This window comes from Cellvibrio sp. ATLC23 (assembly GCF_057196725.1).
The window spans coordinates 1-230686 of the sequence record NZ_JBXUOS010000007.1 but is presented as its reverse complement, the minus strand read 5'-3'; the positions used below and the strand labels follow the sequence as shown (position 1 = coordinate 230686).

Here is a 230686-nt window from a genome sequence, read left to right as displayed (position 1 = left end):
ACGCTTGTTTGGCAATCGCAGTCTGGCCGTAAATTGGCTGCGCAATACCGGCATGCGCCAGCTAAACTCAGTAGCAGCGATTAAAAAAATTATTATCAATACCGCGCTGGGTGTTTCCTGATTTGCGTGCTGAGGTAAGCCTATGGATGTAGATGTAATCTTGTCGGTCACTCCGTTTGATTGGAGTGCGATTGGCACTGCGCTTTTATGCGGCAGTATCGTCGGAATTGAGCGGCAGTTGCGCGGCAAACCCGTCGGTATTCGCACCTCCTCCCTCATCACCCTGGGTACCTATATTTTTATCGCTTCATCGCTGTTCGCTTCGTCCCATTTTTCCGGCCCGGAGAAGGTGGTGACCGATCCCTCGCGCATAATCGGTCAGGTGATCACCGGCATTGGCTTTTTAGGTGCCGGTGTTATGTTGGCGCGCGATGGTTTTGTATTGGGGGTAACCTCGGCAGCGACTATTTGGATGTTGGCGTCGATTGGTGTAGTCATCGCGATAGGTTACAACCTGGTGGCGATCAAATTATCGCTGGTCGTTATTCTTGTATTAGTGGGCGTAGACTTCCTTGAAGACTATTCCCAATCCTTCACTCGCGGTGTGCATAAAAAATATCAAGATTGGCGCGGCAGAGGTAAATCCAGTTCTGATTAATTGGTGTAGAAAAGTAACGTTCCTTAAGAAGTATTTATGTCAAAACTCCTAATTGTTTCAAACGTATTAAATGGCCTACTGCTAATTGTTTTAGTTGCATCGGTCGCCGGTTTTATTTCATTTCTTAATATCTACGGCGTGTTTTTGGCGTCTGTTACTGCGGCTATTGCCTGGGGTGTTTTTAAACAACAGCGTTGGGGCTATTTTGCCGCGGCTGCATGGGCGCTTGCCTGCTATCAATTAGCAAAACAAGGTTACGAATTTCAAAGCATTAAGCGCCATGTGATGATCTTGGGCTTTGTATTAATTCCGCTTGCACTGTTTTTGCACGAAACTTTGGGTAAAACTACAGCAAAATCTGCACAAAAGAATGGCAAAAAAAGCGATGATGACTCCAAAATGCCCGATTGATTGTGTGCCTCATACCCAGCATTACAAAAAGTGGCGATAATCGCTAAATTCACGGATAACTGCTTGACTCGACAAGATCAGTGTTTTAATTTTGAACCGCTACAGATTGAGATCCGCCCCAAGACTAGACTTTTGTAAGACACCCGCTTGCTTGCTCAAGACACTTGGACGTACCACGACCTGAGCAATAGCTTTATTTCAAGCTATTTCACTCTGGCTTTTAGTAAAGTCGGTTTTTTTGTTCGGTCAGCTACGCTGACGTTTTAAATGCAAGATGAGGACGCTATGTCAGATCTAGTCTCTGGTGTTGTTAAATGGTTCAACGATGACAAAGGTTATGGTTTTATTGAGCGTGAAGGTGGTGCAGATGTATTTGTACACTTCCGTGCAATTAACGGCAATGGCCGTAAAACCTTGAAAGAAGGTCAGAAAGTGACTTTCGAAGTAACCCAAGGTCAAAAGGGTCCACAAGCAGAAAACGTAACTCCACTCTAATTTGAGAGAGTTTCGAAAAGGGTGATTGAGCAATCAATCACCCTTTGCTGTTTTAGAAGACTTGATTGTGATGCCTCGGTGTTTATCACAATTTGCTGCACTCTATTCCGTCATCCTGTGGTGATCGGCCTTCGTTAGTTTTTCTCATCGGCTTCTGTTTCATGTTCGATTTACAATCCGTCCTATGGCTTACCCTTATTGTTGTTGCTATTTATTATTGGCGCGGCGCTCTGCTCGTTAAAGATCGCGCTTATCACGCTGCGCAAAAACGTTGCGAAGAAATGCAGGTGCAATTGTTGGATGAAAATGTGTATCTGCGCCGCTTGTGGTTTAAGCGCAACGAGCAGGGGAAATTATCACTTTGGCGCGCGTTTTACTTTGAATTCACCGTCTCGGGTGCAGATCGTTATTTAGGGCGAGTAATCATGCTGGGCTCGCGCATTACCCAGGTGGAGCTTGATGCACATCGCGTGCACTAAAGACTAATCCGGATTTTATATGACTGAAAAATTTTCCGTTGCAAAGATTGGTGGCTGGCAAACCAAAACCTCAACGGTTGTATATGAAAACCCTTGGATAAAAGTGTCTCACGAAGAAGTCGTCACCCCTAAGGGTACCGATGGTATTTACGGTGTAGTGCACTTTAAAAATACCGCCATCGGTGTAGTGCCTATTGATGATGAAGGCAATACCTGGCTAGTGAAACAAAGCCGCTATACGCTCAATCAATATACTTGGGAAATTCCTGAAGGTGGTTGCCCGCAAGGTGAAAGCCCGCTAGCTGCAGCAAAGCGTGAACTGGAAGAGGAAGTGGGATTGCAAGCCAATGATTGGCAGCCACTAGTGACTTTGCATTTGTCTAATTCAGTCAGTGATGAGTTCTGTGAAATATTTATAGCGCGGGATTTATTTCCCGGGCAACAGCAGCTTGAAGCTACTGAAGATATTGAAGTTCAAAAAATTCCGCTAATTGATGCTATAGAAATGGTTAAGCGCGGCGAAATAACCGATGCAATTTCAGTTGCTGCATTGTTGCGTATTGCACTCGATCTAAAATAGTTGTTAGAAATAATTGTAGCAATCGCTTCGCTGATTAATCATTCTGGTTGGGTTTGAACAACGAGCGCAACCAATTCCACCAACCATTGTTGCCCAGCATATATTTATCCAGTTGATCCTGATTGTAAAAATAATGTTCAGCATCGGAAAATAGTAATTCCCGTTTTAACATTCTGCGGTTGGGATTAATCGTTTTAATAATCCGCGCAGGATTTCCCGCCGCTACCGAGTTGGCTGGAATATTTTTGGTGACCACTGAACCTGCGCCCACTACTGAATTTTCGCCAATGGTCACGCCTTTAGTGACTATCACTCGCTCCCCCAGCCACACATTATTTTCAATCACCACAGGTTTGGTGCAGCGAAACGGGCGAATGCGATTGTAAATGCCGTGCCAATCGCTATCGCTAATGATGACATTGGCCGCCAGCATACAGTTGTCGCCAATTCGAATCGACTGCGCCGCTGAAATGCGCACGCCCGGTGAAATTAAACAGTAATCGCCAATAACAATTTCCGCATCGGCTTGTTTACTTGGCCAACTGGTAAGGCGCACGCAGTTATCGCTCGCGCAAATAATTTGCGCATATTTGCCCAAATGAATATTGCGCCCGAAAATAACCAGGCTGCGTGGATGTGCAATTTCCGGAATGCTGCCCACCGTATCAAATTGCGGTGCGACAAAACGCTTCACATACCATTGGTTGATAATTTTGTAGAGACGTTTGATCAGGTAAGGCGTACTGCTGCGGCGCATGGGCGGGTTCGCTTAGAGTGTTTGTCTGGTAGAATTATTGCCACGATTATGAGCGAGAATAACCATGCTGCCAATTGATATAAATTCAGTAAAAGGTTTTTTAGATCCAGAGGAGGGCGCTGCGCTGTATGTGCAAGCCTTGGCGGTTGCATCGCTCGGCCCCTGTTTGGAAATTGGCAGTTACTGTGGTAAATCTACCGTGTATCTCGGTAGTGCCTGCAAACAAGCGAATAGCGTTTTATATGCGGTTGATCATCATCGCGGCTCGGAGGAGCATCAGCTGGGCGAGGAATATCACGATCCACTTTTGTACGATAAAGAATTCGGCAAAATGGATAGCTTTCGGGAATTTCGCCACACGCTTGCGCGTGCACAGTTGGAAGATTGCGTAGTGCCCATTGTTGCACCGTCGCAATTAGCGGCACGCTATTGGTCAACGCCTTTAAGTATGGTGTTTATCGATGGTGGCCACAGCATGGCGGCGGCCTTAATTGATTATCGCGCTTGGGCACCTCATGTGGTGCGCGGCGGCTGGCTGGCGATTCACGATGTATTTCCCAATCCTGCCGATGGCGGTCGCCCACCATTTGAAATTTGGCAGCTTGCACAGCAGTCTGGTTTATTTGAGCCCATACCCTTAATAAAAACCCTTGGGCTGTTGAGAAGGTTATAAAACATTGCTGAGCCGATAAAAGATATTGCGTTTATTTAATCACCCAAATAAACGCAACGCCCCCGCGATAAACATCACGTGTTTTTACTAAGGTGCTGTTAATAAAATTAGTACCGCTAATATTGTCGTAACGAACAAACAGTGCAAGCCGGGTTTTAATACCGTTGTTATCAAAGCTGCGACTCAATGCAATCTGATTATTCCAGCCGCTATAACCTCCATCCGCGTTAAAGTAGGCACGCGTTTCAGTTACATATTCTTGTTCTACATTGTAGTAATAATCATGATAGTCATCGCTCGCAAACATAATGCCGGCACGATAATTCAGCGCCCAGTCACCCAGTTTGGTGCGGTAAACCAGCTGTGGTTGAAAAACTGAACCTATGTAACCTGACTCATCTGCGCCTAGCGCAAATACCGCGCGCCAGGGAATTTGTGTGTGCCAGCCTTGCGTGAAATTATTGCCGGTTAAATTGATATTAAATGATGGGCCCAGCTCTAACGTTGAGCCTAGTTTGGGCATGTCTTCGCGCAGTTCATTTTTATCGGCATCGGGTGTGATAGATGCGCTAGCGCTAAAGGTAAATTCATATTGATCGGTGCGCAAAAAATTGCCGCGAACACCATCGCGATCAGTGCGAATAATTTTTCCCCGATACACAACATAGGGGATCGGGCTGATAAACGTGCGGTACTCATCTGACCCGCGATAATCTGGCCCGCTGATGGCGCCAATACCTAGGCCCAGCTCCCATTTTTTATTGTTCTCTTCTTGCGCGTGACAGATATTGCCAAGTGCGATAAGTAATAGCGAGCCAAGAGAGAACTTCAGGCGATAAGGTAAATTCATAAAAATGATCTAATCCTATAGTGTGTGCAGCCCTTATCCTGGGCGACTTGAGGGGATTTTACTGGTATTCTGCGCGCATTATCCACGTAATTATTTATTCCATCGAGACGCCTGTGACTACCACCGCTTTTTCTTCTTTATCGCTCAGTGCCGATATGCTCGCCAACCTTGAATCGCTTGGTTATAACGAAATGACCCAGATTCAGGGGCGAAGTTTACCGTTGGTGTTGCAAGGGCAAGATATTATTGCACAAGCAAAAACCGGCAGCGGAAAAACCGCCGCGTTTGGTATTGCGTTGTTAGAAAAATTAAATGTGCGTTTTTTTGGTGTGCAAGCTTTAGTGCTTTGCCCTACGCGCGAATTGGCCGATCAGGTTGCGAAAGAAATTCGTCGTCTCGCGCGCCTGACGCACAACGTAAAAGTATTAACACTCTGCGGTGGTGTTTCAATTGGCCCGCAAATTGGCTCCCTCGAGCGCGGCGCGCATATTGTTGTAGGTACACCAGGCCGCATTGTGGATCATATAGCCAAAGGCACCTTGAAACTCGACAGCATTAATCAATTAGTGCTGGATGAAGCTGACCGCATGTTAGAAATGGGGTTTGCCGATGATTTGGAAACTGTATTATCGGCCTGCAATACCGAGCGTCAAACCTTATTGTTTTCCGCAACTTATCCTGATGATATTAAAAAAATCAGTGCGCGCTACCAACGCGAACCCAAGATGGTGAAAGTGGAAGCCATTCACAACGACGCCAATATCGAACAACACTTTTATGAATTGCGCGCGGATGATGAAACTTATTCGGCAGTCTTAAACTTGCTGGCTCATTTCCGGCCGCAAAGTGCCATCGCTTTTTGCAATACAAAAGTCGCTTGTGATGAGTTGCTGGATTATTTGCGTGATCAAGATGTAAGTGCTTTGGCATTGCATGGTGATTTGGAGCAAAAAGAACGCGATCAAGTATTGGTGCGTTTTTCCAATCGCAGTTGCTCCGTATTGATCGCCACCGATGTAGCTGCACGCGGCATTGATATTAAAGGTTTGGATGCAGTTATTAATGTCGATTTGGCGCGCGACAGTGAAGTACACGTGCATCGCATCGGTCGCACTGGCCGCGCGGGTGAATCGGGTTTGGCATTAAGCTTGGTAGTGCAAAAAGAAGTGCACAAGATTAATCGTCTCGAAGATTATATGAAACAGTCGATTGCGCTCGAAACCTTACCGCAGGCCGATAAAAACTTGGTGCCTTCACCCGCAATGGTGACCTTGCATATTGATGGCGGCAAAAAAGATAAGTTGCGCCCCGGTGATATCATCGGGGCATTAACTAAAGACGCTGGGTTGCCGTTTGAGAAAATCGGCAAAATTGATATGTTTGATAATTCTGCCTATGTCGCGGTCGATCACAGTATCGCGCGTGCTGCATTAAAACAGTTATCAGATGGCAGATTAAAAGGTAGGAAGTTTCGTGCAAGACGCCTTTGATAATTTTCAATTTGAAAAATTAAGTAAATTTTCTCGTCAGTTTTCTCACCTTAATAGTATTAATGTAGTTAAAAGCATATAGGGTTGGAGTTCGGCGCGCTCTTTGAGACCGTCTGAGACATGGATGTCGAAGATGAGCCTACAGGGGTGTAGTGCGCAACAAGCAAAACGTGTTTTGCGCGCACGGAACGACCGCAATTTATTGCGGGCAGGTCCCGAAGGGGGTTTACGGCGTGTCTCAAAGAGTGTGTCGGAGTGCGACCCGATCTTCTCAGATAAGTAATTCCAAAAAATAACAAATAAATAATAGGAAAATTCATGGCGTTAGCAGCAGTCAGTATTGCAATTCTGATTCTGGTGGTTTTAATCACTGGATTAAAACTCAATCCCTTTCTCGCGTTTTTGGTTTCGGCAATATCCGCAGCGATAATGCTGGGTATTCCGCTCGATAAAATTCCGGCTACGATTGAGGCTGGAATCGGTGGCATGCTGGGATCACTGGCGATTATTTTATGCCTCGGCGCCATGTTTGGAAAACTGGTTGCCGAGTCTGGTGCCGCGCAACAAATCAGCCGCAGTTTAATGAGTTGGTGTGGGCCAAAATATATCACCTGGGCGCTAATGCTCACCGGTTTTATTGTGGGCATTCCGTTGTTTTACAATGTCGGTTTTGTGTTGTTAGTGCCGCTGGTTTTTTCGGTAATGTATCAAACCAAATTACCCGCCGTTTATTTAGGAATTCCGCTACTCGCTGCGCTCTCGGTTACACACGGTTTTTTGCCGCCCCACCCGTCACCTGTTGCATTGATTCCACAGTTTGGTGCAAGTATGGGCACTACATTGTTTTATGGAATTATGGTGGCTATTCCAACCATGATTGTTGCTGGGCCAATCTTTTCATCGCGGTTAAAATCCATACACAGTGTGCCTATGGCAACGTTCAAACCGTCTGATTTACCTGAACATGAATTGCCAGGGGTTGCAAATAGTTTTCTGACTGCACTTTTGCCGGTCATGTTAATTGGATTGAGCAGCATCGCCGTCTATTGCTTGCCTGCCGAAGTTGCCGCCGCACCTGTTGTACTGCTATTAAGTAACTCAATGATCGTGTTGATGATCGCGCTCGCTATAGCAACGGTGACGCTAGGATTAAAGCGCGGAATGAGTATTGGCAAGGTAATGAATATTTACAGCGATGCAATTAAAGATATCGCTGTTATTTTATTAATCGTCGCGGGTGCCGGTGCATTAAAACAAGTCATGGTGGTTAGCGGAGTGAGTGAGCAGTTAGCACATTCACTGCAAAATATTGCGCTCAATCCGTTGGTGTTAGCCTGGTTAATTGCTACGGTAATTCGTATCGCACTGGGCTCTGCGACAGTTGCAGGTTTAACCGCGGCGGGCATTGTTGCACCAATTATTCCACTGACCGGTGCCGATCCAAACTTAATGGTATTGGCCATTGGTGCCGGTAGTTTGATGTGTTCCCATGTAAATGATTCAGGCTTTTGGATGTATAAGGAATATTTCAATTTGAGTATAAAAGATACTTTTAAATCCTGGTCGCTGATGGAAACAATTATTGGTGTGATGGGGTTATTCGGTGTGTTGGTGCTGGATATTTTTGTTTGAGATTAGATGGCTGAGGGTAGCCTTTGCTCCCTACGTAGGGTGTTATATAAAGGGAGTCGTCATGCTCGTAAAACAGGTATCCACTATGTCAATGTCTTAAAAATTGGATGCCCGCCACGCGGGTATGACGACAGATAAATTAATAAATTTAATGCAGTACATCGCCACCCAATAAACCGCGCACTTCTTCGGCAGAAAAATGATAGTGTTGATTGCAGAACTGGCAGTCAATATCAATGCTGCCTTTCTCTACCAATAATGACTCTACCTCTTCTTTACCTATAGTCAGTAGCGCATCTGCACTGCGTTCGCGTGAACAGCTGCAGGCAAAACGCAAGGCTTTTGGTTCAAACAGGCGCAGTGGTTGCTCGTTAAATAGGCGATACAATACGGTTGCGTGATCCAACTCCAGTAATTCTTCTGCTTTAATTGTATCCGCCAAGGCGATAATGGTTTCCCACTTGTCGCGATTGTCTTCTTCGTTAGTAATTAATTGCTGTGGCAGTGCTTGAATCAAAAATCCGGTCACTGATTCTTCATTGGCGGCGAACCACATTTTAGTGGCGAGCTGTTCCGATTGTGAAAAATAATGTTCCAAACAGCCGGCAAGATTATCGGCATCCATAGGGACTATGCCTTGGTGGCGCTCAATGGTGCCGCTAAAGTTTTCGCGGCGTTGCGGCTCAATGGTAATCACCAGCACACCGTTGCCGAGCAATTGTTGCAAATTACCTTGAGTCGCAATGTCTTCGCTCAGTTCTATTTCGCTATTTAAACGCACTATGCCGCGTAAATTATTGTGATGATTGCATTCCGCCATAATGGTAGAGATGGCACCGTCGCCGCGCGCTTGCAAAATAATTTTGCCGTCAAATTTTAAGGTGCTGGATAATAATCCCACTGCAGCGAGAAACTCCCCCAGCAATCGGTGAATGGCGGGTTGTTGCGGGTTGTGGCTGAGCACTTCGCGATAGCTGTCACCTAGAGTGACTATTTCTCCGCGCACGTCGCAGTCGTCAAATAAAAAGCGGTGTAATAAATCATTGCTTGGCATTGTCTAATCTCTTCACAATAAATTCTAGTTTTCGTCGCCCAATAAATTTATGCGCTGGAAGCGGTGAATATGGCGGCGATCTTTTTTGCTGGGGCGCTGGTGGCTGATGATGTAACTACCCAGCCCAGCTTTGCGTTCAGCGGCGCGTTTTTCGCGTTGGACTTTACTCTCTTCCGTTTCTTCATAGAGTAGCGCTGCTTCCGGTGCGCCGCGGCGTTGATCGGAAAGAGCTTTTACCACGACAATTTTTTCATCGAGATTTTGGCGTATGGTCAATACCAGACCTACAGTCACTTCTTTGCTGGGTTTGATGCGCTGCCCATCGCAGTGGATTTTCCCGCCGTCGATGGCTTCTTTGCAGAGGCTGCGGGTTTTATAAAAGCGTGCGGCCCACAGCCATTTATCGATGCGGATTTTATCGTCATCAGCTTGCTCGTGTTTCTGTTTACTCATCCAGTTGTTTGCTCGTTAATAGGTTTGCCTAGGGCATAATTTCATCAAAATGATGGATCGCGGGATACTGCTCCATACGGCGTTCGATTTTGCTATCGGGTTGGTGTATGCCCAATAAATGTTTGATGCCGAAGGTTTTGGCGGAATCAAGAATGCGCACAGTGTCATCGATAAATAAGGTGCGCGCAGGGTCAAACTGTTCGCGCGCTTGTAAATCCTGCCAGAATTTTTGTGATTCTTTTGGCTCCTTAAATTCGTGCGATGAAATAATCACATCCAACCATTGATCGATTTTTGTCACTTGCATTTTGAGTGACAAACTTTGCGGGTGCGCATTGGTCACCAACAACACTTTTTTGCCACAGGCGCGCAAGCGCTGTAAAAATTCGCCGACCTGAGGGCGAATTTGTATTTTGTGTTTCACTTCTTCTTTTAAGCTGGAAATATCCACATCCAGCGCATTGGACCAAAATTCGAGGCAGTACCATTGCAGTGTGCCTTCGTGCTGGCGAATATCGCCCGCTAATTTTTGTCGCGCGGCGGCCAGATCAACATTGTGAATTTGCGCGTAGCGCTGGGGCAGGTGATCCAGCCAAAAATAATTATCGAAATGCAGATCCAACAAGGTACCATCCATATCCAGCATGACAGTATCTATTAAGTCCCAATTGATCATAAAATTGTCTCTATCACTTTCTGCGAACTGTACTCTACGACTTATGCCGACCAAGCCCAGTATTTTGAAGCGCGCGACTGTTGCGCGCAGCCGATTATTCCGTGCCGATGAACTTCACCTGCGTTTTAGCAATGGCGAAGAGCGTACCTACGAAAAGCTCTGTTCCGGCGGGCCGGGGGCGGTGCTTATTGTACCCTTGCTCGACGACAATACGGTGCTTTTGGTGCGTGAATATGCGGCCGGAATCGAGGATTACCACCTCGCGCTGCCCAAGGGCGCTATCGATCAGGGTGAAACCCTGCTCGCGGCGGCCAACCGCGAACTGAAAGAAGAGGTGGGTTACGGCGCGCGCAAACTGCAATTTCTCAAGCTTATCAATCTATCGCCTGCTTATATGGAGCACGGTATTAACATCGTCATTGCTTGGGATCTCTATCCCGAGCGTTTGGAGGGCGATGAGCCGGAGCCAATTGAGGTGGTGCCTTATCCGCTCGCGGATTTGCTGCAATTGATTGCCCGCGCCGATATGTGCGAAGGGCGCAGTATCGCCGCCTTGTTTATGGTGCGCGAATGGCTGGCGGGTAATTATCACGCGGCTGAGCCGGTGTTGGATTTATCCTCTAGCGAGGTCACGCATAATGACTAATCACCCTATTAGCCCGGAATTAATTGCCCGTCTGGTCGACCTCAGCCGTCGCGCCGGTGCGGCGATTATGGCGATTTATAACAATCGCGATAGTTACAATATTGAACAGAAGGGCGATGACTCGCCCCTCACGGCGGCAGATTTGGCGGCGCATCGCTTGATCAGTGCGGAGTTACCTGAGTTGCTACCGCTGCCGATGATCTCGGAAGAGGGCGATATACCGGAATTTGCCGACCGTCATTTATGGGAAAATTATTGGCTGATTGATCCGCTCGACGGCACCAAAGAGTTTATTGCAGGCAATGGCCAGTTCACCGTTAATATTGCCTTGATCCAGTGTGGCCGCCCGCTGCTGGGCGTTGTGCATGTGCCTGCCACCGACATTACTTATCTCGGCGTATTGGATGCTGGAGTGAGCGAAAGCATCGGCGCTTTTAAGTATCAACAGGGGGTTAATCCTACGCGGATAGCGGTGCGCCCGCTGCTGGCGCGCTTTTCACAGAAGCAATCCTTAACCCTATTGTTGAGTCATCGCCACGGCACCCAGGCCAATGTGGACTTGATGGCGACACTCACCCGCAATTGGCCGGGTGAGATAGAGACAACCAACGCTGGCAGTTCACTCAAGTTTTGCCTTATCGCGGAGGGGCACGCAGATTTCTACCCGCGTTTGGCGCCGACCTGCGAATGGGATACCGCCGCAGCGCAAGCGGTATTGGAAGCGGCTGGCGGGCAAGTGGTCTGCGCTACCCCCACCTTACAACCACTGGTTTACAACAATAGTGACGATTTAATTAATCCCCATTTTTATGCGCTGGGGGATAGGCATTTTTGCTGGGAGCGGTTATTAGCCGCTGATGAGCTGGTGCATTAAATCGTTTATTGTGCTGTTGCACCTATTGAGTGCAGAGGCAATGCCGTTGCTTTTATAACCAAACTTCCATAGTGCCGAGAATAAAATATTCTAAGTTAAATTGGCTCTTGACGGCGCTTCTAGGCTAGTCTTCATAAGGTAGGGAACCAAAACATCGCGCTGTGGTTTACCCAGTATTTTTTCCCACTAGCGTTGCGCGATACCGCTACACGATATTCAGTATTTTGTTCTTAGGGAGTGTTACCAATGAGAAGACAAAGCAAAAATTTAAAGGCCGATTTTAATACCACTCACTCTGATTTGATGCGCGATAAATTACTGCGCGAAATCTCCGATTACGAACGCCAGCTCGCCGAATTAAAATTAAATGGGGCGCAGGTGAATTTCACCATGATTCAAACCTACAAGGATTTAATCAACGCGCGCCAATCTATGCTTAAACGTTTGCCTGTGCATTATTAATTGACGGCGAAGCTAGTTAAGCCGAGCGATTTTTACTGCGCTGCGCAACACTAAAGCGAGGATCAACAAATTCTTGCGGAACATTAAAGGCTGTTGTTAATTTGGAGTGGGTGTTTCCTTTTTCCTGATTAGCAATAGCCTTTGTGATCTTGCCTGCTTTTTTTGTGTTGTGCTGTTCTGTAGTTGCGCGCAAAGATTTATGTTGCAGCCATGCATTGGCATCATCAAAGGGCATGGGGCGATGTATAAAATAACCCTGCACCTGATCACAGCCCAGTTCGCGCAAGCTACCTATCTGTTCAAATGCTTCTGCTCCTTCGGCGACAACCGCTAAACCCAGTGCATGGGCTATTGAGACTATGCCTTGGGTAATGTCCCAATCCACTTTGTTGCCGGGTAGTTCCGCTACAAAGGAACGATCAATTTTAATCATATCGAGCGGCAGACGTTTTATATAAGTGAGTGACGCATAACCAGTGCCGAAATCATCTACTGCCATGCGCGCACCCAAATCGCGGCAGCGCAGCATGATGCGTTTGGCGCGCTCCAGATCCTCTAGCATTGCCGTTTCAGTAATTTCAATAATTAGTGCCGTACCAAACCCTTGGTGTTGTTCGCAGAGTGTTTGTAATTCCACTAAAAATGAAGGATGTAAAAAATGACGCGGTGAAATATTGATATGAATATCAGGTGTGAGTGAGTTTTTACTCCACAACTGCATTTGCCGCCCTGCTTCGCGCAAAACCCAATTGCCTAAACGGAATTCCAGATCGCCGCGCGCGGATTCAAATGCTTGAATTAATGGCCCGGCGCTGATGATTTCTCCATCGGGTTTACACCAGCGCAACAGTGCTTCAAAACCGATTAGCGACAAATCGTTTAGCTGACAAATAGGCTGATACCATAGCTGTAATTCATTGCGCTCCAGCGCGCATTCCACATCTACAATCGAAATTTGCGTCTCTTGCGGCAATTCAGTTTTTACCGAGGCGCGCTGAAAACGATCGCCGCCTTGGCTTTTGGCGACATACATGGCCGCATCGGCTTTGCGCAGTAAATTAATTTCATCGACTCCATCTTGTGGTGCCAGCACCACACCAATGCTGCCACTTAAGCGCCCGCGTTTACGCCCTGTGCCATAGGGGATGCGCAATGCTTGTAAAAAGCGATTGGCTAAAATATCGATATGGGATGCGTCGCACTCGGCAATAATTAAAAATTCGTCGCCCCCGAGACGGCCTAGTTGATCGCCTTTGCGCACGACATCTGATAAACGCTGGGCGACATCGCGCAATAGCACATCGCCAGTCTCATGCCCCCAGTGATCATTGGCCGATTTAAGCCCATCTACATCGATAAAAAATAATGCAAATGGGCGATTGTAGCGATGCAGCTTTTCCAAACTGTCATCGACGCACTGTAAAATTCCGCGGCGATTTAATAACTTTGTCAGTGGATCAATCGTAGCAAGCGCGCGCAGTTGCGCTTCCAGCTTTTCGCGGTGGCAAGCTACTGCAATCTGACTGGCGATGCGCTCTGCTAGCGTCAGTAATTGCGGGGAAATATCTGCAACAGAATTGGTGTGCGCAAACCAGGAAGAGGCGAGTACACCTAATACTTTATCGGAAGAGATAAGCGGGATCACCAGGTTGGATTGCAATCCCGCGGCGATTAATTGCTCCATCGCATCTGGCGCATTGGGATAGTCGCGCGTAAAAATACTGTTTTTGCTGGCGAGTACGCGGCTAGATATTCCGGTCGTAGCTGAAAAGCGCAGCCCTTGAAATTTATTCAGTAAATATTGTTGCTCGCCTTCGAATAATTTGTATTCAAAGGTTTGCGTCTCTTCATCGAGTAAAATTAAAGCAGTGCCATCGGCGCCTAATAGGGTGCGCACGGCCGCCGCCGCTTTCTTAAAAAAAATTTGAAAATCCGGTTCGAGCGTTAAGGCATCCATGGTGGCCAACAGTGATGGCACTGCTGTGTGTATCAGTAAAGAATTATTCATGGAGGCGTGCTCACAAATACATCAATAACACCTTGTTAAGGCATGGAGTCAGAGATTTGCAATTAGCTTGCCAGCCACCTTGGCTTGAGCACTTTTTTACAAAAGGAGGGGGTTTGGTTGATTGATATGACAAAAGCACAAAAAACACACGAGCAACAACGCTCGTGTGTTATCGCGCTCACCAAAACAAGGCATCAAGGTTATCGGGTGGCATTAAATTAGTGCGGAGGTAACTCGGCGGTGAAGATGACGGATATTACTTTTTAATTTGTAACTGCCCAACAAAATTGCAAGGTCTATGGCGACTGTCTAATTGCTCTTTGATGATTTTTTCCCAAGCCGTCGTGCAGGCGCCGGTTGAACCGGGCAGGCAAAAAATTAAGGTGCGATTGGAAAACCCTGCGGTCGCGCGGGATTGAATTGTCGATGTGCCTATTTCTTCATATGAAACCTGGCGAAATAATTCCCCAAATCCCACCACGGTTTTATCAAACAAAGGCGTAACGGCTTCCACGGTAGAGTCACGCCCCGCAAAACCGGTGCCTCCAGTAATTAACACAACTTGCGCTTGTGAATCGACAATCCAGTTGGAAAGCACTGCGCGGATTTGGTAGATGTCATCGATTACTAAGTTTCGGTCGTGAAGCCTATGGCCAGCGGCGATTAATAAATCCTGCAATTTTTGACCGGAAGTATCGGTCTCCATGTTGCGTGTATCGGACACGGTGAGCACACAAATATTTAAGGGTTCAAATTCTTTTGTTGCGGACATAAAACCTCCAGTAAAAATTAACCCCCTCCCAGCCTCCCCCTTGCCGGGGGGGAGGAACTATTACTCCCTCCCTTTATGAAGGGGAGGGCTGGGGAGGGGTTCAAGACGGTTAACCACCTGTCATATTCATAAACCGCACAATTTGCGGTTCATCATCTAAATCAAACGTATGTTTTTCTGGTTTGTGCTGCATGGCATTGATAATGCGGGTGCGCACTTCAGCCTGCGGATTTTCACTTTCACGTAAAGCTGCGCGCAGATCCACGCTATTTTCCTGACCTAAACACAATAATAATTTTCCGGTAGCGGTGACGCGCACGCGGTTGCAGCTGCTGCAAAAATTATTGGAGTGGGGCGAGATAAAACCAATCTGTGAATCATAACCGCTTGTTTGCCAGTAGCGCGCGGGCCCGGCGTTGTCTTGTTTGGCAGCAACCGGCTGTAGTGAATGATGTTGGCTGATGCGTGCGCGCAGCTCAGCGCTACTGACAAATTCTGCGGCGCGGCCATGTTCATCGATTCGGCCCAGTGGCATCTCTTCGATAAAACTGATATCCAATCCCTCATCCAGTGCAAATTGCACCAGTGCGGGCACTTCATCGGCATTGTAGTGTTTAAGTGCAACACAATTGAGTTTGATACGTTTAAAACCTGCTGCTTGTGCAGCCTTAATGCCCGCCAGCACCTGCTTGATATCGCCCACGCGGGTGAGTTGGCGGAAGCGTTCGGGATTGAGGCTATCGAGGCTGATATTAATGCGGTCTACTCCCGCATCTTTTATTGCCTGTGCGTGCTGGGGCAGATGGGTGCCGTTGGTGGTCAGGCACAGTTCGGCCAAGCCGGGCAATTGCCCTAATCGCGCTAGCAGAGCAACAATACCGCGCCGGATTAAGGGTTCGCCACCGGTGATGCGCAGCTTGGTTACACCCAGCGCAACAAAGGCTTCGCCAAGTGTTGCCAGTTCTTCAATACTCAACACTTCGGCGCGCGGCAGAAAAGTCATTTCCTCCGCCATGCAATAAACGCAGCGCAGGTCGCAGCGGTCAGTCACTGACAGGCGCACGTAATTGATGGTTCGGCCAAAGTTATCGATTAATTGCATATATAAAGAAGCTGATTCCAGAAAGATGAGGCACTCTAGCTATGCTATCCAATTCACTCAAGCCAATTCACACTCAGGTCAATGAAATCAGAATGGCTCCATTGTGGTTTGCAATCGGTTAGCCAGCTTTTTCCGCGTACGGGAGGTTCTTGGTAAAAGGCATGTTCCAAAATAGGGATTTTTAAAATTCTACACCTTTAACTGCCCCTTCTTCAGGTTTTTATGCAATCGCACCTAACCTAAATAGCCAGATACTCACCTAAAATCTGGCTGAAATTTATAAAATGTTTTCTTGTGGTGCGTGTTGCACCATCACAATGTTTTTATATGGTGCATTTTCGAAAAAAGTAAAAGCCTTATTTTGCTGCGCATTGGTGCGACTTTGCACCATTTAAATTCATTTCGGCTCGTTATGAATCGGAGGGCTAAACAGTCTACTGTAATTGTTGTGTTTGTTTGAAAATATAAACTAATGAAATATAAGGAAAAATATTTTTTTTTGGCGTTTTTTTCGATCTGGCATTGCGCTTGCAACTGCACACCTGTAACCCAATAGCAGGTGTATGCCATGACCCAGTTTTTCAAAGCCAGCATAGAAACTCTTCCTTCTGCCATGCTGAAGCAGCGCAGTGACGCCAATGAACGCGCTAAAAAATCCCGCGTAGGCAAGGTCTGGTTGGTGGGTGCAGGTCCTGGCGATGCTGAATTGTTAACGGTGAAAGCACTGCGTGCAATCAATACCGCCGATATTATTTTTTACGATTATTTAGTCAGCGCTGATATTCGCGCACTCTTCCCTAAAAATATTCCCGCGCACTATGTTGGCAAAGCAAAAAACCAGCACAGCATCGCGCAAGAAGATCTCAATCAATTATTGGTTAAGCAAGCGCAGCTCGGTTTGACCGTGTGCCGTATTAAAGGTGGCGATCCTTTTGTGTTTGGTCGCGGCGGCGAAGAACTATTGGAGCTGCGTAGCGCTGGCATCGAAGCAGAAGTGATTCCGGGTATTACCTCTGCCTCTGGCTGCAGCACCTATGCCGACATCCCCTTAACTCATCGCGGTTTGTCGCAAGGCTGTACTTTTGTTACCGGTCATGCAGAAAAAAGTTTGGATGTAAATTGGAATGCGCTGGCGCAATTGAATCACACGTTGGTGTTTTATATGGGGTTGACTCGCGCTGATGAAATTGCAGAAAAATTATTGGCCGGTGGCTTGGCTGCCGATACGCCGGTAGCGATTATTGAAAACGGTTGCCGTAAAGATCAGCGCGATATTATTTCGACTTTGAAAGAATTTCCTGTAGCAGTGTTGCGCGAAAAAGTGCAATCACCGGCGTTAATTATTGTCGGCGAAGTGGTGCGCATGAAAGAAAAATTGCACGCACAGGTGCAATTGCATGTATCTGAAGAGCAATACCTGTTGGCTTGATTGATAGCCCTTTTAAAAATTAGTTAATACAAAAATTTCACGACCGTGAGGCAGATATGAAGAAGCGCATTGTAGTAGTTGGCAACGGCATGGTAGGCCACAAATTTATCGATAATCTGGTGAATCATGCAGATGCTGATCAATATCAGGTAATCACTTTTTCTGAGGAGCCGCGCCTCGCTTATGACCGCGTTCAGCTCTCCAAATATTTTTCCGGTTCTACCGCTGAGGATTTAATGCTCACCAGCGAAGATTACTACACCGAAAAATCTGTTGAATTTATCCTGAAAGATAAAGTGGTCGATCTGGATTTTGAAAACAAAGAAGTGATCACTGCATCAGGTCGCCGTGAAGGTTACGACAAATTAGTTCTTGCTACAGGTTCATTCCCGTTTGTTCCTCCTATTCCGGGCAATAACGGTGAACACTGTTTGGTGTATCGCACCATTGAAGATTTGGAAGCTATTACTCGCTCCGCACAACAGAGCAAAATTGGTGTAGTGGTGGGTGGTGGTCTGCTCGGTTTGGAGGCGGCGGCCGCATTAAAAGCCGCTGGCCTTGAAACTCACGTGGTGGAATTTGCCCCGCGTTTAATGGCTGTACAGCTCGATGAAGGTGGCGGTAAATTACTGCGTCGTAAAATTGAAGCGATCGGCGTAAAAGTGCACACGCAAAAAGCGACTAATGAAATTGTTGCCGGTACTGAAGCGCGCTACCGCATGAACTTTGCCGATGGCAGCCATCTTGAAACCGATATGATTTTGTTCTCTGCCGGTATTCGCCCGCAAGACGAACTCGCGCGCAAGTGCGGCATTCAAGTAGGTGAGCGCGGCGGTATTGTAGTCGATAACAATTGCCAAACGAATTTGGATGATGTGTACGCAATTGGTGAATGTGCACTCTGGAATAATCGTATTTACGGTTTGGTTGCCCCAGGTTATCAAATGGCAAAAGTCGCTCTGTCGCATATCACTGGTGGCAGCGAACAATTTATGGGTGCGGATATGAGCACCAAATTAAAATTACTCGGCGTAGATGTAGCATCAATTGGCGATGCTCATGGCGCAACACCCGGTTCATTAAGCTACACCTACAGCAATGATGTAGAAGAAGTTTACAAGCGTATGATTGTGTCGGCCGACAATAAAAAATTGTTGGGCGCAGTATTGGTAGGCGATGTAGAAGCCTACGGCACTTTGCAACAAATGTGTGTGAACGGCATGGATTTGCCGGAAGACCCCAACTGTTTAATTCTGCCCAGTGTTGATGGTGCAGGTATGGCCATCGGTGTGGATGCATTGCCAGAAGCGGCGATGATCTGTTCGTGTTTTGATGTCAGTAAAGGTGCAATTTGTTGTGCCGTGCAAGACGGTGCGCGCACCATGGGTGACATCAAAGCAGTTACCAAAGCCTCTACCGGTTGCGGCGGCTGTTCAGCATTAACCAAACAAGTGATGGATGCCGAGTTAGTGAAGCTCGGGGTAGAAGTAAGCAACCATATTTGTGAGCATTTCCCGCACTCGCGTCAGGAATTGGCCGACATAGTGCGCATTAAACAAATTAAATCCTTTGATGATTTGTTGGATCAGCACGGCCATGGTTTGGGTTGTGAAATTTGTAAGCCAGCAGTGGCCTCAATTCTCGCCGCTTTCTGGAATGAATTTGTGTTAGATAAAAAACACATTGGCCTGCAGGATACCAACGATATTTTCTTGGGCAATATGCAAAAAGATGGCACTTACTCAATCGTGCCGCGTGTTGCCGGTGGTGAAATTACTCCAGATAAATTAATCGCGCTCGGTCAGGTTGCCAAAGAGTACAAGCTCTATACCAAAATTACCGGTGGTCAACGCGTCGATTTATTTGGTGCGCAATTGCATCAGTTGCCCGCAATTTGGAAAAAATTAGTCGATGCCGGTTTTGAAACAGGTCACGCCTACGGTAAATCATTGCGCACGGTGAAATCCTGTGTTGGTTCAACCTGGTGCCGCTACGGTGTATTGGATTCAGTTGGCATGGCGATTACGTTGGAGAATCGCTACAAGGGTGTACGCGCACCACACAAAATTAAATTTGGTGTGTCGGGCTGTACCCGCGAATGTGCGGAAGCGCAATCCAAAGACTTTGGTGTTATCGCCACTGAAACTGGTTGGAGTTTATATGTGTGTGGTAACGGCGGTATGCGCCCACGCCACGCAGATTTATTCGCCACCGGTTTGGACGACGCCACCTTAATTAAATATATCGACCGCGTAATGATGTTCTACATTCGCACCGGTGACCGTCTGCAACGTACCTCGGTCTGGATGGAGAATATGGAAGGCGGTTTGGATTACCTTAAACAAGTGGTGATCAATGACAAGCTTGGCCTCTGTGCGGAACTGGAAGAGCAAATGGCTTACAACATCAGCCAATACCAGTGCGAGTGGAAAACCACAGTAGAAAATGAAGAGTTGCAAAAACGTTTCAAACATTTCATCAATGCTGATGTGCCGGATAACAATCTTGCCTATGTGGTTGAGCGTGAACAAATTCGCCCGGCAACTGCACTGGAGCGCACCAATAGCAGCATTCAGTTTGTTGAGTTGGTGGATTAGTTAAATAACCCCACCCTAACCCTCCCCTTAATAAGAGGAGGGGATATGCAGCCCTTCAGGCTGCCACGTTTCTCCCCCTTACTAAGGGGGAGGTTAGAGGGGCTAAAAAATTATATTTTTAAGTGAGAAATATCATGAGCGAAAAACCCTGGATTAGTGTGTGTGAAATAGATGACCTTTTTCCTGATACCGGCGTTTGTGCCCTGGTGAATAATCAACAGGTAGCGATTTTTCGCTCGCGCCGTTTAGATGAAGTTTTTGCAATATCAAATTACGATCCCATCGGTGAGGCCAATGTATTGTCGCGCGGCATTATTGGTTCGATCGGTGATGAAGTGGTAGTTGCATCGCCACTGTATAAGGAGCACTACAATCTGCGTACAGGCGAATGCCTGGAAAAACCTGAATATACAGTCGCAGTATATCCAGTGCGTGTAGATGATGGTTTAGTGCAAGTGCAGGCATGATTTCTTTCATGGAAGTTGTGTTTTGCAATTGTTAGTTTCTGTGTGAGCTTCCCCTTCTTCTTCGACTGCTTCATGAGTCGGCTTAATGGGCAACCCAATAGGTTGCCCTTTTTTTATTAGGTAATAATTAAACCGTTTGCGCGGATGGTGCGTGTTTTTGTTGGTACATGCGTTGATCGGCAATTTGGGTGAGCTCGCGTGGGTCGCTGCTGTCGTTAGGATAAAATGCCGTGCCGATGCTGCAGCCGATCTGGATTAGGCGGTCGTCAATTAAAAATAACTCGTCGAGTGCCAGTTGAATTTTTTCGCTCACTACACGTGCTTGATTCAGGTCATCAATCTGGTGCAGCAGAATGACAAACTCATCACCACCAATGCGGGCAACTGTATCTGAGGTGCGGACTACGGATAGTAAACGTTGCGCAACTTGCTTTAGTAATTCATCGCCAAGAGCATGACCGTATTGATCGTTAACGGGTTTGAATTTATCGAGGTCGAGCAACATCACCGCAAGCACTCGTTGGTGGCGCTTACAATAATGTAGTGCCTGATTCAAACGGTCGGAAAATAGCGCACGGTTGGGTAACCCGGTTAAGCTATCGTGCTGCGCCAGTTTGCGATGGCGCTCCTCGCTTTCACGCAGTGCCTCTAGTGCCCATTTTCGTTCAATTGCAATCTCTGCTAGATAGGCAGACTCTTCAATCAGTTTGATGTCTTCAGCGCTGGGCTCCGCGATTTGTTTTTGGTAGATGGCAAAAGTGCCGAGTACCTCGCCGCGACGATTGATAATGGGCTCCGACCAGCAGGAGGCAAGGCCGGCTTTGGCTGCTAGCTCGCGCGCCTCTACCCATGCCGGGTGAGTTTGAATGTCGCTCACAATCACCCGTTGACCGCTGGTAACGGCCATACCGCAGGAGCCAATTTCGCACTCGGCAGGCAGGCCATCTACGGCTTGGTTGTAAAAATCAGGCAGGTTCGGCGCCGCGACTACTTTGAGCGTATTGGTGGTGTGATCGAGTAGCAAAATACTGCAAGTCATCTCCGGCTTGATGTATTCCACGCCCACAATAATGCCGAGCAATATATCTTCCAGTGCGTCATCGGCGACAATTTGCGCGAGCACGTTGTTGTGGCCGCGTTGCCAGACGTCTGCCCTGCGCATCAAACGCACCATATTGCGCAGTTTTTGGTTGGTTCGATTGACGTGCACGGCTGCTGCGACCACCACCGCTACACCAAATAGTGCCGCGAGTGCAATATATATACTATTCACTTGTATCCTCGCTATGCAGCTTCAGTTCCGCTTTGGCGATGGCAATTTCTAAGACGCAATTTGTCGTCATTCAATACTCTCCATGAACGAATAACTCTACTTGCCATAATCAGCGTAGCGACTGACGTAAGCAATTTTATCAGTGTAGCCAGTGAATGCTGGTTCTAGTTGATCGAGCGCAAGGCTTTACCTAATTTTATAAATGAATTTGCAGCAAATTCAGTGCCGCCAATTACAAATTGTGACAATTGCGGTGTGGGCGTCTGGCTTTGTTTGCTGTCATTTGACCTTGCCCTGCGGGATGGTTTCACAATTCAGTGTGTTTAATTCAAAGCGGGGCGAGATTGATAAAGGTCCTACAAGGGAAGGAATCATAGCTATTGGCGTGGGGGATCTTGTAAAATTCGCCTATTTGCACCTACGAGATTCCCCTCCATGAAGTACCTTTTGGCCCTAATCGCACTGACCAGCCTGAGCATGAGCGCATTTGCCGATATATTCGCCGTATTTCGCGAAGAAGATGGCAGCACCAAATGGCAGTACGTGGCCAATACCACGGCTAGCGTATTGATTCTCTCGCTGTTGGTAGCGCTAATTTTTTTAATCCGGGCGCATCTTCGTTCCATGCGCGCCAATCGCGCTTTGACCAATATTAAAGCAACACTGGAAGATCGCGTCGCACATCGCACCGCGGTATTGCAGGAGACGAGCGAGCAGCTACGGGCGCGCGAGGCATACATTGCCAGTATCGTTAATTCCATGCCAGTGATGTTGATTGGCTTGGATCAAGCCTTGCAAATCACCCAGTGGAACAAAAAAGCAGAAGAGATTACCGGGCGCCCATTTAAGGATGTCGTAGGCAAAAACTTATGGGAAGCCTATGCCGCTATCACCCTCACTCAGGAGCAAGTGCAATCGGTATTGGAGTCAGGTGAAACGCTGAATCTTAAACATGCACAGCGCGGCCAATACAGTTTTGATATCACTCTTTATCCACTCGACCACAAAAACGACACCGGCCTTGTGATTTTGATTTCCGATGTCACCAAACAAGTAAACGCTGAAAATAAAGTCGCCGAGCGCGACAAGGTATCGGCGATGGGTGAACTTGCCTCGGCGATGGCGTACGACATTAGTTTGCCAATGCAAACTATTTTGTCGCGCGTTACTCGTGCGCGCCAGGAAATTGAAGCGGCAGAGTTAGGTGAGGTAAAAGAGTTTTTATTGCAAGAAGTTGAAACTGTGCGGTTGAGTGCGCATCAGGCTACGGCGATTGCACAGAACTTGTTGGATCTTGCCGGTAGCCATCGCGATACCAAACAGCTTGCCGATGTGCCACCAATTATGGATCGCAGTATTGCGCTGGCGACAGAATTATTTACCGATGTTGATAGTCTTGCATTTAAACATATCAATATTCGCCGCAATTACGCCGCTGCACTGCCGCAAATTCCCTGTTTTCCCGCCGAGTTGGAACAAGTATTTGTGCGCTTGATGCGCAATGCGTTTTACGCGCTTAACTCACATACCTGGGATGACAAGAATAAACCTTGGATCAATATTGAGATCGGCGAATTTTATGATTCGCTCTGGATTAAAATCGAACACAACGGAAAGTGTTTAAGCCCGACTGAGCAGCTGGATATTTTCCAACCATTTTTTGCCATCACTAAACACGAATCCACTTGTCCGGTAGAGCAGCGCTTATCCTATTCTTATTTTATTATCACCGATCACCATCGCGGCCAAATGGCAGTCACCTCGGATGACAAAAACGGAACCTGTTTTAATATTCAGTTAGCATTGAGTTAATTATCTAACGAATGCTGGTTAAAAGCTGCTGCCATAACCTGACAGCAGCTTTTTTTATGCTTGTTATTTTTAACCGGAGATTTTTCCAGTGACTGAAGCCGATAATAATTCGCTGATGAAAGAGGGTTTGGGCGTGCATGCAATTAAACGCATTGCCAAGAGTGTTGCGTTGGTGGTGCCGGGTTTTAATGCCAAAGCGTTTCAACAGGATGCGCAGCGCGGCTTGGAAGAGCTGGAATTAAAAGCGCGCGTACAACACCTGATTGCGGTATTGCATCATCATTACAAGTTGCCATTTACAGAGCTCAGCGAACATTTACAGCGCTTGCCAGAGGTATGGGATAAGGGCAGCGCAAACGATAGTAAGGCTGCGTTTGCTGCTTGGCCAGTGATTGATTATGTTGCAGTTCATGGTTTGCAATATCCTGAAGCGGCGCTGCAACTACTAGAGAAGTTAACCCACTTATTCAGTGCGGAGTTTGCGATTCGCCCATTTATCCAACAACACACGGAATTGACTTACGCAACATTATTGCAGTGGTGCAAACATCCATCAGAACATGTGCGCCGTTTAGCGTCAGAAGGATCGCGACCGCGTTTGCCCTGGGGTATGCGCCTGCCGCAATTTATTCACAACCCAGAACCGCTGCGGACGATTTTACAAACATTAAAGGCCGATGAGAGTTTATATGTGCGCCGGTCGGTGGCCAATAATCTCAACGATATCAGCAAAGACAATCCTGAGTGGATGATTGAAGTGTGTCGTAATTGGCTCGCTGATACGCACGAGCATACTGATTGGATTGTAAAACATGGTTTGCGCAGCTTGGTAAAAGCTGGTGATGTGCGGGTATTCCCACTACTGGGCTATGCGGCAAAACCCAATGTGCTGGTGAGTGAAATTCAGTTGGATAAAAAGCAAATCAAGCTGGGTGATGCAATAGCGTTTTCATTCACACTGAGCGGCAGAACAATTGCGCAGAATTTGGTAGTGGACTATGTGGTTTATTTTATGAAGGCCAACGGCAAGCTGGCGCCCAAGGTATTTAAATTAAAGAATATCCTGCTAGCTAAAAATGAAACAATGGCGATAACCAAAACACACTCGTTTAAACCTATTACTACTCGTCGTTATTATGCCGGTCAGCATCAGCTTGCTATTCAAGTAAATGGACAAGAGATGGCGCGAGTGGAGTTTCTGGTGGATGAGTAAGGGGAGATTATTTATCAGAGTCGAATTGGCAGATGTGATTCTTTATAAAAGGCTGAGCGCCGCATTAAGTTTATTTTCCAGTTCAGCTTTGAGCTGTAAGTAGTGGCCAAGTTGTACGCCGGTTTGTTGTCCGATGGTTTCGTGGCAGAGAGATAGATCTAGATCGGTAATGTAGCAGGGGTAGCGCTCACCATGCTGGCGACGACCAATAATATAACTTGCTACGGCGCTAAATAAATTATTGCCATAGGCCAATGCAGAAAATTCCTGTTCATTACAAAAAATGGTAAAGCGCAAATGCTGCTCTGCATCCATTTCGGCAATTGCTTTGACATTAATAAAATGCAGTTGGCTTAAATCACTCTGTAGTTGCCTGCGCTCGGCATGGCCTTGTTGTTGTTTGATGTTGCCGACGAGTTCGTAGATGGTGATGTCTTTGCAGTCGGGCTGTGCAACTGTGTTATCTCCATCTATTAATTGGCGCCGCATTGCGGCATTAATAAAATTAATCAGTGGACGCAGCAGTGTCTGTTGGTTGTGGTATTCGGTGTGCGTGGTAAATACTGAACCTTTTTCATCGACAATGGTTATGCGTGCCCGGCCGTGTTCCAGTTGATAAAAAACATAGATGCCGCGCTGTTTGATCTGCGCGCAAATAATGCGCAACGGTTTGTCGCGCAGGCCATAGCGATCAATCACTATGGGACTGAAATCAGTTTGTGCCTGAGTCAGTTTTTCTAATAATTTTTCGTAGCGTTTAAAACGCTGTATTTGCAGTTGCTGTTGCACAAATTGCAGTAGTAAATACTCATCGCCCATTTCTAAAATATAACGGCAGCTGCGTGGATGAGTGCCGGAGTAATAGCAACTAATCAAATCGCGCCACAATTCGGTCAATCGCTGAGCGATATTATTGCCTTGGCCACTGCTAAAGCAGCGCACGCTCAACTCGGGCAAGCTAAATTGTTTGCCGGGCGGAAACAAACGGAAATAATGTTGCAGGCAACTAATTAATGCATCCACCGGGTAGTGGCGGCAAATTAATTCGCCCCAGGAATTGAGTTGAATAACATCGGCACTAATCATCAAATTTTCACGCAAGCCGCTATAGCCCAGGGCATCACTTTGGCTACTGAGCATTTGCATGCCTTTTTTATGTAAATCCGCCTGTGGTTCAACGCCGGTGTTGACGATGATTAATAGTTTTTCGATAGCGGCAGGGCGGGTGAATTGTTGATGCTCAACCGCCAGTGGCACAGGTAACCACTGTTGTATTGCTTGCATTAGTTGCTGCTTTTGATTGGCACTTAGAAAAAGATCCCGGCCAATAATATCGACTTTGGTGTGACTCGCTAAAATTTCGTTGGCATGGCACCAGAACAGCAGTTCCAATAAACTGCGCGACCGTTTGATGGGGGCTACATCTATATTGCGCAGGGTCAAATCATGTTGGCTGCCCCGTACAACTTGCCAGCTTTCGCCGCTATCGTTCTCTTCGCGAATAAAACACAGATTGTCTTCACTTAAATCCCTCGATATGCCGGGATTAATCCATTCAATTTTTCCCGCCTTGCGTTCAAACGCGGCATGTAATTTTCGCCCGAGAATGATCATTTCATCACTGCTGATGGCGATATCATGCTGTTGGCTATTATGTAGCTCATTCAGTAAACGGTAACTGTGGTTGAGTTCATTGACTAACAGTGCTCGCTCGGCAATTACATGGGGGGCTTTCCAATAGGCGCGGTTATCGAGCATATGCAATTGATGTGATGACCAGTGCCAATCTTTTACTAACTGCTCCAATAATTTTCGCTGCCAGGATTTGTTCGGCTGGCGACTAGTGCGCGACAGAGGCTTATTCACTTTAAAATAAAAACAGCGGCGAACTAAATCCAGGCGCGGCAATTGGTGATGTTGTTGTAAATATTGCTCAATGAGGCGATACACCATCACATAAGGGTCTAGTCTATCGGCATCCGGCTCTTGCGCGTAAAGTGCGCGTTTAAAACTGAGCGCCAAGGGCTCGCTGGTGAGAGGTTGGTTTTGTTCAATCGCGCTTGCAGCGTCTTCTTGTTGGCTGAGCTCGGCATTGATACTGTCTTGGTAAAGGCTAATACCTGAGGATGCATTTGTGGTAAGTGTTTGCGTATTGCGGGTGTTTTTGTTGTTTAGCTCGCCGCTGGCATAAACCTCCAGTAATAGTAGTTTTAAAACGGACTTGTAAGGTGATTCAATCGCTTTATACAGTTGCCAAATTCCTGCTCCGATAAATTCATTGGTGGGAATAGTGGGCAGGCCGCCAAAATCAATAACATCTTCCTGTTTGAGAAAACGTTTACCTAATAATTTATCGCGATAGTTATTGTAATTGTGTTCTTGTGATGCGGGAATAAACCACCAGAGTGGATATTTTCCGGCGAGCCACAGGGCTGTGCGATAAAATTCATCGAGCAATAAAAAATGTTGGGCTGAACCGCTGGCTTCGCTGCTTAGTGATTGGCGGCGTTGGCCAGAAAATTCATCGCTGCGCATTAAAAAGAAATGTACTTCCAAGTGAATCTGCACGGCGGCCCACTGGCTAATCAGTTGGCACTTGTGTTCTAGTTCAGGTAAAAAAGGTTGGCTCTGGTCGAGGCTGTGGCACACCCATATATCCAAATCGCTTGAATCACTCTGGGCAATAGTGCCCACACTGCCCATCACAAAAAGCGCATCAATCGCGGGTTGTTTTTCAGTGAGATCGCGATTGTATTGAAAGCTGCGCGCCAGAATTTTTGCCAGACGCAACTCGTCATTGTTAGGTGTGTATTGATAAATTCCTGCCGGCGTGCTGTGAGAAATATAGCCGGGCAGCATGGGGTGGTTAACATGAAACAAGAGGGGTAAAGCTTGCAAAAATTGTTGTTGGCGCTCAGTAAGTGCCGCGCAGGTGCGTGTGTAACGCTGCGCATTTAAATCCAGGAAACGCTGCTTGAGTTGTGTGAGTTGTTTGCGGTCAACACCCTCATCTATATCGTGTATATCGATCGAACGAGAATACATAGGGTTCAAAATTGTGGATTTTGGTGAGTGATTTTTTTCTTGCGTAAGATGTCAGCGAGCGTGGTGTAAAGTAACTCCGGATTAACCGGTTTGGATAAGTAGCCGTTCATTCCTGCGGCAAGACAGCGTTCGCGATCGCCGCGCATGGCTTGCGCCGTAACGGCGATAATGGGAATGTCCTGCTGCTGATTGGTGGTGCGCAATTGTCCGGCGCGGATGCGTCGTGTCGCTTCTATCCCATCCATTTCGGGCATTTCCAAATCCATTAAAATTGCATCAAATACTTCGCTGTTATTTTCCAACAACTTCAGTGCTTCAATTCCGTTGGCGGCGATGGTGGTAGTGATTTTTTTCTTTTTTAATATGCCACGAATCACCTGCTGGTTAACCACATTGTCTTCAGCAATTAATAGGTGAGTGTTTTCCAGTAGCGCTAAGGTGTCATCAGTCGCATTGAGTTCCGGGCTGATATCTTGCAAAAACGGCTCGCGCCCAATCGCTTGGCTAATGGCATCAAACAGGCGCGACTCGCTGACTGGTTTGCTGAGGAATTCATCGACCAAAATAGCATTGGGATCGGTATTGGAGATTTCATCGCGGTGATAGGCGGAAATTAAAAAAATGCGCGGTTTATGTTTTAAGCTGAGGTCTGATTTGATCAGCCCGGTCAATTGCAAGCCGTTCATATTGGGCATGCGGTAATCGAGCAAAACAAAGTGATAGGGTTGACCGAGGTTATCTGCTTGGCGAATACGCTCTATGGCGCTAATCGGATTGTCTATTTCATCAACCTGTAAATGAATACTGCGTGCGGTACTGGCAATAATGGTGCGGGCAATGCTGTTGTCGTCAACGATGAGTGTACGAATATTATTGAGGTCGCGGGGGTGATTGATCAGTGTTTTTTCACCTAGGTGACTGCGCTCAAAGGATGCGCTAAACGTAACTTTGCAACCTTTATTAAGGTGTGAATCAATACAGAAATCACCTTGCATTAAATGCACTAAATGGCTGCAAATACCAAGGCCGTAGGTGTGTTTTTCATGTTCATTTGAATTTATATTGAATACCAGTCGCTCTTTAATGTGCGCCAGTTTTTCCTCGGTCATGCCCAGGCCTTTGTCTTCTACCGTAAACTCCAACATGACCTGTTTGGCATTGTGCGCCCGGCGGCGAACACGCACCAGCACCTGATTGGTATTGGAATATTGAAAAGCATTGCCAATCAAATGGCTGAGAATTTGACTGAGACGCGACGCGTCGCCGCGCAAGAAGCGCGGCACATCGGGTTTGATGTCGTACACAATGCGGACAGATTTATGCAGTGCGCTGATTTCAAACAAGCGCGAGATTTTTTCAAAGAGTTGGTCAAGATCAAAATGAGCATACTCAAGAATCACGCGCCCCGCTTCAATTTTAGAGAAGTCGAGTAATTGGTTGATGATTTGTAGCAGCGAGTCCGCCGCGGAATTCATGCTGGTGAGATAACTTTGTTGTTGTTCATCCAGCTTGGTGTCATTGAGTAAATACCCTATGCCGATAATCGCATTCATCGGAGTGCGAATTTCGTGGCTGATACGGGCTAAAAATTCGCTTTTGGTTTTGCTCGCTAAATCCGCTTGGGCATGGGCGCTGACCAGTTCTTCGCGCGCCTCCATAAAATCGTTGATGTTGGTGATTATGCCTACGCAGCGAGTGGGGTGCCCCTTGTGGTCGGGCTCAAAAAATTTGGTTTTCGACAGCACCCATATCTCGCTGCCGTCGCGGTGCAGCATGCGCAGCTGTAATTGTAGCGAATCGCGATTGTGATCAATCGCCGCCTGATACTCGCTGAGCATGTTGTCCAGATCATCCGGGTGGACAAAATAATCGCGCAAGGTATCCAGGTTGCCCGGCAGGTCTTCGTAATCGTAACCGAGCATGCGCAAATAGCTGCGGCTGAAATAAATTTTATTGGTCAGTAGATTCCAATCCCACAAACCATCGCTAGAGGCTTCCATCGCATAGCGATGGCGGATGTCACGATCATTCAGGCGGGCGAGCTCCTCCTCTAGCTGCCGGATTTTGGCTGCCAGTGCCTCTTCAGACTCGCCTGAATACAATGACTTTTTACCCATAGTGCCTACCTGTGTCCCTTTCAAGCGCTCAGCCTGCTTGGACAAAAAACAAACTGCCAGACTTAAAGGCTAGTCTATTTTGATGTAAATACCAGTGGTGGGCGGGAATATAAAAACGATTTTAACGACGGCGAAATTGTCTGGCAGGAGCGAGGGGAAATAGCTGTGTGGTGTGGTGCAAACACCTCCCCCCCTTTTTGGGGGGAGGTGAGGGAGTTGGGTGTTACTGACGACTTTCCAAACTCGCTTTGGCGCGCCCAACGGCGGCTTTTACCTGCGCCGGTGCGGTGCCGCCAATATGGTTGCGGGCGGCGACTGAACCTTCCAGCGTCAATACCGCAAATACATCCTGCTCGATCACGGTAGAGAACTGCTGTAGCTCGGCCAGCGTCATTTCCGACAAGTCTTTGCCCGATTGCACGCCATAACCTACCGACTTGCCTACAATCTCATGGGCGTCGCGGAAAGGAACACCTTTGCGCACCAAGTAATCGGCCAAGTCAGTTGCAGTGGAGAAACCGCGTTTGGCCGCTTCGTACATCTTCTCTTTGCGCGGCTGAATTGCCGGAACCATATCGGCAAAGGCGCGCAGGCAGTCTTTGACGGTGTCGATGGCATCAAACACCGGCTCTTTGTCTTCCTGATTGTCCTTGTTGTAAGCCAAAGGCTGGGATTTCATCAGGGTTAACAGTGCAGTCAGGTGACCGTAGACGCGGCCAGTTTTACCGCGCACCAGTTCCGGCACGTCAGGGTTTTTCTTTTGCGGCATGATCGAGGAGCCGGTGCAGAAGCGATCCGGTAAATCGATAAAGCTGAATTGCGATGAAGTCCAGAGCACCAGCTCTTCGCTTGCGCGCGACAAGTGCATCATCAAGACGCTGGCGAAGGCGGCGAATTCGATGGCGAAATCGCGGTCGCTTACTGAGTCGAGTGAGTTCTCGGTCGGCGCTTCAAAGCCTAATAGCTGGGCAGTGTAAGCGCGATCGATCGGGTAGGTAGTTCCCGCAAGCGCGGCGGCGCCTAAGGGCAAATAATTCATGCGTGCGCGGCAGTCCATCAAACGCGAGTAATCGCGCTGTAGCATTTCAAACCAGGCCAACAGGTGATGACCAAAGGTCACTGGCTGGGCGGTTTGCAAATGGGTAAAACCGGGCATGATGGTATCGGCATTGGCTTCCGCGACTTGCAGCAAGCCCTGTTGTAAACGGGTCAGCTCTTTGGCGATAGCATCGATTTCATCGCGCAAATACAGGCGAATATCGGTCGCGACTTGATCGTTGCGCGAGCGGCCGGTATGCAGTTTTTTACCGGTGATACCGATGCGTTGCGTGAGCACGGCTTCGATGTTCATGTGCACATCTTCAAGGCTGACCGACCAGGTAAATTTACCGGCGACGATCTCCGCGCGAATATCTTCCAGACCGGTGATGATCTGGTCGCGCTCGGCCTCGGTCAGCACGCCGACTTTAGCGAGCATGGTGGCGTGGGCGATGGAGCCGTTGATATCGTGGTGATAGAGGCGTTTATCAAAGTCGACGGAAGCGGTGAAACGTTCGACAAAGGCATCGGTGGCTTCACTGAAGCGGCCGCCCCAGGGTTTGATAGGCTGATCGTTTTGGCTCATGAGCATGTGTCCACAAACTGGAAAGAATGAAAGAGATGTCGGGTGCGATTAGGCTACCATTGAGCATGGCACCACAGGCCGCGCATTATAGCCCAATGCCTATTCAAAAACCGTCCCGGCGATCTATTAATGGAAACCGCGTTAACACCATGAAAGCACCCGCATCCGACAAAACCAAGGCCAAACCGAAAAATGGCGTGCCGCGCACCGAGCCTGCCAATCCGTTTTTGCCGGATTTGTGCAGCAGCCAGTCGGTTTTCTTACTGGTATTGGTGGCGGAGTTGCTGGCCGTGTTGCTCACTATTAGCGGGTCATCCGGTCTGCAACATTTTAACTGGGACAAGCTCGCATTCATCTCAGTGCAGGTGCAATGGATTGTGGTATTCAGTGCGGTGGCGCTGTGTCGCCTGCGTTTTTGGCTGGGCAGGCAGAATCATGTGCGCGCGGGCAGTGTGAGTTATGCGCTGGTGTTGGGCATCACTTTGGTGCTCTGCGCCGCCGGGCAGTGGCTTATTTATGGCGCAAGCGGTATGGCATTTGCGGGCGATCAGGAATTTCATTTTGATGGTTGGTTGCTGCTAAACAACATGGTAATTGCGGCGATTTTATCGGGCATTTTATTGCGCTATTTATATTTGCAGCAGCAGTTGCGCAACCAGCAGCAGGCCGAAATGCACGCGCGGATTCAGGCGCTGCAATCGCGCATTCGCCCGCATTTTTTATTTAATAGTATGAATTCAATCGCCAGTTTAATTGCGACAGATCCGGATACCGCCGAGCGCGTGGTGGAAGATTTGTCGGCATTGTTTCGCGCCAGTCTCGCTGAGCCAACGCTGATTCCACTGGAGCGGGAATTGGAGTTGTGCAAACACTATTTGGATATAGAGCAATTGCGCCTGGGGCGCCGCTTGCAGTTGGAATGGCAAATCGGCAGTTACAATAAAGAACTTAAAATTCCCAGTTTGATGATGCAGCCGCTGGTAGAGAATGCGATTTTTCACGGTGTAGAGCCGCTGCCCAAAGGTGGAAAAATTACCATCAGAGTGTCGCAAAACAATAAGCAACTCAGCATAGTGATCACCAATCCTTATCTATTGGTGAAAAAAAATAATCACCAAAATGACGCCTCGGCACGCCATAACCGCATGGCGCTGGACAATATTCGCCGCCGCTTGACCGCGCACTTTGGCACCGCAGCGCGCTTATCCAGCAGCGCTGAAAACGGTGTATTTACCACTTATATTTTTTGCCCTTTAACGGTATGACCACAATAAAATCCTAAGGCAGGAAGAATGGATATTTTAATTGTTGATGATGAAAACCTCGCCCGGCAGCGCCTGCTGCGCATGGTGGAAAAAATCGAAGGGTTCACGGTGGTTGCAGAAGCCGACAACGCCGAGGATGCGCTGGTCGCCATCACTCAATATGACCCGGATATAGTGCTGCTGGATATTCGTATGCCCGGTCGCGACGGCTTGAGCCTCGCGCAGGATATCGCCGAATTGGAGGATGCACCGGCAGTGATTTTTTGCACTGCGTTTGATCAATACGCACTGGATGCGTTTGGCACTAACGCCGTAGGTTATTTACTGAAGCCAGTGAAAGCCGAGCAGCTGTTACAGGTGTTGGACAAGGCCAGCAAACTCAACAAAATCCAGCGTGTGGCGGCGCAAAAAAATCATGCACCGCAACGTGAAAACCAGCGCACACACATCTCTGCTAAAACGCGCCGCGGCGTAGAGCTTATCGCGCTGGAAGATGTGCGTTATTTTCTCGCCGATCACAAATATGTCACCGTTTATCATCGCACCGGTGAACATCTGCTCGACGAAACCCTAAAAGAATTGGAAGAAGAATTTAACGAGCGTTTTGTGCGGATTCATCGCAACTCGCTGGTATCGATCAAACATATTGAAGCGCTGGAGCGCAATGCGCAGGGACAGTATCAAGTGCGCTTGGCGGATATAGAGTTGCGCCCCGTGATTAGTCGTCGCCATGTGAGTAACCTCAAAGAATTATTAAAAGTGTTGTGATGATGGTTTAATTTTCTCGCTAAAAATCCCTCGCATATTATTCACTTCCGATATTTATCGTCACTCCCGCTTGCGGGAGTCCAGTTGTTGACCTTTGGCCTTATGGATCCCCGCTGCGCGAGGATGACGACTCCCTATTTCCGTAGGTCATCGTCATTCCCGCGAGCAAGTATTAGAGAGTTTAATTAACGGCAGGTCACTGCAGGCATTTCTACACTGCCGCCATTGGTATTGCCCTGAAATCCAAACTCAACAGTTTGCCCTGCGCCTATGGTGCTATTCCAGCTCACGCCAGTTGCGCTATACGGATTGCTACCACTGAGTGACACATTCCATGAACTGGTAATGCGGTTGCTACCGGAGTATTGCCAGCTGGCGGTCCAGCCGGATTTGCTGCTGGTGCCCGTATTGGTCACGCGAATGGCACCGGTAAATCCTGACCCCCACGCATTGCTCACCACGTAAGTACAGCTCACTCCGCCGGTATTGGCGATACTGCTAGAAGCTCTGCTCGATGCCGGAATTGAGCTGGGTGCAACACTGCTGGCTGGCGTGGAACTGGGAGCGACACTGCTTCTGCTGCTCGATGCAGGCGTAGAGCTAGGCGCGGCGCTGGAGGCTGCGCCACCCTCAATGCCGTAGGGCGCGGGTAATGCGGCGCAGCTGGTGCGACCGACACAGCTCTGCTGATTATCCCAACCCCAGCCACTCGCGGTACTGATGCAAATCGGGTAGCGAGTGCCGTACCAATTGCAGGTTCCGCCACTTGCCAGTGACGATGCGGTACTGGAGCGGCTGGATGAGCTGGGCGCTACCGATGAAGGTGCTGATGAGCTAGGGGCGACGCTGGAGCGCGCGCTGCTGGTGGTACCAGTGAAATGTGTGGCTAATTTGGAGGTGGCCTTGATCCCGTTGGTACTGTTGATCAGATAATTGCCCCAGGTGCTGAGCGACGCCGCGTTCCAGTTATTCACTATGTCCAACTGCGCACAGCAGCTGCCATTGCCCGACCAGCTCCAGCCCAGGTAGCCGATGCCCATATCCTGCGCGTATTGCAAAATCGCCTCTTCCGCCACATTGCTGCCGCCGTGTTCGGCGCCAAATTCCCCAACTACCAGCGCTAAACCACGGGTTTGAAAGCTGTTCATATAGCTCTGCACAATGCTGGCGTTGTTGTACACCTCGTACATGTGTACGGAAAAGATCGTATTTTTCAGCGTGTCCGCAGCAAAAATGCTTGGTGCGTTATCGCGCATCGCGTTTTGCCAATCCTGCCCCCAGTTGGCCGCATCCACCATCAACATATGGGTGAGTCCGCCGCTGCGCAGGGCGCGGATGGCAGTGATGTGGTCGGCGGTATAAGTCGCCGCTGAGGTGCTATTGCCAAAGGGTTCGTTGGCGATATTCACAATCACGTAATCTTCCTGCCCAGTAATGGCCGCTTTGATGTCGCTGCTCAACCAGTACTCGGTCGCGCGGCTCATATGGGTCGCGGCCGCGCTTTCGCCATAACCGGTTGAGTCGTGTACTTCCAGCACGCATACGAGTTTATTGGCTTTACATTGATTGATCACATTGGTCACATCGGCGCCGTTATTGCGCGTCCACTGGGTGCCGTTGCTCAGCACCACACGCACCGAGTTGGCACCGGTCGCGGCTATATCTTTTAACGACTGGGTGAGGCGGTCGGTATACCAACTGTGCGCGTGGTTGACCCCGCGAAACACAAACTTGTTGCCGTTAGGGTCGAGCACTTGGGTGCCGTTAACCGTCCAACCGGCAAACGCCGGCGCGATCATGGCGGAGGTAATGAAGGCTAAAGCGGTTTTTTTGAGAAGCTGTTTTTTGAATGTCGTCAGGCGTTTCATAGTGGTTTCCTTTGGGCAGCAAAAAGCCCTTGCAGGCGGGATTGCTGCAAATAAACGTTATTGTGGGTATTGGGGCGACTGCGAAGCTGCCGGTTGATTACATTGCTCGATTGCCCTGAGGTGCTGCGGCGCTTACTGGAGAGGTATCGCCTGTTGTTATTGTTACAGTCAGGTTTGCGCGATTTTTGTAATCGGTTACATGATAGGCTTATTTGAGTCTGAATAACAAGCCCGGCTATGTGTGCAAGCGCGTACTGCTGCACAAAAATAGCAATTCAGTACAGAGTGCGGGCTGTTTAGCTGAAACAGAAAAAACTATTGGCGGTGAGGCGCCCTTGGCGTGGGTTGGTGCTCAGCCCGAGTTGTGCGCTGATATCGCCGGAGTGCAATTGATTGCTGCGGTAGACAATCGCGCGGTTAAATACTACTGGGACTTGGTAGATGCGCTCAAATAGATTGGTGTCGCCATTGATGTAATTAAATTGCGATTGCCGCTCGTTCATTACTTCTTGTTTGAGGATTTTAAAATAGTCCGTCAAGCGTTCCTGATTAATGCTTTCAAAGCCGGTGCTGCGGTGGCGATAAAAAGAGGTGCCGCCAAAGGATTCTGCACACAAATAATGCACCATGGCGAATTGCATTGAGTCGTGGGTATCTATGTGCGGCACCGATTGAATTGGGCGCAACTTTTCTGGCGCTGTGCTGGTAAGTGAAAAAGCGCAGAGGCTGAGCTGTGCTTTTGGTTCGGGCGCGATGGAAAAATGCTCGCGCACCAGCGGCGTTATGGTGTGCAAACTCCGCACAGGGTAAACGCCCAGAATCGGTTTGCGCAGGCCGGGATAAAAATCGCTCGCCTGCGCGATAAAATCCGGCTCGCTGCAAGCTTGTTCTATTAAGTGTTCCGGCGCTGCAAAAAAATTATCGATAATCAGTAGCGGGTTTTGCTCCCGCCCAATTAGTTCTACGCGCACTTGTTGCTTGGTTAAATCAGGCATGAGCCAAACGCTCGTTCTTTTTTTGGATCAAAGCATAAACCTGCCCGAGCGAGGCGAGCATGGTATAAATCGGTTGCAAATAACCTTGCTGTTGCAGCGCCAACAGTTGGTTTGCGTCTAATTGCGCCATGTGTTCTTCGTTAATAGTGTACAGGCCTTGCACGCGCTGCTGCTGCGTGTTGGCAAAACTGATATCCAAGGCCATGGGCATAATTAAATTCAGGCTGAGCAGGGTTTTAATAAAATCTTGCGTGCGAGTTTCGCCTTCGAGTAATTCGGCGAGTCGTGCTTTTATCCTGTGCAAAAAATCAGTTTCGTTTCCCGCAGAGTCAAATATCGCTTCACCTTGGCCAGTGGTTAACGCACTGCTGTTGGTGTCTAAACAAATCAATGGCTGGCCATTATCCTGACCGATAAAAAACGGTTGGCGCATGATATTGAGCGGGGTGTAAATACTCTGCCATTGCTCATTATTCCAAAATAAATTTTCCCCGTTTTCAAAACCCAGCAGCGCGACAGTTAAAAAATTTCCCGTCTCACTATTTTTGGTAAATACAATTGGGTAATGGACTACCAGACGTAAAAATTCACTCAGCACCACTGGCACCAAATTATTGCTCGCGCCGAGTGATTCGACCAATCCGGTATCAATGCGCAGGGCTTGGTGCAGTTGATTGTGCAGTGCGACAAAATTAGTCATAGGATTACTCCTGTCGGTTCTGTTGAGTAAGCGCCCGGTGGGCACTTAAATAGTTTGCAGGCCATGCAAATGGATTTTGTTCAGCAACTCGCGGTTGCTGGGTAAGCTGCGTGTCACTTGCGCAATATTTTTTTGATTTTTTAGAAATTGTTCCTGCGCAAACGCGCTGTCGTGCAATAGGTGTTGGCTGTATTGGTAGTGAGTTTCAAAACCCATACCGTAAAGCACGTATTGATAACTCGCCGCCGGGAAGACTTCATTGTTGCTGGTAAAGTCGTGGTCGCCTGGCGGTTGGTAGCGCCAGAGCTGCATTAGCTCTTGCAAGCTTTGCGGAATAGTGGCCGGGTCGCGGTTATCAATCCAAAAGGTGTTATCGGTGCGTTTACTTAAAATATAATGCAATTTTAAAAAATCAATAATGCGTGCCCAGCGGTATAAAAAAGTCTCGTTAAAGCGTTTGGCGGTAATATCCATCACTTCCCTACACGCCGGTAATTGTTCTGCGATCATGCTGGCCGATAATTCGACTAGGACTAACGCCGATGCTTCCAGTGGTTCTAAAAACCCTGCTGATAACCCGACTGCCACACAATTATTTTTCCAAAATATTTTGCGGTGCCCGCAGTGAATCGGAATTTTGCGCAAACTGAGGTCTTTAAATTGTTTGCCTACATAATCTTGTAACTGTTCGGTCGCGCGCTCTTCACTGGTGTGACGGCTGGAATAAACATGGCCAATACCGCGCCTATGCAGAAGGCCTATATCCCAAATCCAACCCGCGTCCTGCGCGGTAGAAATGGTATGGGAAGCAATGGGTGCATCTTCATCTTCATAGGGCGCTTGCACGGCGAGCGCGCTATCGATGAATAACACATCGCTGCAGTCGATAAACGGTACTTGTAAATGCTGACCCAATAACAGAGATTGAAAGCCGGTGCAGTCGATAAATAAATCGCCAGCAATAGTGCCTGCTTGCGCCGTATTCAGCGAAGCTATATCACCGTTCCCGGCTGAATTAATGCTGGTGACATCGGCAAGAATGTGTTGTACACCCAGTTTTTCGCAGCAATGTTTTTGCAAGAAAGTGGAAAATTTCCCTGCGTTTAAATGATAAGCATAATTGGCTACGGCATTAAATTCCGGGGTGGTAATCATTTTAGGCGCAAGGCCAAGTTCGCAAACCGCTTCCTGAAAACAAGTGGCAGCAGAAAAAGAAGGCATAGTGTGATTGCTATTGCGCGCGCTTTGCCAGTGCGCTGCTAAATTAGTTTTGCCAAAACCTTGCGGCAACATCAATGGGTGATAATAAAAATCGTCCGCTGTGCCGCTGACCCAGCGCGAAAATTTTGCGCCTTGTTTAAATGAGGCGTCGCACTCGCGAATAAAATCGGTTTCAGAAATGCCGAGCTTCATTAGCGTGGCGCGCATGGTCGGCCAAGTGCCTTCGCCTACGCCGATGGTGGGGATATTGGGGGATTCAATCAGTGTGACATTGATATTTTTGTTGTCCTGGGCGCGATGTTGCGCTGCGATGCGGCCCACTGTAAGCCAACCCGCTGTGCCACCGCCGACAATGACAATATTGGATATTTTATTATTCATAGGCGACTCGCCAGTAATGCATTAAAACTAAATAAAAAGGGCCGCTGCGAAGCAGCGGCCTAAAAATCATAGCGGACAAAGGCTATGAGTTGTTCACCCGACACTAACTGCATTAAAAGCTGGCACGCACACCCAGAGCCCAACGGCGACCACTGTCTTCTACTAACAATAAATGGTTGTCGTAACGGCCGCGTTTATGAGTGTATTCCTCGGTGAGATTAATGCCTTCAACAAATACCGTAATTTCATCGGTAATGTCATAACTCGCGCTTAAATCCCATTGCTCGTAATCTTCCACAATAGTGGGGCCATTGCCGTTGCTTTGCGTCAGTGATTGCACAAACTCACCGCGCTGATTGTAGGCCAAACGAATTTGTACTGGACCTTGTTCATAGAAACCAACCAGGTTCATTGAATCACTTAAACCGGTGAGCGCAAATACTTGGGTGACATCGGCTGGGTCAAGTTCTGCATCGCTATTTACTAGCGTTGCGTTAAACATCATGCCAAAACCCGATTCACCAAAGGTGTGTTGTACGCCGAGTTCTACACCGTCTACGGTTGCATCTTCACCATTATTCGGCAGAGTATTTTTAAATACCGCGACTGAATCATTGGCATCCGCTGCGCCGGTATTGTTGCCGGTGGATGGATCTAACAACATGCTGCCGTTAGGCAGGGTAAACGTTTTATCGGCAATCGAATTGACAATAAAATTCGCCACATCTTTTTTGAAGTAACCAGCAGACACATAACTCGCATCGCCGTAATACCATTCCCAACTTAAATCAAAGTTGTCTGACTCAAACGGTTTGAGTGCTGCATTACCGCTGGTGGAGGTGAGGTTACCGCCTTGACGTGTGGTGGTAATTACTGTGACTGGCGCCATACTGGTAAGTGTAGGGCGGGTTAAACTTTTTGATGCGCCCATGCGCACTACCATGTCATCAGTAATGTCTAGCTTGATGCTCATATTCGGCAAAATTGCATCGTAACTGTTATCGACATTAATCGCTTGCGCGGTGCCGAATTCAGCGAGCATTTCTGTTTCGTCCAAAATGCGCAAGCCGGTCACCGGCGCTTCAGTGCCAGTGACAGTGACATCGGTAGTTTCAACACGTACACCGCCAATGGCCGAAATAGGCATACCGTTCAGTTCGCCTGCAAATTCCGATTCAAGGTAGAACGATAGCGTGTCTTCTTTTACCACAAATGAGTTGTCGCGTTTGACTGCGTCAAAATTTTTGCCGCTGGTACTTTCCAGATAGGCAAATTGCGCTTCGCCATCGTGAGCGAGCCATTGTGTTGGCATGCGGCCGCTACCGCTCACGCCACTGAGGAAGTCACTGCCTGCATCAAATACATATTGCATATCGGCAGGAATAATCGGTGAATCAGGGTAGCCACAATAGGTACAGTGAATGCCTACACCTTCATTATCCCAGCGATCCAGAGCTTTTTCTTCACTGGAAAACATGGTGCCGAATTTTACTTTTACTAAACCGGAACTGCTGTCCTCGTCCCAGGTGCCGTCCATTTTAAATTGATTGACTTCATCTTCCACTGCCCAACCGCGACGCAGCATTACGTGAGCGCGGCTGTTGCTTTTGTCCAGCAGATCACCTACACCGGCAGGTGCAACATAATTAGCTGCGCTTGGATCGCGGTAAGCTGTGCCGTTTAATTCTTGTTGTCCGGAAAAAATGTTGGGATTGGCAGTAGCGAAATCGCTCGCCAACGGCAGGATATTATTGTCTACCTGAAAGCGTACCCGGTTGGCATAGCCAATAAGTGACAATTGATCGCCGCCGCCGTTATTGGCCGCGCGCTCTGCGGTTGACGTGGTGATATCAAAATTCAAATTTAATTTGTCGCTTGCCTGCCAATCCGCATTTATGCCAAACAGTGAATTTTTAGTGAGACGATCAAATTTCTTCGCGTGCATATCAGTCGCTAAACCGACTTCCTGACGTAAATCAATCACAGTGCCGTTGGTATCGGTGACTGCGTCGGTAATATTCGGTGCGGTAAACCAGTGGCCATAAGACAACGCATTGGTTTCTACATCAAAATCGGAATAGATGGCATCGGTGGTGATGGTTAAATCATCGGTCGCGGCAAATTGCAGAACGAGTGATGCGTTAGTGCGCGTGCGCTCTTCAAAGGTGACTTTGTGATCGTAATTGCGTGGTGAAAAAATCGTGGTGCCTGCCGGTACACCAGCGCCGCCATTTAATTCAGCTGTAGGGATGCCGACATTTTCCAGCCATCCATCCATTTGCGCTTGATTTAATCGGGTGTCGCGCTCTTGATGAGACAGTGCAAGCAGTACACCGAATTTGCCATCGTTAAAAACATTGCTTACCAAGCCTGAAACCTGCGGTGTGGTTTCTTCGCTATTTTCTTCCAGTGCTGCTTTAACACTGCCGGCAACTTTAAAATCGCCAATATCAAATGGGCGCGCCGTTTTTACGTTGACGGTTGAACCAACACCGCCCGATTGCATAGTGGCTGATGAGGTTTTATACACTTCCAAACCGCTCACCAATTCCGAGGCAACTGTATCGAAACTAAAGGCGCGGGATAAGTTTTCAGTCGCCATTTGGCGGCCATTGATTAATACAGTGTTGAATTCTGGGCCAAAGCCGCGCACGGTAATTAATTGGCCTTCACCGCCGGACCGGTCAATCGATACACCGGTAATTCTCTGCAATGATTCGGCGAGATTGGTATCGGGAAATTTGCCTATATCTTCTGACGAAATCGCATCCACCACACCACCAGCTGCGCGTTTAACATCCATTGACCGCTGCAAACTGCCGCGAATACCGGTCACCATTAATTCTTCGACTTGTTCGGTCGCGCCCGATGGAAGGTTTGTGTCTTGTGCTATTGCCTGAGTGCCGGCAACCGTGGTGAGTAGGCCGATAACGGCGCTGAGTTTATTTTTATTGTGCATTGAATCCAACTCCTCGTGAGACTGATTGGTCGTAATGGTTAGCAGACCTTTCTCGTCAATCTTCACACTGAGTTGTGTATTCGCGACTAACAACTTTGCAGCTGTTTCGATGGAATAGCGCCCGATTAATTTATTTGCCGTTATTTTTGCTGCATCATCAAATGGAAATATCAGCGTGATATCGGCTTGCTCGGCAAACTCAGTGAGTGAAAGATCTGCTCGTTGCTGAGGTATGTCGAACTGGATAATTTTAGTGAGAGAATTTTTTTCTGCCCATGCAGACGTAGGCGCGCCTACCGCAAGGGCAAAAAATAATAACCGTAAAATTGCCTGCTCGTGTAACTCAGCCGCAAACATCTTGCTTGCGTGCTTAATAGACGAGGAGCCAATTTTTTTCCGCCATATCAATGAAGACATTTGCACCGTGAACACTTTTTTGTGGTTTTATTGTGGTTCTAGCTGTACTTGAATCTTGTGCCAGATGCTGTGGCAGGATTCATTTTTTTGGTTGTGGTCTTGGTTTGACAATGAAGCTTAAAGACTTGCACGCCAAGGAACAAGTGGTGGCATGATAAACATCTATATAGTCTGCTTGACTATCGATGTGGGTTTCTCTGTCGCCGACTCGCTAGCCTTGGCACCCAATAGAGAATAGTTGAATAATACGAATTTGCCCGCCACAGATGCTGTGGCGGGCAAATTATGAAGATGTATGAATCGAAGCGGGTAATTCGATGTTTATTGTCTGGCGCTCAAGCGGATTTTATGTGTGCCTATGCGCTGATTTTGAATATTAAAATTTTGTTCCAATGCGGAGAGTAATCCGTCTACATCGCCCGCTTTAAATAATCCGGCGATGCGCTCCTGTTTGATACTCTCATCTGCTACTTCAAATTGCACCGAGGTGTAGCGATTAATTTCTACAAGGGCATCTTCCAGTGTTTCGCCGCGAAAAATCAAATTGCCCTGACGCCAACTCAACTGCGCAATGATTTCATTTTCATCCGCTTTGGCGATAGTTTCCTGCGCTGTGCCCAAAGTTACTTTTTCACCTTTGGATACCGCCATTGATGAAGCAGGCAAGCGTTTTGCGACTATTTTTTCAAGGGTTTTTTGTGCTTCTTGTTTGGCCACTAACACTTTTCCGTCTGTTACCAGCAGCGCCACTTCCTGATCATTGTGAATGCGCACATTAAATGCCGTGCCTACCGCTTGCACGACTTTATTGCCCGCCACCACACTCAGTGGGCGTGTTTTATCGTGCGCTACTTCAATATTTAATTCGCCGCGCTCTAATAAAAATAAGCGATGCGCTTCAGTGTATTTGACGATCACCCGGCTATTGGTATTCAACACCAGTAGTGAGCCATCGGGCAAGTTGACGTTAGAGTGTTCGCCCACAGCGGTTTCATAAACGCCTTCTACATTATCTTGCTCGCTGTGCAGCCACGCGAGCAGCGAGTTTTGTTGTGGTGTAATTAAATTCCAACTAAATACCAAAGCAACCAATACCAGCGATGCAGCAATCGCGCCGTAAAAACGCGGCTTGCGCACCGGTGCTGCTTGCGGCGCTTGAAATAAATCGGCGAGGCGCGCGAGGCTGTCCATCTTGTCCCACAGCCTGGCCATTTCAAACAATACCGTGCGATGTTGTTCGCTGGCAGCGAGCCACTGTTGCAGCTCATGCTGTTCCGCCGCGGTTAATTGACGATCCAAGCGTGCAATCCACAGGCTGGCTTGATCGTAAATCTGTTCGCGGTTGGGGAAATCAATAATATTACTCATGGTCTGCTCCTCTCGCTCGGAGCTGAATTTTGTTGCATGGGTTGCTGACTGCCGTTGCTGTGCAGGGCAGCCATAAATTGGGTGCAGCGTTTAATGCCGGTCGCTATGTGTTTCTCTACGGTGTTCTCACTAATGTCGAGTTTGATGGCAATTTCTTTTTGCGAATAGCCATACACTTTTTTCAGCACAAAGGCTTTGCGACATTGCAACGGCAATTGCCGCACTGCCTCGCAAAAAAAGCCAAATTCCTGATTGGCGGCCACGCGGTCAAAGGTTTCATCTGCGCGGGTGGTAAAGCCTACCAGCGCCAAATCCAAATCGTCATCCAGGCTCACGCTCAGGCGTGTTTCGGCGCGCTTTAAATGATCCAGCGCCAGATTCTGCGCAGTGCGCAACATAAACGAGCGCGGAAACTGGATCTGCTCCGGCGTCTCTACCTGGCATACCCGCACATAGGTTTCCTGCACTATGTCTTCCACTTCTTTGGGCGGCACCAGCCGCGACACAGCGCGTGCCAGAGTGCTGCGCAGCGCCACAAAGACGTTGGCGATAGAGTCCTGTGTCGGCTCGTTTGTGCGTGCATCGTTATTGGGCTTGTTGTTATTGGACTTATTGTTGTTGGACATGGGCTTCAGCCACCAAGATAATTTCCTCATAGTCCATGACGATGCAGGATGAATATTCCGCCATACTAGCGGAATATTTTTTATCGAGCTGGATTGTTGGGTTATCAAAAGCGGAGAAGTTGAATCAAAATCGCATAGTCAGGATCGGCTATTAAGCTGCTGGTTCAACGTGTCATACAAACGAAAAACCACTGGGATACTGATGGTAGCCATCAAAATCGCCTTTGCTTAGGGGCACATCTGCCTGGCGGGCGATGCTGTAAACCATGCACAGGTGAAAGAAAAAATTTGGTAGGGCGTAGTAATTCAGATATTCATCGGCGGCTAAATTTAATTCGTTAAACCCGGCCTTATCCTGAATCCACTCCGGCGGCTGATGGAAATCAGCGGCGGGAATCGCCTGCAGATAGGCGATGGTGTCATCCAACTGTCGTTGTAATCCCTCATAGGTTTCTTGCGTGTTATCAAAACTGATGCGCTCGCGCCGGGCGAGTGGGCAGCAGGTGCGCAGGGAAAAATTCGCGGCGGTACGTATTTGCGCCAGCAGCGGCAGCATGTCGCTGTGCAGGCTGGTATAAAGCAGTGCAGGGTTGTGCTGCTGATGCTCGGCAATTTTGTTCACAATCAGTTTGAGTTGCTTCAGGTAGTGAATAAAAATTCCGGAGGGATTTTGTTGCATAAAACCATCTCACATGTTTGGTTGTTAGTGAGTTAAAAATAGTTGAAGGAATTGCATCCGCAGGGATGCAATTCTTTGGCGGCTTACCGAGTGAAAATTATTTCTTGCGGAACAACAAAGTTATCCGATTGGATTCACCAATCGCCTGATTTGCGGCTTTTTGCTCATCGCTAGTTCTTAAACTCGGCGGTAAACGCCACACATTGTCGTCAGCTTGCGGATCGTCTTTGGGGTTTTTGTTGATGTCATGTTCACCCGCAAATTCAAATCCTGCCGCTGTCATTGCACTAATTAAACGCGAGCGTTTTAAATAACCACGGCTGCCATCGGCCCAGGCATCGGGTTTATCTTCGCTCATTGCGTGTTGCACTATACCGACTACGCCGCCGGGTTTTAATACGCGATGGGTTTCTGCCAATGCCTGTGTTAAATAATTTCCTTTTGCATCAAACCGTGCGAGGTTGTGCAGCGCGCGAATAAATAATACCGCGTCCACCTTGCCGGTTAATTCTGCTGGCAAATTGGCAAAGGTATAAGCTTCTGCCGCTGCGCCGTCGGCACCACCCCAGGTTTTTGCATCCACTGCCCACTGCGCAGGCCAGGCCTTGCGCCCGTCAATAAATTCCGGTGTTGCCCAAGCGCCAAATTCCGGCCACATGGTGAGGCTGTAATCCACCCCAATCAAACGCCCTTGTTTACCCAAATAGGGGAACAGGATTTGTGAGTACCAGCCCTCGCCGGGCAGTGCTTCTACTACTGTATCGCCCGGTTTAATACCAAAAAATTCGAGGGTTTCCACCGGGTGGCGTGCATTGTGACGAGCTTGGTGTTCAGCGGGCATGCTTTGGGTGATTTCAACCAGCCGTTGTTTATCTGCAGTGGTGAGCGATGTGCTGGTGGTATCTGTCGCACAGCCGTGCAAGAAGATGGCGGCGGCCAAAAGGGCAATTTTTTTCATGTCAGGATTCCTTTATTGATGAGAAAGCTCGCCAGAGTGTGCCAGCCAATAGCCTCAGCCAACAGCACGGAAGGATTATTTTTTGTTAAGGCTAGCGCTAAAGCGAGATATAATCCTGCTTTCAGTCAATTCTCAAGGAAGATGCTATGCCCACAATTTCTATGTTTTACGGTCTGATTATAAGGATGTACTACTTCGATAATCAGCGACACAGCATGCCTCACATACATGTGGAATACCAAGATCACAAAGCGGTTGTTGAGATTCCGTCGGGTAGATTGATTGCAGGTAGCCTTCCGGATAATAAAGCGAAATTGGTGAGCGCGTGGATTGAGATTCACAATGATGAACTAATTGCCGACTGGAAGTTGGCGTTAAATGGCGAGCCGGTATTTAAAATTGATCCATTGCGATAGGTGGTAAATGAAATGAATCCCGCTGTAAAAGATGTAGAGCCTCTGGATAACTACAAGCTCAAGCTCCTTTTTACAAATGGAGATTTAAAAATATTTGATGTGTCCCCGTATCTTGATAAGGGGATTTTCTGCGAGTTAAAAAACGAACATTACTTCAAGCAAGTGAAAGTGGTTTCTGGCTCAGTTGAGTGGCCGCATGAACAGGACTTTAGCAATGACACTTTGTATTTGTTGAGTGTTATATCTGATCATTAATACGGTTTCATATGATTTTAAATTGAAAATTTCAATTTATTTTTAGCTGATTCACTAGGTTCCGACCAAGAGTTTGTCTGCCATAAATGGGACGCTTTGGTGTTATTAGATTGTCTGTAAAAGATATAGGCGCCCGGAAGCGCCTATCCTCAACACATGTTATTTACACCTCACTAAAAAACACCAAGAGTTATATCCATATGCGTGGGCATCTAAAAGCTCCGTGCTATTTTTCTTGCGTCGATATCTACAAAACACCCACCGAAACCCTTTGGGCGCTTGTTTGTGAGCTATATCTTGCATAACAAATTCCTCGCCTGAAGTGGGAGGCGAACAACAGAACTTGCTTTGAGTTAAGGAATCCACTAACCTAGTTTTGCGACGACTAAGGGGGTGGGCCTCCCATTCCTTTAATCAAAAAGGCAGCCGATTTCGGCTGCCTTTTCTCATTCTACAGCTTGTCTTTCTTGGCTAATGCTTTGATAACCATGGCTATTCTTTCTGCCTCATGCTCCGATAGATCGAATGGTATGTGTCTGATTTCTACTGTCAAATCCGATCTTAGTGGGATAGGAAAAACAAATCCTTTGGTTTGCCCTGAGTGATTTAGGTGGGGCTCCTGCTGTGTTCGAATCTCTGGTGGGGTTAAGTCTTTGGTTTGTGGCTTCGTTGTTTTAGGTTTTATTTGATTGGACTTGTTGCTTTTGCTTGATCTTTGAGCGATCCCTGGTTTGTAGCTCATTGGGTTCTCTGTGTAAGCGAAAAAGTCGCTTAGTGCGGTTTTAAGTCTACTTTTGTAAACTTGCATACTAGATGGCGTCATGTTTCTTCCTTCAAGATTCGCGAATCTAGTGCAAACACTTTCCAGATCTATCGACCTTAAGTCGCATTCTTCTGTCTCATCCAAATTCCCCAAAAGTCTTATCGCTGCATTCTTCCAGTTGGCTGCAGTTGCCGACTTTACCAGACCTTTTCTTGATACATAATCAATGAAGCTGTAGAGGTTATCTCTAGAGTAGTTCGGGGTGTTCATAACTTTGGCATCCAAGATTGATGTGAGGCTACTTTAAATCAAATTAATTGAGGCTGCAATATCAATTTTCAATTTCCTGCTTAAATTTGATTTTTTAAATTAAATCCTTATATAACATGTACTTATGTGCAATTATCTATTCAATTCTATGTTTGAGATGTTGGTTTTTTTGTAGATTTTGATTGATTTGATGTGCGGGGTTTGCTGATTTTTATTTATGATGCTCATAAAAAACCCGCCGAAGCGGGTTATTTTGGTTTTGACCGAATGCCATCCCTGATCTTGTTTTTCGCTTGCTGTTTAAATTAGTAGACCAGAGTTTGCATCGCGTGAGCGGGGATGTTTACGCTGGTTTCTATGTCGCCAATATACAGGCGATAGTCGATGGCTGCATCAGTACTGTTCATTACCACGGTAACTAATTGGTTGTTGGTATTCAGCCACGAAGTGGTTTGCAAAACGCTGCGGCTGGCTACGGCGCTGACGCGTTTGGCATCGGGGCGGATAAATTTGGAGAAGTGGCCGAGGTAGTAATAGGTCGGGGTGTAAATTAATTCGCCGTTGTTTTCATGGATTGGCGCGAAGCAGAAATTGCCAACATGGTTGGGCCCGCCGGTGTTGTCGAGCAGAATATTCCAATCCGTCCAGGCTACTGCACCGGAGTTGAAGTCGTTAATGATCGAATCACCGTAGCGCTCAGCGTTGGGCCAGTAGTGGAAACGTTCGGCATTAAATTTTTCTACCGTGGCTTCAGTTACCAGCAAATTCAGATTGGGGTAGGCACGATTCACTTCCGCAACATTGCCGTACATTGGCTTGCCGCCCGCCCAAGTTTCATACCAGTGGAAGCCAACGCCCCACACATATTTTGCCGCTTCCGGATCATTCATAATGGTATTGACGCGATGCACAATTAAATCGCGGTTGTGATCCCAGACAATAATTTTTTTATCGCCCAAACCTTCTTGTTGCATTACCGGGCCAAGATGATTTTTTAAAAAATCGCGCTCGTCTTCGGCAGTGTAAATCATCGACTCCCAGGTCTGTTTTGCCATAGGTTCGTTTTGAATAGTGATGCCCCAAATCGGAATGCCTTCTTTTTCGTAGGCTTTAATAAATTTGGTGTAGTACATGGCCCAAGCGTGGTTGTATTCGGGCAGTAGTTTTCCGCCTTGTAACATATTGTTGGTGTCTTTCATAAACGCCGGTGCGCTCCAGGGGCTGGCGTAGGTGGTGATCTCGCCGCCAGCTGCTTTGATCGCCGCTTTGAGCATGGGAATGCGATATTTTTGATCGTGTTTGATGTTGAAGGTTTTTAATTCTTTATCGCCTTCTTCGATGTAAGTGTGGCTGCCGCTGGCGAAATCTGAACTGTGGATAGTGGTGCGCAACAGGCTGTAGCCAATACCGTCTTTTTTATCGTAATAGGCTTTGAGCAATTCGGCTTTTTTCTTGCTGCTTAATTTTGCAAAGGTTTCTGCGCTCGCATCGGTAATCGCTCCGCCAAAACCTAAGAAGCTTTGGAATTGTTTTTGCGGGTTCACGTAAATCGCAATATCTGTTTCCATATTTTGTGTTGCGGGTTTAAAACTGAGTGTGTCGGTTAGGCTCAGTTTTTTATCGCTATCTTTGGCAGTGGTGTAAACACTCAGGGTTTTTGCTGGAGTATCGGCAGCCAGCGCACCAAGGCCGGGGCTGGCCAGTGCGAGTGCGACGATTAATTTTTTAAGGTGTTTATTCATACTTGTGGTTCTCGTCTTTTGTGGTTAAAAATTGAGTAGAAATTTTCTTGATACTTGTCTAATTGGGTAAAAGCAATGGATCCCCGCTGCGCGAGGATGACGACTCCCTGTTTAACGAGTTATCGCTATGCTCACGTTGCGAAATCCTTTTTTATTTCTCTGCCGTCACCCCCGCGTGCGGTATCCAGTATTAGGTGTCGTCGTCACCCCCGCGTGCGGGGGTCCAGCGGTTGCTTTACTGCTTTTTAATTTCAAACCAATTGATATTCCACTCTTTGCCGATGGAGCGGAAACGCAGTGTGTGGTTGCCTGCACTTAACGCAAATATCGCACTGGTTTTAGTGATGTAGGTTTGCCAGCCGCCGGTTGCCGCAACCGTTTGGGTATCGACTACTACATCATCGATCAGCACTTCAAACCCGGTGCTGCCGGTTTGGGTGGCGAGGCGATAATCAATGGCGTAATTGCCCGCAGTGTCGGCTTTGATTTTGAACTCGATAAAATCACCCGTTTCAAAATGACCAACGTTAGTGCCGCCGCCTATATCACCGCAGGCTTCGGTTTGAATGCCGCTCATGGCCGTGAATTTTTCGGCTTCGATTTTTGCGGGCACTGCCACAAACAGCAGTTGGGTGTTGGCCTGTGCGCTGGCGTAACCCTCTGCGATGCTATTTTTTGCGGCGACTGAGTAGTAGTAAGTTTCCTCTTCACTCAGGCCGGAATCGGCAAAGTTGGTGACGGTGAGGCCTTCGGCGATCAAGGTGCCTTTTGCCCCGGCACTGGTTGCGCGATAGACGTTGTAAGTAATACCTGTGCCGGTGACAGCCGCCCAGGTCAGTGCAACGTTGTTGCCGGTTTGCACCAGCTTGAGATTGGTTGGTCGCGCCGGGTAGTCAAACACGTCGTTGTGTTCATCGGTCACCAACCATTTGGCCAAACCACTATTCACGTCATAGCCCACTTCGCCGTAGCTTTTGAACAGGGCTTCGATATCGGCAATCGGCGCGGTGGTGAAATCCACTTTGCCCGCGTTATCGACCACATCTTTACCGGCTACTGGTGCCTCTTCGATCAAATAAATCTCCGCCCAGGTATTCACGCTGCTATTGCCTTTGAATACACCGCTAAAGCTGTAGGTCTGGCCGCCTTTAAGGGTGACTTGCTGGTAAAGCGCGCCGTTAATTTCACCGGTTACGCCAGCTGGGCGAGTGATATGCATCACGGCGCCATCGCTGCCGGTGGGGGCTTTGCTCGCATCCACACTGTTGTAGTTGAAGTTGAGTGAGCCGCTGATGCTCAGCTCCGACCAGCCGCCGCCCGCGCCGAAGCTGCTATTGGCGAGCAGTTCTTGGTTAGTGGTGTTGTTTTTCAGGCTGATGTTGTCGAAGGTTACGTCGGGACTGGCGCCATCGTTAGCACCGGTTTTAACCACCAGATAATAGGTTTTATCGCCCGTGCCACCAGCGATGATAGTGGTGGCTTTTTTGGCACAGGCCTCAGCGAAGCTGGAATCCCAGTTGTTGCAATCCCAGGTGCTGGCTTTGGTGATCAGGCCAACGCCGGTATCCAAACTGGTATTGATTTCATTGGTCACCATGCCCCAGGTGCCTTTGCCCTGGCCGCCTGCAACCGAGACAAGTTTGTAAGCCCAGCTGGTGGATGCCCAGTTGTAACTGGCGTAGGTGTCGTAGGTGGCGCGGCCAATTTTGCCGCCTAATTCCAAACCGGCGGACTGCCAGGGTTGGAATTCACCCATCAGCATGGGCGTTTTGAGTGCGGTTAACTTGGTGTTCCAAGCGCATACACCACTGGTGCCGGTTTGACCGCACTTGAGCCAATCGCGGTGGATATCGTAATGACTGTCGCCGGGTCTATCACCAAACAGACCGGGGTAGGGGTGCAGTTCAAAGGCGACATTGCTCATGCCTTTGGCAACCGGGTCGCCATAGACTTCGATATCGCCGTAGTGGCTGGGCAACATCACTATGTGTTTGCTGTCGATCTTGCGGATGGTTTGGTACAGCTCTTCTACGCGCACCGCCATATCTTGCGCAGTTGAACCCCATGGCTCATTGAGCGGGTCGTAAGCGGCGACGGCGGGTTCATCTTTGTAGCGAGTGGCGATTTGCTCCCACAGCCATTTGGTGCGGTCTTGATATTCGGTATTGGTCCAATATTTGTTCTGGCCAGAGCAGCCGGTGTGATCGTTCGGCGTTTGGCCGCCGAGCGCGCCGTGTAAATCGAGGATCACATAAATGCCGCGTTTTTTTGCTTCGGCGATGGACCAATCCAGGTAATGCCATGCATCGGCACGCAGGGTTCGAGGATTTTTTTCGTCCTCGATCACATTCCACAGGATCGGCAGGCGTACGACATTAAATCCGAACGCCTTAAGTTGATCCCAATCGCGCTCCTTGATCCAGTTATCGCGGAATAATTTGATCAGGCGCTCTTTTTCGTCATAGCCGAAACGCTCGGTGAGTTTGGCCTCTAGGGTGCATTGGTCGTGCACGCCGTTGCCGCCTTGCCCCATCATCCAAAATTCTTGCACCAGCCAGTTGCCGAGGTTGGTGCCTTTAAGCAGGATCGGCGTACCGCTGGCCTTGACCCATTGGGTGCCCTTGGTTTTGAGCATGGTCATGCCTTCATCGGGCGCGATACTGCTGGCGGCGCTGGATGAGGATGGCGCTACCGATGCCGCTGATGAGCTGGCTGGCGCCGATGATTTACCGCTGCCGCCACTGCCGCCACCACAGGCGACAAGGCCGATGATGCAGGTGCTGAGCAGACTGGTTTTCAAAGTGAAAAACGGGATTTTGCTGTTGAAGTTAGTCATAGCGGATTCTCTTATTGTGTCCATAGTTATTGTTTGGCATTTCTTATAGGTGCCATGTTGTATTTGCCACGAGAATCCTGACCTATAGCGCTGGCACATGCGCCCGTTTAAATTTACTCGAACTGGTTCAGGTTGGAGTTTGCCTAAAATGGGAAGCGTGCCAGCGCTGTTTTTCGATAGAAAACCCGGCTTCGCGTCCTGCTGCGTGCAACAGAACCTGAAAGTAAAAAATGGGATGGGTTTGGTTGAGCTAGGGAGGAGATCGGCGGGGCAGTGTTAATTCATTCTTTATGGATACCTGCGCTTGTGGTTGGATGCTTGTCTATTTATAGTGGTTTCGCTAATACATTTTCGGAGGTTTTATGAATGCACAACAATTAATCGCCGAAGCGAACGAGCTGCCGTTGGAGGATCGCGCACTGCTGGTCGATTCGCTGCTGCATAGCCTGAATGCATCCTCTACTGAACTGGATCAGCAATGGCTTGCGGTTGCACAGCGCCGTTTGGATGAAGTGAAATCTGGCAAGGTTGCCAGCGTTTCTGCGCAAGAAGTCTTCGGCAAAATCTGGAACCGCTTCGATAAATGAAAGTGGATTTTCACCCTGCAGCAGAAGCGGAATTAAACGCTGCTATCGATTATTACGAAACCTGTGAGTCGGGTTTAGGGTTGGCATTTGCGTTAGAGGCCAATCTGGCGTTGGAGCGAGCGGTCAAATATCCCAGTGCATGGGCACCACTCGATACAACTTTTCGCCGCACCTTGCTGCGTCGTTTTCCCTTCGGTTTGATTTACACAATAGACGAAAATAATCTGCTGGTTGTGGCGGTTATGAACCTTCATCGAGAGCCGGGCTACTGGCAAAACCGTATCGAATAAATCGGTGCTTAACCAAGTGAAACGCTTCTGATAACTGTCTTTCCGAGTCATTTTTTGTAAATGCCTTGATTTTGTAATCTGCCGTCTCCAAGTACGTAACTGGACATTGATTCCATTTAAAGCGAGTGAGTTATTTATCGTCCGTATTTTTATGGTGTCGTTAAGCCCACTATAGGGCAATTGATCGGAGTAGCTTATGCAGATTCAAATCAACAGTGATCACAATATTCAAGCAGACGAACGCTTGGCTGAGTATGTTCGCACTACCTTACAGAACAAATTAAACCGCTTTGCTGACCACGTAACCCGTATTGAAGTGCATTTGAGTGATGAGAATGGCAATACCAAACATGCAGGAAAAGATAAGCGCTGCATGCTTGAGGCTCGCCCAGAGGGTAAAGAACCAGTAGCCATTAGCGAATTCGCCGACACAATCGGCCAAGCGGTGAGTGGCGCCGCCGAAAAAATGCAGCGCAAATTAAGCTCAGTACTGGGTAAAGCGCGCGATAAAAACACCCGCGCAGAAAGCCCCGACTTTGCTGAACCTGGCGCCCCTGATTTTGTCGAGCCTGATGAAATGGTTTAATACCATCTGTGTCAAAACCTATCGCGCAGCCGCGCAATGCGTGCTGCGCTGATGTGTTTTATTTTTTCTGGTGAGAAAATTGGCGGGGCGATTTAGATAGATTAAAACGTTGAATTTCCGAAAACGGCCAAAAGCGGACATTGGATTTACTATAAGAAATCTTGGATTTATCCTTAGATATCTTCGCCGCTATTTAACCAATATTCACGAACCCAGCCATTTGTCTCTATAAATGCTTATTGTTAGTCAATAAAATTGATTATCTTTTTACAATTGCCATTTTTCTTTTAATACGCTGAGTAATTCCTTTTGACGCTTTTCGAGAGAGACAGGGGTCCACTCTTCGCTAGCCAACACCTGAGTAGTTAAAATGTACGAAGACACTTTCTTTTTTCCTGAAAAGTAGACTTGTTTCTTTTTATCGAAATCGTAATTTTGCGCTTGCGCATTTCGCCGCATCGTCAACGGAACAAGGTTCCCCAGTTTATGCACCCAAGCCTTACGCTCAGCGACATCTTGCCAGGTCTTAGCCCACTCACTCATTGGGTCAACTGTTTGCGGTAGAACATGCTCAATTGTTAACACTGTGGGATCATATGATGCAGCGCCATCAGATAAGAAATTATCTAATCGCAAGATAATATAATTTCGGCGTCTTGGTGTTAATTCGTATATATTCCCATTCAATGCCTCCAGCATTTTTTCCTTTTCTTGATTTGTCAGCTCAATGCCTGTAACCGGCGAGCCCAATGAATGGATCGCTTCTAAACCGATAATTACTTTATTATAACGCTCAATTCGCTCATTGATATTTAGCGCACAGACATGCATATATGCTGCTAGACGTTCTAACCGCTCAAAAAACCATGCTACATATTTTGGATCATCTTTTTTTTCAGATAGAAATTTGATGGCCGGTGGAATCCAGTCGGAGTTATCAATTCTATTTAACCATTTAAGACAGGCATTCACTTCTTCAGCATCGGAAACTGCTTCATAGGCGCTCTGCTTAACTACAGCTAGAGCTACTGCATAAGGCTCTAGCACTTCACTAATAAGTTTTTCCGGTTGAGAAACTTTAGAAATGACAAACGTCCGAAACTCATCCAGCAGTGATTTCCTAGCCTTTTCCTTCGAAAAAATCATACGAACAAAACTAAATAAGTCATTGAATCCGCTGCGCCCAAGCTCCACCTCCATATCTTCCCAGCGTTCATTATAAGTGTCGCGCTCTTCATCAGTTTTGAGCTTACCGATAATATCGGCCTTAATAATATCGGTCGGCTGAAGATCTAAACCTCGACTATTCATTACGGAGAAAACACGAAAAGCAGATTGTTGGCTAGGGGTAGATACAGCTACAAGAAAGCAACGCTGAAGGAGAAATGCTACAAAGTTTTTTATTTTTTCCGCATCCTCTTTGAAAGAGATATGAACCTTATCTTTAAACAAGTAACTATTTCTTTTAATGTTTAGGCGGGATTCGTTATCCAAACCCTTATCATCCATAGAAAAGAGCTCATCAAATCTTAACTCTTGTACATATTTCAAGAAAAAAGCTTTATCACGCTCTCGCAATGTCAATCTCGGTTTGGGTTCTAACCCCTCAAATTCATTTCCAGGCTCTAGAATATATTTACAGAGCGTATCTCGTTGATTGCCGTGCATGGTAGAAGCTAGCACAGACAATAAAATCGTCAGCGTCGTCAATCTTTGCTGCCCATCAATAACTTCTGAATATGGAATGCCTTCCTGTTTGATCAAAACGACACTACCCAAAAAGTACCCCTCTTCTGGTTCTGAGCTGTAGAAATCAAAAAGGTCGCCAAACAGTTCCATAGCCTGATCGACCGTCCATGCATAAGGACGCTGGTAGGATGGAATGACATATTCAAAATCGGAGCTGAAAATTTTTGCTAATGGATATTCTGCGCCACTGATTTTTTTGCTCATTTTGGCTCCTTAAATTTGTATATTATTTGCGTTTAAAGTTATGAATTTTGATCGTATGTCAACTTTGGGCGCCTGGACACATTAAAAATTAGAGTAGCTCAATTGCATTGCATAACGGCCAAGAACGGACGTTCGATCCCACAGTCTTGAGCAGCTGTCAGCGCTCTAATTATAAGCCAGCACACTAAGTGCGCTGGTTGCTACTCTTCTTAAGGTTTTGTCTGGCAGCTTGGCTCCAAGCTGTCTGACTCCCGCAATAATTTTCGAGTGTATTCTGTATATGACAGATATGTAATATCAATCGGCACACCATATAGTTATTCAATTTCATTCAAGACTTTTTTCGCATCGTAGAAAACTTTCAATGGATACAAACACTGAGTTTGTACAAGTTACAATGCTGAAAAACCAGCAGCCAATAATCCTTTTCTTACGTCATTTACAGATATGTCTTTTCCATTAAATAACGAGTGATCAATCACAGCAATAAACTCTTTTTTTGGTCTGGTAAGCGCAACATATATTTTTTTCCACTCTTTGTTGAATTTTTTCGTAGAATTCAAACCGCTCTGAGTCAAGTATTTATAAGTATTTGGGGTTAATATTAAAATGCAGAAATCGGCCTCAAGCCCTTTAACGGCATCAATGCTAGATATGTGAAATTTCTCATTCTGCTCATCAGATGCAGTCTCGGCAATCTGGGCATATATTTTTGCCGAATAAGAAATTCCATGTCGTTTTAAAAAGGCATTGATAGCAGGCTTAAGACCAAGCCTAGCTACTTCTGCGTGAAATATCATCCGAGATGCTTCTAAAAATATATCCGGATCTTTGTCCAAGCAGCTGCTTCTAAGAAGCTCTTTAACTTCATGATTAAAGTCTGGATGGGAGTTTTTCTTGGTGGTATATGGTCCTATTTTGCTTTCAATACAAACAAGACTATCTCCATTAATATGCCGATCAATGAATGTGTCGAATTCATGGTGGGTTGATTCAATATATCTTAGAAATCCGGTCTCTGTGCTAATGCTTGTTTGCTCTTGTCCTGAATAGCAAAATTTATTTGATATGCTCAGAATTTCAGTAGGTACCCGCCTGGTCACATTGTTATGAGGATGAATTTTTACAAGCGAATTTGGAGTATCCTCGTATTTCTTAATAAACTCCGTGAACGTACCTGAATATTTTATAGCCTGCTTGGGATCGCCAACCATGTATATGTCGACCACATCGAGGCCAAGTATTTCAAATACGCGTAGAGCTATTTCATCCAAGTCCTGAGCTTCATCGAGAAATATTTTCCCGATACAGGCGGAAAATATTTTTAGTATACGGTCAACCCTTGCTTTCTTCTCTTTTGTATTATTGCCGCTATAGGTTTTATCTACAACGCGACGAGCCGCAGAATAGACTTCCTCAACATGCATTATTTTTTCAGCTTTTAGTCGTTTTATCTGCGTCGCTTTATAATTGGGACTCAGGTGCATATTTGAGGCGGTGTTATATTGCTCGCCAAGCACAAAAGGTGAGAAAGGATAAATTATTTCGTTAAGCAGGAATGTATGAAACGTCTCGATTTCTACTTGGTCTGGAACGGCTTTTATTTTTTTAATTATTTCATGCTCAATCTTTTCCTTAGCAGCATTTGTATAAGTCAATGCATATATTTTTTTGTGAGAGTTTTTATCTACGCAGCCGATAATTGCCTCTGCTAGACCATAAGTTTTCCCTGCACCAGCTCCGGCTACTTGAATTTCAATCATTTTATAAAGTCTATTACTTCTTGAATATGCTTAGGAAGTTCAATTGCTTTCGGATTCTCTTTGTGAAGCATTGCATCACAAAGCCGGAGCATTGACTCTGCCTTATTGGCAATCATATGGTCGCCAACCGCAACAGCGGTTGCGGAAGAATCAAGCCCATATATTTCCGCAAGGATTTGACGATTATTTGCGGTATCCACCAAATCATTTTCAAGGGTGTATTTGATGGTAGTTCTCACGCAGATGTTATCGTTCTCAGTATCGTATTTGTCATGTTCGATTTTCGGGTTCGGCTGATCGTCAAAATCCCGAATCACCCCGATTTTCTTTTCTTGATTCCCTTTGTTTACACGAAGCCATATATCGAGAAACGTACGGAAGCCTTTTTGCCCGACTGATATCACTTCGATAGTATTAAGCATGTCCACTTCTTTTATAAGAAATGAATTGATCAACATTTCTTCAGTCGTGCCTTCAACCAAAATAATTTTATCGGCGAAGAGAAGCTTAAGGATGTCAAAATTCGGGCGCTTTCTAAGGTAATCATTAAGTTCGGACGGACTGTTTTCCAAGCTGATCGCTTTGCTACCAGAAAACACTATCACGTTTGATATGTTTAGCTTGTTGATGACCGATGGGTTGTGCGAGCTTACGAAAGTTTGTAGCAAGGTATTTTCGGATTTAGTGCTCTTATAGATAAAATCTGTCACTAGTCGCAAATTGTTGACGCCCAGATGAGATTCCGGCTCCTCAATGCAGCATAAATTAAAATAGCCTTTATCAGTTTTATAAAACTCAAAAAGCAAAATGATATAGATCAGATTTCTCTCGCCTAAACCTCTTTGATATAAAAATTCTTCTCCCGTCTTCAGGGTTATGTTTGACAAAATATTCTTCAAATTTGGCAAATTGGGTATGCATTCAATATTATCAATATAAGAAGAGAAGTTTTTGAACTCCGGGTCTAGCTTGATTATTTTCTTGAATGTTTCTGTATCCTCTATGGCTTTAAAAAAATCGGTATAGGCGTTATTAATGGCAGCTTTTTCAGGCGTTTTTAAAGTATTGACTAGCATTCTTGTAAGAAGGCTATTTGCCTTCATTGTATTGCCTTCAGAAAAGTCATCTCGCTCGGCGCCTATATTGTTAATGGATAGACGCCTCAGATCATTAAAGCCGATTTGCTTTTCATTGTTTGTTGACACAATTTGGTAATCAAAAAGCTCTACTGGAAAAGTAAACCAACGTGCCTCATCCACTTTCGTTGCGTTTTTCAATAATTCCTTAACTGCTGCAAGTAAGTCCTGATCATTTTTTGGCTTGAAGTCATATCTAATCCCATAGACCTTACCGCTGATGTCAGCGGTAAGCCATTTCTGAAGCAGGGCTTCCTCGTATTCATCTTTAGGGTCAATTATCTCAATCTCGACGGAGACCTTGGGTATCAAGCTAATTAACTCGTCATCCAATTTCTTCTCAATCACGGCTTTATAGAAGGAAATTATTGATTGAGTATGGATATCGGAAACTTTAAGACGCTTTTGATTAGAGCTAATATCATTCCCACCCAAAGGCAGGGAAAGAGCCGAGAAAAAGCTCGATTTCCCCGATTCATTCTCTCCAACGATTAAGGTGAGCTTGGATAAGTGAGGAACAACAAACTCGGAAAAACAGCGATAATTTTTAATCTCCACCTTTCTTATATGCATAGGATCCCTTGTCCTTAATTTTGATTCAGTCTTGGAATACTGTATTCGATAGCCAATTAGTTATCCAAGTGTTCCACTCGCTCATTTCAATATAGCTTTGAGCAGCGCAATTGAAGGGCCGCTTTGGACACGTTTCTGTCCTTAAAGCTGTTGCGGTTCGCAAGCTCACCAGCAACCTACATTGTGTTTAAATTTCTAACGGAGTTGAATGCGAATTTGTTGGTTGCGCGAATACGGCTGGTTTTTAAAGCGGGAATTGGGGTGGGAAAAAGTAGTGCTTTATATCCATAATTCCATAGCAGCCGAGCGTGTATCCAAAATCCGTAACACCTTTCCTTGGGGCTGTAACTGCTTGGTCATTCCTGTGACGGAAACCGCATAGTCTATGCGGTTTTGTGTGGGGGATGATATTACACCTTATTTCAGCGGGAAATAGATATCGGTAAGCAGGTCGCACTCATCCACTTCGTGAATAAAGTTGATGTAATGAAAAAAGCAGGGGTAGTCCCGCATTTCTTCACCGCTGTTGGGGAGCCATTCGCGAAAGAAGGTGTAGATGCTGGTGTCCAGATTGCGATGGCTGCCTTTGTGGCGAATCACCGCGCATTTGCCGCCGGGAATTTCTCCGGTTTTTACACCGTAGTCATTCGCGGGAACATCGCTATCTATAGTGCCGCAAACATCCCAGCGAAATTTTTCCGGTTCGGTGGTGTTGGGATCGCTGTAGGGAATGCCAAAGGTCTTGCTGGTTTTTACGGGTGATAGCCCGGTGGCTTTGCGCCATGCAATAAATTTTCCTGCTGTCGCCAAGACTGTTTCAGGTGAGCCTAGATGTTCCAGCAGCGCGACTTTCGTGGTTTCAAATTGAATAACATTGACGTTCATCGGGATGTCTCCATAAGGCTTTGGCTGAAATTCAAACCGCAAATGCCATTCTGGCCAATTGGGTTTCGCCCTGAATTCAGATGGCGATTGATCAAAGGCGCGTTTGAAGGCACGCGCAAATGCTTCGGGGCTTTCAAAGCCCGCTTCCAGCGCTATATCAATAACCCGTTTTTCATTTTCAAACGCCAAGCGGTATGAGGCGCGCTTTAGTCTGGCGAGCTGAATATAGCGAGTCGCACTCATGCCGGTATAAACCGAAAATAGCCGATGAAAATGGTATTTTGAAAACGCGGCTACATCACTCAGTGCATCAAGCGTTAAGTCTTGGTTGATGTTCTGATCGATGTATTCGCACACTTTGTTTATACGTTTGTCGTAGCTATTGATCGGGTCGTTGCTCATTTAATCATTCGTGTTTGGAATCATTCTGTTCAGGTGCCAGCATCATGCGAGCTTTTTAAGCGTTGTGCCTGATCGAGATTGCTATGTTGTTGGTTTTGGTTTCAGTCTAGCCATTTTTTGTGACCTGAAAACAAAAAAGCCGATGCATTTCTGCATCGGCAAGGGAGGGCTCCATTACAAACCGGAGGTTGGTAATGAGGCTATGGAGAGCTCGTTGAGACTGGGTGGAATTTATTGTTTGGTCAGTTGCCACCAGTTGATATTCCAGCCGCCTTTGCGCACAAAAATCGCTAGGTCTTGCTGGCCTGCTTGTAAGTTCACGGTGATGTTCACCGTCTGCCAGTTTTGCCAGCCACCTGTATTGGGCACGGTCACTACACCTAAATCCGAACCGTTGCGGCTGAGTACTAAAGTGCCGCCCGAGTAGGGCGATGCCACGCGCACTTGCAGGGTGTAATTACCGCCGGTGGGGATGTTGATGGGGTAGCTCATCCAGTCGTTGTCATCGGTGCTGCCTGCGTTAAAACCGCCGCCGGAATCGTTTGTGATTTCCATGCGGATGCCGCTGTGATCTTTAAACATTTCGGCTTCGATACGCTGACCCACTTCGGCTTTCCAGTTCATCCAGGTGGCGATGCTTTCATTGCGCACTAAGGGCTGGGTGCTGAATTGTTTAAACCAGTTTTCGATTTGCGCCGCGCTCGCATTGCTCACATTTATCCCGTTCATGCCGCCGCCATTGCTGGAGTTGGTGACCATGCCCCAGTTCCAGCCGCTGGTATCGCCATTGGAGCCGGTGGATGAGGTGGTTTTCCACGCCCAGTTGGTGGCTGCCCAGCCGTAGCTGTTATAGATGTCGTAGGTTTTACGGGTCATCTGGCCGCCGTAGCTGCCGAGCAGTGTCCAGGGTTGGAATTCGCCGACTAAGAAAGGTGTTTGCAATCCGATGATTTTGTTGCGCCAATCACAGCTTTCGCCCAAACCGTTCTGATTGCAGTGCAGCCAGTTCGCATGCACGTTGGCTTGGTAGGTGGGCTCTTCGGAGGCACTATTCCAGCCCCACAAGCCAGGGTAGAAGTGCATCCAGGTAGAGACGTTAGTGCGGCCGTTGTTCGGGTTTCCGTAAGCGTCGATGCCGGAATTGTGGCCGGGTAATAAGATGATGTGATTGGCATCTTTCGCGCGCACTACGTTGAACAATTCATAAGAACGATTGGCGAGAGTGGTCGCGTCTGTGCCCCAAGGCTCGTTCAACAAATCATAAGCGGCGACAGCGCTGCGGCCGTTGTAGCGCTGGGCGATCATATCCCACAGCCATTTAGTGCGATCCCAGTAGTTGGCGTTGGTCCAAAGTTGCGCTGCGCCTATACAGCCGTCGTGCTGCTCGGATGCTGCCGCTTGGCCGCCGACGGCGCCGTGCAAATCGAGAATGGTGTACATGCCGCGTTTTTCGGCTTCATTGATCGCCCAATCCAAATACTGCCAGGCATCGGGGCGCAGATTGTAAGGGTTGTATTCGTCTTCAATCAGACTGTAAAGGAAGGGGATGCGCACCACGTTCATGCCCATGGCCTTCATCATGTCGAAGTCGCGCACAGTGATAAAGTTGCTGCGGAACACTTTCATCAAGCGTTCTTTTTCGCCATTGCCGAAGCGTTGGGCGAGGGTGGATTCGAGTGTGCATTGGTCGTTTATGCCGCCGTTGTTGGTGGACATAAGCCCGCCCATCATCCAAAACTCCTGGATCAGCCAGTTGCCCAGATTGGTGCCGCGCAAGTCCACGCGCTGATTGGTATTGGCGTTCACCCAGAGGTGGCCGTTTTGTTTGATGGCGGGCAGTGGCGTCCAGCTTTGGGTTTGCACCGGGACGATTCTGAACCAGTTGAGGTTGAATCCGCCGGCATTTACCTTGATGCCAAAACGATGCACACCCGCGCTCAAGGTCACGCGCTGTTTGATGGTGGTCCAGTTTTGCCAACCGCCAGTGCCCGGTATGGCGATGCTGCCATAAGCGGGAGTTCCGCCGGCCTCTTCAAAGGTGATATTACCGCCGCCGCTAGGGCTGGCGATACGATACTCAATATCGTAAGCGCCGCCGGTGGCGATGTTGACGGGATTGTTGCTGTAGGCCATCCAGTCGTTGGCATCGATCCAACCGACATTCTGGCCGCCGCCGGTATCGCTGGTATTTTCCAGCTGCACACCGTTCATATGACTGTAGGCTTCCGCCTGTAGGGTGGCGGGCGGATTAACCTGGCTCGCGCTGTAGTGACTGAATAATGCGCTGCCGAGGCAGAGCGCAATTGCTGATTTGTTCATTGTTGAGTACCTGTAAAGTTATTGTTATTTGCCACAGAGTACGAAAGCCTGATTCCGCGTTACGGCATTCCCTGTTGTTATGCGCTGGATTTCGTGACAGTGAGAATAAGCCGGTGCATTAAAGGCTGTCGTTCGAGAGTAAAAGTGGTACTTAAAAAAGATGAATGCGAACGGGTTCGAGTGCGGGAAAGATGGTCGTACTGATTAAAAACCTATGGATCCCCGCAGGCGGAGATGACGATTCCCTACTTTGGCGTCATTCCCGCTCGCGGGAGTCCAGCTGCACCTCTTCGTCACTCCAGCTTGCGGAAGTCCTTTGAGTCCTTTGGATTAGCTCCGCTGGTCTCCGGTTCACCCAAGCGGCCATGACTAGACCTTATAGCATGAGGTTAATCTTGCTACTGGCACTCCGTCATTCCCGCTTGCGGGAATCCAGTTTTGATTTTTGATTAAGACCTATGGATCCCCGCAAGCGGGGATGACGATTCCCTACTTTGGCGTCACTCCCGCTCGCGGGAGTCCAGCTGCACTTCTTTGTCACCTCCGCTCGCGTGCGTCGATACATTCCAGCGTATTTCCGCTAGCCCGCTTGGTTCATCTTCTATAGTATCCGGCGTGAAACAAATGGCTGCGGCACATGATCGCAGCCATAAAAAATAAGAAATTTTGGGGGAGAAACCATGAACCAGGTAGTTTTCAACTTCCACGATGTCATCCTGTTGATGACCGCAATGCTCTGTTGCTGTTTTGCGCTTTTACTCATCGCCACCAATCCGCCTAAAAACATCAGCAACTACTTTCTCGCCGCCTTTTTAGTGGCGCACGCGCTGATTCCTCTGCACGAACTCATCCTCTGGGGGGCGGAATTTAAACTGCAGGTGCGCGCGCATTGGCCGCAGGTCTATTTTGTCGGCGCCTTCGCCTATTATCTGGATGCGGTGCTGCTCTACTTTTATGTGAAGTCACTGGTGTTCCGCGATTTTCACCTTCGCCCCAAAGATTATCTGCACCTGATTCCCTTCGCCTTGTTTGCGCTATTTATGGTATTTGCGTTTTATCGCTTCCCCGGCGCACTGCGGCAGGAGTGGATAAATACCGAAACGTTTGTCTACAGCCCCGGCTACATAGGTATGGATGTGCTGATCAAATGCCTGCGGGTGGGTTACTGTGTAGCGGGCTTTCTGTTGATTTATAAATACAAAGACATACTCAAAAATACCCACTCCAATATCGAAAAGGTCGATATTCTCTGGCTCAAAATTCTAGTGGTAGGTTTTACCCTCGTTACCAGCATGGAGGCCTTTCTCGCCCTCGCCAAAATAGCGGGTCTATTTGTGCAATACGATTTTCTGCATCCCGATCCTGACGGCAACCCCATCGAGTACATAGGTTTGAGCGGTTATTACGCGCTGTTTGTATTGGTGTGTACTCTGGTCTTTACCAGCATGCGCTATTTCAGCAATTTTGAAGCGGTAAAACAAAAAGACACCAAAGAACCCGCCAAGAAAAACACCCAGGAAAAACTGCTCAACCCGGAATATGCCGCAAAAATAGATGGCTTGATGCGCGCGCAACAAACCTATCTCAACCCGGAATTAACATTGGATATGCTCGCCGATACCCTTGCGATTCCGGCAAAAGATTTGTCGATGATTATCAACCGCCACTTCAATTTAAATTTCTACGAATTTGTTAATGGTTACCGTATTGAAGAGGCACAAAAGCGCCTAATCGACCCAGCCAACAAAGACAAAACCATTACCGATATTTATCTGGAAGTCGGCTTTAACAGCAAATCGGTATTCAATACATTTTTTAAAAAACTGGTAGGCAAAACGCCGTCGGAGTATCGCCAGCAGCCAGCGGCTGTGGCCGGAAACTAATATGCAACAGTTTGTGATTTATGCGCTGGGAACCGGTGGCGATATTGACCCAATGGTCGCGATGGGGATTGAATTGCTTCGGCGAGGTTACCAAGTCAGCTTTTTATCCAACGATTATTTTCAACCCAGAATTGTTGCAGCGGGGCTGGAATTCATTTCAGTCGGCACCATTGAGCAATACCATAAAGGTAATAGCGTTACGGCTTGGGAATCCAGAAATCACGTCGATAACTTTGAGCACTACCATGCCCCTGCGTTTGAACCCGCGTTTAACTACGTGAAAAGCTTGGCAGGAAAGCAAGTATTGGTTCTGGCGCTCGGCGAAGAAAACGGCGCAGCAGCAGCGGCAGAAAAATTCAGCCTTCCTTTTATAAAAATGCTGTTATCACCCAACATTGTATTTTCAGCCTACAGCCCGCCAGCGCCGATGAAGTGGGCAATCCCTAAACGTATTCCACGCTTTATTGTGCGCTTTTTGTTGCGCCGCAATCGCAAAACCCGCTTCAAGGTATTTTTCAGAGTGGAGCACACGCAAACCTATTTGGCTACGCGCAAACGCTTGGGCTGCCCGCTGACATTTCAAACGGAATCCGCTGCGTTGTTGCAAATTGGTTTCTTCCCCGAATGGTTTGGTATGCCCGCCAAGGATTGGCCAACCAATTTAAAACTGGTGGGGTTTCCATTGCAGAATCGCGCCAGTATGAATAGCCGCGCTGAATTAGATGCTTTTATCGAACAGCAAGGCGCGCCACTGATTTTTACCTCCGGCACCGGCGTAAAAGATGTGGAGTCGCTGTTTACCGAAGGGCGAAAAATTTGCGAGCAATTACAAGTGCCCGGCGTATTTGTCGGTGGGGCGAGCGGCGCAGAACTCTTGCAAGGTTCTTCACTTTGCTTGCATCTGGATTACATCGATTTTGAATACGCTTTGGCAAAATCCCTGGCGATTATCCATCACGGCGGTATGGGCACCACGGCGCAAGCAATTAAAGCGGGAATTCCGCAGTTGATTCGCCCCATCAAATACGACCAACCGGATAATGCCGACCGTATTTATCAATTAGGTTTGGGGACTTATGTAATGCCGGAGAAATTTAAGGCAGAGCAGGTCGCTCCTATGCTTGGCAATATGTTGCAGAAAGCTAAAAGTTCTAAAGCACTGCGGCACTATTCTGTGGATGTTAGTAACAGTAGTGCGATTGTAGATGCTTGTGATTTGATTGAGCAGGTGTGTAAAAAAGCGGAAGTGAAATCAACGAATTTGATGGGAAAGGTTGCAGTGCACTCCTGAATGAGCGAGTGCGTTCCTATATGGCCTAATCGCCAAAGTCAATTAGTGGCTGGTAAATTCAGGGTCAAGGTAGTAAGCGGCGCGTTTACCTTTGTACTTATACAACCCTAATAAATGGAATATCCAAGTGCCTTTAAATGCTTCGGTAATCGTAATAGGCTTATCAAATTGATCGATAAAGTCCTCGTCGGTCTCTTTTTCTGATGTGTCAACGTTATATTGGGTAAGCAGACTACTTTTAATGGTGACATCAGGGTTAGCCTTTTGGTAGGTAAACGTAAGCGTGTCACCTACCAAAAAAGTTTCGGGCATTTTATTTTGCGGTAACGGCGGCTTAATTGCGGGCGTGCCTGTTACCTGAAAATCCACTTTAGTGACTTGGCTAGCTTTTATCTTCTCGGGAAACAAAAGCGTGAATGTATATTTGGTATTTTTGGGCTTTGTTGGCTTTGTTGGCTTTGTTGGCTTTGTTGGCATGTTGAATCCTTTTGTTAACAGTTTAAAAATCACCGCTTGCGCGGCGCAGCTCTAAAAGGTCGGGTTCTGCTTGAATTAACTTCAGCGGGTAACCAAGTTCTACCGCTTTGGTGAGTGCTGTTATAGCCGCTTCACGCTCACCTAATAACTCATAAGCCAAACCCGCACGAAAATGAACACTAGCACTTTTTGGCGCAAGTGCCATTACACGTGCTAACAGCGGCTCGGCTCGTGTGCGATCGCCTAGCCGTGCTGAGTACAATCCCATGCGGGACACAAGTGTTGCATCGTCCTTTCTGCGTTCTAACAGAGGCGTTAGTAAATCGCGTGCTTTACGATAGGCTTGTTTCGCTTCAGCTTCGCGTCCTGGAATCCAAAGTAAAGTATCTGCCAAATTCGCCCACGCGAGATGGCTATTTGGATTGCCTTTAGTGGGTGATACTGCTGCCTCAAACGTAGCAGCAGCGTCCACATAATCACCGCGAATAAACAAAGTTGCTCCTAAATTGCCGAGTAGGATCGCACTAGAGCGTATCTGTAGGCCTTGTTGTAGCACCTGCATGGCCTCATCAGTACGGCTTTGACGTTCCAAAGCAAAGCTGAGACCGGCATAGGCTGCAACGGCATCAGGCTGTAGTTGAATGCTTAATCGATAAGCGTCTTCAGCGTTTGTATAGTCACTTTGCTCCGAGTAGATGTTACCTAGTTCGTCGGCAAAGAAACGCTCTTGAGGAAACTGCCTTAAGCCCTGTTGTGAAAATTGAATTGCTTCGTCGTAACGTTGTGCCAAGCGCAGTGTGGTAACTCTACCGCGCCATGCAAAAATATTGGTCGGCTCAAGTGCGAGTGCTTTCTCAAACGAGGTGAAGGCTTTTTCGTATTCGGCTTTGATCGTCGATACATGTCCCAATGCAACATGCACCAGTGCAAGCTGGGCATTTAGTTGCAATGCCTGCTGTGCACTCGCATCCGCTTTTTGCATCCAAATAGGATCTTCATAGTCCCCGACATATCGGTAACTGTATACCAATGATAGACCTGCCACCGCGGCAGCGTTATTAGGTGTATGCGAGAGAATCCTGTTAAAGCTTTTTTCGGCTGCTTCCAAATTGCCCTGCCGGTCGAAGAATTTGAGCGCTTCCAATGCCTTCTTAAGTTCACGCGCTTGCGAATAGGGTTCTGTTTCTTCCTGCTGATTTGTTGCAATGTCATTGCTGGTTTTAAATAGCTGTAATTGCCACACCGCCACCGCTGCAAGAATCAATACACTGAATAAGCCAAACCCCACGCTGATTTTATTGTCAGCCACATAATTCTTAATCGACAGCCAACGCGATTTTTTCGGTGCTGTATTAACCGCAACAAAGCGCGTTTCAAAGGTGGGGTGATCTTGCGTTTTTACGGCGCGATTAATCCCGGTATGTTTCACATTCGATTGATTCGCCGCACTGCCATTGGGAATCAGCGCCTGTGTCTCATCGCTGACAAATTCGTTTTGCAGCTGTATGTGGCTTAACGCTTCAAACTGCACGGCGACCCAGTGGGTATTGTCCGGGCGTTTGGCGGGGTCTTTGCTGAGTAGCTGGCCGAGCAAGTCATTAATCTCGGCGGGCAAATTCGGGTTGTGTTTACTGGGCGCTATGGGCGGATGGGAAATAATCCGCTGCATTAATTGCAGTTTATTGTTGGTGTCGCCAAACGGATGGGCACCGCACAGCAATTGGTAGGCGAGTATGCCGAAGGAAAATAAATCGCTTTTAAAATCGATGGCTTCGCCCATCGCCTGCTCGGGTGACATGGAGCAATAGCTACCGGCGACGTGATCGGTCAGGGTGGCGTTGTAGTCTTGCGATTTGGCGATGCCTAAATCGGTAATCTTGGCGACGTTGCGCTGGTTGATCAGAATATTTTCGGCTTTTAAATCGCGGTGAATAATGCCCGCGTCATGCGCAACTGCGAGGCCTTGGGCGATTTCCGTCAGCCAGCGCATGCGCTGCGCGAAGGGAACAATATGTTCACGCAGGTGCAGCTGTAAATTTTGCCCCTCTACCAATTCCATCACCAGCGCGAGCTGGTCGGGCGCTTCGATAAAATCGTAAATCTGCACAATATTCGGGTGGTTTAATTTCGCCAGCAGCAGCGCTTCGCGTTTAAATCGCTCGACGTAGTGGTGTTCAAATAATTCGGTGCGCAAACATTTAATCGCCACTTGGCGATCCAGCCGCGTGTCGCGCGCGCGATACACCAAACCCATGCCGCCGCGCCCAATACAATCGTGCAGCTCGTAGTGCCCGAGCTGAATCAATTCAGCCGGTGCTGCGTTGGTTGATGGGGGGAGGGAATTATTCATTTAGCATTCAACGGCTTTTAGGTGGCGAGACGAGGGTGAGTTTGTTGCCACGGTAGATTTTGAATTTTTCGCAGCCAAAACGAATTTTACCGCCGCGCCGCTCCAGCAGGCACTGCTGACCTTCGGCATCGGGCAGGCTGTCGGCGAGTTGTTTGCGTGCGCGGAAAATCTGGATATTCATATGGGTGCCATCCACGCCCAGTTCAGCGGCGAGTTGGTCGGCATAAACCCAGCCCTGGCTTTTGCTATCCAAGCCGCGCTCGGCATCTTCCGCGCGGTGGCGGGCGAGTTGCAGTAACAAATAGTGGTGAGTGCGCACTGCCAAATCCAGCGTCTGCTGGTGATGCAATTCGAGCTGGGTGGTTTCTTCATCCAAGCTCATATTAAAAATAAATTCGTAATCATTGATGTGGCGGGAAGATTTTGCTTCGGTCGGGCCGTAAATCTGTGCGCGCACAAATTGCCAGTGGCTATTGTTGAATTGCACCAGGTCGCCATCGTTAAGTTCCGGCTGCTCGTGTTCGCTCTGCTGGTGCAGTGCCTCGCAGTGCCATTGCTGGGCGCGCTCGTTGTAGAAAAGGGCTAGTTCCGGCTGTTCGGCGTCGGGCAGCAGGTGGTAGCGCGAGAGATAAATCGGTTCAACGTCTGCGGGGCTGCTATCCAGCGGCCAGAGCATATCGGCGGGCGGTGCCAGATTGATCACCTTAAAACCCGGGTCGGTCTGCTCGGCGAAATGAATTTCATCCTGCAAGCTCAAGTCGCGGGTATCGCCCTGATTGAGGTTGTCGCCATTGACCCAAGTGCCGTTGAGACCGAGATTTTTCAGGCGCCAATGGCTGCCGGTCCATTCAACCGCCGCGTGTAGTTTTGATACGTAGGGTTTGTTGATGTGTGTATCCACGCTTGCGGCGAGTCTGCCAAACGTGTGATGGGGTGCGAGGGGAAAGTAGTTCTCTGCAGCGACATCCAGCAAATAAGCCATAGTTTTTCCGCGTAAAAAGTAAGCGTCTTCAGAGCGCAGCGGTGCCAATTCTTTAGCTCCTTTGTGTGAATGCTACCCGCGCGCCGAGATTGTGTGTAATGGCCTGTAATAGGCAATTTCTTATAAAGGCTATAGATTGCCACAAGATGCCCAAGTTTTCCCACCTATTGTCTGCATGAATCAAGAGACTATCGCCATGATTGCCCTCTTTCAAGCTACCAAGAACCACAAACCGGTCGCCCGCGCTATCCACAAGTTCAACCAGTCCGCTACGGCCAAGTGGGTGCCGGTCAACAAAAGTTTTATTACGCTCAATAAAATCATCCTGCGCGCTGCGGCTGAGCGCTTGGGGCTTGCTTATATGGCGATCACTTTGCGCTGCGTCACGCATCAGGGCTATCGCCATTTATTGCTGGTGAATGATGTGCAGGATTTGCAGCTGGCCGCCGCTGGGCGAGTGGAAGAGTTTTTTATCTCCACCCAAGAGGTGAATCATTCTCCCTTTGAGGATTTTGTTGCCGCGAAGGCATTTAGTTTGTCGCTCAATTTCAAACAACCTCAAGGCCAGCCGCAGCGGTTGGGGTATTTGGTTGCACAGGTTGCGTCGGGCGTCGCTACGTCGGGCGTCGCTACGTCGGGTGCAGATGCTAAATCCGAGTGGCTGGCGAAAGAGCTGGCGCTGGTGGCCGATGAAATTATCCGCACCATTGGCCGCTATCAGACTCGCTACCGCGCGATCCATATTTATGGCGACCAGAGTTACTGGATCGGCAATAGCAAAGCATTGCGTCAATTGGATCAACGGATTGATCAATTGGCCAAAGGGAGTAAGCCGGTATTGATCCGCGCCGATAAAGGTTGCGGCAAAGTGATTGCGGCGCGCAGCCTGCATTGTTTATCGCGCGCCGATACTGCTCCTTTTATCGAATCTGACTGCAAGGAATGGGAGGAGGGCGCAGCGGCAAGCATTCTGCAATCGCTGCATACTTACGCCAATGGCGGCACTTTATTTCTGCGCAATATCGATGGTTTGTCGGCAGAAGGTTTTCAAGCGCTGCGTAATTTTTGGCTCAAGGCTGCCAATACACAATTCGATGGCGCTTACAGCGTGCGTTTGATTATGAGCCTGAGCCGTGTGAATGCATTGCTTGCACCCATGCAAGCTCAATGGTTGGCGCAGTATGCGCAGGAGCTGGCGCTGCCCACACTGCGTCAACGTCACGGCGATTTACGCGATCTCGCGCAGTTTTATATTCGCGAATTTGCACTCACCGCCGAATTCGATTTAACCGAAGAAGCCTGGCAGTTATTGGAGATAACTGAAGCCCTGACTGATGTTGAGCAATTAAAAACGGCGATTCAAAAGCTCGCCCTGATTGCCAATGGCACGCTGGTATCAGCGGAGGAGTTGCGCGCGGTATTGGATTAATTCTGCTGTCTGTTTTTCCTCTCAATTAATCTGCTCCCGGATGCGGGAGTGACGATGGCTATTTGCAGGGTTATACTTCCCCGTCTTTTATCCTGACCCTGTAAGATTGCAGGGTGTCATCGGACTCTGGTTATGAAAATTGCAGTTGTATTGGTGTTGCTCTGCCTAAGCCTTGGCGCCTGTGGCCAAAAGGGCGCGCTCTATTTGCCTAAGCCTGACAATCCCCAACCGCCTGCTCCGCAAACCCAGCCTGCTCCTAAGGTTGAGCCGGCGAATCTTGCTGACTAATTCCTACTAATCCGCCCTACCGCTTTTTGATCGAGATTTCTTATGCAACATTTCACCGAACGCAATGGCGAACTCTACGCTGAAGATACTCCACTGAGCGCCGTCGCCGAGCGCTTTGGCACTCCCTGTTATGTGTATAGCCGCGCGGCCTTTACCCAGCAGTATTTATCCTACGCGCAGGCGCTGGGTGCACACCCCGGCATGATTTGTTACGCGATCAAAGCGAATTCCAATCTCGCCGTATTAAATATGCTCGCCAAACTCGGTGCCGGTTTCGATATTGTCTCTGGTGGTGAATTAGAGCGGGTATTGCTCGCTGGTGGCCAACCATCGCGCATTGTGTTTTCCGGTGTGGGTAAAAGCGCCGATGAAATTGCGCGCGCACTGGATGTAGGTATTTTCTGTTTCAACGTTGAATCAGAAGCGGAACTGGAATTGCTCGCGCAGATCGCCGCCGAAAAAGGCAAGGTGGCGAACGTATCGCTGCGGGTAAATCCGGATGTGGACGCTAATACTCACCCGTATATTTCTACCGGTTTAAAAGAAAATAAATTCGGTATCGCGATTGAGCGCGCACCTGCGGTGTACGCACGTGCAGCACAATTGCCAAGCCTTGCAATTAAAGGTCTGGATTGCCACATCGGTTCCCAGCTTACCCAGCTCACGCCATTTTTGGATGCGCTGGATCGCTTGTTATTGTTGGTTGATGAATTGGCCAGCAGCGGCATTCATATTTCCCATCTTGATTTGGGTGGCGGTTTGGGCGTGACCTATCGCGATGAAACACCGCCGCCGGTGGCCGATTACATGGCCGCTATCAAAACCAAATTGGGCGATCGTAAATTAGCGTTAATGTTTGAACCTGGCCGCTCCATTTCGGCAAACTCGGGTGTGTTGCTCACCAAAGTGATGTTTTTAAAACCCACCGAGCATAAAAATTTCGCCGTGATCGATGCGGCGATGAATGACAATATTCGCCCATCGCTGTATCAAGCTTGGCAAAACATTCGCGCGGTAAAACCGCGTGCAGGTGTAACAAAAAAATGGGATCTGGTCGGCCCGATTTGCGAAACCGGCGATTTTCTTGGTAAAGACCGCGATCTGGCCATTGAACCGGGCGATTTACTGGCGGTAATGTCCACTGGCGCCTATGGTTTTAGCATGAGTTCCAACTACAACACTCGCGGCCGCGCTGCAGAAGTGGTGATTGATGGTGATCAAATGCATTTGGCGCGCGCGCGCGAAACCTTTGAAGATATGATTCGCGGCGAAATGTTGTTGCCGGAATAAGTTGCGAGAGGCACTAGGAAAAAAGATGCGTTTACGTTTTAGCAAAATGCACGGTTTGGGTAATGACTTCGTGGTTATCGACGGAGTCAGCCAAAGTGTGCGTTTAACGCCGGAAAAAATCCGCTACATTGCCGACCGCAATTTTGGTGTGGGCTGCGACCAAATTTTATTGGTCGAAACACCCGATACGCCCGATGTGGATTTCCGCTATCGCATTTTTAATTGCGATGGCAGCGAAGTAGAAAACTGCGGCAATGGCGCGCGTTGTTTTGCGGTATTTGTGCGCGAGCGTAAACTCACCGGCAAAAATATTATCAAAGTGCAAACCGCGGGCGGTTTGATCGAGTTGCGTGTGCAACAAGATGAACAAGTCAGTGTCGATATGGGCGCGCCGCGTTTGCAACCGGCACAGGTTCCCTTTGTCGCGGATGCACAAGCAGTGACTTATCCTTTTGAGGTGGCAGGTAACAGCTACTCAATTTCTGCGGTATCCATGGGCAATCCCCACGGTGTACTGGTGGTGGATGATGTGAAAACGGCTCCGGTTGCCGAGCTCGGTCCTTTAATTGAAAATCACCCGCGTTTTCCGGCGCGTGTGAATGCCGGTTTTATGCAGATTGTGTCGCGCAATGAAATTAATTTGCGTGTATTTGAGCGCGGGGTAGGCGAAACTCTCGCCTGCGGCACGGGCGCTTGCGGCGCAGTGGTTGCGGGCCGTTTGCGCGGCTTGCTCGACGCAAAAGTGAAAGTAAATCTGCCCGGTGGCAGTTTGCACATAGAGTGGCCGGGTGAAGGTCAGCCGGTGATCATGACGGGGCCTGCGGTTACCGTCTTTCATGGACAAATAAAAATATAAGCTTATGAACGAAAAAATCCCCACGCTTGCAGATCCATTGGAACCGGAACAAATCGAAGCCTACTTGCGCGAGCATCCGGATTTTTTTGAACAGCACCAGGATCTTCTCGCCGAAATTAGTTTGCCCCATGAATCGGGTTCTGCGGTGTCGCTGGTAGAGCGGCAGGTGTCGATTCTGCGCGAGCGCAATATCGACATGCGCAATCGCCTGAGCAAATTGCTCGACAACGCACGCGACAACGATAAATTATTCGACAAAAGTAAACGCCTGGTACTGAGCCTGATTGAAGGGCAGGATATGGGCGATATTATCGATGCGCTCTACTATAGTTTCGATAAGGATTTTAATATTCATTACACCAGCCTGATTCTGATTGGCAATGCCGATAAAATCCCCAGCAGTCAGGCGCGCATAGTGTCTATAGGTGAAGCGCGAGAGCAGGTGGGCACACTGTTGAAAAATAGCCGCGCGGTCTGTGGCACGCTGGGTGCCAAAGAAATGAAATTTATTTTTGGCGAGCACGCGAGCGAAATTGGCTCAGTTGCAACTGTGCCGCTAATCCACGGCAGCGTGTTTGGTCTGCTCAGTGTGGGTAATCGCGACCCGCATTATTATCGCTCCAGCATGGGCACTTTGTTTTTGAGTTATATTGCTGAAGTGCTTAACCGTTTATTGCCGAAATATTTGCCGCGTTAACCCTTGATACTTTCTGGGCGCGCTTAGCGGAGATTTATGACCGACCTTTCTCCACCGGCTGTTCCCTTGCCCTTCGCTGAACAACTCGCGGCGTTTTATATTTATATTCGCAGCGAGCGGCAGTTATCCCTGCATACCCAAACCAGCTACGCGCGGGATTTGGAAAAATTCCAACATTTTTGCGCTGAAAAATCCGTTAAAGAATTGCATATGCTCGGCGTGAATCACATTCGCATGGCTGTTGCACAATTGCATCGCGAAGGGTTAGGCGGGAAAAGTTTGCAGCGCTGGCTGTCATCGCTGCGCAGTTTTTTTCAATTTTGTATTCGTCGTGGCTGGCTTAAAAACAATATTGCCGACGGCATCACCGCACCCAAATCCCCCAAACCCTTGCCTAAAGTATTGGATGCCGACCAAGCCGCGCAATTTGTGCAAGTGGAAGGCGATGATTTTATTAATAAACGCGACCGCGCTTTGGTGGAATTAATTTATTCATCGGGTTTGCGTTTGGCCGAAGCGGTGAGTTTAGATCTCGTCGATATCGACTGGGGCGATGCCATGCTCACCGTCACTGGTAAAGGCCGCAAAACCCGCACACTGCCTATTGGCTCTCACGCCGTCAGCGCACTCAAAGACTGGTTGGAAGCGCGCACGCTCTACACGCAAAATGATGAGCAAGCACTCTTCACCACCCAGCGCGGCCAACGCATCAGCCATCGCGCTGTGCAAATGCGCATGCAACAACTCAGCATCAAACAAGGCATGGACAACCCCGTCCATCCCCACATGCTCCGCCACTCCTTCGCCAGCCACATGCTTGAATCCAGCGGCGACCTCCGCCTAGTCCAAGAACTCCTCGGTCACGCCAATATTTCAACCACTCAGGTTTACACCCATCTCGATTTCCAACACCTTGCGAAAGTTTATGATCAAGCGCATCCGAGGGCGGGAAGGAAAAAAGATGTGGATGATGAGATGTAACGTGAAAGCAAAAGGAATATTGATCGTTATTGTATTGTTATTGTTTGCTGTTGGTTATTGCGCATTGGCTTCATTCTCGGAGCATCGAGAATATAAAAAATTCAGCATCGATTACTGGCTGCTAAATCCTACAGAAATATCGAGCATTGCTACTTTCTGCCAAAATGAACCTACTTTTATTTATAGCGCAGCCGATGGTGCAAAGCCGCTAGTGGTGCAGCTTAAGTGTATTGCTAGTGGGAAAGAGATTGCTCGCCATCTTGAACAAGCTGATTTTGCCCAAGATGATGCGGGAATTTATAAAAAAGACGAAACTCAAATTGAGCTTGCACTCGATGCAGGTGGGAAGATGATTGCGGCAACGTTGCTTATGTTTTTATAGCTTTTATCGCGCCTAACTTCTTAAACCGTCCCAATTAATTCAATTTTAATTTGCTTGCCCAGCGCCTGTGCGGCGCTGGCAAGTGTGGTTAGTGTCAGGCTTGTGTCGTTTTCATCTAGCAATCTATCCAGTGATGAACGGCTGGTATTCATGCGTTTTGCCATGCTGGTTTTGGTGAGATGTTGCAACTCCATTTCACTTTGAATTTGCCAGGCAATCACACGCTTAACGGCAATAGCGGTAACGTCATCCAGCATTTTTTCTTCGGCGAGAAAATCTTCAAAGTCGCTGCCGATATGAGAGTTTACTGACTTTTTCATAAATTACCTTTAATGAGTTTGAGTCGATTTTTAGCGACTGCTAATTCAGTGGTTGGCGTCTTTTGGGATTTTTTTATAAATCCGTGTAACAGAATCATTGTGTCACCTTGCATCGTAAATAAAACTCTCGCGATGTTATTCGTGAGGTTGATGCGGACTTCCCATAATTCGCTATCCAGTTTGCGAACCAAAGGCATACCCAAAGGCCAACCTATTTGAACGGTGCGAATGTCTTCGCCTATGGTTTTGCAATCATCCCTTGGCAGGTTTCGCAACCAGTCTCTTACCGGCTCTGTTCCAAGTTCGGTTCTAAAGAATTTGGCAATCGATGGTAATGGCGGCATGATGTCAAAGTGTCCCTTTTTTGATCAAGTGTACCATTATTGGTGCATAAGTAAAGGTGGCGTAAGAGGGGAGGCGAGGGAGAGATATGAAAGAGTGCTGGAATTAATCTATAAAAACGCACCCTCTGCTGAGAGTGCGTTGCGATAAAAATCTAATCGATTTTAATCCGACTTTTGCGTAAGAACTAATTGGCCATCTTGTACTGGGATGCGTGAGCCTGGGTCGTATGACATTTTTACGGTGGATTCTTTTTCATCGAAACGATAGGTCACGTTGTAGCCGGTAATATCTTCGCGGGTTTCGTAAACTGTTTTGCAGCGTTGCTCAACTGTGGTGTAGGTGTCACCTTTTTGCATGTTGGCTTGCACTTTGTCACCGGCATAGCCACCGGCAACTGCGCCTGCAACGGTTGCGACTTTTTTGCCGTTGCCGCCGCCGACTTGATTGCCCAGAGCACCACCGACAACGGCGCCAATCACTTTACCGGCAATACGATTTTGGTCTTGCACGGGTTTTTGGCGCACAATGGTTTCGTCGCGGCATTCTTGGTGTGGAATTTTGGTTTGTTTGGTGATGGGGGTACTGCTGACCACTTCTGCGTAATTCGGTTCTTTTAATAATTGGTAACTGCCGATCGCGCCGCCAGCAGTGGCAACGCCTGCGCCTAAAATTGTGCCTATAACCATTGATCTGTTCATGTGAATCTCCTGCTGTTTTGCCCCTCATTTCGGGGGATGAGCCAGTGTAGTCAGGCCTCAACTTAATAAAACCTTAATAACAGTGGTGACAGATTCAGCTTGCGGCATAGCCGTCATTTACTCTGTGCGCTGGTCAACATTCGATGTCTGCTGGCATTGCCGATGGCGTAATATCCTGTCTTGGACTTTAATTAACTTTGATCTTTTCTCCGGGCCTAACAGCTGCCGGTAAGTGTGCAATAGGTTATAGCTGGTATGGTTTGTTGTGGCTGCAGAGCTGTTAGTATTCCCCTTATTGATACCGCGTTGACGAGTTTCTGTTTATGTTGAATTTTTCCGCAATTCCCTCCGAGTTACACGCCCAAGCCCAGCGCTACTGGGATCAGTTTGAGGCGGCTATTCAAAGCCAACATTTGGCGCATCCGCGCGACTTGTTGCCAGAGTCGGTTTCTGTCGATGAGTTTTCCCGCCAATTGACCTGCGCATTTGTGGCGAGTGAGTTTATCGCCAAGACCGTGGCGCAGCGGCCGCAGTATTTGCTTGAGTTGATGCAGTCTGGCGAATTGTTTGACGTGCAAACCGATGCGCATTTGGATGCATTTGCCGCAGCGGTGAATGCGTGTAATAGCGATATGGAATTGGATAAATGTCTGCGCCACCAGCGGCAGATGGCGATGATTCGGATTATCTGGCGCGATTTGAATCGTATTGCGGATATGCGGGTGATTACAGCGGAACTGTCGCGTTTTGCGGATAAATCCATTTTGCTCGCGGCGGAGTTTCACTATCGCACATTGGAAAAAATCTACGGCACACCCATCGGGCGCGAGTCAAATTCAGCGCAGCCGTTTATGGTGTTGGGCATGGGGAAATTGGGCGCGGGGGAATTAAATGTCTCGTCGGATATAGATCTGATTTTTACCTATCCCGAAAGTGGTGAAACCAATCACGCCAGCCGCGCGGTTAGTAACCAGGAATTTTTTATCAAACTCGGGCAAAAATTAATTAAGAGTTTGGATACGGTCACTGCCGATGGTTTTGTGTTTCGTGTGGATATGCGTTTGCGCCCCCACGGGCAAAGTGGTGCGCTGGCGATGAGTTTTGTTGGCATGGAGGATTATTACCAAACCCAGGGGCGCGAGTGGGAGCGCTACGCAATGATTAAAGCGCGCACAGTGGCTATGGCGGGTGGTGAAGGGCAGATCGCCGCGCGCAAGTTGCTGCGCAAAATGTTGCAACCATTTACTTATCGTCAATATATCGATTTCAGTGCGATTGAATCGCTGCGTGAAATGAAGGGTTTAATTGCGCGGCAAGTGCAGCGCAAGGGCATGAATCTGGATGTGAAATTGGGTGAAGGCGGCATCCGCGAAGTGGAATTTGTAGTACAGGTATTTCAATTAATTCGCGGCGGGCGCGATGCGCGTTTGCGCAAACGCAAAGTGCCGGTGCTGTTGCCATTTTTAGAGCAGGAAAATTATTTGCCGCCGGGCGCGGGTTCGGCATTGCTTGAAGCCTATATTTTTTTGCGCAATACCGAGCATGCGATTCAAGGCTTTCAGGATAAACAAACTCAATCCTTACCAGTTGATCCGGTCGGGCAATTGCGTTTGGCTTGGGTGATGGGCTTTGACAGTTGGGATGGTTTTTTTGAAACGCTCAGCCGTTATCGCCAGTGTGTGAATGCCGAATTTAAAGCGGTGATTGCCGCACCCGAGGAAGAGGATTCCATCGACCAAAAAGTACTGAATTTTTGGTTGGGTTTATGGGAGGGCAGCCTGCAGGGTGAAGACGCGATAAACGCACTGGAGGTATTTGATATTGAAGGCGCGGCGGCACTGCTAAAAAACCTCGCCGATTTGCGCGAGAGCCGCACGATTCTGTCGATGCAGGCGAGTAGCCGCACGCGCCTTGAGGCGTTTATTCCGCGCTTGCTGCAAGCCTTGGTGCACGAGGCGCAGCGCGGCAAGTTGCCGCTGACCATCGCCGAGACATTTGCGCGCATAGTGCCGCTGATTGAAGCGATTGCACGCCGCAGTGCTTATTTGGTGCTGTTGGTGGAGAACCCAACCGCCGTGCAGCAGCTCATCAGCCTTTGCGCCGCCAGCCCTTGGATCGCCGACCAACTGACGCAATACCCGGCGCTGCTCGATGAGTTGTTAACGCCCGAGAGCCTTTATACCCCGCCGGATAAAGACTTGCTGCGCGATGAGTTGCGCCGCGATGTACTGCGCTTGAATTGGGACGATCTGGAAGGTCATATGGAAGCGCTGCGCTACTTTCGCTCGGCCCATGCTTTGCGGGTGGCGGCGAGTGAAGTGAGTGGGGCGCTGCCGCTGATGAAGGTGAGCGACTACCTCACCTGGATCGCCGAGGTGGTTCTAGAACATGTGCTGCAATTGAGTTGGGAGCATATGGTCGAGCGCCATGGTCGCCCCAAACGTGCCGATGGTTCGGTGGATACATCACCGGATTTTGTGATTGTCGGTTATGGCAAGTTGGGCGGGATCGAGCTGGGGCATGGTTCGGATCTGGATTTGGTGTTTATCCACAACACCGATGCCAATCTCAGCAGCGACGGCGAACGCTCCATCGACAACATTACCTTTTATACCCGCCTCGGTCAGCGCATTATCCATGTGCTCAATACCTACACGCCCTCGGGCAAGCTTTACGAAGTGGATATGCGGTTGCGCCCGTCCGGCAACTCGGGGCTGCTGGTGACGTCGCTCGCCGCGTTTGAAAAATATCAAGCCAATGAAGCTTGGACTTGGGAGCACCAAGCGCTGGTGCGGGCGCGAGTGGTGGCGGGTGATGCGCGCTTGGCTGAGCTGTTTGAAGCAGTGCGCCAGCGGATTCTGTCGCAGTCGCGGGATTTGGATCAGCTGCGTACCGATGTGAGCGACATGCGCCGCAAAATGCGCGAGCAGTTGGGTAGTGAGGGGAAATCCAAAGCAAATGCGCTAAACAGCTCCAAAGCCCCCGCGTTATTTAATTTGAAACAGGATGCCGGTGGTATCGTGGATATTGAATTTATGGTTCAATACGCGGCTTTGGCTTGGGCCGCTAAGGCGCCTGAGATCATCCGGTACACGGACAACATTCGCATACTCGGATCACTGGAAGAGGCAGGCATACTCGATGCCCAGTCCGTGGCCCACCTGATCGCGGCTTACAAAGCATACCGATCCACCGGGCACCGCCTCGCGCTACAGCGACAAGAGGCGGTACTAGAAGGCGACAATCACTTCCTGAGCGAGCGCGCGCAAGTCACCGCTTTGTGGCAGCAGCTAATCGATCACGACTGATAGATCGCCCCGAATAGAATGCAGTGCACGGCTGAGGCTGAGCCTGACAATTCCCAACACAGACTTTTTTACACAGAAATCTTAACAAAGAATTTGGAGTTGCTATGTCTTTTGCCGATCGCGACGGCGTTATATGGCTTGATGGTGAACTCATTCCCTGGCGCGATGCCAAGGTTCACGTCTTAACCCACACACTGCATTACGGTATGGGTGTTTTTGAAGGCGTGCGCGCTTATAAAAGCGACACTATGGGCACTAGTATTTTCCGTCTGCAAGAACACACTGATCGCCTGTTCCGCTCAGCGCACATCATGCGCATGAAAATGCCCGTCACTAAAGATGTGGTGAACGAAGCGCACAAAATGGTGGTGCGTGAAAACGGTTTGGCCGAAGCCTATTTGCGCCCTATGGCGTTTTACGGTTCCGAAGGTATGGGCTTGCGCGCCGACAATCTGAAAGTACATGTGATGGTTGCTGCCTGGCACTGGCCGTCGTACATGTCGCCGGAAGCGCGTGATCAGGGCATCCGTATCCGCACTTCCAGCTACACTCGCCACCATGTGAATATCTCCATGTGTAAAGCGAAGGCTAACGGTCACTACATCAACTCATTGTTGGCGTTGCAAGAAGCGTTAGACAGTGGTTGCGAAGAAGCGCTGTTGCTCGACGCTGAAGGTTATGTAGCAGAAGGCAGCGGCGAAAATTTCTTCTTGGTGCGCGATGGCATCATCTACACACCGGAATTGACTTCTTGTCTCGATGGCATCACCCGCAACACCATTTTCCAATTGGCGGCTGATTGCGGTTATACCATCAAAGAAAAACGCATCACCCGCGATGAAGTGTACATCGCCGACGAAGCATTCTTTACTGGTACTGCGGCAGAAGTATTGCCGATCCGCGAGTTGGATGGCCGTATTATTGGCGAAGGTCGCCGCGGTCCAATCACTACCCGGTTGCAGGATTTGTATTTCAAATCCGTGCGCGGCGAATTGCCCGAGCACACCAACTGGTTGGCGCCGGTTGCAAAATAAAGTACGCCATAACGGAGCCGAATGGCTCCGTTATCGTTTTGGTGTTATGTATTTTTTACTAATGGTTCTGCGTTAATACTGCTGCTGTTATTGTTCAACTTTGAATGAACTCTCGCCTATGACTGACATTGACTTTCCTGCTGAGCTAAAACAAATCCAAAAAATTTTGGTGATTGGCCCCGCGTGGATTGGCGATATGATGATGGCGCAAACCTTGTTTAAATTACTCAAGTTGCGCAACCCGCAAGTGCGCATCGATGTGCTTGCCTCGGGTTGGACACGTCAATTACTCGCGTGCATGCCGGAAATTCATGATGTGATTGATATGCCGCTCGGCCACGGCACTTTTGGTTTGCGCGAGCGACGTGCACTGGGGAAATCCCTCGCCGGCCATGGTTATGAGCAGGCGATTGTTTTACCCAATTCTTTTAAATCGGCATTTGTGCCTTTTTTTGCGGATATTCCACTGCGCACCGGCTGGCGTGGCGAATTGCGTTACGGTTTATTAAATGATGTGCGTGTGCTGGATAAAAAACGTTATCCGTTAATGGTGCAACGTTATGCGGCCTTGGCGCTACCAAAAAATGCAGCACCCCTAACAGAGTTTCCTTTTCCAGAATTAAAAATAGATCAAACCCAGCGGCCACAATTATTAACAAAGTTTGCATTGCAGCTTCAGCGCCCGGTGTTGATACTTTGCCCAGGAGCAGAATACGGCCCCGCCAAGCGTTGGCCAGAACATTATTTTGCTGAAGTGGTGGATGAAAAAATTCGCGCCGGTTGGCAGGTGTGGTTAATGGGGTCTGCAAAAGATCATCCGGTGGCCGACGCCATCCGCAATTTATTATTAGATGAAGAGCGTGCGCAGTGTTACAACCTTGCCGGTGGCACCAGTCTCGCCGAGGCGATTGAATTAATGGATTGCGCCGATGCGGTACTAAGCAATGATTCGGGTTTAATGCATATAGCGGCGGCGCTGCAAAAACCGCTTGCCGTTATTTACGGCTCTACCTCGCCCGAACATACGCCGCCGCTGACGCAGCAGGTGAGTATTATCAGCAATCAAATCGAATGCTCGCCGTGTTTTGAGCGTGAATGCCCGAAGGTGCATCACAAATGTCTGCGTGAATTAATGCCGCAACACGTATTAACGGCGCTCAACGCGCTTATTGCTCAAACTACGGTAGTCACCGTGGAAAATATTAAATGAAATTAGCTTTTGCTATTTTTCGCTATTTCCCCTTTGGCGGTTTGCAGCGCGATATGCTGGCGCTTGCGCAAGCGGCGGTTGAGTGCGGCCATCAAGTGAGCATTTTTTGCGGTCACTGGCAGGGTGAAAAAATTTCCGGCATCGATGTCATCGAAATAAAAAGCTCAGGTTTTTTTAATGTCGCCGGCGTGAAAAATTTTGTCACTGCATTCCAACAACAATATCAGCGCGAGCAATATGATCTATTAGTCGGCTTTAACAAAATGCCGGGGCTGGATGTGTATTTTGCCGGTGACAGTTGTTTTGCGCACAAGGCTTACCGCGAGCGCAATTGGCTGTATCGTTTGTCGCCGCGCGCGCGGTTATACCTCGCCTATGAGCGAGCAGTGTTTGCCGAGTCCAGCACAACCCATATTCTTTCGCTGGTCGCCAGCGAACAACAACAGTTTGCGCGTTATCACGCAACCCAACCCGAACGTTTTCACACACTGCCACCGGGAATTTCAGCGGCGCACTTGGCGTGTGCTAATCCGAGTGCCGCTCGCGCGGCCTTGTGCCATGAATTGGGTTTGTCGCGCGACACTAAAATTATTCTGTGTTTAGGCTCTGGTTACAAAACCAAAGGGGTTGATATCAGCATTAATGCTTTTGCTGAATTAACCCAAATGACTACCGATAAAATCGCTTTGGTGATTGTGGGTAAAGATGATCCGCACGCCTATCGCCAACAGGCAGTGCAGGCGGGTATAGAGCAGCAGGTATTTTTTCTCGGCCCGCGCAGCCCAGTGGGTGATTTGTTGCATGCTGCCGATGTGCTGTTACATCCTGCACGCAAAGAGTTGGCTGGGAATGTCATTTTGGAGGCCATGTTGTGCGGCTGCCCGGTAGTGGCTTCCGAGCATTGCGGTTATGCGCCTTATGTTGTCGAACAACAAATGGGACGGTTAATTCCATCTACCGCGTCGCCATTGGCCATTGCCCAACAGCTGACTGAAACGCTTGCGGTGAATAAACAAGTCTGGCGCGCCGCTGCAGAATCTTTTGCGCAAACAAGTGATGTTTTTTCCCGCCCTGCGGTTGCGGTGGCGGCGCTGGAAAAAATAGCTGTGGCCAAAAAGAATTTGGTTGCAGGTTCTTCGTGTGCACAAGGCGCGGCAGCACCGGTTGTGATCTTGCGCGATGAATTAATCGATAGCTGGAAAGGCCAAGATGTATTTTTCTTGATGGAAAACATGCAGGGAGCGATCGCTCGTGAGATGAAAGATCGCCAGACGCTGCGTTTTGAAATAAATGGGCGGGGCTACTATCGCAAATGGCATCGCGGCGTGGGTTGGTCAGAAGTAATTAAAAATCTGCTGCAATTACGCTTGCCGGTATTGGGGGCAAATAATGAGTGGAACGCGCTGAATAAATTGCGTGCGCTGAATGTTCCCAGCTTGATCCCTGTTGCCTATGGTGTGCGCGGTAAAAATCCGGCGCGCCAGCAGTCATTTATCGTGACCCGTGAATTGACCGATGTGATTCAGCTGGATCATTTTTTTGAACAGTATTCAGTGGGTATTAAGGCCAAACGGCGCATTTTGACCAGTCTCGCACGAATTGCGCGTGAACTGCATGCGGCAGGTATTAATCACCGCGATTTTTATCTGTGCCACTTTATGCTGAAAACAACATTTATCGCCGACCAGGGGCAGACGCCGGAAATCTATTTGGTTGATCTGCATCGCGCCCAGTTGCGGCCACGGGTACCTGAGCGTTGGCTGATAAAGGATTTGGGTGGTTTGTTGTTTTCCTCGTTAAATTTACGTTTTTCTCAGCGCGACTATTGTTATTTTATGCAAATTTATTTTGCCCAAAACCTGCGCACTGTTTTTACACAACAAAAAACTCGGTTGGGCAAAATCGCCGTGCGTGCCTGCACAACCTATCGCCGCGATTTTGGCCATGATCCACTGTTGTTTGCTCAAAGGAATTAATGTTTTGATGAAACTGTTGCAGCGCGAGTGGCGCGAACAAAAGTTGTTGGCTTGGTCATCTGCTGGCTTGTGGGTGTTTATCGCGGCGTTTTTATGGTCGCCTTCGCGCGATGGGCTGGAAGCAATTTACGCACTCGCATTTTTTATACCTATGGTGCTTGTATTGCCCTGGCGTAAACCAGAATTTCATCAATATGGCGGTTGGTTTAGTGCGTCTGCATTGGCTTATGCAACATGGAGTTGCATGACTAGCCTGTGGGGCGATGGTGCAGGTTTTTTAATCTTGCAACTTTTTATTCTCGCTTCCTGGCTGTTGGGTTCTGCTTGGGTGCTACACAAAAAAGTGCCGGATTTGAATAAGTTATTGCAATGGTTTTTATGGTTAGGTGCCGCGACCGCGCTGGTAAATATTGCAGTATTTTATGCGAGCCATCCGCTGGCAGCGCGATTGGAGGGAATTACTATTGCGCGCGCACCAACCTTGGTTGGGCAAGTCTACGGTGTGGTGGCATTGGTTGGAATTTTATTGTCTTGGCGCATCGATTGTTTCAAATGTGCGCTTGGAATATCACTCGCCTGTATTCCGGCGCTGGCCGCGCTGGGTTTATCGCAAAGCCGCGGGCCCTTGTTGGCCTTGGTAGCGGTGTTGGCAATCGGTGTTTTTTGGCTGCGTCCCGCGTGGAAAATTTTGTTGGTGCAGTGTGTTGCGGCGCTGCTCGGTTTAGTTGTGTTATTTCTGTTTTTTCCGCTCGATCAATTATTGTTGGAGCGCGGCGCCTCATTTCGCGATCAAATCTGGCTTGATGTGATTGCGCAAATGCGCGCCGAACCCAGTTTGTTTTTGTGGGGCATAGGTATGGGCGAGGCTACCGACATTATGACCTCTGCTGGCGAGTATCATCACGCCCACAATGCTTGGTTGGATATTTTTTATCGCACGGGTGCAATTGGCTTGTGTCTGGCTGCAGTGCATTTGCTGCTGCTGTTGCGGGCTGCGCGCCGCCATCCGCAATTGGCGCCGCTTGTACTTTGGTTTGTTTATGGCTGCGCGTGCCTATTTGTAGATTCGCGCAGTTTATTTTGGGAGATAGATGCCAAGTGGCTGCTCTATTGGGTGCCCGCTGCGTTATTGGCCGCACTTATGCCACGTGCAGCGACCAATACTCCCCTAGTTGCAAAAACTAAATCTATCACTGGATAAGTTATGAGCTCCGATCAGAAAAAAAGTACTGTCATTGGCGATACGTCGGCTTGGGTCGTCTATAAACGCCTGCTGACTTATGTAAAGCCTTATTGGTTTTTGTTTGTGGTGGGGTTTATTGGTTTTGCGCTCTATGGTCTGTCCAATAAATTATTTGTTCACACCTTGGAAAACTTGATTCACGTGATTTCGGATAACAATCCTGCAGATCGCTATCTGGTGCCTTTGCAAGTGATGGGTATTACGGTGCTGCGTAGTATTGGCGCTTTTCTCGGGGCTTATTATTTATCCAAAATTGCTTTTAGTGTGATTCACAATTTGCGCACCCAAGTGTTCAACCATATGACGCAATTGCCGACGGCACATTTTGATAAAAGCAGTTCCGGTCATCTTATTTCAGTGATCACTTACAATATTAATGGCGTTACGTCGGCGGCAACCGATGCGTTAAAAATTTCGTTGCGCGAAGGTCTGACGGTGATTTTTTTATTCGCAACTTTGATTCAAATGGATTGGAAGTTGACGATGATTTTTATTTTGATCGCTCCCGTGATTGGCTTGCTAGTTTCTATTGTTGGCAAGCGTCTGCGTCGCCTGAGCAACAAAGTGCAGAACTCAGTGGGCGATATCACCCAGGTAACTGGCGAGATGATTAATGGTGTGCGGGTAATGCGCAGTTTTGGCGGTGAAGAATATGAAAAGCAGCGCTTCGAATCTGCCAGCAAAAAAAATTATCAACAGAATATGAAAATTGTGGTGACCGCCGCAGCGAATACGCCGCTGATTCAATTAATTGTTGCAGCTGCCATGGCGGCGTTGATTTTTATCGCGCTGAGCTTTATGGAAATTGCCGATCCGGCGCGATTCGTCGCCTATATGACCGCAGCCGGAATGATGCTGCCTTCTATGCGCCGTTTGGGTGAAGTGGCGCCTGCAATACTAAAAGGCGTAGCCGCGGCTGATAGCGTGTTTACCTTACTGGACACCCCGGTCGAAAACGATCAGGGTACGCATCAAGTGGCGCGTGTTAAGGGTGATGTTGAACTAAAAAATGTAACGTTTTGTTATGCCAGCCAGCCCGTGCCCGCGTTGAATAATATCAATTTAAATGTGCGTGCTGGTGAGGTCGTGGCACTGGTGGGGCGCTCAGGTAGCGGTAAATCCACGCTGGTTGGGCTACTTAACCGTTTTCATGATTTAAGCTCTGGCGATATTTTAATTGATGGCATCTCAGTCAGTGACTACACCGTGGCTTGTTTGCGTGAACAGGTGGCGCTGGTGAACCAGCAGGTGACCTTGTTTAACGACACGGTTGCGGGCAATATTGCTTACGGTAGTTTGCAGTCGCGTTCACTCGATGAAATTCGTCGCGCGGCTGATGCGGCTTACGCCACAGAGTTTATCGAACAATTACCTGAGGGTTTTAATACGATAATTGGTGAAGCAGGGGCGCGTTTATCGGGCGGCCAGCGTCAGCGTTTGGCCATCGCTCGCGCACTGTTAAAAGATGCGCCGATTTTAATTTTGGATGAGGCTACCTCGGCACTCGATAACGAGTCTGAGTATTACATTCAGGCAGCGCTGAGTACGGTTATGAAAGGCCGTACGACTTTTGTGGTTGCGCACCGATTATCTACCATTGAGCAGGCCGATCGTATTATTGTGATGGATCATGGTGAAATACTCGAGCAGGGCACTCATGTGCAATTGCTGGCGCTAAATGGGCATTACGCAAGGCTCCACGCCAAGCAGTTTAGTGAAGAAGAGCTCCCGCCAGAGCAGCCGGAGGTCTAATATGCAAGTAACGGCAATTATTGATTATATTGGAGGGGTGGTTTTAATGGATTACAACTATCGGAGTTACTTATGCATCTAACAATGCCTTATTTTGAACGTGCTCACCTAGTGGTAGTAGGCGATTTGATGCTTGATCGCTACTGGCATGGCGCAAGCTCCCGTATATCACCTGAAGCACCGGTGCCGGTTGTCAACGTTAATCAAACCGAAGATCGTCCCGGCGGTGCGGGCAACGTTGCCCTCAATATGGCTGCCTTGGGTTGTGGTGTCTCGCTGATTGGTGTTGTCGGCGACGACGAAGCCGGTCAAATTCTCTACAGCCGCTTACGGGCAGCCAAAATCCATACTAATTTCCAGATCTCCAGAACCAAGCCAACCATCACTAAACTGCGTGTAGTTAGCCGTCATCAACAGCTGCTGCGCATGGACTTTGAAGAAAAATTTGACGCTGGCGATAGCTCCGAATTTGTAGAAAAAGTAAAAGGGCTGATTAATCGTACCGATGCCTTGGTCTTGTCGGATTATGCCAAGGGCAGCTTGCTTGACTGCCAATCTCTAATCTCTATGGCGCGTGAGGCCGGTATTCCGGTATTGGTTGACCCAAAGGGCAGTGATTTCACCCGTTATCGTGGCGCTACCCTGTTAACTCCTAATTTTCAGGAATTCGAAGCGGTAGTTGGCAAGTGTAGCAGTGAGCAGGATATGGTCAGCAAAGGCGAGGAGCTGATGCAAGCGCTGGATCTGCAAGCGCTATTAGTGACCCGTGGCGAGCAGGGCATGACACTTCTACGTCACCATCAACCGGAGCTGCATTTGCCTGCACGTGCACGCGAAGTATTTGATGTCACCGGTGCTGGCGATACAGTGATAGCTACTCTCGCGGCAGTGATTGCTTCTGGGCAATCCTTGCCGGAAGCCACAGCGCTGGCCAATTTGGCAGCAGGCATAGTGGTTGGCAAGATGGGTACTGCGACGGTGAGTGCACCCGAGCTGCGCCGTGCGATTATTGCTGAACAGGGCGCCGAGCGCGGAGTGGTAACGGAAGAGCAGCTGTTGTTGGCACTGGAAGATGCACGGGCCAGCGGTGAAAAGATTGTTTTCACTAACGGTTGCTTCGATATCATCCACGCCGGTCATGTTGGTTATTTAGAAGAGGCGCGCAAACAGGGCGATCGGCTGGTGCTGGCGGTAAATTCCGATGCCTCCATTCGTCGTCTTAAAGGTTCTGGTCGCCCGATCAACCCGCTGGATCGCCGTATGGCCGTGCTTGCCGGGTTGGAAGCGGTAGATTGGGTCGTGCCGTTTGATGAGGATACCCCCGAGCGTCTGCTTCGCAGGGTTAAGCCAGACGTATTGGTTAAGGGCGGTGATTACACCGAAGATCAGGTAGTTGGCAGTCAAATCGTCAAAGCTTATAACGGCTCGGTAAAGGTGTTGAGCTTTTACGATAATTGTTCCACCACCTCGATTGTGAATAAGATTTTGCGCCAATAAATCGAGTAGTAAATAGTCAACGGGCGGATCCTTTTGTAACTAGACTTCGTATACACGAATAACTATTTATATAAAGGCGTCCCTGTGTACAGCTACTCTCCCTCCCAAGCTATCAGTCGCGATGGCTTAATAGACTTCGTTATTAATTATCGTCTGTACATCGATCGCATAATGCTGTGGGTTACTTTCGGAGCTTGGGCGCTATCGCTCTTTTACGCTTGGGCTCATGACACCTGGATATTAGCGATAATAGTTGGCGGTTTGTTTACTGGCATCAACTGGTTTGCCATTACAGTGCTTAAACACGCCCGCCTCACTCCCTGCGTAATTGCTGTCGTTTACATGTTGTTTATCTCCCTCCACGTACACCAGCTGAAAGGTATGATTGAGGCACACTTTGGCTACTTCGTACTAATTGCAACCTTGTTTACTTATTTGGATTGGCGTCCGCTTATATTTGCCGCAGTTGCTGCTGCAGTATTACATGTGGCAATACATATGATGCAAATGGCGGGGATGAATATCTACCTCTTTCCAGAGCACATGCACTCTTGGGGTATTGTCGCTATGCACGCGTTTTATGTGGTGATCGAAACCGCGGTGTTGGTGGTGCTAGTGAAACTGGTGAGTCGTCTGTTGGTAGTGGCTCAGGAGCTGGTGGGCGTTACTAAAAATATGATTGTGAATGAGCGTCAGGTTGATTTAAGTGTGCGAGCCAGCGTGCGTAACAATGCGATTCTGGATCAACTTAATTGGTTGTTGGATAGTATTTCCAGCACTATTAAATTGGCCATTACCGCTCGTAATCAGGCAGATCAAAATCTTGGTGAATTGGCTGGTAATACTGAGAGTCTAGTTAAAATTGCCAACCAGTCGCACAATGCCAGCGATGTTATTCAAGTTGCCACCGATAATATGCATGGTTCATTTGTGGAAGTGGCAACGCAAGTTCAACGTGCGGCGGAACTGGCAGAGGATGCTGTTAATGCTCAAATTGAAGGTAAGGCTGCAGTTAAAACTTCGCGCGAAGGAATAGCGGATTTATCGCGTATTCTTGGTGATACAGCGGAGGCTATTGATAGCCTTTCCAAGGATTGCGAAGCAGTGACCACGACTCTTTCCGAAATTCAAGGCATTGCAGAGCAAACCAATCTATTGGCGCTCAATGCGGCAATAGAGGCTGCTCGTGCTGGTGAGCAAGGGCGAGGCTTCGCGGTAGTTGCCGATGAAGTAAGAGCCTTGGCGCGGCGCACTCAGGTTTCAACCGAAAATATCAAAGTAATCGTAGGCCGTTTGGTGTCCGGTTCGGCCAATTCTGTACAGGCGATGAGTCAGAGTCGCGCGCGGGTAATGGAAAATGTAGCTAACTCACAATCGGTAGAGCAGGTGTTTGAACGTATAGCAACGGCGATTGCTGAAATTAATAACATCAGTCAGCAAATTGCCACAGCGACCGAGGAGCAAACCCAGACCTCTGCATCAATCACTCGTCAAACTAGTGATCTTAATAATTTAAGTGTTCAAGCAGCAGACATAGTCAACCGGAATCGGCAAATGATCCAGCATCTTCAGGTTGCTTTTGGGGAGTTGCAATCTGCATTGACCAAGTTTGGTTAAATGCGAAAATTGATCCGACATAAAAGGCCCCCGGCGGTGTTAACGACGGGGGCTTTTTATGTGCGATAGTTCCTAGCAAGGCTCGTTTAAGCCGCGAGCTCCAAAATCTCACGCGATGCTTCAGGGGTGATGGCTCCATGTTCACCCAGCGCTAGCAAGTCGTGCTTAATCAGCATATCGACCAGTTTGGGGATCGACTCGCGTCCAACACCATAACCGCTAAGGCTGGTCGGGGTGCCCATTTGTTCAAAGAAGTTTTTGGTTGCGGCGATGGTGGCATCGATCAGCGCATCTTCATCGGAGTGATTCAAATTCCACACGCGGCGACCATATTGCAGTATTTTTGCGCGCTTTTTATCGCGCTGGTGCTGCATCAACGCCGGTAAAACAACGGCGAGAGTTTGCGCGTGATCAAGCCCGTGCATCGCAGTTAGCTCGTGGCCAATCATATGAGTTGCCCAATCCTGCGGTACACCAACACCGATCAAACCGTTTAAGGCCATAGTCGCTGCCCACATCACATTGGCGCGCACTGCGTAATTGGTTGGCTCTTTGAGTGAGCGTGGGCCTTCTTCGATGAGGGTCATCAACAAGCCTTCGGCAAACCGATCCTGTACTTTGGCATCGACGGGATAGGTTAGATACTGTTCCATGATGTGGACAAAAGCATCGACCGCACCATTGGCTATTTGGCGCGGCGGCAAACTATAGGTTGTGGTAGGGTCGAGAATGGCAAATTGGGGATAAATAAGCGGGCTGCCAAAAGGGAGTTTTTCCTGAGTTGCTGCTTTGGTGATAACTGAGTTGCCATTGCTCTCAGTGCCTGTTGCGGGCAATGTCAGCACACAGCCAATGGGTAGCGCGGAGTTAAATGGCTGATGTTTGGCGAGTATATCCCAAGGCTCGTCTTCGAAGTTTACCGCTGCCGCTATCAGTTTGGTGCCGTCAATAACGCTGCCTCCACCGACTGCTAACAGGAAATCGACTTGCTCTTTTTTGACGACTTCTACCGCTTTCATCAAGGTTTCGTAGTGGGGGTTAGGTTCGATACCGCTGAACTCAAACCAGGTTTTGCCTTCCAGTGCTTTGACTACCTGATCATAGACGCCATTTTTTTTGATTGAGCCGCCGCCATAGGTCAGCAAGATTCGTGCGTTGGCTGGGATAAGATTGGCTATCTCTTTGATTTGACCCTCGCCAAAGACAATTTTGGTTGGGTTGGAAAAAGTGAAATTCTGCATGAACTGTATCTCCGGATGTGATCTGGTGTACTAGTGGGCTGCGACTCTACTAGTCAGTGGTTAGTAACTCGATCTGGTTTACGCAAATTTACTAGTTTGAGATGACTATATTGCCATCATCAATATGGAAATTTAGCGGGGTTAATGCGCGGCCATTGCACGGGCCTGCGACACACTTACCGGTTTCAATTACAAACAGGGCGCCGTGATTGGCGCATTGAATCATGCTGCCGCTGCTGTCGAGAAACTGATCATCAACCCATTCGAGGGGGATGCCAAGATGAGGGCAGCTATTTTGGTAGAGGTAAATTTTACCCCGCTGTTTGACGGCAAATAGCTTGCGCCCGTCGTAGTTAAAACCCTTGCTGCCCCCTTCCGGAATATCGGCAAGGGAGCAAAGGCGGGTCTTATCCGGTAAGTTGGCGGTCACTTGGGGGCTGCCAAACGAAGGCTGCGGATAAGCAATTTGCCATCGCGCACGACACTAACATTGACCTTGTTGCCCGGTTTGTAGTGCTCCAGCGCGCTGAGTAGCTGGTCGTCATTGGTGGTGGGGTAGTCTTCAATAGCGACTATCACATCGCCCAAGGTGATTTGCCCCCAGCTATTGCGTTTGGCTCCTTCCAGCCCAGCCGCTGCCGCCGGTGAATTCGGCTCCACGCGCAATATAGGTACGCCTTGAATCCCGATCTGCTGTGCCCAGTGGTCTGGCGCAACTGCAATACCTAATACCGGACGGACCAAGCGCCCGTGTTTGATGAGCTCGGGCACCACTTCTTTGACTGTATTCACTGGAATCGCAAAACCAATACCGGCACTGGCCCCGCTTGGGCTGTAAATCATGGTGTTGACACCAATCAGTTTTCCCTCTGAGTTGAGCAAAGGGCCGCCGGAGTTACCGGGGTTGATGGCGGCATCGGTTTGGATCACGTTGGTAATTTTGCGTTGATTGGGGGAGGTGATTTCGCGCCCCAAGGCACTTACAACACCTGTGGTGAGCGTTGCATCCAGCCCAAATGGATTGCCAATCGCCAACACTTTGCGGCCCACGCGCAAGTCGCCGGAGTCACCCAATGGCAGTGCGTTGAGTTTGGCTTTTTTGCCATCGATTTTAAGCACCGCAAGGTCCCGCTCCGGCGCCAAACCCACCACTTCCGCTGGCCAATTGGATTGATCCTGCAGGGTGATGGTAATCTGCCGTGCGCCTTCAACTACATGGTAGTTAGTCACTATGTAGCCCTTGTCATTCCAGACAAAACCAGTGCCTGAACCGCGCGGTACAGACACCAGATCAAATGAGTAGGGGTCGCGTGCAAGTTGTTGATTAGTGACAAACACCACGCTTGGGCGCGCGGCTTCAAACACATCCATACTGTTACGTTCGTCATCGGTAGAGAATGCCTTGGCGCTAGCGCCAGTCACAAGTGTCAGCCCCGCTAACAGGTTGATGATGAACCAGCGCCAGATTCCCATATCTAGTCTCCTTGAGGGTTAAGCCGCGTCACGCAGAGCTTGGATACGTGCTTCCAATGGTGGATGGCTGGCAAACAGGTTGCGCATACCACCGCTGATACCAAAGGCGCGCATAGTGCTCGGCAGCGGGCTTTCTACGCCTGCGTTCATTTCCGCTTGCAAACGCTGCAAGGCGCGGATCATGGCGCCGCGATCCGCCAGTGTTGCGCCGGCGTGGTCGGCGCGGAATTCGCGATAACGCGAGAAGGCGGCGACAATCATGGAGGCCAAAAAGCCCAGCACCACTTCCGCTACCATGGTGGCGATCATAAAACCAAAGCCACGACCACTTTCGTTCTTGAGTAAAACGCGGTCCACAAAGTCGCCGATGATGCGCGCAAAGAACATCACAAAGGTATTCACTACACCTTGAATCAGGCTCAGGGTGATCATATCGCCATTGGCTACGTGGCCAATTTCATGTGCCAGAACGGCTTTTACTTCATCGCGTTCAAAGCGTTGCAACAAGCCAAGACTTACCGCGACCAGCGCATCATTGCGGTTCCAGCCGGTGGCAAATGCATTGGATTCCTGCGCTGGGAACACGCCGATCTCGGGAGTCTTAATACCCGCTTTTTGGGAGAGTTCCACAACGGTATCGACCAGCCATTGTTCATCGGCGTTGCGTGGCTGTTCGATCAGCTGAACCCCCATGCTGCGCTTGGCCATCCACTTGGATATAAACAGGGAAATAAACGAGCCGACAAAACCAAAGACGGCACAGAACACTAGCATGCTTGATAAATCCAAACCGCCAGCGGTGCGATAGTTGCCCACACCGAGCAAGCTCAGCACAACACCTGCCACCACCATCACTGCGATGTTAGTTAACAAAAACAAGCCTATGCGTAACACGATAATATCTCCCGAAGAGTTGATAGATGCACTGCGTTATATGCAGCGTCGCGAGAGGATATGTGTGCGGAGGGAAACAATTTCAATTGCCGGGGGTGTTAAGAAAGGAAAAATGGCCGCCACTAGGGCGGCCCAAGCAACCGTGTTAGCCGAGAGACTTTCGTAGAGGAAAGACCCTAGGGGTGAGAAGAAACACTAATCGACTTGCAGGGCGACATTGCATCCTCTCAGCCGCTGTACAGGAGAAGTTGTGCAGCAGCAAGTTAACAATAATCGTTCTCATTTGTGTGGTCAAGCTTTTGTGAGAAATATTCTCATTTGTGTTGGGGGGCTTTCAGTTGTAATAGCTGGTTATTGAGGTGGTTGATTTTGGCTGCCATCTCTTCAATAAGGCCCATGCAAATTTGCGGTTGATGTTCAATCAGGGTGATGAACTCTTCTTTGCGCACGGCTAACACGGTGCAATCGCTGCTGGCGATCACCGAGGCGATACGTGGTTGGCGGGTAAAAACCGCGAGTGCGCCGAAGATTTCATTGGCGTGAATCTCGCCTACTTTGACGCCATCGCAAACCGCGTCCGCAGAGCCTTCTAACAAGGTGTAAACCCGGTCGGCGATATCACCCTGATTGATGATGGTTTCGCTCGCGCGAAAATGCAGAAAACCTGCGGAGGGTTGGAATTCGGTACGCAGCTCTTGGGTAAGCGCTTGCTCGTAATAGCTGATGCTGCAAAGCAGAAGATAGGCCCAGTTGCGTTGGGATTTGAGGTCGCTATTGGCTTGTTCGACCAACGCATCGCGCTCATAGGCTTGCAGTGTTACTGGGTCGCTGCAGCTGAACTGCCCTTGGGGGAGATTGAGTGAACGCGGCAGGCCAAGTAAGTCGCCCTCTTCAAAATGCATAACTAATTTATTGTGCAGATAATAGTCGACTTGTCCTTCTACAACTAACAGTGCGCGAGTCGGTGGAATATCAGCAAAAATATCACTGGTGGCCGCGATGGTAAAAGGTTCATCGGCTGGCGCCACTTGCGTGCACAATAGCTCGGTCAATCCGCGCAATTTGGCGGCAAGTTCAGACATAAGGTCAGACTGTTTGGTTGGAAGATGCATAGACCCCTCGGTTACAAAAAGCGCTAGTAAGGCGCTTTTAGTGTAGCCTGTGTCGAGGAAAAAACTGCACTTAAAACTTCAGTCTGTTAACCGAATAGTTTTTTTGTGAACGATTAGGCCGTTGCCTGGGAAAAATTTCCCTGATCGGGCAGCTCAGCTTCACTCACTAGTTGGGCTTTTAAGTCGGGGGGGATATCGTTCCAGTGGATGTCCATCAGTGCACCTTGCAGTGCGTAGAGCATCACTTTGGAAACATTAATGTCGCGGGCTCGTATGCGGCGATAGGCCTCAACAGCTCCGGTGCGCTTGAGGTCGGCGTAGGTGTTAATCCCTATTGCGCGGAGGATATTTACCGATGCCATTCCGAGGTTTTTCAATTGCAATAACTCACTATGACAGGCAGTCATACAGTGCAATCTCCATTTATTATTATCGGGTATTGTGTTTTAAAATTTCCGTTTACTTCGCCGCCTTATCTTACATACTTGCATGCCTTGTGCAATTGTTTTCTTATAAGTGCAGTGCAAATAGTGATAAATAGTTGTTTAAATGCAATAAATTGGCGCAGTATTTTGCAAAGTATTTCATTTATAAATTGAGGTTGACGGAAAACGCCCATGATTGAGTATTCGCAGCAGTTGTTATTGGGCTTGGATGAGCGCGAGTTAATAGAGTCGTCTCTGCTCGCTTGCCGTGTGCATCGACAAGTGCTCGAACCACTGCACTTTTTAGCGCGGCGCGCTGCAAGCGCGGGATTTATTTTCAAAGTGGCTAGCAGTTACCGCAGCTTCGAGCGGCAGTTGCTCATCTGGAATAACAAGGCGCGCGGTTTGCGTCCAGTGCTGAATGATGCGGGTGAGAGTATCGATATAAACCGCTTGTCCGAGCGCGAAAAAGTCTTTGCGATTTTACGCTGGTCGGCACTGCCCGGAGCGTCGCGCCATCATTGGGGAACCGATATTGATGTGTACGGTGCGGCGCAGTTGAGCCCGGATTATCAATTACAATTGACTGTGGCGGAAACTCAGGGCGCAGGCCCCTTTGCCGAATTTCATATCTGGTTGAGCGATGAGCTGGCGCAGGGCAATAGCGATTTTTTTCGCCCCTATGCGCAGGATCGCGGCGGCATAGCGCCCGAGCCGTGGCATTTAAGTTATGCACCTTTGGCGACGAACTTTTCACGTCATCTCACCCCCGAAATCTTGCGCGCACAGCTCGCGCAAACCGAGTTGGAGTTAAAACAAACAGTGCTCGACAACCTCGATGAAATTTATCAGCGGTTTATTTGTATCGATTGACCTCAATAAGGAATTATTTTTTGACTCACTCTCAACTTGTTGTTCCCGCGTCTAAAAAAGCCATTCGCTCCTGGATGTTATTTGATTGGGCGGCGCAGCCATTTTTTACGGTAGTGATTACCTTTATTTTTGGCCCTTATTTTGTCTCGCGCCTCGCGCTTGATCCGGTGGCAGGGCAAGCCGCTTGGGGCTACACCATTACCATCGCCGGTGTGGCAATTGCATTGATGGCACCCATATTGGGCGCAATTGCCGACGCAACTGGCGCGCGTAAACGTTGGATTGCTTTTTTTGCCGCGCTAAAAATAATCGCGCTGTTACTACTTTGGTTTGCTGCGCCGGGATCGACCTTATGGTTGCCCATGGTGTGTGTCATTGTGGCGATGATCGCGGCTGAGTTTTCGATTGTATTTAACGACTCAATGATGCCGCGTCTCATTGCCCAAGAGGATATTGGCCGCGTATCCAATCTCGCTTGGGGCTTGGGTTATCTCGGCGGTTTGGTGGTGTTGTTCAGTGTGTTGTTATTGCTCGCGGGCAATCCTGAAACCGGAAAGACCTTGCTTGGTATTACACCGCTGTTTGGCTTGGATGCGATGCAGGGGGAAGATGCCCGCATCACTGGCCCCTATGCCGCGCTGTGGTATTTAATTTTTATTTTGCCGATGTTTATGTTTACGCCGGATAGCAGCAAAGGTATATCGCTGAAATTGGCGATTGTTGAAAGTATGGGGGAATTAAAAAATACCCTGTCGGAGTTAAAACAGCGCGCGGGACTATTACGCTTTTTAATGGCGCGCATGATTTATCAGGATGGCGTCAATGGGCTACTTGCATTGGGCGGTACTTTTGCGGCCAGTATGTTTGGTTGGCAGACCATTGAGATGGGCATTTACGGTATTTTATTGTTGGTGATCGCTATTGGCGGCTGTGCTGTTGCTGGGCGGTTGGATGCACGTATGGGCTCAAAAAGCGTAATTATGCTCAGTTTGTTGTGTTTAATTTTTGCAACGGTCGGCATTATCTCAACCGGCCCCGGTTATTCGCTGTTTGGTTTGGTGCAATTTTCAGCGGAAGATTCGGGGGGATTATTTGCGACGGGCGCCGAAAAAGCCTATATCGTTTTTGGTCTATTAATTGGTGTGGCATTTGGCCCGGTGCAGGCATCTTCACGTTCGTTTATGGCGCGCAGTGTGAGTGCAAGTGAAGCGGGGCGCTACTTTGGTATTTATGCACTCGCTGGTCGCGCAACAGCATTTTTGGCCCCTATGGCGGTGGCGACTCTCACGCTCTATGCCGATTCCGCGCGTATCGGTATGGCGGCGCTGATTGTATTTTTAGTCGCGGGATTGGCAATTTTATTAAAAGCGCCCTATCCCGCATCAGCAAACAATCAGGCAATATGATTGTTGATCTTGCAGAGGTAAAGAGAAAATTATGTTAGTGATTTTTGATTGTGATGGTGTGTTGGTTGATAGTGAAATTCTCTCTGCGCAAGTATCGAGTGATTGTTTAAAAGAGATTGGTATTGAGTTAAGTGCAGATTATTTTTTAGAGACCTATCGCGGAAAATCGGTGGCGGATTGCATCGCTATGATCACCGCAGAATTATCCCGGTTGGATGATTGGAAAAATTTGACTGCCGCCGAGCAAGCAGAGCGCGGTGCGCAATTTTGGCGTCGTATACAGTTGCAGACATTAGTGGTGTGCGAAACGCAATTGGAACCTGTGGCGGGGGTAATGTCGGTGCTCGATAGCTTGCAAGAAAAACAGATTCCGTTTTGTGTTGCCTCCAATGGCAAACATGAAAAGATGCGCATGACCTTAGCTAAAACCGGCATCATGCCCTATGTGCAGGGGCGCGTATTTAGCTTTGAAGATGTAACCCGAGGTAAGCCTGCGCCGGATTTGTTTTTACATGCCGCCAAGTCACTCAATATTCCCGCCGAGCAGGCGATAGTGGTGGAAGATTCGCTAACCGGCATTCAAGCGGCAGTCGCTGCAGGTATGCGCCCGCTGGGTTATTGTCCGCCCAATAGCGACGGCAGCGATAATGTGTTGTTGGAGCCAATGCGCGCCTTGGGAGCTGAAGTTTTTTTTGCGATGGATGAATTAATCCCGTTAATTTTTAAGAATCACTAAGCCGGGTTGTTATGCAAACACCATTACACAATTTTGCCCATGTTGATGTGTGGCAAGAAATTCGCGCCGAGGCGCAGCAGGCGAGTGCAGATGAACCGGTGCTCGCCAGTTTTTATCATGCGAGTATTTTGAATCACGCTTCGTTTGCAGCGGCGATCAGTTTTCATCTCGCCAATAAACTCGATAGCCAAGCGCTGCCAGCGATGATGCTGCGCGAAGTGTTTAGCGAGGCGATGCAAGCTGATGCCAGTATTGAGCAGGCAATGCGCGCCGATATTCGTGCGCACCGCGAGCGCGATCCGGCCTGTAATAGATTCTGCATGCCGTTTTTATTTTTTAAAGGTTACCACGCGTTGCAATCCTGGCGCATCGCACACTGGCTGTGGTCGCAACGGCGCAATGCCTTGGCGCTCTATTTTCAGAATCAAATTTCGCAGGCGTTTGATGTGGATATACACCCCGGGGCCCGTATCGGCAGCGGCATTATGATCGACCATGCGACCGGTGTGGTAATCGGTGAAACCACCGTGATTGATGACGATGTATCTATGCTGCACGGCGTTACATTGGGCGGCAGCGGCTGCGTCAAAACTGATCGCCACCCGAAAATCCGGCGCGGAGTGTTAATTGGTGTGGGCGCAAAAATTTTGGGTAATATTGAGATCGGTGAGGGCGCAAAGATTGGTGCGGGCAGCGTGGTGTTAGATGCAGTTGCGCCACACACCACCGTTGCCGGAGTGCCAGCCAAACCTATCGGCAGGCCGAAAGGAGAAGCTCCGGCACTGGATATGGATCACCATCTGCATGAGGGTGATGATGGTTAATCAGGTCTGCAGTTTATGCGCTGCGCTGACTGGGTAAATAACTGGTCTCATCATCACAGCCATCCAGCAGCCACTTGAGTACAGACTCGCGGCTTTTGAGCATGGACTGATAATGCTCAATCAGCATGGTATTAGGGCGCGGATGTGCCTGCATGGCGGCGATTCGGTCGCTTAAGAAGGCAATATCCTGCTCGACCTTAATGCGCGCATTGCCGTGTGGACTGAGCGCACCATCTACCACTAATCGATTGTCTTGCAGTTTCTTTTGGATAAAAGGCAACATAATTCCACCACTCCTTCGTAGTTGAGCTATGAGTATGGTAGTCGGCTCGGCCAACCGCCAGTTTCGCTTAAGACTGATTGGTTACATTCTGCGTGCTGTTTATCACTCTTACTTTTCCTTGTCTTTACTGGTCAGCATTAGCGGTGGTGAGTGCTATTATTCAAACAGTGCAATTTTAGCAGCAGGATTTTTGGATTTATGAGCGCTTCCGAATTCGACATTATTTTCCGTGGCGATATTGTCTTCGGCCACCAATTGGCTGAAGTAAAAGCCAAATTGCAGCAGTTATTCAAGGTGGATGCCGCCAAGATCGACAGCTTATTTACAGGGCGCCCGGTGCCACTCAAGCGCAATTTGGATGAGGCGACGGCCAGCAAATACCGCGATGTATTAATTAAAGCTGGCGCTATGGTTGAGATCTACGCTAGCGATAAAAGCCCGGCCAATGCGCCCCCTAAACCTCTGCCAGTGCGTGAACCGAGGCCGGTTAAAAAGCCTGAGTGGACCCTAGCTCCAGTCGGTGCCTACCTGCTCCCCGCCAGTGAGCGCCAGCCACAAGCTGTGCCAGTCAGTGTTGATATCTCCGGCTTGAGCCTGCGCGCCGCCGAGGGGAATTTGGTGGATGTCAGCGAAGTGCATGAAGAGGTTGCAGTACAGGTGATCGCGCCAGATCTAGGTCTGGCTGCCGTGGGTGCCGATTTGATCGGCGCCGATGAAAAACTGGCGCTGCCACTGGTTGAAATTGAATTGGAAGACTGGGGTATTGCTGAAGCTGGTAGTGATTTATTGACCGATGACGAGCGTCCCATAGTGCTGCCTGCAATAGTTGAGATAGGCGATTTTGGTCTGGCACCCGCAGGCAGTGATCTGGGGCAGTTAAAGCCCAATATAAAACCTGTTACTCCCGATATCAGCGCTTTGCGGCTGGCCGACTCGGGCAGCTAGCAATCACCTAAGTGACCTATACAAAAACGCCTGGCCGATTCACGGTCAGGCGTTTTTTATTGCCTATTGCACGGGAATTAGCTTCCAGCGCGCGCTCCACCACCCAGGTTGGATGGCACTGGCTTGTAGGCGATTGCCTTCGATGTTGATGTACTGCTCTGGCTTTAAGCGATTCTTCAAGCGGTACTCATCGCCAGACGCTTTCTCCAGCTCCCAGTGACCACTGCTTTTATCGCTGCCGATAACGCTGGCGGCAAGTGCACCCGTTTCGATATTGAGGGATTGGGTTGGCTTCCAGCGATTGATCAGGCGCACAAACTGGGTACCGGTCACTGGTGTTATATCCCACTGTGAGCTCCAATAACCCGCCGGTACATCGCCCGTGCTGAGAGCGCCATTTTCAATATGGATAAATTGTGTTGGCTGCCAGATGTTTTGCAGGCGATAGGTGCCGAGGCTGGCGGCGACTTTTTCGATCTTGATCCAATTCAGGTTGAAGTTGCCCCCCTTGATTGCCAGCGCGACAGACTGCTCGCCCGCACTCAATTCCACTTCATGGCTGATGGTAGTCCAACTTTGCCAGCCGCCAGTGACGGGTACATCAATTACGCCATAGATTGGATTGCCGCCTTGTTTTTCAAACTGGATACGCCCGGCGGTATTGAGGCTTGCGACACGGTAAGACACCTGATATTTGCCCGCGCTGGGAATGTTGGCTTTGTACGCGAGCCACTCACCGCTGGCGATCCAGCCGACATTGTGGCCGCCGCCAGTATCGCTGGTAGCTTGTATATCCACATTATCTTGACGGTAGGCGCCGCCTGCATTGCCATTAGTCGAATCGTAAAAGGCGGTGTAATCCTCAGCTTGCAAGGTGATGCTGGTATTGGTGTCGCCAGGGAAGGGGATTTTATGGATGCGGTTGGCTGACATCTGTGCAGCGCGTTCGCGCCATTTGCGCGCCATATCGCTGTTTTGCGCATTACCTAGCACATTGCCCTGTTCATCTTTGATAAGTGGCGATGAGTAGTAGGCTAAATCATTGCCGCACTGGATCGTGCCGCGCCCTTGACCGAGGGTATGACCAAAGTGGTAGCCGCTGCCGTCCGGGCAGTGAACGCCCCCCACGTTGTGGCCGACTTCGTGGCGGTAGGCGAATGGCCAAGGTGCACCTATAACATGGGTGTCGCCGCCCACACCGGCCCAGCCACCGGCACTGCCCTGTGCGTTAGTGGGCATTTGCACCATGCCGACTAGATCCGGTGCAGTGCGTTCTATATCCACTGCGAACCAGGTATTCACATCATCCAGTACCGAGGTGATCACACCGGGGTTATTGGGCGATGTGCCGGTGCCGACCAAGCGCAGATACACGTTATCGACCTTGCTGTTCTTCAGTGCCGAGTTAACTTGTTCTATATAGGACTGGGCAGTGGCTTCCAGATTATTGCGCACATATTGGGAGCTGGCTGCGGCAGTAGAGAAACCAATAAACACGTCGATCACATAGCGGCCAGAGGCGTCTTTTTCACCCAGAATCAGAGGGGCGGCAGTTGGATTTGCGGTTTTTGCCGCTTTGCTACTCCGGGCTGCCTTGGGGTGATAGATGTCGTCTAACTTGGGCGGCGGCGTTGACTTGCGCCACAGGCGGGTAGCGTCGCCACTGGGGTTAAAGTCAAACTGGCCTTCCGTTGTTTCGGCAAACGCGACCAGATCGCCGGTTTTGGGGGTGAGTGTGACAATCAGGTTGCGGTAGCTGCTATCCGTCACCGCATAGGGGTCGAGTAGGCGCGCGGTGACGATTTCTAGCTCGCCACGGGTTTCGCGACCAGTCACCTCAAACTTCAGTAGAGCGCCGGTTTCCAGCAATATCTCGCCCCGATTTTGGGTTTTGAATTTGGTGTATTCGAGTTCGGCGGGGGTTGGCTGCGCCATAGTGCTGGCGCACAGCAGTGCGAGGCTGAGCGTGGAATAGCAAAGTGTGTGCTTCATAGCGGTATTCCTTCGGGTGATGTAAAACGAAAAAAGCATTAGCCGATGGGCTGAAATTCACCGGCTAATGCAAAGGGGGGGTTAACGTTTGGTGAGAACAAAGCGCTGCGCGGCACCGCCAGTGCACCACCACTGGTGTACTTTTGGCCCTATACCCATATCTACATCCAGGCATTTGCCTGAGTGTGCGGCGACAAATTCCACTTCCAGCGGTGCCCAGGTGATCACTTTCATGATCCAAGTCTGCGCGGCTGAAGCGTTGCAGTCGTATTGCTGTACCAGGGTGCCATCGGCCGTACCTGCTGCTGTTACATCCACACATTTACCGCTGTTGAGGGCGCGCAATTCCATTTTGTAATTGGTTAGGTCGGTCAGGGTGAAGGTTTGCGCGTTAGTGCCGTTGCAGGTGAACACCTGCAGCTTTGCGCCGTTGGCAGTCGCTGCTGAGGGGATATCAAGACATTTGCCGCTGGCTTTGTTTTTGATCTCGTAGGTGCCGAAGCTGCCGACGAAGCGCGGTTGCTCGCGCATCAATTGAGCAAAATGGGCGCCGCTGTAGGTCTCGCTATCGATGCGCCAGTTCGCTTCGCCCTGTTTGTCGATATCAAACCAGTTGAAGGCCTTTACTGATGGGAACTTGGTGATCAAGTCGTTGCGGAAATTGGTCATCCACTGGAGTTTATTGCTGCCGCTGGCGACACCCATTTCTCCGATTACCAGTGGGCGACCGGTTGATGCCAAACGGTTGTACCAGGTACTCATTTCGGCAGAGAAGCTGCCGCCGTCGCCGGAGTAGATATCCAAGCCAAGCCAATCCATATAGCCGGGGATATAAATATCATTCAGCTGCGGGTCACCCGCGCGCTTGTTGGCACAGCCCCAGTTCACTGCCCAGAGCGAGTGGGCAAAACTGACATTGGTGGCGCCCACTGCGCGGAAGCGGTTGACTACGTGTTTGTAGGCATCGCGAAAGCGCGCCCAGGTTTCATTGTGTTTGCAGGGCGACCAGTCGTACCAATCGCCGTTGGCTTCGTGGAACAGGTCGATTACCACCGGCACTTTTTCTGCTTTCAGGCCATGGGCGATGTTGTCGATAATGTCGTTGTGCTCACCATTGAGGATTTGCGCGATAACATTGCGATCAACACGTTGGTTGTTCGCCGCTGTGCGCCACCAGCATTTACTGTTGTCGTGCAATGCCAGCTCGCCGTGGAATTCAAGGTTGATGTAAGGCACGCGCCCCTGAGCTTTGATTTTGCTGATCTCGGCGGCCCACAGGTAGTACCAGTTTTTACTGCCATCAGGGCGGAAAACCTCCGGGAAAATCTTGCCAAAGTAGGGAGCGGCATTGCCGTACCATTGTTTATTGTCTTCCCATTCGCTGGCTTTGGTGATTTTGTCGCCGCAGGGGTTAGCTGCGGTCCAGTCTCGGTCTACAAAAGCACCCATCAAAATGCGGTCGCCAGCGGGAGTACTGTTGGCTTGCGCACAGGCAAGGTTAGGTAAAAGGCATAAGGTAGCAATGCTGGCACCCAGCCAGCGGGAAAAAATGAGGGGAAGTTTCATAGCGTCACCTGTTATTGATTATGTTGGTAGTGGCGAAAGGGTAAGGCCTCTCGTAATGCCAGCTTCGGCTGCTAGGCAAGGCTGCGCACCCCGCTTGGCGCTAGTGTCCAAACTGGCAGTGGGTGTGCCAGGTTCGAGTAAAAGTGGCACTCAAAATGCGCAAACCCCCGGTTTATTTATGTGAACAGGGTCAGGTTTTATTTGGCTACCAGGGCACTTTGTTCATACACTCCCCTCTAAACTGGGTATTAGCGAACCTGGTTATTTTGCTTCGCCCGTTTCACCACAGAGGGAATGATTATGAAAGTTGCTCTTAAAACGCTCGCTGTATTGGTCGCATTAGTGCTGGTTGCAGTACTGGCATTGGTATTTTTAGTGGATGCCAACCGCTTTAAACCGCGCATTGAAGCACTGGCGCAGGAGCAAGGCGTTGCGCTGCAGATCAACGGGGATTTGGGCTGGAATCTCTGGCCGAGCATTGGTGTTGCGGTGGCCGATGTCAGTGTCGCTGCGCTGGATACCCCCGCGCAGCCCATTGCACAATTGCGCCAAGCCAGTTTGTTGCTGGCGCTGATGCCGCTGTTCTCGGGCAATTTTCAGGTCGATCATATTTTGCTGGATGGCGCTAAAGTCAATTTGGCGGTGGATGCCAGCGGTAAAGGCAATTGGGAAGCGCTCACTCAATCCAAAAACAACACTCAGCCCAGTGCGCCCGCCGCAACGGATACCGGTGAGGTGAGCCTCAAGCTGACTGTTGAGCGTATCAGTCTGGTCGATAGTGCGGTCGATTATGCCGATGCCACTAGCGGGCAAAACATTGCCCTGCACGACATCAACCTGACGCTGACCGATGTAAATACCCAAGGCAAACCCTTTGCGCTGGATCTCGCTTTTGCGCTGGCACTGACACCCGGCGATGCACCACCACTTGCGCTGAAAGGTCGCGTACAAAATCGCATAACACTCGATGAAAAACTCACCCGTATCAGTTTGGATGAAGGTGAATTGCAACTGCAGGCCGATGGAAAATCCTCCGCCAAATTAGCCTTAAGCTATTCGATGAACCTGACCGATGTGCAGCAAAATCTCGTCTATCAAGGTCAACTAAAACTGCAAGACACCAACGCCCGCGACTGGTTAGCGGTGCTGGGCATCGAGTTGGAAACGGCCAATAAATCTGCTTTGAGTAAGGTGAGTTTATCCAGCAACCTGGCGGGCGATAGCAACAAAGTCGCCTTGGACAATGTGAATTTACAGCTGGATAAAACCCGTTTTAGCGGCTCGCTCGCGGTGACAGATTTTGCCACCAGCGCCATTAAGCTGGTATTGCAGGGCGATAGCCTTAACCTTGACGATTACCTGCCGCCACCCGCGCCTGAGTCGGCCAATACTCCCAAAACCGCGAGTGACGATGTGCCCCTGCCATTGGACGCACTGCGCGGCTTGAACTTGGATGCGCAACTCAAGCTGCAAAGCCTGCGCTACAACAAGCTGCAACTGGATAATATCGCCCTAGGTATCAAAGCGAAAAAAGGCATCATCGATCAAACCCTCACCGCCAGAACGTATGAAGGTGATATCAAATTCACCAGCAATACCGACGCGCGCGGCGATAAAGCAGCGCTGAAATTTGATGGCAATGTGAAAGGCGTGGAATTGGCGCCGCTGATGAAGGCGTTGGAGGCCAGCGAAAAACTCGGTCTGTCTGGCGCTATTCAAGCGCAAACCCAGGGCACAGCGCAGGGCGCCAGTGTTAATCAGTTAATGGCATCGATGAACAGCACCGCGGCTTTTTCCGGCGCGCAGGTGCGTTTATCGCCGCTTAATATTGAAGAGCAATTTTGCAAGTTGGTGAACCTGGTTACACAAAATCCCGCTGAGGTAAGTTGGGATGATTTTACTGAACTGCGCCAGTTGGATGGCAATATAGTCTGGCACGATCAAGCCATCACCCTGAGTAGTTTTAATGCGGGCGTGTCGCAGTTATTGCTCACCAGTACTGGTGTAATTAATTTGCTGGCCGACCAATACGAATTCAAATTACCACTGAAATTGGCCGATGCCAGCGCCGCCGCCAGCATGAAAGGTTGCAGCCTCAGCACTACTAACTACTGGGTAGATCGCAGTTTATCTCTATTGCGCTGCAAAGGTTCATTGGCCGCGATAGACCCATTGAAGGATTGCGGTTTTGATAAGAGCGCACTCACCTCGCTCACCAAAGATTTTGCCGAATATAAGTTGCGCGAAAAACACGGCGCAAAAATTGATGCAGCAGAACAAAAATTAGAAGAGAAAAAAGAAGAAGCAAAAGCGCAGGTGGAAGAGAAAAAGCAGGAGCTGATTAACAAACTGCAAAACAAATTATTTAAAACTCCCAAGTCAGCGGCGGCTGCATCTGTAGCAAGTGAAGCGGGAGCATCTGCTGCAAGTGAAACTAATGAGCTTGAAGCAGATGCCCCTGACACCGAGTCGCCAGTAACACCGTGAATTTAGCCAGCGTGTAAACGTAAAGATGAATTTAGAATTTGCGGAGATCTGGTAAAAAATATAGAAAAAAGCACCTGCAATCGATGCCGCAGGTGCTCATTTTTTGGATGAGATAAATTAAGCGGCAGAGCGAGTTTGATCTCGTGTTTGCTGAAACGAAATAAATTCATCCAGCGCTTCATACCAGCCTTCCCACCACTCCAGATGATATTGTTTGCGCTCTTCAGGCGTGGCTGTTTTTATCCAGCATGCTAAACCTGTATCCAGCGTTGGCGCGTTAATTCCGACTGTTTTTGCCCACTTACCTAATTCTTTTGGTGTCATCATTTGGTACCTGCTTACTCTCGTTAAAGTGTGAAATTAAATCTGCTGATTCGATCTAAGCAAGTGGTATGCCACATTCGAGCAGAAGGTTTTTTCTTTTAAATTGAGAGCTGAGGCTAACGGCCCAAATTACACGTTATTTTGCTGAGACGGCTCCAATCAAGGCTTTTCAAACTGATTTGCTAGAGCTGGCAGCGTGCAGAAAATTGGGTAAAGATCCTCTGGTAATGCGAAATCGATCCAATAAATCAGCAATTAACGCCGGTGATTTTCCAAAAATTGCCAAAGTTTTTTGTAATTTTTTTTGTATGGCGAATAACTCGAAGGCGAAAAGTGCAGAGCAAGCGGATAGTTTTCTTCCGGGCTGCTAGAATTCGCGCCTGCCCATTACTGCTGTGAACGCGAACTGCTATGACCTCTTCTTTTTCCGCGCCTGTGCTCAAATGGTTTGATCAGCACGGGCGCAAACATCTCCCCTGGCAACAAGACATTAGCGCCTACCGCGTTTGGCTGTCGGAAATTATGTTGCAGCAAACCCAAGTCGCCACGGTGATTCCCTATTTTGAGCGTTTTATCGCGCAGTTTCCCAGCGTGCAATCCCTTGCTGCTGCGCCGATTGATGAAGTGCTGCATTTATGGACCGGCTTGGGTTATTACGCCCGCGCGCGCAATTTGCATAAATGTGCGCAAGCGGTAGTGAATCAATATGGGGGTGAATTTCCCGCATCGGTGGCAGCCTTGGCGGAATTGCCCGGCATTGGTCGCTCAACAGCCGGTGCGATTGTGAGTATCGCTTTCCAAAAGCGCGCCGCAATCTTGGATGGCAACGTCAAACGCGTACTTGCGCGCTATCACGCGGTGGAGGGCTGGCCCGGTCAATTGGATGTCGCCAGGCAGTTGTGGGAAATTGCCGAAAACTACACGCCCAAAACCCGCGCCAATCACTACACCCAAGCGATGATGGATATGGGTGCAACGCTGTGCACACGCAGTAAACCCAAATGCGATGCGTGTCCCCTGAGTGGTGGTTGCATCGCCTTCGCGCAAGGCAACCCGCAAGATTACCCCGGCAAAAAGCCGAAAAAAACACTGCCCGAAAAAGCCGTGCAATTATTAATGCTGCGCAATCCCGCTGGCGATTTATTGTTGCAGCAGCGCCCCGCGCAGGGTATTTGGGGCGGCTTGTGGAGTTTTCCTGAATTGGCGATGGATGCGGACGCGCAAGAATTTGCGCAAGATCATTACGGCACAGTGATCGAGCTGGAGCAGTGGAATTCCTATCGCCACACTTTCAGCCACTACCATTTGGATATCACGCCAGTATTAATTCAGCTGGCTAAATCGCCCAGTGTTATCGGCGAAGCCGCCACCCACTGGTACAATCCCCATCAACCCGATGCCTTAGGCTTGGCTGCGCCGGTAAAAAAATTATTGGAAAAACTCGCGCAGCTAGATCCGCGTTCAACGAAAGATCCACGCGCGAGCAAAAGCAAAACCGCCGCAAGTAAACGCCCAATTAAATTAACTAAATCTAAGTGAGAAAAATATGAGCCGCATGGTTTTTTGCCGCAAGTACCAACAAGAACTGGAAGGTTTGGATATGCCCCCTTACCCCGGCGCCAAGGGTTTGGATTTGTTTAACAATATCTCCAAAAAAGCCTGGCAAGAGTGGATGGCACACCAGACATTATTGATTAACGAAAAACGCTTAAACGTAATGGATATGGGCACCAAAGTGTATTTAACCGAACAGATGGAAAAGTTTTTGTCCGGCGATAAGTTGGATGAAGTAGAGGGCTATGTGCCACCGCCGAAAAGCAAATAGTTACAGGGCATAACAGGCATAGCGCCATTGAGTGCAATAATGTGATGTGCAAGGAACTGGTATATAAGTCCGCAGCACTATCTTTGTTAAATTAGGAGTAATAGATTGAAAAAAATATTGTTAATTGGTGCGTTGTTATTTTCCAATTGCGTGTTTGCCGAGGAGGCGAATGATGGTTATTCATTTAATGCAAAATTGGGTGCATCTCGCTACACAGGTATTTTTGGAGTTGAGGTACAAAAGGGTAAGTGGAGTCTAGGTGTTGGCCTGCCAACTTCAATCTCTGTAAAACGCTATAACTATGAAAACGAAGACTCATTGTTTTATGGAGTTTATTGGGGAAAAAATACCGATGATAGCTATAACGATTATGAGGATGGCATTTTGTTTGATACATATGAGCGTGAGAGCTTTGGGGTCGGTGTTGGATACATTTGGTTGTGGGAGTCGGGGTGGAATGCATCAACAGGGCTTTCTTTAGAAGATTTTGAACAACAGTATACAAACTCTAATGGCAACTATTTGAAGACCGGGTATAGCATCTATCTCGATTTGTCTGTCGGCTACAAATTCTGATTTCCTAGCAATTTTTATGGATGATGGCGATGATTATGAAAATAGTAATAATATTCAGTATGTTGATTTCTTCTGTCTGTTTTGCCGATATCTGCAAAACCACCAAGCCAATCCATGCAGAATCTTACGCTGCGGAAATTGGCACCCGTAAAGTCACCTTTCTCGCAGTTGATTATAAAAATAATCACTGCTGGGCGATCAATGAATCGGGTTTGGCGCAGCGCCACGGTCCTTGGTCCTCCTTTAAGATTCCCCATACCTTAATCGCGCTCGAAGCGGGTGCGGTGCATTCGGTTGATGAGCGTTTTGAGTGGGATCAAAAAAAGTATCCGGCAAAAAGTTTCTGGCCGGAAACATGGAAGCAATCACACACTTTAGCAACTGCTTTTAAACATTCTGCTGTGTGGTACTACCAAGCACTGGTTCCGCGTATTGAACCTAAACAATATAAAAAATGGCTCGCCAAATTCCGCTATGGCAACCAAACCTTTACGCCCGGCAGCGATCAGTTTTGGTTAAACAGAGAGTTACAAATCTCTCCTCTCGAGCAAATAAACTTTATCGCTTGTCTGTTAAAAAACCGTTGTGGTGTCAGCGCCAAAAACTTTGCCGCGTTTGAGTCTGCCGCTCTACAAGAAACTAACCATACCTTTTCGATCTACGCTAAAACTGGCGCAGGACCAATTGACCTGAATAATAATGACGGAGCTTTTGAGGGTTGGTATGTAGGTTATGTCAAAGATAAAAACGCTAAACCGGTTGCGGCATTTGCGCTGTATATGGAGGCTGAAAATTTTTCGGATTTGAAAGATTCACGCAAAGCGCTGGCGCTGCAGTTATTGGCAGATTTGGGCTTATGGAGCGACGAGCAAAAATAAAAGTGTTCGCACAGAACGAGTTATTTTGAATACCAATCGGCAATGGCAATGCATAAGAAGCCCGCTTAATACTAAGCGGGCTTCGCTTGCGCAAATTAATTTCTTATTTAAGAAACCCATTCACCTCAAGCCAATATATAAAGGAATCAAACCATTTGTTGCTGGTGCGATCTGGGTTGCCTAAACCAAAACCGTGACCACCATTTTGGTACAAGTGTAATTCCACTGGAATTTTCGCGTCGTACCAGGATTTTATTAGCCCGGTTTCACCGTGAAATAAAAAGTCATCGACTGCAATTGCCACAAACATGGGCGGTGCATTTTTAGGTACTTCAACTGCATCCATGCCACCGTAAATCGGTGCGATAAACGCCAGCTTAACTTTTTTCGATTGCAGTGTGGTCGCCATCGTAAGCCCTGCACCGGCGGAGAATCCCATCATGCCGATTTTTTTCATATCCACATTCCATTCTTTTGCGCGGCTTTTAATTAATGCGTAAGCGGCTTCTGCATCTTCTAAATGGTTTTCTAAATTCCACTGCGGTCGAGCAGGTCGCTCGTTTGCCGGTTTTGCGGCTTCGGCAAAACGTTGGTTCATCTGGTTTTCAAAACCTTCCAGCGAATCAACCGTGGGCTGCAACCGATATTTGAGTACAAACGCATTTATGCCTTTTGCAGCCAATGCCTCAGCAACTTCCCAACCTTCGTTGCCCATTGAAAGCCACATAAATCCACCACCCGGTGCCACTATCACACTGGTGCCGTTGGCTTTTTTCGGATCAGCGAGAAAAGGCGTTAGTGTTGCTGTGGTAATGTTTCTCGCCATGGGATCACCCCACTGACGAAACCAGGATTCTTTTGCCGGTTGATCATCCACACCACCCGTGCCCAGCGGAATAGCATTCGGCTCTTTAGGTGCGTCAATGGGATACATTTTCCCATCCTGCGCAAATATTGCCGCGCTATGCAGGTAGACCAAACCTAAAACTAAAATTTTTAAAAAGACATTCAATTGCCGACGCATGTTTTTCTCCTAATGGAATTTAAATTTACGTTATTAACATTCGGTAGCTTTTCTTGTTGGCCTCGAACTACTTCTTTTATTTTTAAAACTCCGCCCAGGCCGAACAAAAATAAATAGCTAATTTTTTGCAGCAGAATGGGATGAGCATTTCAAGCATACAAGATTATTATAAGATAAGTGAACTTAAGAAGTGTAAGGTAGTAAAAAGTACTTGGAGAGAGGATCTTCTATTTATATGTGATTTATTTTTTGCTGGCAGAAAGTATTCGTTCGGCAGGAATCCTCAATTGACCAAGCAGATAAGTTGCAAATTCCACTGAATAATTCTGCTTGGCAATGGCGCGCTCCATACACAATAACCAAGCATCGCGCTCGGCTTCGCCAATGGCTAAATGGGCGTGGTCGCGGGGAATGTTAATGTTCCCGTATTTTTCCCGGTAAACACTCGGTCCGCCCATCCAGCCGCACAAAAATAATGTCAGTTTATCGCGCGACTCGGTGAGATCAGTTTTGTGCATTTCTCGAATTATTTTTGCTTCCGGGAGCGTATCCATTTCCAAATAAAAATCATCTACCAGTTGGCGAATGCCCTCTATGCCACCAGCGGCTTGAAAGGATGTATCGGAAAAACCGTAAAGAGGAACGTCTGCCATTTGAAAACCTATAAGCTGTGACTAGCGAAAGGCCGTTATTGTCGCAGGATTGCAGTGCTGCATACAGCAACCTGCTGGGAGTGTTATATAAACAAATGCCCCGTCTTCACGTAAATCAATGCGCCGTCTTCTTTGGTGAAAGGTTGGTGTTGGCTTAGGTGGGGGCTGCGGATCCATGAGCCTTTGGGGTATTGGCCGTGTTCGTCGTGGAAGGTGCCTTCTAGTACGAATATTTCTTCGCCGCCCCAATGTCGGTGGCTGCTGAATTGTGTGTTCGGTGCCCACTTCACTAAAGCGACGTGTTCACCTTCGAATTCATGCAGTGGCATTACGCTTAAGCCATCTACTAGCCCTTGGCGCCAGGGTGTTGTTTGCGTATCAATAACGGTTGGTTTTATATCGGCGGCGTTGAATTGTTGCAGTTTGACAAAAATAATCGCGCCTTCTTTGCCAATTTTGGGTGTGTGCGATGTGCCTATAGGGTTTCTGATGTAACTGCCTTTTCGGTAGCTGCCGTACTCGTCAGCAAAAACGCCGTCGAGCACAAAAAATTCTTCACCACCGGAATGCGTGTGCGCCGAGAATTCACTAAACGGTGCGTAGCGCACAACTGATGTTGCGCGCGCAACTTCATCGCCAATTCGGTCGAGCATCATGCGTTCAACACCGGGCATGGGTGAGTCAACCCAGTGATAATCGTCAGGTCGAATCACAACTCGTTGTGCAAAATCTGCATTGATTAGGCTTGCCATTACTTAATTAGTCTCTTGCATTAACTGCGTCAGAATTTGTTTGTAATTTTCAGTGCCTTGCGCGCCGGTTACCAAGTGGCGTTGATTAAATACGATCGCCGGTACGCCGCGGATGCCCGCATCGATCCAAAATTTCTCTGCAGTTCGTACATCATTGGCGAAGCGTTGATCTTTTAATACCGCAAGTGCTTCGTCGCGCGCTAAGCCAATCTCTGCGGCGACATCGGCCAGCACAGTATCGTCCGATAAATTTTTGCGATGCGTAAAATGCGCAGCAAACAATGCTTGTTTCAGATCGTGCTTGCGCCCTTGTTGCTCGGCCCAATGCAAAAGTTGATGAACATTAAATGTGTTGTGCATGCGCATATCCTCGCTGAAACGAAACTCAAAACCAAGCTCAGCGCCTACAGCGGCTATGTTCGTCCGGTTAGCTTCCGATTGCTCTTTGGTTAAGCCATATTTTTCTACCAAATGCTCACGCAAATTTTGGCCTTCTGCAGCCATATCGGGATTCAATTCAAACGGATGCCAGTGGAGTTCATAGGGTGTCGCTGTTTCCGTTAACGCGCGTTCCAGCTGCCGGTAGCCGATAATGCACCAAGGGCAGACTACATCGGACACTATGTCGATACGTAATTTGTTTGCGGTCGCGGTCATTGCTGTCTCCTGAAATTGAAATTCATTGGCTCATTGTTGTGATGTGAATTTGCGCTGCAAAAAGATTATTTCTTTTTCCACGCAAACGCTTTAAACGCATCATCGATCGGTGTTTTGGCGATGTGATTGGTGTAATTGCTCATCACTTTTTGCGCGAGACCCAAAATTACTTCCAATACATGTTGCTGGGTATAACCTGCCGCGTAAAAATCTTGCAGTTGCTGCTCATTAAGTTCGCCACGCTGACGAACCATCCTTAAAGTAAAATCGCGTAAGGCTTCCAGTTTAGCGGTGGGCAGTGCGGTTTTATCGCGCAGTGCATTGGTTATTTCGTCCGCTACCTTCATCGATTTGGCGATGCCGGTATGCGCCGGTACACAATAATGGCAGGCATGTTCAACATTTATCGTCTGCCATACCACAGTTTTTTCATCGGCATTGAAACTGCTGTTTACAAATAGCTCGTGCAGCACTTGATAACCCTCAAGCAAACCGGGCGCTTCCTTTTTTTGAGTGATCGTTCAATTAATGCTTATGCTAGTTGCCGGTAAAAATTGGGTCAAGCTATAATTGAACAATCATTCAAGATGAGCGTTATGATTTGTTAACAGTTTTTAAGAGACACTTTTTTAAGAGGAAAGCCCAATGGCTCGCACTGCAAGTTTTGATCGCCAGGTTGCCTTGGAGAGGGCGGTCGAGTTGTTCTGGTCGAGAGGTTATTACGCGTCGTCGATGAAGCATATAGAGCACGCCTTGGACATGCGCCCCGGCAGTCTCTATGCGACATTTGGCAGTAAAAGCGGTTTGTTCACCGAGGCGCTGGAAGCTTACGCGGCGCGCGCGGGCGATGACTTTGACCGCATACTGGATGAGGCTCCAAACATCATCGAAGGCTTGCAGTGCTATTTGCGCTCATTCGCCGCGCCCTGCACCGAACAGGCTCCGGCGCGCGCGTGCATGCTGATCAAAACCTTGCTCGAGGTAAACGCCGAAGACGCCGCTTTGCAAACTCAGGTCGATGCAATGCTCGCCAGCGTTGAACAAAAACTTTGCACAGTGTTGGAAGCCGCCAAACTAAAAGGCGAATTGCGCACCGACGTTGAATGCCCACGTCTGGCGCGTTTGCTACAAACCCAAATCATCGGCTTGCGCGCCTTCGCTGAGCGCAAAGTTCCCAGCTCCCAAGTTGAAGCGCTAGCCGATGATATGGTCGGTATGCTTGATGTTTATCGGGCAGGTATTTGATTGTGATTTAGGGTGGTTGAGTCAGTAGAAATTTAAAGTGATGTTTTTGTTTTGTTAGCTATTCTTAAGCGCTGTAGTTGTTATAGGTGATGGCTTGTCTGAGTGATTGGTTTGTAGGTTGCTGGTGAGCTTGCGAACCGCAACAGCCGTTCTAGAAGACAGAACTCGCCAAGTTTCTAAATTGCGTCAGAGCGGGAGTAATAGAAGTGTTAGCTGGATATGTCGGGAACTATTCGCGCTATGAAATTGAAAAGAAATTTCTGCTAAAGAATTTGCCAGAAATTCTTCCTGAGTCATATATTGATATTCATGATCACTATTTAAAAAATTCAAATCTTAGACTTAGAATTGAAAGTTCAAAAACTGGTGAAATTATCGGAAGGAAACTAACCAGAAAAGAACGAGCCACCGATCTGGGAGCCGAAACAAGCATTATAACCTCGTTAAATTTAACTGAAAACGACCTGCTTGCCTTGGGTATGTTAAATGGCTCATCGCTAAAGAAGAGACGGTATATAGAAGAGTTTTCTGAGCGTAGAATTATTTATGATCAATTCCAAGGTGAGTTATCGGGTTTGGTTTTGGCAGAAATTGAATTTAAAAGTTATGAAGCACTTTCAAAGTTTGAGCTCAATTCCTCAGACTGGGTGGAGGTTACTGGAAACCCAGAGTATTCTGGCGGGTATTTAGCATTTAAAGCCTCAGCAAATGTCACAGCTTATCAAACTACTGGGTAATAAATGGGAACAGGTGCTATCAATATCATTGTGCCTTCCGATTAATGCGCTCCTCCTCCAGTTTCCGGTTTTTGGCCGAACTGCGAAGTTCGGTGGCTTGCTTCGCGAAACACGCCTTACGGATAAAAAAATCCCGCTTATATTGTTGTGAGCGGGATTTTTGTTTTAGGTGTGCTGTAAAAAATTAGCGCCATTTACTCGAGACGTTTGTGTGGTCGGAAACATAGTCATGTTGGGGTTCGTTCCTCACCGCCAAACTACGAAGCTGCATTACGCTGTAATTGTTTCGTGGGAACGTTTTGTGTGATGGGGATAATATTTTTCGCTGCAATACGATCACATCATTTATAGTGTTCTCTCTGCTCCCCTGATTGTTAAGGCTGGTTATGACTGCTGCTGATATCCGCGCCTTTCGTGCGCAAATTTTGCATTTTACCGATGCGCCTAATCCGCAAACGGGTGAGGGTGTTGAGTATTTTGCTGATGGTGTATTGCTGGTTGAGCGTGGTCGCGTGAAAGCGGTTGGTGATGCGCAGGTTATGGCAAAACAGGGTTTGGATTTAACCCGGTGCGAGCATTTTCCTGAGCATTTGTTAATGCCGGGTTTTATCGATAGCCATATTCATTGCCCGCAAGCGGGGGTGATTGCGTCTTACGGTGAGCAATTGTTGGATTGGCTCAACCTGTATACGTTTCCTGCGGAGCTGCAATTTTCTGATCCGGATTTTGCGGCGGTTGCGGCGGAGCAGTTTTTACAATTTCTGCTGCAAAACGGTACAACTAGCGCGATGGTATACACCACGGTTTTTGCACAATCGGCGCAGGCATTTTTCTCGGCGGCAGAAAAAATGAATATGCGCATGATCGCCGGAAAAGTGATGATGGATCGATATGCGCCCGCTGAATTATTGGATACAGCACAAACCAGTTATGCCGATTGCCGCGAGCTGATCGATAGATGGCATAACACCCAGCGTTTGCACTATGCACTTACGCCGCGTTTTGCGCTCACCAGCTCACCGGAACAATTGGCGCTCACGGGAAAATTGTATCGCGAATATCCCGATCTTTATTTGCAAACACACCTCTCTGAAAACCCGCAGGAAATTGCGCGAATAAAATCACTCTACCCCAGCGCGCGCGATTATTTGGATGTGTACGATCATTACGGTTTGCTCGGCCCGCGCAGTGTATTTGGTCACGGTATTCATTTGAGTGAGCTTGAAATAGAGCGTTTGGCGCAAACCCAATCGGGCATTGCATTTTGCCCTACGTCAAATTTATTTCTGGGCAGTGGCTTGTTGGATATGGCGCGGTTGGAGCGCGCAGGCATTTCAGTGAGTTTGGCTACCGATGTCGGCGGCGGCACCAGTTTTTCGCAACTGCGCAGCCTTGCCGAGGCGTACAAAATTTTGCAGCTGCAAGCGCAGAGTTTACATCCGTTAAAAGGCTTTTATATGGCCACCTTGGGTAATGCACGGGCGCTGCAATTGGATCATTGCATTGGTAATTTTGCGCCGGGTAAAGAAGCGGATTTTATTCTGATTAACTTGGCTGCAACGCCGCTGCAAACCTTGCGGCAATCGACCGCGCAGACACTTGCCGAAAAATTATTTGCGTTAATGATATTGGGTGATGAGCACAATATCGTGCGTGTTTATATTATGGGTAAGCAGATGTTTCAGCGCGCCGGTAGTGCATAAAGCAATGAGTAAGAGGGAAATTAATCAATCAATGGATTGTGGAGGGAATAAAAGGTCGGTAATACGCGGTCTAACAGTTAGCCTTATCGTATAACTGTTAGACCGACGTGTTTAATTTTTAGTGCTGCTTGCTCTCTCTGCAATTCCTGCCGCAAAAACTTTCAACAGTTCCATATCCTCTTGATAACTCTGATAGCGATAGCTAATGCCTTCGTGTAAAAATTTTGACGCCATGGTTGCGATCAGGTTTTTACTTGTGTCGCGCAATTTTTCTGCTGAGGCTGCTAAATCGTCCGGGTTATCGGGCAGTTCTTTTTTTATCGCTAAAAATACATGCCCTACTAATCCCAGTTTTAATTCCGTAAGCCCTGCAGCGTCATCGTATTGCTTGGTTTTTCGCTGCGGTTGTGACAGCAATGATCCGTGTAGCCCTGCATTGAGAGTGTGATTGGCATTTTCATCCAAATCGGCAACATCAAGGATATCTTCAACGATTGATGCAAATGCGCCTTTGCCATATTTACCTTCAATAGATGATTGGACTAATTTGCCGAGCGCTACTGCTCGCGGCCAATCAGGAAAGTCAGGAAAACGAGGCGGGATAGGAGGCAGGGTAATTATCTCTTCTAATAATGGGTATTCAAAAAGCTCGGTCGCCACTAGATCAAACAGGCGGCACCATTTGCGCGTTTTGGGTGTTAGGTAATCCGCGATGTTGGCGTAGTAGCGCTGTATTTGTTTGTAAGCTGCGGTGGCTACCAGTGGCGCCCCTTCGTACATGCCCACATCACCATAGGGATTTGAAGAGTTCAAATTCATATTAACGAAGTGATGCCATGTGGAATCGCACACGACTCGCCCAACATTGGCGAGGTGGCCGTTATAAGCGGTAATAGCACCAAAGCAGCGCGGTGTTACTGCGCCTTTGTCCACATTTAAGCTGGCAGACATTGAGATCGCAACCAGTTCCGGCCCGTTGGGGGCTCCGGCTACACTTGGAAATTCAGGAAAAGCGGCCATGCCCGCAACACTGAAATCGCCACTAATCGCCGCGCCGCGCGGTGCATAACATTCACTTTCGTGTGGGTGATCTGGCAGCACATTGATTGCGCCCGCACTGCTACGCAATAACGGGTGGGGAACGCCAGAGGCATCAAGTAAAGGGTAGGTTGTTTGTGGGAACTTATCGCTTTGGTCAGAGTTCTGCGCGATTCCATTGGCGCCGGGATTATTAACCGTATCGATCCGTGTGGGGCCGCTCATAGGTACCGCCGACCATTCGCGCATCTTTCTAATACGCGGAAGCGCACCACATAAAGGGCGACCAATATCGCTATGGTCTCCGGTTGCAAATACACCGCCACCGGCTTGCATAAATTGCGCAAGTATTCGAATTTCAGCCGCGTTATTTGAGGCAGGGCCAGAGGCAAAACCGAACAGCCAAACCTGATCGTAATTAGCTGTGGTGACGGCAGGTGATGCAGATTCAAAACTAAAGCCTGCAGTCTTGGATACTTTAGTCACTGTGGCGGGTACTGCTGCAGGTACATCGCCATTGCCTTCCAGTACGCGAATCAGTGCGGTGAGGCCAGTCGAGCTTCCCGGATCAAATGATCCGCTGGTGTCGGTTACGATTAAAATACGTTGACTGCAGCGTCTGCGAGCGAACTCCCACCATCTTTGTTTCCATTGAGGGATGAGAATTTCTTTTCTGTTCCAAATGGGCATGATCCTTCTCCGATAAATAAAGTTACACGCGAAAGAGAAAAGTATTTTTTCTCCGTTGAGTAACAGGAACGGCCTTATCCTTGTAACACCTAACACTCCTGTTAGAGTGTTAATCTATAGTAATTTTCTGCGCTGCAATGTGCGCGATTGCGATAGGCTGTTGTGATTTATTCACGTAAGCACCAACGCCTCCGCTTTAATTTTTGTTCGTGTTACGGTGATCGTTTTTACATGGATTTGATGCGTGGGGGTTTAATTATTTATGGCGTTCGATCAACGCGTCTTTGCATGGCGCGGCTCTTATACTAATCCCCGTATAGGCTCAGGCAGTCTCGCTGGTTTACGGCTGGGAGTTAAGGATTTATTCCATATCGCCGGTTTGCCCACGGCAGCTGGTAATCCCGATTGGCTGGCCAGTCACTCTGTACCTGAGCAGACGTCACCGGTAGTGATGCGATTACTGAACGCCGGTGCTGAACTCATCGGCAAAACTCAAACTGACGAACTCGCCTACAGTCTCAACGGTTTAAATATTCACTATGGCGCAGCGCTGAATCCGCGTTGCCCCGAGCGTTTGCCCGGCGGTTCGTCGAGTGGTTCAGCAGTAGCGGTGGCGGCGGGCGATATAGATATAGGCCTCGGCAGCGATACCGGCGGCTCGATTCGTGTACCCGCGAGCTATAACGGTTTGTTTGGTATTCGCACCAGTCACGGGCTGATTAGCCGCGAGCAGATGGTGCCGCTTGCGCCACTGTTCGATAGCGTCGGCTGGATCACGCGCGATGCCAAAACCCTCGCGCAATTGGGCGAGGTATTGCTGCCCGATCATCTGCCGCGTTGCTTCGAATATAAATCACTGCGCATCGCTCTGTTGTTGCCCGTTCAAGATCGCGCGCTCTGGACGCCTGCGCATCAGGCTTGGTTGAACAATCAGTCACTGCTGCAAAATAGTCAATCTATCGCACTCAATAGCGCGTGGCTCAGTCGTGCTAGTCAGTGTTTTCGCACCTTGCAGGGTAGAGCAATTTGGCACACTCATGGCGATTGGATTACTGCGCACAACCCCAGTTTTGCACCGGATATTCACGCGCGCTTGCAATGGTGCGCTACGCTCACAGAGGCGGATCAGCGCGCGGCAGAGATCGAGCGCGCCAGCTTGTGTGCCGATATCAACAGTTGGTTTGCTCATGTCGATTTAATTTTGTTGCCCACCACACCCGGCGCAGCACCTTTGCTCAGTGCAAAAGCTGATTGGATGGACAGCTATCGCAGCCAATTAATGGGGCTGACGGCGCCTGCTGGCCTGGCCGGATTGCCACAAGTACATTTGCCAGTGTTAATGGATCAGAATGCGCCCTGCGGCATATCGCTGCTCGGCAAAGCAGGTAGCGATAAAGCCTTGCTGCAACTGGCCTGCGATTTATGTGAAGCGAGTAGTTAATTTGTATTGCGGTGAGATTGCGATAAACAGTGAACCTATCGGGAAAGGAGAATAAATATGATTCCATCGGTGATTGCTCGGGATTTTTCCGGCATACCCAAATTGAATGAATTGGCCTCGCGCGATTTTTTAGCTGGCCTGCCCAAAGCAGAGCTGCATTTGCATCTCGATGGGGCTTTGTCGCCAGAGCTTATGTTTAAATTGGCGCAGCGCAACCAGGTGGAATTGCCCTATAAATCCATCGCGGAAATTGAAGCCGCCTATCAATTCACCAATCTGCAAAGTTTTTTAGATGTGTATTATCGCGGCGCGTCGGTGCTCAATACTGAGCAGGACTTTTACGATCTCACTCGCGATTATTTTGCAAAATGCAAAGCCGATAATGTGCAGCACACGGAGTTGTCGTTTGACCCGCAAACTCATACCGAGCGTGGTGTTGCGTTTGCCACGGTAATTAGCGGCATTTTGCGCGCGATGGCTGATGCCAAAAAAGACTGGGGTATCAGTGCAAAGTTGGTAATGGATTTTTTGCGTCACTTAAGTGCCGAGAGTGCGATGAAAACGCTGGAAGAATCCCTGCCGTGGAAAGATAAAATTATCGCCGTCGGTTTGGACAGTTCTGAGTTAGGTCATCCTCCCAGTAAATTTACCGAAGTCTTCGCCCGCGCTCGCACAGAAGGTTATCGCGTAGTTGCTCACGCAGGGGAAGAGGGCCCGCCGAGTTATATTTGGGAGGCGATTGAACTATTAAATGTTGAACGCATCGATCACGGTGTGCGTTGCGATGAAGATGCGAAGTTGATGGACTACTTGCGCGAAACGCAAATTCCGCTCACTGTGTGCCCGCTCTCCAATGTGCGTTTGTGTGTGTTCGATACTATGGCCGAACATAATCTATTTACGCTGCTGGGTGCAGGTTTGCGTGTAATGATTAACTCGGATGATCCCACTTATTTTGGTGGATATCTCAACGACAACTATTTTGCTCTCGCCGATGCGTTTCCCGTAACCCGCGAACAGGCGTTGCTATTAGCTCACCATAGTTTTACGTCGAGTTTTATTAGCGATGATGAAAAGCTGAGGTTTATTGCACAGCTAAAAAACTACGCAAACAATTTTCAGTAGTATTTCAATGCCATTAGTATTTCAATACCAATCGTATTTCGACAATAGGTAAGCGCGATGGATAAACATTTTATTACCGCCAATGAGCTCTTGCTCGATTCATTCAAATTAGGCGAGCAAATTTATCAGCGCGGATTTCGCCCGCATTTTATTGTTGGTGTCTGGCGCGGCGGCTCACCGGTGGGCATTGCGGTGCAGGAATATTTGGAATACATGGGAATTGCGACCGATCATATCGCAATTCGCACGTCGTCCTATTGTGGTATCGATAAACAGAGCAAAGACATTCGTGTGCATGGTTTGGATTACATTATTAAAAACGTTAATGCCGATCAGGAATTATTGATTGTCGATGACGTGTTTGATTCCGGTCGTTCGATACAGGCCATTATCGACGAAATCAAACGCAAGTCCCGCCGCAATACACCCAACGTAATAAAAATTGCCTGCCCCTGGTATAAACCCGCGCGCAATGTCACCGAGTTAACCCCAGATTTTTACGTGCACGCCACCGACCGCTGGTTAGTATTTCCGCACGAATTGTGCGGCTTGACCCCACAGGAAATTTTGCAGGGCAAGGGCAGCGAAATCGCCGATACCATTGCGCGCGCAAAGGATGGCGACGACTTTAAACAATAGGCTGTTTGCCCTGTGATCTGATGAGTGAATGTTTGAATAGAGGGTTAGCTGATAGAACGTGTGCGCACCGGAAAATACACAAGTGTATTAAGTGAGCGATTTGCGCGGTGAAAATAACCATATCAGTCAGGATTCAATTTTTTTTAATCCCGACTATTGACTCAAAAAGGCCAAACAGGTTTAATACGCGCCTCTTGCAGTGCAGCGCTTAGCAAACACTGAACAAGACGCGACACGCCCAGATAGCTCAGTCGGTAGAGCAGTGGATTGAAAATCCTCGTGTCCCTGGTTCGATTCCGGGTCTGGGCACCATTAATTACTTAAGAATCAATGGCTTGGCTGCAATTTAAGCTGCAATGTTCAAGCCACTGACTACATTTTGCCTACGCTAATAACTTAGTGAAAGGCGTAAAAAACCTCCCAAGTGGAGGTTTTTTTGTTTCTGGCTGCTATACAATCGTTAAGCGAGCTGTTGTTGATCTGATACGCTCCTTGCTCTACATTTATTCGTATCCATTATTTTTATATCACTGATTTTCCTGCAGGCGTAATCATGGCGAATATTAAAGTTAGCGGAGTATCTTTACAGAACAAAATTGAATTCGTTCGTCGCACTCGCGGTAGAAACTACTCCGCTAGTTTGCGATTGGAGGGGTTTACAGTAACTACGACTCGCAGCACTCCTGTTTCTGCATCGCATAAAGATGAAGTAATAGCCAAGTATAAGCAATTGGCTTATTGAGGCATTTGTGATCGATAAATATGGTTTGGGGCAGGATGTATATTGTTATCCTGGCACTGACACGTTAAAAAATCTTCTAAATATTAAAGACTCTGATCTCTTGGTGTTAGCTGAAAGAGATATCACCGATATAAATGCAAATCTCATCGAATTCTGTCCCCCTCCTTATGATCTAAGTTATCTCTGTAATATTCACAGTCAGCTTTTTTCTGATGTCTATGAGTGGGCAGGTGAGCTGCGCACTATCGATATCAGCAAGATTAATACTCGTTTTTGCAATGTAAATCGAATAGTCCCTGAGTCTGCAAAGCTTTTTTCCTCTTTGGCGAAGCAAGGCTATTTTGAGGGTTTAAATCGCCCAGATTTAGTAAAGTTGGTTGCGGAATACTATGGTGAGATCAACATGCTGCATCCCTTTAGGGAGGGAAACGGACGGGCCCAGCGTATTTTATTTGAACACATTATTGTAAACGCTGGATTTGGGGTTGATTGGAGAAATGTTCAGGCTGATGAATGGCTTGATGCAAATATCGCTTCAGCGTTACTGTGTGATTATCGAAAGCTTGAGTTGGTTTTTGAACGTTGCATATGTGAAGAAATCACATAATTTTCAATCACTGTGTCGCTGTAAGGCACTGAGCGGGTTTTGCCGCTTTTGGTCTTGCTGAATGTGATGCGACCGTCTCTAACTTGTAGGCCGGTTAATCCCTCCGCTTCGCCCCATCGTGCTCCTGTTGCCCGGCATATGCGAGCCACGATAACTGCCGAAGGGTTGCTACTATTTTCAAGCTCAATCATCAGTCTTTTAATTTGCTCTATAGTGAGTCAGGCTAATTCTGTTTCGTCGAATTTTATTGCTTTCAATTTTCCAAATGAATTGGGTCGCTTCCATTCTCCTGCGCGGTCTAACTGATTAAAAGCTGCTTTATTTAATAACTGTCAAACATTATTCGGATTGCGTGCTTTTTTGCTCATCAGTTTGTTTTAATCATCATTTTGCGTGTGTTTATTCCAACGTTAATTCCGCGGTAAATAATTGTGCCCTACCTCTATTGCTCGCCCATCGAAATAATACTTCTGCGTTTTGTGCTACGAGTCCATTAAAAACAGGCTTGCCGTTTAAGGTAACGGCGACGGGTTGATTGAAGTCGATCATGTCGGGGTTGAGTAGTAGTGTGAAGCGCGAGACATCCTGAGTTAGTACCGTAAATGCATTGCCATTTCTGCGTGCCGAAATCCACCCGGGGTTTTTGCGCTTGCTGAGTTCATCTATTTTTAACCAATGAATGCGTGCGTAGCGGTCTACGCGATCAGTTATCCATCTGGCTTTTTCTGGTAGTGGGTCGCGTACGTGCTGCTCTTTAAATACTGAAATATTCGACTGTTCTGCTCCGAGCCATTTCATGTCGTGCTTGCCATTTTCGATCAGTGTGTGGCGGTGATTTATTTTTGCTTTTTCCAGAATTTGTATGAAAGGGGCAACAGATTTGGCTGGGTATACGGGATCGTTTTCGCCGTTGACAATAAAGAGTGCGGAGTTAACTAAGTTTTCAATATCTACACTGCCTGTCTGCTGTTCGCTTTTAAGTGTAAGCACTCCCATATGGCCGATATAGGGCAAAAATGCGGCCCATTCGGACGGTTGTTTAAACGCAAAAAAATAAGCGCCTGTGCCGCCGTCAGAAACGCCTGAGAGATAAACTCTGTTGTCATCGATGTTGTAGGTCGATTTTAGGCTGCGCAATATGCTGGAGAGATTATCGGCTTGTGCATCGCTCCACCAGACTGCATTGCGCCAGGCTGCGGGAAATACGGTTATTTGGTCGCGCTGCAAATAGGCTTCATATTTTTTCCCTTTGTTCCACCATTTGCCTCCGGCACCCCAGCGTGGCCGATTAACGGCGCCGTGCAACATAAACTCTACGGCAATAGGTCGCTGCGCGTTATAAGTTTCTGGTACTACAACTACGTAAGGAAACCGAGCTCCGTCGTCTGCGGTGCGCTGCTGCTCAAGGATGCCACGTGGGGCATCTGTGCGATAACCTGGCCCTCGTTTAAGCCATTGATAGAGTTTAAGTACATCACCGCCGGCGGCACTTATCAGTTGGTTCTTCGTTTGTGTGTAGGTTGAATCATCGCTTTCCCAATAGGCGGAAACCAATGCTTCGCTCGCGCTAGTGGCCAAACTATTACAGGCGATACAGGACAATATCCAGAGGGCGATTGCTTTTGGCATAGCTCACTCCACGAGCCAATTAACAATAAAAAAGCCGGGAATAAATTCCCGGCTTTTCGATGGTATTGCTATTAAGTTCTCGTAATGAATTAGAACTTATAGCTTGCGCCAAGAGTGATACGACGGTCGGTAAGACCTTGATAGCACAGTAATGCGCCACCATTCACACAGTATTGACGAGTGTCTTCACGCAGTAAATTAATCGCTTCGAGACCAATGTTAAGCTGTTCAGTCACGTCATAATTGATACTGGCGTTAAGCTGACCTCTGGCTTCTTGAATTGCGTAGAAGCCCCAGGGATCGCTACCGCTGCCGTAATTATTGGTACTAAACTCATCGCGCCAGGTGTAGCGAACACGGGCTGAAATATCGTGTTTTTCGTAGAACGCGGTGATGTTATAGGCGTTTTCAGAAAGATTAAGTAGTGCTGCGCGTATAGAAACGTCTGGCTGGCCTAACAGAGTAAATACTTGGTCTGCACGGCTTGTTGGAGTTTGGTCGGTTTCGCCACCAGAGAATTCCTGATAGGTGTAGTTGGTGATAAAACCAAAACCAGATGCCCAGCCGAGGGTATCTTCAAACTCAGCGAGATCGTATTGGAAAGCAAGCTCAATACCTTTTTGTGTGGTTTCACCGGCACCGTTAACTTTCGATGAGGTAGGAACACACAGACCTTGCATGCCATTTTCTGCCGCTGGTCTTAAGGTGTTGCGCACTGCAATCGGGTTCCAAATGCCGCCACCTTCACAAGGTGCGGTATTGTCGCGATATCCTGACGAATCAAGTGCGGCATCTTGTGTTTGAGTTACGTGCAGGCCGGTACGAACCTTGTGGAAAATACCTGCGCTCAATACGCTGGATGGGGCAAAATACCATTCAGCAGAGAGGTCGAACGAGGTAACTTCTTCAGGCTCCAAGCCAGGGTTACCGATGGCAACTGCTTGGTTTTCGCTAGTTTGGAATGCAACTGAGGTTGACAGGTCATCAAAGTCTGGGCGACGAATATCTTTGCCCCAGCCAGCACGAAGAACTAAATCTTCTCTCACATCAGCTACAAGGTTTACGCGTGGCAATAAGAAGTCATAACTGCCTGTTGCAACATTGGGAGTAACTACGCCATTAACAACGCTGTTGCCCAATGAATCAACTTCAGTTTCCAGATATCGCAAGCCTGCATTACCGCGGAAGATGCCGTACTCAAAATTTGCTTGCGCATAAAGTGAGTTGGTTTCTTCTGAGATGTCAAAGAAAGATGCAGCAGTTGAGGTAGGTGAAGAAATTTGCGCTTGATTGCGGCCATTAGCTGCATTGTTTGCAACGATTGCAGCGTTCATTGCAGCCATTACGCCTTCTGGGTCAGCAAATGATTTTGCGGGATCAACCAGCAGGAAATCTTTTATATAAAGCTTGCGACCATCGGCGTCGTTAAAGTTGTTGGCGCCAGGAGAAAGAACGCTTGCAAACATGTCACCTGTCGGAGAGTTTCTGCGATCAGAGATGGTGAAGTTACTGCCGCTTACATCTTTGAGACTGGATGACTTGTTGAAGCGATAACCTGCATCAATTGTGGTAATGCCTGCCATGTCCAAGTTGTAACTAAAATCAACGCGGAAGGCGTCTTCCTGATTCTCGGTTAAGTTATTGCTTTGGTTGACCGAGGCAATCACATAGTTTTTGGGGTCAAGCAGCATTTCAGTGGTAGGTGTAGTGGCCAAGCCTTGTGCGATACCAAATGTCAGTGATCCGCCAGTCAAGTCAAACTCAAACGGTACACCATTATCGATTCTTCCCACCTGTGAGGCAGAGTTCGGGTTGATAAAATTAAGTGTGGTACTGAAGTTAGGGGTATTGCTTTCAGAGTCCGAGGTTGATGCCTCAACACGCACTGAAAGTTTATCGCCATTCCATTCGCCGCCCAATCTAAAAATATTGCTGTCGGTCACGCGAGCGTTGGTGTCGGTTGAGTTGCGCAGGTTGGGGTCCAGATTGCCGGTTTGCTCAGGAACTAATATGCCCTTGGTCACTGCCAGAATAGAGCCTATATCCTGAGAGCCGTTTGCTCCATGAACGGTTCCAAAATCAATTGTTTCCCAATCGGTAATCAGTGCTTTATCTTTAACGCCATTCGCACCTACACCTGAAGCTTGCAATCTGTAGCTCTCTTGTCTGCGCTCTTGGTCATTTACCACAGCATCAAAATAGAGCTTGGTGTCGTCGTTGGGCGCCCATTCAAATGAAGCAGAAACGTTTTTCGTTTCGTACTCATAGTTATCATAATCTTGTTGAAGAAATTGGATTGGTAAGTGCGCATCTGGCAGTGAAGGATTCACGCCTGCTGCAACTAAATTATCGCGATCGACACGAGGGCGGAAGTCGGTAACATCCATCTCAGCATAGCTAGCGCTGACTACAACACCGAATTCACCGGCACCAGTAGACCAATTGTCACCATAAGTTCCTGACAGTCTTGGCGTCATTCCACCATCAGCTGAAAGGTCGCTCTGCTCGCCTTGAACACGCACAGACCCCAAGGTTTCTTTTAACTCAAGTGGGCGAATAGTGCGCAGGTTGATGGTGCCACCTACGGAGCCTTCGATTGTTTTTGCTTCGGGCGCTTTGGTTACTTCAACCGCAGATATCATCGATGCGGAAACGTCTTCAAAGCTAATGCCACTACGGCCAGAGCCGGAGCCGACAGTTGAAACGCCATTGATTTCAGTGCGGTTAGCATCGGTGCCACGGATTTGGACGCCGACGCCCACGCCGCCTTCACGAGTAATCTGCACACCGGTAATATTTTCCAAGACTTCTGCCAAATTTTGGTCAGGTAACTTACCAATATCTTCTGATTGAATCACTTCGATCAGATTGGTGGCAGCTCGCTTTTCCTCGATCGCGTTCTGTAAGGAGGCCCGGATGCCGGTAACCATTACTTCTTCTACTGCACCTGCTTGTTCTTGCGCATATGCCATGGATGACACAGCAGAAATCGCAAGCGATAAACTGCAAACCTTTGTACGTAACTTTGTCATGATTTCATCCCCAGGAACTTTTATAGTTAAGTTTTGACCGCATAAACAACATAGCATAGGCCTTTGCTTTACCAAAGGTGCTGTCCAAAATTATTATTGGTAATACCAAAAGTGTGTACATTGGTAATCCTTTTATCCAAAAAAGTAACAGTCTGCGTATCATTTTTTGTTTGAGGGGTGGTTGTGGGTTTGCGCGACAGGGCGATTGGTAGGTGTTGGGATGTTTCGCTAACTTATTGATATATAAGAAAAAATACAGTAAGGTGCGGGATTGCGCCGCAAAACGGGTGCGGGGTGCTTCGGATGTCTGTTGCCAACCCTTGTGATGCTCTTAACTTCGGGATTCTCGCCATGACCAATAACGACATTCTCCGCCGGGTACGTTTTATTTTTGATTTTGGTGATGCGCAAATGATGGCTTTGTTTGCGGCAGGTGGTTTTAATGCGTCGCGCGAGCAGGTGAGCGATTGGTTAAAGTCGGATGATAAGCCTGAGTTCAAAGAGCTGCGCGATATACAGCTGGCGATATTTTTAAATGGTTTGATCACTAAAAGGCGCGGTAAGCGTGAAGGTGAGCAGCCTGAGCCGGAAAAAAAACTCACCAACAATATTATTCTGCGCAAATTAAAAATCGCGCTGGATTTTAAAGATGAGCAAATTCTGGAGATGATGGAACTGGCTGGCTTTCCGTTGAGTAAACACGAGCTGAGCGCATTTTTCCGCAAGCCGGGGCACAATAATTATCGCGAGTGCCAAGCGCAAGTGCTGCGCAATTTTCTTAAAGGTCTGCAAGTTAAAATGCGTGGCAATATAGCCGATGCAACAGAGTCTGTAGCGTTATAGTTTTTTGCCGGGGGCTGACGGTAGCCTTGCTGAGCCACCTTTTTTGGTCTAACCAATCGTATCTTCATAACAATTGCTTCCGTGTTCAGTGCGATTGCTGGATTACACTTTGAGTGTGATCCAGCAATCGCGGGAGTTATTGGTTATGCGCACTTATATTCGTCACCCCACATCTATTCCCATTCAAGTCTGCGCCGGTGGCGATGAAGATTCGCGTGTACGGGTGCGCAATTTAAGCGCGGGCGGGCTGTGTTTTATTACCGACAAGCCGGTCAAAGTGGGTACTTTGGTAGAGTTTGATATTCCTGTCATCAACCCGGATTACCACGGGCGCGGGGTGATTGTGTGGCGCCGCGAGCGGTCATCCAAGTCCTATGAAGTGGGAGTGCGCTTTACCAGTGACGACGAATTTTTTCGCACGCGTATGGTGGAGCAGGTGTGTCAGATTGAGGACTATCGTCAACGTCTGGCGCTCAAAGGGCGGCAGTTGAGCAGTGAGGAGGCGGCGTTGGAATGGATTGAGCACTACTCGGCTAACTTTGATGGTGCTGCGCAGCATTAGCTATTATTGTGCAAAACAAGTTAGATAAAAAAATCCCCGTCTACATTGCTGTGGCGGGGATTTTTTATCGATTATAAAACCGGGTTGTTAGCCAGCATTTTGTTGACGACGAACAATTAGATCGTTTTCAATCCTTTTCATTTTTTTGTCATCAAGCGTATAGAGAAGGGTAAAGATGGTACCTGTGATACCAATCACTACGGGTATTCCACTCATGAGGAGCACCATTCCCGGAAGTGAATCGATAATTGTGCTTTCTACTTTGGCGTCATAGCCATACATCCCAAGCACGATCAATACCATTGCGCCGGCGAACCCGTGGCCGGTTTTATTGATAAAGGTTCCGGCAGAGTAGATTAGGCCGGTGGCGCGACGGTGATTTTTCCATTCAGAATAATCCACTGTGTCGCCCAACATGCTGAAAAAGAGTACTGGCATCATGCCCGCGAAAAACTCGCCAATAGTTGCCAGGCTCATCATGGTGTAAATATTGTCGGGAGTGACAAAATAAATGGCGCCATTAAAGATTGAACCCAGTGAAAATGCGGCAATCATTAAGGTCCGCTTATTAAAGCGATTGGACAACCAGCCGGTGGCAATAGCTGCGACGAGCGACGCTGCCAGCGTCAGGAAAAAATAAATGCCAATCAAGTCCGGGCGTTTTAAGTAGTACATGAAATAGTAACTGGCCGCACTTGGGCGCACTACTGTGAAGAGGCCAAACATTATGCCGATGCACAGCAGGATCAACCAAGGGTTGTTAGTGAGCAGATCGGCCAGATCCTTTTGGGTGTTGCTTAAATGCTCGCGCGGCTTGGCAATAATTTTGTTGCGCAAATACACCGAAAACAAAAAGCACAGCAACATAAATACTAATGCAGTGTATTTGTAAGTGGATGGCCAATTATTTTGGGCAAGACTAATAATCATCACACTGATTCCCAATACGGGGATTAAAATCACCGGTAAATTGGTAAACAGGTCTTTCATCTCAGTCCATAGACTACCGTCAGGTTGTGTCGGCGCTTGGATGCGTTCTTTGGTGCTCTTGTAAGTTATCAGCATAAAAACAGTGAGAAGTGCTGCAAAAATTAGCATTGTGTACTGGTAGCCAACTGCTTGGTCGCCTTTGCCCAACATTGCTACTAACGCTGGCATAGTGGTCATTACCAGCATGCCGCCGGCAAATGCACCGATAAAGCGGAAGCTGGACAAGCTGGCGCGCTCTTTAACGCTATCGGTCATGACTCCCATTAGTGCGCCGTAGGGAACGTTGTTCGCTGTGTAGGCGAGGGTCAGGCAAAAATAAATGACAAAGGCGTAAATGAGTTTACCGGTATAACTGAAGTCGGGGGTGGTAAAAATTAACGCGAGGAAAAGTGCTAGAAAAGGAGTTGACCAGAGTATCCATGGCCGAAATTTGCCTTGGCGAGTATTGGTGCGGTCTGCAACTGAGCCCATGATGATATCGGTTAAGCCGTCTGATAGACGTACAATCAAAATCAAAATCGCGGCGTGAGCGGCGGTGATGCCGAAGGTGTCGGTATAAAACACGGGAATGAAAAATCCGCTGCGCCAGACAAAGTTGGCGGCGGCATCGCCCATTGAATAACCAATTTTCTCTCGCAGCGAGAGTTTGTGAGTGGATTCCTGCATGGTCTTAAAACCTCGTGTTGTTGTTCTGCTCAGAATGGTTTTTATGATGGATAACCGGTTGTATTCTGATGCACTTCCCTGCGATGACATTGTGTCAATCTGGTTTTTTAACTGCTTTTGGAACAGGGGCTAGTGTTGAGCTAGCCCCTGTGATCTCTCTCACCTGATCAAGCGGTTGATACAGCTTTTTCGGTATTTTTTTTATAAATTTATTTGCCAGCGTTATAGGTTTCAGCGGCTTTCACAATTTCTGCGCGCGCTTCTTCCAAATCGCCCCAGCCTGCCACTTTTACCCACTTGCCTTTTTCCAGATCTTTGTAGTGTTCAAAGAAGTGTTCAATTTGCTTGAGGGTAATTTCCGGCAAGTCTTGCAGGGTTTTTACATTGCTGTAAAGCGTAGTCAGTTTATCGTGTGGAACAGCAACAATTTTTGCATCTTCACCGGCTTCATCGGTCATCTTCAGTACGCCCAGTGGGCGGCAGCGAATCACTGAGCCTGCCTGTACTGGCTGCGGGAACACTACCAATACGTCGGCGGCATCGCCATCACCGCACAGGGTGTTGGGGATGTAGCCATAGTTGCATGGGTAGTACATGGCAGTGCTTACCAAGCGGTCGACAAACAGCGCGTTACTGTCTTTGTCGATCTCGTACTTGATACCGGAATTCATGGGGATTTCGATAACCACGTTAAAGTCATCGGGCAGGCTTTTGCCCGCAGGGACAAGTTCAAAACTCATGGTGTGTTCCTGACGTCTATGGATTAAAAATTAATGGGTAATTGTAGCTAATGGTTTCAAAGTGGGTGTCGCAGCATTCTTTAAGCTAATAGGCGGCGGATTCTACCACAACAAAAAGGCGACGATAGCAACGGCCAGTAAGGCGGCGGCGATCAACGCTAACCATGCGTTGCGGCGGCCACTGTTTAAATTGGGTTCAATGCGATTGCCGGGCGAAGTGGGACGGGTTTTCCAACGTTTGGGTTCGCTACTGGGCAGTTTGCGCGCGACCGGTTTGCTCAGTTCATCGATGGGTTTGCGGATGCGGGTTTTATTTTCTTCCAGATCCGGCGCCACTATGCGGAAGGTATACACATCCAGACGCAATCGGTCGCCATTATTGGCGGTGGCGTTATCAATCCGCAGTTCATTGAGGAAAGTGCCGTTGGCCGAGCCAAGGTCTTTAACGCGCAGATGATTGCCTTCGACGCTGATTTCGGTGTGGCGGCGCGACAAATGGGTGCCCGGGATAACTATGTCGCACTGGTTGCCGCGCCCAATCACTGTGCCGCGCTCGGGCAGCAGAATAAAATGTTTACCCGCTAGCCAGCTGCTGTCGGAAACTAAGCGCCAGGGCGCGCTGTAAGTATCTTTGGTTTTGTCGGGCAAACTGCGTGGGTCAAGTACGATAATTTCACAACTGCCAATTTTGATAATATCGCCGGGGAAAATTTCTTTTTGGGTGATGCGCTGGCCGTTGATAAAGCAGCCGCTTGCGCTGTTGTTATCTTTGAGAAAATATTTGGTGCTTTCTTGAACGACTTTGGCGTGTGCCGGATCTATACCTTCTTCATCAATTACCAGATGATTATCTGCCGATCTGCCAATCGAGAACAGTTTCTCAACGACCCAGAGCGGCGGGCGTCGGTTGTCCTTAAAATGAAGTTTGAGCATGGCAGATTCCGTTTTTGTCGTATAAATAATCTTTTTTTGCCGTTATCTACCCTGAATTTGCCTATTTTTGGCGACGATCCTGTGATCTGAATGACCTTATCATCGAATTCTATTAACTCATACCCCAAAGGGCAATCAAATGGCTGATATTACTGAGTATTCCCTTCCGCAACCAAAAAATAAAGTGGTTATTCATTACTGCAATATGTGCCGTTGGATGCTGCGTTCGGCGTGGCTAGCCCAGGAGCTGCTCAGCACCTTTGATGGTGAGTTGGATGAAGTAGCCTTGCACCCAGGCACAGGGGGCATTTTTCACGTCTGGCTCAATAACGAATTGATTTGGGACAGGGTTAGCGATGGCGGCTTTCCCGAGGCCAAAGAACTAAAACAACGAGTGCGCGATTTGCTTTGCCCGGAGCGTTCGCTTGGCCATAGCGATGGGCACAGCAAAAAAGGCTGACTTTTGTAACAAATCGTTTCTGCCGCCCTGAGTTGATGGGCTTTTTACTGTTTTACATAAGGGTGGCTGGCATAATGGCTGCCCTCTGGCCTATACCCACTGGCTGAGCCCCAATTCGGGGGTTTGTCACCCAAGCTTTTTGTTCAGGGAAATTCACCAACCGGATTTTTTCATGCAACTATTTTTACGTTTTTATTCGTCACTCAATCGGCTCTACCGCGCGCTTGTTATTCGTCGCCCCCACCATGTGTTGACAGCATTGGTGTTGCTCACCCTGTTGGCCGCAGCTGGGATGACCAACTTCAAGTTGGATGCCTCGGCTGACTCGCTCACGCTGGAGCACGATACCTCGATTGATTATCTGCGTGAAATTTCCAAGCGCTACCAAAGCGGTGATTTTTTGGTGCTTACCTACGCGCCGAAAGCGGAGATGTTTTCCGATGAGTCGATCGATACACTCAAACAGTTGCGCGATGAGTTAGCGAGTGTTGATGGTGTGGCGAGTGTCTACTCCATGATCGATGTACCGCTGCTCTATAGCCCCATGCGCCCACTCGCGGAGCAAAAAGAATCGACCCGCACGCTGCTCACCCCCGGTGTGGATCGCGCAATGGTCAAACAGGAGTTTTTAACCAGCCCGATTTATCGCGATATGTTGTTGAGCCCCGATGGAACTACCTCGGCAATTTTGCTCAATTTAAAAGTAAATAATCACTATATCCAGTTGGCGCGTCAGCGCGATGCACTGCGCATGAAGCGCGACAAAGAGGGGTTGAGCGAAAGTGAAGCACAAGAGCTGGCGCAGGTGTCGGCCGAGTTTTTGGATTACCGTACTAAAACTGCAGCACAGGACGCGGCGCGAGTGGAAATTGTGCGCGAAATAGCGGCCGCATATCGCGACCGCGCGCAAATTTTTCTCGGCGGTGTAAGCATGATCACCACCGATATGATCGCTTATATCAAAAGTGATCTAGTGGTATTTGGCAGTGCACTGTTGGCGTTTATTGTGTTTATGTTGGCATTTTTATTTCGTCAGTGGCGCTTTGTGGTATTGCCGCTCGCGGTGTGTTTGATGTCGGTCACTTTAATGCTCGGTTGGTTGAGTTGGATCGACTGGCGGCTTACGGTTATCTCCTCTAATTTTGTTGCGCTGTTATTAATTATGGTATTTGCGTTCACTATTTATGTAGTAGTGCGCTATCGCGAAATTCATGCACTCAATCCCGAACTGGATCAGGCTGAAATAGTTTTGCAAACCATGCGCGATATGGCAGTGCCCTGTTTGTATTCTGCATTGACCACCATAGTGGCGTTTATGTCGCTGGTGATGAGTGGCATACGCCCGGTGATTGATTTTGGTTGGATGATGACGATTGGTTTGATGGTTGGGTTTGTGCTGGTATTTGTAGTGCTGCCCGCAGGCTTGATGATTTTGCCTAAAGGCGAAGCAAAAGATCGCGGCGATAACTCTGCCGCACTCACTGTGCGTTTTTCCAAATTAGCTGAGCTTCACGGCAGCACAATTTTAGTGCTGGCATTAATCGTTGCCAGTATCAGCGTGTGGGGTATTAGTCGGCTGGAAGTGGAAAATCGTTTTGTTGATTATTTTAAAAGCGACAGCGAAATCCATCAGGGTTTGAGTGTGATAGATCGCCAGCTTGGCGGTACAGTAACGCTTGATATTATTCTCGATGCCGATAAAAACACCATCGATATCGTCGATGCAGAGGCAGGCGATGAGGAAGATCCCTTCGCCGAAGATGAAGATACTTTTGCAGAACATGAAGAGGATCCCTTTGCTGATGATGCCGACCCGTTTGCTGAGGTTGGTGACGAAGACCCATTTGCTGATGGCACTGGTGCAGCGAAAAGCGCGCCTAGCTACTGGTTTAGCGTAGCGGGTCTGGATCAAATCAAACAACTGCACAACTATTTGGAATCCCTGCCGGAAGTGGGCAAGGTGCAATCGCTCGCCACTGTGTATCAATTGGCGCACGACATCAACAAAGGCAAGTTGAATGATTTTGAGTTGAATGTGCTGCGCAATATGCTGTCCGATGACATCAAAAACTTTTTGATCACACCTTATTTGGTAGATGAGGCACAGCAAACTCGTATCACCTTGCGTGTAATTGAAACTACACCCAATTTAAAACGCGCAGAGCTGGTGGAAAAAATTCGTCACTACGCGCTTGCCGATGTCGGTTTTAAGCCAGAGCAGGTTAATTTCACCGGCATGTTGGTGCTCTATAACAATATGTTGCAGAGTTTATTTGCCTCGCAAATCTCAACAATTGGCGTGGTGTTTATCTCCATCATGCTGATGATGATGATTTTGTTCCGCTCAATAAAAATTGCCCTGATTGCTATTCTGCCGAATATTCTGGCTGCCGGTACGGTGCTTGGTGCTATGGGCTTGGTAGGGATTCCGCTCGATATGATGACCACTACCATAGCTGCAATTGTGGTGGGCGTAGGTGTGGATCAGGCGATTCAATATTTTTATCGCTTCCGCATTGAGTTTGCGCAAGATCAGAATTACGTTGCAGCAATGCACCGCTCTCATGCATCCATCGGGCGCGCCATGTATTACACCTCAGTCACTATTATTGTGGGCTTCTCAATTTTGATGCTGTCACAATTTATTCCATCAATTTATTTTGGTGCACTCACCGCATTTGCCATGCTGATGGCAGTGATGGGGTCATTAACCCTGTTACCGAAATTGATTTTAATGCTGAAGCCATTTGGCGAAGGAAATTAGTTCTTTGCTGAGCCGTTGTCGGTGCCAGAAAAACAAAAGGGCGCATTTTTGCGCCCTTTTGTTTTTTTGGTGACGGGTTTACCAATCCATCAATGCTTTTAATTGCGGTGTTAAATCCTCTGCCATAGCAGCATGTTGCGCTTTGGTTGGGTGGGCGTCCTGCGCATCCCCAGGATAATGTGGCGAGGTTACTTGATGCACTCGAGTGCCGTTGACGCGCGAAATAGTTTCGCGAATGTAGTCAATGAGTGCCGCTTTTTTGTCGCCATTTAAAATGGCTCCCTCGGTGAGTGCGATATGCGCTTGCGGGTAGTCTGTTAATAATTGATTTACGAGTTTTACGTAAGTGCTGACATAGTGTTCGCGTGCGGGAATTCCTTGGCTGAAATCATTGGTGCCTATAGCGCTGATAATTAAATCAGGTTGGTAGGATGTTTTATCCCAGCTAACTGGCGCCGTTTGATCGGCAATGGTTAACGGATAAAAATCCGGCAGATTGAATTCGTCGGTTTTACCGTTCCAGCTGCGCACCAAACCCCGGCCGCCGTAACAGACTAGCTGCACCTGCGCATTGAGTGCGGCGGCGGTCAGCATGCCGTATGACTCGCGCGCATTAGACCAACTGGGATTGGCTTTTTCTCCGGGGATGCGATCAATCATTTCAGCACAGGTTACCGAATCGCCTAAAAATAATAATTTTCGTTTGGGTAAGGGCGATGCGCCAAGCAGTTGGCCTTTATCTGCAATAAACCCGCTGATAGTGTTTATACCCTGCCAGGTTTCGGTGCGGTTGGTGATGCGCACTTTGTGTTTTCCCGCTTCAGAAAAACGAAATAATTCATAGGTTTGGGGTGCCGATGTTAATTGAATCCGCTTGGGTGCTGCGTCATCCACAATGACATCAATCCAGCCGTTGCCGGAATTGCTGTGCCCGGACATTTGCAAGCTTGCGCCTTCTACATTTAAAAACAGGCTGACACCTGGGTAGGCAAAACGCAGGCTGCCATCGCCCTGTTGTTGCGCGCGCCCCATCAGGCTAATGCGTGAATCATTGGCGGTTACCGATTCCGCGCACAGGCTATTGCTCATTAATATGGCTGCGATCAATACACTGAGTGAAACAAATATCTTATTCATGGTTTCACCTGTTTATTTCAATAATTGTTGAATGTCGGGCAGCATTGCATCGGCCCAAATTTGATAGCCCTTGGATGTGGGGTGTAAAAAGTCTTTCATGATCTCGGGTGAAATATTGCCGTTTTTTTGCAGCAGTAAGGGGCCGTAATCTTTATAAAAAATTGTTTTGCGGTTATCGAGCTGCGCGATAATTTGGTTTACTTTTTTCACCTGCTGGCGACTTACCGATGTCGCTTGTTCATCAAAGGGAAATACGCCATTAAGCAATATTTTGCTGCTTGGCCAGGCCAGTTGTAGCTGCGCAACTACGTTGGTAACGCCGGCGGCGACTTGCTCGGGCGTTTCGTGAAGGTGCCCAAAATTATTTACGCCGATCAGCAGCACAATCACTTTGGGTTGCATATTGCCGATGGCGCCGTGTTGTAAACGCCAGAGTGCATTGGCGGTGTGGTCGCCACCGATGCCGAAATTGGCAGCCTTCAAGGGTTTGAAGTTTTTCTCCCAGATTTGCCAATCCCAACCTGCCGTAATCGAATCGCCGAGAAATAACACATTTATGTCTTCATACTCGGCGATGACCTTATCTTCTGCGTGCATTTTGTCCCAAGCGGCAACAGGCATCCAATCGTACTCGATAGTGCGTTTGCTGGGGCTGGTGCCGGAGGGAGGCATTGGGGATAGGGCGCTAGCAAATTGACAGAGCGCAGTAAGAGTGAGTACTGCACAGGATTGGATAAGTACTTTTTTAGCCTGAATCATAGAGGGTATTCCTGCTCAATAGCGGTTGAAAAATATCTGCCATGGCTACTCATTGCAAAAAATGATTATTGGCAGAACTGTATTGCAGGCTGTGTGTTTTTTCGTTTGCTCAGGTTGCGCACGTTGGTGCGCTTATTATTAGTTTTTCAAGCTTAGTCGCTCATTGTGCAGATTCAAACTTTGCACTCCGGCGATATTTAAAATCAAATCGAGCAACTCATCCCAGGGTTCGGCATTACGCATGCCTTTTACTGCTTTATCTATGCCGTTAGCTTTGCGCAGCAATTGCTGCAGTTGTGCGGGTTTTAAGCGGCGCAGTGCGGTTTGCATGAGCGGTTGACGTTTGTCCCACACACCGGCTTGTTTTGCCGCCCATTCAAAATGTTTGCCCTGCGCCACGGCTTGGGAGATTTGTACCAGCGCGCGAATTTCGCGGGTCACCGCCCAGAGGATGTTAATCGGTTCGGTGCCTTCGGTTTTTAAACCTTGCAAGGTGCGCACGGCGGCGCGGGCGTCGCCGTGCAGGGCTTTGTCGGTGAGGCCAAATACATCGTAGCGCGCGCTGTCGGCAACCACCGACGCCATCAACTCATAGCTGATGCGGTTGTCAGTGGCGAGCAATTTTAATTTTTCGATTTCCTGCGCCGCGGCGAGCAAATTGCCTTCGATGCGCGAGGCGAGTAAATCGATCGCATCGCTATCGGCGTGTAAACCGGATTGTTGCAAGCGCACGCCAATCCAGCGCGGTAATTGCGCGGGGGCAATCGGCCAGATTTGGATATGTTGGCCGGCATCTTCAATGGCTTTAAACCATTTGCTTTTTTGTGTGGCGCCGTCGAGTTTTTCGGTAACGATTAACAGCAAATTATCGGGGGCGGGTGACTGCGCATATTCCTGTAAAGCTTTGCCGCCTTTATCGCCGGGTTTGCCGCTCGGCATGCGCACTTCAATAATTTTTTTCTCGGCAAACAGCGAGAGGCTGTTGGCGGAGGCGAGCAGTTGGTTCCAATCAAAACTGGTGTCGATATGGTACAGCTCGCGCTCGCTAAAACCATTTTTGCGCGCGGCGGCGCGAATCTGGTCGCAGCACTCTTGAATCAGCAGCGGCTCATCGCCTGAGACTAAATAAATAGGTGCCAGTTGCTTGTTGAGTGCGGCACTGAGTTGCTCGGCGCGTAGCTTGGGCATCTTATGGTGCCGCTGAGGTTGCTGGTGTTTTTACGCTGAGGTTTTTAACGCGGCGCAAAATGCTATTGGCCAGTTCGCGGCGCATTTCGCGCAGCACTAATTCTTCTTCTTGCGCGGCACCGTTGGCATTGTTGACGTTGTAATTGTAGGTGCGCGAGATGCGTGCATTGGTGTCGCGCGGGGTGATGACGCCCTTTGCATTGCTGACGCTGTAATCCACGCGCAGGATAATTTCATAGGCGCTGGTGAGTGCATCGCTGCCGACACCGGCAGTGCGTTTATCCAACACTTCGCGGCTCAGATTAAGTGTGAGTGCGTTGGTGTTTGCGGTAGTCAATTCATTGATTTTATAGCCGGGCAGCGCTTGGCGTAATGCATTGATCAACGGGCTGTGATCGTCTTTGGTGGCGATCACTAAATCCAGCGGGCTAGTCATCGCCAGTTTATCTTCACCGGCTGCTGAGCCGCGTAAATGCCAGCCACAGGCAGAGAGGCTAAGCACTAATAAACTGACGATAATTTTTTTCATATGACTCTCGATTTTTAATCCCTCCCAGCCTCCCTTTTTCAAAGGGAGGGGGTTTGTGTCCCCCCTTTGAAAAAGGGGACTAGGGGGATTCGCTTTTAGAGGTTAACGCTCTGCTTAATTGGCAACAATGTTCACAAGCTTGTTGGGCACCACAATTACTTTGCGCACGGTGACACCTTCAAGGAAGCGCTGCACATTTTCCTGTGCGAGGGCATCGGCTTCGAGCTGCTCTTTGGGTGCATCAACTGCCGCATCCAATTTGCCGCGCAATTTGCCGTTTACCTGAATAACGACTTCGATAGTCGAGCGCACTAGCGCACTTTCATCAAGGCTTGGCCATTGTTCATTGAGTGGAATGCTCTGGTGACCGAGCGCTTGCCAGAGTGAATGGCTGATGTGTGGCACGATGGGCGCGAGCACCAAAATCGCCGTTTCCAGCGCTTCGCGTTCAACGGCTAAGCCCAGTGGATTAGCGCGGTCGGCGAGTTTGCTGGTTTCGTTGAGCAATTCCATGGTTGCGGCAATTGCGGTGTTAAAAGTTTGGCGACGGCCATAGTCATCGCTGACTTTTTGGATGGTTTCGTGCGTTTTGCGGCGCAGGTCTTTCTGTGCTTGCGGCAGTGCGTCTATATCCAGCTTGCCCGGGGTGCCGGCATTGATGTGGCCTTCAACAGCTTTCCACAAACGACGCAAGAAGCGGTTAGCGCCTTCCACGCCCGAATCGCTCCACTCCATGCTCTGCTCTGGTGGTGCGGCAAACATGGAGAACAAGCGCACGGTATCGGCGCCGTATTGGTTGATCAGCTCTTCCGGGTCAACCGTGTTGCCCTTGGATTTGCTCATCTTGGTGCCGTCTTTTAATACCATGCCTTGGCAGAGTAAACGGTCGAAGGGTTCATCGCAGCTGACCAAACCTTCATCGCGCATCAACTTGTGGAAGAAACGCGAGTAGAGCAGGTGGAGGATGGCGTGTTCGATACCGCCTACATACTGGTCAACGGGCAGCCAGTAATCGGCCGCGGCTTTGTCGAGCATGCCGCCTTCAAAGTTCGGACAGGTATAGCGCGCGTAGTACCAGCTGGATTCCATAAAGGTATCGAAGGTATCGGTTTCGCGTTCAACCGCTTGGCCATCTAATTCATCTTTGCGCCACTCAGGATCGGCTTTGATTGGCGAGTGAACGCCATTCATCACCACATCTTCCGGCAGCAATACGGGAAGTTTGTGTGCGGGAACCGGAATTTCGCCGCCGTCGGGCAGGTTGAACATGGGGATGGGCGCACCCCAGTAGCGCTGACGGGATACACCCCAGTCGCGCAGGCGATAATTCACTTTCACCTGACCCTTGTGCGCCATTTCCAAGGTGCTGGCGATAGCATCGAAGGCGGCATTAAAGTCCAGCCCGTCGTATTCACCGGAGTTCACCAGAACGCCTTTTTCAGTAAAAGCCGCTTTGCTTAGATCAATCGCTTCGCCATTTTGGGGGGCGATGACCTGAGAGATTGGCAAGTTGTACTTTTGTGCAAATTCATAATCGCGCTGGTCGTGCGCCGGTACCGCCATCACCGCGCCTGAGCCGTAATCCATCAGCACATAGTTGGCGATCCACACTGATACCGGTTCACCGGTAATGGGATGCAGGGCTTTTATGCCGGTATCGATACCGCGTTTTTCCATGGTCGCCATATCGGCTTCGGCAACCGATTGCACTTTGCATTCGGCGATAAATTGCGCCAGTTCAGGATTTGTCTCTGCGAGCAATTTGGCAATCGGATGCTCAGCGGCGAGGCTGACGTAAGTCACGCCCATGATGGTATCGGGGCGGGTGGTATAGATGTCGAAGCCGGTAAATTCGCCCACGGCTGCGGCCAAGCTAAAGTGCATCTCCAAGCCGCGGCTCTTGCCGATCCAGTTGCGCTGCATGGTTTTGACTTGTTCTGGCCAGTTGGGCAGCTTGTCCAGATCATTGAGCAATTCGTCGGCGTAATCGGTGATTTTGATAAACCACTGAGGAATTTCTTTGCGCTCAACCAAGGCGCCTGAGCGCCAGCCGCGGCCGTCGATCACTTGCTCGTTGGCCAGTACGGTGTGGTCTACCGGGTCCCAATTCACTGTCGCCATGCGCTTGTACACCAAGCCTTTTTCGTACAGACGAGTAAAGAACCACTGTTCCCATTTGTAGTATTCGGGTTTGCAGGTGGTCAGCTCGCGGGACCAGTCAAAACCAAAACCGAGCTGCTTCAGCTGGCTGCGCATGTGATCGGTATTTGAATAGGTCCAAGCGGCAGGTGCAGTTTGGTGCTTGAGCGCAGCGTTCTCCGCTGGCAGGCCAAACGCGTCCCAACCCATTGGGTGCAATACATTTTTGCCCTGCATGCGCTGATAGCGTGCGATTACATCGGTGAGGGTGTAGTTGCGCACGTGCCCCATGTGTAGCCTGCCGCTTGGGTAGGGAAACATCGCCAGGCAATAAAATTTTTCTTTGCTGCGATCTTCAATAACCTTGAAGCTCTGGTGTTCTTCCCAGTATTGCTGGGCTTGGGCTTCAACTTCGGCGGGAGTGTATTGTTCTTGCATGGGGCGCTCTTGCATTTGGATCTAAGGCCTATCGTAAGTGGGGTGTTAGAAAGGCAGTGATTATAGAGTGATGACACTGAAAAGGGGTAATAATCGCGGATAAAACGCGAACCCCTCCTTCCGGTAGGATTAAGGGAGAGGGGTCGCGCGGCCAGTATTTGATCTGCTAGCCGAGGTGTGTGACTAGCGCAGGTGTTTGGCGAGAAAGTCTTGTGTTTTGGTGTAAATATTTTCCCGATCTTCGTCAAAATACATTGCTTGATGGCCAGTGTCTTCAAGTGAGATCCATTCCACTTGTTTGTCTGCTTTTTTCAAAGCCTTTACTAAGGATTTGGATTGTTTATATGGCACAACTTTGTCGTCGGTTCCGGCCACAATCATTACCGGAGCGTTGATTTTCCCGATATGTAGCAGTGGAGAGTTGGCGGTGAGCAACTTGGTGTCGGTATCTGGATTGCCAATGGTTTTATGTACCCACTCGACCAATTCAGGGCGCTTTCTGAACCGTTTCTGATCAAATTTGATTTGGTTGGCAAGGTGGGTGACACCATTAATACTGATGGCGCATTTGTAAAAATCGCCATGCTTGACCAGTCCCATCAGTGCAGCATAACCACCATAAGAGCTCCCGACCAAACAGATTTTGTCTTCTTGAATGTAGCCTTGTTTGATGAGGTATCGGGCGGCGTCCTGCAGATCGTCCTGCATGATTCCGCCCCATTGTTTGTAACCCGCCTCCTCAAACTCTTTGCCGTAGCCGGTTGATCCACGGAAATTGGGCTGCGCAACAAAATACCCTTGGCTGGCAACAAATGCAGCGTAGTCGTTATATAACGCATAGTCGCGGCTCTGCGGTCCGCCATGAGGCATCACCACCAATGGGTATTTTTGGCCTTTTTGGTAATTGGGCGGAAACAATAGGTACATGCGGATGGGTTTGCCATCGCGACTGCTGTAGGTGGCTATTCCGGGCATGCCCAGTTTTTCCGCGGGTAAACTTTTATAGCCCAGATCGTAAAATTTCAGCTCATCGTTTTGTTGGTTGTAAAGGTAATAGCCGGCAGGAAGATCCATGCCATAGGATTTTATTGCTATATGTTTGTTTTTGCTGTCGCTGCTTAGGTAATGAAAACCGTAGCCATACAGGCGTTTGCGAATACTGTCGTAGGTGTTTTGTCGCTTGGTATCGAAGTATTTGTTGACCAAAATGTCTTCTTCAACCTTGTAGCCTATCACTTGATCATTGCCCCCTTGATAAATGAGTCCGGCAATATCGTGAGTGGGCGATGAGGCCAATACCTTGATCGTTTTATCGGTGCGGTTTTGCTCAACAAGTTCATAAAACCCAGTGATAGGATTTTTTTTGCGGTAAGTCAGCGCGCCTTTAATAGTGAGCCCAACTAATATACCGCTATCTTCGGTATTTTCTTTGTCTGGCTCAATTTGAATCTGATCTACTTCGATCCAGTCGTCTTTGCCAACTAACTCAAGAATTTTCAACTTTTTGCGAATGTGAAGGTAGTCGACCCGGTAGCGTGGTGTGCCATCGGTCTCGCAAATAAAGTGGGTGGTATTGCGGCCGCCAGTCAGCACTTTTTCACTCACGCCATCAAACACATTAACTTTAAATAGGGTCAGTCTCTCGTTGTGGAAGCTGCTCATCAATATGTGCTGTGGGTCTTCTGGCAGGGTGTGGCGGATATGCGATAGATTGACGCGAAAGCGCTGGGAGCGTGTATCGGTCATCAGTGCAGCCGGGTTTTTCCCGTCCGGATCTACGGCGATAGAGCGACTGAATAAAAAATTATCATTGATGTCAAAATCCTCGTCCTTTTTAGCGTCGCGTATAACTTTATTGGTGTTGTAGGGCACCAATAAATGCACGATGAGCCGATCGTCTTTAGCCCAAGTGACTGCATAAGGGCGAATGACGCGGTCGCTTATCCGGCCGATAATTTTGAAGTCAGGGGTATTCATGTCGCGGATTACCGCTATCCGGGTTTTATCTTGTTGGCGCACTTCAGCGAGGTAACGGCCGCTGGGCGATATGTCCATATCAAGTAGTGCCGGGTCGGCCATAAAGTCGTCCACCGTTAAGGTTTGAGCGGACGCCATAAGCGGGAAATGGTACAAAAATAAGGAAATAAAAATAGAAAGGTACAGTTTCATAACAGCTCCGTGTCAGCATTGTTATTTCAGTTGGGATGCAAGCGAGGGAAATAGAATAATGGTTGGCGCCAGCTTGCGTCGATTGGCGGCTATACTATGGATTGCCTGTCTAATTTGCAAAAAAAAGTGGCGCCATTTGTCGAGGGCGTCAGATCATTATGTTGGTATTACATTGGCACTTTTGCGAGGTGTTTTTATGAAGTCCGGCAATCATCCTACATCGTCAGTAACGAATAATCCCTACCATGTGACCCAGCTAGATTTGCCGCTTAGTTCTGTGCAAGCGGGTGCAATGGGTGCGCTAAAACATGAAATAGATGGCTTGGTCAAGTTGGAGCTTACCGCCGAGCAAATGCTGGGTGAGGAAGTTGATCTGGCTAAGGCCTATATAAATGATGATATCCACGGTGTTTGGGCGGAGATAAGTGGTGGGCTTTCCCAGTGGGAGCTGATTACGGGCAAGTGGTTGTTAAGTGCCGCAGACCCTACCCGCGTCGATTGGCAGTTGCATCACTGGTGGGGCGATGAGGAGTCGCAGTTTCGTCACTGATGCTTGGTGTGTTTATTTATATTATTAACATGCTAGACTCGTGCTCGTTTTATAACTAGCGAGAGCGAGTGACATTGCCATGTATTTATCTCCGGGTCGCACTTTGGGTGTGCTTGCTCTGTTCTTTTGCTTGCCGATTGTTGGAGTTGCCCAGCCTGTGAGTGAATTACCTATCGATCCTATCTATTTGTGGGATGAAAAGCCTTTGGTCAGCCCTGACCGCGAACATATAAAAGATCAGCGTGTTTACGCGGTGGATAATCCCGCCATGATTCCCTATTGGCCTGAGGCCGATAAGGCCAATGGCACTGCAGTGGTGATTTTCCCCGGCGGTGGTTATGTGCGTTTGGCGATTAAACACGAGGGGCAGGATATCGCCAAGTGGTTTGCCGCGCGCGGTGTTGCCGCGTTTGTGGTCAAGTATCGGATGCAGGAATACGGTTTTCCTGCGCCTTTATTAGATGGTTTACGCGCTGTGCGTTTGGTGCGTAAACATGCCGATCAGTGGGGAATTGATCCGGCCAAAGTGGGGGTGATTGGCTTCTCGGCGGGTGGGCATGTGGCGGCGAGTATTGTCACTCGCTCAGGCTTTGCATCTGCGCTGGATGATCCGCTTGGCGATATAAGTGCACATCCCGACTTTGCCATTCTGGCTTACCCGGTTATCACCCTCTCTGGGACTGATGCTCATGCTGGGTCGCGCAAAGCTTTGCTCGGGGAAAACCCTGACGCCAAGCTGGAGCAGGAGAACTCCTTGCAAACGCAAGTGACCAGTGCTGTGCCGCCGATTTTTATGTTTCATGGTATTGGCGATCAGGCAGTGCCGGTTAGCAATAGCCTCGCGTTTTTTACCGAGGTGCAAAAGCATAATAAACAGTCGGAGCTGCATATTTACCAAACGGGCATTCACGGTGTGGGCATGATTCAGGGGCAGGGCAGTGTGTCCGATTGGCCGCTGGCGCTGGAGGCCTGGCTCAAAGGTTTAAAGCTCATAAAATAATCAGTTTTCAGCTTGCAGAAAACCAAGTCATTAGCATACAATCGCCGCCCCTGTAAAAGCGGGTATACGACGCTAGTCCCAAACGCCATAGGGCATGTCGCCCGGCTACTTCGTGTCGTCCAGTGTTTTGGAGCATCCAAATGAGTGCATATGCAATTTTTGAAAGCGGTGGTAAGCAACATCGCGTAGTTGTGGGTGAAACCCTCAAACTCGAAAAAATCGATTTCGCCACCGGTGGCGTTGTTCAATTCGACAAAGTTTACCTGGTTGCCAACGGTGCAGACGTCAAGATCGGCGCTCCTGTTGTAGATGGCGCTACCGTAACTGCAGAAGTAGTTGCTCACGGCCGTGCGGACAAAGTGAAAATCATCAAGTTCCGTCGTCGTAAGCACCACATGAAGCGTCAAGGTCACCGTCAGTGGTTCACCGAAGTGAAAATCACTGCTATCACAGGTTAATTGAGGAGGCTAGAAAATGGCTCACAAGAAAGGGGTTGGTAGTTCTCGTAACGGTCGCGATTCAGAAGCGAAACGCCTTGGTGTTAAAGCCTACGGCGGCGAGTTGATTTCTGGCGGCAGCATTATTGTTCGTCAACGCGGCACCAAGTTCCACGCTGGCGTAAACGTAGGTCTGGGTAAAGACCATACTCTGTTTGCGAAAGTAGACGGTACCGTTAAGTTCGAAATTAAAGGCGCTTTTGGCCGTCAATACGTAAGCATCATTCCTGCTGCTTAATATTGCGCTAAAGTAACAGCCAAGCTTACTGCTTGCAGTGGGCAAATGAAGAACAATAAAAAAGCCCTGCCGATATCCGTCAGGGCTTTTTTATATGCAGATTAAATTTTTGTTTTTTTCCTCTGGAGTTAGCTGTGAAATTTGTTGATGAAGCACCCATTCATGTCGAGGCCGGTAATGGCGGCAACGGCTTCATGAGCTTCCGGAGGGAAAAGTTTATTTCCAAAGGCGGCCCTGACGGCGGCGATGGCGGCGATGGCGGCAGTGTGTTTCTGGTTGCCGATGAAAACCTTAATACGCTGATCGATTATCGTTTTGTGCCCAAGTATCGCGCTGAAAATGGCCAAAAAGGCGGCAGTAAAGATTGCACCGGCGCTAAGGGTGCCGATCTGTTTTTGCCGGTGCCGGTGGGCACCACCGTGATCGATACCGATACCGAAGAAGTATTTGGCGATTTGACCGAACACGGCCAAAAATTAAAAGTCGCGCAAGGCGGTTTCCACGGTTTGGGCAATACTCGCTTTAAAACCAGTACCAACCGCACGCCGCGCAAAACATCGCCCGGAACCGAAGGCGAAATGCGCAACCTGAAGCTCGAATTAAAAGTGCTTGCCGATGTGGGTATGCTCGGTTTGCCCAATGCAGGTAAATCCAGTTTTATTCGTGCGGTAAGCTCGGCCAAACCCAAAGTGGCGGATTACCCATTTACCACGCTGGTGCCAAATCTCGGTGTAGTAAAGGTGCAGCAGCACCGCAGTTTTGTAATCGCCGATATTCCCGGTGTAATCGAAGGTGCTGCGGAAGGTGCTGGTCTTGGTGTGCGTTTTCTCAAGCATTTGACCCGCTGCCGTGTACTGATGCATATGGTTGATATGGCGCCGGTGGATGACACTAATCCCGCCGATAATGTGCGCATTATCGCCAATGAGTTGGAAAAATTCAGCCCGACACTCGCCACGCGCGATCGCTGGTTGCTGCTCAATAAAATTGACTTGCTGCCGCCCGACGAAGTGGAAGCGCGCTGTCAGGCAGTGATTGATGATTTGGGTTGGACCGGCCCGGTATTCCGCATTTCGGCGTTGAATCGCGAAGGCACTATGCCGCTTGCAGGTAAGGCGATGGAGTTGTTGGAAGCGATTTGGGAAGAAGAAAAAACCAATCCGGAAGCGCGTGAGCGCGAAACTGAATTGCAAAACCAAATGGCACAGGAAGCGCGCGATCGCATTGAAGAATTGCGTTTGGCGCAGCGTGAAGCCCGTCGTGCACGCGGTGAAGATGACGATGATAACTTCAACGAAGACGATTACGATGTTGAAGTTATTTACGTTAATCACTAATGCCGGTCAATTAGCGTCAAGCGCAAAATAGTGTAACCTCACGCCCGGCCTATGCTCCGGGCGTGTTGCATTAAGAGCCGAGAGTTTTGCAAAAAAATAGCGAATTATTCGAGCAGCCACTTCTCGCAAGAAAAAGAAAACAGGCGAAAGTAAAGAGACGAGAATAAAGAAACATGAGTAAAAAGCATGAATAAAAGAGACATTATTCCCCAAGCAAAACGCTGGGTGGTAAAAATCGGCAGCGCACTGTTGACCAATGATGGCAAAGGGCTGGATGCGGAAGCCATTGCCGGTTGGGTCAAACAAATGGCCGAGTTGCGTCTGCGCGGTATTGAATTGGTATTGGTCTCGTCCGGTGCGGTTGCCGCTGGTATGCGCCGGTTAGGTTGGGCTGCGCGCCCGACGGAAATTCATCAGCTGCAAGCCGCGGCAGCGGTTGGGCAAATGAGTTTGATTCAAAATTATGAGGTTGAATTCCAGCGCTACGGATTGCTCACTGCGCAAGTGCTGCTGGATCACGACGACCTTTCATCGCGCCAGCGCTATTTAAATGCGCGTTCTACTTTGAAAACCTTGATTGGTTTCAATGTGATTCCTGTCATTAACGAAAACGATACAGTCACTACTGAAGAAATCCGTTTTGGCGATAACGATACCCTCGGCGCACTGGTTGCGAATTTATTAGAGGCCGATTTGTTGGTGATTCTCACCGATCAAAAAGGCATGTACGACAGCGACCCGCGCAACAATCCCAATGCACAATTGCTCAGCGAAATTGCTGCCGGTGATTCGCGCCTCGAACAAATGGCGGGCGGCACTGGTGGAGCCCTGGGGCGTGGCGGCATGATTACCAAAGTGCGCGCTGCTCGTGTCGCTGCGCGTTCCGGTGCCGATACGGTGATCGTTGGCGGGCGCATTGAAAATGCCTTGCTGCGAATTGCTGCAGGCGAAAACCTCGGTACTTTTTTGTGGGCTGAACAGCAGCCGCAAGCGGCACGCAAACGCTGGATCTCCGGTCAATTGCAAACCCGCGGCACCATAGTGTTAGATGACGGCGCCGCACGTGTTGTGCGCGAGCAAGGGAAAAGTATTTTGCCGGTTGGCGTAAAAGAAGTGCGCGGCGACTTCACGCGTGGCGATATGGTGATCTGTGAAGATCTAAATGGCAAAGAAATCGCGCGCGGATTAATTAACTATCACGCCGATGAAGCGCGCAAAATTATCGGTAAACCCAGCAGCCAGATTTTTGAAATTTTGGGTTATGAAGACGATAACGAATTAATCCATCGCGATAATTTGGTGTTGAGTTAGATATTTTTTGTGTAAAAACCCGAGGCGGATGACCGGCTCGGGTTTTGAGGTGATATGCAAAACAAACTTAGCTAAATACACCTTTGAAAAAGAAGAAGAACAGAATTGACAGGCCGGCACCGGCGGGCAGGGTGATGACCCAAGAGGCGAAAATGCTGCCGATCACGCGCAGGTTCAGTGCGCCAATACCACGCGCCAAACCAACGCCCAATACCGCGCCTACCAGTGTGTGAGTGGTGGATACCGGCATCCCAATCCCGGAGGCAATTACCACTGTCGCAGCGGCAGCCATCTCAGCGGCGAAACCACGGCTTGGGGTCAGCTCGGTGATTTTTTTGCCTATGGTGATCATCACTTTGTAGCCATAAGTAGCCAAACCAACCACGATTCCCGCACCACCGAGTAACAAAATCCAGGGGGCGACAGTCGCTTTTGCGCTCACCGCTCCCGATTGGATCACGCTGATCACTGCTGCCATGGGGCCTACTGCGTTGGCAACATCATTGGAGCCGTGGGCAAATGCCATGGCACAGGCGGTAAACACCATTAAGATCCCAAACACGCGCTCAACGCTAGTGAAACGGTTGTGTTTGTCGGCAGCTTTATCCTGAGTGATTCGGCTCATCATATAGATACCAATCGCCGCTACCAGTAGCCCAATAAGCGCGGCAATCATGGTGCATTCAAGGAAGCTAAGTTCAAACTGATGGGATTTAAGAACGTGTTTGAGGCCTTTAAGCAGGGTCACCATCGACAGGAAAAAGCCGACTGCGAACATATAAAAAGGTATGTAGCGTTTGGCATTGGCAAAAGGGTCTTCGGTGTCCAGAATCAGATGCTGCACCGAGCGGAAGATCCAGAAAGAGATAATGCCCGCAACCAGCGGTGAAGTTACCCAGCTGGCTACTATGCCCCACACTTGACCCCACTGCACCGCTTCAGCGGAGATGCCCACGGCCGCAAAACCAATAATGGCGCCGACGATGGAGTGGGTCGTGGATACTGGCCAGCCCAGAATACTGGCGATTAACAGCCAGCTACCAGCGGCGAGCAGCGAAGAAAGCATGCCGAACACGAATAAATCCGGGTGCTCAGACATAACACTCAGCTCGACAATACCACTGCGTACTGTCTCAGTCACCTCACCGCCGGCGAGATAGGCGCCTGCAAATTCAAACACCATCGCCACAATAATGGCTTGTTTCATCGTTAACGCACGCGAGCCCACCGAGGTGCCCATGGCGTTGGCTACGTCGTTTGCACCTATACCCCAGGCCATAAATAGCCCGAACACACAGGCAAGAATAAGCAGCACGTGGCCGTATTCAGCAAATAAAGTCATGGTGAAATACCTAAATTAATAGCGATTAATGCGCGAGCAGCAGCTGTAAACGGCCGCCTACGTCATGGGCACGGTTAGCAATATCACCCACCCAGTCGATGATGTTGTACAAGAACATTACATCGACCGGTGGCAATTGTGCTTCCAGTGCGAAGAGTGAAGTGCGAACGCCGATCTCCAGTTGATCTGCTTTCTCCTCCAGAATGTCCAATTCCTTGATCATGTTTTCAACGACAGTCAGCTCGCGTCCACTAAAGCCGGTTTCGAGCAGTTCATCGAGTTCGTTGATAGCGGTGAGAGCTTGTTCGGCTGCGGCTACGCTAGCGTGCACAAACTCATTCATTTGGTCTTTCATGCTGGCCGGAATAGTCATCCGGCGGCCCATAATAATACCGGCGATATCTTTGGCGCGGTTGGGGATGCGGTCTTGCATGGTCAGCAGTTCCAGTAAGTCAGTACGCGGTACCGGCAGGAACAAGCTTTTTGGGAGGTGAAGGCGCAGGTGCTTTTTGATCTCATCGGCTTCGTTTTCGAATTTCACCACGCTTTGTTGAATTTCGCTGGCACGCGTCCAGTCTTCGCTGGTAACGGCGTCAAAAAAACTGATCAATTCCGATGCGGCTTTGACAGCCAAGGCCATATGCTCTTGCATAGGTTTGATGGGCGAACGACCAAACAGGTTTGACAGGTTTGCAAAAGGCATGAAATCCCCCTCCGGTTAAAAGTGCGTGCAGTATAGAAAGATCGTCTCTCAGGGTCACGCGGCTTTATTACATTTTTATGATGTTTTTGTGACTCTTTTTGGGGCATGACTCGCGAGTGATCAATCGGAGGTGGTCGATAGCACCCAAAATGGCGATATCAACTTGAGCGCCATTGAGCAGACTCTTGGCCTTAGAGTCGCTACAATCCATTGATCTCCAATCAATAAACAGGAACGATAAGATGGCGCAGGTGTTGGATCGGGTGTTGGATTTACGCGGCTTGATTCAGGATCTGGTCGCCGATGGACGCATGAAACAGGTCGATGCCAATATCTTGCTCGGTGCCTCGCGCACTCGCGAGCAGGCGATCATGCACCCGCTCGCCTATATCGCCACCCAAAATCTGGAAGATGTACGGCGCCCCGGCAAAAATCTTGATGGGGATACCTTGACTGAATGGCTGGCGAGCAAGGCGCACTTGCCACTGTTTCATATCGATGCGATGAAAATCGACGTGGCCAAATGTACCGAGGTGATGAGCTATGCCTTTGCCAAGCGCCACGGCATTCTCTGTGTCAAAGTCGAGGCAGATCATGTGGTTATCGCTTGTACCCAACCATTTATGGCGGGTTGGGAGCCGCAGGTAGAGCATGTCGCGCGGCGTGCAGTTAAACGTGTGGTGGCTAACCCTGCCGATATCGAACGCTTTATGGTGGAGTTTTACACTCTCGCCCGCTCGGTATCCGGTGCCAGCGGTGCAACCGCTGCCTCGGCGATCACCAATTTTGAACAGCTGGTGGAGTTGGGTAGTGCCAGCGACCCGGACGCCAACGACCAGCACATAGTTAATATTGTCGATTGGCTGCTGCAATACGCCTACGACCAGCGCGCCTCCGACATTCATATAGAACCGCGTAGAGAAGTCGGGCGCATTCGCTTCCGTATCGACGGAGTATTGCATTACGTCTACGAGTTGCCCGCCAACGTCTCCACTGCCGTCACCAGCCGTTTCAAGGTCTTGGCGCGCATGGATATCGCTGAAAAACGCAAGCCGCAAGATGGCCGCATCAAAACTCGCCGCAGCGATGGCAGCGAAATCGAGCTGCGTATGTCCACCTTACCCACCGCATTCGGCGAAAAACTGGTGATGCGGATTTTTGATCCGGAAGTGTTACAGCGCAGTTTTGCCGACTTGGGTTTGGTGGGCGACGACTACGCGCGCTGGCACTCCATGCTTACGCGTCCCAACGGGATTTTGCTGGTGACCGGTCCGACCGGCTCGGGTAAAACCACCACGCTCTACTCATCGCTGCGCCAAGTGGCGACCGATGAAGTGAACGTCAGCACCATTGAAGACCCCATCGAAATGGTGGAAGAGCGCTTCAATCAAACCCAGGTGCACCACAAAATCGGGCTGGATTTTGCCGCCGGTATCCGCAGCCTGATGCGGCAAGACCCGGACATCATCATGGTAGGCGAGATCCGCGATCTGGAAACGGCGCAGATGGCAGTCCAAGCCGCACTCACTGGCCACTTGGTGCTCTCCACCGTGCACACCAACGATGCCCCCTCAACCGTCGCGCGGATGCTCGATTTGGGCATTCCGTCTTATCTTATCAACGCCACCATGCTCGGCGTGATGGCGCAGCGCTTGGTGCGCACCCTTTGCCCACACTGCAAAGAAGAGGGCGAAATCACCCTGGCACACTGGCAGGAATTGGTCGCACCCTGGAAAGTAAATCTGCCCGCCAAGGTCTATCGCCCGGTGGGCTGCTTGGAGTGCCGCAATACCGGCTACCTCGGGCGTCAGGGCTTGTATGAAATCCTTATGCTCTCAGACACCCTCAAAGAAAAAGTCACTGGCGATTGCAACCTGCAGGAATTGCGCAAACTGGCGATGAAAGAGGGCATGCGCACCCTGCGTTTATCCGGCGCGCAAAAAGTCGCCGCCGGTTTGACGACGATGGAGGAAGTCTTGCGTGTCGCACCACCGCCGGAGAAAGTGGGGTGATGTTGGCGGCTTATAGACGGTACTGGCGGCTAACTGTCGTAGCTTTCGATTAGCCAAATCCACTAGGCTCTGTTGGTCCTTACTATTACCGGAGCCCAACTTATGGACAGTTTTGCACAAGAGATGAAAATATCCTCCACCAAGATCCGTCACCTGCGAACTCAGCTCGGTTGGTCGCAAGAGCAGCTCGCGCTCGCCTCCGGCTTGAGTTTGCGTACCATCCAGCGGGTTGAGGCAGAAGGTAAAGCATCGCGCGAAACACGTGTTTGTTTGGCGGCCACATTGAGCGTGGAGTTGGCAGAGTTATTTGATGAGTCAAATTCAGATGCAGAAATGCTGCCGGTGCCATCTGTCTTCCGCTACAAACTCGCACTGGCCGTGGCAGGCTTGGGGTTAGTGCCAATACTCCTCAATATTGCAGGATTTATTGCGAGTAACGTTTTGCTGTCAGCTTTACATATGATGGTTATTGCGCTCGCTTTGTACGGTAGTTTTGGTTGGTACTTTACCGGTCAGCCGCGACCGGCGTCGCGCGGCAAGCGTTATGTGCAGGTCACTTTTATTGCAGGGGCGATGTTTTTTGCGTTTGCTTTTTTTGGGCAAGACAATTCAAGCCCGGCTGCAATTGGCGTTGCGGCTCAGATTACAGCTTTAGCATTAGGAGTTTATTTTTTGCTGGATTACTGGCTATCGCGGCGGACAGTAAAAGAAGAGTGAAACAAAAATGGCGACCCGAGTGTCGCCATTTTTTTGTCTGCAGATTGTGACGTGTATCGATCACCACAATAATTTAATTCCCACAAACACCAGCATAATCGCCAGTGCCGGGCGCAGGTAGTGGTCGGCGACGCGGTTGGCTAAATGGCTGCCGAGGTAAATGCCCGGCAGTGAGCCGATTAATAAATTGATTAGCAGCCCCCAATCCACGTTGCCCATGCCGGCGTGACCCATTCCGGCGACGAGTGTGAGTGGTACGGCGTGGGCGATTTCTGTTCCTACCAGGCGCACCGTAGGTAGCAGCGGGTAGAGCATAAACAACGCAACTGTGCCCAAGGCGCCAGCGCCGATGGAGGTGAGGGTTACTACCGCGCCGAGTACCATGCCGGTTATAACCGTAGCAATCATCTGGCTGCGGCGATTCATGCGGGTGATCCAGCTATTATTTTTCTTGCTGTAATCAAAAATTCTGCGTTTAAACAAAATGGCAATCGCGGTCAAAATGAGCGCGTATCCGAGAGTCGTTTTGATAACCCGATTAAGCGTGTCAGTGTCCAGGCTTAGGCCGTGCAGCGCCCACAAGGTGAGTGCGGCAGCAGGCAAACTGCCCAGTGCTAGCTCGCCGGTGATCTTCCAATCAATATTTTTCTTTTTGTGATGGACATGAATACCGCCTGCTTTGGTGATTGCGGCATAGAGCAAGTCAGTGCCAACCGCGTTGGCGGGGCTTACGCCAAACCACAGCAGGATTGGGGTCATTAGCGAGCCGCCGCCCACGCCGGTCATGCCTACAATAAAGCCAACCACTAATCCGGCGATGACATAACCTAGCTGTAAATCCATAAATATTGCTCACACAAGGCGCTATTAACGGTGAGGTTTGTACCGTCAGTAAAAAGGCCGTGCAGGCTATCAGCCGAATGCGTTAATGACTAATGATAATTAGTTAGATGCTTATAACCATTGGTGTTTGAACCTAAAGCCAGGCGGCAGGATGATTGTCGGTGATCTGCATTGGTGGCTGAGGTACGCTAGAGTGCGTTGGATCGCATTGAGGGATGGCGAAAACGCTGGTACTTAATTGGGTGTAAGAATGTCTTGAGGAAAGCGCATGGTTAGCGGATCAATCAAATACTGTTCGTAATCCTTGGGGGCGTCGTTAATTAACGGATTATCCAAATAAAACAACTTGCGTTCAGGTAGGCGGGCAAATTCGATGCTGTGTAAATGGTGTTGGCGCCAGAGTTCCAGTAACGACCCATCAGCGTAGGCCATTTTAATGCCCTCCTCCAATCGTTGTTTAAGAACAGTGTTGCGCTTATTGAGATAAAAAAAACGCGGCAGGCGATAGACTAGGGCGAAACTTTCATCGTAAGTCAGATTGCCAATATATCTATATTGCTCGTACTCTTTCATCAGTTCATTGGCGCCGCGGCAAAGTAAATCGAAGCGGCCACCTGCAACCATTTTGAATAAACTCTTGTAATTACTGACTTCTGCAACTTGAAATCCGTTGTGGCGCAGAATGGTTATATCTGCCCAGTCAGCGCCTTGCCCCATGGTGTATTGGCGCAATTCACGCAGATCGTTGATCTGTTGGATTTCCTCTTTCACCTGCGGATTTACAAAACAAATCCGGTAACCAATGATGCCTAGCTCCAACGGAAAAGGTATAAAACTTAGATCGTCTGATTCTTCGAGTTTTTGATCATAGCTCGTTTCGAGCACCATGTTGGGGTAGGTGTCATTGCGCAAAGCGTGCAGCATGCGCGTAAAGTTGGCTGGTGGAATCGCGTGTAGTTGATAGCCGCCATAGGTCGGGCGGGTTTTTTCCAATGCCAGCCGCAGTATTTCTATGTCATACACATAGCGGAAAATCCCAAAGTCTAACGGCGAACGGTGCCAAACTTGCATATCAGTTTGCGCCGATACAGTAGTGGCCCACAGTAGTGTCGCGATTAACAAAATAGAAGAGCGCAACCGATACATGACAAAAAACCCATTAGCAACCTAATGTTGAGTCTAGCAGCGATTTGGCGCCTCAATTGTTATTTATAGGAATAATAGGCAGGCGTAATTAAGCAAAATAAGCCTGAAAAACTAGTTATATTCTGAGTTTTTGAGTTGCTTGAGTTTTAATATGCCTGTTTGCTGATTAGGGGGTGCAGGTTTTACCCACCAAGTGTTTATCCCGCTCCAGTAATTCCGTTAGGTTGTCAGTCTCCATAGCGCCATCAATTAAGATTTCCTCAACGGTTTTTTCTTGCGTGCGCAAAATGCCAATTTGGGTAAACATGAGCGCATCTTTTGCTGGCAAGTTTTTAAAGTGGTTTTTGCCCATGTGTTTACCATTGACCCAGACCTCGGTCGAACCCACTTCAGGATCAGTTGACCAATGGATATGCATAGCGACACGATGCCATTTGCCGGGAGCCGCGCCCTTGGGTAATTTCCACAATACTTTTTTTGCCGCTGTTTCCTGAAAACTTAATTCGCTGCCGGCAATATTAAAACGCAGCATTTGTTGCCAGCTCTTATCGGATTCCCAATAACCCAATTCGTGTTTGTGTTGGCTGAGTTTTTTCGGCAGATAGAAGCTGAATGCAAAAAAAGTCTCTTTACCTTCGTGTGTATTTCCCGCTGCACGGCGATGATGAAATTCGCTGCGATTTAAAAATTTATTGCCCTTCCACAAAAATGAATCATCGCCAGTCAAACGCACTTTACCTGCGTGTTTGCCGTCAAATACACAATCGCTAGTAACTGATAGCCCGGCGACGTTGATGGGCGTGTTCCACTGGCTAATATCGCCCGTTTCAAAATCGCCCTGCCAGAGTATTTTACTGTGCGCAGCAGCACTGAAAATGAGTAAGCTTACTGGCGTAAGATGGCAATATTTCATTGGGAACAGTACCTGTTTTTTCTTGTGAATGAAGTGGGTGAGTCAGCCCTAACTATCCAACATCGCGGTTGATAAAACAACCCGGCTTTCTGGAGTATAGGAATGCCCGATACGATCATACTGGCGAAGCATCACGAGCCAAATAATTTCTCCGATCGGGTTGCTTATAGAATTACCAAGCTTTTACGTTTTTTCGCCGATAATTTTTTTGCTAAACGTTATGGAAATCGGGCGGTAGTGTTGGAAACAGTTGCCGCCGTGCCAGGTATGGTTGCTGGGGCATTACAGCATCTTCGCTCGTTGCGTCGCATGGAAAGCGACCGCGGTTGGATTCGCATATTGCTTGATGAAGCAGAGAATGAGCGCATGCACTTAATGACGTTTGTCGAAATAGCGAAACCCTCGCAATTTGAGCGTGTTCTAATACTGATCGCGCAGGGTATTTTTTATAATTTCTTTTTTCTCCTTTATATCTGTTCACCCAGAACGGCGCATCGTGTTGTGGGATATTTCGAAGAAGAGGCGGTGATTAGCTATACGCAATATTTGGCTGATATCGATGCGGGTATATCACCGAATTTACCTGCGCCGCAAATCGCTATTGATTATTGGAAGTTGGCACCCGATGCCCGATTGCGGGACGTCATTATCGTCATTCGTGCCGATGAAGCCCATCATCGCGATGTCAATCATGACTTTTCTGACAAGTTGGCGGGCTAGGGTGGAGCTTGATTTGTTAGCGAAACGGACGGCTCTACAGATTTGAAACGTGAAATCAGAAATAAAAATACTAACAGCTTTGATGGCATTTTTATTTCAACCGATAAATATCACACCGGCTGCGAAATTACCCCATTGCAAATCGGAGTAAAGGCGGTGAGTTTGTCGAGGGTGGCGGCGTTGCCCAAGCTGTTGCCGGGGAAGCTGCTGCCGAATTGGTTTTGTTGGCCGTGCAGTGCCATGTAGTTGAGCACCACGGTTTCTACCAACGTATTAACGTTGTTGGCGGCGCCTATACCAGAGCCGGTTTCGACATCGCCACTGGCGCGCATATAGCCGATCTGTTGGTGGACGCGCTGGGCATCGCTAATGGTGTTCGGATCGCTACTGGTACCACCCATCAACACGGCGCGGCGCGCGGGGTTGTAGACGAGAAAGAACGCGGCGCCGGTCTGTTGGTCGTCGCCGGTCCAGACACCTTTACCTCCGCCCATCGCTGAGTCGTCGATCATGCCGTTGCTGAACACCGAGCCGTCGCTGAACACATAAATCATCACCGGCATGCCTTTGCGCGCGGCGTATTCAATGCAGGCGCCGATGCAGCGGCCCGCGCGTAAATCGCGCATTTCGCCGGTGGAGCGGTCGCCGGTGTGATAGTCGTAGCCGCCCATGGTGATGGTGCCTGCTCCGGCATAACCGTTGATCACCAGCTTGGCCACTGAGGCGGTTTTGCGGAATTCGCCATCGCCGTTAAATTCGTTTTGGGTGAATACACCCGCTGCGCCAACCAGATCGGCATCGGCGACCGGGTCAATGGCGGAAGGGTTGCCAAAACGATCGGCCAGATCGGCGCTTTTCACATAGCCGCAGCGCACCATGTCTTTGATTACTTCATCTTTGCTGACGCCGGTGTTGACCTTACCGAGTTTTTTATCGCTGATACGGTAGATAGATTCCATCACCGCCACTGTGTCCTGCTGATCGAGCAGGCTGACCAGATCCCCCACATCGACCAAACCGGTCACGTCGTTGGGATTGTCCACTTTGGTGGGGCGCACCTCGGGGTTGATCATCATCGCGGGTGCCATGGAGTTGCCGCCCGAGTCGCTGGCGCGGGAGCCGACCAGCGCCAGCAGCGAGCCGTTGGCACCGGCGCGGTTAATGCCGTACATGGGGTTGTGCGGGTTGTTGCCGGTGTCGTTCTCCGAGCGCGCAGGAATGACCGCACCGTTGGTGAGTGCGCGGTTGCCCACGGCCACTTTTTCCAGAATGCCGCGCAGCATGGCGCTGCTGGCGTGGAAAGAGAGGCCGAGTTCATTGTTGATAAGGGGGTTGGCAGCGGTAGAGGCCGCCGGGCTCATTGCCAATGGCAGCCCCTGTTTGCTGTAGCCGCTGGCGTTGAGGAAATCCAACTGACCGCCGCGCTGGCCGATCAACACGTTGGAGCCAGCGATATTGGCGCCGCCGGCGAGATCAAAGCAGATAAACGGAATCTTGCCTGCGCCCTGTGCTGCAATGCCGCAGGCGCTGCGCATGGCGATCAAATCCGCTGAGAGTGCAGCCTCTGCTTCCCGGGGGTTGGCAAATAAACTGAAAATCGAGCCGCCGACCACAGTGGCGGCGCCGGTTCTAAAGCCTTGCGCTACCAGTTCGCGCCGGGTCACCGGGCGGCTGTGGTTGTTGAGCAGCAGCGGCGCGTCCGGATGCAGGGTGGTTTTTTTGCGAGTCATAAGTCTGCTCCGATTACTGCAATAGCATGATGGCGCTGCCCATAGCGGCGGCGCAGGTTGCTTTGACGGTGGTGGCGGTGCGGTTGCTGGCGCAGCTATTGCTTGCTGCGCAGGTTGTCATGCGGTCGATCAACTGGTTCAGCTCGGCGCGAACTTCGGCCGGATTCGCCTGATTGCTCAGTGCGCCGCCCGAGGCTATATCGCTCGCCAGCAGGTTTTTCAGTAGTGGGTCGATAATCTGGCTGCGGCCAGTGCTATTGAACGCGGTATTGGCGCTGGCGCCAAAGTTGAAGCCGCTGAAATAGCTGGCGCGCAGGCTGGTATCGTTCACTAGCGCGTTGCAGTAGGACACTGCCAACTGGGTAATACCCATCTGTTGCGCCGCCAAAAAGCCCTCGATATTGGTGAGTGTCGGCAGTTGTTGTTGCACCTTGGTATAGGTGGTTTTCACCGCTGCCGTGGTTGTGCTGACGCCAGTCATGGCGGACAGGGTGGCATTGATTTCGGCAAAATTGCGCAGGCCGATATGAGCTTGGCCGGGAATATCCGCAGGTGTTGCGGGTGGCGGCACTACCGGCACAGTGCGGCTGTAGCTATTGCTGCCGATCCGGTCGAAGGTAAGGAAGAATTGATCCTGATCCGGCCCTTGTTTCATTTCAATAATCGTTCCCAGCGTCGATAGGGTTTGGCGACCTTCCACCATCTGGCTGGCGCTGATTTGGGTATCCAGATTGGCAAATACCTGGCCGACGGGCGCCTCGGTGCCATTGACCCCAATGCGCAAGCCTTTCAGATCGATATTGCCGGTGACTTTTTCATCGCCCAGATTGGTGAAGAACGGCGAGCTAAACAGATAGGCATAGTCGTCGAACTGCTGCACATCAAACACGATAAAACTCAGCGGAGTGCCCACCAGCTGGGAGACATTAAACAGCAGCAAATATTTTGCGCCCACGCCCACGTCAAAATTGGTTTTGATATCGGCTGCGCTCATCGCGCGTTTGTGTATGGCGAGGAAGCGAATACTGCCTGCCCAAGGGCGATTGTTCGATACATCGTTACCTATCGCGAGAGCAAAGCTGCTGTCCCAATCCTTCAGTACCGCACCGGCGTCCGGGTCCATATCGCCGGTAAATTCGCCGTTGACATAAATGCGGCGGCCGCGGATTGGATCAAAGGTGACAACTACGTGTTGCAGGCTGGCTTGCAAGATTTCTTTGTTGGCAGCAGTCGCCAACTCATTCAGACCATTTTGATCGCTCTTGGAGGTGCGATTCATAAAACTGTAGTTGTACTCGTACTGGCCGAGGGTGAAATTGCGGCTGGTGGCGCTGCCGGAATAGGTCACTATGCGGGCGGGGTTGTTGTCGTTATCACCCTGCACCACGTTGTCGGGAATCACCCAGGCTTCTATTGAGTATTCGCCTGCCGCGCGCAGCAAATCGTAGAACTTGCGGCTGTCGCCGGTGGAGGCTTGTGCCTTGCCGGTATCGCGGAATTTCAAACCCCAGGCGCTGCTCCAGCCGACATTGCCAATCAGGTTCAAGTTGGCGACCGGGTCCACCCCGGCGGTGTCGTAGGCGATGCTGCCCTTGCCGGTTTTGAATTCGTATTTGGCGATGATGTCGGTATCGATCCGGCCACCGCTGGTCACCACAAATGCATCGCTCAGGCCGACTGCTTTGCTGATCACCAGCTCGGGGTCAACTGTGATGGGCTCAATGGTGTTGGCAAAGGCGGTGATCGCCGCTTGCATCTCGGCGGCATTTTGGCTGCAGTTGCTCCAGCAGTTGTGGCCATCAAATGACAGGCGTTGCACAAAACGCGAGGCGCCGGGGTTGTCCAAACGAATGCGGGTTTTGGCGGCTTCATAGGCGGCATCGATCCGGCTGCTGGCAAAGTAGGGTTGCTGGCGGGTGATGGCGCTTTCGCTGTGGCATTGCGCGCAGTACTTGGTCAGCACCGGGTACACGGTGGTGGAGAAGGCCGCTGGGCTATCGGGGAATACCTTGCTGCTGCTCAGGTCTTTTTCCGCGGGCGGAGTCAATACCACGCTATTGGCCTGGGTGCCGGTATTGCCCGCCCAGTTAGTGATCCAGGTGGTCATGATATCGCCACAGGCAACTGGGTCAGCCAGCCAGCAGTTGTGACCTGCGGCGACCTTGGTCACCAAACGCGACTGCGCCGGATTGCCCAGGGTTACCAAGCCTTTATCTATCACAGCGGCATAAGCGAGGTTGATATCGTCGCCACGGGCAAATTCCGGTGCCTGTTTACCTTGGGTATGGCAGCCGCCGCAGCGGTTTTCGCGGGCGATATTGATCCACAAGTTGTTCTGGAATTTGGTGATATCAGCAGTAGCGGCGGCATTGCTGCCTTTATAGCTGAACTCTTCACCGCCACCATTGCCGGTATTGGTGTCGGGTTTGGGTTCGGTTTTGGCGCCCGAACCTGAGCCGCAGCCTACCAGTGAGGCGAGTAGAGCGATGATTAACAGGGCGGGGCGCAACTGCAAAATGGAGCCTAACTGAATGTTATTCACGGTCATCTCCCCTATTGGCCTTTGCAGTAGTTGGCGGTGTCGATAAACACCTGCTTCAACTTGTAGTTATTGGCGGCAAAGTTCTGGGTAAATTCCTCGACCTTGGCTCTATCGGCAGCATCGCCTGGCTTGCGCAGGCAGACGTTTTGAAACACTTTCTCAACCTGACAGCTGGCAAAGGCTTTGGAATGCGCCAGTTCCATATTCATACTTTTGGCGCCGCTGCCCATGCCGGTCAGTGCGGGTGAATTCCACGCCCAGCCAAGGTGGCTGTTTTGGCCTTGGCGCCAGTAGTTTTGCCAGTCGTCATTGGTGGTGACATAACCGGGTTTGAAGGTGGAGCTGTTAATGCGGTACTTCTTCTCAACCCGGCTTTGGGTGTCCGGGTCGATTACCCCTTCACTGTTGTAGTGGATGGCACCGCTAATACCATCGGGATCGCTATTGATATCGAATTCGTAATCGTAATAAGCGTAGGCTTTGGCCATAGGGTCCATGCCGTTGTGGCAGCCGATGCAGTTGTTGAGAAAGACACGGCTATCGCCACCGGGGCTGCGGCTTACATCCTGACGGATAAAATCCGGCACCAGCGAGGTGTCGTGCACTTGCTCCAGATCGCGGCACAAATGGTTGAGCAGGGTGAAGCGAAACATGGCGCGGTTAGTACCGGCAATAAAAAATGCCTTGGCCGCCGCGCGGCTGGTGATCAGGCCAGAGGTGGCATCGCTGGGCAAACCGTTAAGGCTGGACTGGGTGCGGCGCACCAGCGTGTCTTTCAGGCTGACACCCTGGGCTTCGGCCATCTCATAGTGATTGTTATTGCTGTTGGAGTAGGCGGGCAAGCCACCGGCATTGCTGGTGTAGAGCACATCATCGTAGAGCGCGGTGCGGAAATCGGCATCGTCACGCACCAGCCCGATAAAGGTGGCGGTGTAATCGTTTAGCGGGGCGAACACGGTCTGCTCGCGGTTGGTCCAGGGTGTCGCCATGTTTTTTAAGGTGACACTGTAGAAAGCCTCATTGTTCATGGCGATTTTCACCGCCTCGGCGACTTGTCCGGCATCGATTTGCGCCGCCATTTGCAACAGTACGCTTTCCGAGGGCGGGACACCGGCGATGCGGTTGTGAATTTGCATGGCCTGTTCCCGCGAGCCTGCCTGTGCCATGCTTGCGCCAAAGCCGATGCTGGCAATGACCAGCCCGATACTGGCCCTGCGCAGGCTTGTGCCCAGCCGGGTAACTAGCTGGCGCGCTGAAAAGTGTCTAATCACGGTTGCTCCCAATTATGTGTAGTTGCCTTGCTGGTCGCCGTGGCGACCGGAGGGCAATCTTCTGGCTGGAGAAAGGTCTGCTGCAATTATAGACAGACCTGTCGTGTAAACCTGTGCCCAGCTAGCGCTAGCGGTTGCCGACTTAATCACAGAACTGCAAATCAGACGGATCATTTGGTTATAAAAAATCGAAAAGTATGCACTTCCTAACCGGCAAAGGGTTATTTTTAGTAGAAATGTTTTTGCTTTCATTCGTGATTCATTCGAGAGAATGGCACACAGGTTTGCCAGACAATAATCCGTACCGGCGCCCGCGGCTATCTTTATGCGCAAGAGCGGCTATAACTTTTCAATCAACTTTATCCGGTGCAATCTGCTGCCCTCGCCCTCAGGGGGTATAAGCCAGTGCGATATAAGGCCAATGTTATGAATCTCTGCGAGTCTTTTCTGCGCCCGCGCGCCCTATTGACGCTCCGTTCCCTCGGCATAATCGCGCTGTTTGGTTTGAGCGCCTGTGGCGGCGGTGGAGGTGGTGGCAGTAGCGATGGCGGGCAAAAGCCCGATCCGGTCACCGTGGATTTGCCGATCGCTTATATCGAGCGCCCCATCCCGCTGGATGAAGACGATGAGCCGGTTTTCCCCGATGTATTTGAACCCGCCGCGTTTAACCCCGGCGCCAAGCTTATCCTGAAAGACCGTGCCACCGCGCAAGCGACAGCGGTAGATATCAGCTCGGCGGCATTTCCGCTGGAGAAGTTTCCGGTAGCAGACTATCCCGATGGCCCGCTCTATGATGTGAAAGATCTTTCAGTAAGCCCGGATGGCCAGCGATTAATTTTTGCGATGCGCGCTCCGGAAATTGCCGATGCCGATGAAGAGGATCAGCCCACCTGGAATATCTGGGAATACCAGGTGGAAAGCAAAGTGCTGCGCCGCGTTATCAGTGCCAACATAGTGGCGGAATCCGGGCAGGATATTTCCCCGCGCTACTTGCCCGATGGCCGCATTCTGTTTGCCTCCACCCGCCAGACACGCAGCAAAGCCATCCTTTTGGATGATGGCAAACCCCAGTACGCTGCGGGTACGGAAGACGACCGCGACGAGCCGGCCTATGTGCTGCATACCATGCAGGATGACGGCACCGATATCCAACAGATCACTTACAACCAGAGCCACGATATCCAACCGGGTCTGTTACCTGACGGGCGGATTTTTTACACGCGCTGGGATAGATCTGGCCACGACAATCTCAGTTTTTACACCGTTAATCCCGACGGCACCAACAGCCAAATCTACTATGGCTACAACAGCCTGAATATTGAACCGGACGACGACAGTCAAAGCACACCGCGCCTATTTAATCTCAACCCCATGCCCGATGGTCGCATCGCCGCGATTCTCAAACCCAGCGGCGCCTTGCTCGGTGGCGATATGGTGGTGATCGATGGTGCGGGCTTCAGTGAAAACAGTCGGTCTGTACCCGGTGTCTCAGCAATTAGTGCGGCCGGGCAGGAGCGCATCTCGATCCTGCCGGTGAATATTCGTGAAGGTGAGGGTGAAATTTCCGAGCATGGCCGTTTTGCCTCGCTCTATCCGCTGTACGACGGCACTAATCGCCTGCTGGTAAGTTGGAGTCAGTGTCGCTTGCAAGAGCCGGGCACTGCGCGCTTATTACCTTGCACCGCGACCAATTTGGCTATCGCTAATATCGAAGAAGCTGAACCGTTTTACGGCATCTGGATTTACAACATCGCCCAGCAAACCCAGCAGCCAGTGGTATTGGCCAAAGCCGGGGTGATGTACAGTGAGGCGGTATCGCTGGAGAAAATTACGCCACCGACCTTTTTCCGTTCGGAAGTGGATACCCAACTCGCGCTGGAAGCGGTAGGTGTATTGCACATTCGCAGTGTGTACGATTTTGATGGCACCTTTAGTCGTTACGGCTTTACCAGTGCACCTACTAATCTGGCGGCGATGGCAGCAGCACCTGCGGATCAGCGCCCAGCACGTTTCTTACGTTTAGTTAAAGCCGTTTCCATGCCCGATGACGACACCCTTGATTTTGACGGGACAGCCTTTGGTTTCAGTGGCGGCATCATGCGTGAAGTGCTGGGTTATGCGCCCATCGAACCGGACGGATCGGTAAAAGTAAAAGTCCCGGCCGATGTGGCGTTCACTATTGAGGTTCTCGATGCCAATGGTCGCCGCATCAGCGCCCGCCACAACAACTGGCTGCAGTTGCGCCCCGGTGAAGTGCGCGAGTGCAACGGCTGTCACGACAATCGCAATGATGTCGCCCACGGTCGCGCTGGTGCAGAAGCCGCTGCACTTAATCAAGGTGCGGCAACCAGCGGGCTGCAATTTATGAATAGCATTCGCTTTGATGCCTTAGGCACGCCGATCACCCCGAATATGGGCGAGACCATGGCGGAATTTGCCACCCGTTCCACCTTCTGTGAAACCCCGGGCAATCCGGTGACCTGTGCACCTATCGCTCAGCGTCAGCCGAGTGTGGATATAGTCTTTAACGATGAGTGGACCGATCCTGCCGTGCGCCCCAAAGCAGCCAGTTTTGAATATCGTTACTCAGCTCTGGCAGACGACCCAGTGCAAATCGTTGCGCCGACTACCGAGGCCTGTGTTGATCCTGATGGTTGGAATAGTCTCTGCCGCGTGATCATCAATTATGAAACCCATATCCAGCCTTTGTGGGAGCGCAGCCGCATGGTGGATGGAGTTGAGCGGCAATGCACCGGTTGTCACAGTCGCAACGTTATTGATGTCAACGGCAACGCGCTTGTACAGATTCCCGCTGGTCAGCTAGAGTTGACCAATCAGCCATCGGATCAAGAGAACGACCATATGGCGTCTTATCGCGAGCTGCTGGCGGATGATTTTAGTCAGGTGCTCACCGACGATATGGCGGGGCTCACCGACAATATTCCGGTGTGTGAATTTGTTGTCGATGAGGATGCGATTCCCGAGTGTTTGGTCACTTTTGATCTTGCAGGCAATCCTACTTGCGACGGCGTGGCGGATTGTCCTTTTGTGCAACAGGATGTAGTGTCGGAAACTGGTGAGATATCGCAAGTGTTGATATTGGATGCTGATGGCAATCCGATTCCCTTGACCGAGCAGATCAGGGTGCCTGCGTCTATGTCGCCCGGCGGCGCTCGCGCCAGTGCACGATTCTTTAATCGTTTTGCCAATTTCGATGCAGCGACAGATACTGTTGATCATCGCGGCTGGCTCAATAGCAGTGAATTGAAATTATTATCGGAGTGGTTGGATCTTCGCGCGGCCTACTTCAACAATCCCTTTGACTCGGTAGATTGATTCATTAATGACGATATACGGCGCATCACAACAACAAAAACGCCCGCGTTTTTATCACTATCTGCTCTGCTGCATGCTGGTATGCAGTTCACCCGCGTGGGCGCAAAATTGGTTCAGTAATTTATTTGCCGCCGATGAACCTATGCAGGTCAGCATTGATGATGCGTTTATCAACGTCTACTCCGGCCCGGGGCGCGGCTACCCCATCTTTCATGTGGTTGAGCGCGAAGAAATTATCACCCTGCTAAAAAGCCGCACCGAGTGGATCAAAATAAAAACCAAGCGTGGCATCACCGGTTGGATTCAGCGCGACGATATGCAATTCACCCTGGCGCTCGATGGCAGCAAACCGGAATTTCCTGACACTCAACAGGCGGATTATTTGGTTGATCGTTTTGAACTGGGCGCCGCCTACGGTGATTTTGCCGGTGCCGATAGTCTCACCGCGAATCTCGGTTATCGCTTCACCAAAAATTTATCCATGGAATTGCGCTACGCTGAAAATACTGGGCAGTTTTCCGATAGCCAAATTATCGCCGGTGGCATTTTATTTCAGCCATTTCCCGATCTGCGCGCTTCGCCATTTTTCAGTGTCGGCGGCGGTACGATAAAAACCTTCCCCAGTTCAACGCTGGTGCAAACCGAAGATCGCGAAGATAATTTATTGCAGGCTAGTGTGGGCACTTACGTGCATATCACTGGCCGCTTTTTTCTGCGGGTGGAATACACCAATCACTACATACTCACCAGCCGCAATACCAACGACGAGGTTAATGAATGGAAAGTTGGATTCAACGTATTTTTCTAAGCGCATGCGTGCTGGTATTGACCGGCGTTGGCAGCAGCGTTTACGCACAGAGCGATGACACCAGCGACGATGATGAGCTGGAGCAAATTATTACGCCCGACATTAAACGGCGCACCATTAAAGAAGATGATCTAGATAGTGAGAACTTCGAGATGGGCGCTTTTTACGGCATGCTCAGCATCGAAGATTTTGGCACCAATGAAGTGGTCGGCATTACCTTCGCCTATCACATAACGGAAGATTTTTTTGTCGAAGCCGCCTACGGCATCAGCCAAACAGAAAAAACCAGTTATGAATTATTGAGTGGCGGCGTAGAGTTGCTCACTGACGATGAGCGGGATTTGAATTACTACAATATTTCCCTGGGCTACAATTTTTTGCATGGTCAGGTGTTTATTTCGGACAAGTGGACCTTCAATAATCACTTTTATATTTTGGCTGGCGCAGGCAATACTGATTTTGCCGCGAAGGATTATTTCACCACCAACATAGGCGCTGGGTTGCGTTTTTACGCCACTGACTGGCTAGCACTGGATTTAAGTATGCGCGGCCACAGTTTTAAGCATGAATTGTTTGGCGAAAGCAAAACCATTACCAATTTGGAATCGCGTTTTGGCTTGTCATTGTTTTTCTAAATGGAGATTTTTTTGTGAAGCGATTTTTGTTGCTGTCAATTTTGTGTTTTTTTTCTGCATGTTCGACTGTGGAAAAACCTCTCAATGCCAGGAGTGTTAAAATCAGTGGTGTGAAAGTGGCTCCATTAATTAAAATTAAGCCGCCTTTGACTTTTACCGGTAAGGAATACCGCTCAATGTTTCGATTTCAATTTGGCTTAAATTATCGAGGTTCTGTGAGTGAGATTAGTCATGTTGATGTTGTGAGCCCTGCAGAAGATGAGAGGGTGAGAGGAGTTTTTGGGCATCTTGTAAGTGATGTTGATCTGCCTTATAGGCTTATTGAGGATGCAGAGGTTGCATCAATTTTGAAAGTTTTTAAGGATTATAAGTTTTCACCAATTATCATCGATGGTAATCCAGCTGATGTGATTTTGTTTTGTTTAGTATCAATAACGGTAGAACAGAGCGTCGCTGTTGTGGATTTATGCGATACACAGTTTTCTTATCGTAATGTAACTCAATAACAGGATGAGTAGAATGAAAAAATACCGTCAATGTGCGAACTTTCTATTTTTAATTTTTATTTACCATGCCAATTGTTTTTCTTCTGAGGTGGCTCCCGATTTCACCCTGCAAAGCAGCACTGGCGAAAATGTGCGTTTGGCCGAACAGCGTGGGCAGGTGGTGATGTTAAATTTCTGGGCGTCCTGGTGCGGCCCATGCCGCAAAGAAATGCCGCTGCTCGATGATATGTCCAAGCGCTACAGCGCCGCCGGTTTTGTGCTCTATGGTGTGAACGTAGAAGAAGACAATACCGACGCAAAAAAATTGATAAAAGAATTGGGGGTGACCTTCCCCATTTTGTACGATACCGAAAGCAAAGCGAGCAGTTTATACAATGTGGATGCGATGCCCACCACTGTGGTGATTGATAAAAAAGGCGTGATTCGCTATGTCAATCGCGGTTACAAAGCGGGCGATGAAGACAAATACCGCGCACAAATTCGCGAGCTGATTAAAGAATGATTCTGCGCCGTCTGCTGTTAATTGCACTGCTGTTTAGTGTGGCTGCCTGTAGCCAAATCAAACCTTGGGTGAAGCCCTATGAACGGCAAAAAATCGCCGACGAAATCATGAGCTTCGGGCGCGATCCTGCGGCGGATTCCTATCTGCATCACGTGTACGACGCGCGCGAAGCAGCACGCGGTGGCGACGGCGCATCGGGAGGTGGCTGTGGCTGTAATTAACCGTTTATTTATTGTTTGGATGGCGTTTGCTGCAAGTGTTTTGCACGCAGCCGTATTACCCGATGAGCGCATCGATCTGCTCTATCACGGTTACGATGGCGGCGGTGCGCAAATTGATGGCCCTTCTATTTTAGTGCGCAAAAACATAGGCACTTCGGTATCGGTATCTGCTAATTATTATGTCGATATGGTGAGCAGCGCCTCAATCGATGTGGAAGCAACGGCCAGCCCTTACAGTGAGGAACGTAAAGAGACGGGTTTTACCGGCCAATATATGGTTGACCGGTCTACCATCAGCCTTGGTTATACCAGCAGTAAAGAAAACGATTACGATTCATCAACCTACAGCTTCGGTGTCGATCAAAGTTTTTTTGGCGATCTCACTACGCTGGGTTTTGGAGTGAGTTTTGGTGAGGATATTGTCGGCCAAAATACTGACCCGACTTACGAGCGCACTTTGCAGCGGCGCAAGTACAGTATCAACGCATCACAAATCGTCACTAAAAATTTATTGGCATCACTCAGTTTTGACAGTGTTAGCGACCAGTGTTTAAACCTTACACAAGAGCAAAGTTGTTTGAATAACCCTTATCGTTCGGTGCGCTATTTGAGTGGTGCTGGCGGCTATTTATATCAATCGGAACTCTATCCGCATACTCGCAATAGCGATGCGCTCGGTTTACGCGCGATTTATTATTTGCCCTACCGCGCATCGGTGCGCATGGAGGCGCGGCAATTTGCCGATAGCTGGGGTATCGAAGCGGACAATGTTGAGCTGCGCTATTTGCACCCTTACCGCGATCAGTGGTTGTTTGAAGTGAAGTACCGCGTCTATCAACAAACCGCAGCAGATTTTTACGCTGATTTATTTCCCTACCGCGATGCACAAAACTTTTTAGCGCGCGACAAAGAGCTAAGCCCTTTTTCATCCAACACCATTGGGTTGGGCGTGACCTATAAAATTCCAGCGGGTGTTATTCCCTGGTTTGATAAGAGCACTGCGAATTTGTATTGGGATCACTTCAATATAGATTACGACGATTTCCGCGATGCCCGCGTATCCCCCACCGACTACGCCGCCGGTGAAGAACCACTCTATAGTTTGCAGGCGGATGTGATTCGCCTGTATTTTTCGTTTTGGTTTTAGCTAACACCAGTGCGACTAGTTCGCACTGGTGTATCAGTAAATTTTAATCAGCCAACATCTTCTGCTTTTCCAGCAGGCGCGGCCATAATTGCGCCCAGGTTTTCCAATTGTGTTTTCCGGCTTGTGTCACGGTGTGTGCCGGTGGTAATTGTTTTGCTAATAATCCATTGGGAATGGCGAACTTATCATTGATGCCATAGGCGAGATAAATTTTATTTTTTGTTTCATCTGGCAATTGTGTCAACCAAGGCCACAAATTTACATCGCGCGGCACTTGTGGTGCCGCTGTGTTTTCAAGCAAATAATTGTAGTCCTGCGCATCGCCCAGGTAGGGTGCAAGAATAAATATTTTTTCAATGTCGTTGGGGTGCTGCTTCAGATACAGCAGTGAGCCAAAGCCGCCCAGAGAAGTCCCACCTAAATAAATTGCACCGTACCCTGCATCCAGTGCGGGCTTAATAATATCTTGGCGCAATCGATCAATGATGGAGCGCGCCTCGTAATACTTAAAATGCGCATCTACCGCAATGACATCCATATTTGGATTGATAGTGTGAATCGCATCAATCACGCCATATTTATCAAATACACCCGCTCTATCGCCAATGCCTGGCAATAACACCATCAATTGCCGTGTACTTTTATCCGCTTGTTCAGCATTCTGTGTGTAGTGAATTGTTTTTATCGGTATGGATGTGCTCTGCAGGTAATAACAACTGGTGAGCAATGCAAAGAGCGGCAAGCTGGCGAGGGTTTTTAGTCGCATGGGTTTTCCTTTGGGGGGGTGAATTGTTCCGGTTCGATTGTGCCAAACCCGGAATGTACTTATAGCTGATTGCATACAAAACCTCCACGCAATACCCGGTACTTCCATCACGCCTATATTGTGCACCCCGTAATAATCTGTAATATGATTCCACACATAAAGCCGCATACCTTATGCGGTACCCGTCATAGGAATGACCACAGCAGTACCAGCAGCCGAAGGAATCGCGCTACGGAAGTTTGGAAACACGGTCAGGCTGCTATGGATGATGGATTGATAAAGCATGTTATTCCCCCACCCCTATCACCCTCGCTCGTTTCTGCTCGTAGTGGAAAATAAATAATTTTTCCGATAATAAATTGGGTTTGTGATGTGCTAGTTGAAGGTCGGTAGTGTGCCAAAGCGGACAGTGAGCCAAATGAGCGCGTCAACTAAGTGCGATTGTTTGTGCCGTATAACTCCATAATTAATTCGGAGTGATAGTCACCCCCTTGATTTAGCACGAGCCAAATCGATTGAGGATCTGTCCACTTTTTGGAGTTATACAGCACTACACTAAATTAGTTGGAATAACATTCTGTGGGTTATATAGTTGATGCAATTTAATAAACTGTTAGAGAAAAATGAAACTAAACCATAATCAAGCTAAAGTTTTAGCATCGCTCATCGTATTTCTCTTGTGCACTATTTTCATTGCACAGCTGGAGATGGATCCGATTCGCTCGTTTGAAATTGAGAGCGAGGATATGCGTGAGTATATTGTTATTCCAAAGTCACGCATGATCAAGCTTGAAAGAAAAGGAGAGGCAGAATGGCTAAATCAGTAATTGCAAAGCTTTCCATCGGTTCTATTCTGGTGTTGTTTGGTGTCCTTATGCTTCATAAAGGCATTACAGTTATGGACCTTGATTTTGAGTTTTTAATGGAAAGTTTAAGCACATGGACGGAGTACGCTCCTTACTTGTTACTAGGCTTCATATCTGGCTTCTTTGGTTTTTCATTGTTTTTTTCATCTTTAACTCGGCTGAATAATGAAAAGCTGTAACAAGGTGTTCCAACACTCCGGCGCTTCGCGCCTCCACTCGACAGTTTGTAAGTGGCGCATTTAGCGAATCGCTGCGCGAAGTTTTTCGCGCATGCGCTACTTACAAATTGCGATTGAACACAACGTTATATGGAATAAGCAATGAGAAATGAAGACTTATTACTTGAAATTGAAGACTTGCTAAGATCCGTTCCTGAAGCAAAAAGAATAACTCACGATTCGGAGGAAAATCATTCTTGGCTTGGGAGAGTGACTGCAGTTATAAATGTGTGGAACTACCTAAAGACTGTCGAGCTTAGTATGTATATTTCCCGTCTACATACCTCTCTAACTCCAAGCGTCCCGTTAGGCGGTATTAAAACGCTGCTTCATGAAGCAAGGCATGATTTAAGAATGAAAACAGTCGGGCCCGTTTCTGTCGCCTTAGCTCAAGGAACCGTCTTTGATTATTTTGAAGAAATACGCAAAATTATTACTCTTGCAACCTCGGATATTCTTTTTATAGATCCATACATGGAGGCAAGTTTTGTATCTCGTTACCTTACACTTTGTCAAAGTGGCGTAACAATTCGGTTGCTTTCTGAGAAAAAAATACCGGAATTAGTTGCTGCAGTAGATCTATTTAACAAACAATATCAAACGTCTGTTCAAGTTAGGTCTGCAAATGGGCTACATGACCGGTACATAATAATTGACGGTGTAAGTTGCTATCAATCTGGAGCATCTTTCAAAGATGGCGCGAATAAGTCCCCAACTATTGTAAGCCAAATTACAGATGCATTTCCTGCATTGAAAGACACTTATGAAGGCTACTGGAACTCTGCCAAAATAGAACGCTAATATAACAAAGTGTTCCAACACCGTTCCGGCGCTTCGCGCCTCCACTCGACAGTTTGTAAGTAGCGCATTTAGCGAATCGCTGCGCGAAGTTTTTCGTAAATGCGCCGCTTACAAGCTGCGGCTGAACCGAGCGTTGGTCATTAAAATCCACCAATAGGAGAGTAAAAATGAAAGGCAATCCGGTTGTTCACTTCGAAATTTATGTTAATGACATTGAAAGAGCAAAAGCGTTTTACGAAAATCTCTTTGATATTACGCTTGAACAAATCCAATCACCCATTCCAGAAATGGACATGGAAATGTGGGCATTCCCAATGGATAAAGAGGCGCCCATGAGCAGTTATGGTGCTGGGGGTATGCTTGTTAAAATGGAAGGTTTTGAACCTGGTGGCAGCGGAACGTTAGTCTATTTTGGCTGTGATGATTGCGCGATACAAGCAGCTAGAGCTGAAAAATTGGGTGGCAGCTTATTCCAAGAAAAAACATCTATTGGTGAGCACGGGTTCTGCGCCTTAGCACGTGACACTGAGGGAAATTTAATTGGCTTTCACTCAATGGCGTAGAGCTTAAAAAACAACAAGCCAGATAGTTTTTCGCAACGTTATGCGTTAACACATGATCGGTAGTGTTCGATATATTGAATTTTATCGTTGATATTCCGTTCAGGGCTATTTCTATTTTTCTTAGGGCGATAAGCAAACCGTTTAAAGGCGATGCTGATGATTTCGATTTGTAGTGTGTCTAATTAATGAATTTTTTCTGAAGCTTGTAAAAATTTTATAAGTTCAATAGGTGAGTTTAATGGTTGATGTGGTAATGAATTTTGGCGATGTGGCGCACGCCATCCAGCTCGCGCTTGCGCCGGTATTTTTGCTTACCGGGATTGCCGGTTTGTTGAATGTAATGGCTGGGCGTCTCGCGCGGATTATTGATCGCGGGCGGATGCTTACTGAGCAGGAGTTGCCGCCGCATTTTGAAGAAAATCCCGAACTATTTCAAAAGGAATTGAGTCGTCTTGAGCGGCGCCGCCGTTATGCGAGCTTGGCCATTACTGCCTGTACTTGTTCCGCGTTGTTTGTGTGTACCGTTGTGGCGGTCATATTTTTACAAGTAATGTTGCAAGTGGAATTTAAATGGGTGATTAGCTTTTTGTTTACTGTATCAACCATAAGCTTGGTTGTGGGTCTCGCATACTTTCTACGCGAAGTGCATTTGGCAACCCGCACGGTGCGTATCCAGGTTATCGCGCGGCAAAAATAAGCCTTTCTTATAAATTCTGCTCCTGCAGCATTATTTTTACGCTGTTGTTATATCGTCTGTATTTTTGTGGTGCTAATTTTGGTTGGCGTTTAACCCAAAAGGATAACAATATGGACTCTTTGCCTTCTGCTTCTACCGCCGACCTCAACAAAGCCAAAAAAAGCCAGTTTACCGCGCAGCCGATTTATGGAGGTTTTTCGCTGCTATTGCTAGTGGTTATTTTTATAACAATGCTTCCACATTATTTCAAACTTTCCTCTGCTCCAGCGAGTGTGCCGACTTCTTTTGTAGTGCATGGCGTCGTGTATTTAGCTTGGTTTGTCGTATTTGCCATTCAGTCAAATTTGGTATTGCTCAAGAAAACTGCAGTTCATAAACAGTTAGGCTACTGCAGTTTGGTTTTACTTGCTGCGTTAATTATTAGTGGCTCGCAAATACTTTATGGCGCAATGAGTGCCTATAATCCAAATTGGGATGCAGGTTTTTTGTATTCAAGAATTAGTTTGATCTGGGGTGTTTTGCATACGTTTATCGCTTTTATTATTTTGTGCAGCTTGGGATTTTTTTACCGCAAACAAGTACACCTGCATAAGCGCTTCATGCTGATGGCGACATTAACCATGATTCCTGCTTCCATCACGCGAATTGCTTTTCTCGGCATTATTCCTATCGATGGTACTGTCTTAACGCTATTGACGACCTACCTATTATGGTTAACGCCGGTGGTAATGGATCGCTTGATATTTAAAGCGGTGCATCCGGCTTTTAAATGGGGTGTTCCTATTTATCTGGCGACTCAAATAATCTGTATAGGATTTATGCCAACAACCGGGCTTGGTCGAGCTATTGCGTTTCCTTTTTAATATTTAAAATTGATTGGTTTGTGAGTGAAATAGATTAAAAATAACCCCCTGCTCCGGCGAGAATAGGGGGTTATTTTTATGGCTATTTAATAGTATTTCAGCTGTGTCGCCTTGCCGTGAAAAACTTTGTAAGAAAAAAAGGTGTAGCCGAGAATAGTGGGCAGCACCACGATCACGCCGTACAAAATAAACATTAAGGATTCCGGTGCACTGGCGGCTTGCCAGATATCCAATTTGTTTGGAACTACATAAGGATAAAAACTGTAGGCTAAGCCGATAAAACTTAACAGGAAAATCATCGCGGCAGATGAAAATGGAATCCAGCAGCCAAAATCATTGGTGTAAGGTGCGCGTCTTAAGTAGCGGTCTGCAATAAAAAACAATACAAAGCAAAAGACTGGGATAACCCATAAAATCATGATTAGCGGCGAGCCAAACCATTTATCAAAAATGGCGCCGCTGACTAAAGGGTTTACTACAGACACAGCAATAATTCCCAGTGCCATCAACCATGCACAGCGCCGCGCCCACCACACTGCGCGCTTTTGTAAATCTCCTTCGGTTTTCATGATCAACCAAGCGGCACCGATAAAGGTATAACCCGCGGTGACACAAATTGCGCTGAGTGCGGCAAATAAGTGTGCTGCTACTGTATCTTCAAACCCCATGACAAACAGGCCGAGCATATAGCCCTGTGATAGCGTTGCAAGTAAAGAGCCTGCTTGAAATGCACGATCCCATAAAGTTTTGTGATCTTCTGGCGCTTTCGCACGAAAATCGAAGGCAACGCCGCGCAAAATCAAGCCTGCGAGCATTAATGTAACTGGCAGATATAAATTTAATAAAATCATGCTGTGGGCGAGCGGAAAGGCGATTAATAAAATGCCGATGCCTAATACCAGCCAGGTTTCATTGGCATCCCAAAATGGACCTATACTGGCGATCATGGTGTCACGCTGTTCTTCAGAATCTTTTGGCAATAAAATTCCCACGCCTAAATCATAGCCATCGAGAATGGCATAAATAAAGAATGCAAGTCCCATCAAGCCAATAAAAATAACAGGCAACCAAAATGCTTCGCCGGATAAGGTGCTGATATCAGTCATGATCTGTTCCTCACAAATTTTCTTCGACGAGTTTTTCTTGCAGCGTATCGATTTCTTCCGGGCGATCTACTAGAACTGATTTTCTCGCCATCACAAATAAGGTGCGAATATAGGCGATCAGCAATACCACGTAGAGGGTTAAATAGATCGCTAGCGATGTGCCGACATTGCTGGCGGGGGTACTAGTTACTGCATCGGCTGTTTTTAAGACGTCGGTTACGAGCCAGGGTTGGCGGCCAATTTCAGTGACATACCAGCCTGCGAGTGTGGCGATCCAACCGGAGAAGGTCATGCCTACAAATACCTTTAGCATCAGCGGCGATATTTCATTGCGGCGATAAATTTGCCAGCAACCTACCCATGACACTAACAGCATGAGCATGCCCATTCCTACCATGATTCGGAAGCCAAAAAATAACGGCGCAACCGGTGGATGTGCGTCTGGAAACTCGTTTAAACCCTTTAATTCGCCATCGGTGGTGTGCGTTAAAATAATACTCGCCATGTTGGGGATTTCGATTGCATATTTATTGCTTTGTGTTTCTTTGTCCGGTATTGCAAATAATACGAGTGGGACATTTTTTTCGGTTTGCCAAACTGCTTCCATCGCCGCAATTTTTGCAGGTTGATGATGCAGAGTATTCAGGCCGTGCATATCCCCCAACAATATTTGCAGAGGAATTAATATGGCTGCCGCTATAGCGCCAGTTTTAAGTGCAAGGCGTGGTGCGGGTTTGTGGTCGCCTTTTAACAGGCGATAGGCGGATATTCCCGCAATTAAAAATGCAGCGGTTAAACCAGATGCAATCAACATGTGCGCTAAACGATAGGGCATGGATGGATTAAAAATAATCGCCCACCAATCCAACGGAAAGGCCTTCATAGTGTCGCCGACTTGGCGCATCTCAAAACCGGTAGGGGTTTGCATCCAGGAATTAAGTGCGATAATCCAAAACGCAGACATGCTGGTGCCAAAAGCAACTAAGAGAGTCGCCAGAGTGTGAATGCGATTAGACACCTTGTTAATCCCGAACAACATAATGCCTAAAAATGTCGCTTCTAAGAAAAATGCGGTCAGCACTTCATAGCCGAGTAATGGCCCGGCGATATTGCCTACGGTTTCCATATAACCCGGCCAATTGGTGCCGAACTGAAAGCTCATGGTGATGCCGCTGACGACGCCCAGTGCAAATGTCAGTGCAAATACTTTTACCCAAAAACGATAGGCACGCATCCAGACTTCTTTGCCGCTGCGGTTGTAACGTATTTTGAAATAAAATAAAAACCAGCAGAGTGCGATGGAAATGGTAGGAAATAAAATATGAAACGAAATGTTCGCCGCAAATTGGATGCGTGAGAGAATGAGGGTGTCGATTACACTAGGGTCGAGCATGATTTACCTCGATAGAAGATTATTTCGCAGAATCTTTTTTTCCGCCGAGCAGGCGGTCTTTCATATCCAATACTTTGCCGATACTGTTGCCGAGTTTGAGTAATTTGCCGAGCTGTGCTGAATCCAACCGTTGAATTTCTTGCGTCCAGAGGGTGAGCATTTCGATCAGTTCGTGCATTTCGCGCATGCGCTGTTGCGCGTATTCCTCTTCAGCATTAGCCGGTGTTTCAATCAACAAGTTGCGCAGTGTGGTTAAGGTTGGGTCCATTTCGCGCTTGCGACGCTGTTCGATTAAGGTTTTGGCTATATCCCACACATCACCCGGCGCCGTGTAGAACTCTTTGCGCTCACCTTGGCGATGCTGCAGTTTCACTAATTCCCATGACATTAATTCCTTCAACCCCATGCTCACATTGGAGCGGGATATGCCCAGCGCCTCGGTCATGTCATCGGCACACAAAGGTTCTTTGCTTAAGACTAACAAGGCATACATCTGCCCGACTGTGCGGTTGATCCCCCAACGGCTACCCATTTCGCCAAAGTGAAGGATGCAGGATTGGATCATTGGGGTGAGTTTTTGTGACATATTGATATTCCTGAATTTTCAGTAATATCTGAAATTACAGAATTGTTTGATTTTGGTCAGGTGCATTTTTTACTCTGCCTCCATGAGTGAGACACGCGAGAGCGTAAATTTGAGCATTGAGTCAGAGATTCGGATTGATATTAATGGGGGCACAGGATTTTTTTGGCAACCGCTAATGAATGTATGTTTCAGTACAGACAATAGCGAGCTATTCAAAAAAGATGGTTACCATATTCGTGACGCTGGGCTGATAGGTTCGGATACATGCGAATTGGAATGAGCGTTGTTAGCAATGATGGATTTGAGTGCATTGTTGCTTTCTCCCAACATCCCAGAAAGGAAGTATATGAAGACACAAAATACAGAAAGCACAGCGTTTGTTTCTACGGGTATTGTCGGGTTGGACAATATCCTTGGCGGTGGACTTACCAAGGAGCGCCTTTATCTATTAGAAGGAGATCCCGGCTCGGGGAAAACTACCATTGCGCTGCAGTTCCTGATTGAAGGCGCCCGGTTGGGGGAGAAAGTACTCTATATCACCCTCGCCGAAAACGAGGTGGAGTTGCGGGCCGTAGCTGAGTCCCATGGCTTTTCTATGGAGGGTGTAACGGTGCAGGAGGTCATTCCGGAAGAGAGTTTATTAAATTCGGCCGATCAGTACACCGTTTTGCATCCTGCAGAAGTCGAATTGGGTGAAACCAATAATTTGATTCTCAGTATGATCGAAAAGCTTAATCCGAGTCGCGTCGTTCTGGATTCGCTTTCCGAGTTACAGCTACTTTCGGGGAATGCCCTACGCTATCGTCGCCACGTGCTTGCGCTAAAACAGTATTTTTCACGGCGTGCTTGTACTGCACTTCTACTTGATGACAGAACCGCCTTGCGCGGTGATCAACAAGTGCGCAGCGTGGCGCACGGTGTAATCACGCTGCACCATACCGATTCACAATACGGGGCTGAGCGGCGCTTGATTCGTATTGTGAAATATCGTGGTATTTCCTTTCGGCGAGGCCCTCATGATTACTCGATCGTTACCGGCGGGGTAATTGTCTATCCGCGTATCATAGCCGCAGAGACCCGTGAATTGACACCGCGCGGTCAAGTGTCCAGTGGTCTGTCTGCGTTGGATGAATTACTTGGCGGAGGTATTGAGGCGGGCTCGAGTACATTAGTTTCAGGGCCACCAGGAACTGGTAAATCCAGTCTCGCAACACAGTTTGTTATGTCCGTTACGCGGCAAGGTGAAAAGGCGGCGATGTTTTTATTTGAAGAGTCCTTTAACACGTTGCTCAACCGATGCCAAGGTATCGGCATGGAACTGCGTTCGTCTTATGATTCTGGCCTGCTACAGATACATCAAATTGATCCGGCTGAAATGTCTCCAGGTGAGTTCACCCATTTGGTTTGTAAGGCAGCAGATGGCGGTGCAAAAGTGATCGTTATCGACAGTTTGAACGGATATCTCAATGCTATGCCTGAAGTCGGTTTTTTAGCGACGCACTTGCACGAAGTATTAACTTATTTGGGTCAACGTGGAGTAGTGACATTTCTTGTTGGTGTGCAACAAGGCATTGTTGGTGAAACCACAACGGGGATGGATATTAGTTACATGGCTGATAACGTTTTGTTGTTACGTTATTTTGAAGTTCGTGGCAACGTCGAAAAAGCCCTATCGGTATTTAAGAAACGGGGTAGCTCGCATGAGACCACATTGCGTAGTTTTAGCATCAAATCTACCGGTGTGCATGTCGGTCCCGTCCTTAAAGGATTCCAAGGGGTTTTAACCGGCATACCGCAGTTGTTTGATATCCTCCCAAGCGATGCACCATGGCAGTCAGGAAAATAAATGGAAACTTTATATCACTTCAATGGTGTCGGGTGATCGATGGAAGATTGTGTGGTTATTTATGCTCCTATTGGCAAAGACGCAAGCCTTATCCATTCACTTCTTCAGCGACATGCAATTGAATCGATAATTTGTACGGCGCCTGCGCAGGTCGCAGAAATTTTATTAGGAGGAGTGGGTGCGTTGTTTATTGCGGATGAGGCGCTCTCTCCTGCGCTAATAAAACTGCTTGATGCCTACATTAGTAATCAACCAACTTGGTCCGATTTACCCATTGTGGTATTGACTAAAAAAGAGTTCGACACTGTGTTTAACAAGCGTCGTTATCTGGGGTTGGGAAACTTGACTCTGCTTGAGCGTCCGGTGAATAGTGTGACTTTGGTGAGTGCTGCTGCTGCTGCTTTGCGCGCCCGGCGCCGTCAATATGAGATGCGCGCAATTGATCGTCGTAAAGACGAATTTCTGGCCATGCTCGCCCATGAGTTACGCAATCCTCTTGCCCCCATCAGTGCCGCTTCAGAAATACTCAAGGCTCCTTCGCTTGAGCAGGATGTCGTTCGAAAGACCAGTGATATTGTCTCTCGCCAGGTTAAACATATGACTGGTCTGATCGATGATCTATTAGATGTATCGCGTGTATCCCGTGGGCTTATCCACTTGGAAAGCAATGCGATAGATGTTAATGAAATCGTGATAAATGCCGTGGAACAGGTGCGCCCGCTGATGGAATCGCGCCAGCATGTTTTCAATATTGAGCACCCAACGCGTGACGCGTATGTATTGGGCGATCAAAAACGGTTGGTGCAGATTCTCGCGAATTTACTTAATAACGCCGCAAAATACACGCCAGAGCGAGGTGAGATTTTGCTTAGTATCACGGTCGACAACGCCCATGTTGTTTTCACCGTAACTGATAACGGGATCGGAATGGAACCCGATGTTCTGAACCATGTATTTGAAATGTTTTCTCAAGCAAAACGTACCTCCGACCGATTTCAAGGTGGGCTCGGTATCGGCTTGGCGTTGGTAAGAAGTTTGGTTGCGCTGCACCGGGGCACTGTAAGTGCTTTTAGTGAGGGTTTAGGAAGGGGAAGTAAGTTAGTCGTGAAGCTTCCCCTAATAATCGAATTGCCCAGTATTCAACCCAACTCAGCTGCCGCACCCGCGGTAACAACAGCGGCATCCCAGATGCTGATGATTGTGGATGACAATGTCGATGCAGCCAAAACACTCGCGATGGTGTTGGAACTACATGGTTATCAAATCTGCGTAGAGCACAGCGCGCAAGCGGCTATTGAACGAGTTAGAGTGGCGCGACCAGTTGCCTGTTTATTAGACATAGGTTTACCCGATATGGACGGTAGTAGTTTGGCGAAAATTTTGCGCAATTTACCGGAAACCGCTAATTCAGTTCTTATCGCGATAACAGGGTACGGTCAGGAAGAGGATCGTAAAAAAACCAGTGATGCGGGCTTTCATCATCATATGGTTAAGCCGGTCGATATCGGCAAGCTATTGACAGTACTGTCAACTTTGTAAGCTGTTAATTAAAAATGTGTATGGTTTCGCACTGAATTGGAAGTTACGTGGGGCTAGAGTAAGGCGTGGAATATCTTTTCAAACGCAATGCGGGCGGCAGTTTTCCCTCGGGTTTGGCAAGATATTTTTGGTGGGATTTGTTGTATCCAGTTTCTGGAACAATATCCCTTCTAACTTTCTCACGCAAAAGGAAAACATCATGAATAAAGATCAAGTGAAAGGTTCAGTAAAACAAGCTGCAGGTAAAGTTCAACAAAAAACCGGTGAGGCTGTAGGTAGTGAAAAGCAACAGCTTAAAGGTGCGGCCAAACAAGTAGAAGGAAAAGTTCAAAAGGAATATGGCAATTTGAAAGATAGCCATAAATAAATTTTTGTTTATCAGGGATTCGCTGTGTTATTGCGCAATGGATTGCGCTAGTTGATATCGCTGCGATAAAGTTTTCAATAATCGATTAATTGATTTGCTTATCTACTATTTCTTCCTGCATTTTTTTCTCGTCAGCATCCAGCTGGTAAAAAACCCAGCTGGATATTTTTTACCATTAATTAAACCGATGGCGGGCAGCTCAATGCTTGAGTATGACGTATAGCGCATGAATTATTCCCGGAATGAATCCCAATAGCGTCAGCAATATATTGAGCCAAAAATGTTTTTTTAACCCTACCTCCATAAACACACCCAGTGGCGGCAATAGAATCGCAAAAATAACTTTAATTGGGTCAGTTGCGGTAAGTGGCATAATATTTCCCTCCGTTTTTTTGATCGAAGTCTGTAACCTAGGATTCTACCGCTCTCAAGTCTGTGCGGTGGCGCCCCTTAGTGGTCAAGTGAGGTAAACATGGCGAAATTACCTGTAGTTGATCCACAAGATCGCATTATTTTATTTGATGCGGTGTGCAAGTTATGTAATCACTGGAGTCGTTTTATCTTGCGGTTTGATCGGCACCAACGCTTCACGTTTTGCGCGGTACAATCGCCGCAGGGGCAGGCGTTGTTAGCGCATTATAATTTTCCTTTGGATCAATTCGACACGCTGTTACTGATTCACAATGGTACCTGCCTGACGCGAAGCGATGCAATTATTGCCATTATGCGCGCAATGCCTTTTCCTTGGTCGGTATTGGCGCTATTGCGTTGGTTGCCCAAGCGCCTGCGCGACGGCAGCTACAATGTTATTGCGCGTAATCGCTATCGTTTATTTGGCCGCTACGATCATTGCGCGCTGCCGCCAGAAGGCTATCAAAAACGATTTTTGGAATAGCGGGAGATACTTATGACCAGCAAAGCTCAATCATCAGCACTGCATTTTAGTGATTCCAGTCAGTGTGTATTAGTAACTGGAGCTACCGGTTTTATCGGCCAGTTGTTGGTGCGTGCACTGCTCGCCGATGGTCATCAAGTGGTGGTATTAACTCGTCGCCCCTCCGTGGCGAATAAATTGTTTGATGGCAAAGTAAAAAGCATCGCTGCGATGCAAGAATTGCCCGCCGATTTTCTGCTAAATGTAGTGGTGAATTTAGCTGGTGCGCGCATTTTAGGTTGGCGCTGGAGCGCGGCGCGAAAAAAAATATTGCGTGAAAGTCGTATCGCCTTAACGCAATCGGTGGTGGATTGGATTGCGCAGGCAGAGCACAAGCCGCAGTTGCTCTTATCTGCCTCTGCGATTGGTTATTACGGTATTCAGTCGCAGGGTGATGATACAGAACTGCGCGAAACCAGCGCACCGCAAGCGATTTTTATGTCGCAACTCTGCCAAGAATGGGAAGCCGAAGCTGTGCGCGCACGGGATTATGGTGTGACGGTTGATATTCTGCGTTTTGGTGTGGTGTTTGGGCAGCAAGGCGCACTGCCGATGATGCTCTTGCCGATCAAATTAGGTGTCGGTGGAAAATTGGGCAGCGGCCAGCAGTGGCTGTCGTGGATTCATGTACATGATTTGTTGCGTGGCATTGCGCATTTATGTCGCATGCATTTAGCTGCGGCGGTGGTGCCGCAAACGCGCGGTGGTATTTATAATTTCACCGCGCCCGAGGCGATCAGGCAGTTTGAATTTAGTCGGCAAGCAGCATCGGCGTTACATCGCCCCTGTGTGATACCCACTCCTGCGTTTGTGATGGGCGGGCTATTAGGTGAGCAGGCCGATTTATTATTGGAAGGGCAGCGGGTTATCCCGCATAATTTGCTCAGTGCCGGATTTCAATTTGAGTTTCCGACGGCAAAATCGGCGTTGACCGATCTATGTGAGTGAATTAAGAGTGTGTTTATGACGAGTGATCTGCCCAATAGTGATCTAGAAAATTTTTATACTGAATGCCAACAGGCATTTAATGCCGATGCACTGCAGCGCTTAGTGTTATCCAAATACAAGGGCAGCGAAGCGGAATTAAATCGCATTTCCATTCGCCCGGTGCAGATTAAAGAGCAAAAATTCTTATCGTTTTTATACGAATATCGCACTAATCATGTGACCAAAAATTTCGCGCTCGACGATGCGCTGGAGCTGTTGCAACAATTGCTGGGCAGTGATTTTCACAATGCCCATATGATTAGCGACGACTGGGAAATCCAGCTGAGCTTTAGCAAAAAAGGCAAGGTGCTGGTGAATAAAAATCGCAATAAAAACTCACCGGCTGCGGGCGATAAAAAATCATCTCAAGTTGAACAGGCGCATAATCGCACCAAGCTGCGTTATGTAGAGCAGGATCGCCCCTATTTGCGCGAGCTGGGCATTACCGATGCCAATGACCAAATTATTCCGGCCATGTCGCGCAAGTGGAAACAAATCAATAAATTTATTGAGGTCTTGTCCATCGCGATTCAGCAAACCGGTTTGGATAAACACAATGAATTGCATATCGCCGATTTTGGTTCAGGTAAAGCCTATTTGACCTTTGCGGTACACGATTATTTGAGCGCAAACCTTGGGGTGAATACGCAAGTGACCGGTGTGGAGTTGCGTCAGGGGTTGGTGGATTTATGCAATCAAACGGCGCAAAAATTATCGCTCACCGGCATTAAATTTGAGCAGGGCGATGTGCAACATTTCTCCGCGCAGAACATCAACATTATGATTGCGCTACACGCTTGTGATATCGCCACTGATTACGCACTCAATATGGGTATTCGCACCGGTGCCGAGATTATTATGTGCTCGCCCTGTTGCCACAAACAAATTCGTCCGCAACTGCAAAGCCCGGCGCTGCTTGCGCCGCTGTTACAACACGGCATCCATTTAGGCCAAGAGGCCGAGATGATTACCGACGGTTTGCGCGCGCTGTTGTTGGAAGCCCACGGCTACGACACTAAAGTGTTTGAATTTATCTCCCTCGAACACACCAGCAAAAACAAAATGATCCTCGCCCAAAAGCGCAAAACGCCGCGCGACAATAGCGATGTATTGCAGCAAATCTCTGCGATTAAAACGTTTTATGGAATTCAGGAGCATTGTTTAGAGAGTTTGTTGCAAGAGTAGTAGAACGATTTAGGGAAGCGATTTTTTAATTTTTTCACTATTTAAAAGCCCCGCTCATCGGCGATGAGCGGGGCTTTTTATTTTTATCATTTGTTGTTATTTCAAATTCATACAGCTCGCGTAATAACTCACGCTTGCTGGCCAGTCAGAAAATATACCGATCACGCCTACGTCTTTAGCGAGTACATGCAAGGCATCCATCATATCGCCATCGTTATTGATTGCCGGGTTGATGGTTTGGTAGTACCAGCCGCCGCCATTTTTGAGTGGGCCTGAGCGTTCAAATGACCAGGTGATTATTTTTAATCCGGCTTTTTTGGCGTTGCGAGCGTATTCAGAGGGAACAATTTTATTATTGTTGTCCAGTACCAGCAGCACCCAAATCGGTGGGGCAACAATGTTGAAGCCTTCGTCTGCATACATTTGCAATTCAGCGGCAGTTGGCAAATCGGCGATGGTGTTGGCATCGTCCAGATACACGGCTTGTTTGCCAAATTCCGGTTCGTTTTTGATCCAGTAGCGAATGTCTTGAATATCAAATGATTGCGGCCAGACATCGCGCGCTTTAATACCGGCGGCTTTGTATTCATTAATCATTTGTTGTGCATACATTGCTTGGGTGTAGGTGCCGTCAAAGGGCATGGGTACGCTGGCAGATTTTAATTCCGGTGTCATTTTTACATTGAGTTTTTTAAACAACTGAATACTTTCGGCGTGAGTTAGCAGCGTGCCTTTGTTTGCGTATAAATCCGTGCGCCAGTTGGCGGTGCCAGCCAGATATTCATTCACCGTGGTGGCCTTGGGATTAAATGCATCCATTTTGCCTTGCAGGGTTTTAAATTCGGCGAGCGTGATATCGCTGGTGCAGCAATTCGCGCTGGCCGCTTTGCCGCTCACCGGATCAAACGGAGCAAAGTTTTGGCTGCACTTGCTGGCCAGCGGTGTAGCGAGAATATTGGTGGTGGTGTGCAGATCACACTGTGAGTGACGGCATACCAATTGTTTGTCTTTGGTGAAGGTGACATCGCACTCCACAATACCTGCGCCCATTTTCGCGGCGGCTTCGTAAGATTCTTTGGTGTGCTCGGGAAATTGCAGCGGTGCACCGCGGTGCCCAATAGAGAAGTTGGTTTTTTTCACCGGTTTGTTGATGCAGCTTTGCAGTTTTTTCTTGATTGGACTTTCGTCCATATCGTTGATGAGATAAAACGGACGAGGTCCTAGTTGAATGCTGGTATTTTTATCGTCTTTTTTATAGCGCTGATCATCTCGGTCTCCGTGAGCACAGGCGGTAACGGATAAAAATAAAGTGAATAGCGTAAAGCCGTAGAGTAGGTAGGATCGGCGCAACATAAAAGCCTCCGTAGTGGTTGGGTTGGTGGGTGTCCAGCCAACCCTAGCGCGCCAATGTGAAACTATTTTGCTGATTGCATGACAGATTTACGATGGTTTTTTGTTTTGTGCGCTACGTCGGGTTATTCAATTGAGTAGGGATCGAACCACAGCGATTTATCATCCAGTGGTGTGTTTTTAGGCAGTGATGGATTATCCAAGTGGATAATGCGCCGGTTTTTCAGATTCGCTTTATTGATCACATCTTTGACCGTTGGGTCGTTAAAAAAGTACTTGTCATAACTGCCATCTTCAATCGCTATGCGCAGGCCTCGCTCAATATCTTGGGCTAATTTGTGGTTGGATTTGTTTACAAAAAAATAAAATGGGTTTGTGTAGGACACCAGTAAATTTTGTTCTACATCGAGTGCGAGTTTGGGGTAGCGCTGTATTTCAGACCAAGGTTCATGAACGCCGCGAGGGAAGGCGTCAAAGCGGTCGCCATCTAGCATATAAAACAGCCCTTCGTATTTCAGTACCTTTACTACGTTCAGATTGTTGGCGGTCAGGACATTGGTGTCCGCCCAAAAGCGCCCTTGTCCGAGCGATACCCGTCTTAAATCCTCTTTGGTTTTGATGCCGTCAAATTTGTGCTGGGTGCCTTTTTTAATCATCAATACCCGGTAGCCCAATAGGCCTCGATAGATGGGGATTCGAATGGGCAGCAGGCGCTCTTCCAGATCATTGGTGGTGGCATACCAGACAACCTCTAGTTGGTTGTCGATAAGCATGCTGATCATACGCTCTTCACTGTTGCTGGGAATGGTTTGCTGCACGTCATATTTTTCTGGAAGCTTGCTGAGCGCAAGTGTTAATAACCCTCGGGCATAGGTTTCTATGCTGTTATCACCCTGTACTACGCGCAGGTTTTTTGCTGTGGTTTCTAATGAAAGGCATGCTAAGAAAAGCATTAATACCAAGGCTGCGCGTTGGGCGTTGAGTGGTTTACGGGTCTGTAGCATTAGTGGCCCCTTCTGGTATGCGTTCCACTAACTTTAGCTTAATCATGTGTAATTGCACGCCGCTTGTTGGCTGTTTGCATGGGCATAAATAAAAAACCACCGCACCCGTTGAGGTTCCCTAAGGAGTAGGTGCGGTGGTGAAAGCAGCTTATCGCCTACTTCAGCGGTGGCTGACAGCTGGGCAGGGATAAGTGATTGGAAGCAGGTGTGCAACTGAACAATTAAGCAACTGCTGGGGAGTAGTTATTCAAGTATTCGGACTGCACACCTAAACACACGTGCAAACCACTGAGTGGTGATTCAGTTGTTTGCAATTGTTAATGGCTGTGTGGGCAGCCATTAACGGCACCGGTGTGATGTGGGCGCACCGGCTTTACAGAAACTCCCGCTACCTAGTCGTCCTTCTCCGTGGCTGTGGCAGTTTTGCTGTTCAGGGTTGCAGGTTTTTCATAAGTGAAAGGCTGCAATAATTCATCGGGTTTGCCTTTGCAGGCTTTGGCAAGTAATTCGCGGCGCTGCGCCAGCAAAATACCAATCGCCTCGCTGTGTTGTTCGTCGATACCGGGAATATTGTCTTCAATTAATTGAGTGATGTTCGCGGCCAGCTCCAGATACTTATCGTGCTCTTCTGCGACTTTTTTATCTTCAAACATGCTGCCATCCCGATCACATAGCCAAACGGCGATTACTGCCATTGTGTAAATCCTCGAAAGTGTTGTTACTGTTTTTATGTACAGTATAGGCGAGTGCCGTTTCTGTCAAGTCTAATGTGGTTGTGCGGTGAAACCGGGTCCAGCTTCTATTAGTGAATTACAGACGTTTACATTCGGGTGCAAATTTCGCCTACTTTTTGTTTCGCTCCCTACCAATACTGTCGGCACATTATTTATGCATCAAGCATAGAGGTGCGATGTGAATATAAGGAGTCAGTTGTGAGAATAGTAGCGGTTGTGGTGGCGTTTGGTTTGTTTGCATGCGGTGGTGGATCGGGTTCTGGTGGCAGCTCATCGAGTAGCCTTGGCTCATCATTGAGTAGTGGTCCGGCGTCATTTAGCAGTGCTGTTTCGTCTAGCAGTGCGGTTTCATCGAGTAGTGCCATGTCTTCAATCGCCTGGAGCGAGCAGTATTTGATTGATGCCCCTGGGGCCAGTGAGGTGACGGATTTATTGGTGGCGCCCGATAACCAGTTGTATGTCGCCGGTTATATCAAGGGCGTGGTGGGGCAAACCAATATTGAGCCTGCGGGCAATTCGGTGGGTGTGGCTTATAAGTTAAATGCCGACACGGTGATGGGGGCAAATAATTCGTTTTATCAGCTCGATACGTCTGCCAGTGATGTGATTGAGGCCTTGGCTTATAACTCAGAGGATGAGCGACTTTATTTTGCCGGGCGCACTAACGGCACTGTCGCCGGGCAAGTCAATTTTGGACAGTTTGATGTGGTGTTTGGTGCGCTGGAAAACAACACTAATCCTGCCCGGCTGCTGCAATTGGGCAGTGCGACACCGCAGCATCCGGTGGCGATGAGTTTTACCCGCTATGATGATCTCGCCATCGTGGGTTATGACGATATTTATGTGCCGAGCAATTATGTGGAAGCGTGGCGCGATCCGTTTTTGATGTTATTGAAACCTTCTGGTGATAGTTATGCGCGGTTTTGGGAAATTAACTATGCGACTAGCGCAGACGATGATGTGCTTGATCTAGCGGTAGCACCAGGCAATAGCGATCAGATTGTGGTGGTCGGTAATCTTTATAACACCGCATTACGGGGCTCTTTTGTGGCGAGTTATGACAGTGATGCATCGGTCCTTTGGCGACAGCCATTAAATTTTCAAGGATTGGATCAGTTGGTTGCGGTCGTTATTAAAGCGGATGGCAATATTCTGGTGGGCGGCACTGCCATGGCAGCGAACCTGCCTTTCGCGCTGATAAAACGCGACTTTGTGGTGTTTGAGTTGGATGCCCAAACCGGTGAAAGACTTAGAACCGAATTCTATGGTACCGAATTTGACGACCAGCTCTCGGCAATGGCACTGGATGTAGATGGTAATTTGTACCTTGCCGGTGAGCTGACTAAAGAAAAAACGGATAGGGATGCCCTCGATCAGGAGGCTCTGCTGATTAAGGTGAATCCGCACTGGGGCGAAGTGATGCGCAAACGCTGGCATTCGCCGGCGGGATTAATATCGGTGAGAGCATTAGCTGTCAACCAACAGCAGCGCGCTTTTTTGGGTGGATACATTGGTGACGCGGACAACTCCCTGCGTCAAGGCGTAGTGGTCACTGCAGATACTGATCTTTAGTACAAGGCACAGTAAAACCGGGGGACTGGTCTTTTGGGCGCTTTTTACGATACCCCGTGATTCCCGGTTGTGTGCGGTGCTATCTGCCATGGATAATGCCGCATCTTTTACCCGCGCAGGATTTGCCGTGTCTGACTCCGAGTTACCTCCCGTTGCATCCCCCGAAAAACCGACCAAGCCGAGAGGCCTGCTGCGCTCAAGCCTGCTGACGGGCTCGATGACGATGACCTCGCGGGTGCTGGGGCTGGTGCGCGATATAGTGCTGGCAACCGTGATGGGCTCGGGCGGCGCGATGGATGCGTTTGCGATAGCGCAGAAAATTCCCAATTTTTTCCGCCGCCTGTTTGCCGAGGGCGCGTTTTCGCAGGCGTTTATTCCGGTGTTGTCGGAGTATCGTGAGAAAGGTACGCAGGCCGCCGTCAAAGAGTTGGTGGATAAAGTAGCTGGCTGCCTCGGTTCGATTCTGCTGCTGGTGACGCTAATCGGCGTGGTGGGTGCGGTCGGTTTGGCTTATGTATTTGCTTATGGTTATGCCGATGAGCCAGAGAAGTTTTCGCTTTTAACTGATCTGGTGCGCATCACCTTTCCCTATTTGATGCTGATTTCGCTGACCGGATTTGCCGGTGCGATCTTAAATAGTTACGACCGCTTTGCCATTCCGGCGGTAACTCCGGTTTTTCTCAATGTGTTTATGATCGCGGCCGCGCTGCTAGTCGCCGACTTTTTTCCTAATCCCGCTTACGCCTTGGCGTGGAGTATTGTGGTAGCGGGCATCTTCTCGCTGCTGTTTCAATTGCCGTTCTTGCGCCAGATTCATTTGCTGCCATCGCCCAAGCTGGATTGGTCGCACCCAGGCGTTAAACGGATTCTGGTACTGATGGCACCCGCCTTGTTTGGTGTGTCGGTGAGCCAGCTCAATTTGTTGTTGGATTCAATTATCGCCACCATGTTGGGCGATGGGGCGGTGAGCTGGCTGTTTTACTCCGACCGTTTGGTGGAGCTGCCGTTGGGGGTATTTGGTGTAGCGATTGCGACGGTAATTATGCCGGGGCTGTCACGCTTGAGTGCTGCACAATCGGGCGAAAAGTTTAGCCAGATGCTCGATTGGGCGATCCGCTTTGTAGTGCTTATCGCCCTGCCTGCCACGCTCGCGTTGATCATTCTGGCTGAGCCAATTCTCTACACCCTGTTTTATCACGGGGAGATGAAGGCGGAAGACATCTTGATGTCGTCCTATAGTCTGAAAGCCTACGCGCTCGGGTTGTTCGCTTTTATGCTGATCAAAGTGTTGGTGCCGGGTTATTTCGCGCGGCAGGATATGAAATCGCCGGTGCGCATCGGTGTTATCGCCATCATCGCTAATATTCTGATGAAGCCGCTGGTGGTGATTCCGCTGGTCATGCTCTGGGGCTTGGGCCATGTCGGCTTGGCATTTACCACGGCGATGGCGGCCTATGTAAATGCCTATTTGCTCTATCGCGGCCTGCGCAAAGCCGGGGTTTATCATCCTGCCGGTAATTGGCCGATGCTGTGGCTGCGCTACGGCGCCGCCAATCTGGCGATGGTGATGGTATTGCTCTGCTTTCTTTTGTTCTGGAATCTCTGGTCGGACTGGGGTGTGATGGAGCGAATCCTGCGCCTTGCGGTTGTCTGTGCGGTGGGTTTTGGGGTTTATCTTATCTCCCTGTTTGCCGTGGGTGTGCGCCTGCAGGATTTCAAAGCGCGGAGCTGATCAAAATCGCGTCATTCACAGGGGCGGGGTAGGCTCAAACGCCGCCGCTCCTGTATACTTCCGGCCTTCATTTTTCCGGCACTCATTTACAGACAATTGGGTTGAGGGTACTACACAGCGTGAATCCAGCGGCACATAGTTTTATTCGTGGGTTGCACAACCTGCGCCCCTGGCATCGCGGCTGTGTAGCAACTATCGGCTCCTTTGACGGCGTTCATCTTGGTCATCAGGCCATTTTGCGCCAGTTGATTGCGGTCGCCAAACAGCATCAATTACCGGCTGTGGTGATTGTATTTGAACCTCAGCCACACGAATTTTTTTCCGGCGATAAAGCCCCCGCACGCCTGATGCGCCTGCGTGAAAAAGTGCAGGCATTGCTGGCTGCCGGCGTTGCACGAGTGCTCTGTGTGCAGTTCAACGAAACCCTGCGCAGCTTGTCGGCGGAAGCGTTTATCGACAAAGTGCTGCTCGATGGTTTGGCGATCAAACATTTAGTGGTTGGCGATGATTTCCGGTTTGGCTGTGATCGCCGTGGCGATTTTGCCCTGCTGCAACAAGTGGGCGCCGAGCGCGGTTTTGCAGTGACCGATACTTGTACGCTGGAAATTGACGGCGAGCGGGTTAGTAGTACACGCATCCGCCAGCTGCTGGAATTGGGAGATTTTGCGCAGGCAGAGATCCTGCTAGGAAAGCCCTATAGCATCAGCGGGCGCATCGCTTACGGCCAACAGCTTGGGCGTAAATTGGGTGTGCCGACGGCCAATGTCCATTTGCGTCGCTACCGCTCACCCTTGCGCGGTGTGTTTACTGTGACGGTAAAATTTCTGGATGGCACTGTGCATCAAGGTGTCGCCAATGTTGGAGTGCGCCCCACGGTGAGTGGCGACAAAAAGCCACTGCTGGAAGTTCACCTGTTTGATTTTTCGCGCAAAGTGTACGGTGCCTTGATCGATGTGGTTTTCCACAGCAAATTGCGCGATGAAAAAAAATTCAACTCGCTGGATGAGCTGCAAACACAGCTGCAGCTAGATATCGCACAAGGGCGGGACTTTTTTAGTCGGCAGAGTGTCAATTAAGCTGCATTACCCCTAAATTTTTATCAATATTTTGGTGGTTTAAAAGGAGTTGTGGTTATGGGCACTGTTTGGCAACAAATATCGAACACCTTTGTAGCAGAGTTTTCAGATTTAAAAGACGTTAGCGAGATCACCACCTTGGTTATTCGCTTATTAATGGCAGCGTTGTTAGGTGGCGTTTTAGGTTTTGAACGTGAGCATCGCGGTAAGGCCGCCGGTGTGAAAACCCATATGTTAGTTGCGATTGGCTCAGCATTATTTGTGTTAATTCCGCAGCAGGCTGGGCTGTCTGAATCTGAATTAAGCCGGGTGGTGCAAGGCGTCATTGCGGGTATCGGTTTCTTGGGCGCGGGTGCAATTTTAAAAGGGCACAATGAAAAAGATCTTAAGGGATTAACAACGGCAGCTGGTATTTGGCTCACTGCAGCCATTGGTGTGGCTGCCGGTTTAGGGCGTGAATCTTCCGCTATTTTATGTACTGTTATTGCATTGTTGATTTTACTCGCGATGCCAAAGATTGTTGACCAGCTCGAAGTGAGCGAAAAGTAAAAACTCTCTAGCGATTTTCGCTATTTCTCTTACCATTTTTTGTTAACAAGTTGACCTTGAATCATGACCGATTATAAAGCAACACTGAACCTGCCTAACACCGGTTTTGCCATGAAGGCAAACCTTGCCCAGCGCGAGCCGGACATGTTGAAACAATGGCAAGCCAATAATCTCTATCAACAAATTCGCAGCGCACGCGCTGGTCGCGAGCAATTTATTTTGCACGACGGCCCACCCTATGCGAATGGCGATATTCATATCGGTCACGCGGTTAATAAAATTCTTAAAGATATTATCGTCAAGAGTAAAACTCTGAGCGGTTTTGATGCGCCCTATGTGCCGGGTTGGGACTGTCACGGTCTGCCCATCGAACACAATGTCGAGAAAAAAGTCGGCAAAGCGGGCGATAAAGTGGATGTGAAAACCTTCCGCAACAAATGCCGCGAATACGCCGCCAAACAAGTTGAAGGTCAAAAGGCTGACTTTATCCGTTTGGGCGTGCAGGGTGATTGGGATAAACCCTATCTCACCATGGATTACAAATTCGAAGCGGACATCATTCGCGCGCTCGGAAAAATCGCCGATAACGGTCATCTGCATAAAGGTTTTAAACCTGTGTACTGGAGCGTGGTGGGCGGTTCTGCACTCGCTGAAGCGGAAGTGGAATATCAGGATAAAACTTCATTCTCCATCGATGTGAAATTTGCGTTTATCGATCAAACCGCAATTGAAAAAGCTATCAACGAATTAAGCGGCAGCGGAACAATTTCTTTGGTGATCTGGACAACCACACCCTGGACTTTGCCTGCGAACCAAGCGGTATCTGCCAACGCTGAAGTAGATTACGCCTTGGTGCAAGTGGGCGATGAGCGTTTGCTAGTTGCAGAGACGTTGATTAGCAGCGTGCTCGCGCGTGCAAAAGTAGAAGAGCATGAAATTGTCGGCCGCTTAAAAGGCGCAGCATTGGAAAAAATGCTGTTGCAGCATCCTTTCTATACGCGTCAGGTTCCGGTGATTCTCGGCGATCACGTGACTACCGATGCAGGTACCGGCTTTGTTCATACAGCACCAGACCACGGTGCAGACGACTTTAATGTCGGGGTGAAATACGGAATCGGTACACTCAACTACATCGACGACCACGGCACCTATCGCCCCAACGTAGAAATTTTCGCTGGCGATCACGTTTACAAAGTGGATGAAAAAGTTGTAGCACTCTTAATTGAAAAAAATGCCCTGCTCGCGCAAGGCAAAATCACCCACAGCTTCCCGCACTGCTGGCGCACTAAAACCCCGCTAATTTTCCGTGCTACACCGCAATGGTTTGTGAGCATGAGCAAAAACAATTTGCGCGATCAGGTTGCGCAAGCGGTTGAAGGTGTTGAGTGGGTGCCGGATTGGGGCAAGGCGCGTATCGATGCCATGCTCGCGACTTCACCGGACTGGTGTATCTCGCGTCAGCGCACCTGGGGTGTTCCTATCGCGTTGTTTGTGAATAAAGAAACCCAAGAATTGCACCCAGAAACGCCGCGTTTAATTGAAGCGGTTGCGCAAAAAGTGGAACAGAGCGGAATGGATGCCTGGTTTGAATTGGATGCCGCCGAATTGCTTGGCGCCGATGCCGAGAAATACCAAAAAGTGACAGATACGCTGGACGTCTGGTTTGATTCAGGCGTGACTCACTATGCGGTATTAGAGCAGCGCGCCGGTTTGCGTTTCCCTGCGGATTTGTATTTGGAAGGTTCCGACCAACATCGCGGCTGGTTCCAGTCATCGCTTAAAACCTCTATGGCAATGAATGCCAAGCCGCCCTACAAAACCGTATTAACGCACGGCTTTGTGGTGGATGCGCAGGGGCGTAAAATGTCCAAGTCGATTGGCAATGTAATCCCGCCGCAAAAAGTGATGAACGATTTGGGTGCGGATGTATTGCGTTTGTGGGTTGCCGCGACTGATTTCAGCACCGAGATGAGTGTGTCCGATGAAATCTTAAAACGCACTGCCGATTCCTATCGCCGTATTCGCAATACCGCGCGTTTTATTTTGTCCAACCTGACCGGCTTTAATCCGGCGACCGATGCGGTTGCGCCGCAAGATATGCTGCAGTTGGATCGCTGGATTGTGGCGCGCACCGCGCAGCTGCAAAAAGAAATTATTGCCGCCTATGACAGCTATCAACTGCATTTAATCTATCAAAAACTGCACAACTTTTGCGTGGTGGAGTTGGGTGGTTTTTATCTCGATATTATTAAAGATCGCCAGTACACGGTAAAAGGCGATGCGCTCGCACGCCGCTCGGCGCAGACTGCACTGCAGTATGTGATCGAAGCGATGGTGCGGTGGATTGCACCGATTTTAAGTTTTACTGCCGATGAAATCTGGAAAGAAATTGCTGGCGAGCGTGAAGCGACTGTATTTATCGCCGAGTGGTATAAATTGCCTAGTATGCCAGCGGACTCTTTCGCCGATAGCTATTGGGAATTGATCGCCGAAGTTAAGGATGCCGTAAACAAAGTGCTTGAAGCCAAGCGCGCTGCGGGAGAAGTGGGAGGCTCATTGGGTGCAGAAGTGATCCTGTATTGCGATGAAAAATTGCAAACCGAATTGCATAAGCTCGCCAATGAACTGCGCTTTGTGTTGATTACCTCGACCGCGGAGATTCGTCCGCTCACTGAAGCACAAAGTGCCGAGGCGACGGATGTTACTGGTTTGCAAGTGGCAGTGAAAAAATCTGAACACGCAAAATGCGAACGCTGCTGGCATCACCGTGCAGATGTGGGCGCAAATGCAACTCATCCAACCATTTGTTTGCGTTGTGTTGACAACGTAGATGGTGCGGGCGAAACCCGTCAATTTGCCTAATTGTGAATTAAATATGCCACTAAAAATTTATCAAAAACCTTGGTTTTGGTATCTGACTGCGTCGATTATTGTCGCTTTGGACCAAGCCAGTAAACACGCTATCGAAGCCGCATTTGAATACGGTGAAACTTTGGTGTTTACCTCATTTTTTAATTTCACCTTGGCTTATAACACCGGCGCGGCATTTAGTTTTCTGGCTGACGCCGGTGGTTGGCAGCGCTGGTTTTTTGCCGTTATTGCGCTTGCTGCCAGTGTGTTGTTAAGTGTGTGGATTGCGCGCACCGCACAGCAAAAACCACGTGAGGCCTTTGCGCTGGCCTTTATTCTAGGTGGCGCGCTGGGTAATTTGTATGACCGTATTGTGCTCGGGCATGTGGTGGATTTTATTGTGGTGCACTACCAAGCCAATTATTTTCCGGCATTTAACCTTGCGGACTCGGCTATTTCACTCGGTGCCGCCGTATTAATCATTGATATGTTGTTTAGTAAAGAAAATAGCAAAGAGAAAAAAACAAATGCGTGAATTAGCAATTGGTCCCGGCACTAAAATTACCCTGCACTTTGCCTTGCAGTTGGATAATGGCGATATGGTGGATTCCAATTTTGAGCGTGCCCCCGCAACTTTTACCGTGGGCGATGGCAACTTACTGCCCGGCTTTGAAAAAGCGCTGTTTGGCATGTTGGAAGGCGAGCACAAAACCCTGGTGATTAAACCGGAAGACGGTTTTGGACAGCGTAATCCAAATAATATTCAGGAAATTGCACGCAGCCAATTTAGCCCTGACCTCGAATTGAGTGAAGGTTTGATGCTGTCATTTGCCGATGCACAAAAAACCGAATTGCCAGGTGTAGTACAGCGTTATGACGATGAAGTGGTGGTGGTAGATTTTAATCATCCACTCGCTGGCCGCGATATTTTATTTGAAGTCGCTATTATTAAAATCGAACCGGTTCAGGTGCACTGATTATGACGCAAATCAAGCTCGCTAATCCCCGCGGTTTTTGTGCCGGTGTCGATCGCGCGATCGATATAGTCAATCGCGCGCTCGATGTTTTTGGTGCGCCAATTTATGTGCGCCATGAAGTCGTGCACAACAAATTTGTGGTGGATTCGCTGCGCGAGCGGGGTGCGATTTTTGTCGATGAAGTTGAACAAGTTCCCGACGATGTGATTCTGATTTTCAGTGCCCACGGTGTGTCGCAAGCGGTACGCCAGGAAGCTGAAGCACGCGGCCTGCAAATTTTTGATGCAACTTGTCCGTTGGTAACCAAAGTGCACATCGAAGTGACACGCTACAGTCGCGAAGCGCGCGAGTGTATTTTGATTGGCCACCAAGGCCACCCAGAAGTAGAAGGCACTATGGGGCAGTACAATGCCAGCAACGGTGGTGCAATTTATTTGGTGGAAGATGAAGCTGATGTGGATGCGTTAGTGGTGCATGATCCAGAGAATTTGGCTTATGTAACCCAGACCACCTTATCAATGGATGACACGGCTAAAGTTATCGAAGCGTTACGCAATAAGTTCCCGAAAATTCAAGGCCCGCGCCGCGATGATATTTGCTACGCAACAACCAATCGCCAGGATGCCGTGCGTCAGCTCGCGCTGGAGTGTGATTTGGTATTGGTAGTTGGTTCACCTAACTCATCCAACTCAAATCGCTTGCGTGAATTGGCAGAACGTTGCGGTACGGAAGCCTATTTAATTGATGGGCCGGATGATATCAACCCGCTGTGGATACAAAATCGCACCAGTATTGGGATCACCGCAGGCGCTTCCGCACCTGAAGTGCTGGTGAGGCAGGTGATCGATAAGTTAAAGGCCTGTGGCGCCGAAGCTCCAATTGAAATGGACGGCACGCCGGAAAATATCAGTTTTTCTCTTCCCAAAGCACTGAGGATCTAAATGATCCCCAGTGCTATTCTGTGATCATCGTATTGCATCACATTCGGCAAGACTAAGCTTTGCTACTCTCGTCCTACCTCCTTTGGATAGTATCAAGCTGTAGCCTTCGCCTTTGGCGACAGGGCAGATCTTGATGGTTCCCGCGAGAAATCCCCCTTTTCCCTTTGATCCTATTTGCCGTCCTTCGCCAGTACCAATAAATGCGACATAGCTATTCATTGGGGCTCTGGCCTGAGTAAGTACTGCGTCCAATCCTGAATGAACCTGCAGCGTTTCATCATTACTATCGAGAAGGTCGTTGCTGTTCTTATCGATAAACAATGTCCATCCCTCATGCCATTTTTTGTTGGTGGCTTTAAGAATTACTTGTTGATTGCGGAAAACTGCAGTGGCGCGTGTGGTTTCTATCGCATCCAGCAGCGCGAGTGTGGCGGTTTTGGTGCGCGTTTCGCTGATTTGTTTATTGAAGCTCGGTATGCCGACGGTGAGGATAATACAGAGAATGGTGATGCTGACGAGCAGCTCTAGAAGGGTCAATCCTTGTGATTTCATAACATATTCCTTTGAAATTAGCGTAAATCCATTTTTGATGTAGCTTTGTGTGCCATGCATAGCCGTTCATTCGGCTGGGTATGCCATATGTCGTGCTATCAGTATCTTGGTGTGGCGCCCGTGTTAGGCTGCAGTAATATAATCAACCCTATTTTGGTTGTCTATTGAAAGTTCTTAGGGCTTTGGCTCAGTAAATTGAGAGAGATTACATGCGATATCCCATGAACGGTTTTACTCTGATTGAGCTTATGGTGACCCTGTCTGTGGCTGCCATTGTGCTATCAATTGCTGTGCCCAGTTTCCAGTCGCAAATTTTAAACCATCGCTCAATCACGCTCGGCGAGGATTTTGCCTCCGCAATTAACTTTACTCGCGCGGAGGCGGTTAAGCGAGCTGGGCGAGTCACCTTGTGTGCCAGTAAAGATGGCGTAACTTGCAGCGGTAGCTGGAATGAAGGGTTTATGGCGTTTGTAGATGATGTTGTAGTGGATACGGCTGTGCCACCCGATGTTGATACTGTGCTGCGGGTATGGAAAAAGCAGGATAGCCGTGCCCTGATTAGTGTAAAAAGTGATGGTACAGATCAGACTTTTATTCGCTATACCGGTTTGGGTACCTTAGCGCGTGTTACAGAAAAGCCATATCTTATTTCAGCTCAATTTAAAAAGTGTACTGGTTCTGCAGCCAGAGAGATCAATATTGGTTTATCTGGCTTGGTATCTGTAAGCAGTGTTGCTTGCAGTGCTTATTAGGAATGGGGGGGGTATGAATCGGTTATTTTCTCATAATGGTCAGCGCGGGCAATTAATGAATCAGCGAGGCGTAGGTTTAATTGAGGTGCTAGTAACCTTGTTAATTTTATCTACATCACTGCTGGCTTTAGGTGCTATGCAGACACGTTCGCTTCAGTTCAATCAGGGGGCTTACTTTCGTTCTCAGGCCAATATATTTGCATACGACCTTTTGGATCGTATGCGTATCAATTTAAAAAATATCGAGAGTTACGAATCGGAGCTTGCTCATGTGAAGGAGACTGAAGCGCCGGTATTAACCCCACTGGCTGCGGCAGATTTGCATGCATGGCGGCGCAACATCTCTGCTGAATTGCCCAATGGAAAGGGCGGTGTTGATTGCGATGATGCAACTGATATTTGCACATTGACAATTGAATGGGATGAAGTGAATAGCTCTGGCGATGACGCAGAGAATAAAACTGTTTTTACCTATAGCGCCAGGCTGTGAGGATTACTGTTATGCATATGCGTCAAGCGGGTTTGTCGCTGATTGAATTGATGATTGCGATTACTCTTGGATTGATATTGATGGCGGGAGTAGTGCAAGTTTTCTTATCCAGCAAAACGGTATTTAGTACTCAGCAGGCTATGTCCCGTATTCAGGAAACTGGGCGTTTGGCGATTGATTTTATGGCGCGCGACATCCGTATGGCCGCTTACTATGGTTGTTATCGTCCCAAATTTGGTGTGGCAGGCGCTGAGCTTCAGGACGGCAATTTAGTGATTAAAGACTTACATGGAAATTTTGCCGAGGGGGTGCGTGGTTATGAAAGCATTGACGGCTTGCCAGGCAAGGTTAATGACGTTGGTGCATCAATTACTCCGCTAAAAGACAAAACTGCCAATGTGTTGGTACTACATACTGCCAATGGAAGCGGGTTGCCATTATCTCAGGCTAATGATGCAAACGGTATTTATGCTTACAGCCCAGAGGCTATAAATGCGAAAGGTTGCGTGGCAGGAATATGTAAGGATTCAGCTGCTGTTGTGAGTGATTGCTTCAAGGCGCGGATATTCAAAGTTGCTGAAGCTCCAGCCGTAGTGGGTGCCGATATATACCTCAAGCATAACGGTGCTTGGGGTGGCGGCATTATACCAACAGAAAACTTTACTGCTGGTGAAGTCTTGGCGATGAATACCGTGGTGTATTTTTTGGCAGAAGGACCTACAGGCTCGCCTAGCTTATGGCAAAAAACGAATAATGAAATCGCGCAGGAATTGTTGGAAGGGGTTGAGCACATGAGCGTGACTTATTCCACTGCAGATAATAGTAATTATCGTAAGGCTGAAGATTTAGTTGTGGCGGATTGGCCTAGTGTCCAATCGGTTCGTATTGAGCTTGTAGTAAGAAGTCCAGATAACAATGTAGTGGAGGCGCCTCAACCCTATAAATTTGCGGGCGCTACTATAACGCCAGATAAGGATGATCGATATTTACGTCAAGTATTCAGCTCTACTGTCGGTATTCGCAGTCGCGCTACTAATATTCAATAGGTTGATAAGAATGAACATTAAGCACATTCGTCGGGCTCAAATATTCCTGCCATCCTCCCAGAGAGGGGCGGTATTGATTGTTGGTTTGGTCATGGTGCTGTTAATTACCATTGTCAGTCTTTCGGCAATTCGCGGTACGGGGTTACAGGAAAATATGGCGGGTAATATGCGCGATCGTAATATTGCTTTTCAGGCTGCGGAGTCTGCATTGCGTGAAGGTGAGTGGATCTTATCACCAAGTAACAAGGATGCGCTGCCTTCTTTTAGTTGTTTGGACGGTGAAGGAGCCTGCCTTGATTTGAGTGCTATACCCAAGGATTCTGTGACTTATCTAACCAAGGAAAAATGGAAAAAAATTGCTAAACAAAGTGGCCTGGAAATTAAAGATGTGGCCGATAAGCCCAGTTTTTTATTAGAAGAGTTAGAAGTAGATATGGGGGCTAGTGCCGCTGCTGAAGGCAGTGCGATTGATGTCGGTGGCATGATGACTACCGGTGATGCGACTCCATATCGTGCGACTGCCCGAGGTTTTGGTTTAAGCCCCGATGCAGAAGCCATAGTGCAATCAGCCTATAAACGTCGTTTTAAGTAGTGGAGATTTAACTATGTTCATTCAACAGTGTTTTGCCAAGGTTTTTGCCATCGCTGGGCGTCTCCCGTTGTGTCAAATAAATATTGGTGCGATCTCCGCATGTTTAAGTGTTGCAATTAGTCATGCTGCGGTTGCTGCTGCGCCTTCACAGGATCCATTGTTTCTTTCGAATCCTGTTGTGCCCATCATGATGCTCAATATGTCGAAAGACCATCAGCTCCATTACAAAGTTTATGATGATTATTCTGATCTTGATCCTGAGGAAAGCGATGGTGTCGAAACAACCTATAAACATACTTATGATTATTATGGCTATTTCGATAGTGGTAAATGTTACCAATATAAAAATAATAGGTTTGAACCTACTGGTGCGGTGAATTCTGCATCTAAATATTGTAGTGGTGAGTGGAGTGGTAATTTTCTCAACTGGGCCACAATGACTCGCATAGACACTATTAGAAAAATTTTATACGGTGGTTTTCGCTCAACGGATACAGATTCCGAGACTGTGTTGGAGCGTGCATTTTTGCCACACGATGCACACTCGTTTGCAAAATATTACAACGGAACAGCTACTGAAATGGCAGGTGTTACACCATACACTGCTGCTGACGTAGCAGGTACTTGGACAAGAAAAATAGGTGCGGTTGATACAACCATAACAAGCCCAGGTTTTACAATTTGCAACACTACAGCAGGTACTGGACTGTCACAAAATGTGACTAATCCTCCGTTAATGAGATTGGCCAAAGGGAATCATATGTTTTGGGCTAGTAATGAGCGCTGGCAGTGTCGGTGGCGTTCAGATATTTCCCAAGCCGATAGAGGATTGAACGGTAATGACCCTGCAATTACCAATAAAGAAGCATATCGCGATAGCCCATTAGATGCCAATAAGCTTACAAAGACTGGCATTGGCAGCGAGCTTAATGTGAGAGTTAAGGTGTGTGTGGCAGGCTTGGAGGAACCCAACTGTTATAAGTACCCTACTAGCACGCACAAAAAGCCCCAGGGCTTGTTGCAAGAATTTGGTGAAATTCGCAATGACGCGAGCAGTTCAAAAATTAATTTCGGACTGTTGACTGGATCGTACAAAAAAAATAAATCTGGTGGTGTATTGCGCAAGGCGGTCGGAAACATGATGTCGGAAGTTAATGCGACCACTGACGGCACATTTAAAAAAGACGGTAGCGGTGTTCCAGTGGATGGGATTGTTAAAACCCTAAACCTACTTCGACCCTATGGTTACTCTTATAGCGGTAATGGTGAAGATGGTAGTTATAACACTGGCGATAGCTGTTCATGGGGTAAGAGTTCATTTTCAGATGACACCTGCACCAACTGGGGCAATCCGCAGGCAGAAATTTATTTGGAATCATTGCGCTATTTGGCAGGAAAGTCAGCTAACGGTGCTTTCAATGTTTCCGGTAACGATAAAATCACCGGCTTGGTCAGTGCCGTATGGAATAAGCCAGTAACTGAAAGCAATTATTGTGCACCACTCAATGTGCTGCAATTCAATGCGTCTACAACCTCTTACGATGGTAATAGCCTCGAAACTGCTGCTGATATTACCGGAGGGACGGGTGTAGCAGAGTTGAATGTCTGGACGAATAAGATTGCCAATACTGCGCACGAAAATTTAACAGGGGAGTACTTTGTTGGTCGTACCAGTGCTGTGGCTGAAACAAATGGGGGGTTGTGTACGGGTAAAACCTTAGGTGATCTATCTGCAGTGCTCGGAACATGCCCTGATGCACCGAGATTGGAGGGAAGCTACAGTATTGCAGGTTTGGCTTACTATGCGCGCACTAATGATCTATTGTCTGATGTTACCAAGGCTCAGACTGTTCGTACTTTCGGTGTAGCACTTGCACCAGCCTTACCAAAATTAGAGGTAATAGCACCTCGCGGAACAAAAAAGGTCAGCATTCTGCCCGCCTGTAAAAACCTGACAGTAGGGGGCAATTGTGCAATTGTTGATTTTAAAATTTTGGAGCAGTCCGAAGTCCCAGGAGTTTCTAAGAGTGGATCGCTCTATGTCAACTGGGAAGACAGTGAACAGGGCGGCGACTATGACCAGGATATGTGGGGTTTAATAAAATACGAGATCACAAAGGACACTGTCAAAATAACTACAGACGTTGTGGCGCAATCAACCCCTAATAAAATGGGCTTTGGTTATGTGATTGGGGGAACCGAATCACATGATGGCCCCCACTTTCAGAGCGGGATCAATGGCTTTAACGAGTTCGAGTGTAAAACCAAGGCCTGTAATACCGCAGATGCAGAAGCTCCGAGTGTAGAGTACGCACTGGGCGATTCGTCTGCTAAGTTTCTACAAACTCCTTTGTACTACGCCGCCAAATGGGGTGGTTTTAGTGATGCCTTGGTTGAATCCACCTTGGGCAAAGCGGCCTATGATCCCGAAAAGCGTTTGGATCATTACAAAGATGCTACGGTAATAGATGCAATTAAAGGCAAAACAGCAGCTGAGCTTGGTTCCTATTATTTTGCAACTAACCCCCGTGAATTAGAGGCTTCTTTGCGTGGGGCGTTTAGGGATGTTGCTAAAGGCATTGGTTCTGCATCTGCAGTCGCGACTAACTCAACACGTTTGTCCGAAGGCGCCTATGTGTATCAGGCAAAGTTCAACAGTGAAAACTGGACCGGTGAGCTAAATGTATTTGAATTTGATAAGGATGGCCGTATTCCTAGTAAGGCAGCTTTCACCACGAGTGAAGGCAAGGGCATGCCTACAACTGGTGCAGGAAGAGACGTATATACGTTTAATGGTACTAGTCTGGTGAAATTTGCGTGGGGCAATTTAACAACTGGACCGCTTGGTCAGCAGACTGCATTTAAGCTAACGGGAGATACTGATGCCAAAGCTGAAAAACGTATTGATTGGTTACTGGGGAATGCTACCTATGAAACTGAAACTGACGGTTTGCGTAAGCGTGGCACCGGAACTGAAAGAGTTATCTTAGGCGATATTGTTAATTCAAGTCCTGCTTATGTAGGCGCGTGGGATTTCCGTTATAACCGTTTGCCTGATGGCGGTAGCACCTATCGCGATTACGTTGCACTGAAAAAAGGAAAAACACCGCGTGTATTTGTTGGTTCAAATGATGGTGCAGTGCATGCATTTCAGGCACCTACGGAAGGAAAAAAAGAGTTCAAGGAGTTGTTCGCCTATGTGCCTGGGTTGGCTATTCCAAGGTTAGCTGCCATTACAGAAGCAAATTATGGCACTAAAGAGAATCCTCATCGGTTTATAGTGGATGGACCAATTACAGTAGGCGATGTTTATATTGGTGGTGCGTGGCGCACAATTATCGTCGGCACTATGGGGGCAGGTGCGCGAGGCGTTTACGCATTGGACGTAACTGATGACACACCTAAAGTACTTTGGGAGTTAAGTGAAAAAGATTACCCCCAAATGGGTTATGTAATGGGTAAACCGCTAATTGTTCCAATGAAAAATGGCCGCTGGGCAGCCATTTTCGGCAACGGCAGCGGGAGTGGCAGCACCTCTAGACTATTTGTTGTAGATATAGAAGATAAGAGCAAAACGAAAGTATTGGATACAGGCGCTGGTACAGGGCTGTCTGCCCCGGCGCTTTTACCTAATGTGATTGGCCAGGTTGAAGCTGCCTATGCAGGTGACTTAAACGGCAATCTTTGGCGATTTGACTTATCGAGTGATTCGGCAAGCGATTGGAAAGTGAAGTACTTACTGTTTGCTGCAAAAGATGCCAGTAACAACGCTCAGCCCATTACCGCTGCACCCACTCTGGGGTTAAATGCAGTTAAAGCAAATAAAATTATGGTCTACTTTGGCACAGGTAAATATTTTGATGTAGGTGATAACTCCAGTTCGACCACGCCCCGGCACAGTTATTACGCCGTTGCAGATATAGGGAAAGAAGTAATAAGAAAAGACATGTTTAAAAAAGAATTAGAGACCACTTACAAGAGTCCCGTTGATGGTAGCGGTACCGATTCGCGCAAAGTGAAACAGGATGTGGCAGACCCAGTGAAATCACCGGATTGGGAGAATCAGAATGGCTGGTATCTCGATTTCAATGATACGGCTGGTGAACGTGTTACCACTAAAGCTATATTGTTGCAGGACTATTTGATATTCCCAACCTTGATTCCGTCTGGCATAGCTTGTCAATATGGTGGCGGCAGCTGGTTAATGGCGGTCAGGGCTGTGGGAGATAAATCGGGCAAAACACCACCTATAGTCAATGCATACAACGGGTTTTTAGTGTTGGGGGACTTGGGTTTTGGGCAATTAGGCGAGGTCGGTAAAGGGGCGATTGTTGGTAGTGGTACCGACGCAACTTTACTTAATATCAAAGCTGAGTACGACGCCGCAGCCGAAGGTCGTCAGTCTTGGCGCCAGTTGCAATAGCATAGGGTTATGAAATGAAAGTAATAAAAGGCTTTACTTTGATAGAGGTGTTAATAACTGTTGCCATTGTTGGCCTTATTACGGCAATAGCATATCCCTCTTATATAGAGTCTGTGCGTAAAAGTAATCGAGCAGAAGCCAAGACAGAGTTGTTTGATTTTGCGCAGAGATTGCAGCGGTGCTACACCTCGTTTGCTCGGTTCAATGACAAAGACAATTGCCCCGCATACAAGACGCTTGAAGCTGGTACTTATGTAACGCGTGGTTCTAGTTTTTATAAAATAACGGTCGCCCACCCGGGAGCAGGAACGACAACCTACGAGTTAACCGCAGAGGCGATTAAACTGCCTCAAACAAAAGATACCGCAAATGGTTGTAATAAATTAACACTGGATCATACCGGGGTGCAAAAACCGGAAGTGTGTTGGTAAGCCAGCAATAAATAAAAAAGCGGCATTTACCTGCCGCTTTTTTATTTATTCAATGGTTTAACCCACTATTCATCATCCAGCCCCAACTTCTGCAGTCTATACCGTAGCGATCTAAAACTAATCCCCAGCTGTTTTGCAGCCAGTGTTTTGTTCCACTTGGCTTGCTCCAGTGCGTGACAGAGGATTTCTTTTTCAACGTCTTGTAAATATTCGTCCAGCGAGGAATATTCTGCGCAGCGTGCGGGGTAGTCTAGTTGTACGTTATTGCTGCGTGCCGATGATTTGTTTGTTGCATAGGTTTTTTCAGAGCCGTTATCGAATGGGTGATCATGCCCTCGCAATTGTAGATCCTGAGTGTCGATGATATTGCTATCGCAGAGCGTGAACGCACGCTCCAGAATATTTTCCAGTTCTCGCACATTGCCGGGGAAGTGATAATTTTCCAATATGCGCAATGCATTTGCTGACAGCGTGGGGGCAGTAAGTCCAATATCGGTTGCGAGTTTATGCAGTAAGTGTTGGGTTAGTTGCGCAATATCTTCGCGCCTTTCACGTAAGGGGGCGACTGAAAGCTGAATAACATTCAGGCGATAAAATAAATCCTGTCGGAATCTTCCTTCGCTAACTTCCAACTCTAAATTTTTATGTGTTGCACAGAGAATACGTACGTCGGTGGCAATTTCGTCGGCTGCTCCGACCGGGCGAACCTGTTTTTCCTGAATCGCACGCAGCAATTTCACCTGCATATCCAACGGTAAATCGGCAACCTCGTCAAAAAATAAGGTGCCACCTTCCGCTGCTTGAAATAAGCCAATTTTGTCTTGATGAGCTCCGGTAAAGCTGCCTTTTTTGTGGCCAAAAAATTCGCTTTCCATGAGTTCGCGTGGAATTGCACCACAGTTGACGGCGACAAAGGGTTTGCTTGCCCGCGGCCCTAAATCGTGAATTGAGTGAGCAACTAATTCTTTTCCCGAACCTGATTCGCCACTGATGTAGACGGGGGCTTGGGAGCGTGCGAGTTTTTCAATGCGGCGAATTAAATCTTGAATGGCTTTTGATTCGCCGATGATAGGCGTTACGCTATTGATTGGTTTTGGTTTGAGTTCACTGGATTCAATTGCGGTGCTGACCAGTTTGCGTAACGTGGTTAAATCTACGGGTTTGGAGATGAAATCAAATGCTCCGGCTTTCATGGATTCAATTGCGGTATCGATGCTGCCATGGGCGGTAATAACCGCTACCGGAAGATGAGGATACTGCTGTTGAATTAATTCCACCAATTCCAATCCTTTGCCATCGGGTAAACGCATGTCGGTCAAACACAGATCATAGTGGTTCTGTAGTAGCAATTGTTTTGCGCTGGCAACAGAGTCGGCGCTGTCAGTGTGAATTTGCATCCGCCCTAGGGTGATTTCCAGAAGTTCACGGATATCTGGTTCATCGTCGATGATTAATGCACGTTTTTGAGTCATAACTGTTTTTGAATCCCATGAGCTTTTTTATTAGGAATTTTTATCCGGATGCGCCAACTGTAAATGAAAGCAGCTTTCGCCTTGTTCTGTGCGTTTGTAGGAAATAATTGCCTGATTGGCTTCGCACAATTCTTTGCAGATGTACAGACCCAATCCCGAACCGGTATTTTCCGTGGTAAAAAAAGGTTCAAATAAATGTTTGCGGTTTTCTTCGCTGATGCCTGCGCCAAAGTCTATCACCCGAATATAGGGTTGTTGTTGGTTGATGTCCAGGCCGATTTCTATGCGTAAATCAGCGCGGCCTGTTTGTGCTATGCCATAGCGGATACCATTATCAAAAAGATTGGTTAGCACTTGCTGTAGTTGGCTGGTGTCAAATTTGGCGCACAGGCTGGTGATCATGCTCGTGTCGTCGTAGTCAAAGTCGCTGTGTGAATCGCCGATGTTTTTTTCTTTTATAAGAATATTGAATTGCGAGCCATTACTTTTGCTGGATTTGTAGTCAGCGACAAATGTATGAACCCATTGCTGCAAGTTAATCTGGGTTGGCTTGGCCCCGCGTCGGCGCGATAGCTGTAAAATATTTTCGATAATCTGATTAACGCGTTTACTGTGATTGTTGATGATATCCAGCAGGCGCTGTTCGCTTGCGGATAAGGTATCAGATTCACCCAGCAGTTGGCTTGCATGGCTGATGGCGCCGAGCGGATTGCGTATTTCATGGGCAATACTGGCGGTTAGTCGCCCTAGTGATGCGAGTTTCAATTGTTGTGCTTGTTGATTGAGTGAGCGCACATCTTCAAGAAATATCAATACGTCTGCAGAGGTGCCTGGTTCCAGGTAAGCGAAATTGGCTTTGGCTTCGGTAATAGTGTCGCCGTCAATTTTTAAATAGGGCGAGTGGTCGTTGGCATTGCGCTGCCAGGATTGATGTTTTTTATATAGCTCAGGAAAATTATCCAAACGTAAGTTTGCCGTGGTGTCCTGTGTTGAGCCGAGTAACTTTAAGGCAGCTTGGTTGCATAATTCTATTTCAAGATTTTCGTTTAATACTAAAATCCCGGTGCGCATTCTTTCTACAATAATTTGTGCTAATTTTTGCAAATGTGCTGCTTGTGCTGCTTGTGTTTCGGCCTCTGCGTACGAGAGGCGAATTTTTTTGGTGAGATATTGAAAAAGTATCGCCGTTAGAAAGGCGAGAGCGCTGAGTGTTCCAGAAGCGAATAGAGATTTGTTGTCTTGCACTAGAATCAAAAAGCGAAAGGCTCCCTCGCCGATCACTACAATGGTGGTGATAGCAGCAAGAAAAAATGAAATTCGCTCGCGCAGCATAATGCCGCCAGCGGCAATGGCCACGAGTAATAAATAACCCAAGCCACTGAGTGCGCCGCCACTCGCATGCATTAAGAGACTTATTGCAATCACATCAATTAGAAGCGAGCTAAATAGTTTGCGCTGGGAGGGCGAGTATTTTAATCGCCACATCACCGCCAGGGTTACAAAGTTGATGGCGGTATAAGCAGCTGAGGTGTAAAAAAAGAGATCGGGGTTGTCGTTGCCCAATACTTTGGGGGCAAACTCTATTTGGAACATTAGCAACAATACGCTACCGAGCAGTGTGCGGTAGTAGGTGTAGATACGCAGCAAATCGTAGGGATTGTAGCTGGGTTGATGGTTCAGCAAATTGGATGTCATGGTGTTGTTCTGTGTCCTTTGCGGATAAGCGGATAAATTCTACTTGGCTTTAAAAGGCTGGATCGCAGACAATGTGCGCCAGTGTTTGAGTCGCCTGAAGCCTATAATCCTTTTAGGTGTCTGGTTGCATAGGTCAATTGTGTTGGCAATTTTGCCAGTTTCCCAGTGCTTATGCTGCTTTCCAGCGTGTGATTCCAAGCTTAATTTTCAGCAATGCTGTTCCCACTTTACTATCGCATGAGCTCTATGTCGCAGTTACAGTTTATTCTCGCTCAAATTAATACCCTTGTAGGGGATATTCCCGGCAATACCGCCAAGGTGCTCAGTGTGGCTCGTGAGGCGCTGGCCGATGGCGCTGTAGATGCCATTGTGTTCCCTGAGTTGACCTTAACTGGCTATCCGCCGGAGGATTTGTTGCTGCGCCCAAGTTTGACTCTGCGCATCGAGCGGGCGCTGCAGGAATTGAGTGAAGCAAAGCTGCCGGTGGCACTGGTGATCGGCTATCCCCGGTTAAAAAGCGGGCTGCTGTACAACATGGCAGGGGTTATCGCGGATGGAAAATTAATTGCCGAATACGCCAAGCAGTGTTTGCCGAATTATCAGGTGTTTGATGAAAAGCGCTATTTTGCTGCGGGCGATCAAGCCTGTGTATTTAATCTTAAAGGTGTGCCGACAGCCTTAAGTGTCTGTGAAGATATCTGGTTCGCCCAGCCTATGGCGCAGGCCAGCGCTGCTGGCGCTAAGCTGATGCTCAATCTCAATGCCTCCCCTTACCATCAGGGTAAGCAGCAAACCCGTGAGGCAACAATTGCCCAGCGCGCCCGAGAAGGGCAGATGCCCGTGGTGTATACCAATCTGGTTGGCGGTCAGGATGAGCTGGTGTTTGATGGTGGCTCGGTAGTTATCGATAGCCAGGGCATCACCCAATTTCGCGCTCCCTCTTTTGCTGAAGGCCAGTTTCCCGTGGTTGTGACGTGGGAGCAGCAACAAGTCAGCATTCCATCTCAGCCGCTTGCTGCGCTGCTCGACAATACCGCCGCGGTGTACCAAGCGCTGGTGGTTGGTATGCGCGATTACGTCAACAAAAACCGTTTCAAAGGCGTGGTACTGGGCTTGTCGGGCGGCATAGATTCGGCGTTGACCTTGGCGATTGCAGTGGATGCATTAGGTGCCGACCGCGTTGAGGCGGTGATGATGCCGTTTCGCTATACCTCTGATCTCAGTAAAAATGATGCCGCCGATGAAGCTGCGCGCCTCGGTGTGCGCTACAGCTCGATTAGTATTGAGCCCATGTATGAAGCCTTTATGGCTGCGCTCAGCGATGAGTTCGCAGGCACCAAACGCGATACTACCGAGGAAAACCTGCAGGCCCGCTGCCGTGGCGTACTGCTAATGGCGATCTCCAACAAAAAAGGTTATCTGGTGCTGACTACCGGCAATAAAAGCGAAATGGCGGTGGGTTACTCCACGCTGTATGGCGATATGGCTGGTGGTTTTGATGCGCTTAAAGATGTGCCCAAAACTCTGGTGTTTGCCCTGTCGCGCTACCGCAATACATTAGGCGAGGTGATTCCCGAGTCGGTTATCACCCGTCCGCCATCGGCTGAATTGGCGCCGGATCAGAAAGACGAAGACAGTCTGCCGCCTTACGATACCCTTGATCGTATTCTTGAATTGTATGTAGAGCAGGACTATAGCGCTGAGGCGATTATCAACGAAGGTTTTAATCGCGAGCAGGTTGAGCGGGTGGTACGTTTGGTGGATGTGAATGAATACAAACGTCGTCAGGCGCCGATCGGCGTTCGTATCAGTCAGCGCGGTTTTGGTCGCGATCGCCGTTACCCGATTACCTCAGGCTGGAAGCTGGGGGATTAATTATCCGTAAACCCTATACCCGAGAACAATAAAGGCCGCAAAAGCGGCCTTTATTGGTGTGCAACGGTGCGATTATTCTGCGCGTGCTACATCGCTAGTGGTCTTGTACTGTGGGTCGTAAAGCTCGCGGGTATCAAAACCGGTAATTTCATCTTTACTGAACAAGCCGAGGGTGAGGTAGGCCAACCAGCGAGACCTACCGTTGTTGTACATATACTCGTAATCAAACGCGCCTTTTTTGTTCAGCGCAGGATAGTCGGCATAGTTGAGTTTAAGAATTTCCAGCATCTCATTGGATTTTTCAGGCATCTTTAACAGGTGATAACCCTGTACCATAACGGCCAGCGCATCGGGTGTGGATGGCGCCTGTGGAAAGTTCTCTAATACATAGCGGCCACGACCTACGGCTGCGACATAAGCGCCGCGTTTAAAGTAGTAGTTCGCGACATGGATTTCGTAGCGCGCCAAGTGATTGCGCAGATGTAACATGCGCTTTTTGGCATCGGCAGCATAGTTGCTGTCGGGGTAGCGATTGAGCAACTGGGTAAAGTTGGCCAGCGATTCACGTGCTGCGCCTGGGTCGCGTTTGGAGGTATCGACCGGCATTACGCGCTCAAACATGCCCTTGTCTTTAGTGAAAGAGGCCATGCCGAGCATATAGTAGGCATAATCTACATTGCGGTGCTGGGGGTGCAGGCGGATAAAGCGGTTGGCCGTGGCAATGGCTGCATCTGCCTCACCGGACTGGTAATGGGCGTAGATAAGTTCTAACTGCGCTTGATCGGCGTAGGTGCCAAAAGGGAAGTTTTCTTCGAGCGAGTTGAGATTTTTGATCGCGGATTCCCATTGGCTGCGCTCAAGTTGCTCTTCGGCGGCATTGTATAAATCCGCTTCGGTGGTGTATTCAGGCTCTTTGCTGGAGCAGGCAGTCAGCAGCACGAGGGTGCTAAGCATCAAACAGGGCAGGACTCGCATAGGGTTATAGACTCTTATCTCGATAAAATAGACCCCGTTTGCGGGGCAGGGTATTTAAACACAGAGCTTGGCGGATACCAATCTGGCAGCAGTAAAAGCTCCCAATTTCCGATTTTTGGCGAATCATTTGCAGCCAGAAACAATCACTAGAGGTTTTTTAATGAAAGATGTTTTTGACCTGAGCGCCCATGTGCCCATCCAAATGAGCGGCATGCGCTTCGACCAGATCGCCTCCGAGTTGTTCCCTGACTTTTCCCGCTCGCGTCTATCGAGCTGGATTAAAGATGGTCAGCTCAAAGTGGATGGTCGCACGGCCAAGCCCAAAGATAAGCTCATTGGCGGTGAAGTGCTGGAGCTTAAGGCCGAGTTAGAAGCGCAGGGCGATTGGCAGCCGGAAGAGATCACGCTGGATATAGTCCATGAAGATGACGACCTAATCATCATCAACAAGCAGGCCGGCTTAGTGGTGCATCCAGCGGCGGGCAATTACACCGGCACCTTGGTAAATGCCTTGCTCAACCACATCCCCGAACTGATTAACTTGCCCCGTGCAGGTATTGTGCATCGCCTCGATAAAGAGACTACCGGTTTGATGGTTATCGCGAAAACCTTGGAGGCGCACACCGATCTCGTCGAACAGTTGGCCGACCGCACGGTAAGCCGCGAATATGAAGCGGTAGCGGTAGGCACTATGACCGGCGGCGGTACCGTAGATGCGCCCATGGGGCGCCACCCTATGCAGCGTAAGCTCATGGCGGTACTCAAAGCCGGCGGCAAACGCGCGGTGACCCATTACCGCGTAGCCAAGCGCTACCCGAGCCACACCCATATTCGCGTCAAGCTGGAAACTGGCCGCACCCATCAAATCCGCGTGCACATGGCGCACATTGGTCACCCGCTGGTGGGCGATCAAACTTACGGCAGCCGTTTCAAGATCCCCAAGGGCGCCAATCAGCATTTGATCGACACGCTTAAAAGTTTCCCGCGTCAGGCGCTGCATGCGTTTAAGTTGGGTTTGGAGCATCCCGGCACCGGTGAATACACCGAGTGGACGGCGCCCCTGCCAGAGGATTTCAAAAATCTGCTCGATGCACTCAACACCGGTTTTACTCTTGCCGATGACTAAGTTAGCGGGCATTACTCCCAGCTGGCCTGCCCCCGCGAATGTGCGCAGTTACATTAGCACCCGTGTGGGCGGCCTAAGCCAGCCGCCCTACACCAGCAACAATTTGGGGCTGCATGTGGGCGATGATCCCGAGCATGTCGCCGCTAATCGCGCGCAGCTTTCGGTGCAATTGGGGCTGCAAAAAACGCCGCAATGGCTGGAGCAAATCCACGGAGTGAAAGTCGTCAATGCCAAAAGTGATGGTTTGGTGCGCACTGCGGATGGCAGTTTTAGCGATAAACCCGGCCAAGCCTGTTTGGTGATGACGGCCGATTGCCTGCCGATTTTATTGTGCGATAAACAAGGCACCCAAGTAGCTGCATTGCATTGCGGTTGGCGCAGCCTGGCCAAGGGTATCTGCGCGCGCGGCCTGCAAAAGTTCAGCGGCGCACCGGGCGATATTCTCGCCTATCTCGGCCCTGCTATTTCCCAGCCGCACTTTGAAGTGGGGGTGGATGTGCTTGAGGCGTTTTTTAAAGCGGCGCGCAACCCGCAGCATGCGGAGCAGATTGCCACTGCGTTTGTATCTGCCCAGCGGCCACTGCATTTTTATGCCGATATCTACGCCCTCGCGCGTGCCGAGTTAAATGCGCTGGGGGTGACATACGTTTATGGTGGCGATTACTGCACCTACGAGGATGACACACGGTTTTACTCCTATCGCCGCGACAAAATCACCGGCCGCATGGCGAGCTTGATTTGGCTGGAATAATTTTTTTGCCCTACTGCATCCAAGTGGGCACTATTGGCATCTAATCTGGTGAGTTTTACTTTTATCAACGCCCACAAGGAATCATTATGGATCTCGATCAAATTGAAAAACTGAATGACCTGAAGCAAAAAGGCCTGATCAGTGAAGAAGAGTATCAACAAGCCAAGGAGCGTATTTTGGGTGCCCAGCCGCAACAGGCCGCATCTACATCGCAACCCCATACCATTACCATGCAAACCAACAACTTTGATTATGCGATGGTGTTGCACCTCACCCAATTCTGTTCCTGGTTGTTTCCATTTTTGGGCTTAATTGTGCCGCTGATTATGTGGCAATCTAAAAAAGAAGACCCCTATGTAAACGAGCAGGGCAAGGTGGTGATGAATTGGGTGTGTAGCTCGATTATTTATGGCATTGTCGGCATTATTCTGTGTTTTATCCTGATCGGTATTCCGCTGTTAATTTTGCTATTTATCTGCTCTGTAGTATTCACCATTATGGGCGCGATGGACGCCAACAAAGGCATCATCAAGAACTACCCTATGGCGATTAAATTTTTTGATGTCAAAGAAACTCCACGCGCGCCGGTAACGCCGGTTGAGCCGCAAAATTGATCTGGCGCAAATAACCCGTTTTATTTTCCGCAAACATGACAAGCAGGCTGTTGGCCTGCTTGAAATCCCCCTCCTCACGCCCCACCTCAGCTTCAACCGAGTAACACATCGCTTGAGGTAATCCATGCGTATCGACCGTTTAACCAATCAGCTGCAAGTTGCACTCTCCGATGCCCAATCCATCGCGCTGGGGCAGGATCACAGTCAATTAGACCCAGGCCATTTGTTATTGGCGATGATCGACCAAAAGGGTGCGGCCAGTGTGCGCCTGTTGTTGAGTCAGGCCGGATTTGATGTGGCGGGCTTGCGCACAGCGCTCAATGAATATCTGGAAAATTTACCGCAAATCAAAAACCCCACCGGCGAGGTCACTATGTCGCCCGACATGGTGCGCCTGTTAAATCTTGCCGATCGTCACGCGCAAAAAGTCGGGGATAAATTTGTCTCCAGCGATTCGGTGCTGCTGGTGTTAATGCTGGAGTCGCAAGGTGCGGTGCCGGAATTATTGAAAAAATTTGGCAATGCCCAGCGCTTGCAGCAAGCGATTCAAAAAGTGCGCGGAGGCGAAAACGTGGATGACGCTGATTCAGAAGGCAACCGCCAAGCATTGGAAAAATACACGGTGGATTTAACCGCGCGCGCCGAAGCTGGCAAGCTCGATCCAGTGATTGGCCGCGATGACGAAATTCGCCGTACCATTCAAGTGCTGCAGCGCCGGAGCAAAAATAATCCGGTATTGATTGGCGAGCCAGGCGTGGGTAAAACCGCGATTGTGGAAGGTCTTGCCCAGCGCATTATCAATGGCGAAGTACCTGAAGGTTTAAAAGATAAGCGCCTGCTATCGCTCGACCTGGGCGGTTTGCTCGCCGGAGCAAAATTTCGCGGTGAATTTGAAGAGCGCTTGAAATCAGTCATCAACGAATTGAGCAAACAAGAAGGCCGCATCATTTTATTTATCGATGAATTGCACACTATGGTCGGCGCCGGTAAAGGCGAAGGCGCAATGGATGCGGGCAATATGCTTAAACCGGCGTTGTCGCGCGGTGAATTGCATTGTGTGGGGGCCACCACGCTCGATGAATATCGCAAATACATTGAAAAAGATGCCGCACTGGAGCGCCGCTTCCAAAAAGTGCAGGTGGATGAACCGAATGAGTCCGACACCATTGCCATTCTGCGCGGCTTAAAAGAGCGTTACGAAGTGCACCACGGGGTGGATATTACCGACTCAGCGATTATCGCGGCGGCAAAATTATCCCAGCGCTACATCACCGATCGTCAATTACCCGATAAAGCCATCGATTTAATTGATGAAGCGGCCAGCCGTATTCGCATGGAAATCGACTCCAAACCGGAAGAGATGGATCGCCTTGAGCGCCGCTTGATTCAATTTAAAATTGAGCGCGAAGCGGTGAAAAAAGATGAGGACGAACCGAGCAAAAAACGCCTCGCCAAGCTCGATCAGGATATTGATAAATTCGAGCGCGAGTTAAATGATTTGGAAGAAATTTGGCGTGCAGAAAAAGCGGCGTTGCAAGGTTCACAAGAAATTAAAAGCCAGTTGGAACAGGCGCGTTTGGAGTTGGAAGACAAGCGCCGCAAAGGTGATTTGGCGCGCATGAGTGAATTGCAGTACGGCATTATTCCGCAACTTGAAAAACAGTTAGATATGGCCAGCCAAGCCGAAATGATGGAAATGAAACTGCTGCGCAATAAAGTCACCGAAGAAGAAATTGCCGAAGTGGTTTCTAAATGGACCGGCATTCCCGTATCCAAAATGTTGGAGGGTGAGCGCGATAAATTATTGCGCATGGAAGAGGCGCTGCATAATCGTGTTATTGGCCAACATGAAGCGGTGGTTGCTGTATCCAACGCGGTGCGCCGTTCGCGCGCCGGTTTGAGCGATGCCAATCGCCCCAATGGTTCGTTTTTATTTTTAGGGCCGACCGGTGTGGGTAAAACCGAGTTGTGTAAATCCCTTGCCGAATTTTTATTTGATACCACCGATTCTATGGTGCGTATCGATATGTCGGAATTTATGGAAAAACATTCGGTGGCGCGTTTGATCGGCGCACCACCGGGTTATGTGGGTTATGAAGAGGGCGGTTATCTTACCGAGACTGTGCGCCGCAAACCCTATTCGGTAATTTTGCTCGATGAAATCGAAAAGGCGCATCCCGATGTGTTTAATATTTTGCTGCAAGTATTGGACGATGGCCGCTTAACCGATGGCCAAGGGCGCACAGTGGATTTTCGCAATACCGTGATTGTAATGACGTCGAATTTAGGTTCGGATCGTATTCAGGAATTAGCGGAAGATAAATCGTTTGATACGGTGAGCTTCGATAGTTTTGTGAGCGATGATTCAAATAACTCGTTAAATAACGAGAATCGCTACAACGCAATGAAAGATGCAGTGATGGAAGTAGTGACCGGGCATTTCCGCCCGGAATTTATCAACCGTATCGATGAGGTGGTGGTGTTTCATCCACTCGGACGCGAACAAATTCGCGGCATCGCCGATATCCAGCTGGAGCTGTTGCGCACCCGTTTGGCTGAGCGCGAACTGAGTTTGGAGTTGGATAATGAGGTAATGGATAAACTGGCCGGAGTTGGTTTTGACCCAGTCTATGGTGCGCGCCCACTAAAACGCGCAATCCAGCAATTGATTGAAAACCCGCTCGCGCAGGATATTCTCGGCGGTAAATTTATGCCTGGCGCGATTATTCACGGTCACTTAATTGGTGACAAAATCGTGTTTGATCCGAAACGGCTGAACTAATAGTGCATATTGCAGTACATTAAAAACGGCCATCGTTGAATGGCCGTTTTTTATTGTGGGGGGGCGGATTGGAGTTGCGTGTTACTTATTCACAAGCTTGATCAATAATTTGCTGCGTTATTTCGCGCTGTTTGGTTTTGTCTTCCTCTGTGAGGATGACATCAACACCGTCGGCATTGGTGGTTTTGATTCGTGCTACAGAATTTAACATCGCCAAATTTTCTTTGGCTCTGGCGCAGCGTTCAGGGTTTTTTAATGACTGCTGATTATTTTCAGTCGCAGCTGCATCAGCTTTGGCTTTTGTTGCTGCTGTTGGTGCCGGTGTAGGGTCGCTATGCCCCGTGCGGGTTTTCACCAGTGTTGCTTTAACATTTTTGGGTGGCCGCTCGCCATAGTGAACTACACCCTTGGCATCTGTCCAAGTGTAGACTTTTTCTTTAGCGAAGCCTGATTGGCTGATTGCCAGCCCCAGAATTAAGGCACTTATAACCCCGAGTACGCGTGAACACTTCATGAATCTTATCCTTCTACGCCAATGAGCAATATACATGCGGCCATTAACGGCCTTTAGAGCACTATAGACCTTATGTCTGCGGAGCGAAACCGGGATGCGTAAATCTGTGAGAGAGCGCAAGCAGGCGCCATAAGCGCGGTTGTTGCTTATTTCACGCTGGGGACAGGCTGGATATTAGGGCGGCGCGATTAAAAAATGCGCAAAAGAAAGTTAATTGCTTGACTTTAAAGCATATCTTGCGAAAATTGCCAGTCCTCCAGATGGCTGGCAGCTGGCCGATAATCCCGGACACCAATTGCCTCCCGCCAAGTCACCCTCTTGGCGAACCCTCTGCTGGCGGTGCTCCTACCAGAGCATCACCTTAGAACGCCGCTGTTTACCTGCACGGTTTTCGCTGATCCGATCCTGACCTTGCCGGGTTTTGATCGTGGATCATTCACGGTGTTGGCCTGCCCTAAGTGCCAATACTTTCCTGTGTGATTCTTTGCCTCCTTAACTAACGGCTGTAGCAGCCTTTTGGTAAAAGACACACGCGCATATGCGATTCACATCCTAAAAGGGGAATTATCGTGGAAATGCTTTCCGGCGGAGATATGCTCATCCGCGCCCTGAAAGACGAAGGCGTTGAATACGTTTTTGGCTATCCAGGCGGCGCTGCGCTGCATATTTATGACGCCATCTTCCGTCAATCTGACGTTAAACACATTTTGGTTCGCCACGAACAAGCGGCCACCCACGCTGCCGATGGTTATGCGCGCTCGACCGGTAAAGTAGGTACCGTGCTGGTAACTTCCGGCCCAGGTGCGACTAATGCCATTACCGGTATTGCGACGGCCTATATGGATTCTATTCCGATGGTGGTCATCTCCGGCCAGGTGCAAAGCCACTTGATCGGTGAAGACGCCTTTCAGGAAACCGACATGGTGGGTATTTCCCGCCCGATCGTAAAACACAGCTTTATGATCAAACACGCCAGCGAAATTCCTGAGATTGTGAAAAAGGCCTACTACATCGCTGCGACCGGTCGCCCCGGCCCAGTGGTTATCGATGTGCCTAAAGATCTGACTCATCCGGCCTACACCTTTCCTTATGAGTATCCCGATAAGGTCAAGCTGCGCTCTTATACTCCAGCGACCCGCGGTCACTCCGGCCAGATCAAAAAAGCCGTGCAACTGCTGCTCGGCGCCAAGCGTCCGATGATCTATTCCGGTGGTGGTGTAGTGCAGGGCAATGCCTCGCACTTGCTTAAAGAGTTGGTTGATCTGCTCAATTACCCGGTGACCAATACCCTGATGGGTTTGGGTGCTTATCCCGGCACCGGCAAAAACTTCCTCGGTATGTTGGGAATGCACGGCACTTACGAAGCCAACACCGCCATGCATCACAGCGATGTCATCCTCGCCGTGGGCGCGCGTTTTGATGACCGTGTAACCAATACTGTTAGCAAGTTTTGCCCGAATGCCAAAATTATTCATATCGATATAGACCCGGCATCTATCTCCAAAACCGTTACCGCCGATGTGCCTATCGTGGGTGCGGTAGATAGCGTTCTGGGCGAAATGCTCGCCCTTATCAAAGAGAGCGATGAAAAACCGGATGCTGAAGCACTTGCATCCTGGTGGGAACAAATTAACGAGTGGCGCGAGCGTCACGGCATCTATACCAAAAATCGTTTCGATACATCGAGCGATAAAATCAAACCGCAAGAAGTGATTCAAGCGATTTGGGAAGTCACCAAAGGCGATGCGTATGTCACCTCCGATGTTGGCCAGCACCAAATGTTTGCCGCGCAATATTATTTGTTCGACAAGCCGCGCCGTTGGATCAACTCCGGTGGACTCGGCACTATGGGCTTTGGTTTGCCTGCGGCGATGGGTGTGCAAATGGCGCATCGCGATGCAACCGTAGTCTGTGTGACCGGTGAAGGTTCAATCCAAATGTGTATTCAAGAATTATCTTGCTGCACGCAATACCACTTGCCGGTAAAAATTATTTGCTTGAACAACCAAGCGCTCGGCATGGTGCGTCAATGGCAAGACATGCAGTACTCCAGCCGCTACGCGGAAAGTCTGTATGAAGATTCATTGCCAGACTTCATCAAACTCGCCGAAGCTTACGGCCACGTCGGTATTCGTGTGACCAAAAAAGAAGAGCTGAAAGCGAAATTAGCGGAGTGTTTTGCACTGAAAGACCGCGTGGTATTTATGGATATCATGGTCGATCAATCCGAACACGTTTATCCAATGCACGTTGCGCCCAATGGTTCCATGCGCGATATGTTGTTAAGCAAAACGGAGCGCACCTAATATGAGACGTATCATTTCTGTATTAGTTGAAAACGCCCCCGGTGCACTGTCGCGCGTAGTAGGTTTGTTTTCCCAGCGCGGTTACAACATTGAAAGCCTGACCGTAGCACCAACGGAAGACGAAACCCTGTCGCGTTTAACGCTGACAACGCTGGGCGATGATCACAAAATCGAACAAATCACCAAACACCTCAATAAATTAATTGACGTGGTTAAGTTGGTAGATTTGACCGAAGGTTCGCACATTGAGCGCGAACTCATGCTGATCAAAGTCAAAGCGTCTGGTGCACAGCGCGCAGAAGTAAAACGCTGCGTGGATATTTTCCGCGGTCAAATCGTGGATGTCACCAGCACCCTCTACACCATTCAAATCACCGGTGCGAGCGACAAGCTCGATGCGTTTTTACAAGCCGTCGGCGATGCTTCTATCATCGAAGTTGTCCGCACCGGTGTGTGCGGCATTTCGCGCGGTGAAAAAGTGTTGAGTTTGTAAGTTGTTGCGTTGGCACTCGAAAGGCCGATAGCTGCGAAGTTATCGGCCTTTTTTGTTGGTTCAATGATAACGAAGGAAGAACCTATGGCTCGTATTGCTAGCAGTTCTACTCAAAATGTTATTCAGCGTTATGCTGTGATAGTTGTAGCCTTAATGATGTGCATGTCTATTGGAATATATGTTTTCAATTTTTCAGGCAGTCTTAGTGATGATCAGGATACATGGGGTCAGTTTGGTGACTTTTTAGGCGGTGTTGTTAACCCAATAGTTGGATTCATGACAATATGGCTTCTTACAATTAGTTTGAAACAAAGCCTTGATGCATTACAGCAAAGTCGTGAGGAGCTTGAGCTTACTCGTGATGCTGTTATTGATGCTAGGAAAATGCAAGAAGCAACAGAGAGTGCGCTGAAAAAACAAATAGCAGTGGCGGAGCACTCAAGAGATATTGATATTGCTTTAATTATTTGGAAATCTTTGGATGAAAAATATACTCTTCTCAATCAAGAGCATAAGAGATTTACAAAAAATACAGTAAACAAACAGGCGTCAGATGCAGAGTTTAATTTGATCAAAGAGATGGGAAAAGTTAGCGCTGAAAAGGAGAAGTATGAAAGAATTATTTCAATTGAAAAGAATAGACTGATAAATATTTACTTGCCCGAAAATAATGTCTATTCAGATTAATCGATACAGTTTAATTATTTCAATGGTTATTAGAGGCTAAATCTTGGGATTCACCATAACACGATGAGAAACTTTATTTTAAATTGCAATATTTTTGAAATTGCCGGTGTTGGCCTAGCTTTTTTTGGTGGGATTTATTTGTTGTTTGGCGCGCTCAGTTTAATGCTTACCCAGCAATTGCTGCCGCGTTTGCATATCGGCATCAAACTTGATCCTCGCCCGTTGGGTGATGGGCAGTTGCGGCGGGAGTTGTTGTTGTCCGCGAGTTCGATTGGGATTTTTGGGGTGGGGATGATTTTCCCCTGGGGGTTGCTGCAGCTTGGTTGGGCTGAGTTGGCGATAAATCCTTCGGGCTTGCAAATCGGGCTGGAAATTTTTGTGTTGATTATCTGGAATGAAATCCATTTTTATATCAACCATTGGTTGCTGCATACCCGTTGGTTACGGCAGTTTCATTTGCCACATCATCGCTCGGTGGTGACAACCCCTTGGTCAACCTATGCATTTCATCCGATTGAAGCGATGATGTTGGGCAATGTGATTTTATTGCCAATGATGCTGCATGATTTTAGTGTCTATGCGCTTTTTTCTGTGCCCTTATTTAGTTTGCTGTTTAATAGTATCGGCCATTCTAATTTTGATTTTAACCCTCGTTCACCGCGCGTTGTTTTTAACGGTGCGCGCCGCCACCATTTACATCACGCGTGTTTTAACGGCAATTACGGTTTTATGTTTCCGTTTATGGATTGGATTTTCAAAACAACATTGCCAGCGGATGCCGCTGACAAACAAATTAATCGCTGGCGAGTGCGTTAGGCGCTATGCGTAACTGGCGCGATTGGCAGAGCATAGTGTATTTACTGGTTTTGCCATTGCTGGTGTTGTGGCAGTGGCAGCAGCAGGGTTTTAGTTGGCCACTTTATTTATTGGAATTATTTTTAACACTGGGTGTGGGTGTGATTCACCACAATCACACCCATGTGCGAATTTGGGCTTCGCGCCGCTTAAATCGCGTTACGGATTTATGGGTCACTCTGTTACAGGGGCATCCCACTTTTGTGTTTTACCCATCCCATATTGCCAATCACCATCGCTATCATCATGGCGAACAGGATCTAACCTGCACTTACCGTTTTAATACACCCGGTGCACGCGGCGACACTAATCATCTGCTGGGGTATTTATTGCATCCGCTGCAGGCGATAACCGTGTTGTATCCCGAGTTTGTCCGTTATTTGAAGCGGCGATATAAATTTCAGCGCGCGTATTTTTATTATTGTGTACTGCAGTATCTTCTTGTTATTGGATTGTGGCTGGTATTGGCTTTGATCGATTGGCAAAAATGGTTAGTGTTAGTATTGATTCCGCAGTTGTATGGTTTGCATTGGCTGCTCGCGACCAATTATTTACAGCACGCTCACGCCGATGGCCGCGGAAATAATTTACAGTTTGCGCGCAATTTCTATGGTTGGCTTAATCCCCTATTATTTAATATTGGGTTGCATACTGCACATCATCAGCATCCACGTGCACATTGGTCGCAGCTGCCGGAATTGCATCAAACCTATGCGCAACAAATTCATCCTGCGCTACAGGAAAAAAGTTTGCTGTGTTATATGCTGCGCACTTATTTTTTGGCATTGCTGCACCCGCGTTGGCGCAGCCGCTCGTTACATCACAAGGACTAATTTATGCCTACTCGCTTCAATCGTGTTTACCTTCAAGCCGCTGGCTACCACCTGCCGGGTGAGCCCATTACTAATCAGGAGATGGATGATTTTATTGCACCGATCAATCGCATCTCGCTGCGCATCAAAAATAAAATTCTGGCGGAGAATGGTATTCAAACCCGTCATTACGCGATTGATAAAAACGGTACAACTGTTACTTCGCATACTCAGCTTGCCGCCAATGCGATTCACGATTGTTTAGCGCGCGCTAATGCAAATTTGAGTGATGTAAGTTTACTCTCAGTAGGCTCCTCCGGTAGCGATGCCTTGATTCCGGGTTTTGCTGCGATGGTGCAAGGTGAGTTGGGCGCGCCGCCGATGGAAACCTTATCGAGCCTTGGCGTCTGCGCTGCGGGTATTTCGGCATTAAATTATGCGGCGCAATCCATCGAGCTGGGTGCGCATCAACAGGCGTTAGTTACCACCGCAGAAATGCCATCGCGTATTTTCAAAAAAAGTCGTTTTGCCCCGCGTGGATACAGCAGTGATTTTGATGCACATTTTCTGCGCTGGATGTTGTCTGACGGCGCGGGTGCAGTATTGCTTACCGATACACCGCACACAAAAAAGGGTGTGCGGTTAAAAATTAATTGGATACACCAAAAAAGTTTTGCCGGTGATTATCCTGTGTGTATGCAGTTGGGATTGACGGAGGATCGCAGTAAATCTTTCCTGGATTTCCCGTCATCCAGTGAAGCGGAAGCGGCGGGAGCTTTATCGCTGCGGCAGGATATTCGCTTGCTGCCGCATTTGTTTGATGTGAGCATTCACGAATATGTGAAGCTGGTGCACGATGGTTGGGTAACATCTAACGAAATCGATCACTTCCTTTGCCACTATTCTTCTGCGCGTTTTATTCCGGTGGTGGAAGAGTTGTTGGATAAAGCGGGCTTGTCCATTCCGCGCGAGCGTTGGTACAGCAATTTAACCACGCGCGGGAATACCGGTTCGGCATCAATTTTTATTATGCTCGCGGAATTCCTCGATACCCATCAAGTTAAACCGGGCGAGAAAATATTTTGTTTTATTCCCGAGTCGGGGCGCATGACCGCAGCCTATATGTTGATTGAGGTGGAAGCCGCTGATGCACCTTTGGTTGCCCATCCTGTAGCTGCGCCTGCAGCAAAAAATGTACAGCCTGATATAGCCGCACCGCATGATCCGCAATCTGCGCCACAACATTTACAAAGTTTGTTAACCACTCTGGCGGGCACTTGGCACGACTACCGCTCGCAAGTCTGGCGCAGCCCGGTAATTCATAAATTAGTCAGCCAACAATTTAATCTGGCGGATTATCGCAACTGGACCGCCCAGTGGGTGCCGCAAGTGCGCGAAGGCAGTAAATGGATGCGTGAAGCGGTGGCATCGCTTACGGGAGTTTATGCAGATTTAGCGGCATTAATTGAAACTCATGCGGGTGAAGAGCAAAACGATTTTAAAATTTTATATGAAGATTATTGTGCAGCCGGTGGCACAGAGCCGCTGGATGATTTACAGCGCAATCCCGGCGGCGAAGCACTGAACTCCTATTTGCATTCTTTAGCATCAACCAAAAATCCGATTGGTTTGTTGGGTGCAATTTATATTATTGAAGGCACTGGGCAGCGTATTGTTCCTGCGCTTTTGCCTTTGCTGCGCAAGCAAGTGGATTTGCCCGCGAGTGCATTTCGCTTTTTGGAATATCACGGCGCAAATGATGAGCACCATCTGGCGCGCTGGTTGGCGGCAGTTGAATTGTTCTTGGCGATTGACCCGCAGGCGGCAAGCGCGATTATCGCCACCGCCAAGCGCACGGCGCAGCTGTACTTGATGCAGTTTGAACATATTCTGGAGTCATAAGCGATGGACAATGTAGAAAATGTAAGCAGTGTAGAAAAGAGGGAAAACAACCCAAAGTTTTTGCAAACCGAATTTGATCCACGCGACCCCAGCCCTTGGCTTGCGCTCTATTTGGATCAAAGTACGCCGCTGCCCGATCATGTGAAAAAAGCCTGGCTGGCCGATTCCGAAACGCCCTCGCGCCAATTTCTATTGCCCTTTGTGCGGCCCATTGCGCGCACACTGATTGTATTAATCCAGATTGTTAAAGTGGTGGTGCCGCGCAATTGGGCGGCGTCCAAACTGTTGCATTGGATTCTCGCCACCGGATTACAATATTTTGTGCGCCCCGAAGCCAATTGGTTGGTGTTGCGCCATTTTCATATGGGCGCGCAGATTCTGGAATTTGTTGCGGCGAATGCACCCGTTGCAGTAGAAACCGCGCCACTCAAACCAATGAATCTGGACGATTTAAAGGATGAACTGTTTTTAAAACACGATTTGAACCTGTTTAATTTTGTGATTCGTTTGGGCAATGCCTTGCGCGCCGCCGATAAAAAACTCGTGCCGGTTGCGCAACCCGACTTCAGTATGATCAAAGAGCCGGAAATACAATTGCAATCCATGCCGCGCGGAAAATTGAACGGCATAGATTTGCAAACCGCAATCGAAATGTTTACCCCCACCTATCAATTATTTTTAACCGACAATGATTTTTGGCGCGCATCCAACTCCTTGCAACTGGATGAAACTATCGGCCTATATGTAGCAACGATTTTAAATTCACCCCAGCATTTGGTATTGCTCAACAACAAACATCCGCTAGTACCGATGAGCACCCTGCGCGCCGGTTATCGTTTGGTCTTGCACGGTTTATCAACTGAAATGCTGCATGCGTTATTGATGGATTTGAAAAAAGCGCAAGCTGAACATCATGCCCCAGATTACGCGGTCAATCAGTCTACATCCGTTGCGGATACAAACTAAGTGATCGTGTAATGAGTGACATTTTTTCGGTAATCGATTTTTCAGCTCCCTCGCACGAAGTTGCGCCCCAATTAATCGGTGCGCAATTTTTTGTGAATGGCGTGGGTGGAATTATTGTTGAAGTTGAAGCTTACGACCAAGCCGAGCCTGCATCCCATACATTCTCCGGCCCCAGTGCGCGCAATGCTTCCATGTTTGGCGCACCCGGTTGCGCTTATGTTTATCGCTCTTACGGCATTCATTGGTGTTTAAATTTTGTGTGTTCGCCGGAGGGGCATGGTGCGGGTGTATTGATCCGCGCAATCCAGCCAACTCGTGGATTGGAGATTATGCGCGAGCGCCGCGGTGTTGAGTCTGAAAAATTACTGTGTTCCGGGCCGGGGCGTGTAGGGCAGGCATTGGAAATTGTGTATGCGTTGAATGGGCGATTGCTTGCGCAAAAACCGTTTCAATTATTGCCGGCGGTTGCGCCGGTTAATGTTGTAAGCGGTCCGCGCATTGGGATTTCCAAAGCGATTGATTTGCCCTGGCGTTTTGGTTTGGCTGGCTCTCCTTTTTTAAGTAAACCATTTCACTCAAACGGAGCATAATGAATCAACGGTTCGTCTTATTCAGGCTGCCGGTGTATTTGTATTTTTATCGGCGTTTACTACGTTTTAATGCGAACTAAAAACAAGAAACCCCACTTTTTAGGGTGGGGTTTCTTAGTTAGTAATCGATGGCATTAAGCAAAAATATTGATTAGCGCTCGATGTGTGTAATGCCGGAAGATTCGACAAGGCTTACTAATTGTTCTTTGTCTAACTCAAGCGTTTCATTGCTGTAAAAGTTGGCGTTTTGACCGTCAGTTCTAAGCGATTTACGAACGCTTTTGGCGTTGCCAAAGCGTGCGCTAGCTATATTCAGTGTTACTTTTGAGCCATTAACTGCATCAACTTTCATTACGCCATAAGGGTAAGAACTTTGGTTGTCAGAAGGGAAAAATGATTTGAGCTTGACGGTGTATACATCACCTACGGCGGGTGCCTGAGCGTAGGCTGCGCTTTGATTTTTATCAAAAATAGAATACGCAAAACCCACTATAACTAATACAACAATACCAACTGCTTTTACTTTCCAATTGAGATTAAACATAGGTAGTCCTTTAGATTTGGTTTAGGGGAGTGCGAGTTTAGATTAATCACCAAATGCAAGCAAGAGCGTCTGCGTTGTGATTTTAAAAGCGGTTGTTAAGTTACATACCAGTAAAAATCATTAATCATTGTTCATAGCTTGGCTCCAAAACGCATTCACAATCGGGCTTTTCAGTCGCTTTTCCATCACACACAGGCCGGTGTCGTAGGGGCCTAAATCCGGTTGCGGGTCAAAACGTTTTACTTTGTTGGCGAGTGGGCTGTTATCGACCACAATTTGCGGCACCACGCCTACGCCGAAGCCCAAGCTCACCATGCTCACAATTGCCTCGTTACCTTTTACTTCGGCGTAGATGTTGGGTTTGATGCCGAGGGAATCGAACCAGATATTTAATCGCTCCCGCGCCAGACCCTCCTCGGGAATAATCACCGGAATTTCCTCCCAGTTTTTGTCTTGCCAGTCTTCGCTAGTGGCGGTGATAAAAATCAGCGGCGAACTGTTGATGGGTTTGAAGCTGACGCCCGCCGGCAACTTGTCCGGTTTGGCGGCAATGGCAATGTCTTCTTCACCCGCGAGTATGTGCTCAATCGACTGCGCTGGGTCGCCGGTGTGGAGTTTGATCGCAATGCCCGGATGTTTAACGCGAAACTCGGTGAGAATTTCATAGAGAAAGCTGTAGCTGGCGGTGACTGAGCAGTAGATGCTGAGTTGGCCGCGCAGCTGATCGGCCTGGGCAACAAGCGACTCTTGGTAGGTCTCCCATTGCTGGATTACTTCTTTGGCAAAGGCGAGAAACTGCGCACCTTCGTGGGTGAGAATGACCGAGCGGTTGTCGCGCACAAAAAGGGTGACGCCCAGATCATCTTCAAGCTGTTTGATATTGCGGCTCAGAGTTGACGGGCTGACATGGCTGGCGTTGGCGGCGCGGCCAAAGTGCAGGCTGTTGGCGAGGTTGCAAAATAGGCGGAGTTTGGCGATGTCCATGGGCGGTAATTAATAACCTTGTTGCATAAAATGAAATATTGAATTGCGAATATATCATTTTACGCGATGCCGGTGTTTCTCTACACTGGCGGCCTTTTATCCAATCTGCCCTGATTCAACTGGGCGGCAACATCCCAACAGGAGTCTGTTATGCACGTTTATTACGATAAAGATGCCGATCTTTCTATCATCCAAGGCAAAAAAGTAGCCATCATTGGTTACGGTTCACAAGGCCACGCGCACGCGTGCAACCTGAAAGATTCAGGTGTTGATGTAGTTGTTGGTCTGCGCACCGGTTCTGCGACTGTGAAGAAAGCGGAAGCTCACGGCTTGAAAGTAACTGACGTTGCTTCTGCGGTTAAAGCGGCTGACGTGGTAATGATCCTGACGCCGGACGAGTTCCAATCAAAACTCTACAAAGAAGAGATCGAGCCAAACATCAAGCAAGGCGCTACTTTGGCCTTTGCTCACGGTTTTGCGATTCACTACAACCAAGTAGTGCCACGCAAAGACTTGGACGTAATCATGGTTGCGCCAAAAGCACCAGGCCACACTGTGCGTTCTGAGTTTGTTCGTGGCGGCGGTGTACCTGATCTGATTGCGATCTTCCAAGACGCATCAGGCAAGGCAAAAGACACTGCACTGTCTTACGCATCAGGCGTAGGCGGCGGCCGTACCGGTATCATCGAAACCACCTTCAAAGACGAAACTGAAACTGACCTGTTTGGTGAGCAAGCAGTTCTGTGTGGTGGTGCGGTTGAGCTGGTTAAAATGGGCTTCGAAACTCTGGTTGAAGCGGGCTACGAGCCAGAAATGGCTTACTTCGAGTGCTTGCATGAGTTGAAGTTGATTGTTGACCTGATGTTCGAAGGCGGTATCGCCAACATGAACTACTCAATCTCTAACAACGCTGAATACGGCGAATACGTGACCGGTCCTAAAGTGATCAACGAAGAGTCGCGTAAAGCTATGCGTCAAGCATTGAAAGATATCCAAACTGGCGAATACGCTAAGAAGTTTATCCTTGAAGGTGCAACTAACTACTCTTCTATGACTGCTGCGCGTCGTAACAATGCTGCGCACGGTATTGAAGTTGTGGGCGCCAAGTTGCGCGCGATGATGCCTTGGATCCAAGCGAACAAAATCGTTGACCAAACTAAGAACTAATTGGATTTTGGTTCTGACAAAAAACGCGGCTTAGGCCGCGTTTTTTGTTTCTGACTGTGTAAAATGGCGCTCCCGCAATCGGAGAGGCAAGTATGAATCAGCACGATAATGACAGTTCCAAGCAAGATCCGGCTGAGCATGAAGGGCCGCTGCCTTTTGGTGATCATGTGGAAGAGGTTTCTGAAAACGGTAAGAAGGTTCGCCATCGTGGCGTTTACCTTTTGCCTAATCTGTTTACTACTGGAGCCTTGTTTTGCGGTTTTTATGCCATTGTCTCGGCAATGCATGGCAACTTTGCGCAAGCGGCGATTGCGATTTTTGGCTCCATGCTGCTCGACGGAATGGACGGGCGTGTCGCGCGCATGACCAATACCCAGAGCGCCTTTGGTGAGCAGTACGACAGTCTCGCCGATATGGTTTCTTTTGGGGTTGCGCCTGCTTTGGTGGTTTTTAGCTGGGTGCTACATGATCTTGGGCGCTGGGGTTGGGCGGCTGCATTTATCTACACTGCGTGTGCGGCGTTGCGCTTGGCGCGCTTCAATACACAAATCGGTGTGGTAGATAAGAAATACTTTATGGGTTTGGCGAGTCCCGCGGCGGCTGCAATTATTGCGGCAACTGTGTGGGTTTGGTTTGACTCTGCGCCAACAGGTGTGTGGGCAGCGGCTATTGCGGTGCTTACCGCGTTTACCGGCTTGTTAATGGTCTCTAATTTTCGCTACACCAGCTTTAAGGGGCTTAACTTTCGCGGGCGGGTTCCTTTTGCTTTTATGTTGTTGGTGGTGTTGGTTTTTGCATCGCTTATTATTTATCAGCAGCAAGGTGTGCTGGCGATAGCGGTGATTTATGGTCTGTCGGCGCCACTTGTTTGGCTGTTTCAGCTTGTGTCGGGTAGATCAAAATTGCCCAAAGCGCCCGAATAAAAATCAGTGCGTTTGTTAATTGATCGCAAATGAATTTAAAGTGCAATAAATTCCAAAAAAAGCTTGCGCAAGGGTGGTCGGATTCGTATAGTGCGCGCCCTTGCCGAGCCGGAGTCAGCCGCGAAAGCGGAGTGATTAAAAGGTGCGGCAAGAATGTAAAAAGTTAATAAAATTAACGCTTTACAAAGTAAAAAAATAGCGTAATATGCGCGCCTCGCCAAACGGTGAGTGGTAACAGAAAGCGAAAAAGCCAAGTGTTTTTAAGCGAGTTACCGGTAAGCGAAATCTGAAAAAGAAATTGCTTGCGAATAGTAAGAAGGTGCGTATAATGCGCCTCCCACGGTTGAGCCGAAGCGCTAACCGGTTTTTTAACAAGACAGATCAAGCAATGCGTGTGGGCACTTGCGGATG

At 48.7% G+C, this 230686-nt stretch carries 206 protein-coding genes and 1 tRNA gene (1 of these 207 cut by a window edge); 121 read left to right on the top strand and 86 right to left on the bottom strand.

Annotation, left to right across the window (positions count from 1 at the left end; genetic code table 11):
• The 6 genes from ubiH to AC2CG4_RS13250 all read left to right on the top strand — a co-directional run.
• Positions 1–121, top strand: partial view of a 2-octaprenyl-6-methoxyphenyl hydroxylase gene (gene ubiH, locus AC2CG4_RS13275; RefSeq protein WP_484486715.1) — the 3' portion only. It extends 2411 nt beyond the left edge of the window; the window shows 121 of its 2532 coding nt (coding positions 2412–2532); its start codon lies off the left edge, out of view; its stop codon occupies positions 119–121.
• Positions 122–142: 21 nt separating this feature from the next.
• Positions 143–658: an MgtC/SapB family protein gene (locus AC2CG4_RS13270; RefSeq protein ID WP_484486714.1), complete on the top strand. Its 516-nt coding sequence runs from the start codon at positions 143–145 to the stop codon at positions 656–658.
• A 36-nt stretch (positions 659–694) separates the two neighbouring features.
• Entirely contained in the window at positions 695–1069 is a 375-nt protein-coding gene (locus tag AC2CG4_RS13265) for a hypothetical protein (RefSeq protein WP_484486713.1), read from the top strand.
• 285 nt (positions 1070–1354) lie between these two features.
• A complete protein-coding gene (locus tag AC2CG4_RS13260; RefSeq protein ID WP_039912329.1) occupies positions 1355–1564 on the top strand; it encodes a cold-shock protein in 210 nt (69 codons plus the stop codon).
• Positions 1565–1725: 161 nt separating this feature from the next.
• Positions 1726–2043 carry a DUF3301 domain-containing protein gene (locus AC2CG4_RS13255; RefSeq protein WP_484486712.1) on the top strand — a complete coding sequence of 106 codons (318 nt, stop codon included), beginning with the start codon at positions 1726–1728 and terminating at the stop codon, positions 2041–2043.
• Positions 2044–2062: 19 nt separating this feature from the next.
• On the top strand, positions 2063–2623 hold the full coding sequence (locus tag AC2CG4_RS13250) for an NUDIX domain-containing protein (protein ID WP_484486711.1): 561 nt from the start codon (positions 2063–2065) through the stop codon (positions 2621–2623).
• 34 nt (positions 2624–2657) lie between these two features.
• Here the strand turns inward: AC2CG4_RS13250 and AC2CG4_RS13245 are convergent, their stop codons facing one another.
• Positions 2658–3380, bottom strand: coding sequence for an acyltransferase (locus tag AC2CG4_RS13245; protein WP_484486710.1), 723 nt, complete (start codon positions 3378–3380; stop codon positions 2658–2660).
• Positions 3381–3444: 64 nt separating this feature from the next.
• Between AC2CG4_RS13245 and AC2CG4_RS13240 the strand changes: the two genes are divergently transcribed.
• Complete coding sequence (locus AC2CG4_RS13240; protein ID WP_484486709.1) at positions 3445–4053, top strand: class I SAM-dependent methyltransferase; 609 nt, start codon at positions 3445–3447, stop codon at positions 4051–4053.
• A gap of 31 nt (positions 4054–4084) precedes the next feature.
• Here the strand turns inward: AC2CG4_RS13240 and AC2CG4_RS13235 are convergent, their stop codons facing one another.
• The gene (locus tag AC2CG4_RS13235; protein WP_484486708.1) at positions 4085–4903 is read right to left on the bottom strand and encodes a MipA/OmpV family protein; all 819 of its coding nucleotides are present in this window, start codon (positions 4901–4903) and stop codon (positions 4085–4087) included.
• 113 nt (positions 4904–5016) lie between these two features.
• On the opposite strand from AC2CG4_RS13235, the gene dbpA reads away from it, so the two are divergent.
• The gene (gene dbpA, locus AC2CG4_RS13230) at positions 5017–6393 is read left to right on the top strand and encodes an ATP-dependent RNA helicase DbpA (RefSeq protein ID WP_484486707.1); all 1377 of its coding nucleotides are present in this window, start codon (positions 5017–5019) and stop codon (positions 6391–6393) included.
• A gap of 318 nt (positions 6394–6711) precedes the next feature.
• Positions 6712–8025 carry a gluconate:H+ symporter gene (locus AC2CG4_RS13225; protein WP_484486706.1) on the top strand — a complete coding sequence of 438 codons (1314 nt, stop codon included), beginning with the start codon at positions 6712–6714 and terminating at the stop codon, positions 8023–8025.
• 148 nt (positions 8026–8173) lie between these two features.
• Here AC2CG4_RS13225 and hslO read toward each other — a convergent pair whose 3' ends face one another.
• From hslO to yrfG, 3 genes are read right to left on the bottom strand one after another with little or no spacing between them, the layout of a single operon-like run.
• A complete protein-coding gene (gene hslO, locus AC2CG4_RS13220; RefSeq protein ID WP_484486705.1) occupies positions 8174–9079 on the bottom strand; it encodes an Hsp33 family molecular chaperone HslO in 906 nt (301 codons plus the stop codon).
• Positions 9080–9103: 24 nt separating this feature from the next.
• Complete coding sequence (locus AC2CG4_RS13215; RefSeq protein ID WP_062064710.1) at positions 9104–9532, bottom strand: RNA-binding S4 domain-containing protein; 429 nt, start codon at positions 9530–9532, stop codon at positions 9104–9106.
• Between the two features lie 28 nt (positions 9533–9560).
• Positions 9561–10208 (bottom strand): GMP/IMP nucleotidase, encoded by a 648-nt coding sequence (yrfG, locus tag AC2CG4_RS13210; protein WP_484486704.1) that lies wholly within the window; start codon positions 10206–10208, stop codon positions 9561–9563.
• A 43-nt stretch (positions 10209–10251) separates the two neighbouring features.
• Between yrfG and nudE the strand changes: the two genes are divergently transcribed.
• The 3 genes from nudE (at position 10252) to AC2CG4_RS13195 (ending at position 12190) form a co-directional block, all read left to right on the top strand.
• On the top strand, positions 10252–10854 hold the full coding sequence (nudE, locus tag AC2CG4_RS13205) for an ADP compounds hydrolase NudE (RefSeq protein WP_484486703.1): 603 nt from the start codon (positions 10252–10254) through the stop codon (positions 10852–10854).
• On the top strand, positions 10847–11728 hold the full coding sequence (gene cysQ / locus AC2CG4_RS13200) for a 3'(2'),5'-bisphosphate nucleotidase CysQ (RefSeq protein WP_484486702.1): 882 nt from the start codon (positions 10847–10849) through the stop codon (positions 11726–11728). Before nudE ends, cysQ begins: the two co-directional genes overlap by 8 nt.
• A gap of 246 nt (positions 11729–11974) precedes the next feature.
• Positions 11975–12190 (top strand): hypothetical protein, encoded by a 216-nt coding sequence (locus tag AC2CG4_RS13195; RefSeq protein ID WP_484486701.1) that lies wholly within the window; start codon positions 11975–11977, stop codon positions 12188–12190.
• 16 nt (positions 12191–12206) lie between these two features.
• Here the strand turns inward: AC2CG4_RS13195 and AC2CG4_RS13190 are convergent, their stop codons facing one another.
• From AC2CG4_RS13190 to moaA, 3 genes are all read right to left on the bottom strand, one after another.
• Entirely contained in the window at positions 12207–14198 is a 1992-nt protein-coding gene (locus AC2CG4_RS13190; protein ID WP_484486700.1) for a putative bifunctional diguanylate cyclase/phosphodiesterase, read from the bottom strand.
• A gap of 256 nt (positions 14199–14454) precedes the next feature.
• Positions 14455–14970, bottom strand: a complete 516-nt coding sequence (gene moaB, locus AC2CG4_RS13185) for a molybdenum cofactor biosynthesis protein B (protein WP_484486699.1) — start codon at positions 14968–14970, stop codon at positions 14455–14457.
• Positions 14971–15079: 109 nt separating this feature from the next.
• Complete coding sequence (gene moaA, locus AC2CG4_RS13180; protein WP_484486698.1) at positions 15080–16072, bottom strand: GTP 3',8-cyclase MoaA; 993 nt, start codon at positions 16070–16072, stop codon at positions 15080–15082.
• 613 nt (positions 16073–16685) lie between these two features.
• Between moaA and cobA the strand changes: the two genes are divergently transcribed.
• From cobA to nirD, 3 genes are all read left to right on the top strand, one after another.
• A complete protein-coding gene (gene cobA / locus AC2CG4_RS13175; RefSeq protein ID WP_484486726.1) occupies positions 16686–17501 on the top strand; it encodes a uroporphyrinogen-III C-methyltransferase in 816 nt (271 codons plus the stop codon).
• A 56-nt stretch (positions 17502–17557) separates the two neighbouring features.
• Positions 17558–20098: a nitrite reductase large subunit NirB gene (gene nirB / locus AC2CG4_RS13170; protein WP_484486697.1), complete on the top strand. Its 2541-nt coding sequence runs from the start codon at positions 17558–17560 to the stop codon at positions 20096–20098.
• Positions 20099–20232: 134 nt separating this feature from the next.
• A complete protein-coding gene (gene nirD, locus AC2CG4_RS13165) occupies positions 20233–20565 on the top strand; it encodes a nitrite reductase small subunit NirD (protein ID WP_062064694.1) in 333 nt (110 codons plus the stop codon).
• 127 nt (positions 20566–20692) lie between these two features.
• Here the strand turns inward: nirD and AC2CG4_RS13160 are convergent, their stop codons facing one another.
• Positions 20693–21838, bottom strand: coding sequence for a diguanylate cyclase domain-containing protein (locus tag AC2CG4_RS13160; protein WP_484486696.1), 1146 nt, complete (start codon positions 21836–21838; stop codon positions 20693–20695).
• A gap of 435 nt (positions 21839–22273) precedes the next feature.
• On the opposite strand from AC2CG4_RS13160, the gene AC2CG4_RS13155 reads away from it, so the two are divergent.
• The gene (locus tag AC2CG4_RS13155) at positions 22274–23650 is read left to right on the top strand and encodes a PAS domain S-box protein (RefSeq protein WP_484486695.1); all 1377 of its coding nucleotides are present in this window, start codon (positions 22274–22276) and stop codon (positions 23648–23650) included.
• An 88-nt stretch (positions 23651–23738) separates the two neighbouring features.
• Positions 23739–24863: a DNA alkylation repair protein gene (locus AC2CG4_RS13150; protein ID WP_484486694.1), complete on the top strand. Its 1125-nt coding sequence runs from the start codon at positions 23739–23741 to the stop codon at positions 24861–24863.
• A gap of 42 nt (positions 24864–24905) precedes the next feature.
• On the opposite strand, the gene AC2CG4_RS13145 is transcribed toward AC2CG4_RS13150, so the two are convergent.
• The 3 genes from AC2CG4_RS13145 to argH form a co-directional block, all read right to left on the bottom strand.
• Positions 24906–27908 (bottom strand): class I adenylate cyclase, encoded by a 3003-nt coding sequence (locus AC2CG4_RS13145; protein WP_484486693.1) that lies wholly within the window; start codon positions 27906–27908, stop codon positions 24906–24908.
• Positions 27909–27913: 5 nt separating this feature from the next.
• On the bottom strand, positions 27914–30025 hold the full coding sequence (locus AC2CG4_RS13140; protein ID WP_484486692.1) for a response regulator: 2112 nt from the start codon (positions 30023–30025) through the stop codon (positions 27914–27916).
• Between the two features lie 223 nt (positions 30026–30248).
• Positions 30249–31649, bottom strand: coding sequence for an argininosuccinate lyase (argH, locus tag AC2CG4_RS13135; protein WP_484486691.1), 1401 nt, complete (start codon positions 31647–31649; stop codon positions 30249–30251).
• 149 nt (positions 31650–31798) lie between these two features.
• Between argH and AC2CG4_RS13130 the strand changes: the two genes are divergently transcribed.
• Together AC2CG4_RS13130 and AC2CG4_RS13125 are read left to right on the top strand one after the other, a co-directional pair.
• On the top strand, positions 31799–32914 hold the full coding sequence (locus tag AC2CG4_RS13130; protein ID WP_484486690.1) for a sensor histidine kinase: 1116 nt from the start codon (positions 31799–31801) through the stop codon (positions 32912–32914).
• Between the two features lie 27 nt (positions 32915–32941).
• On the top strand, positions 32942–33682 hold the full coding sequence (locus tag AC2CG4_RS13125; protein WP_484486689.1) for a LytR/AlgR family response regulator transcription factor: 741 nt from the start codon (positions 32942–32944) through the stop codon (positions 33680–33682).
• A gap of 185 nt (positions 33683–33867) precedes the next feature.
• Here the strand turns inward: AC2CG4_RS13125 and AC2CG4_RS13120 are convergent, their stop codons facing one another.
• The 9 genes from AC2CG4_RS13120 to AC2CG4_RS13080 all read right to left on the bottom strand — a co-directional run bounded on the left by AC2CG4_RS13120 (position 33868) and on the right by AC2CG4_RS13080 (position 45854).
• A complete protein-coding gene (locus AC2CG4_RS13120) occupies positions 33868–35550 on the bottom strand; it encodes a cellulase family glycosylhydrolase (protein ID WP_484486688.1) in 1683 nt (560 codons plus the stop codon).
• A gap of 296 nt (positions 35551–35846) precedes the next feature.
• The gene (locus AC2CG4_RS13115) at positions 35847–36545 is read right to left on the bottom strand and encodes a DUF6445 family protein (RefSeq protein ID WP_484486687.1); all 699 of its coding nucleotides are present in this window, start codon (positions 36543–36545) and stop codon (positions 35847–35849) included.
• The gene (locus AC2CG4_RS13110; protein WP_484486686.1) at positions 36538–37245 is read right to left on the bottom strand and encodes a SapC family protein; all 708 of its coding nucleotides are present in this window, start codon (positions 37243–37245) and stop codon (positions 36538–36540) included. The genes AC2CG4_RS13115 and AC2CG4_RS13110 overlap by 8 nt, the downstream gene beginning before the upstream one ends.
• Positions 37246–37290: 45 nt before the next feature.
• Entirely contained in the window at positions 37291–38847 is a 1557-nt protein-coding gene (locus AC2CG4_RS13105) for a tryptophan halogenase family protein (protein WP_484486685.1), read from the bottom strand.
• Between the two features lie 112 nt (positions 38848–38959).
• Positions 38960–42223 (bottom strand): TonB-dependent receptor, encoded by a 3264-nt coding sequence (locus AC2CG4_RS13100; RefSeq protein WP_484486684.1) that lies wholly within the window; start codon positions 42221–42223, stop codon positions 38960–38962.
• A 321-nt stretch (positions 42224–42544) separates the two neighbouring features.
• Positions 42545–43591: a FecR family protein gene (locus AC2CG4_RS13095; RefSeq protein WP_484486683.1), complete on the bottom strand. Its 1047-nt coding sequence runs from the start codon at positions 43589–43591 to the stop codon at positions 42545–42547.
• Positions 43588–44217, bottom strand: coding sequence for an RNA polymerase sigma factor (locus AC2CG4_RS13090; protein ID WP_484486682.1), 630 nt, complete (start codon positions 44215–44217; stop codon positions 43588–43590). Before AC2CG4_RS13090 ends, AC2CG4_RS13095 begins: the two co-directional genes overlap by 4 nt.
• 172 nt (positions 44218–44389) lie before the next feature.
• Complete coding sequence (locus tag AC2CG4_RS13085; protein WP_484486681.1) at positions 44390–44896, bottom strand: DUF1993 domain-containing protein; 507 nt, start codon at positions 44894–44896, stop codon at positions 44390–44392.
• Positions 44897–44993: 97 nt separating this feature from the next.
• Positions 44994–45854: a class I SAM-dependent methyltransferase gene (locus AC2CG4_RS13080; RefSeq protein ID WP_484486680.1), complete on the bottom strand. Its 861-nt coding sequence runs from the start codon at positions 45852–45854 to the stop codon at positions 44994–44996.
• A 146-nt stretch (positions 45855–46000) separates the two neighbouring features.
• Between AC2CG4_RS13080 and AC2CG4_RS13075 the strand changes: the two genes are divergently transcribed.
• Both AC2CG4_RS13075 and AC2CG4_RS13070 read left to right on the top strand, forming a co-directional pair.
• A complete protein-coding gene (locus tag AC2CG4_RS13075; protein ID WP_484486679.1) occupies positions 46001–46270 on the top strand; it encodes a DUF4160 domain-containing protein in 270 nt (89 codons plus the stop codon).
• A 12-nt stretch (positions 46271–46282) separates the two neighbouring features.
• Positions 46283–46525 carry a DUF2442 domain-containing protein gene (locus AC2CG4_RS13070; protein ID WP_484486678.1) on the top strand — a complete coding sequence of 81 codons (243 nt, stop codon included), beginning with the start codon at positions 46283–46285 and terminating at the stop codon, positions 46523–46525.
• A gap of 451 nt (positions 46526–46976) precedes the next feature.
• Here the strand turns inward: AC2CG4_RS13070 and AC2CG4_RS13065 are convergent, their stop codons facing one another.
• The 3 genes from AC2CG4_RS13065 to AC2CG4_RS13055 form a co-directional block, all read right to left on the bottom strand.
• Positions 46977–47558, bottom strand: a complete 582-nt coding sequence (locus AC2CG4_RS13065) for a hypothetical protein (RefSeq protein ID WP_484486677.1) — start codon at positions 47556–47558, stop codon at positions 46977–46979.
• Between the two features lie 305 nt (positions 47559–47863).
• Positions 47864–49300: a glycoside hydrolase family 30 protein gene (locus AC2CG4_RS13060; protein WP_484486676.1), complete on the bottom strand. Its 1437-nt coding sequence runs from the start codon at positions 49298–49300 to the stop codon at positions 47864–47866.
• 235 nt (positions 49301–49535) lie between these two features.
• Positions 49536–52136, bottom strand: coding sequence for a cellulase family glycosylhydrolase (locus AC2CG4_RS13055; RefSeq protein WP_484486675.1), 2601 nt, complete (start codon positions 52134–52136; stop codon positions 49536–49538).
• Between the two features lie 362 nt (positions 52137–52498).
• Between AC2CG4_RS13055 and AC2CG4_RS13050 the strand changes: the two genes are divergently transcribed.
• The 3 genes from AC2CG4_RS13050 (at position 52499) to AC2CG4_RS13040 (ending at position 53599) form a co-directional block, all read left to right on the top strand.
• The gene (locus tag AC2CG4_RS13050; protein ID WP_484486674.1) at positions 52499–52723 is read left to right on the top strand and encodes an addiction module protein; all 225 of its coding nucleotides are present in this window, start codon (positions 52499–52501) and stop codon (positions 52721–52723) included.
• Positions 52720–53013, top strand: a complete 294-nt coding sequence (locus AC2CG4_RS13045) for a hypothetical protein (RefSeq protein ID WP_484486673.1) — start codon at positions 52720–52722, stop codon at positions 53011–53013. The genes AC2CG4_RS13050 and AC2CG4_RS13045 overlap by 4 nt, the downstream gene beginning before the upstream one ends.
• Positions 53014–53209: 196 nt before the next feature.
• Positions 53210–53599, top strand: coding sequence for an HPF/RaiA family ribosome-associated protein (locus tag AC2CG4_RS13040; protein ID WP_484486672.1), 390 nt, complete (start codon positions 53210–53212; stop codon positions 53597–53599).
• A gap of 267 nt (positions 53600–53866) precedes the next feature.
• Here the strand turns inward: AC2CG4_RS13040 and AC2CG4_RS13035 are convergent, their stop codons facing one another.
• The 5 genes from AC2CG4_RS13035 to AC2CG4_RS13015 all read right to left on the bottom strand — a co-directional run bounded on the left by AC2CG4_RS13035 (position 53867) and on the right by AC2CG4_RS13015 (position 62630).
• A complete protein-coding gene (locus tag AC2CG4_RS13035) occupies positions 53867–55552 on the bottom strand; it encodes a DUF262 domain-containing protein (protein ID WP_484486671.1) in 1686 nt (561 codons plus the stop codon).
• Between the two features lie 392 nt (positions 55553–55944).
• Positions 55945–57315: a UvrD-helicase domain-containing protein gene (locus AC2CG4_RS13030; RefSeq protein WP_484486670.1), complete on the bottom strand. Its 1371-nt coding sequence runs from the start codon at positions 57313–57315 to the stop codon at positions 55945–55947.
• Positions 57312–59024, bottom strand: coding sequence for an ATP-dependent nuclease (locus tag AC2CG4_RS13025; RefSeq protein ID WP_484486669.1), 1713 nt, complete (start codon positions 59022–59024; stop codon positions 57312–57314). The genes AC2CG4_RS13030 and AC2CG4_RS13025 overlap by 4 nt, the downstream gene beginning before the upstream one ends.
• A 417-nt stretch (positions 59025–59441) precedes the next feature.
• Entirely contained in the window at positions 59442–60311 is an 870-nt protein-coding gene (locus AC2CG4_RS13020; RefSeq protein ID WP_484486668.1) for an AraC family transcriptional regulator, read from the bottom strand.
• A 231-nt stretch (positions 60312–60542) separates the two neighbouring features.
• Positions 60543–62630 carry a carbohydrate-binding protein gene (locus AC2CG4_RS13015; protein ID WP_484486667.1) on the bottom strand — a complete coding sequence of 696 codons (2088 nt, stop codon included), beginning with the start codon at positions 62628–62630 and terminating at the stop codon, positions 60543–60545.
• A gap of 680 nt (positions 62631–63310) precedes the next feature.
• Here AC2CG4_RS13015 and AC2CG4_RS13010 point away from each other — a divergent pair.
• Positions 63311–64513 (top strand): helix-turn-helix domain-containing protein, encoded by a 1203-nt coding sequence (locus AC2CG4_RS13010; protein ID WP_062064652.1) that lies wholly within the window; start codon positions 63311–63313, stop codon positions 64511–64513.
• Between the two features lies 1 nt (position 64514).
• Positions 64515–65804 (top strand): glycosyltransferase, encoded by a 1290-nt coding sequence (locus tag AC2CG4_RS13005; protein WP_484486666.1) that lies wholly within the window; start codon positions 64515–64517, stop codon positions 65802–65804.
• Positions 65805–65846: 42 nt separating this feature from the next.
• On the opposite strand, the gene AC2CG4_RS13000 is transcribed toward AC2CG4_RS13005, so the two are convergent.
• The 3 genes from AC2CG4_RS13000 to AC2CG4_RS12990 all read right to left on the bottom strand — a co-directional run bounded on the left by AC2CG4_RS13000 (position 65847) and on the right by AC2CG4_RS12990 (position 69661).
• Complete coding sequence (locus AC2CG4_RS13000) at positions 65847–66116, bottom strand: hypothetical protein (protein WP_484486665.1); 270 nt, start codon at positions 66114–66116, stop codon at positions 65847–65849.
• 187 nt (positions 66117–66303) lie between these two features.
• Entirely contained in the window at positions 66304–68631 is a 2328-nt protein-coding gene (locus tag AC2CG4_RS12995; RefSeq protein ID WP_484486664.1) for a protein kinase domain-containing protein, read from the bottom strand.
• 7 nt (positions 68632–68638) lie between these two features.
• On the bottom strand, positions 68639–69661 hold the full coding sequence (locus AC2CG4_RS12990) for an FHA domain-containing protein (protein ID WP_484486663.1): 1023 nt from the start codon (positions 69659–69661) through the stop codon (positions 68639–68641).
• A gap of 148 nt (positions 69662–69809) precedes the next feature.
• On the opposite strand from AC2CG4_RS12990, the gene AC2CG4_RS12985 reads away from it, so the two are divergent.
• The 7 genes from AC2CG4_RS12985 to AC2CG4_RS12955 all read left to right on the top strand — a co-directional run bounded on the left by AC2CG4_RS12985 (position 69810) and on the right by AC2CG4_RS12955 (position 75536).
• On the top strand, positions 69810–71042 hold the full coding sequence (locus AC2CG4_RS12985; protein ID WP_484486662.1) for a sigma 54-interacting transcriptional regulator: 1233 nt from the start codon (positions 69810–69812) through the stop codon (positions 71040–71042).
• A gap of 132 nt (positions 71043–71174) precedes the next feature.
• On the top strand, positions 71175–71330 hold the full coding sequence (gene lptM, locus AC2CG4_RS12980) for an LPS translocon maturation chaperone LptM (protein ID WP_484486661.1): 156 nt from the start codon (positions 71175–71177) through the stop codon (positions 71328–71330).
• Between the two features lie 42 nt (positions 71331–71372).
• Positions 71373–72620, top strand: a complete 1248-nt coding sequence (lysA, locus tag AC2CG4_RS12975; protein WP_484486660.1) for a diaminopimelate decarboxylase — start codon at positions 71373–71375, stop codon at positions 72618–72620.
• A gap of 25 nt (positions 72621–72645) precedes the next feature.
• Positions 72646–73476, top strand: coding sequence for a diaminopimelate epimerase (gene dapF, locus AC2CG4_RS12970; protein WP_484486659.1), 831 nt, complete (start codon positions 72646–72648; stop codon positions 73474–73476).
• A 4-nt stretch (positions 73477–73480) separates the two neighbouring features.
• Complete coding sequence (locus AC2CG4_RS12965) at positions 73481–74173, top strand: DUF484 family protein (RefSeq protein ID WP_484486658.1); 693 nt, start codon at positions 73481–73483, stop codon at positions 74171–74173.
• A 36-nt stretch (positions 74174–74209) separates the two neighbouring features.
• The gene (gene xerC / locus AC2CG4_RS12960; protein WP_484486657.1) at positions 74210–75154 is read left to right on the top strand and encodes a tyrosine recombinase XerC; all 945 of its coding nucleotides are present in this window, start codon (positions 74210–74212) and stop codon (positions 75152–75154) included.
• Positions 75099–75536 carry a hypothetical protein gene (locus tag AC2CG4_RS12955; RefSeq protein WP_484486727.1) on the top strand — a complete coding sequence of 146 codons (438 nt, stop codon included), beginning with the start codon at positions 75099–75101 and terminating at the stop codon, positions 75534–75536. Before xerC ends, AC2CG4_RS12955 begins: the two co-directional genes overlap by 56 nt.
• Before the next feature lie 20 nt (positions 75537–75556).
• On the opposite strand, the gene AC2CG4_RS12950 is transcribed toward AC2CG4_RS12955, so the two are convergent.
• From AC2CG4_RS12950 to AC2CG4_RS12940, 3 genes are all read right to left on the bottom strand, one after another.
• Complete coding sequence (locus AC2CG4_RS12950; RefSeq protein WP_484486656.1) at positions 75557–75856, bottom strand: XRE family transcriptional regulator; 300 nt, start codon at positions 75854–75856, stop codon at positions 75557–75559.
• On the bottom strand, positions 75853–76200 hold the full coding sequence (locus tag AC2CG4_RS12945) for a type II toxin-antitoxin system RelE/ParE family toxin (RefSeq protein WP_484486655.1): 348 nt from the start codon (positions 76198–76200) through the stop codon (positions 75853–75855). Before AC2CG4_RS12945 ends, AC2CG4_RS12950 begins: the two co-directional genes overlap by 4 nt.
• 162 nt (positions 76201–76362) lie before the next feature.
• Positions 76363–76899: a glycine zipper 2TM domain-containing protein gene (locus AC2CG4_RS12940; RefSeq protein ID WP_484486654.1), complete on the bottom strand. Its 537-nt coding sequence runs from the start codon at positions 76897–76899 to the stop codon at positions 76363–76365.
• Between the two features lie 323 nt (positions 76900–77222).
• On the opposite strand from AC2CG4_RS12940, the gene glnE reads away from it, so the two are divergent.
• The 8 genes from glnE to AC2CG4_RS12900 all read left to right on the top strand — a co-directional run bounded on the left by glnE (position 77223) and on the right by AC2CG4_RS12900 (position 90536).
• Positions 77223–80207 (top strand): bifunctional [glutamate--ammonia ligase]-adenylyl-L-tyrosine phosphorylase/[glutamate--ammonia-ligase] adenylyltransferase, encoded by a 2985-nt coding sequence (gene glnE, locus AC2CG4_RS12935; protein ID WP_484486653.1) that lies wholly within the window; start codon positions 77223–77225, stop codon positions 80205–80207.
• Positions 80208–80311: 104 nt separating this feature from the next.
• Positions 80312–81241 carry a branched-chain amino acid transaminase gene (locus AC2CG4_RS12930; protein WP_062064627.1) on the top strand — a complete coding sequence of 310 codons (930 nt, stop codon included), beginning with the start codon at positions 80312–80314 and terminating at the stop codon, positions 81239–81241.
• A gap of 118 nt (positions 81242–81359) precedes the next feature.
• Complete coding sequence (waaF, locus tag AC2CG4_RS12925; RefSeq protein WP_484486652.1) at positions 81360–82451, top strand: lipopolysaccharide heptosyltransferase II; 1092 nt, start codon at positions 81360–81362, stop codon at positions 82449–82451.
• Entirely contained in the window at positions 82448–84427 is a 1980-nt protein-coding gene (gene rfaP, locus AC2CG4_RS12920; RefSeq protein ID WP_484486651.1) for a lipopolysaccharide core heptose(I) kinase RfaP, read from the top strand. Before waaF ends, rfaP begins: the two co-directional genes overlap by 4 nt.
• A 7-nt stretch (positions 84428–84434) precedes the next feature.
• Positions 84435–85628, top strand: coding sequence for an O-antigen ligase family protein (locus tag AC2CG4_RS12915; RefSeq protein WP_484486725.1), 1194 nt, complete (start codon positions 84435–84437; stop codon positions 85626–85628).
• 3 nt (positions 85629–85631) lie between these two features.
• Positions 85632–87422: a lipid A export permease/ATP-binding protein MsbA gene (gene msbA, locus AC2CG4_RS12910; protein ID WP_484486650.1), complete on the top strand. Its 1791-nt coding sequence runs from the start codon at positions 85632–85634 to the stop codon at positions 87420–87422.
• Between the two features lie 72 nt (positions 87423–87494).
• Positions 87495–88919 carry a bifunctional D-glycero-beta-D-manno-heptose-7-phosphate kinase/D-glycero-beta-D-manno-heptose 1-phosphate adenylyltransferase HldE gene (hldE, locus tag AC2CG4_RS12905; RefSeq protein ID WP_484486649.1) on the top strand — a complete coding sequence of 475 codons (1425 nt, stop codon included), beginning with the start codon at positions 87495–87497 and terminating at the stop codon, positions 88917–88919.
• Positions 88920–89003: 84 nt separating this feature from the next.
• Positions 89004–90536, top strand: a complete 1533-nt coding sequence (locus AC2CG4_RS12900; protein WP_484486648.1) for a methyl-accepting chemotaxis protein — start codon at positions 89004–89006, stop codon at positions 90534–90536.
• Between the two features lie 86 nt (positions 90537–90622).
• On the opposite strand, the gene AC2CG4_RS12895 is transcribed toward AC2CG4_RS12900, so the two are convergent.
• From AC2CG4_RS12895 to AC2CG4_RS12870, 6 genes are all read right to left on the bottom strand, one after another.
• Positions 90623–91777, bottom strand: coding sequence for an iron-containing alcohol dehydrogenase (locus tag AC2CG4_RS12895; protein WP_484486647.1), 1155 nt, complete (start codon positions 91775–91777; stop codon positions 90623–90625).
• 91 nt (positions 91778–91868) lie between these two features.
• Positions 91869–92207 (bottom strand): Rieske (2Fe-2S) protein, encoded by a 339-nt coding sequence (locus AC2CG4_RS12890; protein WP_484486646.1) that lies wholly within the window; start codon positions 92205–92207, stop codon positions 91869–91871.
• Positions 92204–93250, bottom strand: a complete 1047-nt coding sequence (locus AC2CG4_RS12885; protein WP_484486645.1) for a S1C family serine protease — start codon at positions 93248–93250, stop codon at positions 92204–92206. Before AC2CG4_RS12885 ends, AC2CG4_RS12890 begins: the two co-directional genes overlap by 4 nt.
• 18 nt (positions 93251–93268) lie before the next feature.
• Entirely contained in the window at positions 93269–94144 is an 876-nt protein-coding gene (htpX, locus tag AC2CG4_RS12880) for a protease HtpX (RefSeq protein ID WP_484486644.1), read from the bottom strand.
• A gap of 314 nt (positions 94145–94458) precedes the next feature.
• A complete protein-coding gene (locus AC2CG4_RS12875) occupies positions 94459–95256 on the bottom strand; it encodes a Crp/Fnr family transcriptional regulator (protein ID WP_484486643.1) in 798 nt (265 codons plus the stop codon).
• Positions 95257–95369: 113 nt separating this feature from the next.
• Positions 95370–95663, bottom strand: a complete 294-nt coding sequence (locus tag AC2CG4_RS12870; RefSeq protein ID WP_484486642.1) for a TfoX/Sxy family protein — start codon at positions 95661–95663, stop codon at positions 95370–95372.
• Positions 95664–95873: 210 nt separating this feature from the next.
• Between AC2CG4_RS12870 and AC2CG4_RS12865 the strand changes: the two genes are divergently transcribed.
• The 4 genes from AC2CG4_RS12865 to cysE are packed head-to-tail and all read left to right on the top strand — an operon-like array spanning position 95874 to position 99520.
• Positions 95874–96554: a M15 family metallopeptidase gene (locus tag AC2CG4_RS12865; protein WP_484486641.1), complete on the top strand. Its 681-nt coding sequence runs from the start codon at positions 95874–95876 to the stop codon at positions 96552–96554.
• A 20-nt stretch (positions 96555–96574) separates the two neighbouring features.
• Positions 96575–97960, top strand: coding sequence for an MFS transporter (locus AC2CG4_RS12860; protein WP_484486640.1), 1386 nt, complete (start codon positions 96575–96577; stop codon positions 97958–97960).
• 31 nt (positions 97961–97991) lie between these two features.
• Positions 97992–98696: an HAD family hydrolase gene (locus AC2CG4_RS12855; RefSeq protein WP_484486639.1), complete on the top strand. Its 705-nt coding sequence runs from the start codon at positions 97992–97994 to the stop codon at positions 98694–98696.
• An 11-nt stretch (positions 98697–98707) separates the two neighbouring features.
• Positions 98708–99520, top strand: coding sequence for a serine O-acetyltransferase (gene cysE / locus AC2CG4_RS12850; RefSeq protein WP_484486638.1), 813 nt, complete (start codon positions 98708–98710; stop codon positions 99518–99520).
• Positions 99521–99533: 13 nt separating this feature from the next.
• On the opposite strand, the gene AC2CG4_RS12845 is transcribed toward cysE, so the two are convergent.
• On the bottom strand, positions 99534–99803 hold the full coding sequence (locus tag AC2CG4_RS12845; RefSeq protein WP_484486637.1) for a hypothetical protein: 270 nt from the start codon (positions 99801–99803) through the stop codon (positions 99534–99536).
• 198 nt (positions 99804–100001) lie between these two features.
• On the opposite strand from AC2CG4_RS12845, the gene AC2CG4_RS12840 reads away from it, so the two are divergent.
• Positions 100002–100748, top strand: a complete 747-nt coding sequence (locus AC2CG4_RS12840) for a hypothetical protein (RefSeq protein ID WP_484486636.1) — start codon at positions 100002–100004, stop codon at positions 100746–100748.
• Between the two features lie 63 nt (positions 100749–100811).
• On the opposite strand, the gene AC2CG4_RS12835 is transcribed toward AC2CG4_RS12840, so the two are convergent.
• Positions 100812–102740: a carbohydrate-binding protein gene (locus AC2CG4_RS12835; RefSeq protein WP_484486635.1), complete on the bottom strand. Its 1929-nt coding sequence runs from the start codon at positions 102738–102740 to the stop codon at positions 100812–100814.
• Positions 102741–102821: 81 nt separating this feature from the next.
• Positions 102822–104306, bottom strand: a complete 1485-nt coding sequence (locus AC2CG4_RS12830) for an RICIN domain-containing protein (protein WP_484486634.1) — start codon at positions 104304–104306, stop codon at positions 102822–102824.
• A 300-nt stretch (positions 104307–104606) separates the two neighbouring features.
• On the opposite strand from AC2CG4_RS12830, the gene AC2CG4_RS12825 reads away from it, so the two are divergent.
• Positions 104607–106793 carry an AsmA family protein gene (locus AC2CG4_RS12825; RefSeq protein ID WP_484486633.1) on the top strand — a complete coding sequence of 729 codons (2187 nt, stop codon included), beginning with the start codon at positions 104607–104609 and terminating at the stop codon, positions 106791–106793.
• Positions 106794–106910: 117 nt separating this feature from the next.
• Here the strand turns inward: AC2CG4_RS12825 and AC2CG4_RS12820 are convergent, their stop codons facing one another.
• Positions 106911–107120, bottom strand: coding sequence for a hypothetical protein (locus AC2CG4_RS12820; protein ID WP_484486632.1), 210 nt, complete (start codon positions 107118–107120; stop codon positions 106911–106913).
• 408 nt (positions 107121–107528) lie between these two features.
• Between AC2CG4_RS12820 and mutY the strand changes: the two genes are divergently transcribed.
• The 4 genes from mutY (at position 107529) to AC2CG4_RS12800 (ending at position 110396) form a co-directional block, all read left to right on the top strand.
• Positions 107529–108656, top strand: a complete 1128-nt coding sequence (gene mutY / locus AC2CG4_RS12815) for an A/G-specific adenine glycosylase (RefSeq protein WP_484486631.1) — start codon at positions 107529–107531, stop codon at positions 108654–108656.
• A gap of 7 nt (positions 108657–108663) precedes the next feature.
• Positions 108664–108942 carry an oxidative damage protection protein gene (locus AC2CG4_RS12810; RefSeq protein ID WP_484486630.1) on the top strand — a complete coding sequence of 93 codons (279 nt, stop codon included), beginning with the start codon at positions 108664–108666 and terminating at the stop codon, positions 108940–108942.
• Between the two features lie 105 nt (positions 108943–109047).
• Positions 109048–109518, top strand: a complete 471-nt coding sequence (locus AC2CG4_RS12805; protein WP_484486629.1) for a hypothetical protein — start codon at positions 109048–109050, stop codon at positions 109516–109518.
• Between the two features lie 35 nt (positions 109519–109553).
• A complete protein-coding gene (locus tag AC2CG4_RS12800; protein ID WP_484486628.1) occupies positions 109554–110396 on the top strand; it encodes a penicillin-binding transpeptidase domain-containing protein in 843 nt (280 codons plus the stop codon).
• 103 nt (positions 110397–110499) lie between these two features.
• Here AC2CG4_RS12800 and AC2CG4_RS12795 read toward each other — a convergent pair whose 3' ends face one another.
• The 5 genes from AC2CG4_RS12795 to AC2CG4_RS12775 form a co-directional block, all read right to left on the bottom strand.
• A complete protein-coding gene (locus AC2CG4_RS12795; protein ID WP_484486627.1) occupies positions 110500–111420 on the bottom strand; it encodes an alpha/beta hydrolase in 921 nt (306 codons plus the stop codon).
• 242 nt (positions 111421–111662) lie between these two features.
• Positions 111663–112073, bottom strand: a complete 411-nt coding sequence (locus tag AC2CG4_RS12790) for a group II truncated hemoglobin (RefSeq protein ID WP_484486626.1) — start codon at positions 112071–112073, stop codon at positions 111663–111665.
• A gap of 83 nt (positions 112074–112156) precedes the next feature.
• Complete coding sequence (locus AC2CG4_RS12785; protein WP_484486625.1) at positions 112157–112825, bottom strand: cupin domain-containing protein; 669 nt, start codon at positions 112823–112825, stop codon at positions 112157–112159.
• A 3-nt stretch (positions 112826–112828) separates the two neighbouring features.
• Positions 112829–113482, bottom strand: coding sequence for a DsbA family oxidoreductase (locus tag AC2CG4_RS12780; protein WP_484486624.1), 654 nt, complete (start codon positions 113480–113482; stop codon positions 112829–112831).
• 65 nt (positions 113483–113547) lie between these two features.
• The gene (locus tag AC2CG4_RS12775; protein WP_484486623.1) at positions 113548–113973 is read right to left on the bottom strand and encodes a carboxymuconolactone decarboxylase family protein; all 426 of its coding nucleotides are present in this window, start codon (positions 113971–113973) and stop codon (positions 113548–113550) included.
• A 154-nt stretch (positions 113974–114127) separates the two neighbouring features.
• Between AC2CG4_RS12775 and AC2CG4_RS12770 the strand changes: the two genes are divergently transcribed.
• The 3 genes from AC2CG4_RS12770 (at position 114128) to guaD (ending at position 117167) form a co-directional block, all read left to right on the top strand.
• A complete protein-coding gene (locus AC2CG4_RS12770; protein ID WP_484486622.1) occupies positions 114128–114727 on the top strand; it encodes a TetR/AcrR family transcriptional regulator in 600 nt (199 codons plus the stop codon).
• 206 nt (positions 114728–114933) lie between these two features.
• On the top strand, positions 114934–115464 hold the full coding sequence (locus AC2CG4_RS12765) for a CYTH domain-containing protein (protein WP_484486621.1): 531 nt from the start codon (positions 114934–114936) through the stop codon (positions 115462–115464).
• A 386-nt stretch (positions 115465–115850) separates the two neighbouring features.
• Positions 115851–117167 carry a guanine deaminase gene (gene guaD / locus AC2CG4_RS12760; protein WP_484486620.1) on the top strand — a complete coding sequence of 439 codons (1317 nt, stop codon included), beginning with the start codon at positions 115851–115853 and terminating at the stop codon, positions 117165–117167.
• A gap of 111 nt (positions 117168–117278) precedes the next feature.
• Here the strand turns inward: guaD and AC2CG4_RS12755 are convergent, their stop codons facing one another.
• Positions 117279–118895, bottom strand: coding sequence for a hypothetical protein (locus AC2CG4_RS12755; protein ID WP_484486619.1), 1617 nt, complete (start codon positions 118893–118895; stop codon positions 117279–117281).
• A 262-nt stretch (positions 118896–119157) separates the two neighbouring features.
• Between AC2CG4_RS12755 and AC2CG4_RS12750 the strand changes: the two genes are divergently transcribed.
• The 6 genes from AC2CG4_RS12750 (at position 119158) to AC2CG4_RS12725 (ending at position 123449) form a co-directional block, all read left to right on the top strand.
• Positions 119158–120336 (top strand): amidase, encoded by a 1179-nt coding sequence (locus AC2CG4_RS12750; protein ID WP_484486618.1) that lies wholly within the window; start codon positions 119158–119160, stop codon positions 120334–120336.
• Between the two features lie 57 nt (positions 120337–120393).
• Positions 120394–121461 carry an adenosine deaminase gene (locus AC2CG4_RS12745; RefSeq protein WP_484486617.1) on the top strand — a complete coding sequence of 356 codons (1068 nt, stop codon included), beginning with the start codon at positions 120394–120396 and terminating at the stop codon, positions 121459–121461.
• A gap of 57 nt (positions 121462–121518) precedes the next feature.
• Positions 121519–122100: a phosphoribosyltransferase gene (locus tag AC2CG4_RS12740; protein WP_484486616.1), complete on the top strand. Its 582-nt coding sequence runs from the start codon at positions 121519–121521 to the stop codon at positions 122098–122100.
• A gap of 236 nt (positions 122101–122336) precedes the next feature.
• Positions 122337–122412, top strand: a tRNA-Phe gene (locus AC2CG4_RS12735).
• Between the two features lie 241 nt (positions 122413–122653).
• Positions 122654–122842 carry a YhfG family protein gene (locus tag AC2CG4_RS12730; protein ID WP_484486615.1) on the top strand — a complete coding sequence of 63 codons (189 nt, stop codon included), beginning with the start codon at positions 122654–122656 and terminating at the stop codon, positions 122840–122842.
• A gap of 7 nt (positions 122843–122849) precedes the next feature.
• Complete coding sequence (locus AC2CG4_RS12725; RefSeq protein ID WP_484486614.1) at positions 122850–123449, top strand: putative adenosine monophosphate-protein transferase Fic; 600 nt, start codon at positions 122850–122852, stop codon at positions 123447–123449.
• Between the two features lie 399 nt (positions 123450–123848).
• Here AC2CG4_RS12725 and AC2CG4_RS12720 read toward each other — a convergent pair whose 3' ends face one another.
• Both AC2CG4_RS12720 and AC2CG4_RS12715 read right to left on the bottom strand, forming a co-directional pair.
• Positions 123849–125078, bottom strand: a complete 1230-nt coding sequence (locus AC2CG4_RS12720) for a dienelactone hydrolase family protein (RefSeq protein WP_484486613.1) — start codon at positions 125076–125078, stop codon at positions 123849–123851.
• Between the two features lie 89 nt (positions 125079–125167).
• Positions 125168–128110 carry a TonB-dependent receptor gene (locus AC2CG4_RS12715; protein ID WP_484486612.1) on the bottom strand — a complete coding sequence of 981 codons (2943 nt, stop codon included), beginning with the start codon at positions 128108–128110 and terminating at the stop codon, positions 125168–125170.
• Positions 128111–128413: 303 nt separating this feature from the next.
• Here AC2CG4_RS12715 and AC2CG4_RS12710 point away from each other — a divergent pair, with 303 nt between their 5' ends.
• On the top strand, positions 128414–128953 hold the full coding sequence (locus tag AC2CG4_RS12710) for a YehS family protein (RefSeq protein WP_484486611.1): 540 nt from the start codon (positions 128414–128416) through the stop codon (positions 128951–128953).
• A 145-nt stretch (positions 128954–129098) separates the two neighbouring features.
• On the top strand, positions 129099–129515 hold the full coding sequence (locus tag AC2CG4_RS12705) for a PilZ domain-containing protein (RefSeq protein ID WP_484486610.1): 417 nt from the start codon (positions 129099–129101) through the stop codon (positions 129513–129515).
• A gap of 87 nt (positions 129516–129602) precedes the next feature.
• On the opposite strand, the gene AC2CG4_RS12700 is transcribed toward AC2CG4_RS12705, so the two are convergent.
• From AC2CG4_RS12700 to AC2CG4_RS12690, 3 genes are all read right to left on the bottom strand, one after another.
• Positions 129603–131171 carry an MFS transporter gene (locus AC2CG4_RS12700; protein ID WP_484486609.1) on the bottom strand — a complete coding sequence of 523 codons (1569 nt, stop codon included), beginning with the start codon at positions 131169–131171 and terminating at the stop codon, positions 129603–129605.
• 209 nt (positions 131172–131380) lie between these two features.
• Positions 131381–131911 carry an inorganic diphosphatase gene (gene ppa, locus AC2CG4_RS12695; RefSeq protein ID WP_484486608.1) on the bottom strand — a complete coding sequence of 177 codons (531 nt, stop codon included), beginning with the start codon at positions 131909–131911 and terminating at the stop codon, positions 131381–131383.
• 102 nt (positions 131912–132013) lie between these two features.
• Positions 132014–132844 (bottom strand): FHA domain-containing protein, encoded by an 831-nt coding sequence (locus AC2CG4_RS12690; protein WP_484486607.1) that lies wholly within the window; start codon positions 132842–132844, stop codon positions 132014–132016.
• A 139-nt stretch (positions 132845–132983) separates the two neighbouring features.
• On the opposite strand from AC2CG4_RS12690, the gene AC2CG4_RS12685 reads away from it, so the two are divergent.
• Complete coding sequence (locus tag AC2CG4_RS12685) at positions 132984–133304, top strand: Rdx family protein (RefSeq protein ID WP_484486606.1); 321 nt, start codon at positions 132984–132986, stop codon at positions 133302–133304.
• A gap of 172 nt (positions 133305–133476) precedes the next feature.
• Positions 133477–136068, top strand: a complete 2592-nt coding sequence (locus AC2CG4_RS12680; protein WP_484486605.1) for an efflux RND transporter permease subunit — start codon at positions 133477–133479, stop codon at positions 136066–136068.
• A 78-nt stretch (positions 136069–136146) separates the two neighbouring features.
• Here the strand turns inward: AC2CG4_RS12680 and axe2C are convergent, their stop codons facing one another.
• The 6 genes from axe2C to AC2CG4_RS12650 all read right to left on the bottom strand — a co-directional run bounded on the left by axe2C (position 136147) and on the right by AC2CG4_RS12650 (position 144427).
• Positions 136147–137205, bottom strand: coding sequence for a bifunctional acetylxylan esterase/glucomannan deacetylase AxeC2 (gene axe2C / locus AC2CG4_RS12675; protein WP_484486604.1), 1059 nt, complete (start codon positions 137203–137205; stop codon positions 136147–136149).
• Positions 137206–137217: 12 nt separating this feature from the next.
• Positions 137218–137964 (bottom strand): GDSL-type esterase/lipase family protein, encoded by a 747-nt coding sequence (locus tag AC2CG4_RS12670; protein WP_484486603.1) that lies wholly within the window; start codon positions 137962–137964, stop codon positions 137218–137220.
• Between the two features lie 138 nt (positions 137965–138102).
• On the bottom strand, positions 138103–139152 hold the full coding sequence (gene holA / locus AC2CG4_RS12665; protein WP_062064503.1) for a DNA polymerase III subunit delta: 1050 nt from the start codon (positions 139150–139152) through the stop codon (positions 138103–138105).
• A gap of 1 nt (position 139153) precedes the next feature.
• Complete coding sequence (locus tag AC2CG4_RS12660) at positions 139154–139681, bottom strand: LPS-assembly lipoprotein LptE (RefSeq protein WP_484486602.1); 528 nt, start codon at positions 139679–139681, stop codon at positions 139154–139156.
• Between the two features lie 114 nt (positions 139682–139795).
• Positions 139796–142258 (bottom strand): leucine--tRNA ligase, encoded by a 2463-nt coding sequence (gene leuS / locus AC2CG4_RS12655; protein WP_484486601.1) that lies wholly within the window; start codon positions 142256–142258, stop codon positions 139796–139798.
• A gap of 183 nt (positions 142259–142441) precedes the next feature.
• Positions 142442–144427 carry an alpha/beta hydrolase family protein gene (locus AC2CG4_RS12650; RefSeq protein ID WP_484486600.1) on the bottom strand — a complete coding sequence of 662 codons (1986 nt, stop codon included), beginning with the start codon at positions 144425–144427 and terminating at the stop codon, positions 142442–142444.
• Positions 144428–144623: 196 nt separating this feature from the next.
• On the opposite strand from AC2CG4_RS12650, the gene AC2CG4_RS12645 reads away from it, so the two are divergent.
• From AC2CG4_RS12645 to proB, 6 genes are all read left to right on the top strand, one after another.
• On the top strand, positions 144624–144977 hold the full coding sequence (locus AC2CG4_RS12645) for a zinc ribbon-containing protein (protein WP_484486599.1): 354 nt from the start codon (positions 144624–144626) through the stop codon (positions 144975–144977).
• Positions 144978–145056: 79 nt separating this feature from the next.
• Positions 145057–145977, top strand: a complete 921-nt coding sequence (locus AC2CG4_RS12640) for an alpha/beta hydrolase (protein ID WP_484486598.1) — start codon at positions 145057–145059, stop codon at positions 145975–145977.
• 140 nt (positions 145978–146117) lie between these two features.
• Entirely contained in the window at positions 146118–146435 is a 318-nt protein-coding gene (rplU, locus tag AC2CG4_RS12635; RefSeq protein WP_484486597.1) for a 50S ribosomal protein L21, read from the top strand.
• Positions 146436–146451: 16 nt separating this feature from the next.
• Positions 146452–146712: a 50S ribosomal protein L27 gene (gene rpmA, locus AC2CG4_RS12630; RefSeq protein WP_007640051.1), complete on the top strand. Its 261-nt coding sequence runs from the start codon at positions 146452–146454 to the stop codon at positions 146710–146712.
• 134 nt (positions 146713–146846) lie between these two features.
• The gene (cgtA, locus tag AC2CG4_RS12625) at positions 146847–148049 is read left to right on the top strand and encodes an Obg family GTPase CgtA (RefSeq protein WP_062064490.1); all 1203 of its coding nucleotides are present in this window, start codon (positions 146847–146849) and stop codon (positions 148047–148049) included.
• A gap of 186 nt (positions 148050–148235) precedes the next feature.
• The gene (proB, locus tag AC2CG4_RS12620) at positions 148236–149360 is read left to right on the top strand and encodes a glutamate 5-kinase (RefSeq protein ID WP_484486596.1); all 1125 of its coding nucleotides are present in this window, start codon (positions 148236–148238) and stop codon (positions 149358–149360) included.
• Positions 149361–149427: 67 nt separating this feature from the next.
• Here the strand turns inward: proB and AC2CG4_RS12615 are convergent, their stop codons facing one another.
• Together AC2CG4_RS12615 and AC2CG4_RS12610 are read right to left on the bottom strand one after the other, a co-directional pair.
• Positions 149428–150702, bottom strand: a complete 1275-nt coding sequence (locus AC2CG4_RS12615; RefSeq protein WP_484486595.1) for an inorganic phosphate transporter — start codon at positions 150700–150702, stop codon at positions 149428–149430.
• 25 nt (positions 150703–150727) lie between these two features.
• Entirely contained in the window at positions 150728–151405 is a 678-nt protein-coding gene (locus tag AC2CG4_RS12610) for a TIGR00153 family protein (protein ID WP_484486594.1), read from the bottom strand.
• Positions 151406–151647: 242 nt separating this feature from the next.
• On the opposite strand from AC2CG4_RS12610, the gene tfpB reads away from it, so the two are divergent.
• Complete coding sequence (gene tfpB / locus AC2CG4_RS12605) at positions 151648–153417, top strand: type IV pilus assembly ATPase TfpB (RefSeq protein ID WP_484486593.1); 1770 nt, start codon at positions 151648–151650, stop codon at positions 153415–153417.
• A 102-nt stretch (positions 153418–153519) separates the two neighbouring features.
• Positions 153520–154134: a helix-turn-helix domain-containing protein gene (locus tag AC2CG4_RS12600; protein WP_484486592.1), complete on the top strand. Its 615-nt coding sequence runs from the start codon at positions 153520–153522 to the stop codon at positions 154132–154134.
• 60 nt (positions 154135–154194) lie between these two features.
• Here the strand turns inward: AC2CG4_RS12600 and AC2CG4_RS12595 are convergent, their stop codons facing one another.
• The 3 genes from AC2CG4_RS12595 to AC2CG4_RS12585 all read right to left on the bottom strand — a co-directional run bounded on the left by AC2CG4_RS12595 (position 154195) and on the right by AC2CG4_RS12585 (position 157036).
• Positions 154195–154977 carry a sulfite exporter TauE/SafE family protein gene (locus AC2CG4_RS12595; protein WP_484486591.1) on the bottom strand — a complete coding sequence of 261 codons (783 nt, stop codon included), beginning with the start codon at positions 154975–154977 and terminating at the stop codon, positions 154195–154197.
• Positions 154978–155211: 234 nt separating this feature from the next.
• Positions 155212–156123 carry a hypothetical protein gene (locus AC2CG4_RS12590; RefSeq protein ID WP_484486590.1) on the bottom strand — a complete coding sequence of 304 codons (912 nt, stop codon included), beginning with the start codon at positions 156121–156123 and terminating at the stop codon, positions 155212–155214.
• 166 nt (positions 156124–156289) lie between these two features.
• A complete protein-coding gene (locus AC2CG4_RS12585) occupies positions 156290–157036 on the bottom strand; it encodes a polysaccharide lyase family 20 protein (protein ID WP_484486589.1) in 747 nt (248 codons plus the stop codon).
• 102 nt (positions 157037–157138) lie between these two features.
• Between AC2CG4_RS12585 and AC2CG4_RS12580 the strand changes: the two genes are divergently transcribed.
• Complete coding sequence (locus tag AC2CG4_RS12580) at positions 157139–157756, top strand: alternative oxidase (protein WP_484486588.1); 618 nt, start codon at positions 157139–157141, stop codon at positions 157754–157756.
• Between the two features lie 110 nt (positions 157757–157866).
• Here AC2CG4_RS12580 and AC2CG4_RS12575 read toward each other — a convergent pair whose 3' ends face one another.
• Genes AC2CG4_RS12575 through AC2CG4_RS12565 form a run of 3 tightly spaced genes read right to left on the bottom strand, consistent with a single transcriptional unit; the run spans position 157867 to position 163194 of the window.
• Complete coding sequence (locus AC2CG4_RS12575) at positions 157867–159486, bottom strand: hypothetical protein (protein WP_484486587.1); 1620 nt, start codon at positions 159484–159486, stop codon at positions 157867–157869.
• A gap of 13 nt (positions 159487–159499) precedes the next feature.
• On the bottom strand, positions 159500–162028 hold the full coding sequence (locus AC2CG4_RS12570) for a LamG domain-containing protein (RefSeq protein ID WP_484486586.1): 2529 nt from the start codon (positions 162026–162028) through the stop codon (positions 159500–159502).
• A gap of 11 nt (positions 162029–162039) precedes the next feature.
• Positions 162040–163194 carry a hypothetical protein gene (locus AC2CG4_RS12565; RefSeq protein WP_152625304.1) on the bottom strand — a complete coding sequence of 385 codons (1155 nt, stop codon included), beginning with the start codon at positions 163192–163194 and terminating at the stop codon, positions 162040–162042.
• 531 nt (positions 163195–163725) lie between these two features.
• On the opposite strand from AC2CG4_RS12565, the gene AC2CG4_RS12560 reads away from it, so the two are divergent.
• Genes AC2CG4_RS12560 through AC2CG4_RS12530 form a run of 7 tightly spaced genes read left to right on the top strand, consistent with a single transcriptional unit; the run spans position 163726 to position 170454 of the window.
• Entirely contained in the window at positions 163726–166635 is a 2910-nt protein-coding gene (locus AC2CG4_RS12560; RefSeq protein ID WP_484486585.1) for an HzsA-related protein, read from the top strand.
• Positions 166636–166642: 7 nt separating this feature from the next.
• Positions 166643–167443, top strand: a complete 801-nt coding sequence (locus AC2CG4_RS12555; RefSeq protein ID WP_484486584.1) for an SH3 domain-containing protein — start codon at positions 166643–166645, stop codon at positions 167441–167443.
• Positions 167413–168078 (top strand): outer membrane beta-barrel domain-containing protein, encoded by a 666-nt coding sequence (locus AC2CG4_RS12550; protein WP_484486583.1) that lies wholly within the window; start codon positions 167413–167415, stop codon positions 168076–168078. Before AC2CG4_RS12555 ends, AC2CG4_RS12550 begins: the two co-directional genes overlap by 31 nt.
• Before the next feature lie 14 nt (positions 168079–168092).
• Complete coding sequence (locus tag AC2CG4_RS12545; protein ID WP_484486582.1) at positions 168093–168584, top strand: hypothetical protein; 492 nt, start codon at positions 168093–168095, stop codon at positions 168582–168584.
• Positions 168585–168597: 13 nt separating this feature from the next.
• The gene (locus AC2CG4_RS12540; protein ID WP_484486581.1) at positions 168598–169086 is read left to right on the top strand and encodes a TlpA family protein disulfide reductase; all 489 of its coding nucleotides are present in this window, start codon (positions 168598–168600) and stop codon (positions 169084–169086) included.
• On the top strand, positions 169083–169307 hold the full coding sequence (locus AC2CG4_RS12535) for a DUF4266 domain-containing protein (protein ID WP_484486580.1): 225 nt from the start codon (positions 169083–169085) through the stop codon (positions 169305–169307). The genes AC2CG4_RS12540 and AC2CG4_RS12535 overlap by 4 nt, the downstream gene beginning before the upstream one ends.
• Positions 169294–170454: a DUF3570 domain-containing protein gene (locus AC2CG4_RS12530; RefSeq protein WP_484486579.1), complete on the top strand. Its 1161-nt coding sequence runs from the start codon at positions 169294–169296 to the stop codon at positions 170452–170454. Before AC2CG4_RS12535 ends, AC2CG4_RS12530 begins: the two co-directional genes overlap by 14 nt.
• Before the next feature lie 43 nt (positions 170455–170497).
• Here AC2CG4_RS12530 and AC2CG4_RS12525 read toward each other — a convergent pair whose 3' ends face one another.
• Positions 170498–171220, bottom strand: a complete 723-nt coding sequence (locus AC2CG4_RS12525; RefSeq protein ID WP_484486578.1) for an alpha/beta hydrolase — start codon at positions 171218–171220, stop codon at positions 170498–170500.
• Between the two features lie 623 nt (positions 171221–171843).
• Here AC2CG4_RS12525 and AC2CG4_RS12520 point away from each other — a divergent pair.
• From AC2CG4_RS12520 to AC2CG4_RS12495, 6 genes are all read left to right on the top strand, one after another.
• On the top strand, positions 171844–172047 hold the full coding sequence (locus AC2CG4_RS12520; protein WP_484486577.1) for a hypothetical protein: 204 nt from the start codon (positions 171844–171846) through the stop codon (positions 172045–172047).
• Positions 172032–172265 carry a hypothetical protein gene (locus tag AC2CG4_RS12515; protein WP_484486576.1) on the top strand — a complete coding sequence of 78 codons (234 nt, stop codon included), beginning with the start codon at positions 172032–172034 and terminating at the stop codon, positions 172263–172265. The genes AC2CG4_RS12520 and AC2CG4_RS12515 overlap by 16 nt, the downstream gene beginning before the upstream one ends.
• Positions 172266–172406: 141 nt before the next feature.
• A complete protein-coding gene (locus AC2CG4_RS12510) occupies positions 172407–173105 on the top strand; it encodes a hypothetical protein (protein WP_484486575.1) in 699 nt (232 codons plus the stop codon).
• A gap of 167 nt (positions 173106–173272) precedes the next feature.
• Positions 173273–173668: a VOC family protein gene (locus AC2CG4_RS12505; RefSeq protein WP_484486574.1), complete on the top strand. Its 396-nt coding sequence runs from the start codon at positions 173273–173275 to the stop codon at positions 173666–173668.
• A gap of 238 nt (positions 173669–173906) precedes the next feature.
• A complete protein-coding gene (locus AC2CG4_RS12500) occupies positions 173907–174365 on the top strand; it encodes a DUF2721 domain-containing protein (RefSeq protein WP_484486573.1) in 459 nt (152 codons plus the stop codon).
• Between the two features lie 110 nt (positions 174366–174475).
• On the top strand, positions 174476–175228 hold the full coding sequence (locus AC2CG4_RS12495) for a hypothetical protein (RefSeq protein ID WP_484486572.1): 753 nt from the start codon (positions 174476–174478) through the stop codon (positions 175226–175228).
• A gap of 86 nt (positions 175229–175314) precedes the next feature.
• Here the strand turns inward: AC2CG4_RS12495 and AC2CG4_RS12490 are convergent, their stop codons facing one another.
• Genes AC2CG4_RS12490 through AC2CG4_RS12480 form a run of 3 tightly spaced genes read right to left on the bottom strand, consistent with a single transcriptional unit; the run spans position 175315 to position 178313 of the window.
• Positions 175315–176334: a cytochrome d ubiquinol oxidase subunit II gene (locus tag AC2CG4_RS12490; RefSeq protein ID WP_484486571.1), complete on the bottom strand. Its 1020-nt coding sequence runs from the start codon at positions 176332–176334 to the stop codon at positions 175315–175317.
• A gap of 10 nt (positions 176335–176344) precedes the next feature.
• Positions 176345–177727, bottom strand: coding sequence for a cytochrome ubiquinol oxidase subunit I (locus tag AC2CG4_RS12485; RefSeq protein WP_484486570.1), 1383 nt, complete (start codon positions 177725–177727; stop codon positions 176345–176347).
• A gap of 19 nt (positions 177728–177746) precedes the next feature.
• Entirely contained in the window at positions 177747–178313 is a 567-nt protein-coding gene (locus AC2CG4_RS12480) for a GbsR/MarR family transcriptional regulator (protein WP_484486569.1), read from the bottom strand.
• 346 nt (positions 178314–178659) lie between these two features.
• Here AC2CG4_RS12480 and AC2CG4_RS12475 point away from each other — a divergent pair, with 346 nt between their 5' ends.
• The 3 genes from AC2CG4_RS12475 to AC2CG4_RS12465 all read left to right on the top strand — a co-directional run bounded on the left by AC2CG4_RS12475 (position 178660) and on the right by AC2CG4_RS12465 (position 182065).
• Positions 178660–180159: an ATPase domain-containing protein gene (locus tag AC2CG4_RS12475; RefSeq protein ID WP_484486568.1), complete on the top strand. Its 1500-nt coding sequence runs from the start codon at positions 178660–178662 to the stop codon at positions 180157–180159.
• A gap of 51 nt (positions 180160–180210) precedes the next feature.
• A complete protein-coding gene (locus AC2CG4_RS12470; protein WP_484486567.1) occupies positions 180211–181698 on the top strand; it encodes a hybrid sensor histidine kinase/response regulator in 1488 nt (495 codons plus the stop codon).
• Positions 181699–181897: 199 nt separating this feature from the next.
• Entirely contained in the window at positions 181898–182065 is a 168-nt protein-coding gene (locus AC2CG4_RS12465; RefSeq protein ID WP_484486566.1) for a CsbD family protein, read from the top strand.
• A gap of 199 nt (positions 182066–182264) precedes the next feature.
• Here the strand turns inward: AC2CG4_RS12465 and AC2CG4_RS12460 are convergent, their stop codons facing one another.
• A complete protein-coding gene (locus AC2CG4_RS12460; RefSeq protein WP_484486565.1) occupies positions 182265–182438 on the bottom strand; it encodes a YqaE/Pmp3 family membrane protein in 174 nt (57 codons plus the stop codon).
• Between the two features lie 99 nt (positions 182439–182537).
• Here AC2CG4_RS12460 and AC2CG4_RS12455 point away from each other — a divergent pair, with 99 nt between their 5' ends.
• The 3 genes from AC2CG4_RS12455 to AC2CG4_RS12445 are packed head-to-tail and all read left to right on the top strand — an operon-like array spanning position 182538 to position 185171.
• Positions 182538–182960 carry a thiol-disulfide oxidoreductase DCC family protein gene (locus AC2CG4_RS12455; protein ID WP_484486564.1) on the top strand — a complete coding sequence of 141 codons (423 nt, stop codon included), beginning with the start codon at positions 182538–182540 and terminating at the stop codon, positions 182958–182960.
• 12 nt (positions 182961–182972) lie between these two features.
• Positions 182973–183947 (top strand): TIGR01777 family oxidoreductase, encoded by a 975-nt coding sequence (locus AC2CG4_RS12450; RefSeq protein WP_484486563.1) that lies wholly within the window; start codon positions 182973–182975, stop codon positions 183945–183947.
• A gap of 15 nt (positions 183948–183962) precedes the next feature.
• On the top strand, positions 183963–185171 hold the full coding sequence (locus AC2CG4_RS12445; protein WP_484486562.1) for a class I SAM-dependent methyltransferase: 1209 nt from the start codon (positions 183963–183965) through the stop codon (positions 185169–185171).
• Positions 185172–185267: 96 nt separating this feature from the next.
• Here AC2CG4_RS12445 and AC2CG4_RS12440 read toward each other — a convergent pair whose 3' ends face one another.
• The 3 genes from AC2CG4_RS12440 to AC2CG4_RS12430 all read right to left on the bottom strand — a co-directional run bounded on the left by AC2CG4_RS12440 (position 185268) and on the right by AC2CG4_RS12430 (position 188220).
• The gene (locus AC2CG4_RS12440) at positions 185268–186524 is read right to left on the bottom strand and encodes a glycerophosphodiester phosphodiesterase family protein (protein ID WP_484486561.1); all 1257 of its coding nucleotides are present in this window, start codon (positions 186522–186524) and stop codon (positions 185268–185270) included.
• 122 nt (positions 186525–186646) lie between these two features.
• On the bottom strand, positions 186647–187525 hold the full coding sequence (locus tag AC2CG4_RS12435) for a diguanylate cyclase (RefSeq protein WP_484486560.1): 879 nt from the start codon (positions 187523–187525) through the stop codon (positions 186647–186649).
• A 392-nt stretch (positions 187526–187917) separates the two neighbouring features.
• Positions 187918–188220, bottom strand: coding sequence for a YebG family protein (locus AC2CG4_RS12430; protein WP_484486559.1), 303 nt, complete (start codon positions 188218–188220; stop codon positions 187918–187920).
• A gap of 237 nt (positions 188221–188457) precedes the next feature.
• On the opposite strand from AC2CG4_RS12430, the gene AC2CG4_RS12425 reads away from it, so the two are divergent.
• The 8 genes from AC2CG4_RS12425 (at position 188458) to ispH (ending at position 197956) form a co-directional block, all read left to right on the top strand.
• Complete coding sequence (locus AC2CG4_RS12425; protein WP_484486558.1) at positions 188458–189831, top strand: hypothetical protein; 1374 nt, start codon at positions 188458–188460, stop codon at positions 189829–189831.
• An 88-nt stretch (positions 189832–189919) separates the two neighbouring features.
• Complete coding sequence (gene murJ, locus AC2CG4_RS12420; RefSeq protein WP_484486557.1) at positions 189920–191563, top strand: murein biosynthesis integral membrane protein MurJ; 1644 nt, start codon at positions 189920–189922, stop codon at positions 191561–191563.
• 119 nt (positions 191564–191682) lie between these two features.
• Complete coding sequence (gene ribF / locus AC2CG4_RS12415; protein ID WP_484486556.1) at positions 191683–192639, top strand: bifunctional riboflavin kinase/FAD synthetase; 957 nt, start codon at positions 191683–191685, stop codon at positions 192637–192639.
• Between the two features lie 57 nt (positions 192640–192696).
• Positions 192697–193188: an MgtC/SapB family protein gene (locus AC2CG4_RS12410; RefSeq protein WP_484486555.1), complete on the top strand. Its 492-nt coding sequence runs from the start codon at positions 192697–192699 to the stop codon at positions 193186–193188.
• A gap of 63 nt (positions 193189–193251) precedes the next feature.
• Positions 193252–196050 (top strand): isoleucine--tRNA ligase, encoded by a 2799-nt coding sequence (gene ileS / locus AC2CG4_RS12405; protein ID WP_484486554.1) that lies wholly within the window; start codon positions 193252–193254, stop codon positions 196048–196050.
• A gap of 13 nt (positions 196051–196063) precedes the next feature.
• Positions 196064–196573, top strand: coding sequence for a signal peptidase II (gene lspA / locus AC2CG4_RS12400; RefSeq protein ID WP_484486553.1), 510 nt, complete (start codon positions 196064–196066; stop codon positions 196571–196573).
• Positions 196566–197015: an FKBP-type peptidyl-prolyl cis-trans isomerase gene (locus AC2CG4_RS12395; RefSeq protein ID WP_062061012.1), complete on the top strand. Its 450-nt coding sequence runs from the start codon at positions 196566–196568 to the stop codon at positions 197013–197015. The genes lspA and AC2CG4_RS12395 overlap by 8 nt, the downstream gene beginning before the upstream one ends.
• 2 nt (positions 197016–197017) lie before the next feature.
• Positions 197018–197956: a 4-hydroxy-3-methylbut-2-enyl diphosphate reductase gene (gene ispH / locus AC2CG4_RS12390; RefSeq protein ID WP_484486552.1), complete on the top strand. Its 939-nt coding sequence runs from the start codon at positions 197018–197020 to the stop codon at positions 197954–197956.
• Between the two features lie 24 nt (positions 197957–197980).
• On the opposite strand, the gene AC2CG4_RS12385 is transcribed toward ispH, so the two are convergent.
• Positions 197981–198508: a GspH/FimT family pseudopilin gene (locus AC2CG4_RS12385; RefSeq protein WP_484486551.1), complete on the bottom strand. Its 528-nt coding sequence runs from the start codon at positions 198506–198508 to the stop codon at positions 197981–197983.
• Between the two features lie 221 nt (positions 198509–198729).
• Here AC2CG4_RS12385 and AC2CG4_RS12380 point away from each other — a divergent pair, with 221 nt between their 5' ends.
• From AC2CG4_RS12380 to AC2CG4_RS12355, 6 genes are read left to right on the top strand one after another with little or no spacing between them, the layout of a single operon-like run.
• Positions 198730–199260, top strand: a complete 531-nt coding sequence (locus AC2CG4_RS12380; protein ID WP_484486550.1) for a GspH/FimT family pseudopilin — start codon at positions 198730–198732, stop codon at positions 199258–199260.
• Between the two features lie 13 nt (positions 199261–199273).
• On the top strand, positions 199274–199750 hold the full coding sequence (gene pilV / locus AC2CG4_RS12375) for a type IV pilus modification protein PilV (protein WP_484486549.1): 477 nt from the start codon (positions 199274–199276) through the stop codon (positions 199748–199750).
• A gap of 11 nt (positions 199751–199761) precedes the next feature.
• Complete coding sequence (locus AC2CG4_RS12370; protein WP_484486548.1) at positions 199762–200796, top strand: PilW family protein; 1035 nt, start codon at positions 199762–199764, stop codon at positions 200794–200796.
• Positions 200797–200806: 10 nt separating this feature from the next.
• On the top strand, positions 200807–201388 hold the full coding sequence (locus AC2CG4_RS12365) for a pilus assembly PilX family protein (RefSeq protein ID WP_484486547.1): 582 nt from the start codon (positions 200807–200809) through the stop codon (positions 201386–201388).
• A 13-nt stretch (positions 201389–201401) separates the two neighbouring features.
• Entirely contained in the window at positions 201402–205811 is a 4410-nt protein-coding gene (locus tag AC2CG4_RS12360; protein WP_484486546.1) for a pilus assembly protein, read from the top strand.
• 14 nt (positions 205812–205825) lie between these two features.
• Positions 205826–206242 (top strand): type IV pilin protein, encoded by a 417-nt coding sequence (locus tag AC2CG4_RS12355; RefSeq protein WP_484486545.1) that lies wholly within the window; start codon positions 205826–205828, stop codon positions 206240–206242.
• Between the two features lie 65 nt (positions 206243–206307).
• On the opposite strand, the gene AC2CG4_RS12350 is transcribed toward AC2CG4_RS12355, so the two are convergent.
• Together AC2CG4_RS12350 and AC2CG4_RS12345 are read right to left on the bottom strand one after the other, a co-directional pair.
• Positions 206308–207714: a sigma-54-dependent transcriptional regulator gene (locus tag AC2CG4_RS12350; protein WP_484486544.1), complete on the bottom strand. Its 1407-nt coding sequence runs from the start codon at positions 207712–207714 to the stop codon at positions 206308–206310.
• 30 nt (positions 207715–207744) lie between these two features.
• Positions 207745–209409: a sensor histidine kinase gene (locus AC2CG4_RS12345; RefSeq protein ID WP_484486543.1), complete on the bottom strand. Its 1665-nt coding sequence runs from the start codon at positions 209407–209409 to the stop codon at positions 207745–207747.
• Between the two features lie 246 nt (positions 209410–209655).
• On the opposite strand from AC2CG4_RS12345, the gene AC2CG4_RS12340 reads away from it, so the two are divergent.
• Positions 209656–211284, top strand: coding sequence for an NAD+ synthase (locus tag AC2CG4_RS12340; protein WP_484486542.1), 1629 nt, complete (start codon positions 209656–209658; stop codon positions 211282–211284).
• Positions 211285–211356: 72 nt separating this feature from the next.
• Here AC2CG4_RS12340 and AC2CG4_RS12335 read toward each other — a convergent pair whose 3' ends face one another.
• A complete protein-coding gene (locus AC2CG4_RS12335; RefSeq protein ID WP_484486541.1) occupies positions 211357–212259 on the bottom strand; it encodes an outer membrane protein assembly factor BamD in 903 nt (300 codons plus the stop codon).
• Positions 212260–212419: 160 nt separating this feature from the next.
• Between AC2CG4_RS12335 and rluD the strand changes: the two genes are divergently transcribed.
• The 4 genes from rluD (at position 212420) to clpB (ending at position 217532) form a co-directional block, all read left to right on the top strand.
• Entirely contained in the window at positions 212420–213385 is a 966-nt protein-coding gene (rluD, locus tag AC2CG4_RS12330; RefSeq protein WP_062061053.1) for a 23S rRNA pseudouridine(1911/1915/1917) synthase RluD, read from the top strand.
• Positions 213378–214136 (top strand): peptidoglycan editing factor PgeF, encoded by a 759-nt coding sequence (pgeF, locus tag AC2CG4_RS12325; RefSeq protein ID WP_484486540.1) that lies wholly within the window; start codon positions 213378–213380, stop codon positions 214134–214136. The genes rluD and pgeF overlap by 8 nt, the downstream gene beginning before the upstream one ends.
• 86 nt (positions 214137–214222) lie before the next feature.
• Positions 214223–214750, top strand: coding sequence for a magnetosome magnetite crystal formation protein family (locus AC2CG4_RS12320; protein ID WP_484486539.1), 528 nt, complete (start codon positions 214223–214225; stop codon positions 214748–214750).
• 124 nt (positions 214751–214874) lie between these two features.
• Positions 214875–217532, top strand: a complete 2658-nt coding sequence (gene clpB / locus AC2CG4_RS12315; protein WP_484486538.1) for an ATP-dependent chaperone ClpB — start codon at positions 214875–214877, stop codon at positions 217530–217532.
• A gap of 85 nt (positions 217533–217617) precedes the next feature.
• On the opposite strand, the gene AC2CG4_RS12310 is transcribed toward clpB, so the two are convergent.
• Positions 217618–218046 (bottom strand): DUF4124 domain-containing protein, encoded by a 429-nt coding sequence (locus tag AC2CG4_RS12310; protein ID WP_484486537.1) that lies wholly within the window; start codon positions 218044–218046, stop codon positions 217618–217620.
• A 569-nt stretch (positions 218047–218615) separates the two neighbouring features.
• Here AC2CG4_RS12310 and AC2CG4_RS12305 point away from each other — a divergent pair.
• The 8 genes from AC2CG4_RS12305 to AC2CG4_RS12270 all read left to right on the top strand — a co-directional run bounded on the left by AC2CG4_RS12305 (position 218616) and on the right by AC2CG4_RS12270 (position 226657).
• On the top strand, positions 218616–220352 hold the full coding sequence (locus AC2CG4_RS12305; protein WP_484486536.1) for an acetolactate synthase 3 large subunit: 1737 nt from the start codon (positions 218616–218618) through the stop codon (positions 220350–220352).
• A gap of 1 nt (position 220353) precedes the next feature.
• Positions 220354–220845 carry an acetolactate synthase small subunit gene (ilvN, locus tag AC2CG4_RS12300; RefSeq protein WP_062061070.1) on the top strand — a complete coding sequence of 164 codons (492 nt, stop codon included), beginning with the start codon at positions 220354–220356 and terminating at the stop codon, positions 220843–220845.
• 84 nt (positions 220846–220929) lie between these two features.
• Complete coding sequence (locus tag AC2CG4_RS12295) at positions 220930–221532, top strand: hypothetical protein (RefSeq protein ID WP_484486535.1); 603 nt, start codon at positions 220930–220932, stop codon at positions 221530–221532.
• Positions 221533–221595: 63 nt separating this feature from the next.
• Positions 221596–222348 carry a sterol desaturase family protein gene (locus AC2CG4_RS12290; protein ID WP_484486534.1) on the top strand — a complete coding sequence of 251 codons (753 nt, stop codon included), beginning with the start codon at positions 221596–221598 and terminating at the stop codon, positions 222346–222348.
• 5 nt (positions 222349–222353) lie between these two features.
• On the top strand, positions 222354–223220 hold the full coding sequence (locus tag AC2CG4_RS12285; RefSeq protein WP_484486533.1) for a fatty acid desaturase family protein: 867 nt from the start codon (positions 222354–222356) through the stop codon (positions 223218–223220).
• A 3-nt stretch (positions 223221–223223) separates the two neighbouring features.
• A complete protein-coding gene (locus AC2CG4_RS12280) occupies positions 223224–225101 on the top strand; it encodes an iron-containing redox enzyme family protein (protein WP_484486532.1) in 1878 nt (625 codons plus the stop codon).
• A 3-nt stretch (positions 225102–225104) separates the two neighbouring features.
• Complete coding sequence (locus AC2CG4_RS12275; RefSeq protein WP_484486531.1) at positions 225105–226067, top strand: DUF6999 family protein; 963 nt, start codon at positions 225105–225107, stop codon at positions 226065–226067.
• An 11-nt stretch (positions 226068–226078) separates the two neighbouring features.
• Positions 226079–226657 carry a DNA-3-methyladenine glycosylase gene (locus AC2CG4_RS12270; protein WP_484486530.1) on the top strand — a complete coding sequence of 193 codons (579 nt, stop codon included), beginning with the start codon at positions 226079–226081 and terminating at the stop codon, positions 226655–226657.
• A gap of 151 nt (positions 226658–226808) precedes the next feature.
• Here the strand turns inward: AC2CG4_RS12270 and AC2CG4_RS12265 are convergent, their stop codons facing one another.
• Both AC2CG4_RS12265 and ilvY read right to left on the bottom strand, forming a co-directional pair.
• Positions 226809–227201: a hypothetical protein gene (locus AC2CG4_RS12265; protein ID WP_062061087.1), complete on the bottom strand. Its 393-nt coding sequence runs from the start codon at positions 227199–227201 to the stop codon at positions 226809–226811.
• 120 nt (positions 227202–227321) lie between these two features.
• A complete protein-coding gene (gene ilvY, locus AC2CG4_RS12260) occupies positions 227322–228185 on the bottom strand; it encodes an HTH-type transcriptional activator IlvY (RefSeq protein ID WP_484486529.1) in 864 nt (287 codons plus the stop codon).
• A 150-nt stretch (positions 228186–228335) separates the two neighbouring features.
• On the opposite strand from ilvY, the gene ilvC reads away from it, so the two are divergent.
• Positions 228336–229352: a ketol-acid reductoisomerase gene (gene ilvC, locus AC2CG4_RS12255; protein ID WP_484486528.1), complete on the top strand. Its 1017-nt coding sequence runs from the start codon at positions 228336–228338 to the stop codon at positions 229350–229352.
• A 92-nt stretch (positions 229353–229444) separates the two neighbouring features.
• Entirely contained in the window at positions 229445–230275 is an 831-nt protein-coding gene (gene pssA / locus AC2CG4_RS12250) for a CDP-diacylglycerol--serine O-phosphatidyltransferase (protein WP_484486527.1), read from the top strand.
• Positions 230276–230447: 172 nt separating this feature from the next.
• Here pssA and AC2CG4_RS12245 read toward each other — a convergent pair.
• Positions 230448–230686: hypothetical protein (locus AC2CG4_RS12245; RefSeq protein WP_484486526.1), on the bottom strand; the 239-nt coding region annotated here is incomplete at its 5' end.

Bases quoted from the DNA above. Each gene is read 5' to 3' on its own strand.
- AC2CG4_RS13080 (WP_484486680.1), bottom strand. From the start codon at position 45,854: ATGAAAAAAATTGCCCTTTTGGCCGCCGCCATCTTCTTGCACGGCTGT.
- ileS (WP_484486554.1), top strand. From the start codon at position 193,252: ATGACCGATTATAAAGCAACACTGAACCTGCCTAACACCGGTTTTGCC.
- AC2CG4_RS12540 (WP_484486581.1), top strand. From the start codon at position 168,598: ATGAAAAAATACCGTCAATGTGCGAACTTTCTATTTTTAATTTTTATT.
- AC2CG4_RS12355 (WP_484486545.1), top strand. From the start codon at position 205,826: ATGAAAGTAATAAAAGGCTTTACTTTGATAGAGGTGTTAATAACTGTT.
- axe2C (WP_484486604.1), bottom strand. From the start codon at position 137,205: ATGAATAAGATATTTGTTTCACTCAGTGTATTGATCGCAGCCATATTA.
- lspA (WP_484486553.1), top strand. From the start codon at position 196,064: ATGCCACTAAAAATTTATCAAAAACCTTGGTTTTGGTATCTGACTGCG.
- rpmA (WP_007640051.1), top strand. From the start codon at position 146,452: ATGGCTCACAAGAAAGGGGTTGGTAGTTCTCGTAACGGTCGCGATTCA.
- AC2CG4_RS12350 (WP_484486544.1), bottom strand. From the start codon at position 207,714: ATGACTCAAAAACGTGCATTAATCATCGACGATGAACCAGATATCCGT.
- ilvY (WP_484486529.1), bottom strand. From the start codon at position 228,185: ATGGACATCGCCAAACTCCGCCTATTTTGCAACCTCGCCAACAGCCTG.
- AC2CG4_RS12835 (WP_484486635.1), bottom strand. From the start codon at position 102,740: ATGAAGCACACACTTTGCTATTCCACGCTCAGCCTCGCACTGCTGTGC.
- murJ (WP_484486557.1), top strand. From the start codon at position 189,920: ATGGATAATGCCGCATCTTTTACCCGCGCAGGATTTGCCGTGTCTGAC.
- rluD (WP_062061053.1), top strand. From the start codon at position 212,420: ATGAAAGATGTTTTTGACCTGAGCGCCCATGTGCCCATCCAAATGAGC.
- AC2CG4_RS12660 (WP_484486602.1), bottom strand. From the start codon at position 139,681: ATGAAAAAAATTATCGTCAGTTTATTAGTGCTTAGCCTCTCTGCCTGT.
- AC2CG4_RS12645 (WP_484486599.1), top strand. From the start codon at position 144,624: ATGAAGTCCGGCAATCATCCTACATCGTCAGTAACGAATAATCCCTAC.
- AC2CG4_RS12950 (WP_484486656.1), bottom strand. From the start codon at position 75,856: ATGAAAAAGTCAGTAAACTCTCATATCGGCAGCGACTTTGAAGATTTT.
- AC2CG4_RS12395 (WP_062061012.1), top strand. From the start codon at position 196,566: ATGCGTGAATTAGCAATTGGTCCCGGCACTAAAATTACCCTGCACTTT.
- guaD (WP_484486620.1), top strand. From the start codon at position 115,851: ATGACTGCTGCTGATATCCGCGCCTTTCGTGCGCAAATTTTGCATTTT.
- AC2CG4_RS12430 (WP_484486559.1), bottom strand. From the start codon at position 188,220: ATGGCAGTAATCGCCGTTTGGCTATGTGATCGGGATGGCAGCATGTTT.
- AC2CG4_RS12965 (WP_484486658.1), top strand. From the start codon at position 73,481: ATGAACGAAAAAATCCCCACGCTTGCAGATCCATTGGAACCGGAACAA.
- AC2CG4_RS13060 (WP_484486676.1), bottom strand. From the start codon at position 49,300: ATGAATAAACACCTTAAAAAATTAATCGTCGCACTCGCACTGGCCAGC.
- AC2CG4_RS13065 (WP_484486677.1), bottom strand. From the start codon at position 47,558: ATGAACACCCCGAACTACTCTAGAGATAACCTCTACAGCTTCATTGAT.
- AC2CG4_RS12290 (WP_484486534.1), top strand. From the start codon at position 221,596: ATGAGAAACTTTATTTTAAATTGCAATATTTTTGAAATTGCCGGTGTT.
- AC2CG4_RS12555 (WP_484486584.1), top strand. From the start codon at position 166,643: ATGACGATATACGGCGCATCACAACAACAAAAACGCCCGCGTTTTTAT.
- AC2CG4_RS12335 (WP_484486541.1), bottom strand. From the start codon at position 212,259: ATGCGAGTCCTGCCCTGTTTGATGCTTAGCACCCTCGTGCTGCTGACT.
- AC2CG4_RS13050 (WP_484486674.1), top strand. From the start codon at position 52,499: ATGAATGCACAACAATTAATCGCCGAAGCGAACGAGCTGCCGTTGGAG.
- pssA (WP_484486527.1), top strand. From the start codon at position 229,445: ATGAATCAGCACGATAATGACAGTTCCAAGCAAGATCCGGCTGAGCAT.
- AC2CG4_RS12515 (WP_484486576.1), top strand. From the start codon at position 172,032: ATGGCTAAATCAGTAATTGCAAAGCTTTCCATCGGTTCTATTCTGGTG.
- AC2CG4_RS12285 (WP_484486533.1), top strand. From the start codon at position 222,354: ATGCGTAACTGGCGCGATTGGCAGAGCATAGTGTATTTACTGGTTTTG.
- AC2CG4_RS12845 (WP_484486637.1), bottom strand. From the start codon at position 99,803: ATGTTGCCTTTTATCCAAAAGAAACTGCAAGACAATCGATTAGTGGTA.
- AC2CG4_RS12445 (WP_484486562.1), top strand. From the start codon at position 183,963: ATGACGAGTGATCTGCCCAATAGTGATCTAGAAAATTTTTATACTGAA.
- AC2CG4_RS12940 (WP_484486654.1), bottom strand. From the start codon at position 76,899: ATGAACAGATCAATGGTTATAGGCACAATTTTAGGCGCAGGCGTTGCC.
- AC2CG4_RS13085 (WP_484486681.1), bottom strand. From the start codon at position 44,896: ATGCAACAAAATCCCTCCGGAATTTTTATTCACTACCTGAAGCAACTC.
- AC2CG4_RS13015 (WP_484486667.1), bottom strand. From the start codon at position 62,630: ATGAACAAATCAGCAATTGCGCTCTGCCTCGGCAGCGCATTATTCAGT.
- hslO (WP_484486705.1), bottom strand. From the start codon at position 9,079: ATGCCAAGCAATGATTTATTACACCGCTTTTTATTTGACGACTGCGAC.
- AC2CG4_RS12745 (WP_484486617.1), top strand. From the start codon at position 120,394: ATGATTCCATCGGTGATTGCTCGGGATTTTTCCGGCATACCCAAATTG.
- AC2CG4_RS13190 (WP_484486700.1), bottom strand. From the start codon at position 14,198: ATGAATAATTCTTTACTGATACACACAGCAGTGCCATCACTGTTGGCC.
- mutY (WP_484486631.1), top strand. From the start codon at position 107,529: ATGACCTCTTCTTTTTCCGCGCCTGTGCTCAAATGGTTTGATCAGCAC.
- AC2CG4_RS12440 (WP_484486561.1), bottom strand. From the start codon at position 186,524: ATGTTGCGCCGATCCTACCTACTCTACGGCTTTACGCTATTCACTTTA.
- AC2CG4_RS13195 (WP_484486701.1), top strand. From the start codon at position 11,975: ATGAGAAGACAAAGCAAAAATTTAAAGGCCGATTTTAATACCACTCAC.
- AC2CG4_RS12830 (WP_484486634.1), bottom strand. From the start codon at position 104,306: ATGAAACTTCCCCTCATTTTTTCCCGCTGGCTGGGTGCCAGCATTGCT.
- AC2CG4_RS12410 (WP_484486555.1), top strand. From the start codon at position 192,697: ATGGGCACTGTTTGGCAACAAATATCGAACACCTTTGTAGCAGAGTTT.
- yrfG (WP_484486704.1), bottom strand. From the start codon at position 10,208: ATGATCAATTGGGACTTAATAGATACTGTCATGCTGGATATGGATGGT.
- AC2CG4_RS12505 (WP_484486574.1), top strand. From the start codon at position 173,273: ATGAAAGGCAATCCGGTTGTTCACTTCGAAATTTATGTTAATGACATT.
- AC2CG4_RS13110 (WP_484486686.1), bottom strand. From the start codon at position 37,245: ATGACTAATTTTGTCGCACTGCACAATCAACTGCACCAAGCCCTGCGC.
- AC2CG4_RS13265 (WP_484486713.1), top strand. From the start codon at position 695: ATGTCAAAACTCCTAATTGTTTCAAACGTATTAAATGGCCTACTGCTA.
- AC2CG4_RS12345 (WP_484486543.1), bottom strand. From the start codon at position 209,409: ATGACATCCAATTTGCTGAACCATCAACCCAGCTACAATCCCTACGAT.
- AC2CG4_RS12685 (WP_484486606.1), top strand. From the start codon at position 132,984: ATGGCTGATATTACTGAGTATTCCCTTCCGCAACCAAAAAATAAAGTG.
- AC2CG4_RS12785 (WP_484486625.1), bottom strand. From the start codon at position 112,825: ATGGCAAGCCTAATCAATGCAGATTTTGCACAACGAGTTGTGATTCGA.
- AC2CG4_RS12370 (WP_484486548.1), top strand. From the start codon at position 199,762: ATGCATATGCGTCAAGCGGGTTTGTCGCTGATTGAATTGATGATTGCG.
- nirB (WP_484486697.1), top strand. From the start codon at position 17,558: ATGAAGAAGCGCATTGTAGTAGTTGGCAACGGCATGGTAGGCCACAAA.
- AC2CG4_RS12840 (WP_484486636.1), top strand. From the start codon at position 100,002: ATGAGCGCTTCCGAATTCGACATTATTTTCCGTGGCGATATTGTCTTC.
- ilvC (WP_484486528.1), top strand. From the start codon at position 228,336: ATGCACGTTTATTACGATAAAGATGCCGATCTTTCTATCATCCAAGGC.
- ispH (WP_484486552.1), top strand. From the start codon at position 197,018: ATGACGCAAATCAAGCTCGCTAATCCCCGCGGTTTTTGTGCCGGTGTC.
- AC2CG4_RS12520 (WP_484486577.1), top strand. From the start codon at position 171,844: ATGAAACTAAACCATAATCAAGCTAAAGTTTTAGCATCGCTCATCGTA.
- AC2CG4_RS12670 (WP_484486603.1), bottom strand. From the start codon at position 137,964: ATGATTCAGGCTAAAAAAGTACTTATCCAATCCTGTGCAGTACTCACT.
- pgeF (WP_484486540.1), top strand. From the start codon at position 213,378: ATGACTAAGTTAGCGGGCATTACTCCCAGCTGGCCTGCCCCCGCGAAT.
- AC2CG4_RS13025 (WP_484486669.1), bottom strand. From the start codon at position 59,024: ATGCATATAAGAAAGGTGGAGATTAAAAATTATCGCTGTTTTTCCGAG.
- AC2CG4_RS13250 (WP_484486711.1), top strand. From the start codon at position 2,063: ATGACTGAAAAATTTTCCGTTGCAAAGATTGGTGGCTGGCAAACCAAA.
- AC2CG4_RS13005 (WP_484486666.1), top strand. From the start codon at position 64,515: ATGCAACAGTTTGTGATTTATGCGCTGGGAACCGGTGGCGATATTGAC.
- AC2CG4_RS12510 (WP_484486575.1), top strand. From the start codon at position 172,407: ATGAGAAATGAAGACTTATTACTTGAAATTGAAGACTTGCTAAGATCC.
- AC2CG4_RS13020 (WP_484486668.1), bottom strand. From the start codon at position 60,311: ATGAGCAACGACCCGATCAATAGCTACGACAAACGTATAAACAAAGTG.
- AC2CG4_RS13000 (WP_484486665.1), bottom strand. From the start codon at position 66,116: ATGCCCGAAACTTTTTTGGTAGGTGACACGCTTACGTTTACCTACCAA.
- AC2CG4_RS12360 (WP_484486546.1), top strand. From the start codon at position 201,402: ATGTTCATTCAACAGTGTTTTGCCAAGGTTTTTGCCATCGCTGGGCGT.
- lysA (WP_484486660.1), top strand. From the start codon at position 71,373: ATGCAACATTTCACCGAACGCAATGGCGAACTCTACGCTGAAGATACT.
- rplU (WP_484486597.1), top strand. From the start codon at position 146,118: ATGAGTGCATATGCAATTTTTGAAAGCGGTGGTAAGCAACATCGCGTA.
- clpB (WP_484486538.1), top strand. From the start codon at position 214,875: ATGCGTATCGACCGTTTAACCAATCAGCTGCAAGTTGCACTCTCCGAT.
- msbA (WP_484486650.1), top strand. From the start codon at position 85,632: ATGAGCTCCGATCAGAAAAAAAGTACTGTCATTGGCGATACGTCGGCT.
- AC2CG4_RS12450 (WP_484486563.1), top strand. From the start codon at position 182,973: ATGACCAGCAAAGCTCAATCATCAGCACTGCATTTTAGTGATTCCAGT.
- AC2CG4_RS12340 (WP_484486542.1), top strand. From the start codon at position 209,656: ATGTCGCAGTTACAGTTTATTCTCGCTCAAATTAATACCCTTGTAGGG.
- AC2CG4_RS12525 (WP_484486578.1), bottom strand. From the start codon at position 171,220: ATGCGACTAAAAACCCTCGCCAGCTTGCCGCTCTTTGCATTGCTCACC.
- AC2CG4_RS12770 (WP_484486622.1), top strand. From the start codon at position 114,128: ATGGCTCGCACTGCAAGTTTTGATCGCCAGGTTGCCTTGGAGAGGGCG.
- AC2CG4_RS12870 (WP_484486642.1), bottom strand. From the start codon at position 95,663: ATGACTGCCTGTCATAGTGAGTTATTGCAATTGAAAAACCTCGGAATG.
- AC2CG4_RS12795 (WP_484486627.1), bottom strand. From the start codon at position 111,420: ATGCGTCGGCAATTGAATGTCTTTTTAAAAATTTTAGTTTTAGGTTTG.
- AC2CG4_RS12270 (WP_484486530.1), top strand. From the start codon at position 226,079: ATGAGTGACATTTTTTCGGTAATCGATTTTTCAGCTCCCTCGCACGAA.
- AC2CG4_RS12455 (WP_484486564.1), top strand. From the start codon at position 182,538: ATGGCGAAATTACCTGTAGTTGATCCACAAGATCGCATTATTTTATTT.
- cobA (WP_484486726.1), top strand. From the start codon at position 16,686: ATGCTGAAGCAGCGCAGTGACGCCAATGAACGCGCTAAAAAATCCCGC.
- AC2CG4_RS13090 (WP_484486682.1), bottom strand. From the start codon at position 44,217: ATGTCCAACAACAATAAGTCCAATAACAACAAGCCCAATAACGATGCA.
- AC2CG4_RS12800 (WP_484486628.1), top strand. From the start codon at position 109,554: ATGAAAATAGTAATAATATTCAGTATGTTGATTTCTTCTGTCTGTTTT.
- moaB (WP_484486699.1), bottom strand. From the start codon at position 14,970: ATGTCCGCAACAAAAGAATTTGAACCCTTAAATATTTGTGTGCTCACC.
- AC2CG4_RS12320 (WP_484486539.1), top strand. From the start codon at position 214,223: ATGGATCTCGATCAAATTGAAAAACTGAATGACCTGAAGCAAAAAGGC.
- AC2CG4_RS12465 (WP_484486566.1), top strand. From the start codon at position 181,898: ATGAATAAAGATCAAGTGAAAGGTTCAGTAAAACAAGCTGCAGGTAAA.
- AC2CG4_RS12485 (WP_484486570.1), bottom strand. From the start codon at position 177,727: ATGCTCGACCCTAGTGTAATCGACACCCTCATTCTCTCACGCATCCAA.
- AC2CG4_RS12720 (WP_484486613.1), bottom strand. From the start codon at position 125,078: ATGCCAAAAGCAATCGCCCTCTGGATATTGTCCTGTATCGCCTGTAAT.
- AC2CG4_RS12995 (WP_484486664.1), bottom strand. From the start codon at position 68,631: ATGAATAATTCCCTCCCCCCATCAACCAACGCAGCACCGGCTGAATTG.
- AC2CG4_RS13040 (WP_484486672.1), top strand. From the start codon at position 53,210: ATGCAGATTCAAATCAACAGTGATCACAATATTCAAGCAGACGAACGC.
- AC2CG4_RS12710 (WP_484486611.1), top strand. From the start codon at position 128,414: ATGTCTGTTGCCAACCCTTGTGATGCTCTTAACTTCGGGATTCTCGCC.
- glnE (WP_484486653.1), top strand. From the start codon at position 77,223: ATGTTGAATTTTTCCGCAATTCCCTCCGAGTTACACGCCCAAGCCCAG.
- AC2CG4_RS12680 (WP_484486605.1), top strand. From the start codon at position 133,477: ATGCAACTATTTTTACGTTTTTATTCGTCACTCAATCGGCTCTACCGC.
- AC2CG4_RS12690 (WP_484486607.1), bottom strand. From the start codon at position 132,844: ATGCTCAAACTTCATTTTAAGGACAACCGACGCCCGCCGCTCTGGGTC.
- AC2CG4_RS12790 (WP_484486626.1), bottom strand. From the start codon at position 112,073: ATGGCAGACGTTCCTCTTTACGGTTTTTCCGATACATCCTTTCAAGCC.
- lptM (WP_484486661.1), top strand. From the start codon at position 71,175: ATGAAAATTGCAGTTGTATTGGTGTTGCTCTGCCTAAGCCTTGGCGCC.
- AC2CG4_RS12895 (WP_484486647.1), bottom strand. From the start codon at position 91,777: ATGCAGAATTTCACTTTTTCCAACCCAACCAAAATTGTCTTTGGCGAG.
- AC2CG4_RS13215 (WP_062064710.1), bottom strand. From the start codon at position 9,532: ATGAGTAAACAGAAACACGAGCAAGCTGATGACGATAAAATCCGCATC.
- AC2CG4_RS12610 (WP_484486594.1), bottom strand. From the start codon at position 151,405: ATGCCTTTTGCAAACCTGTCAAACCTGTTTGGTCGTTCGCCCATCAAA.
- AC2CG4_RS12265 (WP_062061087.1), bottom strand. From the start codon at position 227,201: ATGTTTAATCTCAATTGGAAAGTAAAAGCAGTTGGTATTGTTGTATTA.
- AC2CG4_RS12565 (WP_152625304.1), bottom strand. From the start codon at position 163,194: ATGGCACAGGCAGGCTCGCGGGAACAGGCCATGCAAATTCACAACCGC.
- AC2CG4_RS12590 (WP_484486590.1), bottom strand. From the start codon at position 156,123: ATGTATCGGTTGCGCTCTTCTATTTTGTTAATCGCGACACTACTGTGG.
- AC2CG4_RS13260 (WP_039912329.1), top strand. From the start codon at position 1,355: ATGTCAGATCTAGTCTCTGGTGTTGTTAAATGGTTCAACGATGACAAA.
- AC2CG4_RS13070 (WP_484486678.1), top strand. From the start codon at position 46,283: ATGAATCCCGCTGTAAAAGATGTAGAGCCTCTGGATAACTACAAGCTC.
- AC2CG4_RS13105 (WP_484486685.1), bottom strand. From the start codon at position 38,847: ATGAATAATAAAATATCCAATATTGTCATTGTCGGCGGTGGCACAGCG.
- AC2CG4_RS12480 (WP_484486569.1), bottom strand. From the start codon at position 178,313: ATGTCACAAAAACTCACCCCAATGATCCAATCCTGCATCCTTCACTTT.
- AC2CG4_RS13255 (WP_484486712.1), top strand. From the start codon at position 1,726: ATGTTCGATTTACAATCCGTCCTATGGCTTACCCTTATTGTTGTTGCT.
- AC2CG4_RS12640 (WP_484486598.1), top strand. From the start codon at position 145,057: ATGTATTTATCTCCGGGTCGCACTTTGGGTGTGCTTGCTCTGTTCTTT.
- AC2CG4_RS13270 (WP_484486714.1), top strand. From the start codon at position 143: ATGGATGTAGATGTAATCTTGTCGGTCACTCCGTTTGATTGGAGTGCG.
- AC2CG4_RS12855 (WP_484486639.1), top strand. From the start codon at position 97,992: ATGTTAGTGATTTTTGATTGTGATGGTGTGTTGGTTGATAGTGAAATT.
- AC2CG4_RS13140 (WP_484486692.1), bottom strand. From the start codon at position 30,025: ATGGGTAAAAAGTCATTGTATTCAGGCGAGTCTGAAGAGGCACTGGCA.
- AC2CG4_RS12820 (WP_484486632.1), bottom strand. From the start codon at position 107,120: ATGATGACACCAAAAGAATTAGGTAAGTGGGCAAAAACAGTCGGAATT.
- AC2CG4_RS12885 (WP_484486645.1), bottom strand. From the start codon at position 93,250: ATGGGAATCTGGCGCTGGTTCATCATCAACCTGTTAGCGGGGCTGACA.
- AC2CG4_RS13155 (WP_484486695.1), top strand. From the start codon at position 22,274: ATGAAGTACCTTTTGGCCCTAATCGCACTGACCAGCCTGAGCATGAGC.
- nudE (WP_484486703.1), top strand. From the start codon at position 10,252: ATGCCGACCAAGCCCAGTATTTTGAAGCGCGCGACTGTTGCGCGCAGC.
- AC2CG4_RS13035 (WP_484486671.1), bottom strand. From the start codon at position 55,552: ATGAGCAAAAAAATCAGTGGCGCAGAATATCCATTAGCAAAAATTTTC.
- AC2CG4_RS12945 (WP_484486655.1), bottom strand. From the start codon at position 76,200: ATGCCGCCATTACCATCGATTGCCAAATTCTTTAGAACCGAACTTGGA.
- AC2CG4_RS13030 (WP_484486670.1), bottom strand. From the start codon at position 57,315: ATGATTGAAATTCAAGTAGCCGGAGCTGGTGCAGGGAAAACTTATGGT.
- pilV (WP_484486549.1), top strand. From the start codon at position 199,274: ATGAATCGGTTATTTTCTCATAATGGTCAGCGCGGGCAATTAATGAAT.
- AC2CG4_RS12985 (WP_484486662.1), top strand. From the start codon at position 69,810: ATGATTGCCCTCTTTCAAGCTACCAAGAACCACAAACCGGTCGCCCGC.
- cysQ (WP_484486702.1), top strand. From the start codon at position 10,847: ATGACTAATCACCCTATTAGCCCGGAATTAATTGCCCGTCTGGTCGAC.
- AC2CG4_RS12575 (WP_484486587.1), bottom strand. From the start codon at position 159,486: ATGACTCGCAAAAAAACCACCCTGCATCCGGACGCGCCGCTGCTGCTC.
- argH (WP_484486691.1), bottom strand. From the start codon at position 31,649: ATGAGCCAAAACGATCAGCCTATCAAACCCTGGGGCGGCCGCTTCAGT.
- AC2CG4_RS13100 (WP_484486684.1), bottom strand. From the start codon at position 42,223: ATGTCTTCATTGATATGGCGGAAAAAAATTGGCTCCTCGTCTATTAAG.
- AC2CG4_RS12385 (WP_484486551.1), bottom strand. From the start codon at position 198,508: ATGAAATCACAAGGATTGACCCTTCTAGAGCTGCTCGTCAGCATCACC.
- AC2CG4_RS13095 (WP_484486683.1), bottom strand. From the start codon at position 43,591: ATGAGTAATATTATTGATTTCCCCAACCGCGAACAGATTTACGATCAA.
- cysE (WP_484486638.1), top strand. From the start codon at position 98,708: ATGCAAACACCATTACACAATTTTGCCCATGTTGATGTGTGGCAAGAA.
- waaF (WP_484486652.1), top strand. From the start codon at position 81,360: ATGACTGACATTGACTTTCCTGCTGAGCTAAAACAAATCCAAAAAATT.
- AC2CG4_RS12475 (WP_484486568.1), top strand. From the start codon at position 178,660: ATGAAGACACAAAATACAGAAAGCACAGCGTTTGTTTCTACGGGTATT.
- AC2CG4_RS12490 (WP_484486571.1), bottom strand. From the start codon at position 176,334: ATGACTGATATCAGCACCTTATCCGGCGAAGCATTTTGGTTGCCTGTT.
- AC2CG4_RS12600 (WP_484486592.1), top strand. From the start codon at position 153,520: ATGGACAGTTTTGCACAAGAGATGAAAATATCCTCCACCAAGATCCGT.
- AC2CG4_RS12580 (WP_484486588.1), top strand. From the start codon at position 157,139: ATGCCCGATACGATCATACTGGCGAAGCATCACGAGCCAAATAATTTC.
- AC2CG4_RS13235 (WP_484486708.1), bottom strand. From the start codon at position 4,903: ATGAATTTACCTTATCGCCTGAAGTTCTCTCTTGGCTCGCTATTACTT.
- AC2CG4_RS12535 (WP_484486580.1), top strand. From the start codon at position 169,083: ATGATTCTGCGCCGTCTGCTGTTAATTGCACTGCTGTTTAGTGTGGCT.
- AC2CG4_RS13120 (WP_484486688.1), bottom strand. From the start codon at position 35,550: ATGAAACGCCTGACGACATTCAAAAAACAGCTTCTCAAAAAAACCGCT.
- AC2CG4_RS13240 (WP_484486709.1), top strand. From the start codon at position 3,445: ATGCTGCCAATTGATATAAATTCAGTAAAAGGTTTTTTAGATCCAGAG.
- AC2CG4_RS12780 (WP_484486624.1), bottom strand. From the start codon at position 113,482: ATGACCGCGACCGCAAACAAATTACGTATCGACATAGTGTCCGATGTA.
- AC2CG4_RS12715 (WP_484486612.1), bottom strand. From the start codon at position 128,110: ATGACAAAGTTACGTACAAAGGTTTGCAGTTTATCGCTTGCGATTTCT.
- holA (WP_062064503.1), bottom strand. From the start codon at position 139,152: ATGCCCAAGCTACGCGCCGAGCAACTCAGTGCCGCACTCAACAAGCAA.
- AC2CG4_RS12650 (WP_484486600.1), bottom strand. From the start codon at position 144,427: ATGAAACTGTACCTTTCTATTTTTATTTCCTTATTTTTGTACCATTTC.
- AC2CG4_RS12755 (WP_484486619.1), bottom strand. From the start codon at position 118,895: ATGCCCATTTGGAACAGAAAAGAAATTCTCATCCCTCAATGGAAACAA.
- AC2CG4_RS12810 (WP_484486630.1), top strand. From the start codon at position 108,664: ATGAGCCGCATGGTTTTTTGCCGCAAGTACCAACAAGAACTGGAAGGT.
- AC2CG4_RS12615 (WP_484486595.1), bottom strand. From the start codon at position 150,702: ATGACTTTATTTGCTGAATACGGCCACGTGCTGCTTATTCTTGCCTGT.
- ppa (WP_484486608.1), bottom strand. From the start codon at position 131,911: ATGAGTTTTGAACTTGTCCCTGCGGGCAAAAGCCTGCCCGATGACTTT.
- xerC (WP_484486657.1), top strand. From the start codon at position 74,210: ATGACCGACCTTTCTCCACCGGCTGTTCCCTTGCCCTTCGCTGAACAA.
- AC2CG4_RS12585 (WP_484486589.1), bottom strand. From the start codon at position 157,036: ATGAAATATTGCCATCTTACGCCAGTAAGCTTACTCATTTTCAGTGCT.
- dapF (WP_484486659.1), top strand. From the start codon at position 72,646: ATGCGTTTACGTTTTAGCAAAATGCACGGTTTGGGTAATGACTTCGTG.
- AC2CG4_RS12875 (WP_484486643.1), bottom strand. From the start codon at position 95,256: ATGCATCTTCCAACCAAACAGTCTGACCTTATGTCTGAACTTGCCGCC.
- AC2CG4_RS13225 (WP_484486706.1), top strand. From the start codon at position 6,712: ATGGCGTTAGCAGCAGTCAGTATTGCAATTCTGATTCTGGTGGTTTTA.
- AC2CG4_RS12435 (WP_484486560.1), bottom strand. From the start codon at position 187,525: ATGCTACAGACCCGTAAACCACTCAACGCCCAACGCGCAGCCTTGGTA.
- AC2CG4_RS12825 (WP_484486633.1), top strand. From the start codon at position 104,607: ATGAAAGTTGCTCTTAAAACGCTCGCTGTATTGGTCGCATTAGTGCTG.
- AC2CG4_RS12380 (WP_484486550.1), top strand. From the start codon at position 198,730: ATGAACGGTTTTACTCTGATTGAGCTTATGGTGACCCTGTCTGTGGCT.
- AC2CG4_RS12730 (WP_484486615.1), top strand. From the start codon at position 122,654: ATGGCGAATATTAAAGTTAGCGGAGTATCTTTACAGAACAAAATTGAA.
- AC2CG4_RS13145 (WP_484486693.1), bottom strand. From the start codon at position 27,908: ATGTATTCTCGTTCGATCGATATACACGATATAGATGAGGGTGTTGAC.
- AC2CG4_RS13010 (WP_062064652.1), top strand. From the start codon at position 63,311: ATGAACCAGGTAGTTTTCAACTTCCACGATGTCATCCTGTTGATGACC.
- AC2CG4_RS12700 (WP_484486609.1), bottom strand. From the start codon at position 131,171: ATGCAGGAATCCACTCACAAACTCTCGCTGCGAGAGAAAATTGGTTAT.
- AC2CG4_RS12865 (WP_484486641.1), top strand. From the start codon at position 95,874: ATGATTGAGTATTCGCAGCAGTTGTTATTGGGCTTGGATGAGCGCGAG.
- AC2CG4_RS12955 (WP_484486727.1), top strand. From the start codon at position 75,099: ATGATCAAGCGCATCCGAGGGCGGGAAGGAAAAAAGATGTGGATGATG.
- AC2CG4_RS13045 (WP_484486673.1), top strand. From the start codon at position 52,720: ATGAAAGTGGATTTTCACCCTGCAGCAGAAGCGGAATTAAACGCTGCT.
- AC2CG4_RS12930 (WP_062064627.1), top strand. From the start codon at position 80,312: ATGTCTTTTGCCGATCGCGACGGCGTTATATGGCTTGATGGTGAACTC.
- moaA (WP_484486698.1), bottom strand. From the start codon at position 16,072: ATGCAATTAATCGATAACTTTGGCCGAACCATCAATTACGTGCGCCTG.
- proB (WP_484486596.1), top strand. From the start codon at position 148,236: ATGAATAAAAGAGACATTATTCCCCAAGCAAAACGCTGGGTGGTAAAA.
- AC2CG4_RS12310 (WP_484486537.1), bottom strand. From the start codon at position 218,046: ATGAAGTGTTCACGCGTACTCGGGGTTATAAGTGCCTTAATTCTGGGG.
- ilvN (WP_062061070.1), top strand. From the start codon at position 220,354: ATGAGACGTATCATTTCTGTATTAGTTGAAAACGCCCCCGGTGCACTG.
- AC2CG4_RS13125 (WP_484486689.1), top strand. From the start codon at position 32,942: ATGGATATTTTAATTGTTGATGATGAAAACCTCGCCCGGCAGCGCCTG.
- tfpB (WP_484486593.1), top strand. From the start codon at position 151,648: ATGGCGCAGGTGTTGGATCGGGTGTTGGATTTACGCGGCTTGATTCAG.
- AC2CG4_RS13115 (WP_484486687.1), bottom strand. From the start codon at position 36,545: ATGCCTGATTTAACCAAGCAACAAGTGCGCGTAGAACTAATTGGGCGG.
- AC2CG4_RS13245 (WP_484486710.1), bottom strand. From the start codon at position 3,380: ATGCGCCGCAGCAGTACGCCTTACCTGATCAAACGTCTCTACAAAATT.
- AC2CG4_RS12705 (WP_484486610.1), top strand. From the start codon at position 129,099: ATGCGCACTTATATTCGTCACCCCACATCTATTCCCATTCAAGTCTGC.
- AC2CG4_RS12740 (WP_484486616.1), top strand. From the start codon at position 121,519: ATGGATAAACATTTTATTACCGCCAATGAGCTCTTGCTCGATTCATTC.
- AC2CG4_RS12500 (WP_484486573.1), top strand. From the start codon at position 173,907: ATGGTTGATGTGGTAATGAATTTTGGCGATGTGGCGCACGCCATCCAG.
- AC2CG4_RS12295 (WP_484486535.1), top strand. From the start codon at position 220,930: ATGGCTCGTATTGCTAGCAGTTCTACTCAAAATGTTATTCAGCGTTAT.
- AC2CG4_RS12750 (WP_484486618.1), top strand. From the start codon at position 119,158: ATGGCGTTCGATCAACGCGTCTTTGCATGGCGCGGCTCTTATACTAAT.
- AC2CG4_RS12275 (WP_484486531.1), top strand. From the start codon at position 225,105: ATGGACAATGTAGAAAATGTAAGCAGTGTAGAAAAGAGGGAAAACAAC.
- AC2CG4_RS13130 (WP_484486690.1), top strand. From the start codon at position 31,799: ATGAAAGCACCCGCATCCGACAAAACCAAGGCCAAACCGAAAAATGGC.
- AC2CG4_RS13055 (WP_484486675.1), bottom strand. From the start codon at position 52,136: ATGACTAACTTCAACAGCAAAATCCCGTTTTTCACTTTGAAAACCAGT.
- nirD (WP_062064694.1), top strand. From the start codon at position 20,233: ATGAGCGAAAAACCCTGGATTAGTGTGTGTGAAATAGATGACCTTTTT.
- rfaP (WP_484486651.1), top strand. From the start codon at position 82,448: ATGAAATTAGCTTTTGCTATTTTTCGCTATTTCCCCTTTGGCGGTTTG.
- AC2CG4_RS12365 (WP_484486547.1), top strand. From the start codon at position 200,807: ATGAACATTAAGCACATTCGTCGGGCTCAAATATTCCTGCCATCCTCC.
- leuS (WP_484486601.1), bottom strand. From the start codon at position 142,258: ATGCAAGAACAATACACTCCCGCCGAAGTTGAAGCCCAAGCCCAGCAA.
- AC2CG4_RS12560 (WP_484486585.1), top strand. From the start codon at position 163,726: ATGAATCTCTGCGAGTCTTTTCTGCGCCCGCGCGCCCTATTGACGCTC.
- AC2CG4_RS12550 (WP_484486583.1), top strand. From the start codon at position 167,413: ATGGAAAGTTGGATTCAACGTATTTTTCTAAGCGCATGCGTGCTGGTA.
- AC2CG4_RS12460 (WP_484486565.1), bottom strand. From the start codon at position 182,438: ATGCCACTTACCGCAACTGACCCAATTAAAGTTATTTTTGCGATTCTA.
- AC2CG4_RS12280 (WP_484486532.1), top strand. From the start codon at position 223,224: ATGCCTACTCGCTTCAATCGTGTTTACCTTCAAGCCGCTGGCTACCAC.
- AC2CG4_RS12495 (WP_484486572.1), top strand. From the start codon at position 174,476: ATGGACTCTTTGCCTTCTGCTTCTACCGCCGACCTCAACAAAGCCAAA.
- AC2CG4_RS12915 (WP_484486725.1), top strand. From the start codon at position 84,435: ATGAAACTGTTGCAGCGCGAGTGGCGCGAACAAAAGTTGTTGGCTTGG.
- AC2CG4_RS12595 (WP_484486591.1), bottom strand. From the start codon at position 154,977: ATGGATTTACAGCTAGGTTATGTCATCGCCGGATTAGTGGTTGGCTTT.
- hldE (WP_484486649.1), top strand. From the start codon at position 87,495: ATGCATCTAACAATGCCTTATTTTGAACGTGCTCACCTAGTGGTAGTA.
- AC2CG4_RS13075 (WP_484486679.1), top strand. From the start codon at position 46,001: ATGCCCACAATTTCTATGTTTTACGGTCTGATTATAAGGATGTACTAC.